This window comes from Sphingobacterium sp. BIGb0116, assembly GCF_024808035.1.
Classification (GTDB): Bacteria; Bacteroidota; Bacteroidia; order Sphingobacteriales; family Sphingobacteriaceae; genus Sphingobacterium; species Sphingobacterium paramultivorum.
Genome location: NZ_JANUDT010000006.1, coordinates 1 through 230,686, shown reverse-complemented (window position 1 = coordinate 230,686; position 230,686 = coordinate 1). Strand labels below are relative to the sequence as shown.

The window sequence follows — 230,686 nt, the reverse complement described above, 5'->3', positions numbered from 1 at the left end:
GCTTCCATTTATCAAGGATGGTGACACTGTACTCCTACGGGCTTATCGGGGTGAAGCTTTAGCCCTGGGCTGCAATATACTGGCTAAAGACAAGGATAAATTTGTCTTTCATCGTTTTGTAGGGGAAAAAAATGATCAATATATATTAGCGGGAGACGGCAATCTGGTACTCCGCGAATATGTTGCAGCGACAGATATTATTGCTATTGCTTATATGCATTATCCACAAAATAAAAAAAAAGCGATAGCTATTGACCGACTTTGGGTAAGATTACGAGGCTTTGGCTGGTACCGGATCCGATTATTGCGTCGTATTCTTAACAAATTAAAATTGATTATTTCTAACACAAATAAATCCGTCAAATAACTCGCCTTCTATAAGCAGTAACCAAGATTCTATCGGAAAATAAATAGCTATTTTAAAAACAGTCGGATAAAAATTCTCATTCCAAATCCTTCACTTTCGAATGAAGACTTCTTTTCTTTTTCGCTATTGGAATAAAACGCTAAACTTTAAAAAAAATTAACATTATACTGTAGCAATTTAGATAGAATTAACGTTGAGTAAATTAAGATAAGTAAATATATGTATATTTACACCGGTTATTTTAGCTCGAATTATGAAGAAAGTTTTTTACAATGTTAAATACCCTTCAAACACCTCTTTTAATTGCCCATGTTAACAAATCTTTAACGAAGTATTTAACAACGAATTAAAAGAATCACCATTCGGAATACTAAAATGATGAAATATATTTATTTAGCTATATAAATATCAGAGAGAAAGAATTAAGGGTATTAAGATGAAAGTATTAATTTTAGGGGGAAATACTGGCTTCATTGGCAGCCATTTAAGCGCGAAGCTCAAAGGTCCCTTTCAATGTGAATTTGTGTCCATGAGAAACCTCAGTTGGGTGAAGGATAATATTTCAGCCGACTGTATGATCAATTTAGTCGGTAAAGCACATGACTTTACAGGAAAGGCGACTGAAAATGATTTTTTTTATGCCAATTTTGAACTCGCAAAAAAAGCTTTTGACCTATTTATTTCCTCCCAAGCCAAGGTATTTATTCATATTAGTTCACTGGCAGCTATTGAAGAAGTCGAGTCTGCGAAAACCCTTGCTGAAAATGCCACTTATAACTCCGTTTCTCCCTATGGTAGATCGAAACAAGCTGCCGAAGAATGGCTAATGAGTCAACAGTTACCCACAGATAAGAAATTAATTATTTTACGTCCGCCCATGGTGCATGGCGCCGGGGACAAAGGCAACTTAAAGCAGTTATACTCCATAGTTAGCAAAGGGATTCCCTATCCGTTGGTTCGTTTTAAGAATAAACGCTCTTTTCTTTCCATCGATAACTTTTGTTTCTATATCGAACAGATTCTTTTGCAAAACAAAAAATTGAGTTCAGGCATCTATCATCTATCCGATGACGAAACCTTATCGTCAAATGAAATTGTGAAAATCATGAAACAGGAGACTAGGCTAAAAGTCCCTTGTTTCCCGCTGCCAAAGCGCATCATCTCCTTCCTATCTAAACTAGGGGACCATACGAGAGCATTTCCACTAAATACATGGCGATTAAAAAAACTGACAAGTAATCTTGTTGTTTCAAATAAAAAAATAAAAGTTGCCTTGGCAATCGAACGTTTACCTAAAACAGCCAAGGAGGGTCTGCGTGATACCATACGTGCATTAAAGCAACAACACTAAAATTATTTCTTTTATTATTTCACTATGGACTTTTGAATGGAAAACGATTAAGCCCTTATATAGCGTATGAAAAAGATGAAAAATTGTGTCTTAATACGATCAATAATATTGTATTTAAGGCACAATTTATTTATGTTTGATAGGATAACGCATTGATTAAAATTGCGCCATATAGTAAAAGGGTTGTTTCTAAAATAGCAGACTATTTGTGTTTAATAGTTCGTAATGCAATTTAACAACAGGCGGCCTATAATATAACGCATCGAGTTTAACTTGTTAAAAATATTTAAAGCTTATGAAATTAAGATCGGATTTAGTTTTGAGAACAATTGGTTCAGATCATTTGATTGTGGATCCTAGCCAAGATATGGTTGACCTATCAACAGTTTATACGCTAAACAGCTCTGCAGCATGGTTGTGGGAACAACTCAAAGGAAAAGAATTCACAATTGACACTATCGTTGATTTACTTTGTGAAAATTATGACGTGGACATCGAACAGGCAAAATCCGATGCAGAAATTCTCCTTCAAGACTTCCAAAAACAGGGATTATTGGAAAAATGAATAACAATAGCCTGAAGCAACACCTGCGCTGGGCTTGGTCAATCACCCAGGGATACCGAAGCAAACTGTTCCTTTATTTCATACTGGAACTGATATGCATTGGCCTTTCCCTCGCTTTTGTGTTTTTATCCAAAAAGGCTGTCGACACGGCCACATCTCATGGGGATTTACCACTGAAATGGCTACTTATTGGCATCGTGGGAAGTATTGCCTTAAATGTAGGCATCAAGGGGTATTCGGGTCGCATGATGGAGCAGATCAAATTGATGCTTACGCTCCAGCTCCAACGAACGATGCTCGACGCGCAAATGCTCTCCATATGGCAATTAGTCAAAAACTGGCATACAGGCGATATTCAGATCCGCATCCAGACGGACTGTGAGGAAGTCGCCAATACCATCGCCAATACATTCTTGTCTTTTATATTGACCACAATCCAGCTATTGGCCTCAGTCGGTTTTCTTTGGTATATGGACCCGATGCTGGCACTGATGATCCTGGCCATATCCCCACTTTTTGTGTTTTCAAAATTGTATTTCCGCAAGATGCGTAAGCTTAGCAAGGAAGTCAAGGAGGAGGAAAGCAACTTTTCAAAGGTGCTGCAGGAAAATCTTCGTTTTCGACTCCTCATTCGGGCGATGGGAATCTTCCCTAAAAGAAGAGAGAAACTCCTAGCGAGCCAGCATCAATTATTATTGTTGAAAATACGCCAGCTCAACTTCTCCACATACACTCAGGGAGCCATGAAAGTAGCCATGAATGCCGGTTATTTAATCGCTTTTATCTGGGGGATCTATCGATTACAGGCGGGGCAGATTTCATTCGGAACAATGACCGCTTTTCTACAATTGGTAGCACGGATTCAATCGCCAATCCTCGCACTGATTGCTTATATCCCAGGCTTTGTACGCTTCCGGGTATCTGCAGATCGCCTATTGGAATTGCAAGCTGGAGAAATCGAACCACAGGTAACACAACAGCGTCTCCATGAGACACAGGAGCTTCGGATCAGCGACCTCTCCTTCCGTTATGAAGATAAATGGGTGTTACAAAATTTAAATCTTTCCTTAAAGGTGGGTGAGCCCACCGCTATCATCGGACCGAGTGGAAAAGGAAAAACAACATTGATCCGCTTACTGCTGGCATTGCTAAAAGCTGAAAAAGGACAAATTAGGCTTTTAGATAAGGATGGTGAAAGAGAGTTAACGGCCAGCCATCGGATCAACCTCGCTTATATTCCGCAGGGAAATTCACTATTCAGCGGTACCATTCGTGAGAATTTACTCCTTCATGTCAAAGAAGAAGGGGCAATGGATATGCAAAAAGCACTTTGGCTTGCTTGTGCGGAATTTGTATTTGACTTACCCGACGGAATTGATACGGTCGTCGGTGAATCTGGCATTGGCCTATCAGAAGGGCAGGCACAACGCGTTGCTATTGCCCGCGCACTCATGCACGACGGTGATATATGGCTCTTCGATGAGGTTACTTCCGCATTGGATAAGACGACATCGGATACGTTAATTCATCGACTATTGGAACATGGAAAGCACAAAATCTGCTTGTTTGTAACACATGACCTACACCTGGCCGAAAAATGCCAGCAACGTATTTATCTCGACTAATCCTAATTCGAGCAACATAGTGGATCAATAAGACGCATATCGGCACAATAGACAAATGAAAAGAAGTGGCTGACAACAGCTATGAAATAAAAAGAAATGACCGGCAAATACTTAAGTCTGAATTTCTAACAAGTTTTTAAAAGACAAATCGGGCGAGCCCACGAAATAATTATTTAAACATGAATTTGACGACATCATCCGAATTATCCCAGACACGCTACCGCATCGCGGAATTAATACTGGAGTTTAATCATCCTGCAGATTATCCGCTAGCCCAGCTTCTTCCTTCGTTTCGCGACTTCCAATGGCTAGACCCCACCGACAAAACAGACATTAGTATCACTGTCAGTGTAGCAAAAGCACCGATACCTGAGGATATGGGTATACTTCGGACAGACGAGTCCATTGCATGGGGAGATCGATTTCGTTTTTATGAAAAAGAGGATACTTTCATCACAACAATCAGCAACGAACAGGGCAATGGGATCTGGTACCTCCAAAGTGACCGCAACTTTGAACGTTCTTTACTTTATGTCCCTGCAAGCACAGCGGATGAACAGGGTGGCGTTATTACCTGGATGGCGATGATGATCTTTGGGCAAGCCAGCCTGCTGCATAACACCATCATGATCCATGCTTCTGTTGCAAACCACGCCGGCAGAGGTGTAGCATTTTTAGGCAAGAGCGGTACCGGTAAGAGTACACATAGCCGCCTTTGGTTAAAACATATCCCAAATACCTCTTTGCTCAACGACGATAATCCAGCTATTCGAATAACCGATGAAGGTGTATTAATTTATGGAACACCTTGGAGCGGCAAGACGCCGTGTTATAAAAATGAACAACTGCCCTTACAAGGATTCGTTCGCTTGCAACAGGCTCCTAAGAATGAGTTCGAATGGCAAACTGGACTTAAAGGCTTTATCGCTGTATTGCCGAGCTGTACTTCCATACGTTGGAACAAGGAATTATTTTCCAACATGAACACCATTTTGGAAAAAATCATCGCTCAGGTTCCCGTTGGCTACTTAAAATGTTTGCCAGATGCTGCCGCGGCAGAACTGTGCCATTCTTATCTTTTTTCGAACGAATAAAAGGGATCAGATTCGTACTTTGTTCGTACCTGCTTCGGATGCGCACAGACTTTGACCCGATATGCAACAGACCTTGACCAGATCCCGAACAGAAATTATCTGGTCAGCATCTGCACAAAGTTTCTACACGTATTGATCAGCCCCGAACGCTGTCCGAACACAAGGCGAATAAAGCTATAAAAAAATCCCCCAAAGGTCTTGATGACAGATGGGGGATTTTTTATTATCAATGTTTCTTGATTAACGTTTCTTGATCATGCCACGGTCTGGTCGTATATTAACCTCGCCTTGGTCAAGCGTGCGGTAGCCCTTTCGGCTTACTGCATTGATAGAAGCTTTGGTGGTAATACCCGGTGCAGCATCGTTCAATGCTGTCGCCAGCATGGTCTCCTTCTTATCGCCTACATCGACAAACACGTAATCTGTTATATTGCTTTTATCTGGAACCAACCCATCCCAATAGTCTGAAAAATTCGCAGAATTCTTCAGAAGAAAGGAAACTGGCCAGAAAGATACCTTCTTTTGGACAACCTGCTCAAAAAAGCCTACAGGTTTACCGTATGTACGCGCACCAGAGGCTATGATCTGCACTTGCAGATAGGGCTTGAGCACATTAATTAACATTTCCGCTGCCGATGCTGTACGATCACTCACCAGGAAATAAACTTTACTCAAGTTCAGATTGCTCTTGCCTTCAAACTTGGTATCCTGAAACATTTTATTGATGCTCGGTGTCGCTTTAATATAATCGTTCACCTCATAGGTTAGCATCAGCTTTCCTTTCGTAATAGCTCCCCCAATTTTATCGGCAACATAAGCGGAAGCGTCAACATAACCACCGCCATTGTAGCGTAAATCAACAATTAAACTTTTAACCTGCTGAGCCTGGAATTTATCAAAAGCTGCATCAATCTTTTGTTGATTGACATTATTATTCTCAATTTCCTCAAAAGATGATAAAGCGAGGTACCCAACATTATTTCCATTATACGTGTAGATCGAATCTTTATAGATCGGGTCAATGGTATAACCATTCGCGTATGTAAGATCTTTGGTCGTTGTTGTCCCGTCTTGATGTTTCACTTGAAGTTTAAGTGTACCAGCGTCCAAAGCAGCATTCAGCTTATTCATCATTTTGTCCCGAGCACTTGCATCATTAATCGAACAACCAGTCGTCGTACAGGTGACGGCGATAGAATAATCAGAATCACCGTTGACTGCCGTAATAAAATCGGAACGCTTAAAACCTGCCTTTTGGGCCGGAGATCCGCCTTCTACAAAATAAATAATGGGCTGTGCCGTTTTTTCATCTTCCGTGCCCAACTGAACATAGATGCCGTACCCATCGTTCGTATCCATCTTAAGCCTGCCAGAAGCGGTTGTTCCGGTGTTATATCCATCTAGCCCCAACATATAGGAAAATCGGTCAAAGACTCCATTTGGATAAGCCGTATGTGCTGGTGTCATCTTCTTCAGCGCATCGAGCACCAAATCTGCTGAACCATATTTATCCGTGAATTGAGAAGGATCACTGGTATAATCAGGAATGGATTTATCCCAAAGTGAATATAACTTATAATACTTATAGATATCATCCTTGATCAGCTGCGCTTCGGTGCGCTCCACTGGTTCCGGCTCGGGCTCGGGTTTAGGATTATCCTTTTTGCAGGAAAAGACAAAAAGTCCAGTCAGTGCTATGGTGGCCAAACGTCCTGTTTGTTTTAAAGGCTCTAAGTTCATAGTTGAAACATTTGTAAAACAAACATAAATAATTTAAGTTGATCCGCAATAAAAAAAACACGCTAACTATGGAGAGTGCCAGCGTGTTTACTACCTATTGAAAAACGCCATAAGAACAAGCAAATCCATTAGATCGTTTTAACAAAAGTCAAAAATACTTTCCATGCCTAGTTTTTCAAGACATATTGATTTAATACTTATATTTCTCTTTCCATTTGTCCCTTAAACTCTGTCTCAATTTTTCCTCCTGCGAATTTTGCCCAGGCTCATACAATTTGACTCCACTGATTTCTTTGGGAAGAAATTCCTGAACAACAAAATTCCCCGGATAGGCATGTGAATATTTGTATTCGGCGCCATAATTTAAGTCCTTCATCAATTTGGTCGGCGCATTGCGGATATGCAGCGGTACAGATAGATCTCCAGTTTGTTTCACCAAGGCCTGTGCCTTATTGATTGCTTCATAGGAAGCGTTGCTTTTAACAGAAGTCGCCAAATAGATAACCGTTTGCGAAAGAATGATACGTGATTCGGGCCATCCAATAACATTGACTGCCTGAAAACAATTGTTTGCCAACAACAAGGCATTCGGATTGGCATTGCCAATATCTTCAGAAGCTAAAATCAACAACCTCCGTGCAATAAAGGATGGATCCTCACCGCCTTCGATCATCCGTGCAAGCCAATATACTGCGGCATTCGGATCAGACCCGCGGATTGATTTAATAAAGGCCGAAATAATATCGTAATGCTGCTCACCCGCTTTATCATAAATGGCCATATTTTGCTGTACCTGCTTCAATACAAAAGCATTTGTAATTGGCTCTTTGTGCAATACAGCAGCATTCACAACCAATTCGAGAACATTCAATAATTTACGTGCATCGCCACCAGAAAGCCGCAACAAGGCCTCATATTCTTCTACAACAATAGCTTGTTTCTGTAAATATTCATCTTCATGTAACGCTTTTTGAATTAATCCAATAAGATCTTCTTCCGAAAGATGTTCCAATACATACACTTGGCAACGCGAGAGCAATGCGGAAATGACCTCGAACGATGGATTTTCTGTTGTTGCACCAATCAGTGTCACAAGCCCGCGTTCAACAGCCCCTAAAAGTGAATCTTGCTGCGACTTGGAAAAACGGTGAATCTCATCAATAAATAAAATGGGTTGATCTTGGTTGAAGTTCATCAGCCGTTCGGCTTTTTCGATGACTTCACGAATATCTTTCACCCCTGCTTGAATCGCACTTAATGAAAAGAACGGCCGGTCGAGCTCTCTTGCGATCAGCAAGGCCAAACTTGTTTTTCCGACCCCGGGAGGTCCCCACAAAATCATGGATGGAATATTTTTTTGCTGGATCGCATGGTAGAGTACTGCATCTGGGCCCACAATATGTTGTTGTCCCACATAATCACTCAATTGCCGCGGTCTAAGTCGTTCTGCTAATGGAATTCGTGTCGCCATAACACAAAGTTAAAAATTAAACGGCACAGCGACTAAATATTTTAGCTTTATTCATCCAAACTCTTCGATGAAGAGTTCTGCAAAGCAATAAGCATCAAGCTTTCACAAACATAGTTTTGAGGGTTATCATTCGCCGTTCGATATTACTTTAACATTTTTTCACACAATTTTTCGTCATATTTGCTCTATTATATATGTAAATTGCTTTTGGCAGAGCATAACCGACCGTACAGGTTTATCGAATTAAGTAGTAGATTGCTCAAATATGTCCTTTAGCTAAATTTATGTAGACGTTAATAATAACGTAATATTTTATGAGAATGACAAAATACTGGATTTCTATATTTACCGCTTTGACTGCATTCATGAATATACCATGTCAGGTAATCGCACAGGATGCTGCCAAAGATTATACTGGCGCGATAAAACAATACGATGCTACCTTTAAAGGTATCGGTCCAGAGGTCTATTTTTTACCACCTCCAAAAACAGCCAATGAAATACTAGCAGAGCATTATGCCGACAAGAAGTCTTTCAGCAAAGAAATTGCCAGGCAGCTCCTGCTCCAGCGTCTATTATTGCAACTGCGGAGTACCAATAACTTGGGCCATTTTCAATATTTAATGAACCCCATGCCTACTGCGGCAAATAGCTGGGATAGTGCTATAGAGACGCAAACAAAAGCTGAAAACTGGATTGCTGGCTATGCGCTTGCCAATGAAGCAGCCTTATTTTCAATTAAAAATAACGATAGCAGCAATGCCTCAAAATTTTTATATCAGGCGCTTTCCTTGGCAAATCGTACCGATAATAGGGATGATATTGCTACAATTAATATGAACATCAGCAATTTCCAGCTGTATAGTGGAGACTTTGTACGTGCTGAAGAGAGCGCACAAAATTATCATACCTATGCCATGAAGAGCAAAAGCTATGCAGACCAAGCCAACGCCTGGCTTTTAATTGCTATGGCACGAGCCGGTCAGGGAAATTATAAAACTGCCGAGAATAATATTATCCGCAGTGCGATCCCTTTACTCAATAAGGCCAAAGCCTATGAGGGGAAGATTTTTGCATGGGAAATGCTTGCTGAAATTTATTTTAAGCAAAATAAATTTACCGAGGCTCAGTGGTTTCTGCTACAAGCCCGCGACTTGGCCAATGCAAAAAAACTGAGTAGCGAGCTCGCTGAAATCGAATACTTGCTGGCCTCCTCCAAGCAAAAAGATGGTAATTATAAGGTGGCGATCAAAGAATTTGTGCAGGCCGCTGAATTGGCTTCAGATGAAAATAACAAACAGCTCTCACTCGCTATATTGGATAAACTAGGCGAGGTCTATCTTGTGCTAAAAGATTATCCATCTGCTGATCAGACCTACAAAGCCTATACACAGTTAAAAAATGAATTGTACAATTGAAACATTTAAAACAATCTACCCCTTCTATTGGTCTGTTGAAAGAGCAGTCTACAAAGAGATTTTAAGCTTTTTGTAAATATTGAAGGATAAATCAAATAAATTTTTAGATTCTGCGATAATGTGCTACGAATTTCACTAAATTTAGCACGCTCATCAATAGGAGCTGAATATTTTTTAAAAAGAATGATTATTAAAACCGTCGAAAATATGTTTAGGAAACTCATATTTGCACTTTTTGTTGTATCCATTGTTTCTTGTGGTTCAAAACCACGAGTGGCGCTTCCTGATGATGGAGGGCTTAAACCAAGCACACAACATCAAATTATCGCTAAAGAAGTCTCGGGATTATTGGAAAATGCGAGCTACAAAAAGGTCAAAATGAATGATTCGATATCGGGTATCATATACGATAATCTAATCAAAACTTTGGATCAAGGAAAAAATTATTTGCTTCAAGCGGATATTGATGAATTTCAAGCGTACAGAAACAATCTTGCGCAGGATATCAAAAATGGAGATCTTTCTGCTGCATTCCATATTTTTAATGTCTATTCAAAGAGATACCTGGACAGAATGCAATATGCGCTTTCAGAAATCGATAAGAAACAGGATTATACGAAGGATGAGTATTACCAACCTAACCGTGAAAAATTAGGCTGGTTCAAAACGGCAGATGAAGCCAACGACCAATGGCGTAAACGCGTAAAATACGATCTGCTCAACTTAGAAACCGCGAGTGGTAAATCGACCGACAGCGCGAGGACCAAACAGGTGGAAACACTAAAAAAACGCTATGTCAATTTGATCTCGCAGGCAAAGAAAACCAATGCCAACGATGCTTTTCAAGTGGTCATGCAAGCATTGACAGATGCTGTTGACCCACATACGTCTTATTTTAACCCATCATTTGCACAGGCCTTCAATGAAGGAATGGCCAATACGTTTGAAGGAATCGGAGCACGACTTGTCGTCGACAACGAGGCCGTAAGCATCTTCGAAATTATCCCTGGTGGACCAATATTCAAAGACAAGAGCATTCATGTCAATGATAAAATCATTGCTGTAGCCCAAGGAAAAGATGGTGAATTCGAAGACATTATTGGCTGGAGACTTGATGCAGCCGTAGCAAAAATCAAAGGTCCAAAAGGAACCATTGTTCGCCTGAAAATTATACCTGCTGGTCAGCCAATGAACTCTCATCCGCGCATTGTATCTTTAGTACGTGAGAAAATCGTCGTTGAAGAAGAGTCTGCGAAAAAAGAGATTATGAACGTCAAAGGTGCCGATGGAAAAACGTACAAAGTGGGTATCATCAATATTCCGAAGTTCTACATGGATTTTGAAGCTTACAGAAGACGCGATCCAAACTATAAGAGCACAACGAGAGACGTTAGGTTAATCTTAGACACCTTGAAACAGGAAAAAGTAGATGCTGTGGTTATCGATTTGCGATTCAATGGTGGCGGTTCCTTACCGGAAGCAATTGATCTAACTGGTTTATTTATCGATAAAGGTCCAGTTGTACAAGTAAGAGACACCAAAAATAACATCGATGTCGAAGAAGATAAAAACGCGGGTGTATCCTGGGATGGTCCATTGGGCATCATGATCAACCGCTTCTCGGCTTCTGCTTCTGAAATCTTTGCCGGGGCTATCCAGGATTATGGAAGAGGTATTATCTTAGGATCTCAAAGTTATGGTAAAGGAACAGTACAATCGGCAATCGACATGTCACGCGTTATCAGCCCGACCAGCCGCTTACTGTTAAAGGCCTCAGGTGAAAAAGATCCAGATACCCCAGAAGGTGCTCCTCAATATGGACAGATCAATATCACCCTAGGTAAATTCTATCGTGTAAACGGTAGTAGTACACAACATAAAGGGGTTACACCAGATATCGTATTCCCTTCGCAGTTCTCCGCAGAGAAATTTGGCGAGAGCTCAGAAAAATCAGCACTCCCTTGGGATCAAATCCAATCGAGCAACTTCAAAAAAGTAGCTGATCTAACTGCTGTTGACAAAAAATTAGAAGCGATGCATGAGGCACGCATTAAAACCTCATTGGAATATAAGTATCTAAAAGAGGATATTGAAGAAGCTCAAAAAGATGAGGATGTTAAAATTCCATTGGAACTAAACAAATTCAAGAAAGAGAAAGATGACAACCTCAAGAAAAATAGAGACCGCATCAACGCCCTATTGAAATTGCAGGGTAAACCAGCATGGGAGGAAGGTAAATCCCAACCTAAAATCGATCTTGACTTTGTGAAAGATGAAAGTGCCAAAGTGATGACCGATTATATCATCAACTTTCAAGCAAAAAAATAGAACGTATTCTCTCTCTAAAAAAAGGCAACCGTAATCCCGGTTGCCTTTTTTTATGACACTCATCACAATAGGAAGAGTTTAACATTAAATTCACGTTTTCTTTGTAACTTATCGCTACATTCATTGTTTTAGTAATATACCGGTACTGCTTGAAGTCCGAATGATTCCCATAGCTCATACGCTAAAGATTTTGCAGGACAGGATGCACCAACCAGGTTATAGAAGTTAAACGTATAAAAAAGAACATCATGAAACGGATCCTCCTGTTAACTGACTTTTCAGAAAATGCTCTTCTTGCAGCACAACAAGTTGCGCTGTGCACAGAAGCCTGGAAAACTCAAAAGGTTATTATCTACCATACTTACAATAGTGTTACCATTGTCAATAACGAACCTATTGTCATTGTCAATGATGAGGTAAAAGAGACCAAAGAGAAAGAACTGACACAATGGTTTGACCAAATTAGATTATTGTTCCCTCCACAAGTGGAACTAACGCATCAGATGGAAGATGTTGATCTGCCATTGGGAGTCAATGACATGTGTAAATCGCACGACATTGACCTTGTCGCATTGGGTATCACCGGACAAACAGGTTTTGCTAAGATTTTGGTCGGAAGTAATGCTATTACGTTGATGGACATCTGCAATAAGCCCATGCTTATCGTTTCCCATAAGGTAAATCCTGCAGTCCCCAAAAATGTGTTGGCTACAACCGATCTGAAAGAGGTAGACAGAAAGCTGGATTTATTCAATTTAGATCAGGTTTTAGACACTTTCAATGCACAATTATATGTTTTGAATGTTGCTAAAAAAGAAGGTTCAGCCGCAGATTTGGCACAGGAATTAAAGCATCTCCATGAACGCCTGGACAAATATCATCCGATTTATGACTACATCAGCCATGATGATATTGCACTAGGTATTGAAGAATATGCCAAAGAGAAACATATTGATCTCATACTTTCATTCCATAAAAAGCAAGGACTATTAGCGAGCCTATTCAAAACAAGCATTTCTAAGAAAATAGCCTGGAATGGCGCTGCCAACTTACTGGTTATTCCCATGGATAGATCCTAGAAATCTGTGCTTTGTAAATATCAACAACGATGGACTCGTTGTCCAACAGAAACAAATTATACGACAAAACGCCGCAATTTAGAATACATTGCGGCGTTTTGTCGTATAATTCTTCCTCTGGGAAATCTCTTGCCGGGAAGTCTCTTATTTCTTGTCAACCGAATGTTTACCCGGCCCAATAAGGATAAGTCCTAAAAACACAAAGCAAAGCTCAATCGCATGTGATGCACCAGAGATACCATCTCCTTTAGAAAGATGCATTAATCCAGCGATGACCATCGTAAATGCAAGCAATAATGCCGCTGGTCGGAAAAAGAGCCCCAGCAATAAAAATAGGCCCCCAACAGTTTCGGTCGCAGCTGCCATAAACCCCCAAAAGGTAGGCATAAAATGAATACCAATATTACCCATAGATTTTCCTACACCTGCCCAGAGCTCAGGACCGCCCTGTAATTTGGGCAGACCGTGCATGATCATCATCACCCCAAGTCCAACACGCACGACCAAAAGTCCCGTATCCCTATATTTACCCAATGAATTCCAAATTGCCATAAAAAACGTTTAATTTATTAAAACTTGAATTACCGATCTCCCTAAATTAATGAAATTATTTAAATTGAACCCCTCACAGCACTCACCATAATAAATAAAGCTATTGCATTTATAATACTTAATGCGTAATTTGATGACTATAGACCCGATTATAATGCTTGGAACGGCTAAGACAGCGTAAAAAACCTTAGCTGCGGATTATGGATCAACAAATAACTAAAGGATGAAAAACCTACTCTTGTTAACAGACTTTTCGGACAATGCCTATGCTGCTGCTCGATATGCCGCACAATTAGCTCCACTTTGGGGCATTGAAAAAGTTGTCCTATACCACACATACGAAGTAATCCCTACCGTAGGTACTGAACCTGTTGTCATCAGCAATTCAGAAATCTTGGAAGAAAAACAAAAGGACCTCAATACCTGGCAACAGGAACTGATGTTGCTTTTCCCTGAGGGCATTGCCTGGAAATCAGTTCTTGAAGAATATGAACTTAGCTATGGCGTAAACCGTACCTGTGCTGAGGAGGACATTGATCTTGTCATCGTCGGGACTGCAGGTAAAAGTGGCTTAAAGAAACTGCTTCTTGGAAGCAATACCCTCAAGCTGATCGAAAATTGTCACACACCATTACTGGTGGTCCCCGCACGAGCAGAATTTCGGGTACCCAAAAAGATGTTGATCGCCACCAATCTCAAAGAGGTAAAACTAAAATTAAACCGTCTTTTGGTTAATGCGTCCGAAGTATTACGTAAAAGTGAGGTCTATGTCGTCCATGTGACCAAAGAAGATCCGGCAAATAAAGCCGTTAATGCAGAAATAACAGCCATGCAGGATTTACTGGCACCTTACCACCCAATCTATAGTTATATCCTCAATGCAGACATTGCTTCAGGAATCAACCAATACATCAACGAAAATCATATCGACATGATGGTCACTTTCCATCGGGACAAGGGCTTATTAAGTCGAATTTTCAATACGAGTATAGCGCAAAAGATGGCCTGGAAGAGTCAGGCTGCCATGATGGTCATCCCTGTACATTCGGGATAATCAACCAATAAATAAAACAACGAGATTCTGTTCAGCTTCCCCTACAAATAGGTTAACTGAACAGAATTTACTGTTGTATTCAAGGCTACTTTTCGCCCAAATACCAGGGCGTGATTATCATCAATATGCCCTGCAGGGTAGCCAAATGCTACCGGGAAATCATATTCTTTAACTATATCCCACACAATTTCCTCTACACGCTGCCCAAAAGCAGGATCATTGTCTTTCATAGCAGAAAAGCCCCCTACAATTAGACCATTCAATTTTTTTAATTTCCCCGCGCGCTTCAATGCCCTTAGCATTCTGTCTACGGAGTAATAGGCTTCACCTACATCCTCTATAAATAAAACTTTATTCTTGTAATTGACATCCGAATTAGAAGCAAGTACAGATAGTAAGATTGCTAAATTTCCACCGACCAATTTTCCTTCGCCTTTACCCGCACGATTGGGGAATAACGTTTGCTCGTAGGCAAAATCCATATTATGACCAAACAATGCATTTTTTAAAGTTTCCAACGATGCTTTTGTGCCCGTTTCAAAAGACTTTGGCATCTGTCCATGTATTGTTGTAATTTTATAGTTCCGTTGAATATGACTATGCAATACGGTAATATCGCTAAAACCCACCAACCATTTGGGATCTTTTTCAAAGCTTGAAAAATCTATCTGATCGACAATACGAACACAACCGTAACCTCCGCGCGCGGCAAAAACTGCTTTAATCGACGGATCATCCAGTGCCCACTGCAGATCGGCAGCGCGTAAATTGTCATCTCCGGCAAATTGATGGAACGATGTCCCAACAGTCTTCCCAACCACAACTTCCAGCCCCCAGTTCTCCAATGTTTTTATGCCAACATCAATAGAGCCACGTATAAAACTCGCAGGACAAACGATAGCTACTTTATCGCCTTCTTTCAGAAAATCAGGTATTTTGGACATCTTTTTTTATCGCTAATGATCAAACGTAAGGAGCTCTCCATTGTAGAGTCCAGTTATAAATTTACTTGATATATTGTGCTTATATGTACAAATAAACGTAAATTTATCTAAGTTTTCTACCGCTATTTTGAATAATATTTCTACGATAACAAGCTGTTAAATGGAAGCGCATTTTAATCAAGTTGAAACAATCGTAGAAATGAGCCAAAACAAGAATTCAAGAATAAATTGTTCGATATGACACGCATTTATATTGCATATAAACAGCAATTTATCTAAGTTTGCCAAAGAAAACAAGTACACACTTTAATATACTTTCAAGCATTGAGTATTCTAGATAAAAAACGTTATACCATCACATCGGCATTACCTTATGCCAATGGTCCTTTACATATTGGACACCTTGCCGGAGCTTATATCCCAGGGGATATCTTTGTCCGCTATTTGCGTCTGAATCAAAAAGATGTAGTCTATGTATGTGGTTCAGATGAGCATGGTGCGGCGATTACCATCCGTGCAAAAAAAGAGGGCATCACCCCGCAACAAATCATTGACAAATACAATAAACAAATCAAAGAAAGCTTTGAGGAGTTTGGTATCTCTTTCGATATATATCACCGTACATCGGAGCCCATACATCACCAGTTATCGCAGGATTTCTTCTTGAACCTTTACAACAAAGGTGAATTTGTCGAGAAATTTTCGGAGCAGTACTACGATGAGGAATACCATCAGTTTTTGGCCGACCGCTACATTACGGGAACTTGTCCAAATTGTAAGTCCGAAGGCGCTTATGGTGACCAATGTGAAAAATGTGGGACATCACTTAGCCCAACAGATTTGATCAACCCAATTTCAACATTGAGCGGAAAAACGCCAGTTTTGAAAGAAACGAAACATTGGTACCTACCTTTGGATAAATACCAGCCTTGGCTTGAAAAATGGCTGATCGAAGGAAAGAAAAATATCCTTAAATCCAACGTTTTTGGCCAATGTCAATCTTGGCTTAAATCCGGTTTACAGCCGCGTTCAATGACAAGAGATCTGGATTGGGGCGTTGATGTACCTTTGGCTGAAGCAGAGGGTAAAAAACTATATGTTTGGTTAGATGCACCTATCGGTTATATCTCAGCAACAAAACAGTGGGCTTTAGACCATGGTAAAAACTGGGAAGACTATTGGAAAACCCATGAAAACCCAGCAGACGATTCTACGCTGATCCATTTTATTGGAAAAGATAATATTGTTTTCCACTGTATTATTTTCCCGGCGATTCTTCATGCACACGGCGACTATATTTTACCAGAAAATATTCCAGCCAACGAATTCCTTAACCTGGAAGGTGATAAGCTGTCCACGTCTAGAAACCATGCGGTTTGGTTACATGAATACCTACAGGAATTTCCTGATAAGCAGGATGAATTGCGCTATGTATTGACATCCATATTACCGGAAACTTCGGATGCCGAGTTTACCTGGAAAGATTTCCAAGCTAGGATCAACAATGAGCTCGTTGCTATTTTTGGAAACTTTGTCAACCGTGTCTTGGTACTTTCTCACAAATATTTTGATGGCAAGGTATTGAACGGTTCGCCACTAACAGCTGTAGATCAAGCGGTACTGGATGAACTAAAATCATACCCTACTTCTATCAAATCGTCTTTGGAGCAATTCCGCTTCCGTGAGGCATTGGCAGAATTTATGAATGTAGCTCGTCTGGGCAACAAATATCTTGCTGATGAGGAGCCATGGAAAATCATTAAAACAGATGAGGAACGTGTCAAAACAATCCTAAATGTTGCTGCTCAAATCGTTGCCAATCTTGCCGTTCTTGCACAACCGTTTTTACCGAAAACAGCTATCAAATTATTTGAAATGCTTAATTTTCCGCAAGGAAACTGGAACGACGCAGGTTCAGATGCTTTGATCCAAGCTGGACACCAATTGGGTGAAGTGCAATTGTTATTCGACAAAATAACCGATGAACAAGTCGACTTCCAGTTAAACAAACTTGCTGAAGCAAAAGCGAAAAACTTAGCCGATAATGCCAAGGTTGCTCCTGCAAAAGAAAATATTAGCTTCGATGATTTTGTTAAAATGGATATCCGTGTCGGAACCATTGCCGCTGCTGAAAAAGTTGCCAAAACCAAGAAATTGTTAAAATTGACGATAGACACCGGCTTAGATACACGCACTGTCGTTTCGGGTATCGCAGAGTTTTTCAGTCCTGAGGAGATCGTAGGCCGTCAGGTATCCATCTTAGTCAATCTTGAGCCTCGTGAAATAAAAGGAATTATGTCACAGGGAATGATCCTTATGGCCGAAGACGCTGATGGTCGATTGGATTTTGTCAAACCCGATACAACAATTAAAGTCGGAAGTACGGTACGTTAATATAAGACCTACCTCCTTTTATACAAAAAGCCTGTTCATACGAACAGGCTTTTTTATCATCTCGACCGCCTACCCCCCTAAAAGAGTATACTCTGCAAACGCTTCTTAAACGCCTTCTCATCCATATAATCATAGACGGTATCTTTCAGTTTTTTTATGATCTCTGCCCTGGATTCCGCAACAACTTTTTTCTTCTTGGTCAGCACGTTGGAAAATGCAGTATTGGTAATCTCCACCTTTGTGGCAAACATATTTACATTCATACTTGGGATGGATATCCCCATCACTAAGCCCGGGAGTCCGTGTATAAGTTCAGGACCACCGGAGATAGGGATTTGCCCCGCAAAAAACGCAACCACATAGACCGAATCTTGAATAATTCCATTGGCTCTTCTGCAGTCATATCCCGCAATATTTCGGTATTCATCGGTATACTTCCATTTTACAGTAGGCAATGAATCTTTAAGCAAGAGCTGATCATCTCCAAAGGGGAGCAATTTTAAGAATTCCTGATTCTGGAAATTAATGTACGTTTTTGAATCCGGGAGAATAGAATTATAGTGAGTCACATTACGATAATTTGCGGGATAATCTTCCTGCACCGTTTCAAACAGGGTTTCATTATCGTAAAATTTCAGGATATGATGGGTCACCACCTCTGCAGGCCCATTCTTCACCGCATTGTCGACCATCAGCTTATCCCAGGTATCTAAATCGGGTTTGCTGAGATAATTGCGTTTTAAGAAATTCTGCACATGAAACTTCCGTTCATAAGTCACCGTTCCGCTGCTCGGAAAATACGCGTGTTGTGCATGGGCTACTCCTGAGCTCAACAATAATACCCAGACCATCAACTTTATATACTTACTCATTTGGCATCTCCTTTCATTGTTGTAAAATTGTAGATTACTTTTAGCATTCCATAACGACGCAGTACATCGTTGCTGGTCTGGATAAATGAAGTTCCATTTTGATAACGGTACACCCCATTATTTTTGTTTAAAATATCATTGACAAATACCTGTACTTCCAAAGACTTATCTTTCAATAATTTTTTGGAAACATACCCATTCATATTAATGATATTAATGGATTGCAATGTTTTCGTCGCAGCTTGATAATTTTGGTCTGTAGACAGCGAGATTTTAAAATCTTTTGGCAAATAATAAGTGAACTGCGAATAAGAACGGAATTTAAAGGTTGTGCGGTTCAATTCGGGCTGTAAAAAAGAGCTCATTTGCTCGACCCCCGGCATCAACGAAATATAAAAGTCCATCTTATTTGCTTTATATCTGTTAAAGCCTATTTCAGGAGTTATACTCTTTGTCTGATTTCTATTGAGCTTTGGTTCTTCGTTATACGATGATAAATAACTAAATTGGCTATTGTACTGACCGTTGACACCGATATTCATTTTCAATCCCCATTTCTTTTGTAGCACAAAACTGTAAGATCCACTACCATAAATACGCCAATTATCCTTATCAATATTAACATAGGAAATTTGTTGCGTACCCTCGTCCAGGTTATAGCGTACATTGGTATTGATATTCTTCTTACCCTGATCTGCGCTCGCATAAAAATAGAATCCCTGGTCTTTCAACTGCTTATAGCTATTGTAATTAATCGAATAGGAGTTGTTAAACCCTGCTTTCAGATTTGGATTATCCAAATATTCCACAAGCGGCTGTGCGTTTTGCTTTAAAGGCTCGATCTGTGTCAACGAAGGTTGTGCCGTACGTCCACTATAACGAAATCCAATGTTTTTACTCTTCGAAAGTTTATAGTTCACCGAGACGTTCGGGTTGATAGAAGTCTGATTGCGCTGCAATGTTGTATTGAGGTTGTTATACGTTCTCTTTACATCCTCAAAATCAACTCTATTGCTTAAATTGACAGTTAAACTACTGGTTTTATAATTCAGCGAGGTGTTAATACCATTTTTCAAACTGGAAAAATCGAAATCATTTAATAGATTTTGATCCAGGACAGTGTATTTACCTGTAGCAGGATCTTTATCGAATGACTGATTAAGTGTTTCCGAGTTGTTACTATTAAAAGAATACCCTACTGCAGCTGTCAATCTTTTGGAAAGGGGCTCCGAGTACGTCACAGAAGCGGCATAAGCATTATTTGTAAGTTTATCATTCTTAAATTGATCAATTACAGTCTTATTTCCCGAACTTTCAAAGTAGTTCTCAGAAAAATATTGCGTTTTAGAACTATTTTTATCCGTATTGGCACTGACATTAAAAGTAACAGATCTACGCTCCTTTTTAAAACGACGGGTTAGCATCGCATTCACATTGAACTTATCCTGATCACTATTTAGATCCGTGTTTGAATTAGTTTCTGTAATCAGTGTTCCGTCCAGTTTACGTTGGTCGGCTTTGGAGTCTGATTTACTATCGCGATTGGACTTGGTATATCCCATATTGACCGTCAAATCGGATAGTGAATCTAACTTTAAATCATATCTTAAATTTGCAATATTTGCCTGCGTTTCGGTTTCTGATGACGTCACATTATTATCTACCTGTGCACGTTCAGGAAGGTTATTCTGCGCGTTGTATGTACTTGTATTGTTGACATTGATCTGATTCCGCTTAAAGTTTGCATTGATCTTATGCTTATCATCTTTGGATTTGTCGGAATAACTTGCTCCCATGTTTATGGCCTTAGGCACGCCGCCACCATAGTATTTACCGTCCCATCCCCCATCGGAACCATCACCACCACCAGAAATCATAATACCACCACCGTCCATCATCTGTACATTGCTACTTCCGCCCACACCATATTTTTGGCTATCTTCAAATCCTAGTCCGACCATTCCATCATTGGCCAGAATACCATAAGCAGCAATTTTCTGCGATCCCTTAAACTTATTGAGCATGACTTTTCCGCCATAATATTTATCTGTACCAGCTCCCGCAACAGCTTGGCCGAACATTCCTTTTTTCTTATCTTCTTTAAGCTTAATATCAATTGTCTGCGTTCGTTCACCATCATCTACCCCTGTACGTACGGCAAGATCTGATTTCTTCTCATAGACTTGTACCTTGCTGACCATATCTGACCGAATATTCTTGGTGATCAGGGTTGGATCATCCCCAAAAAACTCTTCCCCATCAAGCAATACTTTTTTTACTTCCTTACCTTGAGCGATGATCTTGCCTGATCCATCCATCGTAATACCCGGCAATACCTTCAACAGATCCTCTACTTTAGCATCCTTCTCTACTTTAAAACTACCGGCATCGTATTCGATGGTGTCGCCTTTAATAACTACAGGAATTTTACCATTCACCTGAACCTCCTCCAATAGTAGAGCTGCTTTGGATAGCTTTACAATACCAATATCTAAATCTTCGGCAGCCACATGGATATCCTTTACCAAGTCAGCATACTGCGGATAGGAAACCACCATTTTATAGGTACCTGTGTCGATATTAGCTATTTGGAATGTTCCATTTTCCTTCGTCCGACCGAATTTAACCAAAATCGAATCTTTGGGACTGAGCAGCGCGATTGAAGCTTGATGTAGTTTTGCAAGATCTTTGATATCGGCCACCGATCCCACAAGTTTATGTTGTGCATAGGACTTGGAACTCAGGACTGAAAATAAAAGAAACAAAACTAGGGAATAGGTTAGTTTCATAAAATTTCGTTTATATATTGTCGAGGTAAATATATAAATGTTGCTACGGAAAATTCGTAAAATAATGTTAAATAATTATGTAATTAATAAATGAAACTTGACCCGCTCAAATAAAACACGATAATTCACGCTATATCAATAATTTAATCTCATAAAAAAAGAGGCGTAACTTATTTGTTACGCCCCAGTATAAATAGAAAAATATATTTTATTTCCTTTAATCTACATTTAGGTTCAATTCTTTTTCCTTATTGATTAAATGGGCAATACTTGTATCATTTAAAATCTGCAACATGGCATTTCTTACCTCAACAAAGGTATCGCGTATGCCACAGGCATGTTCTTGAGTACACTCATCACATGATCTGTAGAAGTTTAAGCTCACGCAGGGTAACAAAGCGATAGGTCCATCAATCAGGCGCATAACCTGCGATAAGAAAACATCTTCGGGAGCCTTATTGAGGCTATAACCACCTCCAGCGCCTTTTTTGCTATAGAGAATTCCGGCATTTCGCATTTCAAGCAGAATTTGTTCCAAGAATTTTTTTGGAATATTCTCCTCCTGTGCAATCTTCACGATTTGCATAGGCTCATTGCCGTAGTTACGACCAAGCACCATAAGTGCCTTTATTGCATATTTTGTCTTTTTGGAAAGCATAATTTGTTAACCCCCTGTTGAATTGCAAATTTACGTTTTTTATTCAATAGAATAAAACCGCCCTAATTTCACGTATGTATCATCTGTATGGGCGCAAACTGTAGTTCACATCTGCCCACACTGCAGTCTCATGCGTCGAAGATATGCTATTGCTATACATGATCACCTACGATAAACTAACTATTTGTTTATCTAAAAAATAACCTTCGGATTTAGTTTATCCATAAGGATTCTACTACTCCGAAGGTTGTCTGTGTTGTTAAAACTTAATGAGCGTTCGCTCTGGTCTCTTATTGTCCCAATACCGCCGTAATCGGTTTTCCGATACTGCCATTAGGCTCGGTAATGTGTAAGAGCGACGAAATTGTCGGTGCGATATCCACAATATGCACCTCTGTATTAGATACTCCGGGTTTAATTCCCCAGCCCATAAATACCAAAGGAATATGGGAATCATACCCAGACCAGGTACCATGTGTCGTACCGGTCGAACGAGGCGTACCGTCGTACCATTGTGGCTCACAAACGATCTGGATTGAACCGCTACGTTTAAAATTGTAGCCATTGATCATTTTTTCACGGATAGGCGCCGGAATCATCAGACTTTCACCCTTTTCCATATCAGCAACATAAGCGACGCCTTCTGTATGGCGAAGCTCACGAATGATGGTCTCTTTTATTTTATCACGATCCAAGTTCAAAGAATCAATCAATTGATTATTTAAGTGCACCTGGTAGTTCATCATACTTTTAACAAGCTTCTCTTGTCCAAATTTCTCTTTAAGGGTTTTGTTAAGTCCTGTGATAATCTGACGGGAATAGAAATAACCACCGTTTCCTTTCATATCCATAAAGAACCGAGAGTTATAAGAAGCGCCATGATCTGCTGTCAGGAAGAACGTGTAGTTACCCTTGCCCACCGTCTTATCCAGGTAGTTGAAGAAATCGGCAAGCTGTTTATCGAGCTGCAGATAGATATCTTCAATCTCCACTGCTGTCAATGAGTAACGGTGCCCCACATAATCTGTTGCTGAAAGGCTCACACAAAGAAAGTCGGTATTTTTAGTTGGGTTATTTCCCATCTGCTCATTTTTGATTGCTTCCATAGCTAGATCCAACGTAAACTGATTTCCCATTGGTGTGGTTTTGATCAGCTCATAGCCTTCGTCTTTCATTAGCTTGGAAGTCGCACGCGGCAAAGTCGGCTTTTCTTCTCCAGGGTACTTACCTTCGTAGATGTTATCATCGGCAATACTGTTGGCAGCATAGGTGCTGATATCATACATTGGTTTCCAGTCGCCTTTCAGGTATTTCTCGGCCAATTTTTTCTTGTTGAAGTCCACCACCCATTTTGGCAGTTTATCCATGTAGAAATTAGAGGTAATCCAATCACCTGATTTTGCTTCAAACCAATACGCTGCATCGGCAAAATGTCCCGCCGGCAGAATACCGCCACGGTCTTTGATTGCAATACCGATCACTTTGGATTTAAAGTTAGAAGCGAGCTTCAATTGGTCCGTTACGGTCGAAGCAAGCAAATTACGTGGAGACTGCTGCCCTTCCTTGGCTGTAGTACCTACACCAATGACATTGTCGTCCTGCGTACAGTACATATTCTTGCCCGTCTGTTCTTCGATCCAGTCATTGCCTGCAATACCATGTATGGAGGGAACTGAACCTGTATATACCGAACTGTGCCCAATGGCTGTGTATGTCGGAATATAATTAATCAATGTATTTTCACAGGAGAATCCTTCTTTCAAAAGTCGTTTGAAACCATCATTTCCATATCGATCTGCAAAACGATATAAATAATCCCAACGCATTTGATCCACCATCAGGCCGACAACCAATTTTGGTCTTTCCGGTTGTTGCGCCATGGACGAAAGCGCCGCTATTCCAAGGACGACACTTAAAAAAAATCTTTTAATCATAATCGTATTAAGTATTGAAATATTAGTTTTTTATTTACTGCATAGTATTCTATCAGGCCTTAACAAAAGGAACAATAAATCGCAACTTATTGGCAGTCCAGTTGCCCTGATACAGATTACTTCACTTCGCTAAAGTAGGATTTAATCTCTTAAATGTGCCTTTAAAAATTGACCTGTATAAGAATCTTTACAATGGATAAGTTCTTCAGGAAGTCCCGCAAAGACTAGCTTTCCACCTTTATTGCCACCCTCAGGACCAATATCGATGACCCAATCTGCCGATTTGATCATATCCATATTGTGCTCGATCACCAAGATACTGTTTCCTAAGGCAATCAGTGCATCAAATGATTTCAATAGCTTTTTAATATCCTGAAAGTGTAAGCCCGTCGTGGGCTCATCAAAGATAAAAAGTGTCTTCTTGCTGTTATTTCCCTTAATGAGGAAGGAAGCCAGCTTAATCCGCTGTGCTTCACCACCAGACAATGTACTTGACGATTGTCCGAGCTTAACGTAGCCTAGTCCAACGTCCTGTAAAGGCTGCAATTTCGCTAATATTTTAGGCTGGTCTGCAAAGAATACGATCGCTTCATCAACACTCAGCTCGAGAACATCTGCTACCGACTTGTTTTTGAAGTGTACATCAAGCACAAATTGTTTAAATCGTTTGCCTCCACATGCCTCACAGGGCAAAACGATATCGGCCATAAATTGCATTTCAATTTTAACTTCGCCTTCGCCCTGACAAACATCACAACGTCCACCTTCAACATTAAATGAAAATGCCGCAGGTTTCAATCCAGCAGCTTTGGCCGGTGCCTGGTTGGCATATAAAGCCCTGATTTCATCCCAGGCTTTCACGTAAGTCACCGGGTTGGATCGCGAAGAACGACCGATCGGGTTTTGATCGACCATTTCAACTTGTTCGACTTGGGTAATATCCCCCTCGATCGCATCATAGACCCCCGTCTGCTCACCGGAGTAATTGCCTATCGACTTCTGCAGTGCTGGGTAAAGGATACGTTTGACCAAGGAGGTCTTACCTGATCCCGAAACACCCGTTACCACAGTAAACGTATTCAATGGAAATTGTACATCAATCCCTTTGAGGTTATTCTCATGGGCTCCTTTAATGGTAACACTATTGGACCATGGACGGCGTTTTTTGGGTACCTCAATCTGGCTTTTGCCACTGAGGTATTGACCCGTAAGGCTCTTTGTATCTTTCAGAATCTGCTGATATGTACCCGCGAAGACCATTTCGCCGCCATTGATCCCGGCTTCCGGTCCGATATCGATCAGGTAATCAGCCGCCTCCATCATCTCCTGCTCATGCTCGACCACCACCACTGTATTACCAACATCGCGCAGAGATTTCAGCACAGAGATCAGGCGCTGTGTATCACGTGGATGAAGTCCAATACTTGGCTCGTCCAACACATAAATAGAACCTACGAGTGAACTTCCTAATGAAGTTGCCAGATTGATCCGCTGTGATTCCCCTCCAGAAAGGGTATTCGATAGCCGGTTCAAGGTCAGGTAACTTAATCCAACATCGCACAAAAATTGCAATCTATTATTAATTTCAGCAAGAAGTCTTTTGGCAATGACAAGTTCATTACCCACCAGCGGTAAAGTTGTAAAGAATTCCAAGGCGTCCTCCAGCGGCATCAAAACGATATCGGTGATAGACTTGCCCCCTACTTTCACGTAAGTAGCATCTTTACGTAATCGGGTCCCACGGCAGTCCGGGCAATCTGTCTTCCCACGATAGCGAGATAACATCACACGGTATTGAATTTTATAAGTCTGCTCTTCAAGTTCCTGAAAGAACTGTGTCAGGCCGGTAAAATATTTATTTCCCGTCCACAGCAACTCTTTCTGTTCAGCGGTCAGATCCATGTATGCACGATGTATTGGAAAATCAAATTTCAGGGAACTTTTAACAAGCACTTGTAACCACTCGCCCATTTTCTCCCCGCGCCAAGGGGCAATTGCGCCATCGTAGACCGAACGGCTTTTGTCTGGAATAACAAGATCAGGGTCAATACCAATGATCTTTCCATAACCTTCACATCGGCGACAGGCACCATAAGGATTATTAAAACTGAAGAAATTTGGTGTAGGTTCTTCAAATGTTATTCCATCAAGTTCAAATTTATGAGAGAAATGATGTCTTTGACCATTTTCCTCCATATAAAGTTCCCCCTTACCTTCGAAAAAACCTGTTTGGACAGAGTCAGAAAGTCGATTGACTGTGTCATCGTCCTGTTCAATGCGAACCCGGTCGACGACAATAAGCACTTCACCATCCTGAAGGTCTTTATTGGCGATGGCCTTATCATCGATAATAGCTTCGATCTTCTGCATACTATCCCCATAGACGACACGCACAAAACCTTTCTGCAACAAGAGAGACAACTCTTCTTTGAGTTTGCGTCCATGAGAAGGAATAAGTGGCGCGAGAAGCGTCAACGTTGTCCCCTCTTCCAAATTCAAGGCAAAATCCACCACTGAACTCACACTGTCTTTGGTCACCTCGCGACCAGATACAGGAGAAATTGTCTTTCCGACTCGGGCATATAACAATTTCAGATAATCATAGATCTCGGTGGATGTTCCTACCGTCGAACGGGGGTTGGAAGTAATGACACGTTGCTCTATGGCAATTGCAGGGGCGATACCTTTGATGTAATCCACCTCCGGTTTATTCATCCGTCCCATAAATTGTCTTGCGTACGAAGAGAGACTTTCGACATAACGCCGCTGTCCTTCGGCATAGAGCGTATCAAAAGCCAAGGAGGATTTTCCTGAGCCCGACATTCCAGTGATAACAACTAATTTATTTTTAGGGATATCAACGTCAATATTCTTTAAGTTATTAACTCTTGCTCCTTTTATCTGAATATATTCTTTTGGAGTGTGCTCCACCTGTTTACTCATAATAATCCTTATCTCACACAAAGTTACGTATTCTTGGCTGATTATATTCCTGCGAATTAAAAAGCAATTCGGTTTTCTATCACCTGAATTTCAAAAAAGAGCAACTGTTCCAAAGTCGGCAAAATTTTGATGAAAGGCTTCATACACGACAAACAAGTAAATCTACGACCAGCTATAAATTGAAATACATCAAACAATTTAGTTTCCCAAGCAATTATTATTTAACATTTTTTGTTTTTCGATTAATCCTTCCAAAAACAATACAGTCCTATAGGTGTTATATCTGTTATAAGCGTGTAGCATTTTTTGCAGATAGCGCGTTTAAAAAACAAATAAAAATAATAAAATGGGGTATTCAAGTTTACAACACACAAAAAACAAGAATATTTCATGGCCATTAAAATTAAATAATTGCATATATGAAAAAAAATGTATTTCAAGTAATGATGCTATTGATGATCGCATTAGTATCCTCAACAACTATTAGTAAAGCGCAAATGGTTATCGACAAAATTGACTTAGGAATTTTTCCTAGCCCAGAAAAAGGGTATAAAAAAATGGTGATTGAAGTTCCCTATTCAGAAAGTGATAAAAACAAAAAAATAGAGTTTTCGGTGGGAAAATGGATGGAAGTAGACGGATGTAATACCTTTAATTTATCGGGCACTTTAGAGAAAAAAGATCTTCAGGGCTGGGGTTATGACTATTATTTATTCAAAACAAATGGTAATGTCGCCAGCACTATGATGGCTTGCCCAAACAAAGAAAAAAGAAACCTTTTTGTTTCAGCACAACCTGAGACTGTACGTTACAATGGCAGAATGCCGATTGTGATTTACGTACCTGAAGCTTATGATGTACAATTCAAAATCTACACAACTGACGGCGACACCTATCGCGCAGCAGAGGTAAGAACAAAAAAGTAAACCGCTACAGTTATTTGGTGAACCAAATATCCATGCAATAAAAAAGCCCTCGAACAATGTTCGGGGGCTTTTTTTATATCGCGTTCCGCTATTGACTATTGGAATTTCTTCGCGTTTACTTTACGCTCATTTTCAGTCAAATAGATTTTACGCAAACGGATAGACTGTGGTGTAACCTCAATGTATTCGTCAGCTTGGATATACTCCATAGATTCCTCTAAAGAGAATTTAATCGCTGGTGCGATACGTGTGTTATCATCTGTACCCGAAGCACGCATATTTGTCAATTGTTTACCTTTAACGATGTTGATCGTTAAATCATTGTCACGGATATGCTCACCCAAGATTTGACCTTCATAAATATCCACACCTGGATCAACGAAGAACTTACCTCTGTCTTGTAACTTATCGATAGAGTATGCTGTAGTTGTACCTTTATCTAAAGAGATCAATACACCGTGCAAACGTCCAGGGATTGGTCCTCTCCAAGGCTCGTAACCTTTTAAACGGTGCGCCATAACAGCTTCACCTGCTGTAGCTGTCAACACGTTGTTACGTAAACCGATGATACCACGAGAAGGAATTTCGAACTCAAGATGTTGCATTTCACCTTTCGTCTCCATCACTAAAAGTTCACCTTTACGTTGAGTTACTAGCTCAATTACTTTACCAGAAACCTCTGCAGGCACGTCAACTACCAACACCTCGATAGGCTCACATTTTTTGCCATCAATTTCTTTTAAGATTACCTGAGGTTGACCTACTTGTAGTTCGTAACCTTCACGACGCATTGTTTCGATCAATACCGACAAGTGAAGGATACCACGTCCGTATACCAACCAAGCATCTGGAGATTCAGTGGGAACGACGCGTAAAGCCAAGTTCTTTTCTAATTCTTTTTGTAGACGATCGTGGATGTGTCTCGAAGTAACCAATTTACCTTCTTTACCGAAGAAAGGCGAGTTATTGATGGTGAACAACATGTTCATTGTTGGTTCATCAATACTGATAACTTCCAGTTGCTCCGGATTTTCGAAATCTGCAATTGTATCACCGATATCAAAACCTTCGATACCAACTACGGCACAAATATCGCCACATTTAACTTCTTCTACACGACGACGGCCTAAACCTTCGAATGTATGCAATTCTTTAACACGTGATTTCACGATCTTGCCATCACGTTTTACCAACGAAATAGGTTGACCTTCTTTGATTATACCACGCGCTACACGACCGATGGCAATACGTCCTACGAATGTAGAGTAATCCAACGATGTGATCTGCATTTGTAATGTACCTTCAACAAATGGGGAAGGTGGGAAATGACTGATGATAGCATCTAATAATTCAGACACATCTTCTTTCTTTTCTTTCCAATCTGTTGACATCCAACCATGTTTGGATGAACCATATAATACAGGGAATGCTAATTGTTCTTCTGTCGCATCTAGGCTAAAGAATAAATCAAATACATTCTCGTAAACCTCTTCAGGACGACAGTTTTCTTTATCGACTTTATTGACAACTACCAACGGTTTCAACCCCAGGGATAATGCCTTTTGTGTAACGAAACGTGTTTGTGGCATCGGACCTTCGAACGCATCCACAAGCAAAACAACACCATCAGCCATTTTCAATACACGCTCAACCTCACCACCGAAATCGGCGTGACCAGGTGTATCAATAACGTTAATTTTTACGCCTTTATATTCAACAGAAACGTTTTTAGCGACAATAGTAATACCGCGTTCACGTTCTAAATCATTATTATCCAGAATTAAATCACCTGTACCATCATTGTCTCTAAAAAGATTTGTGAAGTGTAAGATTTTGTCTACCAACGTAGTTTTACCGTGATCGACGTGAGCGATAATCGCTATGTTTCTAATATTTTGCATCTAGCAAGTAAATTTGTTTTTAAATTCAGGGTGCAAAGATAAACATTTTGCACCATAAATTTTATAACTATGTGTATTTTATTTAATTACACCTAATTCTTTACCTACTTTAGTAAAGGCGGCGATTGCTTTATCCAGGTGAGTAACTTCGTGTCCTGCCGAAATCTGCACACGGATACGAGCTTTTCCCTGAGGTACAACAGGATAATAGAAACCTATTACATAAATTCCCTCATCCAACATCTTGGATGCAAATTCCTGCGCTAATTTCGCGTCATACAGCATCACAGGCACAATCGGGTGGAAACCTGGTTTGATATCAAATCCAGCAGCCGTCATTTTTTCACGGAAGTAGATTGTATTTGATTCCAATTTATCACGTAATGCAGTTGTCTCGCTCAGCATGTCCAAGACCGCAACAGAAGCTCCGGCAATTGCTGGTGCTAGGGTATTCGAAAATAAATAAGGACGTGAACGCTGACGTAACAAATCGATGATTTCTTTTTTACCGGAAGTAAAACCTCCAGAAGCACCACCTAACGCCTTACCTAAAGTACCTGTAATGATATCTACACGATCAATTACATTGAAAAGCTCGTGTGTACCACGTCCAGTTGCACCGATAAATCCTGTACAATGCGACTCATCGATCATCACTAGCGCCTGGTATTTATCCGCAAGATCACAGATCTGGTCTAATGGAGCTACAGATCCATCCATCGAAAACGCTCCATCTGTAACAATGATTTTATGCCGAGCACCGGATGCGGCCTGTAATTGCGCTTCCAGATCAGCCATATCCGCATTTTTATAGCGGAAACGTTGCGCTTTACATAAACGAACACCGTCTATGATAGAGGCGTGATTTAATTCGTCGGAAATGATGGCATCTTCGGCTCCAAATAACGGCTCAAACACCCCACCGTTAGCGTCGAATGCTGCCGCATATAAAATAGTATCTTCTGTTCCGAGGAACGTAGAAATTTTTGCTTCTAATTCTTTATGCACATCTTGGGTACCGCAGATGAAACGTACGGAAGACATTCCATAACCGTGTGTATCAATCGCTTTCTTAGCAGCTTCGATTACTTTTGGATGTGAAGAAAGTCCCAAATAATTGTTAGCACAAAAATTGACAACTTCCTGTCCTGTGCTTACTTTGATGTCTGCTCCTTGTGGAGTAACGATCACCCGCTCTTGTTTATACAATCCCGCTTCTTTGATTGCTTCCAATTCCTTTTCTAAAACTGGTTGTAATGTATTGTACATAATTCGATTTTATTTTTTTATACAATATTACAGTTTTTTCATTGGAATAAGTTGCTTTACCTTTCGAGAAAAGGGCTATTCACGGAGAATTCACCCCAAATCAATGATTTGGTAACATTAAACCGATTGCATAAAATTCCTTTTTTCGATCGATCTACTTTTCCTCTTGCTTTGATAGCGACCAACAGGGAGACAAGCCCTAGACATCTTCGACCTGTAAGCAGGGTGCATGCGCGGTGCCTCAATGGTAAATCCACCTTAAAAAGGTGGACTCAACGTGGACTCAAGGTGGACTCATTGTGCTTGCAGTCCGAAGTTGGTGTAACCTTATCTCAACTTTGGTCTCTCGCATTTTAGCTGAAAAGCGCCGGAATTTTAATAACAGATAGGAACGAAAGCTAGCGGATTTAAGCTATCGCATAACAAAAGGTCTTATCCATAAAAATTTCGTAAAAATAGCGTGTTAGGCGCCCCAATGTGAATTACTCGTAACGGAGCGCATCGACTGGATCCAGTTTAGATGCTTTTGAGGCCGGGTAATAGCCCGATAGCATACCGACGAGTCCACATACCGCGAAACCCAAAATAATCGCTCCCCAAGGTATAATAAAGGATGTGCCGAGCTGCAGCGCCAGAATATTACCAATCAAAATGCCTATAAAGATCCCGGCGACACCTCCAATCATACAGATCACAATTGCTTCCATCAGAAATTGTTTACGTATAACACTTGGTGTTGCACCGATTGCCTTACGAATACCGATCTCTCGTGTACGTTCAGTGACCGAAACTAGCATGATGTTCATCAATCCGATTGAAGCTCCCACAAGGGTTATAAAAGCAATCACGACCGCTCCCAAAGTAACCATAGCCATATTTTGCATCAGCATCTGGGCAACCGCATCTGATTTGGTGATTTCAAAATCATTTGACTGCCGTGATGCCAATCCGCGGATATTTCTAAATACGATTGTAGCTTCGCCGATTGCCGCTTCCAATCGCATGGGGTCATTGGAAGAAACAGTGATCACATAGGAAGGCTCGGTACCCTGCATCACTGCCCTGGCCTTGATCAGGGGAATAAAGCAGGCTCTGTCCCCACCCATCCCGGCAGAAGAACCTTTACTTTTTAAAACTCCTATCACCAAATAGCGGATATTGTTAACAGTAATAAACTGTCCTATTGGATCAATAATTTCGTTGAATAGCATTTTACTCACTTCACTACCGATGATGATCACGCCACTACCTGTTTCAACCTCTCGCGTAGAAAAATTACGGCCTTCGCTGACAACATACCCTGATGTCTGCAGATAATTTTCATCTGTCCCGATCAGGCCAATATTAGGGTTTGTCTTTTTGGATTGATATTTTGCTGTTGTATTCCAACTCACATTGGCACTGATTGATGTCAACGCATTAAAGTGAAAATCCTGTCTGAATCTTGCAGACTGTGCGTAGGTAATATTAGCAAAGACTTTTGAGCGAGTCCCTTCATTACCGATCCGAACATTCAATCCCCTGTTGCGTATGTTGAAGGAATTTGACCCCATCGACGAAAAGGAATCTGTCAGCGAGTTTTTCATGGCATCAATCGAGGTCAATACCCCTATTAATGCCATCATCCCTATGGCAATGATCAGTGCTGTTAAAAATGTCCGCAGCTTATTCCCTACAATGGACTGTAGTGCAAGCTTGACATTTTCAACATAAGACATTTTTACGGCCATAGAGCTGGTATTTATAATTTGTAGGGATGAAAATACTGTAATTCCAGCACAAAACCAAAAAGGCAATTTACTTCCTAGAAATAAATTGCCTTTTTGGTGGAATCTGACCTATCCATGCAAGCGGATTATTTTGATTTTGCAGCCATTTTCTATCTTAATTAATTCTTTTCCATGTCTCGGTGCGTCCAAGCAAGCTCACACCCACATAGCCTCTGATATCAAGCTTATCACCTTTTAAGGTCATCTTGCAGCTATACGTTTTGCCCGACTTCGGATCATAGATTTTTCCGTCAACATAAGTATTGCCATCTTTATCAAAATTGGTCAAAATTTCGAGTCCCTGTACATTTCTACTCTGCAGTGCTTTATCTGGATTTTTTATATCTTTCTTCGGCTGACCGGCTTCATTATTTGGAAATTTCAGCCAATAGAGCTTGCCAAAAAACTTCTCGCCTTTCTTGTAAATTTCAACGCGACCTTCTCCGCTTGGGTTTTCCCACTTTCCGATGATGGGATCTGTTTGCGCAAATAATGCTACTGTAGTCAGCAGCATTATGAATGACATCATAATTTTCTTCATGGGTCTATTATTTTATGAACTTAATTCTCTCAATTTCCACGCTATTGTTAATATGATCGCTTTTACCCCCCCAAACACTCCTATCGATCCATTTCTACCATCAGCAATCTCCCCACTTAACGAATATAATGACTGACCACCAAATAACAATAGCATCATAGCTTCTGAATAAATATACAAAATATTTACTATGCTTGCATATATTTTTATTTCTAAAACTGCTCATCTCCAATCGGACGGCCCGCACTAATCCACGCCAACGGCCCATCAACGCCCATTTCTCCAGAAGACTTAAATTCATAATCTAAACAAAGTTTGGCATCGGGTTTGCACGATAGTTATTATATTATTACTTTATTTACTCTTTATAAATTAGCACATATTATGAAATTTATTATTAGTCTTTTACTTACTGGTGTAGTCGTCGCAATTGCATGCTGGATTGTCCCCGGCGCTCACGTTGCCGGATTCGGTTGGGCTATCGTTACAGGACTCGTCATTGGATTTGTCAATGCGACTGTGGGATCGATTTTAAGGTTATTTACATTCCCGTTGAATTGGCTTACCCTTGGCCTGATTTCCTTTATTATTACCGTATTGATGGTCTTGTTATCAGATTCACTACTCGGCTCCAAATTTGATGTAGATGGATTCTGGACCGCTGCGCTGTTTGCCATTGTCGTTGCCATATTGGAAATGATTATTGGCAGTACTTCGAAAGATTAAAAATACATTCATAAAATAGCAGCGGGCGTCCGCATCAATACATGTGGACGCCTTTTCATTGCTCAGCGATTGCCACCCTTTCTTGCCGACATCATCTTCCTTTACTGACAGCATCTGTCGTTTGAAAAACAGATAGTTTACTGTTCCACTTCCTTTAAAATAATCGTCTAAAATAATCATCCTTATGGGTGAGTTTATCCTCATTTCCCTCGCTTTTTACAGCAGAATTCGCTAAATTTAATTCTTTAAAAGAACCGCTGATATATGTGCGAACACAACCACGAGCATAACCATGACACACAGGAGCACGGCCTTCCAACAAAGGAGCATCCTTGGTGGATCGCTCAAAGTAAGCTCCTCATGGCCCTTGTCATTCTACTTACTTTACTCCTATTGAAATATGCTTTTAAGATCAGCCTTCCCTTTGGCATCAACTTGACCTTAAATAGCATCGCCTATCTTCTCGCGGGAATCCCCGTTATTCAAATGGCATTGCGCAAGGCAAGTCGTGGCGATATTTTTAATGAATTTTTTTTAATGACCGTTGCAACATTGGGAGCTTTCGCCATTGGAGAATTTGAAGAGGGCGTCGCGGTCATGGTCTTCTATCAAATCGGAGAATGGTTTCAGGATACTGCCGTCGACAATGCCAAGAAATCAATCAAATCCTTATTGGATATCCGCCCTGACACAGTAACGGTCATACGCAATGGGCAGCAACAGCAGATAAATCCAAAAACTGTCACAATTGGCGAAATTATCCTTGTAAAAGCTGGAGAAAAAGTGGCTCTGGATGGTACATTGAAAACGGAAAAAGCGGCATTTAACACTGCTGCTCTGACTGGGGAGAGTAAACCCGATACAAAATATTCCGGTGATGCTGTTTTTGCAGGTATGATCAATTTGGAAACAGTCGTTGAAATTGAGGTATCCAACGTATTTGAAGATAGCAAGTTGAGCAAAATTCTCGAAATGGTTCAGGATGCCACTGCACGAAAATCCAAAACTCAGTTGTTTATTGCTCGATTTGCCAAAATATATGTCCCCATCATCTTTGGGCTTGCGCTCTTGGTCCTTATTGCACCCCTATTTTTTGTTCATGACTATAATTTTAAGGACTGGTTCTACCGGAGTTTAGTCTTTCTGGTGATCAGCTGTCCCTGCGCCCTGGTCGTTTCCATTCCCCTGGGTTATTTTGGCGGTATAGGCTTAGCTTCCCGAAATGGTATATTATTTAAGGGCGGGAACTTCCTCGATGCCATCACTTCAGTCGATACCGTTGTCATGGATAAAACGGGTACGCTTACAGCCGGTGTCTTTGAGGTAACCGAAGTTTTTGCCGTCAATGGAGATCCAGAGGAATTATTGAACTATGCGAAAGCCATTGAGGCACATTCAACACACCCCATTGCGAAGGCGATCGCCAGTTATCATCCCGGCAGTGCCGCATTTCAGGCTGAGAAAATCCAGGAAATAGCAGGCCACGGGCTCCTCGCTACTGTTAACGGAAAGCACACACTCGCGGGCAACAGCAAGTTACTGGACAAATTCGATATTAGCTATCCGGCAGATCTAAGGCAAATGGCATACTCCATTGTATTACTTGCCATCGAAGGTCAATATGCGGGTTATATTACTGTTGCGGATCGAATTAAACCAAATGCCAAAGCTGTGATCCAAGCCATGCATGCTCAAGGTTTGTATACAGTTATGTTATCTGGAGATAAAACAGCGGTGGTAGATGAAGTCGCCAAAGAACTTGGACTCGACAAAGCCTATGGCGATCTTCTTCCTGAGGATAAAGTAAGCCATGTACAGCAGCTGATTGACCAAGGACGCCGCGTTGCCTTTGCCGGCGATGGCGTAAACGATGCTCCTGTAGTTGCCTTAGCACATGTAGGTATTGCTATGGGCGGACTGGGAGCTGATGCAACCATTGAAACTGCTGATGTTGTGATCCAAAACGATGAGCCACACAAGATTTTGTCGGCCATAAAAATTGGAAAAATAACCCGAAGTATTGTCTGGCAGAATGTCATCCTGGCGATGGGAATAAAAATCATTGTTTTGATCCTCGGCGCCGGGGGGATTGCAACACTTTGGGAAGCGGTCATTGCTGATGTGGGGGTAGCTCTTCTGGCGATTTTAAATGCCATTCGGATCCAGCATAAACAAGTTTAAAAACTGAGCGATCATGTAATGCCCCAAAAAAGCACTGCCCCCAAAAAGTTAGATACTTTCTGAGGGCAGTCCTGTTGTATCAAGGATCTCTTTTAGATCCTAGTTAGAAATTTAATCCCGCCAAGCTTTATAGGCATTGATCAATCCATTGGTAGAAGAGTCATGACTCGTAACCGTATTCGCGTCACTTAATTCCGGAAGGATTTGATTGGCCAATTGTTTACCTAGCTCCACACCCCATTGATCAAAACTATAAATATTCCAGATCACACCCTGCACAAAAATCTTATGCTCATAAAATGCGATAAGTCGTCCTAAAGTACGTGGTGTCATTATTTTGAACAGGATTGAATTCGTCGGGCGATTACCCTCAAAGACTTTATAGGCTTTAAGCGCTTCTATTTCTTGGTCCGATTTGCCTGCTTTCTTGAATTCAGCAACTACTTCTTCCTCCGTTTTGCCATTCATCAACGCCTCAGTCTGTGCAAAAAAGTTGGACAATAGCAATTGGTGGTGGTTTCCGATCGGATTAAGACTATTGGCAGGGGCAATGAAATCACAAGGAATCAATTTGGTTCCCTGGTGAATCAACTGATAGAAGGCATGCTGCCCGTTCGTACCCGGTTCACCCCATATAATCGGTCCAGTCTGATAATCCACCTGTTGACCATTACGGTCAACATATTTGCCATTACTCTCCATATCCCCTTGTTGGAAATACGCAGCAAAACGGTGCAGATATTGATCGTAAGGAAGAATAGCATGACTTTCGGCCTGGAAAAAATTATTATACCATACCCCAAGCAAAGCCAATATCACGGGAATATTGGATTCGAAAGAAGTTTCCTTAAAATGAACGTCCGCATCGTAGGCACCTTTCAAAAGGTCCTCGAAATTATCAAAGCCTATTGCCAAGCTAATTGAAAGACCTATAGCAGACCATAGGGAATAACGACCGCCTACCCAGTCCCAAAACTCAAACATATTTTGAGTATCTATTCCAAAGGCACGTACTGCTTCTGTATTGGTGCTCAACGCGGCAAAATGCTTAGCGACATCCTCCTGAAGGGCACCACTCGCCAAAAACCAGTCTTTGGCTGTATGGGCATTGGCCATCGTTTCCTGCGTTGTGAAAGTTTTTGAGGCAATCAGAAACAAGGTTGTTTCAGGATCCACAGCTTTCAATGTTTCAGCAATGTGTGTACCGTCTACGTTGGAGACAAAATGTACATTTAAGCGCGTTTTATACGCTTTTAATGCTTCTGTTACCATCACAGGACCTAGATCTGAACCACCGATACCGATATTAACCACATCTGTAATTTCTTTACCCGTACACCCTTTCCACTGACCAGATATAATCTTTTCCGTAAAAGCTTTCATTTGTGCCAGCACGCGTTTAACGTCGGGCATAACATCTTTTCCGTCCACATAAACGGGTTGATCGGATTGATTTCGCAAAGCGGTGTGTAATACCGGTCTGTTTTCGGTCACGTTGATGCGCTCACCGGAGAACATCGCTGCTATCGCATCAGCAAGACCACATTCTTTAGCCAACTGGACTAAGAGCACTTTTGTCTCTTCGGTAATCCGATTTTTGGAGTAATCCAAAAGTATATCTTCGAAAGCGATCGAGAACTTCTCAAAACGTGCGGGATCTGCGGCAAAAAGTGCACGTAAATCTTTTTTTTCGCTATTGCTAGATAGACCTGATAATGAATCAAAATGCTGCGCTAGATTCTTATAGGCCTCAGTCTTTGTAAAATTAATTTTTGGGAACATACTGTTTTTACTGAAATTATTTGTTTTAAACATCAATAAGAGCCTTCGGTATTTCTATACTACATATCGTGTAGATCTTTAAATGAAGGTTTATTCCGTTGACAATACCAAAACTAAAAAAAAAAGGTCAAATTATCCCTATTTGGCAATCTATATTGGGCGCGAAGTTATTCGATAGAAGCACGAATTTATTAATTAAAATTTCTACTTTAGCGGATATGACAAAAGAACAAATTCAAGACTTGAGGGATCGTGTTACTTCCCTGAGGAGGCATCTTTGACATCGATGCACGCAAAGAAGAAATAGAAAGAGATCAAGCTATTACGCTTGAAGCGAGCTTTTGGGATGATTCCAAAGCTGCAGAAAAAATACTCTTGGCCATAAAAAACCAAAAGGTATGGACAGACCACTTCGACGAAGTTGCAGCGGCGGTTGAAGACGCATATGTCATGTATGAATTCTTCCAATCTGGCGACGCGAGTGATAAGGAAGTGGACGACCAATATAAACTAGCTTTAGCGCAAGTCGAGGAACTCGAATTCAAAAACATGCTTAGCGCCGAAGAAGATCAGCTGGATGCAATTTTACAGATTACAGCTGGTGCCGGCGGGACTGAAAGCTGCGACTGGGCTGCCATGCTGATGCGTATGTATATTATGTGGGGCGAGAAAAATGGGTATAAAGTGACCGAACAAGATTCGCAGGAAGGTGACGTTGCAGGTATTAAGAGTGTAACATTACAGATATCAGGCGATTTTGCTTATGGCTACCTTAAGGGAGAAAACGGTGTACACAGGCTCGTTCGGATTTCTCCGTTTGATTCCAATGCAAAACGCCATACCTCTTTCGCGTCTGTTTATGTCTATCCTCTGATCGATGATAATATTGAGATTGATGTTAAGGATTCGGAAATCGAATGGGACACGTTCCGCTCAGGTGGTGCAGGAGGTCAGAACGTAAATAAGGTGGAAACAGCTGTTCGATTACATCACAAACCTACTGGCATTATTATTAAAAATCAGGAATCCAGATCGCAATTGCAAAACAAAGAAAATGCGATGCGCTTATTGAAATCACAGTTATATGAGATTGAAATGCGTAAACGCCAGGAAGCTTCCGCTGCTATTGAAGGCAACAAGAAGAAAATAGAATGGGGATCCCAAATTCGAAATTATGTCCTACATCCTTATAAGTTAATTAAAGATTTACGGACCAATTACGAAACATCCAATACACAGGCTGTGCTGGATGGTGATCTAAATGATTTTCTAAAAAATTATCTAATGGAATTTGGCGGATAAAGACGATTCCGAAACTTGATGATATTGAAGACGTTCTCTTTTAGAGGCGTCTTTTTTTTTGCACTATCCCTTGCTTTTTTTATTTGGCTTAAGTTGATTTCTTCACCTGACCCATTGCCCCCTTTCCAACACAGTTTGTCACAGAAATTGTCAATTTCTCTTAACAATCAGCAGGCAAATGTTAAAAAACCTTAAAAGTCTACTGCCCATATCGTTATTATATTTTAATCAATTTTTATTACAAAATACAGTTAAAAAACTGAAAACAAGCAACTTGCGTAACGTTATTTTGTATCAAGAACGTTACAATTTGAGCAGTCGGGTCATTTTTGGCACAAAATAAAGGCATGTGTTTTGCGTTTATGGATTCGTAATATTTTCATTACAAATGATACCGATTGCGGCATCGATTAAATATAGAATGAACGAATGTATATCTAAAATAGAACGGTTATGAATTACATGAAAGAAAACTCGATCGTATCCAAGCAGATGACCAAACAATGGAAGCCTGCTGTATATGATGTAAATGCAGGAGAAAAGCGATCTGATAATACAGTGAGCAAAAACGAGGAAAGCAACTTTGGTCCAAAAGAATATGGTATTTTTGGAGCGACTTTTTTTATACTATTTGCGTCAGTTTTTGGCGTATACATGCTTCAGCCAGATTTTGATGCATTACGTTTCCAACGTTTAGACAGCATCGGCGGAACATTTCTGATCGCCTTAGGTATATTTTTAGCTGCTATCGCCGTTAGCTTTTTGATTTTTTTGATTGTACTACATCGTAAATATAAACCCATCGCTTCTGTATCGGACGATGAGCTACCTACTTGTACGATTATTGTTCCAGCTTATAATGAAGGACAGTTAGTCTATGATACCTTACATAGTTTGGCTAGCAGTGATTATCCGGAGAAGAAACTTCAGATCATCGCCATTGATGACGGTAGTAAGGACAATACCTTTGCCTGGATACAACGTGCCAAAATGGAATTGGGCGATCGTGTTGAAATTTATCAGCAGCCCAAGAATATGGGTAAGAGACATGCTTTGTACCGTGGATTTAAGTTAGGTACGGGAGAAATCTTTATTACGGTTGATAGTGATTCTATTGTTAAAAAGGATACTATACGTAATATGGCGAGTCCTTTTGTAACAAACAAGGAATGTGGAGCTGTTGCGGGTAATGTGCGCGTATTGAATAATAAAAAAGCGATTATACCTCGTATGTTGAATGTTAGCTTCGTATTCAGCTTTGAGTTTGTACGTTCTGCGCAAAGTATGTTGGGTACGGTCATGTGTACACCAGGAGCCTTGTCCGGCTATCGTAAAGAGGCTGTCATGAACTGTTTGGAGGATTGGATCAACCAGACTTTTATGGGGCAACCGTCTGATATCGGTGAAGATCGCGCTATGACGAATATGATCCTAAAACAAGGGTATCATGTGTTATTTCAATCCAATGCATACGTTTATACCGACACTCCTGTACGTTACAAAAATCTGTATAAGATGTTTATCCGTTGGGAACGAAGCAACGTGCGCGAAAACATTGCGATGAGTAAATTTGCATTTAAGAATTTCCGTCAAGGACCTAAATGGGGAGCACGTATCTTATTGCTTATGCAATGGAAAAAAGTATTATTGTCTTATCCAATGATGTTATTGATGCTGTGGACTGTATTTCATTATCCATTGATGTTCTTAAGCTCAACGTTGGTCGGTATCTTAATATTTTCCAGCATCCAGGCCTATTTCTTTGCTTCTAAAAACTCTGACGCCAAAGAAGCCTTTTGGGCATATAGCTATAGTATCTTTTATGCCTTCAGTTTATTTTGGATTACACCTTATGCCATTGCGACAGCTGGACGCAGAGGTTGGTTGACAAGGGGTTAAATGATAAGACCACGCGGCGGTTTTCCTGTTACTTTCTATGATCTGTAACAGGAAAACCGCCGTTTTTTTATATTAAAAATCCAATGCAATCGTTTGATTAAAAAAAACATTATCATATTTTTTGTTTTTAATACTAACTTAACACCACAATTATAAATTTGGCCTAAATTAAACTAAGGGAGTACACAAATTGCGGTAATTATGGAACAGTTAGATGACACCGTGCTATTCGTTGGGATTCAAGCCAATGACCGTCATGCTTTTTCGGAATTAGTCAATCGCTATTCTGCTATACTTTTTCGATTTATACAGCGCCGTGTTTCCTGTGTTGAAGACTGTGAAGATATCCTGCAGGAGGTATTTGTCGCCCTTTGGAACAATAGACACAAAATAAACATTGAGTTCTCCCTCTATCCGTATCTTTTTAAAACAGCCAAGTACAAAATCATTGACTGGACTATTCATGAACAAAGGAAAGTTGTCCGTGCTGAAAACCTCTCCAAGACCTTTCAAACACAAACTTTAACCACGACATCTGAAGAAGAACTATTGGCAAAGGAACTCGCTGTGCTTATCGAGCAAGAAATTGACAAGATGCCTTCAACAATGCGATCTGCTTTCTCGCTTAGCAGAAAAGAATCCATGTCCATTAAAGATATCGCCACGGAACTTGCACTATCAGAACAAACCGTAAAAAACAATATCTCCCTGGCTTTAGGCTGGCTCAAGCTTCGATTCAAATAATAAATCCGCTAGACGAACTTGTGTCATGCGGTCTCATTTCCCAATACCTCACAATTTAAAAACACTGTAATACAGTAATTTATATTTTTTTTAATTTTTCTTCGGTACTTCTCTTCGCATAAGGGGATTATAGGTTTGTATGAAGGAACAAGAATCATCAGATCAAGCCAAAGCCTTGCTTAAAAAATACTTGGAAGGCCAATGTACAGCTGCGGAAGAACAACAGGTACTCCGTTGGTTTTATACATTGGACCAATCCGAGAACGAGCTGTCAGTGAACGAAAATCCACCCGACCTGGCATCACGTATCAATGCAAGATTAGATGACCAACTATTTGATGAACCCGCACCGCTCAAACGAATGAGCTGGGTACGATCTAAATGGATGGTTGCTGCCACGCTTATCGCCATTTCGGGGTTTAGCTTCTGGTTCTATCAAAAATTGTCCTCACCAGCACAAATACCGCTTACATTGGCTGCGGAGGTTCGTTCCCACAATAAGACTTTTCACAACGACATCCTTCCGGGAGGACATTATGCAAAACTTATAACACCGACAGGAAAAGAGCAGCAGCTCGCAGATCCATTTGTCCAACAGCATAATTCAACGACAGCTATAGCTGGGAAAAATTTCCGTGTTGATGTACCCAAGGCCGGCACTTATATGGTCATTTTAGAAGATGGTACAAAAGTATGGCTCAATTCGCTCACTCAACTTTCTTATCCAACACATTTTGAGGCAGATCAACGTCAAGTTACATTAACGGGAGAAGCTTATTTTAAGGTCGCTAAGGATGCCAGCCGACCTTTCCGCATCCACGCCAATGGCACAACAATCGAAGTATTGGGCACCACATTCAACGTCAACGCGTATCAAAATGAAGTGTCCACTTCACTCGTAGAGGGAAGTGTAAAAGTTCTTAAAGAGGGCAAGCAGACAATTATTAAACCCGGTGAGCAGGCGACAACATTGGCGAATGATATTCAGGTCAAAGTAAGTGATCTAGCGAAAAATACAGCATGGCAGCGTGAAGAATTTTATTTCGACGGCAGCAATTTCAACGATATCACGCAGCAAATTGCACGTTGGTATAATGTTGAATTTAAAAATATCGAAGCCATCACCAACGCTTCTACCTACAAAGGCTCCATAAGCAGAAACAGCAAGCTTTCGGAAGTATTGGAGATCCTTGCTTTAGCGACAGGGCGAAAATTCGACATCAACGGTCGGAACGTAATCGTGCAATGAAATTGATTATCTACCTAAAAAATACATCTATGGCATAAACATCGACTTATCGCCTGGCAATAACAAAAGAAGGGGATGTTGACGCATCCCCAGTTAAATCCAAGGCTTATTTTACTGATTACCAACAGAAATTTAAAACCTCAAAAATCATTCTAATTTATGAATTTTTTTTCTCCAATGAAAAGGCAGGAGAAAACACGGGAATTCCGGGTTCCTCCAGCCTTTAAAACTTTATGTATGATAAAGTTAAGCACTCTTTCTTTGCTTTCCCTTGCTTTGGGAGCACATGCCTCGGGAAATGCACAAACAGTTAATCTCTCCTTGAAAAAAGTAAAGGTTGAGAAAGTTTTACAAGAAATTTCTAAGCAAACAGACTTACGATTTTTTTATGATGAAAAACTGCTGAATAATCTGCAGCCCATCAGTGTGGATGCAAATCATGCTTCCATTTCACAAGTGCTATCCAAAGCACTTAAAGGACAGAATCTAAGCTATCAGATTCTCAACAACACCATTGTAATTTCCGAAAAACAACGTACAGATTTCGAAATCACAGGTACAGTTCGCGATTCAAAAGCAGCACTTGCCGGTGTAACGGTGTCTGTAGAGGGAAATTCCGCATTATCTACAAAAACAGATGCCAACGGACATTTTTCGCTTCGGATACCCGAGAAAGCAGTATTGGTATTTCAATATATGGGCTACACAACAGAGCGTGTACAGGTGGGAAATCAACGCACATTAAATGTGACTTTACAAACGAGCACATCACAATTAGATGAGGTGGTGGTCGTTGGTTATGGTACACAACGGAAAATCAATTTAACGGGCGCCGTTGACCAGATTTCCGCTAAAGAAATTGAGAATAGACCGGTCACCAATCTAGGTGCTGCCCTACAAGGTTTGATCCCAAACTTGAACATCACCAACGCGAGCGGTAATCCTTCGCAAAGTGCAAAATTCAATATCCGCGGTATCACATCAATCAATGGTGGTGAGCCTCTTATATTAGTAGACAACATTCCTGTCACTGGCGATGAGTTAGCAAGACTCAATCCAAATGATTTTGAAAACGTATCGGTCTTAAAAGATGCGGCCTCAGCTGCAATCTATGGAGCTCGTGGAGCATTCGGTGTAGTTCTTGTAACAACCAAATCTGCCAAGTCCGAAAAACTTCAGGTAAATGTAGGAATGAGCACCCAATGGCGCACCACAGGCAAATTGCCTGAAATTGTCACAGATCCACTTACCGTGATGCAATATAAACACGATGCAGCTTACCCATTATATGATTTGTATCCGGATGCCGTACGTGAATATGCGAAAAAGCTTCAGCAGGATCCGAGTTTACCCAACACCATCCTAGACCCCACAAATCCAGAGAAATGGGCTTATTATGGTCAAACCGACTGGATGAATGAAGCCTATAAAAAACTGGCTCCAACCAACACGCTCAACTTGAGTTTGGGTAAAAGAACGGACAAATTAAGTTACTTATTTTCTGGAGAATACTACAAGCTCGACGGTGCGCTAAAATATGGAAATGACAAACTTAACCGTTACAATGTCCGCAATAAAATGGATATGCAGGTCACTCCTTGGTTGAACTTCGGAAACAATACGGTACTAACAAGCCGTCAATATGAAGCGCCAGTTTTCATGGGCGGTGATTTCTTTTGGAATGTAAACCGTACCTCATCTTTGGATGTTCCAAAAAATCCGGATGGCAGCTGGACGCAAGCAGGTGCTGGCCTTTTGGGACTATTACAAGAAGGAGGACGAAGAAAAGAAAATATCAACGAGTTCCAAACAACATTCAATGCCAAAGCAGATCTGATCAAAAACATATGGACAGCTAACGCAGATATTACTTTCCGTCGTTCCTTTGGTGTAACAGATGGGTATAATCGTCCTGTTCAGTACAAGACAGGGCCGAATGCTACGCCTCAATATGCAGGTGGAACTGTACCTTCCGCATATAAGCAGCAGGAAAACACCCGATATGATGTAATCAACGTGTATACACAATATACGCAACAGTTTAATGACCACCATGTAAGTGCCTTAGTCGGTTATAACCAAGAATATAGAAATACCGAAACAAATTACGCCCTTAAAAATGGTCTTTATTCGGCTGACATACCATCCGTCGGTTTAGGTAGTGGAGCGACAACAGTTACCCATAATATCGACGATTATGCACTGCAAGGTGTATTTTATCGTCTGAACTATGATTATAAAGGGCGTTACCTTATTGAATCCAATGGCCGTCTGGACGGTTCTTCACGCTTTCCAAAGGGTGACCGCTGGGGATTTTTCCCATCGGTGTCAGCAGGATGGGTACTTTCTGAAGAGCAATTCTTTAGTCCGCTCAAATCTGCGATCAACTTTTTGAAACTAAGGGGCTCTTATGGACAATTGGGCAATCAAACCGTCTATGATAAAAATATGAATCCACTCAGTTATCCTTATTTGCCGTCTATGGCAGTGGATACCGACATTCCTAGACTTATTGAAGGTAATCGCCCAATCTCCCTTTATCCACCATTGGTCGTGGCCAAATCCTTAACATGGGAGCGTATTTCAACAATCAACGGAGGTATTGACTTTAATCTACTCAACAGTCGCCTAAATACGACATTTGATATTTACAAACGGACCAATGAGGGTATGCTGATCCCAGGAAGAACTCTTCCGGGTGCTTTTGGTGCCGACGCACCGAACTTCAATGCGGCCGACATGAAGACGAATGGCTGGGATCTACGCATTAGCTGGAAGGACAAGTTCGACCTAGCTGGATCGCCATTCCATTATAACGCTACATTTACACTGGCAAACAGCAAAGCTACAATTACCAAATTTGATAATCCAACGGGCGATATTAGACAACATTATGCCGGACAGCGCATCGGTGAGATATGGGGTCTTCAAGCAGATGGTTTCTTCCAAAATGAGGATGAGCTAGCTAAACTGAATCAAACCGACGTAGGAACGGACGATCAACAATATAAATTCTATGTTGGTGACATCAAGTTCAAGGATATTGCGGGCGGGCCAGATGGAGGACCTGACGGTAAGATCACCAAAGGAAAACAAACGCTTGCTGACCATGGTGACCTCAAGATCCTCGGCAATTCAGAAATTCAATACCCATATAGCTTAGACCTTTCAGGTTCATGGAAAGGCTTTGACCTACGTGTATTTCTTCAAGGTGTAGGAAAAAGAGACTGGTATCCACCGGGAAGCCAAATCTATTTCTGGGGAATTTATGCGCAACCCTGGACAAATGTGACCAAGCAAAACTTAGACCATTGGTCTCCAGATAACAGAGATGGGTATTTTCCACGGATAAAATCGTACAGTGCGGAAGATAACGGAGAAGAACTCGGTATGCCTAATACACGTTACTTGCAGAATGCAGCCTATTTAAGGGTAAAAAACATCACTTTCGGCTATAGCCTTTCGCAGAATTTCACAAAAAGAATTGGCTTACAGGCCGTACGCTTCTATGTAAGTGGTGAAAATTTATTTGAACGCTCAGGGCTCAAAGTAAACATAGACCCCGAAGCCTTAGGCAGTACAAGAGTATATCCTTTCCAACGCACTTATGCCTTTGGATTAAATGTTAAGTTTTAATACGCATATTCATGAAAATATTTCACTATACTACACTAGCGTTGTCTTTATCACTATTGACAATAAGCTGTAATAAAGACTTTTTGGATCGTAGCAACAAGACTGCTGTGACAGACCAAAACTTCTTTAAAACGCCGGAAGATCTCAAAACCTATACCAACGGCTTTTATCGATTCATTGGCGGATCATATGACGACATCTTCTCAGATAATATCGGTGGATTCACAGGAAGCAGCTCAACCAACAATATGCTCCGTGGTACACTTACACAAGGCAACGCATCTGGCTGGTCGGATGAATGGAAAAATTTACGCCGCATCAATTATATGATGGATCACCTTGGTACTGTAACCGGCGATCAAGCACAAATAGACCATTACGTTGGAATTGCCCGTTTCTTTCGTGCCTACATCTACTTTAATTTAGTGCGCGATTATAACAATGTTCCTTGGTATGATACGGCTTTGGGCGCTGAGGACGAAGCCATGTACAAAGACCAAGATTCTCGCGAGGTTGTTGTTAAACATATTATGGAGGATCTTGAATTTGCCGCAGCTCATATCAGAGAAGATAAAGTAGCCGGTAATTTCAAAGAACGTGTCACACAAGGCGCTGCATTAACACTGTTAGCGCGCATTGCCTTACACGAAGGAACATTCCGTAAATACCACGAGGAGCTAAATTTACAAGCTTCTGCAGATGAGTTCTTAAAAAGAGCAGCTTCAGCATCCCAAGAAGTTATAAATTCTGGGAAATACAAAATTCATAACACTGGCGCCAAAGAAGTTGACTTTAGAACATTGTTCAGCAGCAACAATCTCTCTTCGAATACAGAAGCGATTTTTATCCAAAAGAATGATCGTTCACTAGGTATTGCAAACAATTCACACACGGTATTGGACTGGCAGTGGGCATTAAGCGGAGAATTGATGGAAGAATTCCTAACAGCTGACGGAAAATCGTTTACATCGACTCCGGATTACAAAACGAAAACCTTTACGCAAATATTTCAAAACAGGGATCCCCGATTGGCTGAAACCATCATGCCAGCTGGGTTTAAGACTGATCCGAATAACCCTACGGCTTATTTAATAAAACCTAGTTTTGGTGGATATCTACAGATTAAATTCTACCCTAGAGATCCTGCTCTCCGTGGTGGTTGGGACGCAAACTACACCGATCTTCCTATTATGCGTTATGCCGAAGTATTGCTTATCAATGCTGAAGCGAAAGCTGAATTGGGTACGCTTACACAAGCTGATCTGGATGCAACCGTGAATGTTTTACGTGGACGCGTCGGTGTACCAGCCTTACTGTTAGCAACGGCCAATACACAGGTAGACCCTGTTCTTGCGGCACGCTATCCGAACGCTCAAGGAGCCAATAAAGGAGCCTTGTTAGAAATCCGTCGTGAACGCCGTGTTGAACTTGCCTGTGAAGGTTTCCGCTTCAACGATGTGCTACGCTGGAAAACAGGAGACTTGCTAGCCGTTGCCCCGCATGGAATCTACGTCCCTGCATTAGGCGCCATGGATGTTACCGGTGATGGAAATCCGGATATCGCCATTCTTGAAAATGAGAAAGCAACAGGTCCAATCGACCAGTTACCGGATGCTGTAAAAACCAAACTCGTAAAATATTACCTCGATGGAGGTGCATTTTACCTCAGCAATGGTACTTCGGGGTATATTATGATGACTGTTGACCAAAAAAATAAGCGGTCATTTGTCTCCCCAAAATACTATTACAAACCAATCCCATTGGGACAAATAACATTGAATCCCAATCTAAAACAAGCCTTTGGATGGGATAAATAGTTAATAACCTTATTCACTTTTTGCTAGCTCTGAAACCGGAGCTAGCTTTTTTATTTAAACAACATGAAATTACTCAAATTACTTGCCTGCTGCCTCCTTCCGATTCCCTCCCTTTTTGCACAACAACGTGTCGGCCGGGTTTTTGAAGATCAGAATGCGAATAACCTGTTCGAACAGAACGAGAATCTCCTAGGCGGAATCACAGTATCCGATGGCTATGATGTGGTAAAAACCAACAGAGACGGAACATATACACTGCCCTATAACCCCAATGCCCGCTTTTTGTCTGTCACTGTACCCAGTGGTTACAAGACTACGAAAACACATTACATTCCATTGCGCGCGGATGCCAAAAATCTAGACTTCGCTTTAGTCAAAGATGCGGTCCAACAAAACGATTTTCTACGCTTTATCCAAATTACGGATACAGAAACGCCGCTATACGGACCTTGGATTGATAATGTCAGAAACTACGCCAAGCAACAGCGTGCAAGTCTGATCATGCATACCGGAGATATCTGCTATGAACCGGGCATGCTTTTTCATGCCAAGCAGGTCAACAGTGAACTCATGGGTAGACCGACTTACTATACCGTCGGCAATCATGATCTTGTCAAAGGTGAATATGGCGAGAAGCTATTTGAAGATCTTTTTGGACCGACTTATTACTCATTCGACGCCGGGCCGGCTCACTTCGTCGTTACACCAATGCCAAATGGCGATTATAAACCCAGCTACACCGCTGATCAGATCATAGCTTGGCTCAAAAAAGATCTAGCTGCCATGGATAAATCCAAGCCCTTGATCTTTATTAACCATGACTTCTTTGTAGGGCCTGACTTTGTACTTAAAGGAGAAAAAGAACAGATCGATTTAAAGCAATACAACCTTAAGGCCTGGTTCTATGGACACTGGCACAACAATTTCGTCTTTAAACAAAATGGTGTCTATGTGGTTTGTTCCAATGCCCCTAACAAAGGTGGTATTGATAATTCTGCCGCACAGTTTGTTGTCGTCGATATTGACAAACAAGGTATCAAGAATATCAAGCCGATCTACACAAACCTACGTGATCACGTCCAATTGGTACGGCCCGTGGGCAATCAGTCGTTAAATGCAGACCAAACGCTGCCTATACTGGTCAACGCCTACGATAGTGAGCGACAAATACAGGGCGTAGACCTCACAATATCCGCACATGAGACCGGAAATCGCATAAGCTCAATTTCGCTGAAAGCCTCCGGAGATTGGACATGGCAAGCAAATGTTCCTTTCCAAAAACAAAATCACAAAGGACAATACGATGCACTTATCACGATTCGCTACGAGAATGGCGAACAGACCTTAAAGAAAGAAACGTTTAGCCTCGCGCCAGCAGAAAATGATAAGATCAAACTACAGTGGTCCACTTCAGTCAATGGAAATATCTGGAAAACAAGTCCTCTGGTTATTGGCGATAAACTTTTTATAGCCACAATGGATGATGGCATAGGAACCAGTCATGCAATCAAAGCCTTGGATAGACGGAGTGGAAAAGTATTATGGTCTCTGCCAACTATAAATTCCATTAAGCATAAATTACGTTTCAGCGATGGTATATTGTTGGCCACTGATGTTGAAACCAATGTCTATGCGATAGATGCAAATACAGGCAAAATCCTGTGGACAAAGAAACCTTCGGCTCCAAGTCTCCCGACCTTTGTTTCTGGCGCTGCGCTTGACAACGGGATCTATTATACTGGATTAGGAAAACGAATGTCGGCAATTGATATCCATACAGGCAAACCGTTATGGGAAGGTGTAGAACCGTCAGGCGGAGAAGCTACTCCAGCAGAGCTATCGGTTGTCGGTCAAGTTCTTTTAGCTGGATACAACTGGAATGCACTCTGTGCTTATGATATCCATACCGGAAAACTGCTCTGGAAACGTCAGGAAGATGGTTTACGTTTTAGAAGTGGCGGGATAACAGCTCAAAAGGATTACATCTATACGACCGGCCTCAATGGCATCTTTAAGATCGATCTAAAAACGGGAGAAATCTTACAGAAGAGCATTAAAACCGACGATTTTAAGGTGATGACTGCACCAAAGATCAGTGAAAACCTTTTGGTTATGCCAACTTCCACCAACGGAATAAAAGCCTATGATCTACAGACTCTGGAAGAGAAGTGGCATTTTCCCACAGGAGAAGCGCTTGTCTATTCTTCTGCATACAGTAGTCCTGACAACCATAAACTGGTCGGCACAGTTGAATCAGCAGTCATTGAAGTCAAAGACAAGTTAGTTTTTGGTGCTTCAGACGGCTATGTCTACGTCCTTAATAAAGCAGGTAAACTCTTATCAAAATTCAACCTGGGTTCGCCTATATTTTCAGACATCACAGTAGATGGCGATTTGATTTATGTTGCTGATTTTGCGGGAAATGTTTCCTGCTTTAAACTCTAGTATTTATACATAGAACAAAAAAGGGAGGTGCTAACTTTAAAATGAGTTAGCACCTCCCTTTTTCTTTTATTCTTAAGAAGTGTACACCCCATTCGACTTATGATCAGCGAATCTTGGGATACCTAATCTTACCTAAAGTAAGGTAGGGTTGTCCATCTTCTATAACCGACAAAACCTGTGCGTCAGTTTCTACAACTTACATCCAACTTACGCTACCAGTTTCAACGTCATAGTTTGCACCAACAATCTTAATTTTACCCTCTTCTTCAAGTTTACGGAGCGTTGAGCTTTGTCTGCGAATGTCACGGATCGCATGTTTAATGTTCTGTTGATTTAGCTTCTCAAGCAACACACTGTTTTTAGAAGAACGTTCTTCCCCTTGATCGATCACCTCATTAATGATCGGGTCGAAATGGTTAATCAAATGGTTTAGGTTATCCATTCCCATGCCCTCGATCTGTGCTGCATCCAATCCTCCTTTTAATGCTCCACATTTGGTATGCCCTAGAACGACAACAAGTTTAGAACCTGCCACATTACAACCAAACTCCATCGAGCCTAAAATATCCTGGTTGACAAAATTTCCGGCGATCCGGATACTGAAGATATCGCCCAATCCCTGATCAAATATAAGTTCAGCTGAAGTACGGCTATCGATGCAGCTTAGCACCACGGCAAATGGCCATTGTCCCTCACGCGTAGCGTTCACCTGTTCGAGTAGATCGCGGTTAGCTTTCAGATTATTAACAAAGCGCTGGTTTCCCTCCTTCAGGAAATCTAATGCTTTTTCAGGTGTAATCGTCGATTGTGTTTCGTACGTATGTGCCTTCATAAAATTTTATTATTTGGAATATTAAAGGTAAAATTAATACGTTACATTTTAATTACCAATAGGACAAAATACCTGTAATTTCTTATATAGCCCCAGTGACTTCGTTCTTTGTGTAATAATCCATCCAAGCTTTAATTCTTCCGACAAACATTTTAAGATAGTTTTCTGTCAAAAATATGTTGGACCAATCAAATCTTTGTGCCTGTACGCCAAGATAAAAAATAAAAATAGAAGCGCCTGCTTTTGGTATTAAGCTGAGCTCTTTTTCAGATAAAAATCTATTGCTCTGGTATCCACGTAAGAAGCTTTGCATTTTTAATTCATACTGCTCTTTATCTGATTCTATGAAAAACAGTTGTTTGCAGAAATATCCAACATCCAAAATTTGCCATCCATTTCCACAAAAGTCAAAGTCAAAAATCGTAATCTCCTTTTCGTCTGTAACGGCCATATTATCATACCATATATCCATATGTATAATTCCGGTTTTCGTATTATCAAAATCTGAATTTTGAAAATTTTCTCCAAACTCCCTAATGAATTCCATTTCTGGTAACTTTTCCGAAAAGAATTGTTTTAAATACGCATAAGGTAGTTCTATAAGAGACGTCTTATGATAAGATACTCGGTTAATGTTCTTGTTTTCGGTATGGTTGTGAATATTTGCCATTAGAGAACCTATTCGAAAACAGGTTTCGTTGTCCATAAATCGAATTTTCTCACCTTGAGCAAAGGAAAAAAGTACAACGTATCTGATTCCTTCAGGAGCATTTATTTCTTGAATGAATGCTCCGTCTTTATCTTCAATTGGAAAAGAAACACTTAAATTTTTATTCTTCAATGATTTCAGAAGTTCAAGCTCTTCAATAATTTCGGTTTTTGACCTCCAGTTATGACTATAAACTCGCAAAACGTATTTCGTTTCGGTATTGGAAAGAAAATACGTGTGATTCATTCCTGTTCTGAATAGGGTACAATTGTATTTGTCGTCTAGGCCATATCTATCTTTCACAAAATCTCCTAATTGTTTGGCAGAAAGAGTAGAGGCTATAACAGGAAATGTTGTCATTTTTTTAGTCGCTAAATTTATAGTTTCGTTGATGAAGGATGTTTTTCCAAGTACATACGAGCCGCGGTCATTTCTGAATTTAGATGCTAATTCAAGTTTTAACTCTTCGTATTCCTTTGCCCGTTTAATATTAGAATTTAGATAATCCCGAAAGTCAATTTGCGCCCACATTGCATTGTCTTTTGGGCACATGTGAATATGGAAAATTTGTTCGTTCTTTCCATCAATGTTATATCCTTTTCCAAATGTTGAATATTCCGCTATATTTTCTCTTGAGGGAACTTTAAAATGTGAATAGCCTAGTGCTGAGAATTCGTCAATTAGTTCCTTGTTGAACAATAATTCTTTTGGAATCTCAATTATTATATCAATATAAGGTTTAGATTTGATTGAGCTAATAGCTGTACTGCCAAAATGTTCGATCCGTAAAATCTTTTCTTTTCCGATCTTCCCTAAAATCCGTTGTTTTTCGGCCGTAAATATATTTTTCCATTCAGGATTATGATCAACTAATTCGACGGGAAAAAGTCTATTCCAATCGTCCTTTTTCAATTCTGTTAGGCTCTTTTTCATTTTAGTTATTGCTGGAATTATTAACTGCATTAAGGTTTTAAGTGAATCGTGTAGCTAGATAAAATGCTTATGACACCCTTTTTTCCTGGAAGTTCGTATTGGTTTTTTTAGATACTAAAAGACAAAAAAAGCTTGCAATATGAATTGCAAGCTTTTTTAAGTTTTAATCTTTCGATCTGTAGCCCGTAGGGGAATCGAACCCCTGTTTCAAGAATGAAAATCTTGCGTCCTAACCCCTAGACGAACGGGCCGTTTTCTGTTTCGGTGTGCAAATATAGAAATATTTATAAATGTGTCAAAATTTTTATCTTTTTTTTATTCATATTTTTTAAAATAGATCATAAACCCCTCTAGAATAGCTATATTTAGAGTCATTGAAAAAGTAACCAACATGACTAATTTTAAAAAAATCAAAAAACCGCTACTCTATGCCGGACTAGGCTTGGCTTTATTAAGTCAGGAAGCCTATGCCCAGAAATCGAGTGCTATCGCAGATCAACTGCAACTGACCTGGAAGGTCAAAGACGGACAGAATATCCGTAAAAATCCGGTATCCACCCTAATTTTAAAAAACAAGGGAAAAAGTGCTGTTCAACTCAACGATTGGAGCCTCTGGTTTAATTTTATTCGCTCTATTGATCCCGATAAGGTCGACAAACGTTTTGCGATAGACCACCGAAACGGAGATCTCTTTCAGGTTAGCTTTAAGAAAAATAATTTTTTATTAAATGCGCAAGATACAGTCCACATCGATTTTATCACGACTGGACTGGTCAATTATACGGATGGACCAATTGGTCTATACCTAAAAAATAATAAGACTGGGCTTGCAACAAATATTTCGGATTATTCTGCGGTTAAAATTGCTCCCCAGTCGGAAGCTGAAAAAACGGATTACTTTGCTTATAAATACGACCAAAATAAGCTGGTAGAGGGTGCAGTAGCACAGCATATCATCCCTTTACCAAGCAATATCAGCATCAATAATAACGAGAAATTCAACCTATCGACAGATACAAAACTGTTTGTTGACCATGAATTTGCTAGCGAAGGAGTTTTTCTGACAGACTTCCTGAACAGCTATTCAGGCGTTAAGCTATCAGCTTCATCCAGTCCACAAGGCGGCATTGAAATTGTCAAAGCAAACAACTTAAAGCCCGAATCCTATCACTTGACGATTGGTGCTAAAGGTATACGAATAGAGGCTTCTGATAAAGCTGGTGCATTTTATGCCATACAATCGCTAAAATCGTTGATCAATCACAGCCAATGGAATAAAGCCACAAAATCGATCACATTACCATACGCTAACATTGAAGATAGCCCGCGCTATGGTTACCGTGGATTTATGCTGGATGCTGCCCGTAATTTCCATAGCAAAGCCGAGGTTTTAAGAATATTGGATCTCATGGCTTCTTACAAGTTGAACAAGTTCCATTTCCACTTCATTGACGACGAAGGTTGGCGATTGGAAATTCCGGCCCTACCCGAATTAACGGCTATCGGAGCCAACCGTTCGGCTAATTTTGAAGATGGAAAGGCAATACAGTCTGCTTATGGATCTGGCTCTACGGCTAAACCGCATCAATTCTACAGTGTTGCTGACTATATCGAAATTTTAAAGTATGCTCAGGCAAGACATATAGACGTCATACCAGAAGTAGAAACTCCTGGTCATGCCCGCGCAGCGATCAAAGCAATGCGCGCGCGTTTTGCACATTACTCAAAACTTGGTGATAAACAAAAAGCGGAGGAATTCCTGCTTGACGATGCAGAGGACAAATCTGTTTATAATTCTGCACAAAACTGGAATGACAATGTCATGAACCCTGCCCTACCTTCAACCTATCACTTCCTGAACAAGGTGATCGATGAAATCAAAGCGATGCATGATCAAGCTGGAGTTCCGTTGACAATTATCGATTTGGGAGGCGACGAGACGCCAAGTGGTGTTTGGGAAAAATCGCCAAAGGTATTGGCCTTTATGAAGGAAAATAATATCGCCAATGTACTCGATGTATGGCCACTGTATATTACCAAAATTAATACCCTTGTTCAAGAAAAAGGGTTGACGATGTCTGGATGGGAAGAAATGGGTATGCGCAATAAAGGAAAAGGCATGGTTGTAAATGCCGATCTAGGAAAATCCGGCATCCACTTGAATGTATGGAACAATCTCCCTGGCCAAGGACAGGAAGACCTCGCTTATCGATTGGCAAATGCAGGATATAAAGTTGTTTATACGAGTGCTGCAAACAACTACCTGGATATGTCTTGGGACCGTGATTTTGCTGATCCAGGACACAGTTGGGTCGGTACGGTTAATCTGAATAGAACTTATTCGTTTTCTCCTGAAAATTTCTTCATCAATCTGCGCAAGGATGACACCGGAAAAGATCTTAGACCTGAGGCATACACCAATAAAGAACAGCTTACAGCGGAGGGGAAGAAAAACCTCCTCGGTATCAAAGGCGCCTTATGGGCAGAAAAGGTATCTACTGACCAGCGTCTTGAGGAAATGATATTTCCACGTTTAATAGCGATTGCTGATCGCGCGTGGGCACCCGAACAAACCTGGGAAAAAGGAAATTCTTTTGACGAGGCCACTTATCGTAAATCGTATACCTCTTTTATCAAAAAATTAGGCGAGGATGAATTGAGAAAACTGGATAGGATAAATGGAGGCTATACCTATCGACTTCCTAAAATTGGAATCAAGAAAGAGGGTAGCCAACTCCTTATCAATACCGATTATCCTGGTTTCAAAGTCTATTACAGCGACAACGGCAATACGCCAACATTGAAATCCAAAATAGTGAACGGTCCAATACCATTCCAAACTGGGAAAAAATACTTATTTAAAGTATTTGATGCCAAAGGACGGTCAGGTGATGTGATCAGCTATTAATTCATTGGAACGCAAAATGATAAACGCTATTGGCGTTGACAATAAAAAAAAGCTGCCTAAAATAACATCAGTCACTTCAAAAATCGACTGTTTGAACTGGCACTTAAGCTGATAAAGGCAAAATAGAATAAAAATAGGGCTGTCCAATTTCTTTGGGCAGCCCTATTTTTATAAGTCCTAAATTTTTTAAGTGGCTCAGGACTTTTTATGTCGTCAGACAGTTATTTTATAGTCAGACAATTATTCTAGTCAAATTTCCATCTTACGAACGCTTCAATAGCTTCATAATTTGCAAGACCTAATTGGTCATATAAAGCTGCGGTTTCGCTTGTACGGTCTTCAGCACGTACCCAGAATTCACGTGGATCATCTCCAGGGAATACAGGTAAATCTTTCTGAGACTGGTGTTTGAAGATGGCTAAACGTTTGCGATAAACTTCTTGTGGAGATAACGGAACGGCCATTTGGATCTCGTGGATTGGGTATTCATGCCATGCTCCTCTGTATAACCATAACCAACAATCTTTGGTCCACTCATCTGTTTTGCTCAATCTGCTCAATGCTTCAAACAAGATATCGAAACATACTTTATGCGTTCCATGTGGATCCGCAAAGTCACCCGCAGCAAATACCTGATGTGGTTTTACATGGCGCAACAATTCCATTGTTTGTTGAATATCATCTTCAAAAGATACATTTTTCGAGAACTTCTGTCTATCATAGAAGGGTAGATCCTGGAAATGGATATTTTCATCGGGCAAACCAACTAAACGAGCTCCCGCGATCGCCTCACCCTTACGGATCAATGCTTTGATTTTACGGACAAGTTCAGTATCGATCTGATTTGGTTTTTTTGTTGCAAAAATTGCTCTTTCCTCATCATAAATTCGACCGATCTGAGAAGCTTCCGCCTCTGCCCCTATTTGTTTTGCTAAATCTTCAGCAAACTCCAGATAACGTACGACATCATCATCCCAAACAGCTGTATTACCACAAGTTTGGTAAGCAACATGGACATTGTGTCCTTGGTCTGCCAGACGAATAAATGTACCCCCCATCGAGATGACATCATCATCAGGGTGTGGAGAAAATACAATTACATTTTTCTTCGCTGGATTGGCACGCTCAGGACGTTGTGAATCGTCAACATTGGGTTTACCTCCTGGCCATCCCGTGATCGTATGCTGAAGTTCGTTGAATATACGGATGTTGATATTATATGCCGGACCGGTCTCTGTAACCAACTTGGCCATCCCGTGTGCATTATAATCCTCGTCGGTAAGTTTCAGGATTGGTTTTTTGATCTCCAAAGCTAACCAAACGACTGCTTTTTTAATTAACGAAGGTGTCCAGGTAACATCTTCTGCCAACCAAGGAAGATCAAAACGTGTCAACAATGAAGCAGCAGCTTCATCAAGAATAAATTCAACGTTATCTGATAATTGAAGATAAGTTGCAGGAATCTCTGAGGAGATTTCACCTTCAACTGCTTTTTTAATGATCTCAGCCTTTGTTTCGGTCCAAGCCATTAAAATAATCTCTCTTGCTTTGAAGATTGTACCTACGCCCATGGTAATCGCTTTTGTTGGTACATTTTCTTTTCCACCAAAAGCACGGGAAGCATCGCGACGGGTTAAATCGTCCAACGTTACTACACGTGTACCTGAGTTAGGGGCAGAACCTGGCTCATTAAATCCGATATGGCCTGTACGGCCAATACCTAATAATTGAATATCTAAACCTCCTGCTGCTGTAATCTTCTGTTCGTAAGCCTCACAGAATGCATTTACTTGATCAGAAGCTAAGGTACCATCTGGAATATTTACATTGGCCGCATCAATATCTACGTGTTCGAACAAGTTTTTGTTCATAAAGGTCACATAGCTCTGATCAGCATCAGGTTGCATAGGGTAGTATTCGTCAAGATTGAAGGTAATCACGTTCTTAAAGCTTAAACCTTCTTCTTTATGCAAACGAATCAATTCTTGATAGACTTTTACCGGTGTGGCACCGGTAGCAAGGCCCAGAACAGCTTTCTCACCTTTCTCTTGCTTTGCACGAATAATTTCAGCAATACGATTTGCAACGTTTTTCGAAGCTGAATTTTGATCTGGATAGACGCTCACAGGGACTTTTTCGAAGCGCGTTTCTTCCAATAAATTTAATCTAGCCATTTTATGGGTATGTTGATAAACGTGAATTACAAATTTATAAAATTAGTACCTCAAGTTGAAGTAAAATTTTAATAAAGTGGTTCTTTCTTAGCGATATTTTAAATAAAACCTTTTAGCTATTCTTTTAGGTCAATAATACGATTATACCTTATTCAAAATCTCAACGGCTTTTAATAGCGTTTCATCCTTTTTAGCGAAACAGACCCGCAAAACTTGTTGATTTGTCGCTTCTTTATAGAACGCTGAAAGTGGGATTGTTGCAATTTTGTGTTGTCTAGTTAACGAACAAGCAAATTCAAATTCCTTCTCCTGACTGATTGCACTATAATCTATATTAAGGAAATAAGTTCCTTCGCAAGGAAGAATCTTAAACCGGGATCCCCTTAATCCATCCTTCAACAAATTCCTTTTCCGCTCAAAAAAATCCGATAGGCCTTTGACATAGCTTATATCCTCCAGATATGCTGCGATAGCGAATTGCATGGGTGTATTTACGCTAAATACATTGAATTGATGTACTTTTCTAAATTCTTGAGTTAATTGCGGCGGGGCAATGCAATAACCAATCTTCCAACCCGTGGTATGCAATAACTTTCCAAAGGAAGCAATAACAAAACTTCGCTCCCGCAAGGTGGGTATTTCCAGTACCGATTGCGGCGAAACACCATCGAAAACAATATGCTCGTATACTTCATCACTCAACAACAGTGCGGTGGTACTTGCCAGCAAATCCCCAAGTTTAATCAGTTCTTCTCGACCCAGTACTTTGCCTGTTGGATTATTTGGATTATTGATGATGATTAAGCGGGTTTTGGAATTAATTAACGTAGCTACGTAATCCCAGTCAATCTGAAAATCAGGAGCCAATAATCGCACGGGAACAACCTTACCGCCAAATAATTCGATAGTTGGCGCATAACAATCGTATGCCGGTTCAAAGATAATAACCTCATCTTGTGGTCTAACAACTGTGGCAATAGCTGTAAAAATTGCTTGTGTACCGCCAGATGTCACAGTAAGCTCCGCTGTTGCATCAACCGCCACGTCATAAACTTCACGATATTTTTTAGCGATAGTATCACGTAATGCCTGTGCTCCAATCATTGGCGCGTATTGGTTATGTCCCTGTTCCATTGCCTTAGAAACCAATTGAACCAACTTCGGATCTGTCTCAAAGTCAGGAAAACCTTGCGACAGATTTAAAGCTTGCTGCTCGTTAGCAAGCATCGTCATTTTGGTAAAGATCGTCGTGCCGACATGTGGAAGTTTAGAAGTTAGGTTGAAGTTCATTTTTTGACATTTTATTAATCTACTAAATTAGTGGATTTTCTTATATTTGTAAATATATATAAGAATAATAACATGATAAAATACATCACACTACTTTTTTTAGTTCTGCCATTCTTTGGTTCTGCACAAAAAAAAGAACTTACCAAAGAGGAGTATATTGCCCGTGTCAAAGCTTCTCCAGATTCAATCTCGACATTGGTTGACTTGCGTAGAGTTGGAGGTTATGACCCTGTATACCCCGAGCTTCAGGCGCTTTATAATACCTTGAGTAAAAATGTCAAGAATTCAAGTGAAGGAAAAGAGTTTCAAGATTACTTAAATACATTGGAAACGGTTCAAATTGGAAAAATAGCGCCAGCGTTTACGCAAAATGATACCACTGGTACCCCTGTAAAGCTTTCGGACTTTAAAGGAAAGTATGTTCTCCTTGATTTTTGGGCATCTTGGTGTCCGGATTGTCGTGTCGAAAGCCCAGATCTTGTAAAAACATACCAACAATTTAAAGGTGAAAACTTTGAAATATTGGGTATATCCTTTGATAAGGATCGCAATTCTTGGATTAAAGCCATCCATGCAGATAAATTGCACTGGCGTCATGTTTCGGATCTCAAACGTTGGCAAAATGATGTCGGAACATTATACGGCGTAAAATCTATTCCACAGAATGTACTGATCGATCCCAATGGGAAAATCGTCGCCAAGAATTTACATGGTGATGCTTTACGCGCGAAATTGAAAGAAGTCTTGAAAAAGTAAACTATAGACGATCCATAAAAAAGACCATGTTTTAGTAAAAGCATGGTCTTTTTATTTTTATTCTTTGAAGAACGCCATTTTTCTGAAAAAATCTATTTTAAGATGATCCCAGTAAATTAGGATATTAAACGATTGATTGCCCCTTTTTCTCCCTTAGCCAAACAAAGCACTGAAGATGTCCTCCAATTTGGCAACCGGACGAATGGCAATATTATATTTTTTAGCATCCAATCCTTTGGTATTGAATTTAGAAATAAAAATACCATCAAAGCCCAGCTTCTCTGCCTCCTGTATACGCTGTTCAATGCGATTTACGGCCCTTATCTCACCCGATAAACCAACCTCACCGGCAAAAGTCAGATTGGATCGAATCGCGATATCTTGTTGTGAAGAAATAATTGCAACAACAACAGCCAAATCGATCGCAGGATCTTCAACACGCAACCCACCGGCAATATTCAAAAACACGTCCTGTGCACTTAACCTAAAACCAAAGCGTTTCTCTAAAACAGCCAGCAGCATGTTTAATCGCTTCGTATCGTAACCTGTAGAAGAGCGCTGAGCAGTTCCAAACGCCGAATTACTCACCAGAGCCTGTACTTCAATCATCATAGGGCGCACTCCTTCAAGCATCGCCGCAATGGAAACGCCACTAACAGGTTCATCGCGCTGGGAAATCATAATCTCCGAAGGATTTGACACCTCCCTCAATCCCGAGCCCTGCATTTCATAAATACCCAGTTCTGAAGCAGATCCAAAACGATTTTTTACGGCCCGTAAAATCCGGTATACATGATGACGATCACCCTCGAATTGAAGCACCGTATCCACCATATGTTCTAAAACCTTGGGACCTGCAATAGACCCGTCCTTGGTAATATGCCCTACAATAAAAACTGGTGTACTGGTTTCCTTTGCAAACCGCAGCAATTCTGCAGTACATTCGCGTACCTGAGAAACCGACCCTGGCGCCGATTCAATTTGTGAGGAATGTAAAGTCTGTATAGAATCTATTACAATGACATTGGGCTGCACCGTCTCGATCTGCTTGAAAATATTTTGAGTAGATGTCTCGGTAAGGATATAACAATTTGCTTTAGAAGATTGTGACAATCGCTCTGCCCGCATCTTAATTTGCTGTTCACTTTCTTCCCCAGAAATATAAAGTGTCTTGACTTGTGGGATCGATAAAGCGAGCTGTAACATCAACGTAGACTTCCCAATACCGGGTTCGCCTCCGATAAGTACCAATGATCCCGGAACAATACCACCACCAAGAACCCGGTTAAACTCCTGATCTGGAGTCAATATCCGTAATTCATCCTGATAGACAATTTCGTGGATGATGGCAGCTTTATTCGCTCTTTTCGTGCTTCCGCCTGTGGTGGAACTACGCCATTCGGGCACTTTTGAACTCGATTTTTCGACGATTTCCTCAACAAAACTATTCCATTGCTTGCAAGAAGGGCATTGCCCCATCCATTTGGGAGACTCGTAGCCACAGTTTTGACAGAAATATGCTGATTTTGATTTTGCCATATTACGAAATTACAAATTTATAGCTGTTAAAAGCGTAATATCATGCCCCGTACGTGTTATATTACCCAAGATATTACGTAAGGACTGATCAGCCTTTCCATAATGTTACTCCTATGGCGGCTTAAGTCAATACAAAGTATTACTATATACCGCATCACTACTTTAGCAATACCTCAACAATACTGCATGTCTACTGGAACCTCACTGAAAAGCCTTAAAAAAACCGAAGTGTTTATTCTTCATTTTCTTTTAAGATCCGCAAAAAATTTTGTCCCATGATCTTCGCAACATCCGTTTTTGTATAACCTCTCTCCAACAGCGCTTTGGTCAGTAGTGGAAATTTAGAAACATCTTCCAGACCTTGGGGTGAGGATTCTATGCCGTCGAAGTCCGAGCCTACAGCAACATGATCAATACCCACTTTTTTGACCAAATAGTCGATATGATCCAATAATTTCGACAGTGGAGCATCGGCTTGCCGTTGAAGTTCTTTTGGCAACTTTTCATACATAGACCAAGTACTCAATTTTGTATCCCCGTTATCACCAAATTTACCCACATACAAATCCTTAAGCCTTGTTTCATAGGCTGGATCCAAAAAACCTGAATAAAAATTGACACCAACAACGCCCCCATTTTTTTTCAAAGCTTCCAATTGTGCATCTTTCAGATTGCGGAAATGTGGACATAATTCATAGGCGTTGCTATGGGAAACCAAGATCGGTTTGGTCGTTATCGCCAGCACATCATAGAAAGTCTGCTCTCCTCCATGCGACAGATCAACCATCATCCCTAATTCGTTCATCTTCTGGATAATTGCTCGACCTTTTGCCGTCAACCCTTTGTCCTTGGGATTCATACGACCTGATTCCATTGCAGCACAACTCGCCCAGGACAAATTGTAGTTCCAGGTCAAAGTGAGGTATTTGGCACCACGCTCATAGAGTCGCATTAAATGATCAACACTTCCCTCAATCATATTTCCGCCTTCAACCCCAATCAAAGCGACTATTTTTCCCGTTTTTAAGATTGAATCGATATCACGTGAAGATTTTGCCAAACTTATTTTATCGGTATTTGCTGCAATCATCTTTTCCAATGCATCTATCTGGTCATTGGCGTGCTTAAATGCCCCAGATTTCCACTTCGCATCATCGGACCACACAGCAAATACCTGCACATCTACGCCCCCTTCCCGCAGTCGAGGTAAATCAGTAGCCCCCGTACTTATTCGCTGACCAATATTTTTCCCCTGGAAAATGGATTCGTAAATCACATCATTGTGTCCGTCGACGACCACCAAATCTTGGTGTATCTGTTTATAGTCTTGACTATATCCAACATTGTTGAGTGTTGTCATTGCTAGTCCAAGTAATAGCAGGCCTTTTATCATTTTTGACTTTCATTGATCGTTTCATAAATAGCATCCTGAATCCTGCTTCTGATATTCAGATCCAACAGCCTAGTGCTCACCTGAGGATGTACGCGATTAGACAAAAAGATATAGATCAGTTGATTTTGTGGATCAATCCAGATACATGTTCCTGTATAGCCTGTATGACCAAAGACCGAGCTATTCGCTAATTTAGATGGATATTCATTTTTTGGGTTTGGATCCCAACGGTCAAAACCTAAGCCCCGACGACTGCTTGTCGATTGCCTGGAGGTAAATAAATCTATTGTTTCGGTTTTAAAGTAGCGCTCTCCCCCGTACTCTCCTCTATTCAATAACAGTTGACCATAGATTGCCAAATCATTTGCTGTAGCAAATAATCCGGCATGCCCAGCAATACCGCCAGCCATTGCCGCACCCTGATCGTGGACATAGCCTTCTAGCAATGTTTTCCGAAAAGAGGTATCCTGCTCGGTAGGAACAATTTCATCCTTTGCAAAACGTTCTCGGGGAAGGTAGCCAGCACGCGTCATCCCCAATGGCCTGTAAAAGTTCTCCTGCACATAATCTTGCAGAGGTTCAGCGGTCTGATGTTCTGCAACTTCTTTCATCACGTACATACTGATATCACTATACACATAATTTCCAGTGGGTTTTATAGGTGATTTTAGCATCTCGGGCCACATAACATCGCGGTAATAATTGTTGAGAATATAGCTATTGTCGGCCATTTTCACTTGATGGTTATCATCGCGCGCTGAAACAACGTCTCCAACTTTCAGATATTTATAGAAGGGAATAAAAGGTGTAAATCCTGCTTCATGCAACATCACGGAACGAAGCTTGATATCCTTTTTATTGGTATACTTTGCCTGCCATAGGTAATGTCCCATGGTACTATCCAAATTAATAATATTCCGCTCGGTAAGACGCATAATTACAGGAGTAGTACCGGCAATCTTACTGACAGATGCGAGATCAAAAATATCAGTTGTTTTTGTGGGAATATCTTTGGAATATGTGTGAAATCCGTAAGATTTCTCCAAGAGTACTTGTCCGTCTTTCACGATCATGACAACAGCTCCCGGTGTTGCTTGCTTATCGATGGCTTCTTGTGCAATGGCATCAATTTTCTTGGTCAATTTGGTCAGGTTCAGATTAGAACTTGATGCAGCGCCATATTGCAGCCTTGTCTGTGTGGTTTTGACATGACCAGCGGTTATAGGAATCCCACCAAAAATAGACATTGCCATCTGACGCTGTCCAATCTCTGAAAAAGGAGCAAGCAATTCGATCAAATCAGACTGTGGGTGCTCCGATAAACTCTTTTTGCTCTTTTCATTTTCAAAAAAATGACAAAGGATAACTTTTTTATTGTTTAATACGGCCTGCTTCAACTGTGCTAGACAAGCTGCATCTAAGTCATCTTCCTTTCCTGCCACAATAATGGTGTTATAATATTTGATGTCCTCATCAAATTTATTAAAATCAAAAACTTTGGTGTTTGCATAACGAGCCAACTGTTCTGTGAACATCGCATATTTTGCAGCGTTAGGAACGACAACTGCAATACGAAGTTGATCCAGATTTTCTAAAGGTAGCAACTGATCGAGGTTATTAAACAGTATCGTTTCGTTTTTAATCGTAGACTTATATTGAGCAAAGAGGGGGCTAATACAGAACAAACCTGCAAATAAAGCCCCAAAAAATCGTTTTTTCATTCTGCTTTTATCGTTTTTTAGGTTCTATCAAATAAAAATACGAATTAAATAACGAAGGAATATGCTCGCTCGAAAAAAAATCAATTTTGTTACTCTACTTGACGATGTGAGTTAATAAAATTCTTTCATCCTTTGGCCATAGCGTATTCAACCATCCCCCGATTGCATCATGAAGGTTTTTTCTGTAAGTTTGACTAATGTCAGAATTGATTCAAGATAAAACAATATTTTCCTTGCTGGAAGTCAGCCGCAGTATCCAAAAGACACTTGCGGAGCGGTATAAGAGTTTGTACTGGATCAAAGCCGAAATGAACAAGCTCAATCATTATACGCATTCTGGCCACTGTTACCCTGAAATGGTTGAAAAACAGGATGGTAAAATTGTCGCTGAAATTCGGTCCATCTTATGGAAAGCTGATTACAATCGTATCAACAACAATTTTCTTAAAGTCGCCCAAGAACCTTTGCGAGAAGGGATTACGATGTTATTTCAGGCAAGTATTTCCTATGACCCCATGTACGGATTAAGTTTGCGCATTGTTGATATTGATCCGACTTTTACCTTAGGTGAACTTGAAAAGGAGAAGTTAGACAGTATTCGAAAGCTGAAAGCAGAGGGCATATATGAGTCCAATAAATTATTGGGCTTTCCGGTGGTTCCCAAAAGATTGGCGATTATTTCAGTAGAAACAAGTAAGGGACTTTCTGATTTTTACAAAATTATTAATCAAAACCCTTGGGGTTACCGCATAGAATGCACGCTCTTTCCGGCATTATTACAAGGAGACAAGTCAGTACCTTCTATTATCAATCAGCTTGCAGTTATTGCTGAAAAAATCGACACGTACGATGTCGTCGCCATCATACGTGGAGGGGGTGGTGAGGTTGGGCTTTCCAGTTATAACAACTACTTATTGGCACGTGCTATCGCTATCTTCCCAATCCCTGTATTGACAGGCATTGGACATTCGACGAATTACACGGTTAGCGAAATGGTCGCCTATAAAAACGCGATCACTCCCAGTGAGCTAGCCGATTTTTTGATTCAGAAGTTTCATAATTTTGCGATTCCGGTTGATAAGGCAGCAGAACGTATACAGCAGCTCATTCTTACCCGATTTAAAGAAGAGCATAATATGCTATCTCAACTGGCAACGCATATACAATGGATCGGGAAGAGAGAAATTCAGTCCTCGAGGGCGGCCATTCAGCAATTTCAACACGATCTTAACGCGTTGATAAAATTGCGGTTCTATGAGCACAAAACGGCTTTGGCCCATACCGAACGAATTATTCAGCTATCTGATCCAATTAGGCTATTGAAACAAGGTTTTTCAATTACTAAGGTTAACGGAAAACTACTGCAGTCGGTGACACAAGTGTCTCCAGGCGATGTGATACAGACGATACTCGAATATGGCGAACTTACCAGTACTGTAACGGATAAATCGCCGACAGAAGGTTTGGATGCGGACCAGGCTTAATTTGGCCATCGGTACACAAAATTTTAAAGAAAAATATCATAATGGAACAGAATTATACCTATACAGACGCCTTTAACGAGTTGCAAACAATCGTAAGGGAAATTGAAAATGGCACAACAAATATTGATGAGCTCGCTGGAAAAATCAAGAGGGCTTCCGACCTCATTCAAGTCTGCAAAGCCAAGTTAACAGCGACAGAGGACGAGGTAAACAGTTTATTACAGAAAATATCCCCTGCTCAGGAAACGGATGATGACGAATAGTTAAACCAAACGACAAGGCACATCAAGATCCTCGGTAAAATAATAACTGGCACATAAGCGGTGGTAACCATCTGCTATGATAAGTTTCCCGTTTGCCCGAACCAACAGAATTGGAGATAACTTTTCCTTCTTCTTGATCTTTCTTAGATTTTCCTTGACGTGGCGATTGGTATCAGGAAGTAGCGGAAGTGCACTTGCCCGCAAAATATCCTTGGATTTCTTTTTTATCGTAGTTGCTCGTCTAAGTTTGTCAACAAAGGCCTTACATTCTTCCGGAACAAATAAAAGCTCCAAATAATCGTAAGCTGCGGGGAAGTCATGTTCCTGGGGATCCGCTAACCAAAAAGCCTGTCCTTTTTCAATTTTAACTGTACTCATAATATAGCTATCATTTCCTAATACATTTCAGCTCATCCTAAAGCTTGCTAATATTGATAAGCCACGACCTGCCTATCACGGCGTACCGTTTCTACAAACTCCCGATGTTTGGTCACATTTCCCGTCAATCGCCATATGGTATTCAAACTTTCTTTGTTATAGCGTTGACTTACAATGACTGCCTTAAAACCCATCCTTCTGATTAACTGCTCGGTATGTTCAAAATCTGCCTCAGATGAGGTCTGCAGTTCATAGTCTTTTATTTTGTGATAATTGTCAATATAGGTTTGTAAATACGTTAACAATGCCAAAATAGCCAAAACCAACCCTACACCAATAAACGCTAAAAATATATATCCGGCACCAACACACATGCCCAAAGAAGCTGCAGCCCAAATTGTCGTAGCGGTCGTTATACCACTTACTTTATTGTCTTCTTTGAAAATCACACCTGCTCCTAGGAAACCGATACCAGTAATAATGTTTGCCGCCAATCGATCTGGATTTGCCAATCCAATTTTTAATGAAAGAATAGTAAAAAGACAAGATCCAAAGCTCACCAATATAAACGTCCTCAAACCCGCGGATTTATTGCGATATTCACGTTCAATCCCAATCAGCAGACCTATTAAGACTGATAACATAATAAGTAAAACGTCACGCGATTCAAAAGGTTGTAATAGGTTATCCATGAGTTTATTTCTTCTTCATCCAATTTAAGAAAAATAGGGAGATCTATCAAATGACCTCCCTATTAAAGAATAGCTTTTCTTCGACCTAATACATTGGTACTTCAATTAGCAGTAATGATGTATCATAGTAAGCTTCAATCGCTATTTTTTCTGTTTCGTATAAACCAATGGCATCCCTTCTTGAAAGCATTTCATTTGCTACAGCGATCTTTCCTTCCAAAACAAAAAGATAAAGCCCATTTTGCTCCGAATGAACAGTATATTCTATCTTTTTACCCGCCTCTATGTCTGCCAAGTTAAAATATGCATCCTGATGTATATGTACAGCATTGTGATCCATTTTATCCGGTGAAACAATCGTTGCAAATTTATTGTGCCGATCTAATTGAAGGTAGGATTTCTGATCGTATCTGGGCTCTAGCCCTATTTCGTTGGGGATTACCCAAATTTGCAGAAATTTAACAGCATCCTTCTGATTGCTATTAAACTCGGCGTGCTGCACCCCAGTACCTGCAGACATGATCTGCACATCTCCTGTTTGGATCGTACGGCCATTGCCCATACTATCCTGATGTGCCAGTGCCCCCTCCAGTGGTATGCTAACAATTTCCATATTGTCGTGTCCATGCCGATCAAAACCTTGACCACCTTCCACCTGATCATCATTCAATACCCTCAGGGCACCAAAATTCATCCTTTCGGGATCAAGATACTGTCCAAAACTGAATGAATGCGCACTTTTCAGCCAGCCGAAATCGACGTGGCCACGATCACTTTCCCGATGTATAATCTTTTGCATGTTGTCCTCCTTACTGCATAAGCTTCTAACTATCAAGGACAAAACCCATACCAACAGGAATATAAACCCAAAATCTGACAATTTGTCAAAAGAGAGGACTATAGTGGCTTTAATTTATCTGGAGCAAGCGAATGAACGAGTGCACGTGCGAGAATTCTATTCGGGTCTATGACAATCATCCCATTGTAATCCCGTTCAGGGATAGCCAAAGGTAACTCTGCACAACCCAAAATAATGACCTGCGCTCCTTTCTTTTTCAGATCATCCATGACCAACAATAGATCTTCCCTTGCTTTATTCGCGATCGGTACCGGTTGGGCCTTTATTCCATAATCCTCATCATAGATTGCATTATTTACCTTCTCTTGCTGCGATCCTTCTGGCTCGACAACAACGAAACCTTTTCGAATAAATGCTTCCCGATATAAACTGCAGATCTGCTCTCCTGCGGTAGACAAAATCCCGACTGTCGTGTCGGGATAGTTTTCGTCTACAAATCGGACAGTCTCATAGACGATATGCAATAGCTTCAACGTGCTCCCCATACGAGCCATCTCATCTTGAACAACAGAAAAAATCGGTTCTGCATGTGCCGTATTGGACGGAATCGCCGCAATGGTCGCTCCGGCCATTTCAAGTTGTCTTAAAATTGCAGCGATAGCCTTACCGGGATTGACATTGGATTTATCCAATAAATACGCCGTTCGGTCAGAGATCAAATTTGGACATGAGAATAACAAGAGCGGCAAGTGTTCCTGATCGGATCTTGCCGCCGTCTCATCTATAATTTTCTTCGTAATATCCAAGCCGCCATAAGGGCCTAGTCCACCTACTATTCCAATCATAAAACTATTTTTATATCATAGATATAACCAATAGTCTTACAAATGGTTTGTAGAAATTACCATTCTATCGCTTGGTCCTCGTCAGGAATCTGCGTATTCAATTTTCGTTCTAAAGTGAGAGATCCTGCGACTTTATAGCGGATTGGCACATTGGGAATCATCGTATAGTCTGTAAATTCATAATCGATATTATTGATCGTAAGCCAACGCCATTTCAAATAGGGCCGTACTTTATCCATTGCTTCTGACATGGTATAACTTGCATCTTTATTCACAACAAACTTAATATTAGGATTATCCGAACGAAAAGTCACTGTACCTGTTTTGGTAAAGGTTGCATATATTTTGTAATTCCGCCTATCTTGTCGTTCTTCGTCAATATTTCCTGCATAGAAAAAAACAGTATTTTCGTCGACGACATAACTCCGGATTTCGCTTTTCACGACAGGGGTTTCATTTTCTTGACCTTCCATCCTCGTTAAAAGCGCAGATCCAGAATAATTTCCTGAATAATCGTTGAATGGATTAACGCGAAGTATTGCCTTCCTGTAATACTTTCGCGGATGCCCTTTATAATTTGCTGAAGGATCATCCATAATCGTCAGCGGTAATACCCATTTTTCAGTCATATCAATACCCTTTAAAGAGAAATCTATGGCCAGCAAGCTCGTATTTTCGCCCGCATTGATATTAACGGTGGTAGGAAACGAATAATAATTACTGCTTAATTGTTGGTAATAAAAATCTTTCCGGTTTTGAAATCGTTCAAAATTTAGCACATTTAATGTATCGGCATCCAGTGCAACCTGAACTGCAAAATTTGATTCGTTTGTCGTTGACCCACTTACAATCAAAGGCTGTAAAAATGTGCTCTTAGCAGCATCCTTATAGCGAACATAAATATTGGAAACTCCGTTGTTGTCCAAAGGAGCCTTGAAAGAAATATAATGTTCATATTGTTCTTCTTTCCATTCATCATTGCAGGCTCCAAAAATGAAGGTTATCAGCAATAGAAAGAATTGTATATATAACTTGTTCATAAGACATCTATTTGATTAATCGTTATAAGTCCATCCCGGATTTTGTGTTAAGTTTTTGTTGCGTTTAAGTTCGCTATGACTAATTGGCCAAAACCACATTTTGTCGGCAAAAGTGGTTTTTAAAGCCCATACCGCAACTGGCTGATGAAAAAGATCCCGATCTTTTTGATTCATGAGAATATTACAGCCATAGATGGGCAAAGCCTCTTCAACAGGAGCATCCATCCAACGACGCAAATCATAGTAACGTTGTCCCTCTCCCATAAGCTCGATAAAACGCTCGCGCTTCAAGGTTTTTCTAAGCTCGACTTTACTACTGTATACATTTGCACTGTAATCTGGCACGCCACCACGAATCCGTACAGGCTGTATCCCCTTTTTCATCTCTGTAATATCGCGGCTGATTGTGTAAACACCGCCTCGCCAAGATGGAATACTGTAGGACCCACCCAGCTCATTTAATGCTTCTGCATACATAAGCAGAATATCCGCATAGCGAATTGCTGGCTCTGCTTTCGGTACGATACGAGCCATACTTCCCCCTTCATAAGTATCATTGGGATGGACAAACTTTTTAACACCGAAACCTGTGCGAAGCCAATAAGCATTGGACGAGTTAAACCCATTGCCCCTGTCATTATCGCGATAATAGAACACCTGCTGGTTCCGATTACGCTCTTGTGTTTCATTCAACAGCGTCCAGAAACTACCATTAAAAGCAACAGAAGCATAAAAACGAGGTTCGCGATTCGCATACTGCAAAGAGACTCCCGGGCGCAAGGGTTTATATTTTCCCTTGTCATAATCTTCTTGTGATACATAACCACCCAAGCGATTTGAACCATTTCCACGGCCTATTTCTTTATCCATTCCCGGTACATTCAAACCATTATCCATATAGTAAGCATCTACAAGCTTTTGCGTCACCCCATGCGTGTTCCATCCCGTTGCCGAGCGAGGAAGCTGATGGGCAACCATGGCATCAATCCCTTCGTTCTCCTGATTGGTACCACGTGTGAAGATTAACTCAGGATTTCCAGAGGCTGGCAACGTACCGTCAAATACCTGTGCATAAGATTTAGCCGGATCGATATTTGCCCAGCCATCGGGCCAGCTCTTTTCTGAAAAATTATTGTCTTTTGGTGGTACTACTGTAGCATCATTTCCTGTTGTTTGCAATCCTGTCCAATACAATTGATATACCCCTAGTTCCATTACATCCCGTGCCGCCGCCGCTGCTTTAGCCCACTTCTCTTCGTTATATTCCGCAGACAGCAAACGTTTTCCTTTATTATCAACCAACCTCGCCCCAATACTTGTATTATTACCATTGGCCAGCGGGCTTGCTGCATACAATAAGGCTTTAGCTCGCGTTGCCAAAGCTGCACCTACACTCGGCCGGGCAGAGCCATCTTGGCTTCTTTTCATACCCAAAGCCGCCATTTCTTTTGCCGCCAATAACATTTCATTACCGATATAATTAGCACATTCTTCATATGTATTACGTGGAACCGCCAAATTATCATAGCTATCTGTATAGTCTAACCCCTCATCTGGTAGCACGGGAATGGGGCCATATTTACGAAGCAAAAGCCAGTAGAAATAAGCTCTTGCAAAACGTGCCTGCCCGCGATAGTCCGCAATTTCAGCAGCAGACATTTCAGTATTCATATAGATATTCTGAATAAAGGTGGTTGCATTCCGAATCCCACGGTAGCATTGCGCCCATGTTCCCTGTTTATCATTCTCCGTATACAGGCCCATCTTAAACATATTGTAGGACAGTTCATTTTTTGATGGATCATAATCTTTATCGCGATCACCGAAGTACATGTCATCTGCAAAACAATGTGGAGTAAGCCCTTTACTCGCCACATCGGCATTTTCACCTTTGAATTCTAAAAATACATTTGCTAACCATTCTTCCGAATAGAGCTTACTTTTAAAGACTTTCTCCGTTGTGAGGCGATCCTTGAAATATTGATCAGACTTTAAATAATCCTTTGTACAAGAAGAAATGACGCCTGTGCCAAGCAGAAGCATGAATACAATATATAATTTCTTATTTTTCATTTCTTTAAATTTTATAGGTTAACATTGACACCGAAAGTGAACGATTTTGGCAATGGATAATCTTCTCCCCTTGGGCTTGCCAATTCGGGATCCCATAATTTGAATTTTGACCAAGTCAGGAGATTACTGCCAATTACAAAAAATCGAATGCTATTTGCCCGGATACGATTGGCCAAATGTTTGGGCAAGCTATAACCAATATCCACTGTTTTAAGTCGAAGATATTGACCATTACGCAGCCAAAAGGTAGACTCCCGAAAATTATTCGGATTAGGTCCATAACTAAGGCGAGGATATGAAGCATTTGGATCTTCTGTTGCTGGATTTCCAGAAATATCAGCCGCAATCCATCGATTATCGCCCATGCTACCTTTCATTACTTGCCCCCACTCGCCTTCGCTAAAGGCATATACAGTCTTTCCATAAGTAAAGAACGTGGATTTGCCTGCACCTTGAAAATGCACACTAATATCCAAATTTTTCCAGCTTGCCGACGCCCCCACACCATAGATTAGATTGGGTCTTCTAGTTGCACCGACAGCAACGCGATCGCCATCATCGATAACGCCATCACCATTCACATCTTTGTATTTAATATCGCCGGGTTGGTAGGTTCCGAAGGTTTGTTTTGGACTATTGCGAATGTCATCATAGTCTTTAAAAAGCCCCAAAGAGATCAATCCAACAGCTTGATCTACACGGTAGCCTTTTTGATTTTGATAACCATACACATTATTTTCTTCATCGATCGTCGTAATTTCATTTTTACTGTAGGTAATATTGCTTCGTCCTGTCAGATTAACTTCGCCCAATTTTCCCTTGTACTCCAAACGTCCATCGAAACCACGTGATTTAACCGCTCCCACATTTGCCCTTGGTGTACTTTCCAATCCCACCAAGCTTGGCAAATACCTACGTTCCATATAAATGCCGGTCCGTTTTTCATCAAAGAAATCCAAGTTGGCGATAACTTTATCCTTAAAGAGGGCGAGATCAAATCCCAGATTCTTCTTGACAGCCATCTCCCAGGTCACATATGGTGAAGCAACTTGACTATACCTTAAACCCGTATAATTCCGATCAACACCATAATCTCCCCATTTGTAAAAATTAGATATACCGGAAATTGTATATAAATAAGGGAAACGTTCCAGGTCATTTCCAATTTTAAGCTGATCGTTCCCCACTTTACCCCAAGAATAACGAATCTTGAACATGTTCATCCAAGGCATATTTTCCTTGACAAAAGTTTCCTCAGAAACATTCCAAGCCCCTGAAAATGCAGGGAAAAACCCATACTGCTGACCAATGGCAAAGTTCTCTGATCCATTATATCCGAAGTTAAAATCAACAAAATAACGCGATTTCCAATTATAGGTTACACGACCGGCCATCCCTTGATTACGTCTTGCTATACCATTTTTTATATCATCGCCGAGATCTACTGTTTTTACAAGAGCATCGCGTGTAAATCGGGCAACCGCTCCGATATTATGATCACCAATATTTTTATCATAATTAAACATCATATCATAGAATTCGCGTCGGTCTCCTTTGGAGAAGCTGTACTGATACATTTCTCGCGGATCTGATATATGCCGGTAAACTATTTGGCCGTTTTCATCTCTTGCTCGTTCAGCAAGCCATTGTTCCGGCCATTTTCGTCGCTCAATATTGTTCTCGTTAAAAGTGTCGTAGCCGACAATTCCACGAAAACGAAGGCCCTTGGTGATAAAATCAAAATTCTGTTCAAGAGTAATATTTGTCTGTACTTTATTTGTCCAGTTCTCATTGAAACCGGTCTGTGTTGCCACGACCCACGGGTTTGTCATATTACCTTCGCCGATAGCCGGAACCCGACCATCTGAATACATAATTGGAGTTCGTATGGGCGAATACCCAAAAAGTACTCCCCAGAAGAAGTCATCACCAAGCCCCGGACTATTTCGTTTACTCAGGTCGCCCGCCACACCAACCTTAAGCAAAGTAGATTTGGTCACATTGATATCCGTATTTAAGCGATAGTTCCAACGCCTAAAGTTCGCATTTGTATTATAGTCCTTGCGTAAAGCTTCGTCTGTTTTATACATCCCGCCCTCATCAACATAGCTTCCTGACACAAAATAACGCGCAGTTGGTCCACCTCCACTTAAATTTAAATTAGCACGGTAAGTCATCGCTCCTTTTTTGAGCAATAGATCTTTCCAATTCACATTCGGATAAAGATCAGGGTCGAGGCCCAATCGTAAGATTTCGAGTTCCTCGGGTTGGTAGACTGGGGCATTGTTTCGTGTAATACGTGCTTCATTAAGCAGGTTTGCATAAGTTACACCGTCCTCAAATTCGGGCGTAATGGTACGTGTATTGTAGATATTTTCATCTTTCAGGTTAATGCTAATTTTCCCTTCTTTACCATGTTTGGTTGTGATTAAAATAACACCATTGGCCCCCTTAGACCCATAAATAGCTGTTACAGCCGCATCTTTAAGTACAGTAATGGTAGCGATATCTTCGATATTGATATCATTGATATCTCGTTCAATATTATCAACCAGCACCAGTGCAGCGGTTCCACCGCCAAAAGTCGAGATCCCACGTATCCAAAATTCAGAAATGTTCTTACCTGGTTGACCAGACTGCATCATAGCCATCACCCCAGGGACATTTCCGGCGAGAGCATTTGTAATGCTGGATGTAGGATTTGATTTCATGGTCTCCACATCTACTGTACTTACAGCTCCTGTTAAGGTGAGTCTTTTTTGTGTACCCGTACCCGTTACAACAACCTCATCTAACACACTCGTTTCCGCTTCCAGCAGGGTTACGTTGACTGTCAAATTATCTTTTACCAAAACCTCCTTTTTTTGATAGCCAACAGAAGAAAAAATAAGGGTTTTATAGCGATCAACCTTGATTTTATAACGTCCATTATTATCGGTTACCACGCCCCATCCCGGAGCATCTTTTACCGACACGCTCACACCAACCATCGGTGTCTTCTGAACATCGGAGACAAGGCCAATAACCTCCACGCTTTCTTGGGCCATGGTTAGGCCAATTACCGTGAGCAGTAGCGTACATAGCAGTAATAATCTTTTCATAATTCTTTTTATTTTATTGGTTTTGGCTAGCTTGATCCATCTCTTCCAGCGCAATCTTACGAATACGACGATTGGCTTGATCTCCAATATAAAACGCACCTTCAGCTTCATCATAGGCAATACCTGAAGGGCGATCAAAACGTGCTTCTAAACGTAGATCTCCATTGACATAGCCATAAGGATTACTATTGAGACTAGAACTTCCCCTACCTGCAAAGGTTGTAACACTTGCTTCAGGGGTTAAAATCCGAATCGCATGATTCATCTGATCTGTAAAATAGAAATCATACGCGTCATTCTTACCCGCATCAACATAGGCTTGATTTTTTACAAATACACCTTGATAAGGATTATTTAGGCGCGCTGAAGAGCCTACGCCATCTTGATAACCATACGCTCTAATTTGACCACATACGAGGTAGGGCTGTGTAAATCGTTTCTTTTCCCAGTTGTAGTTTACACGGAGAATATAGCCTTGATTAATGACAACGATATAGGCGTAGTTGCCCGTTGGATGAATGAAAATCTTGTACTCCCATTGTGGATCATGCACCACAAATAACGTTTCATAATCTTTGACACCTAAACCTTCACTAAAGTATTTATTGAGGTCAAATCGAAAAAATTGACCCTTTTCATAGCTATTGAAATACATTTCTCCATTCACCGGATGGATTGAGGCGCCATTACACTGTTTATAAGTAGTTAGAACTTCCCTATCCTGCCAATTTTTGTCACGCGATAAGCGATATGTTGCCCGGTCATTCTCGCCGCCGCGATCCTCAGCAATAATCATATACTTCTTATCTAAAGTAAAATCAACACTACGTGGACGATCAAAATCCGAACGTTTTTTCGTGATGGTACTATCCTCAAAATTGACAAGGTATAATCCATTATTATTGTCAAAGGTCATCCAAAGATGCTTAGGATTGGCAGGATCAAACTTCATAAAAGAAGGCTCCCAAAACCCGCTTGCCATTTTATTTTCGTCTGCGTCCTTGAATTTCCCATCTCGCCAGGGTTCATCGCCACGCGCATTTCTGTAGCCCGCTAGTGTGGACACAACCATCTTGCGTTGATAATCGAATATTTTCTCAGCCTTACCTACAACTTGCTTGTCCTGATTACCGACGCGGACCTCAATATCCCCCTTAAATGCCTGTTTAGGTACAAGGCAATACAGAGATTCTCCTAAGGCATTGACAATGACAGCCTGTTTTCCGCCGATAAAGACCGCTACATTCTTCGGGTCATTACCAAAGTTTTTACCGTAGATTACTAGACGTTGACCTACCCCGCCAGATGATGGGGCAAAGTCAGATACAACCACAGGTTGGGAAGGATCAAAAGGGATCCCTTCATTTACACCGATAGGCTTATCATCTTTACAACTTACAACGCTTAAACTTAGCCCGACAACAGCCAAGATTAATCCATACAATAGCCAGCTAAAGCTCGCTGCTTGTTTAGTTTTCATAAGATATTATTATTGGTTAGAATTTTATTTCAACAACTTTACTATAACACCGTCAACGAATCCCAGATTCACCGATTTTGCGATATATTCCTTAAAATTTCATTAACATTACTGCTATTTATAGGATAGTTTTAGGACGAACGGATCGATGCTCGCCCTATTATTAGGCGAACGCTTTGTTTTAATTTCCACATAATTGGTTATTTTTATATAAAGCTAAATGGTATTAGCTATCTTAAGCTAAAAAAAGACTTTATGACAATTGCTTCAAAGTCTTCTGGTTTTTAAAAATTACTTTTCTCCTTATTTTCTATTTTAAACTCACAATAGCTGCCGACCTTAACGGTTCCCATTCCCACGCTCTACACTATTTTTTCTTCACAAAGAAAATGGACGAATGATTTCTGATTTGACTTTCTAAATGCTTCTCTAAGGTTTTCTTTCTATAATTGATTACTCAAATTTAGGGATTGTAAAGATTCTGATACTATAGAATTATCTCAATAAACTGCTTATTTGTATCACAGCAAATAAAGATGACCACATATTTGCGTACACGCCACTTCTTGGATATTATTTTGAAAAAAGGTTAGCATGTGAAAAAGCATTTTGCTTTGGCTGACTGGAGAATTAGCCAGCTATTCGGAGGTCTTATGGATCAAGCCGCATCATTTGCTGCTCGTTTGGGTTCAAACAAAAAAACCTGCAAAAATATTTGCAGGTTTTATCTTTTGTAGCCCGTAGGGGAATCGAACCCCTGTTTCAAGAATGAAAATCTTGCGTCCTAACCCCTAGACGAACGGGCCTTTTTATGCAACTCCAATAACATTGTTGTTTTTGGAGTTGCAAATATAGATCTTAAAATCAGTATTCCAAAAAAAAATTAAATATTTTTTAAATAAGGTCGAAACCGATATCTCTTCTGAAGTATTTCCCTTCAAAATATATCCTTCCAGCATCTGCAGTTGCCTGTTGAAGGGCTTCAAACAGCGTATCTTGCAATGTGGTAACAGCAATTACACGTCCGCCTGCAGTAACAATTTTACCATCCACCACCTTCGTACCTGCTTGAAATACGATGGATTCTTTAACATTTTCAATATTGGCGATCTCTTTTCCCGATTCATAATCTCCAGGATAACCTCCCGCAACCAACATGACCGTTACGGCAGTTTTAGGAGATACAGTATAGGAGCGTTGCTCCAAATTACCCTGCGCGACACCTTCCAGTAAATCCAATAGATCCGATTCAATACGAGGTAATACGGACTCAGTCTCCGGATCCCCCATACGAACATTATACTCGATGACATAAGGTTCCCCTTCCACATTCATCAAACCGATAAAAATAAATCCTTTATACGGAATACCATCTTTTTTAAGTCCTTCAACTGTCGGTCTGATAATACGCTCTTCTACTTTATTTAAAAATGTCTCATCGGCAAAAGGAACTGGAGATATTGATCCCATACCACCCGTGTTTAGGCCTGTATCACCTTCCCCAATACGTTTATAATCTTTTGCAGAAGGAAGCACTTTATATGAATTACCATCTGTCAAAACAAAAACAGACAATTCAATTCCTTTTAAGAATTCTTCAACAACCACAACTCGGCTAGCTTCTCCAAACTTTGAATCTGCAATCATCGCTTTTAGCTCAGCTTTAGCATCTTCCAGCGTCTCACAGATCAACACTCCTTTGCCTGCAGCTAAACCATCAGCCTTAAGCACAATCGGCAATTTTTGCGTTTCAAGGTAAGCCAGTCCATCTTCCAACGATGTTGCATCAAACGATCTTGAAGCGGCAGTAGGTACTCCATGGCGATCCATAAATTGCTTTGAAAAATCTTTTGAGCCCTCCAATTGAGCCCCCTCCTGTTGTGGCCCTATTACCGGGATATTTTTTAAATCTTCCCGATTTAAAAAATAATCATGAATACCTTTTACCAAAGGTTCTTCGGGACCGACGAGCACCATTTGCACGTTATTCTCCAATACGAAGGAAGCAATAGCAGCAAAGTCGGTAACTTTAATATTTACATTCTGACCATACACACCTGTTCCAGCATTTCCTGGAGCAATAAACAATTGATCTAAACGTGGACTTTTCGACAACTTATAGGCGAAGGCGGATTCACGACCTCCTGAACCGATTATTAGGATATTCATAACACAAAGATATTTTTTTTATGCTAATTTTAAGGTATCAGATCGTTTAAAATGAGACTAATATTTTGATTTATAAATTGATTAAAGGAAAATATTTTCTAATTTTCATAAAACATTAGTCATATGTACGCTAAATTACTGCTGTTAGTAAATTGCCTCCTATTCGCTTTGTTGGCGTCGGCCCAGATCGATCAGACGTTGCAGAAACTGGATACTTACCATGCGCAGCACATCAGGGAAAAAATCTATCTCCATTTGGACAAAAATGATTATTCGGCCGGAGAAACCATCTGGTTTAAATTATACTGCACCACCGCCCCTTTTAATTATTTGAGCAACATTAGTAAAATTGCTAATGTAGAATTGATATCTCCAACCAATAAGATCATTAAAAGTATCAAAATTCCAATTACACTCGGTCTAAGTATAGGCGACTTCAATCTGCCGGACACCTTGGAAGAAGGCTCATACCGCGTTAGATCATTTACCAGATGGATGCAAAATGACTCTGTGGCCAATTTCTATGAACGCGTTATTCCGATCACAAATGGCCGATCCGATAATATCATGACGAGAAGTGAATTGGTCAAAAACGGAACAGAAAACATGTTCCAGATTAATCTCAAAACCATTCAGGGAGTCCCGCTGATTAATAACAGCATCAGTTATACCCTACAACCGAACAACAGTAAAGAGAAATCCGGCCGATTAAAATCGAATGATAATGGAACAGTGGCGCTGGAATTGAAAGATGACTTTAAAGGCGGAACACTGTCTTTACAATTTATTTCTCTAGATAAAAGACGTATTCTCAAAAGTTTTGTTATCCCCGATCCAAACAGCCAAAATAGCATTCAAATTTTTCCCGAAAGTGGCGAACTGGTCAGCAACATATTATGCAAGACAGGATTCAAAATCCTTACTCCTGCCGGATTGGGAAAAAAAGCCAAAATAACCGTGGTGGAAGAAAATCAAACGACTGTCGCAGATTTTGAAACAAATTCACTGGGGATGGGAAGTATCCCGCTCGTCCTACAGGCAGGAAAAAAATACGTCGCTACAGCCCTTTTCGAAGATGGATCGTCAACAAGCACAGCCTTACCGCCAGTGCTGAATTCCGGATATGTTCTTACGGTAAATTCGGGACTAAAGGATAAGATTGCAGCACAACTATCCGCGACACCGGATCTGGTCAACGGCAAAGATATATATCTGGTAGCCCAATACAATGGCCTTGTCTTCCATGCCGCTAAGCAGAAATTAAATGGAACGGAGATCCTATTCAATATCCCTAAAAAAAACCTACCTTCTGGAGTTTTACAATTATCCATCTTAACAGAACAAATGGTTCCTATAGCAGAAAGATTGGTATTTAATTACAATACGACATCGACCTTACTTCCTGTCTCCGTAGAACTCAACAAATCCAGCTTCACAACACGCGATAAAGTGATGGCAAATCTTTCCGTCAAATATGACGATAGTGACACCACTAGGTTTGCTGCGCTCTCCGCATCAGTGGTAAACCTCAGCAAGGTTGATTCCACGACAGATCGCTATTATTCATCTATTGTCTCGGAGCTACTATTGAAATCTGATCTTCGTGGCTTTATTGAACGCCCCAATTATTACTTTGAGGATTTAACAAACATTAAACTGACTGAACTGGACAATCTTATGTTGATCCAAGGTTGGCGCAAGTTGGACTGGAAGAATTACACAAGTACATCAACTACTTCATTCCTTCCTGAAAAAGGACTTACGATCGCTGGGACCATCAAGAAAACGGCCCGAAAGGCTGTAGTTCCAAATGCCAAAGTAACGCTGATACCGACGAGCAATATGTTGCTGAGTGTAGATACGCTGACAGACAATAATGGGCGATTTTCATTTGACGAACTTTTATTTGCAGACAGTGTCAAGTTTATTGTGACAGGTGATGGCCCTAAGGAGAAAAAAAGAGTTGATATTGTTATAGACAACCCGCTCACCCCCCTTCCAAATACGAGTAAAGATCAACCCTTGCTGGTTAACGACATCAATACCACGCTGCTTACACAACTGAAAAATAGCCAACAATTCCTTGGCGAATTGGAAGCTGCGGGCATAATCCAAAAGAGCATTCGGTTGGAAGAGGTACAGGTCAATAGAGTACGAACAAATAAAGCTGACAAGAACTCCAGAAACCTCAATGGACCAGGAAATGCCGATCAGGTCATTTCGGCAGAAGACCTTTCCACTTGTACGACACTGGAGCAGTGTCTTGCGGGTCGATTAGTTGGTGTCATGTTTCGAAATGGTGTCCCTTACAGCACAAGATCCATGGGGTTAAATGGCGGAAGTCCCATGCAAATTGTTCTTGATGGGATGTATATTGAAGCTGATCAAATTGATATGATCAATGTCGCCGATATTGCTAGTATTGAGGTTCTCCGCAGCATAGGCAACACGGCCATATACGGCAGCTACGGAGGCAACGGTGTTATCGTTATTACCAGTAAATCGGGAGATGCCATCTCCTCATCTTATACCCCTACAGGAATTCTAACGATCACGCCAAAAGGGCTATATGTACCCCGAACCTTTTTCAAGCCCCAATATGATGCAACAATCCAACATAAGCTTACACGCGATCTACGGACAACAATCGCATGGGAACCAAATCTGATCATACCAAAAGATGGGAAAACGCATTTCGAATTCTTCACTTCTGACGAACCTGGGACTTACAAACTAACCGTTGAGGGAATAAGCATGGATGGCAAGATTGCTCATCTTGAGTATTTAATAGAGGTAAAACCACAATAGTAGTGCAAACAAATCGTTAAATTTAAAGACAAGGTTATGGAACATATTAAAACCAAAATAGAAGATCATATTTTAAGTATTTTCATCGACAGGGGAAAATCAAATGCCATCGACACACAACTATTGAAGGAACTGATAAATACCTTGGAATCTTCCCAGCAAAATGAAGCTATTTATGGTGCAATATTGATTGGCAAGGAAAACTTCTTTAGCGCGGGACTCGATCTAATTACCTTATTCCAATACGATGAAGAACAAATTCGGGAATTCTGGAATTTATTCCTGGAAGCGACATCATTACTCGCGGCTTTTCCAAAACCAATAGTCGCCGCAATATCTGGTCATAGCCCAGCTGGAGGATGCGTACTGGCGCTATGCTGTGACTATCGGATTATGGCCGAAGGGAATTTTGTGATCGGTCTTAACGAGATTCCTGTCGGACTCATCGTCCCTGAAAGTATATTTCAGCTTTATGCATTTTGGATCGGAAAACGGAATGCTTATCAGAATTTGCTCGAAGGTAAATTGCTTTCTCCTGTAGAAGCAAAAACACAGGGTCTTATCGATGACATTGTTCCCGCTAATATACTCTTCAATACCGCAACAAAAAAAATAAAACAGATCACCCAGTTCAACCAAAAGACCTGGCAGACATCCAAATTGAACTTCCGAAAGGAAATAATCCTTAAATTGCGCGAGAATAGGGAAGAGACAATCCAGCGCATCCTCGAACAATGGTGGCTTCCGTCAACACGCTCTATTTTAAAGTCAATCATTGAAAACTTGACTTCAAAGAAGTAATATTAAACAAAATCATCATGAGAAATCTCTTTTTCTTTATTCTTATTTGTCTCACTGCAAGCACGATCTCCTGTAGAAATAGCAAAAAAGAGGATAAAGCTGTAAAAATCATTCAGGATTCAATTCCTGTGGATACCCTACAAAAACGTGACACGACTGAAAAGGAAGTAAAGAAAGAGAACTCCGAAACGCTGGAGGAAGTACTGGAGAAACTTGCCAAGGCATATTCAGAACAGGACAGTAAAACAATAAATTCCTATATACATCCCAAATTGGGAATTTATATTATCTATCGTCCCGGCGCGCTAGACTCTTATGTACACCAAAACAGTTTTAATTTTTCTAAACCTGTGCCAGAGTACCATTCTTATGAAAAGTTAACGTACAAGGGCCCATTGAAGGCCGGAAAACTACCTATTTTTGATTGTGGTACGATGAAGTGGGATAAAGCCGGATTCTATTATGATAAAAAGTCCCGCCCCAATGAACTATCTCAAACGGCAAAGTTCATGAATGAAATTCTTGATGCCAAAATTAGTAATACTGAATTACAGCGACTAAGAAATATAGAATCCAGAAGTTATAGAGCCATTATGACCTCCAATGAGCATGAAGAACCCTTTGTTTTTCACGTGACAAAAGAGGAAGAAAAATGGTATATTACAGTAATAGACCGTGCTTATGCTGGATGTGACGCATAATATTTTGTAAATTTTAACCAAACTTAACGATAATGAAAAATTTAGATAAGGACATACAAAAGAAAATCGAAGATTGGTTAACCCCAAGTTATGATGAAGGAACTCGGAAAGCAGTTCAGAATTTAATCGACAATAATGAGGAGACAGAACTTACGGATTCTTTTTACAAGGATCTTGAATTTGGAACCGGAGGTTTAAGGGGCATTATGGGTGTGGGCTCCAATCGTATGAATAAGTATACGATCGGCAAAGCCACGCAAGGATTAGCAAACTATCTAAAGAAACAGTTCCCAGATCAGGAGATTAAAGTAGCGGTATCTTATGATAGCCGCAACAATTCGCAGGCTTTTGGCCAGCTGGTTGCAAACGTGTTTGCGGCCAACGGCATCAAGGTACATCTGTTCACCGCATTGCGCCCGACCCCAGTATTGTCGTTTGCCATCCGTCATTTCGGCTGTCAGAGCGGTGTAATGCTAACGGCTTCACACAACCCAAAGGAGTATAATGGTTATAAGGCTTACTGGAACGATGGCTGCCAGCTGACTGCACCTCATGATAAAAATGTAATCGACGAAGTAAACGCAATCAGTTCAGTTAGCGCTATTAAATTTGACGGAAATACGCAAAACATCATTCCTGTCGGGGAAGAAATCGATCAGCTCTATATCAATGCCAATAAAACATTAAGTATTCATCCGGAAGCGGTAAGGGCTCAAAAAAACTTGAAAATTGTTTTTTCGCCGATACATGGCACTGGAATTACCATTGTTCCTAAAATGCTAGAAGCCTGGGGATTTGAAAATGTTTCAGTCGTTGCTGAACAGGCCACGCCCGATGGCAACTTTCCAACAGTAATCTATCCAAACCCCGAAGAGGAAGATGCAATGGCCTTAGCAAAGAAAAAAGGGGAAGAAATTGATGCTGACCTTGTATTAGCAACAGATCCCGATGCTGATCGTGTAGGGATTGCCGTAAAAAATAATAAGGGACAGTTTCAACTGCTCAATGGTAATCAGATCGGCAGTTTATTGATATACTATGTCCTCAGTGCAAAAAGTGAACTAAAACAACTCGGATCGAATCCATATATTGTAAAAACAATCGTAACCAGCAATTTACAAGCCGATATTGCAGATCACTACGGTGTAACGCATTATGAAACACTGACAGGCTTCAAATATATTGGTGAATTGATTACTAATCTAGGCGATTCAGCACAATATCTTGTGGGCGGCGAGGAAAGCTATGGTTTCTTGGTCGGCGATCTAGTGCGTGACAAGGACGCTCCAAACGCTTGTGCTTTCCTAGCCGAAATGACCGCCTATTTCAAAACAAAAGGAAAAACAGTTTACGAAGTTCTATTAGATATCTACAAAGAATTTGGCTGTTATCAAGAAAAGCTAATTTCCCTAACAAAAAAAGGAAAGGCTGGTGCCGAAGAAATTCAGGCCATGATGAATGGCTTACGTCATAATCTACCAACCATACTCGGTGGAATAAAAGTCAAAGAAATCAGGGACTATCAGCTTTCCCAAATCACAGATATGAGTACAGGGGAGCGAAGAGCGATCGCGTTACCTAAATCTGATGTGTTACAATTTATAACAGTAGATGGCGATGTGATTTCTGCCAGACCATCGGGAACGGAACCCAAGATTAAATTTTACTGTTCTGTAAAAGAAAGCTTAAAGGATACCGCTGATTATTTCGATGTGCAAACTATTTTGGAAGAAAAGGTTGACCGTATGATGAAAGATATTGTAAGCTAATGGAAAAATGGAAACTACTATCCTCTGAATATATCTGTAAAGAGCCTTGGGCTACACTGCGCAGAGATACCTGTGAGCTTCCGGATGGACGGATCAATGACCATTATTACGTACTGGAGTATCCAGATTGGGTAAATATGATCGGAATTACTGAGCAGAACGAACTTCTGGTCATTAAGCAATACCGCCATGGAGCAGGCATTATTTCATTGGAGATTCCCGCAGGGACAACAGAACCAGGAGAAGATCCTAAAAATGCTGCTGTGCGTGAAATGCTTGAAGAAACAGGCTATCAATTTGATCAGATTGAAGAAATCGCCACGCTTTATGCCAACCCGGCGACAAGTGGCAATATTACCTATACCTACCTGATGACAGGGGGCAAAAAAGTTCAGGAACAGGCATTAGATGAACATGAAGAAATCGATGTTTATCGTATACCGCTTGAAGAAGCAAAAAGCATGTTGCTGAACAACAAATTCAGTCAGGCACTACATGCTAGTGCGCTATTCTATGCTTTCAACAAATTAGGCTTGTTATAAAACAAGCCTAATTTTATTCTGTTTTTTTCATTCATACTTTTAATTTTCACTAGCTTGCTGATTTTTGTACCTTTGCATCATGGCAAGAGAAATTTTTGAAACCAAGCGAAAGGCCCTGAAAATAAATCTAAACCCAGAGATTTATGGAACCTTTGCAGAGATCGGTGCTGGACAGGAAGTCGCACGTAACTTTTTCAACGCAGGAGCAGCATCAGGCACAATTGCTAAAACAATGTCAGCTTACGACATGGCTTTCAGTGATGCAATTTATGGTGAAGAGGCTGATGGTCGATATGTCAGCAGAACACGTTTAAAGAAAATGCTCTCCCATGAATTCAATCTTCTTACCCAACGACTTCATGGCGATAAATACTGCAACAAAAAATTCTTTGCCTTTGCAGATACCGTAACAACCCTCAATTTCACCAAGACAAATGAACCTCATGGCTGGATCGGACTTCGCTTCCAACATGAAGTTGGAGGCCCTACAAATGATATCATTGTCCATGTAAGACTGCTAGACAGCGACAACCAATTGCAACAAAAAGTTTTAGGTATAATTGGTGTAAACCTATTATTTGCGGCTTATTATTATACAGACAATGTGCAGACCATGATCGAATCATTGGTCGATAACCTTTCTGTTGGTTCCGTTGAGATTGACCTGGTTAAATTAAACGGGCCTCTATTTGAAAACGTCAACCAACGTCTAATCAACTTATACCTGATTGCAAAAGGATTTGCTAAAGCCGCAATATTCCAGCCTGATGGTAAAGCGGTACAAATCAAAGATTATCTGTACAAAAAGAACATTATTTTACTTCGCACCAAATACCGTCAAAAATCCCTTCCAAACTTTGATCTCTTCAATCTTGCCGTTGAACAGTTCAAAAAAAATACGGGTGCAACCGACACAGACACCATTGTATTAATTGAGGTCCTGATGGGAAATGTGTTGGAAGATACGCATGAAATTACAGATGAAGACCTGCAAGAATTTGCTTCTAGAGCTGACGAACTATGTGCGACAGGCAATAATATTATCGTTAGCAACTTTAGAAGAAATAATCATTTAGCAGAGTTTATAAGCAACTTTAAGCCTAAGAACATTGGAATTGCAACCAACGTTTACAATTTAAAGAACATTTTCAATTCAGATAATTATAATAAAGAGTTATACACCAATGAACTCCTTTCCTATATCTCGGGAATGTTCAATAAAAATGTGAAACTCTACGCATATCCTTATCTCTTGAAAAAAGAAAATAAGATTATTACGACGCACAATATGCCGGTTTCTGAAGAAGCCAAACCTTTATTTGAATTCTTAATTAAAAACGGCTATATCATAGATATTGAAAATTACGATGAGAAATTTGTAAAAACCGTATAAGCAGATCGTCTCCAAAATTTTAATTTATTATATAGCCCAATTTTCTTAAATTGGGCTATATTTATTTTTGTGCCTTATGAAGCAAGAAAATGTAATACTGGTTGACAGCAATGACAAGATGATTGGCAGCATGGAGAAATATGAAGCCCATGAAAAGGGGCTATTGCACCGTGCTTTTAGTGTATTTTTGTTCAATGACCAAGATGAATTGCTCCTGCAACAAAGAGCATTAAGTAAATACCACTGTGGCGGACTTTGGACCAATAGCTGCTGCTCGCATCAGCGCCTGGAAGAAAGTAACGTAGACGCCGCCAAAAGGCGCTTAATGGAAGAATTAGGGATTACAGCTACAGCTCTTCAAGATATCTTCTCGTTCGTTTATAAAGCTCAATTTGACAACGGACTTACGGAGCATGAATTCGATTATGTCTTATTCGGAAAATTTAATGGGACTCCAGAAATTAACGAAGAAGAAGTTGCCGCAACAAAATACATGAACCAACAGGAAATTCAAAATGAAATACAACACTCACCCGAGCAGTTTACCCCCTGGTTCAAACTAATCTATCAACGCGCTTTTGATACGTACTTCAATATATATAAGAACAAATTATAGCAATCGTATCCGTGCAAAAAAAGATCCTGCCTTTTAAAAAGCAGGATCTTTTTTTCTTTAGTTTAACAAATTGCTATAAGAATTTTTTATAGATGGAATACAGAATTTTAAGATCATTCTCACTCATGAACGCTGTATTTACGTCCTGCTGAATGTAGTGAATCTTAAATGCTTTTATTGCCGCATCGAGATTACTTACATCGTAACCGATAATACGTAATGCCATTTTCGGGTTAAAGTCTGCTGGAGGCACCTCTAAATAGTCCTCATACCAAAAACCGAATCCTTGATCAGCCAGTTTTTTCCATGGGAAACGTGACGGATCGTTTTTTCGAGTTGGTGCCAAATCCATATGTCCAATAAAATTTGCCTGCGGGATTCTATAGGTCGTTTTTAAATAAGTCAACAACTGCGTCAAGGCGTTTATCTGGGCATCAGTCCACGGATCAGTAGTCCCATTATTGTCGAGCTCAATGCCAATGGAAGAAGAATTGAGGTCCGTATCATTGCCCCATTTCCCCAAGCCCGCATGATGTGCACGATAGAGGTCATTGACCATCTGCACTACTTTTCCATCCCGACCAACCACGTAATGGGAGCTTACACCTGCTTTCGCGGAATGAAATGTACGGATGGTCTGTCCCAAAGAATCCTGTGCTGTATGATGAATGACAACAAAATTTGGTTTACGGATGCCAAAATTAATCGAGGCGATCCATTGTTGTTCTTTGACATTCACCTTCTCCAATTAACCGGTGACAGGCGATTGTTTATAGAGTTTTGAAAATTCTTTTGCTTGCTTCTTATATACCTTTTCAGTCTTCGCGTATTTCCCTCCCGCACAGGAAGCCAATAATGCTGTTGCGACACAAAGATTGATGGAAAATTTTAGTATCTTCATATTGAAATGTTTCAGCACAAACTAAGGCAAATTTGCCAACAAAAGCAAATTTATTAGCTTCGTCCTATAGTTCGACATAATTTCCAAATATCCTTTTCTTATACATTTCGGAACAACGCCGCCTGCTTTTAAAAAAAAGCCCAAACCAATGTTTGAGCTTTTTCCATGTCAACTATGCATTTCCTGCTTAACTGAAATTACATTTTTTATTATTTCAGTGCGCTGAGGTTCAATTTTGACAAAAACCCCTTCAGCTCGTCCAGGCTATACCCATTTCCTCGGAGGGTAATTAGATAGCGGTCTTTCTCGAGATAACTTATCTCGGAGCTTTTTGCCGTTGAGCCTTCCACTCCTTTGCTATCCGTTGTTTTTGCCCGTTTACCTTCAAATTCGCCAGTTTTTTCTATTTCAGTATCTGTAATTTTCTCTGAATCTACCATGAAGCCCATTTGCGCCAAACCCACGATTGCCGAAGCAGTCTCGCCCGCGCCATCAATGATATTGACTTTAATTTCCTTCTGGTTATCGACAGTATAAGTAGCCTCTCCAGATACAACTTCTGCCCCGTACATTGATCCGCCAGAATAGGAAGTTCTTTTTAAACCATCTAAGCTTTCCGGTAAAAAAGCTTTCAACTCTTCCGAACTTAAAGGTTTCTCGGATTTAAGTTTGGCTTGAAGGTCTTCCAATTTTTTTGCCCCATCACTCAGATTACCCAAGTTGGATACTCCTTTAACCACATCCGAAATCCCAGTCTCTTTCTCCTTAGCATCTTCGCCGCCTCCACTGGATTTGCTGTTGCCGCAGCTCGCGACCAAAAGGCCCAGTCCTAAGAGAACAGGCATTACTTTCCATTGTCTTTTCATGATTATCAGTTTTAATTAAAACGCTAAAAAGAACAAAATAATATAATTAATCTAAATTTTAAAATCTGTTCGCATACGATCTTTAGACCTTAAAGCGCGACCTAAATTTCTACCTGTCACTTGTTTTACTCAGGTACTGCCGAATGGGACTGCGCTACACAAAAAAAGGCCCCTATACCAGTATAGAGGCCTTCCGTTATAACTACCGAGATTATGCTTCGGCGTATTCTTCAATTGAAGGACACGAACAAATCAATGTACGGTCACCTTGAGAGTCGTTCACACGACCTACTGAAGGCCAGAATTTACGTTCTCTTACATACTCCAATGGGTATGCGGCAGTTTGACGACTGTAAGGTCTGTCCCACTCATCTGCTGTTACAACCGAAGCTGTATGTGGTGCATGTTTCAGTACATTGTTAGCTTGATCCACGTCTCCTGCTTCAACCGCAGCGATCTCTTCACGGATAGCAACTAATGCATCACAGAAACGATCCAATTCAGCCTTAGACTCCGATTCAGTAGGCTCAACCATCAATGTTCCTGCAACAGGGAAAGAAACAGTCGGTGCGTGGAAACCATAATCCATTAAACGTTTTGCAATATCTGCAACCTCTATACCGAAGTTTTTGAATCCACGGCAATCTAAGATCATTTCGTGTGCACAACGTCCGTTAGTACCTGAATAAAGTACTGGATACGCATTTTCTAAACGAGCTTTAATATAGTTTGCATTTAATATTGCTGTTCTTGTCGCATTTGTCAAGCCTTCACCACCCATCATTGAAATATAAGCGTGGGAAATAAGCAAGATTGATGCTGAACCAAATGGAGCTGCAGAAACAGCTGAGATACCCTCTTCACCAGAAGTCGAAACCACTTCGTGGTTAGGTAAGAAAGGAACTAAGTGTTTTGCAACACCGATAGGTCCCATACCTGGACCTCCACCACCGTGAGGAATACAGAATGTTTTATGAAGGTTCAAGTGACAAACATCGGCACCAATATGCCCTGGGCTTGTCAACCCAACCTGTGCATTCATGTTCGCACCGTCCATATAAACCTGACCGCCATTTGCATGAACAATTTCACAGACTTCAATGATTGACTCTTCAAATACACCATGTGTAGAAGGATAAGTCACCATCAGTGAGTTCAAGTTTGCAGCATGTTCAGTCGCTTTTGCTCTTAAATCTGGAATATCGATATTTCCTAATTCATCACATTTCACAACGACCACTTTTAAGCCAGCCATAGAAGCAGAAGCCGGGTTTGTTCCGTGTGCAGAAGCAGGGATCAAACAGATATTACGTCCATGATCACCACGGCTCTCATGGTAAGCACGGATAACCATCAGACCAGCGTACTCACCTTGTGCTCCTGAATTTGGTTGGAAACTCATCTTCGCAAAACCGGTAATTTCAGACAACCAATCGTTCAATTCACCGATCATTTGCATATATCCAGAAGTTTGATCTGTCGGAGCAAATGGATGTAAACCGCCAAATCTCGCCCAAGTAACTGGCACCATTTCAGCTGTAGCATTCAATTTCATCGTACATGAACCCAATGGAATCATCGAGTGGCAAAGCGATAAATCTTTTGCTTCCAACGATTTGATATAGCGCAACATCTCATGCTCAGAATGATAGCTATTAAAGTTTGGATGTGTTAAGTAAGCAGAAGTACGTACTAAATCGGCAGGAATTGAAGAACCTAAATTCTCTTCTAATGCATCGAAATCTACGTCATTCAATGTTTTACCTTGAATTTTAGCAAATACTTTGACAATCGTTTTAATATCTTCGTATGTAGTTGTTTCGTCGATAGCAATTGAAACTTCCGAACCATTATAATAGAAGTTTAATTCGTTATTTAATGCTTCAGATTTCAAAGCACCAGCATGAGCACCTAAGCCTACACGTAGTGTATCAAAATAAGCTGCATTCAATTGCGTATAACCCAAGGACTGTAATGCTTGATCCAACAGATTGGCCAATGCATTGATACGTGATGCTATATTTTTGATTCCTTCTGGGCCATGGTACACGGCATAGAAAGAAGCCATAATCGCTAAAAGAGCTTGTGCAGTACAAATATTTGAAGAAGCTTTATCACGACGGATGTGTTGCTCACGAGTCTGCAAAGCCATACGCAATGCATACTTGCCATTTGAATCGGAAGTAACACCAATAATACGACCAGGGATATTACGTTTAAAGCTGTCGCGTGTCGCAAAATATGCTGCATGAGGACCACCAAAGCCCATCGGTACGCCAAAACGTTGTGAATTACCAACAACAACATCTGCACCCCATTCTCCCGGAGGCGTTAACAATGCTAAACTCATCAAATCTGCCGCAGCACATACTGTAATATTCTTACTGTGAGCCGTAGCTGCAAATGATTTATAATCAACAATAGAACCATCCGCTGCAGGATATTGAACAAATACAGCAAATACATCATCTGTTAATTCTGATTCAGCAATAGCCGCAATTTTAAGTTCAATACCAAAAGACAAGGCACGGGTCTTCAATACATCAACCGTCTGCGCATAGGCATTGTCCGACACCAAGAATACATTAGCATCTTTATTTTTCCGAGCTGAATAAAGCATAAACATGGCTTCAGCTGCAGCCGTAGCTTCATCTAACAAAGAAGCATTTGCAATTTCTAAACCTGTGAAGTCACAAATTACAGTCTGGAAGTTCAATAAAGCTTGTAATCTACCTTGTGCGATCTCCGCCTGATAAGGTGTATACTGCGTATACCATCCTGGGTTTTCAAATACATTTCGTTGAATTACGCCCGGAAGGATTACATCGTAGTAACCTTGACCAATAAAAGATTTAAAAACTTTATTTTTCTCAGCGATTTCCGCAATACGCTTTAAATAGGCTACCTCAGACAATGCTTTAGGAAGATTTAAAGGTTTTGGAGCACGAATTTGAGAAGGGACCGTTTGGTCAATAAGTTGGTCAATTGACGAAACGCCTAATTTAGCCAACATTTCATTCGCTTCAACTGGACTTGGGCCATTGTGGCGACTTTCGAATTTTTCTTGGAAGTGTATATTGCTCATGTGTGCAAAAAGTTAACGCTTATAGATAGTTAGCGACATAATAATTAGGCAATTAACTCTCTTATAAACAGTCGTTTTTTGGATGAGCAAAGATAGCAAAATAAATGACTGAAAACGAAGCAAAAAAGTGGATAAAAAGTCAGTTTTACTGAGCTACTGAAATGCAATCGATTGTCTTTGTCAATTAATTTTTGGAATAACCTCAAACATACAGATTGTTCATTATAAATATAACAAACAATACAACAATCGCTTGCTACAATTTTAAAAAAACACAGGGTTATCTGTTATTTCACCTACGCATTTCTTTCATTACTTCACTATTCTTTTTTGCAATGCCAATGAATTTTCAATAAATTAGTATATGTACCAATTGTAAAGTGACTTCGAAATAACGATATACACTTTTTTACTAAGAACAACTGATATCAAGGGTATTTTGCTATCAGGAATCTTAACAAAGAAAACATTATCCAGCTAGGGAAGGATCTCTTTTGACAAATGTAAATTATCACAAAAAACGAATATCATTTCTTTTTAACGAATATAAAACAGCGAAGTAACGATTATAAACCATGAGAAAACAGGTAACAGACAGCGTTCTTTTAGTAAGACCCTCTGTCTTCCGTAAAAATGAACAGACTGCGGTCAACAATTTCTTCCAAAAGGATATCGAAAATCTCAGTATAGAAGAAGTCAACAAAGAAGCGCAAGGAGAGTTTGACGCGCTAGTAAATGAATTGAAGTCACATGGAATTTTGGTGACTGTCATTCAGGACGACGAGAAATCAGAAAGCCCCGACAGTATATTCCCCAATAATATTGTCTCCTTTCATCAGGATGGAAAAATAATTTTCTATCCCATGTTTGCTCCCAATCGTCGAAAAGAACATTTATTGGATTTCGAAGGTCCATTGAAGCAAAACGGTTATTATGTAAAACTAACCAAGGATCTCAGTGAAGCCGAAAACAATAAGCAATATTTGGAGGGCACTGGCGCACTTGTCTTGGACCGCGCTCACCGTGTAGCCTACTGTGCCTTATCGGAAAGGGCAGACCGGGATATGCTCGACGAATACTGCAGGACTGAAAACTACACACCTGTTGTATTTCACGCCTTCCAAACTGTCAATGGAGAGCGGAGACCTATCTATCACACCAATGTGGTGCTAGCCGTAGGCGAAGACTTTGCCATCTTATGCCCACAGGCAATCGATAATCAGGCTGAGCTCCAAACCCTACTGAAGAGTCTAAAAGATACAGGCAAAGAGATCATTGAAATCAATGAGAACCAACTCGAATCTTTTGCAGCAAACTGCCTCCAGGTGAGAAATAAATATGGCAATCGTTTTATTGTCCTAAGCAATCAGGCTTTATCTTCATTGACTTTATACCAAACAGCGCAATTAGAAAAGCATGGTAAAATCATCCATCAAGATCTACATGTTATCGAGACATGTGGTGGTGGAAGTGTACGCCATATGATGGCTGAAGTTTTTCTTCCGAAAGAAAACATACTGAGCTAGTCCCAAGCATAATGATGCAGTTAGGCTGCTCTTTTTAAAATAAGCCTATTTTACCTAATCAGGCTTATTTAATAGACAAATAAAAATGCCCCTTGGAGCCATTGCTCTCAGGGGCATTATCTTTTCTAAAACAATCTAATTCCTATTTCTCCAGTCAATTTAGAACGAATACCTCAAACCTAATTGGAATTGGTAAGGATTCCCTGAAGGCGATACAATACCAGAGTTGTTCAATCTATAATTGAACTGTTGCTTAACAGGGTCGAATGCAGGAATTTCGGGATTTCCATTTGCTGCCGCTGTTTTTGATACAGCATACAACGATTGATTACCTAAAGATTCATTGACTCCCCAAGTTTTCTTAAAGAGATTCGCAACATTGAACACGTCTGCTGAAAGCTCTAAAGCATGTGTTTTGTAAAGGTTGAATTTTTTAGCTATTCTTAAATCAATCAAACCATAAAAGCTATTGATACCGCCATTTCTTTCGGCCATCTTACCTTCGTACTTTTTAATATAATCTTTCAGACTTTGACTGGCTTCACCATTCGCCAACAATGCATTCATGGCATCAGCCAAAGCCTTTGGTGTATTTGTACTATTGGGATCGAAAATAAAGGCTAAATCATTCGAATTGGATACAAAATCGCCATTGATATTACCTCCAGCAAGCAAGCTGTAGCGTGTTCCACCAATTCCCGAATAACGAACCCCTACACTGACACCATAAAATGTAGGTAGTGTACCATAAATAACAATTTTATTTCGGAATTGATTATTCGAATAACTCATCTTACTCAAATCTCTTGGATCATCTTTTACCGCCAGCGATAGGGTCGCTGTATTGGCAACATTTCCATTGTAGGATGTGTTATCTTTCGCATCGTTCCACGTGTAGCTTACAGAAATCGATCCGTCTTTGTAGTATTGATAACTCGCGTCCAATACAACTGCAAACTGATTTACTTTTCCTTCGGAATTTAATTCTAACACGCGTCCAAACTTATTGGAAATCCTTCCCTGTTTCCAATCTGGAACACCATTGACAATAGCCGTCGCTGGTACGAATACCCCACGATTATCTTCATTCGCCAATCTAAAGAACGGATCTTGAACCATATTACGATCAACATACATGTAGTTGTTGCGTCCTAGATTCATATATCCTGAAAGACTCGCTTTTAACTTTTCCGTAAAGAAATGTGTGTAAGATACATTGGCCTTGTACACCACTGGTATTTTCGCATCAGCTCCATAGGTGTTGATCGTTGGCACCTGAAATTGTGCCAGGGTTGGCGTTGTTGACGGATCATTTCTGTACCCCACAAAATTAGGTGTAGGCACATCGTTACCACGAACATCCACTGTCGCAAAATGCTTCCCATCAAAAGTTAAATTATTGATGGTCATATAATTATTAATATCAGATGCAAAAATACCTGCTCCTACACGGAAAAAATCTTTTCGTTCTTCATTCACATCCCAAGTCATCTGGAAACGAGGCTGTACAACAAAAGATTTCAACTTGTGATCTGTACGTACCCCCACTTCTTTCAGCAATTCTTCATTCAGTGGAGAGGTTGGATAATGACCATAATCCAATCGTAGTCCCGCAACCAAATCCAATCCTTTCGCCAATTTGGTCTGCAACTGTCCATACGCACCAGCATTAAATATCTTACCGATCACAGTTGGATCGGCCACCAAAGGGACCTCCCGGTAAAATGCATAAGGTTTTAGGTTTGCAAAATTTTGCAATGCCGTATTGTTCGCATCGTCCCTAAAATGAAAACGTCCGTTGACTTCACTTCCGTAAATCGAATTTGCATGTGTATACATCAAATCCACACCAAACGTGTAATTGATATTATCTGTACTGTAATAAAGGTTATTGACCAACTGTACGACATTATTCTTAAAGGACTCCTGTGCAAACCGGTGACCGCCTAATTGAATATTGGTCGACAAATTACTTCCGTCAATGGTAGACACCACATTCTCTACAATGGCACGGGGAATATTTTGACTAGGCAACATATCTCCAGGACTACTTTTTTGAAAAGTATAAAGATGTTGCAATTTCAGTTCATTGGTAAGCTTTGGGGAAATGGAAGTACGTAAAGTTGCTAAAAAACTGTTATCAATATTCTTGTCATTTCCGTATGATTCATATAAATTGATGGCGGTATTATCCTCTAGACCAAGCTTATTGAGGTCACTTGTAAAGTTATTCCGTATTGTCAATAAGTTCTTTTCATTGATCTGCCAATCTATACGACCAAATATGGCATCAGAATTTCGTTTCTTATCGAAAGAACCATATTGCCTATCATTACTCAATCCATATTTTTCACGTCCTATACGGATATACTCATCTAGGGTCGATTGTGTAACATTGAAACGCTTTTCATCTGCTGGCGAATTGATATCGGCGATAATCAAGGGGCGGGCATCGCGTTGATGATCCCAAGCTACAAAATAATGCAACTTGTCTTTAATGATGGGACCGCCTAATGTAAATCCATATTGATAAGTAGAGAAATCATTGCTTCGTTTATTTCCTCTAATATCGTATGGGCTAGACAACCAATCGGCCCTTGAATAAAGCCATGCGCTTCCGTGCGTTTGATTTGTTCCTTGTTTGGTTACCGCACTGACTGTTCCTCCCCCTGCTCTTCCATAAGTCACATCATATTGGTTGGTGACCACTTTAAATTCACGAACGGCTTCTATTGAAATGGAGAACGGAGCACCACTACGACTGGTTGTTGAACCTGCAGAAGTCGGGTTTTTGGCATTCATACCATCAATCGTAAAATTAGTAGAGGAACCCAACTGACCACCGATATTATCTCCCTTACTCAAAGGAGACAGGTCCATCAGCGAAGTAAAATTCCGACCGTTGACAGGCAATTTCGCAATATCCTTGGCTGTAACCGCTGTAGCAGCACCTAGATTTTCTATTTTGTTCTTTAGGGTACTTATTCCTGTTAATTCAACCGTTTCTAATACATTTGAGGTATTTTGGATAGGAATCCTCAGGCGGACCATATCGCCTTGATTTAAATTAAATCCCGAACGCACTTGTTCGCCATAGCCTATATAAGTTACTTTGATTGTGTAGGGGCCGCCTAAAGGCAACTCCTTAAAGTTGAAATCGCCATTTGCATTGGTCGAAGTCTTCGTTGTGAAACCCGTTGATTCATTACGTACTTCAATTGAAGCTCCGTGAACTCCTTTATCATTTTCGTCCGTAATCTTGCCGGAAAACCCGGCTTGGGTCGTTTGGGCGTACAAACCTGTTCCAAGCGCAATGGCACATGTTGTGAGTAAAAATTCTTTCATTTAGTTGTTGGTTGTGATAATGAAAGCAAAACTACACTGGAACTGTTAACAGGAGCTAAACGAAATATTATGAAATTATAAACAAAGCATTTTAAAATATATATTAATAAAAATGAAAGCACTTTTGAAAAAAACAAGGCAATATCGGAACATGCAACAAAAGCATTTTAAATAGGGATAGAAATAGACCGTATCTGCAAAAAGTCTACATGATTCGTAAAAACCAACAGAAATGATCCGAACCGAAGGTCTTTCTTGCGAATAACATCACAAAAAAAAGTCAGCCGAAACTGACTTTCTAATACAAAATTGTAAACTTAAAATCCAATGGATTAAAGTATTTGTAAAGATCCCTAAATAGGTTATCTCCGTATTTGACATAGAGTAACGCGAAATTTTCAGACCTTTCCTGTAGTCCTCCGCCAGGAAAGAGCTTTTCCTTCACATTATCAATATCCGTTAAAGCATGTTGATGATTTCGCTTTTCGGCTTTCATCAGCTTTTTCTCTAAATTATTGATCGCTTTTTTTAACCGCGCTTTTACGGCTTCGGTACTAGGACCCAAACTTGGATCTATTTTATGAGTTCGTAACCTTATCTTACCAAAAATAGCGTTCAGCTCCATCCATTCGTCATTGAGATTCAGACGTTCTTTAGTATGGCGTCGAACATATTCTTTTTTCAGCACTTCTGCCGGACGAAAGATACTCTTAAACGTTAGATCAACGCGAAATAATTTAGCCGCAATGTTGTCCTCTGTTATCATAGCTGAATTGCGCGGTATCAAAATTGGAAAATCTACCTGATATTGGTCAAAGTTAGACTTCAATTGCATCCAGTAGACCATTTCGGCGCCACCGCCAATATAAGCAAGATTGGGAAGTATAATTTCTTGATACATCGGACGCATAACCACATTTGGACTGAAACGCTCTGGATAATGATCAATCTCATGTTCAAGCTCAGCCTTCGTAAAATAAATATTCTGGTGCAATACTTCGTATCGACCATCCGCAGCGAGCACCAAGCGCTCCCTAAAGTCATCCGTCAAATAAAAGAAATTAATCTCACGAGCATGCACTTGGGTAGAGAAACCATTTGATTCCAGCTCTTCCGATCGCGCTGTTATTGCCTTAAAGCTTTTTTCAGATAAGATATCTTCCTTAATAATTGGCTTGAACAGTTCCTTCAATTCCCGGTCATCCGCATCGACGATCAAAAGACCGTAAGACTTAAACAACTCATTGACCATATACCGTGTTGCATCTGCTAATCGATCATGGTTCAAATAGGCTTCTTCCACAATCCGTGTAAGTTTAGTCGAATTTTCGGAAAGCCCTAAAATATTTGTGTACTGCTTCACAGCATCAATGATCGTTGCTGTATCCATTCGCCCGGTAGCAGAAACTGCAGGTGTATCCCAACTAATTTTCTTACCGAAGACTTTCGTATGGTTGATTTCTTCAAAATCATGATCTTCGGTCGCCATCCAATATACAGGAACAAAATTTTTATCGGGGTGTTTGCTCTTCAAATCTTCGGACAAACGTATTGCCGTCATGATTTTAAAAATAAAATACAAAGGTCCGGTAAAAATATTGAGCTGATGTCCCGTCGTGATGGTATAAGAATTCTGGTCGAGCAACAGCTCTATATTGGCAGCTACAGCAGGAGAATCCTTTAATAGCTCACCATATTGATTTTTAAGACGCTCAACAAGAATCTCCCGGTGTTCAAATTTCTTCTTTTCGTTCAATTGCTTTTCAAAACCAGCCCAAGTAGGCCAGTTTCCAACAAAAGATTTTAAGGCTTCATCATGCGCCAAATAAGCCAATAAAGTCTTAGAGAAGCTATTTGTTTCACTATATTCAATATAAGTTGCCTTCATCTGCAAATTTTATTAATTATTCTCTATTCTTAATTGATAACGAGAATCCCCCAAAGCAAGCTGACATGGCAGTGCATCTTTTTCGCTAAATAGAACCTATTTTCAATTTTAATCAGAAGGAGAATTCACCATGAAACGACAGGCTTTCTTGAATCTGATTTTAAACGGCTATAGATTGTTTAAAATGGGGATTGTACGCTTACAAATGTATCTAGTTTGCGTCGACAAAATAGTGAATTTTCACAAAAAGCTTGTCCCGCTTTTAAATTATATCATTTTACTGACAATTGTCTAAAAACAAACGGGCCTCCTTTATTCAAAGGAGGCCCGTTTGTTTCTATTATCATCTATAAGCTTTTAAACTTATTTCCTTACAATCTCACCATATAGATCGAAATCTTCAGCTCGGTCGATTTTTACCTGAACAAAATCACCAATACGTGCATAAGAATCTACAGCAGGAATCAAAACCTCATTGTCGACTTCTGGAGAATCGTATTCTGTGCGGCCAATAAAGTAATCGCCGTCTACCCGATCAACCAATACTTTATACGTATTGCCCACTTTGGACTGATTGATATCATACGAAATACCTTGCTGTACTTCCATGATAGCTTCCACACGCTCTTCTTTTACTTCCTGTGGCACATTATCCTCTAGCGAATGTGCGTGCGTCTTTTCTTCATGAGAATAGGTAAAACAGCCTAACCTGTCAAAACGGGTCTCTTCAACCCAATCCAACATCTCCTGGAAATCCTGTTCAGTTTCACCTGGATAACCACAAATTAATGTTGTACGCAACGCGATATCTGGAACTTTGTCACGTATTGCATTGACAAGATCGATCTGTTTCTGTTTCGTTGTACCCCTTCGCATAGACTTCAACATCGGATCAGATATATGTTGCAATGGCATATCCAAGTAATTACAGATATTTGAACGTTCATTCATGGCGTCCAAAATATCCATTGGGAAACCCGAAGGATAGGCATACTGCAGTCTGATCCATTCGATACCATCAACATCTGACAAATGGCGCATTAAATCAGAAAGATTGCGCTTTCCATAGATATCTAAGCCATAATAGGTCAGATCTTGTGCAATCAGAATCAATTCTTTCGTGCCATTCGACGCGAGAAATTTTGCTTCTTTCACAAGATCGTCAATGGATTTGGAAACGTGTTTACCACGCATCAAGGGAATTGCACAAAAAGAGCAGGGACGGTTACATCCTTCAGCAATCTTAAAGTAAGAAAAATGCGAAGGAGTTGTCAATAAGCGTTCGCCCAACAATTCATGCCGATAATCAGCACCAATGGATGACAATAGCTCCGGCAAATCATTCGTACCGAAAAAGGCATCAACATTGGGGATTTCAGACTGCAGCTCTGGCTTATATCGTTCAGAAAGACAACCTGTAACGATCACTTTATTGATTTTACCCTGATCTTTTAGATCCGAATATTGTAAGATCGCATCAATTGATTCCTGTTTGGCATTATCAATAAAACCGCAGGTATTGATGACAACAATATCATTCTCCTGTATATTGGATGCTTCATGAACGACTTCCATCTGATTGCCCTTTAACTGGCCCATCAGGACTTCACTATCGTGAATATTTTTCGAACAGCCCAAGGTCACCACATTGACACGTGGTTTATTGATCAAAGGCGCTGGTTTCGCGTATTTTGTCTTCATATGATTAGAAGGTAGACTCTATTTGAAAAGGGAGTCCACAAATTCCTTTTTGTTAAACAACTGAAGATCACCTATTTTCTCTCCTACACCAATGTATTTCACCGGGATCTTAAATTGATCAGATATACCAATAACCACCCCACCCTTAGCCGTTCCATCGAGTTTAGTCAATGCTAAGGCATTCACATCCGTTGCCTGCGTAAACTGCGTACATTGCTCAATGGCATTTTGTCCTGTCGATGCATCCAAGACCAACAAGATTTCATGTGGTGCACCTGGAACAACCTTCTGCATCACATTTTTGATCTTCGTGAGCTCATTCATGAGGCCAACCTTATTGTGCAAACGGCCTGCGGTATCAATGATACACACATCTTCACCATTTGCCACTGCCGATTTCACGGTATCATAGGCCACTGAAGCAGGATCCGAGCCCATTGCCTGAGCGACAACACGCACGCCAACACGCTCACCCCATAATCTAAGTTGATCAACAGCAGCTGCCCGAAAGGTATCCGCTGCCCCCAATACAACTTTGCTTCCAGCTTGTTTCAGCTGATGAGCCAGTTTGCCAATGGTCGTTGTTTTGCCAACCCCATTAACACCTACAACCATAATGACATATGGTTTATGATCGCCATAATTGAAATTCTCGAAATCAGCACTATTGTTCTCTGCCAGTAGCGTTTGAATTTCCTCTTTCAGGAGATTGTTTAGCTCAGAAGTAGAAACGTACTTATCGCGGGCAACACGGGCTTGTATACGATCAATGATTTTTAAGGTAGTCGTAACCCCAACATCAGAAGTAACCAAAACTTCTTCCAGATTATCCAGCACATCGTCATCTACTGTTGACTTACCAACGACAGCTTTTGTAATCTTGGAAAGAAAGCCTTCTTTTGTTTTTTCCAAACCTTTATCTAAGGCCTGTTCTTCTTCTTGTGTTTGTGGTTTTTTCTTAAAAAAATCAAATAATCCCATGGAGTGTAGTAGTGAAAATTGATGTTCAAATATAAACAAATGTCTGCAACAAAAAAAGCCCTTTCGGTAGGATACCAAAACGGCTATTTTTATCGAATTCTTTTTAAAGAAAAACTTTAAAAAAGGAAAATGCTACTAGTTATTTTTGAGCTGCTGCAACTGCGTCTTTCACTTTATCGTTGTGAACCATACCTTCTTTGAAAGTATACGCGCCAGTTTTTGCAGATTTAGTAGTAATAATAACCTTTGTAAATTCTTTACCGCCACCTTTTTGTAACGATGCAACTGCTTTCTTTGCCATGGTATATTAATATTTTACTTAGCGTCTCTTTCAAGTGCTAAGATGTGTGACTTACTTAATTTCTTTATGAACAGTAACTTTTCTCAATACTGGGTTGAATTTTTTCAATTCCAAACGCTCAGTTGTGTTCTTTTTGTTTTTAGTAGTGATGTAACGAGACATTCCCGGAAGACCACTTTCTTTGTGTTCAGTACATTCTAAGATAACTTGTACTCTATTTCCTTTTTTAGCCATTGTTTTACTTTATTTTGATCCTATTATAGGATTGAAATTCATGAATAATCTTAATGTAACAGGCGCGACAATCAATTAGATTGACCCTTTAACGATAAATTTATTGATCGCTGCTGTAATCCCGTTCTTGTTGATAGTCTTGATAGCAGAAGTAGATACTTTTAACGTAATCCAACGATCTTCTTCTGGAATGTAAAAACGTTTCGTTTGTAAATTTGGATAGAATTTACGTTTAGTTTTAACGTTTGAGTGAGAAACGTTATTTCCTGTTAACGCCGCTTTGCCTGTTAAATCACAAATTCTTGACATGATATTATTTTTTTGTTGTCTTTATTACAATATGTTAATCCTTTGCACTCTCTGCAAAGAGTTTGCAAATATCTATATTTTTTTTTGGATAAGCAACAAGATAATGGGAATTATTTTTAAAAATAGTTCTACACAGGAATGGTAAGGGCAAAAATAAAGGATTTTATTGTATTATATTTGCTCTGTAAAGAAAAATAGTTTTCAACAATTCACATTTATGAACAAATATCTTCGCAAGGGCTTAAGGGAAATAATCATTGGTGTCGTCCTTGTAATCTTGGGATATTATCTCATGGAACAGCGCTCCAATTGGTATAAACTCGCTATGCTTGTCGGAGTTATTGCATTTAGTATCGGTGTCCTGACTTTAATCTATCGCATGATTCGTAAGGTAGACCGAAATGCCATTATTGAGATGCGTGAAGAATCGCATAAAAAAGATAAAGAAGGAGATGCTGAACAAAACTAGGGGTATAGTCTTAAAAACAACCAACTATTCGGAAAGTAGCCTTGTGGCACAGCTATACACCGAACAGTTTGGCATGCAATCCTATCTCATTACTGGCGCAAGGAAGCCTAAAGCAAAGATCAAGGCCAATATCCTTCAACCCTTACATTTATTGGAAATTGTCGCTACACATAAAGATAATGGTTCATTACAGCGGATCTCCGAAGCTCGTCAAGTCCCTGTTTTGCAAGAAATTCCTTATGATATTGTCAAAAGCTCGCTCGCTCTTTTTCTAAATGAAATACTCTATAAAATTCTGAAGGAACAAGAAACTGACCATTATCTTTTTGAATTCATCCACCAATCTATCCGTTGGCTGGATGAAACGCATTTAAATCTGGCCAATTTTCACCTTGTTTTTCTAATCAAGCTAACCCGTTTTCTCGGGTTTTATCCAGCTGAATCTAAGCAGGCCCACCCTTATTTTAATCTTCATGAAGCTACATTCTCAAATAGCCTTCCTGAACATCCACTTGTATTACAGGAACCACATACGTCAATTTTCAGAAATTTAATCGAGTCCGAATATTCGAATTGCGATCGCATCAAAATGAGCAGTTCTGATCGTCAATTCCTATTGGAAAAAGTGCTCGACTTCTATCGTCTGCACCGTACAAATTTTAAAGAAATAAAATCACTCTACATTCTTGAAGAGATTTTTAGATAATTAAGCCCAAGTTTCCTATTCAAAAGATCCAACAGGCGCTCTTTGGATAATAGGAAATAAATATCCCCTCTGAAACGCTCAACCAGCCTAAACAAAATATCCAGCAATTACCTACCTGGTAACCATCCACTTGTCTCTAATAATTGTTCTCTCCGATAAATTCTTGGTACATTTATTGTAACAAAGTTGAAATAACATTTGGTTTACTAACATCATTTTCACCTAAAAAAGTATTAAAGATATGGAACTTAAAGAAAACTTTTTAAAGGTTGTTCGAGACAACTATGCCAACTTTGAAGGAAGAGCCCGCCGAAAGGAATATTGGATGTTTTTCCTTGCAAATCTTATCATTAGCGCAGTATTTGGAATACTGGGACAAATTGCAAGCTTATTTACGTATGTCTCAGGCTTAGTAAGTTTAGCTTTACTAATTCCAGGGATAGCCGTTACTGTCCGAAGACTACATGACACCAATAAATCAGGCTGGTTTATATTAGTCGCCTTGATTCCATTTATTGGTTGGATCTATCTGCTTTACTTATTGGTATTGGAAGGTGACAAAGCATCTAATCAATATGGTCCAGACCCCAAGGCTATTGAAAATGGTTCAAATCATCCCTTTAATCAAAGCCAAGATCCTTTTGGTTCTTCTCGGCCACAGGATCCATTCGGAAGTTCGCAACCTTCGAATCCTGCGCCGCCTGCTCCCGATAAAGATCCCTTTGCTTAAGGCTAACCCATATAAAAAGCGCTTTCACAAGATTGTGAAAGCGCTTTTTATTTAAATTCTATTTTTGATCTTTCCCGATCAACTAACGAAAATTCACAGCCCCAAGAATTGATAACGGATTTGATTCTCTAGAATTAATATCTATTCTTTTTCTTTTGTTGCCCGGGAGCAAAATCACGAGCAGACTGCTCTCCGTAGTATTTTTTAGCCTGACCTGGCGGCATTTTTTTCGGACCTCGGCCATGGCTGTGGCCATGATGGGTGGAATAACATGCCGACATGGAAACTGCTATTACAACAGAAAGAACCAATAATAAAGTGCGTTTCATCTTAATCTCCATATTTTAAACACTTCATTACAATTATCAGTCCAAAATGTTTAACCGACCATAACAACCGCCCCCGCGCTTACTCTTTGGAATTGCCAATGCTAAAGGATAATATTGATCCTGGCTCATGAAATATAACTGCATAAAAAAGCCCATGCTGTTCGCATAGGCCTTTTCACAATAAATATATCTTCAATCTAATTAGATAACTCTTACATTTACCGCATTAAGACCTTTACGGCCTTGTTCAACTTCGTAAGATACATTGTCATTCTCACGAACTTTGTCTACTAATCCAGAAACGTGAACAAAAATTTCGCTCTCGCCTGAGTTAGGGATGATGAAACCGAAACCTTTGGTCTCATTAAAGAATTTTACTTTACCTTCTTGCATGGCACTATATTATTAATTTCCCTAAAGGTATAGAAATAAAATCAAAAATCTTAACCTTTTTATTTTTTTTATCCGTTAAACTTTTTCATCAACTTTGGCTCCAATCTTGTAGCAAAGCGATAATAGCAATCGTATTATTATAAAAACTTTAAGACAAAAAACATGAAAAAAATACTTTTAGGACTTGCCTTTTTAGGTTTGATGACTCAATTAAACGCGCAACAAATGGTTAATAAAGAATTTGTATCCACGGTAGGCCGTGCAGAAGAGGAAGTAACTCCCGATATCATCTACATCGATGTGACACTGAAAGAGTTTTATGAGAATGGTAACACCAAGAAAAAAGCCGCAATAGACAAATTAGAAAAGGATCTGTTTGATTCGGCAACAAAAGCTGGTGTCAAAAAAGAGGATTTTACCATCCAGAATATCTGGAGTTATAACGTTCCGGACAAAAAGAAAAAAGATACAGATATTCTACTTTCGAGACAGTACCGTATCAAGGTAACCAACTTGAATAATTTGGATCAATTACTAGATGGAGTCGACAAAGCAGGGATCCAAAGCACTTATATCAGTGAATATGACTATTCGAAGAAAAAAGAACTGGAAAAAAGTTTAAAAACCAAAGCAGTATTGGATGCCAAAGCTAATGCACAGATTCTAGCAGAAGCAGCAGGTCAAAAAATTGGCAAAGCTATCGTATTATCTGAAACACCGCAACAAATTATATTTGGCGTTCAACCGATGATGCGTAACGCGATGTATAAAGGCGCCATGGCCGAAGCTGCAGATAGTGCTGCTGGCAATGGGCTTGATTTAAATATCAGACCGATGAAAGTAACGAGTGAGATCAGCGCTTCGTTCGAGTTATTGTAATCATGCACAGAGAAAAAACTCCAGCAGATAAATTAAAACAAATTGACCAAGATTTCGGTTGGATCGACCGAATATCTTGGTTAATGGATAATCAGTTTAAAATTGGAGGATTTCGGTTTGGCTTAGATCCGCTGTTAAATCTTATTCCCCTAGGAGGAGCAATAGCGGGTTTTGGAACATCATTAGTCTTAGTAATAGCCATGTGGCGTAATGGCGCCAGCCCCAAGCTCGTTATACGCATGCTCCTTAATATTTCCCTGGATGCAATTCTTGGTAGCATTCCTTTCCTCGGAAACCTGCTCGATTTTTTTAGCAAAGCCAACGAAAAGAATATCAAATTACTGAGACAACATTATTATGAAGGAAAACATACGGGTTCCGGTATCGGAATCGTCATCGGCATCCTGGTTGTATTTTCCCTTCTTATCGCTGTTACATTGTATCTTATTTGGACATTATTCTCCTGGGCATTCTCGCTGCTAAATGGTATCTAATGCCAGCAACTCCCGTCATTCTCCCACTAAAATAGAATCCTTGGTATTTCTGGGGAAACAATGACCTATATCTAATATCTATTTAATAATTTTGATGTCGATAGTCATCCAGTTATGACATCCAAAACTTAATCTCGAATTTAAAATGAGTAAAAAAAGAATATTTGCACTGATTTTGATCGTCGTCATGCTGGCCGCAATTTTGACTAACCCCAGCAAAGAGGAACATGAAAAAATTGTACGTGCGAAAGCTGAACAGCTATTGAAAAGCCAGCTTCATGCAAAAGATCAGGAATTTTTCGGATTGGGGATGCAGCTTTTTGGCAACGACATTGTCGATAGATTTATTCAAACTTCGGTCGTGGTAGACAACTACTATTTGTTTTCCTTGACAAAAATAAAATGGCAGGGCACCGAACAGATCATAGGCGGAGGAGCCTTCAAACATATTTGGCTGAGCCCAAAAATTGATGAAAAAGCAGATGAAATTATTGCTGCATTGAAAAAGATCTAATATGCCTTTAGAAATACTTTACGAAGACGAATCCATCGTTGCAATCAATAAACCGCATGGACTATTGGTACACCGATCTTCTATTGCGCGCGATGCTTCAGAGTTTGCGCTACAGCTACTTCGGGACCAACTAGGAAAAACAGTTTATCCCGCACATCGTTTGGACAGGAAGACTGGAGGCATACTGCTATTTTCGCTAAATAAGGAGACTGACCAATATTTACAAAAAAGTTTTCAGGAGCGTAAGGTCGACAAAAAATACCTCGCCGTCCTCAGGGGCTTCGCGCCAGCAGAAGGTCTGATTGATTATCCCTTAAAAAGGGACGATGGTACGGTTCAGGAAGCGCAAACATCTTTTCGTTTACTTGCTCAAAGCGAGCTGGCAGTTCCCTTCGGAAAATTTCCGACATCGCGATATAGTCTCGTCGAAGCCAATCCAATTACAGGTCGGATGCATCAGTTACGTCGACATTTTGCTCATATCTTCCATCCTATTATTGGCGATCGCCCGCACGGATGCAACAAACAAAATAAGTTCTGGAAAGAAACGTACCAAATGGATACCATGCTATTACATGCATCGGAGCTGACCTTTAAACATCCTTTATCAGGCGAAGACGTTCATATCAAATCTGCCCTACAACCTGATTTTGTGCGAGTATTGGAAATATTAAACCTCAACGAAGTATGTTAAAGTTAATTCTCGAAGCCTTTATCAGCATATCCGGTATTACTGCAGCTTCTGGCATTGTCTATCAGGATAGGCAGATCCATATCGTTTCTGACAATAGCAATTACCTCTATAGCTATAATCTCACAGACCAGAAGTTGTCTAAAACGGTACTCCGGCAGTCTGATCCGATGGAAAACATTGCTAAAGCAGCTAAAATGGATTTGGAGTCGATCACTTTCGATGGTAACCGCTACTATCTCTACGGTTCGGGATCTACACAAAATAGAAACAGCCGTTTTATCTGGGACGGCAAAACAGTCCTTCAGGAAGACTACAGTAAAATCTATTCTTCCTTAATGGAAAAATTCAGTATCTCCAAAGAAGACTTCAATATTGAAGGCGTTGTTCATTTAAAAGATAAGATCTTATTTTTTAACCGGGGAAATGGTCCTAAAGGCACAAATGCCATTTTAGAGTATCATCCGCTTTCTCCTAGCCGGTCCCGTTGTATCCCGATTGAACTACCCAAGCTAAATGACATACCAACAGGCTTCTCAGATGCAACTCTGGTTGGAAATGAAATCTATTTTATCGCTACCGCCGAAGACGCAAAATCGACTTATCTGGATGGAGAAATCGGTGGTTCCCTTCTTGGAAAAATACCTTCAGATCTTTCTGGTAAACCCGAGACATTCGAAATTCCTGAAAAGCATAAATTTGAAGGAATCACCTTGAAAGAGGAGACGGCCCAAGGTCTAGTTTTCCTGCTGTGTGAGGATACCGATAGCGAAGATGATAATATGACCATCTATTCGCTCCAGGTAAGCAATTAAATCGATTGTTCTAAAATGGATTCACAGTGAGGAATCACGTATATTTTATTAAATTTGTAGCTGATTAAAACTTAATTTTTATGTTAAAAAATACTGCCCTTTCGGAGACGCACATTGCTTTAGGAGCAAAAATGGTTCCCTTTGCAGGCTTCAACATGCCCGTACAATACACAGGCATCAATGATGAGCACGAAACAGTTCGCACAGGTGTAGGAGTTTTTGATGTAAGCCACATGGGTGAATTCATCCTAAAAGGTGAAAAAGCCCTGGATCTACTTCAAAAAATCTCTTCCAATGATGTGTCAAAATTATACGATGGCAAAGTTCAATATGCTTATATCCCCAATGAAACTGGCGGTGTAGTTGATGACTTCCTAACATACCGTATAGACGATAAGACATATTTTTTGGTTGTGAATGCGTCAAATATTGAGAAAGATTGGAACTGGATCTCCAAGTACAATACAGATGGTGTGGAGATGAAGAATATCTCGGATCAAACCTCTTTATTTGCGGTACAAGGTCCTAAGGCTGCGGATGCACTTCAATCGCTTACAGATATCGAATTAGCTCCAATGGAATACTACACCTTTGCAAAAGGTACATTTGCAGGTGTAGAGAATGTGTTGGTCTCTGCAACAGGATATACTGGCGCTGGAGGTTTTGAAATCTATGTGGCCAATGAAGATGCCCAAAAAGTATGGGATGCTGTTTTTGAAGCAGGTAAAGCTTATGGAATCAAACCAATTGGTTTAGGTGCCCGTGATACTTTACGTCTAGAAATGGGTTTCTGCCTATACGGAAATGATATCGACGATAATACATCTCCTTTAGAAGGCGGTTTAGGCTGGGTAACGAAGTTTACAAAAGACTTTGTGAATTCTGCGGCGCTTAAAGCGGAAAAAGAAGCTGGTCTAAAGAAAAAGCTTGTTGGTTTCGAGATGATTGACAGAGGCATTCCTCGTCATGATTACGAAATCGTCGATGCTGATGGAAATGTAATTGGACGTGTTACTTCAGGTACGCAATCACCAACATTGAAAAAATCAATCGGTTTAGGTTATGTGGATACAGCCTTTTCAAAAGACGGCACCGAGATCTTCATTCTGATCCGCAATCAAAAAATAAAAGCAAAAGTAACAAAACCACCATTTGTGAAGTAATAAAAAAAGCCTGCTTAAAGCAGGCTTTTTTTTACTTCTTCTTTTGTTTTGTAGTAGGTTTCTGTTTACCGCTTTCTTTTTGTTGAATAAGCGATCGAACTCGTTTGCTTAAAACAACGCGGAGGTAGATCAAAACCACCAAAAAGGCGATGGATAATCCCGTTACCAACATGTTGCCGGCCTTATACCCTTCAAAACCACTGTAAACTAAAAATACAATAGCCAAACTCAACACTATATTTAGAAAAAAATACTTTAACATATTACTTTTTTATTAATCCCAATACCCGTTGTCTCCATCCTCCAAAGAAATAGAATGCCCCCCCAACAATGTTTAATAAAACGATCGTCAAAGCCATCAGCATCCTTTCTGTGTTAGAAATTGTCCGCGAAAGCATGATTTCCCGTAGAACCAATATTACCCATAGGAGAGACAATAAAATGGAAAGGCTACCTAATATAGGGAATATACCAAGATTAAATAATCGCGCTAAAATAGCTACGCTATAAAAAGCAAGACTAAACAAGAAAGCTTGCTTAGTCTGATGCTCCAAATTCTTCATCTTAATAAACGTCTAACTCTGGATCGATTTCCTCTTTCCAAGCTAAAATTCCGCCTTTTAAGTTTGCAAGATTGTCAAAACCCTGTTGTTCCAATAACATAATCGCCTGTGCAGAACGTTTTCCAGAACGGCATTGTACGATAACAGGTTTATCTTTCGCAATCTTATCAGCTTCGATCAATATACCTGAAAGTGGAATGTTCAATCCATTTAAATTTGATACTTCATACTCAAAGGATTCACGAACGTCTATCAACTGAAAATCTTCGTTGTTATCGATTTTATTCTTTAATTCTTGTACAGATACTTCTTTCATTTTCAAACTATTTAATATTCAAATATACTACATTTTTTCCGAAAGTGTTCGCTTTCATGGATGCTCAAAATCAGTCATTGTTAGTGAGAATAGCATAAAATACACCTCAATTTTTAGTGTATTAACGGCGTTAGAAATGCTAGAGGGGTTTTCCCTATCTTCGCATCATTTTGTCTGGATCATTTTAGGAAGTTTTTTGCATGCCCAATTAGCTTGTAGAATTTTCCTTATCTTCACCCCGACTTTACTAAGCTTTATATGAATTCAATACCTAAAATTATACTGTCTATATCCTTACTAGCACTCTCGGCAGTAACTTATGGACAGCAAGTCATTTCCGCACAGGAACGCCAAGATGTGAGCCGCATACTCAATACCTTAGCCGCCGACGATATGCGCGGTAGGTCTGCGCTGACAAAAGACATCGAACCAGCAGCAGATTTTATCGCTGCTGAAATGAAGAGAATAGGCCTTACCCCCTACGCAGAACAAAATTATAGGCAAACATTCCAATTGGATAAAATCTCTCCGGTAAGCAAATCCGCAACCATCAATAAGCAGATTATTCCAGCTGACCATATTATTTCACTTGGAAATCACGTGGATTTACAGTGGGATAATCAAAGTAGCCTTAACATCGTCGAAATAAAATCGGGCGATGATTTTGCGAAAGTATTTAGAGAACATTCACTAGCCAAAGAAAATACACTTGTCTTGGTAGATCCTTCCTTTGAAAGCTATTTTGTACGTTTTGGTCAAATGCTCAACGCTCCAAAATTTATAGAGGAATCCACCAAACAAAAACCATCGATTGTCTACCTTTTGACAGCGGAAAAGCCCAAAACATTTCAAATTCATATTGAACGGAAACTTCAAAATTTCCCCTTGTTTAATGTGGCGGGAATCATCCCCGGAAAAAGTAAACCCAACGAATACGTCATCTTTTCGGGACATTACGATCATATTGGCATTCTTCCGGCAGTCGGCCAAGATTCTATTGCCAACGGAGCCGATGATGATGCCTCGGGCGTAACAGCGATGTTGACCCTGGCAGATTACTACAAAAAACAGAATAAAAATGAAAGGACTCTTATTTTTGTCGCCTTTACCGCTGAAGAGCTTGGCATGTATGGCTCAAAATATTTTTCCAACCATATTAATGCGGATCAGGTAGTCGCGATGATCAATATGGAAATGATTGGAAAAGATTCAAAATTCGGCCCCAATACAGTGTATATTACGGGATATGATCAATCCAATCTTGGTGAATTGATGCAGGAGAATCTGAAAAATACAACCTTCAAATTCTACCCAGATCCTTATACTAAACAGAATCTGTTTTACCGTAGTGACAATGCAGTATTAGCGGCTAAGGGAGTTCCGGCACATTCGTTCTCAACCTCTCAAATGGATAAGGATGAATACTACCACACCGTAAAAGATGAGGTATCTACACTAAACGTTCAGAACATTATTTCCAGTATAGAAGCGATCGCGATAGGTACCTCGGGAATTGTAGAAGGCAGACAAACACCTTCCCGCGTCGAAAAACTAAAAGATTAAGAAACAGCCGACGCTTTTACTTTCCTTTGCATGACATAATCGTTTAGCACATAGTCATAATAAGGAATATCAATAGTTTCAATGACCTCAAAGCCCTGCTTTAAATAGAAATGGTAAGCAGGGTTATTTCTATTTACATTCAGTTCAAGAATACCTTTACCTTTTAGCAATGTTTTTTCTGCAGCGAAGTCTATCAGCGCCTTTCCGAAACCTTTTCCTTGAACATTAGGCATCAAGTAGATCTTTTCAATACGGACGCGATCTTCAAGAGTTCTCAAGGCTATAAATCCCTGTCCGATACCATCTTCTTTCAAAACATAAAAAAATTGGCCATTAACCATGCTTTCTGCAAGTCCTTCAACGGTATAGCTTTTTTCCAGCATAAAGTCTATCTGATCCTGCGAAAGTATCTCTCCATAAGTAACTGGCCAAATAATATGAGCCATATTTGAAATGCTTCTGATATCGCTTTGTTCTGCCAATTCTATTGTTATCATGCGATCTTTTCTCCTATTAAAATGTATTTTACATGGGAAAATTTAAGGGCAAATAGGCCGTCTTTTTCCATTTCGTATTCGTTGTCACCAATCTTAATCAAGCCTTCGTGTGTATTTTTTTCATCAGCATCAAGTCCCTCAATTCGGATCCTTTCCCCTGCCGGCTTCCATTTGGTGAATCCCGTTGTCACAAAACAATAGCGAACCCCATTCGTGATAAGGACAACATTAATCTGCTCAAGATAGGGCTCGTAATACGCCACATCAAGCTGATCGGTCAAGATATTCACCGCTTTATAATGATGTGCTATAAGGTATTCAATAGCCGTCCTTAGAAAAGCATTCTTATAGGAAATTACCTTCAGATTCTCCTGTGACGCGTTAATGGTATTTTTTGTAAAAACAATATCGAACTTATACCCTCGTGCATCCAGTAAATCCATTGTTCCTTCTTCGATTACAATGGTTGGGCTCCATTCCAGTAGCTGGCCCAAATCCTCTTCATCAATAAGGAAAAGATCTTCAATCAGTAATGCGGGTTCCTGATTTTCGCGGACAATATGATGAGATGACATAGGTTCTATTTAATAACCGAGCCTACGCAAGGTAATGTATGCCATCAATCCCGTACTGATCTCCAACGAGCTTTCGTCCACATCAAAGGTAGGCGTATGAACAGCTGAAGAGATCCCTCGCGCTGCGTTACCTGTACCCAAACGATAGAAACAAGCATTAATTTCTTGTGAATAATAGGAAAAATCCTCCGCGGCAGGCCATAGATCTAAGTCTACAACATTTTCCTTACCGAGATATTCTTCTGCAAAAGTCCGTGCACTTTTAGTCAATTGAGGTTCGTTTATTAAAAAAGGATATCCCTTACGGACCTCAAATTCACAAATTGCCCCCATACTTTCAGCAATGCCGACAGCAATTTTCACCATTCTTTCATGCGCCTCAGCACGCCACTCCTCGTCAAATGTGCGAAATGTACCTTCCAGATATACCTGATCAGGAATAATATTTGTCGCTCCATTGGCTATAATCTTTCCAAAAGATAACACCGTTGGAGTACGTGGATCTGCAAATCGACTAGCGATCTGTTGCAAAGCGGTAATGATCTGTGCTGTAATAACAATTGGATCAATATTTTGGTGCGGATGTGCACCATGCCCGCCCCTGCCTTTGACTGTCATAAACAGTTCATCGCAGGAGGCCATGTATTTTCCCTCTCGGAAACCAACTTTACCCACCTCGATAAAAGGCATCACATGCTGACCTATTATGGCCGAAGGAGCTGGGTTTTGCAAAGCGCCCTCTTTGATCATTAGGGAAGCTCCTCCCGGCAAGCGCTCCTCACCGGGCTGGAAGATCAATTTGATCGTTCCTCCAAATTCGGCTTTCAGGCTATTTAATATTTTAGCTGTCCCCAAAAGAGAAGAGGTATGTACATCATGGCCACAGGCATGCATCACTCCTGGGTTCTTGGACCCATATGAACGGCCCTCCACTTCCTGAATTGGTAAAGCATCCATATCTGCCCGTAACGCAATAACTTCATCTGATGGTAGGTCACCTTTGATTAAAGCGACAATGCCCGTATCAGCTTTAGCCTCATAAGGAATTCCCAATTCATCCAATTGCGCTTTTACAAATGCCGAGGTATTGTATTCTTCGAAGGAAAGTTCAGGATTCTGATGAAGATGTCTACGATTGGAAACCGTATCTTCAAAATATTGATGAGCTAAGGCCAGGACTTTTTCTTTCGTACTTGCCATAAGGTTGATTGATTTATTGATATACAAAAACGTTCTCTGAAAAAACAAAGACGTTGCTAAAATATTGACGTAACTCGCGCATGAAGGCATTTGCCTCAGAGCGACTTCTAAAATCTCCTACCTTAACACGATAATTAGGTTCATCATAGGTGATATAGGTATCAATATCTTTATACATGCTTCGGAAACGTGTCTGCTCCGAAAATGCCTGATTCCGGTTAGATCCAGCGAAGATCTGTACGCGGAATCCCCTTACTTTGACCCGTGTTGCCGCTGAGCGCACGATGGGTTTGGAAGGGACTACCGTCGTTTTGCTTTCGACAGGATTGATCCCCATAGCTGCCCTGAAATTTTGAAGCTGTGTAATCAATGAATCTTTGGTTACAATTACTCCACCTTTTTCTTGTGCGTTCACCTGAACTAGCGCAAACAACACAAGTGCATGTATGAAAATCAATCCTCTCTTCAGCATAGTTTAACCTTTCTTATCGATTAGTTATTTGCGCCGTGGCAATTTTTATATTTTTTTCCTGAACCACAAGGACATTCGTCATTGCGTCCCACAGTATTCTCGTTACGAACAGGTTCTTTTGCACCCTCATTCACATCTTCCTCACTCACACCTGTAGGCGAAGCCAATTCAGCTTTACTTTCAACAGTTTTCACTGGAGCCTGCTGTACTTGTCTAGCTTGCATAGAAGTCGGTTCTTGACCTGGAATCTCTCCTTTGAAAATAAAGCTAATGACATCTTTATTCATGGAAGCCAACATCGATTTAAACAAATCAAAGGCCTCCATTTTATAAATGATAATCGGATCCTTTTGTTCATAAACAGCATTTTGAACGGATTGTTTCAAATCATCCATTTCACGCAAGTGCTCTTTCCAAGCCTCGTCGATTAATGCTAATACGATTCCTTTTTCAAAAGATTTGAAAACTTCTTTACCGTTACTTTCGATTGCTTTTTTCAAATTCGCCGAAACCTGAATGCCACGGATACCATCAGTAAATGGAATAACGACATTTTCGACGATTTGACCTCTTTCCGCATACACATTATTCAATACAGGAACTGTCAAAGCGCCAACGGCTTCAATTTTATGGTGGTAAGCATTAATTGCATGCTCAAATAGACGATCGGTCAAGCCTTCAATTTTACCCTGTGCAAACTCTTCTGCTGTAATTTCTGGTGTAATCGCAAAAATACGGATTACTTCGATTTGGAAATCTTCATAGTTACCTTGCTCTTTTGCTTCAACGACAATTTCTTCGGCTACATCAAAAATCATGTTGTTCAAATCCACATCCAAACGTTCTCCAAACAAAGCGTTTTTACGCTTCGAATAGATTACAGTACGTTGTGAATTCATGACATCATCGTATTCCAATAGACGTTTACGAATACCAAAGTTATTCTCCTCCACTTTACGTTGTGCACGTTCGATGGATTTAGTCAACATACTATGTTGCATTACTTCACCTTCTTCAACACCCATTTTCACCATGATGTTAGAGATTCTCTCTGAAGCAAATAAACGCATCAAGTTATCTTCCAAAGAAACGAAGAATTGCGAAGAACCTGGGTCTCCCTGACGACCTGCACGACCACGTAACTGACGGTCAACACGACGAGATTCGTGTCTTTCGGTACCGATAATTGCAAGACCGCCAGCATTTTTAACTTCTTCGGTCAATTTAATATCCGTACCACGACCAGCCATGTTCGTCGCGATGGTTACTTGTCCTGGACGTCCAGCTTCAGCTACGATATCAGCTTCTTTTTGGTGTAACTTCGCATTTAATACGTTATGTTTGATCTTACGTAATTGAAGCATACGGCTCAATAACTCCGAAATTTCAACCGATGTCGTACCGACCAATACTGGACGTCCCGCATCTGTCAATCGTTGAATTTCTTCAGCTACTGCATTGTATTTTTCACGTGCCGTACGATAAATCAGATCTTGACGGTCATCGCGTTGTGCAACACGATTAGTCGGAATTTCGACCACATCAAGTTTGTAAATTTCCCAAAGCTCACCGGCCTCTGTAGACGCTGTACCTGTCATACCCGAAAGCTTGTGGTACATACGGAAGTAATTTTGCAGTGTAATCGTTGCGTAAGTTTGTGTTGCATCTTCTACTTTCACATTCTCCTTTGCTTCGATCGCCTGGTGCAAACCATCTGAGTAACGACGGCCGTCCATGATACGACCTGTTTGCTCATCAACAATTTTCACTTTACCTTCATCAACGATATATTCAACATCATTTTCAAACAAGGTATATGCTTTTAAAAGCTGGTTAATCGAGTGAATACGTTCTGCTTTAATTGAATAATCGCGTAACATATCTTCCTTCTGAGCGGCCTTTTCTTCCAAAGTCAAAGAAGACTTTTCAATTTCAGCGATCTCAGTACCAACATCAGGTAAAATAAAGAATGAAGGATCCTCACCTGTTGCTGTAATCAACTCAATACCTTTTTCTGTCAATTCTACTTGATTATTCTTTTCATCAATCACAAAATAAAGTTCTGCATCTACTTTAGGCATATTTTTATTTTGCTCTTGCATATAGTAGTTTTCTACTTTTTGTAAGATAGAACGATTAGCACCTTCGCTTAAGAACTTGATTAATGCCTTATTTTTAGGTAAACCTCTATAAGCTCTTAATAATGCCAAACCTCCGCCTTCAACATCAGAATCTCCTGCCGCCAACGCTTTTTTAGCATCATTCAAGACTGTATTGATGTAAGCTTTCTGTACGTGCACCAAACGTTCGATACGCGGTTTTAATTGGTAGAATTCGTGTTGATCGCCACGAGGAATCGGACCTGAGATAATTAATGGTGTACGTGCATCATCGATCAATACAGAGTCAACCTCATCGACCATGGCAAAGTGTAATTTTCCTTGCACCAATGCGTCCGGAGTCTGAACCATATTATCACGTAGATAATCGAAGCCAAACTCATTATTCGTACCATATACGATATCCGATTGATAAGCTTTACGACGTTGTGGGGAATTTGGTTGATGTTTATCGATACAGTCAACAGATAGCCCATGGAACTCAAATAACGGTGCATTCCACTCCGAGTCACGACGAGCAAGGTAATCATTCACCGTTACGATGTGTACTCCTTGACCAGAAAGAGCATTTAGATAGGTCGGTAATGTTCCTACCAACGTTTTACCCTCACCTGTTGCCATCTCGGCAATTTTACCACTATGCAAGACAATACCACCGATTAACTGGACGTCATAGTGTACCATGTTCCAAGTGACCTCAGTACCTGCAGCCATCCATTTGTTTTTCCAAATCGCTTTATCACCATTGATGATAACGTTTGATTTGTAAACAGCCAATTCTCTGTCAAAATCGCTAGCAGTAACTTCTAATTCTTCGTTTTCTGTCAAACGTCTTGAAGTTTCTTTTACCACGGCAAATGCCTCAGGCAAAATATCCTTCAATACCTCTTCCAACTTCTTGTCACGGTCTTTGGACAATTTGTCCACTTGCTCGTAAATAGAAGTTTTCTTTGCCATATCGTCCTCGTCTTGATCCGCTTCTTTTTTAAGCGCATCAATTTCTTGGTCAATATCTGCTAGGTAATTTTTAATTCTTTCTTTGAAATCAACGGTCTTGGCACGTAACTCGTCATTGGTTAGATTTGAAAGCTTCTCATATTCAGCTTTGATTTGGTCTACCACAGGCTGAATTCCCTTGATATCTCTCTCGGATTTACTTCCAAATAATTTACTTAAAAACTTTAACATAATTTTTTTTCTATCTCAACTTAAGATTTTGTACAATAATGACTCCAAAGTAAAATTGCAGACAATTTGACACTAATCGGGCAAATTTAGTTATTAGATATGATATCTAACAGCTTACATCCATTTTTTTTACGTTATTTTTATTGAAAATGTCAGTTCCTTTCAGCCAGTAAGAATCCTATATATATTTATCCCCTTTTATGCTACCTTTACGTGAAGTTTTTCTGGGTAATATATAGCCTCTAAACCGTCAGCTGATTATGATAAAAACAACTTTTGGTCTGATTGCGGAATGAATCCCATTTCCTGAGCCTTTTCAAACATTCTCGTAATCGCATCACGTCCTTCAAGCCCCAATTCTACTGAATATTTATTGACATAAAGTTCAATATGCTTGTACATCACCTCTTCACTCATTTCCTGTGCATGCGCACGAATAAATTCAAGTCCAGATTTCGGATTGGCAAATGCGAATTCTACACTTTCCTTTAAAATTGTATTCAATGTTTCCTTCACTTCTTTTGGCAAACTACGTTTTACGACAATTCCTCCAAGAGGAATCGGAAATTTTGTCGTCTTCTCCCAGTACTCCCCCAGATCCACGACTTTATGCAGTCCTTTTTCAGCATAGGTGAACCTATTTTCATGAATAATCAATCCCAAATCAATGGATCCATCAAGTAAGGCTCCCTCAATATCCGAAAAAACAAGTTCCACTTTATTTTTTAATTCGGAGAATGCCAAGCTTAATAAAAAGTTAGCGGTTGTATACTTTCCTGGATACCCGACTTTCAATTGATCGAATCCCTCCAGGCTCTCAGCTCTTTCTAATTTTTGCTGAAGTAATTTCGCTAATTTCGGATCCTTCGTAATCAGCATAGGTCCTACACCAAATCCTAAAGCACTACCTGCATCGAGCAGCTCATAATCTTCAACCGCGTAGGCAAAGGCATGATAGCTCAGCTTGGTGATGTCAAGATCGCCTTGAAAAGCTTTCAAGTTCAAGGTCTCCACATCTTGATATTCCACCTCAAAATCCAGTCCTTTGGTATCTATCTTATGATGAATCAATGCATCAAAAATAAATGTATCGTTTGGACATGGAGAAAATCCTAATGTTAATTTCATGTTGTACAAAATTTTTCCCATCGGTCAGATGGGATTTATGAATTTTAATCAAATCGTAATTCTATGCGTTATCAGGTAAAGTATCATTGCCAAAAAAGTACTTGCAATAATTCCTTTTCCGAGATGATCATTCCCCGATCGATACGCAAAACGTAAAAGCACTAAATTAACCAATATGGCTATGGTATAGATAGCCATGGGTTTCTCGGGTAAAAAATGAAGTTCAAGATCCGTAAAACGTACTAAAATATGAGCCAATACTGGAGATACAGTACCGATACCCAATCCTATCCAGAGATTATTTTTCACGTTTATCGTCTCCCCTTGTATTTCCCAGATGATCAAAGCTCCATGAATTCAATTCTGGAATAGCGTGATGTGCGGTCATATCGAACTGTGTCGGAACGACAGATACATAACCATTGGCCAATGCAAAACTATCGGTATCTTCCCCCCTGTCCTGCAAGACAAATTTACCCGTTGTCCAATAATAATCGCGATTGTGTGGATCAATACGTTCATCAAATTCTTCTACCCAATGCCCTCCAGCCTGTCTACAAATTTTAATACCCTTAAAACCTGCTGTTTGCGGAAAATTAACATTCAGCAATGTATTTTTAGGGAGACCATTAGCCAGCACCTGCTCGGCAATAGAAATCACGTAGGGTCTGCAATAGCTAAAATCCGCATCGTGGGAAAAGTTATCGAGCGAAAAACCAACAGAAGGAATCCCTTCAATAGCCCCTTCTACCGCAGCGGACATCGTACCGGAATACAAAACATTGATTGAATTGTTGAGCCCATGATTGATTCCCGAGACGCATATATCTGGCTTTTGCCCCTTGAAAACTTTATTCACCGCAAGTTTCACACAATCTACCGGTGTTCCTGAACACTGATACATTTCAACCCCTTCATATAAATTGATTTTATCCAAACGTAGCGGTCTACCAAGTGTAATGGCATGCCCCATTCCAGATTGTGCCGAATCAGGAGCAACGACAACAACATTTCCGATTTTCTGCATCTCTTCTAACAACACCTTAATCCCCGGCGCTGTGATACCGTCGTCATTAACAACTAAAATATTGGGTTTCATATGTAAATAATTTCTTTTTTAAAGGCCTTTATAGCATACCCTGCTATTTCTATCCCTGTTTGTGCGTTTAGAACCGGGTATTTCTTTTTAACCATATACGAAGTTAGTAAATCTGAAACCGAGATGTAAATAATATTGACACAACAGGCAATTATTATCTGTAAAGGTTGCTCATTAGGACATGGCAAACAGCATAAGCGACTGTCGAAACAGGGGGCAAACGAATACAGGGAAGCTGCAAAGGAGCGATGAGTTTAGGTGCAGCAAACGAAGATGAGATGGTAACCAAACTATATGTTTTAACAGTGCTTGTTCAGTGCTCGTTCAGTTATTGTTCAGTGCTTGCTCAGTAACGACTGAATAAATACTGATTAATCACTGTCTAAATATTGGTTAAATATTGTTATTAGGTATAATTTGGTAGGGGTATGATTTACCACCGATCACTACGACATCGTTTGCGTAAGATTGTGTCGTTATTGACAAATATTAGCCCTAAATTTAGCATTCAAACAGACAAACAAAGATAATAATTAAGTTATGAGCATTAATTTTGAATCCCGTTATGCAATAGGGCCAAAGGAATACAAAACTTTAGATACACAAGGGTTAAGGGAGAATTTTCTAATTGAAACAGTTTTTGAAGCAGACAAAATTAACTTTGTCTATACCCACTATGATCGCTATATGGCTGGTGGAGCAATGCCTGTAAGCTCAAAAATCAAATTAGATACCATTCCCGCGTTATTAAAAGAACCTTACTTCCTTTCTAGAAGAGAGTTGGGTATTATCAATGTCGGTGGGAACGGTCAAGTTGAAGTTGACGGCATTACATATGATCTCAATACCAAAGAAGCCCTTTATATCGGACAGGGTGCTCAAGAGGTTTATTTTTCAAGCAAGGACGCCACACACCCCGCAAAATTCTATTTAAACTCTACACCTGCACATTGCAGCTACCCAACTAAAAAGGTAACGAAAGAAGATGCAAATAAAATAGAATTGGGTTCATTGGAAACAGCTAACCACCGTACGATCAACCAGATGTTATTGAACAAAGTGGTACAAACCTGCCAATTACAGATGGGAATGACCGAATTAAAACCGGGGTCTGTATGGAATACAATGCCATCCCATACCCACGATCGTCGTATGGAAGTCTATTTCTATTTTGAATTACCAGAGGGACAGGCGGTATCACATTTTATGGGACCCATCGATGAGACCCGCCATATTTGGATGCATAACGATCAGGCTGTAATTTCTCCACCATGGTCAATTCACTCCGGAGCTGGAACTTCCAATTATACCTTTATATGGGGGATGGCGGGTGAAAATTTAGATTATGATGATATGGACAAATGTGCCATCACAGAATTGAAGTAATATGAAAAAAACACTCGTATTGAGTTTAGCGCTAGGACTTTCAACACTTGCTTTTGCGCAGAACAAAAAAACCATTACTGTAAACAACTCTTCCGCTAGCGCAAGAACAGAGTTGATCAGTATTCCTTATACAACATTCGAGAAACACTTCGAGTTAAAAAACAGTGTATTTACGATTGTGGATAAGGATAAAAAGGAACTGGCCTATCAACTTGAAAAACTAGGAAAACCGACGGCACAAAATATTTTAATCCAAATAACCGTTGCTCCTAAAAGTTCAACAACCTTCGGGGTAAATGGGAATAAACCCACAGCTATTGCTTCCAAGACCTATGCAAGATACGTCCCTGAACGCAAAGATGACTTTGCATGGGAAAACGATATTGCGGCTTTTAGAGCCTATGGAAAGGCTTTAGAAGGCAGCTCAGAAGATGCACAGGGCTTTGACTTCTGGGCAAAACGTAGCAATGACCTTGTTGTTGACGAATGGTATAAAACCGGGGATTATCATGCCGATCATGGCAAAGGCTTAGATTATTATTCCGTTGGACAAACCTTGGGCGTTGGCGATGCAACTCCATTTATTGACGAACAGGTTGTTTACCATAAGCATTATCGCCAATACGAGGTATTGGATAACGGTCCGTTGCGCTCCACATTCAAACTTATCTATGAACCGGAGAATGTCAAAGGTCAGCAGCTACAGGTTGAAAAGACCGTTTCCCTAGATGCTGGGAGTCAATTGAACAAAATAAGCTATTCCATCAAAAACGCAACCTCTGCCTCTACGCCAATTGTTGTGGGGATCGCTAAAAGAAAAGAGGAAAAACCTCAAATTCTAAATGATGTAAAGAATGGTATTTTAGCGTATTGGGAACCTGCAGAAGGAGATAAAATTACTGGAACTGCGGTTATTCTACCAAAAGTAAAATATATATTCAAAGATAGTCCAAAACAATTTTTATTAGCAACCACCGTCAAAAATGATAAACCATTAGTTTATTTTGCGGGTGCTGCGTTCAATAAAGCGGGTAAAATAGGTAGTTTTGAGCAATGGCAGTCTTATGTAAAAACATTTAAAAATAATTTAGATCAACCGTTAACAATAAAATATTCAAAATAATGTCCATACTGCAATCTTTTGACTTAAGTGGGAAAGTAGCCTTGGTAACAGGCTGCAAAAGAGGAATTGGCAAGGCAATTGCCGAAGCATTGGCTGAAGCCGGAGCAGATATTATCGGCGTTTCAGCGTCATTGGAAACTGAAGGCTCTGCAGTAGAAAAATCCGTAAAAGCATTAGGCAAAAATTTCTATGCCTATCAGTGTGATTTCTCTAAACGGACAGAACTTTACAAATTTATCGAAAAAGTAAAATCAGCGCACCCGACGATTGACATCCTGTTTAACAATGCCGGAAATATACTTCGTAAACCTGCTGCCCAGCATCCGGATGAATATTGGGATGAAATTATCGAGATCAATCAAAATGCGCAATTTATATTGACTCGTGAAATCGGAAAGGACATGATTTCACGTGGAACTGGAAAGATCGTATTTACAGCATCTTTATTAACTTTCCAAGGTGGTATCAATGTTCCGGGATATGCCGCTTCAAAAGGAGCTGTAGGATCTATGGTAAAGGCTTTTGCTAATGAGTGGGCTTCCAAAGGTGTCAACGTAAATGGATTTGCTCCAGGATATATCGCCACGGATAATACCGAGGCACTTAGGGACGACCCTGAACGCTCTAAGTCTATTTTGGACCGTATACCTGCAGGTCGCTGGGGAACTCCAGAAGACTTTAAGGGGCCAGCGGTATTCCTCGCTTCAAAAGCTTCTGATTATGTACATGGAACTATCCTTACCGTGGATGGTGGCTGGATGGGAAGATAACAATCAACCTCTAAGATGAGTTTGTTTTAAAAGTCTTTATCCGAAGGGGTAAAGACTTTTTTTACAATTCTAAATCCCAGATTACTAAAAGATGCATTGGGACTAACTGAACCTATATATACTGTATTGAAAGCAGCACAGCTATTTTTACTACACCACCAGGAGCCCCCTCGGGCATGTGCAATAGAGCGATCCCCATCTCTTTCAAGCTTTCCGGTACAAAATTCAAAGACATTCCCAAAGATGTCATAGAGCCCCCATGGATTGGGTTTGAATTTTCCGACAGGAGAAGTATACAGATAGCCATCGGTATAATCCGCTTTCAAATGATCTCTTCCATGCCATACATTTGCATATTCACCCATATTCTCTTTACTGAAACCTTCAAAATAATAGCCTTCGCTACCCGCTCTGGCCGCCACCTCCCATTCGTCAAAAGAGGGTAATCTACAGTTTGCCCATGTACAATATGTCAGCACATCCTTATAGGAAATGCAGGTAACAGGGTGATCCATCTTGGCCTCAATTCCGCCACGACTTATACCATTTGGAAAGCGCCAATAGGCTGTACTATCCTGTAGCCAACGAAACTCCGCCAAACCAGGCTCAAAGACCATGGCGTTGTGATAGCGTTCTGCTAATGTTTTATAACCTGTTGCTTGAACGAATTTCTCAAATTCAGCATTCGTCAGCTCAAACTTAGCGATCCAAAACGATTCAATTTGCACAACTCTTTTTGGATTGTCTAGACTACCTGTATCACCCAAATGATAGTCTCCGGCCGGAATCTGGATAAAGTTTCCAGCTTGGGCTTCACATTGGAGATGCAAAACAATCAATCCTATCAAATAGAGTAACCTTCTCATTCTCCTTGCCGTTTGTTATAATATGCTTGTGCTGTTTCAATAATATACTGTTCATTTGCCTCGGAAAAATCCATCCAGCCCTCATAGTTTGTATCCGGACCGTAGAGTTTGTGATATATTTTCGACTGTTTAAAATCGGATAATTCTCCCTTTTTTAAAAGCAACAAAAGTATTGTCAATATGTCTTTGTCCCGCCGGTTATTCTGGTAAAAATCAATTAGAAAAGGGATACTTTCCCAAGCGTTCATCTCCAAAATCGCCGACTTATAATTTAGGCCCATTTCATTCGTTTTGCCAGATAGCTCCCGGATGAAAGTCAAAACCTGAGCCTTATTTTTTTTCATATAGGAGATTTGCCGTTCACTCCAAAAGACACCGTTGTAAACAAAAAGCAACTGACCGAATATCTTTTTCTGGGGGTCATTTACAAACATCCGTTCCGCACAGGCCTGACTAAATATTTCTGGATAAATCATCGTATACGTGAATTTTTCCTCAGCAGTCAAAGTATTAAAATCACGAGCAGGTATTCCAGCATCATAATCCGTCAATGCTTCGTCAGGAAGGGTCTTTAAACGTTTATCGATTAAAAATTGAATCTTTTTTGTACTAAAAGGGGGAATACTATTTTTTTCACGGAAGGCATAATAAGAAGAGTCCTGAGGCCGAGGATCCCCCCATGCAACATCCGTATTTTCCTGTGCACTAACGACGGTCCCCCCTAATCCCAAATACAGGAATACTAAAAATCCAACTGCACTACTTGCTTTTTTTCTCATCGTAATATTTCAGCGCTCGACTAAAGATCAGTGCCTCATTTTCTTTATTGTAATTTAGATAGGAGTAATAATTGCTATTTTCTCCATATAACTTTTTAAAAGACGTAGACTTTATAAATTCACTATATTCACCACGTTTCATCAGCAACATAAGTAAGGTCAGGGCATCTTTGTCTTTCGATGTCTTCTTGGCATACTCAATAATAAAAGGAATCATTTGCCAACCGTTTAGCTCCACTAAGGCATGCTTATAATTTACACCCATCCGTTTGCTTCGGATAACAGATTCCTGGATAAGTTTGATTACTGAATCCCTATTCTCCTGCAAAAAATCAGTCTGCCTTTGTGACCAGGACGATTCATTAAAACCGTCCAATAATGTACCAAAGATTTTTTTGTCGATCTGCGTTTGGTATTCAGGTATAGCGCAATTCTGTGCATATAGTTCTGCGTGAATCATGGTATAAGTAAACTTTTCGCGCAGGGATAGCTTTTTAAAATCAGTAGCCGAAATTGCATTTGTTCCAGCATCGGTCGTTTCTTTATCTTCTTCGGGGATTATTTTTGCGATTAACGCTTTTACTTTGTCCAATCCATAGGGCGGAATGGTCATTTTGTTCCGCATTTCGATAGCAGCAGGATCCATAAAAAGACTCTCGTCATCCTCTGGATTCGTTTGTGCAAAAACACCCACCCAACACAGGAAAGAAATAAAAAATAAAAGTCCCCTTTTCATATCGTATGATTTAATATCTTTTAAAAATAAAGAAATTACTGCTACAAAAATTATTCCTCTTTATTTTATAGGGCTCCCTTTCGCCCTGATCTGCCTTTTCCTAATTGCAATGATTCCTAAATACAATGATTCCTCTTTGCAATGAATACCATCTGCTCCTAACAAAAATCCCCGGATTTAATAAAACCCGGGGACGCTATATTTCTTTTACTTTTGCCTATATCAAGAATATAAACCTTTCTTATCGATAAACTCTATCACCTTTTGCGGTACAAAAAATTGAATATTTTTATTTTCCTTGATTGCCTTTCGCAAAAAGGTAGAAGACAATTCCATCAATGGTGTAGCTGTGATGGTGATTGAAGGATGATCCTTAAGCTTTCCACCATCATATCCAGGACGTGGATAGACATAAATCTGGTAGTCGCGTAAGATAATATCCGCATTTTTCCATTTTTCCAAAGATTCCAAACTATCTTCTCCCATGAGCAGCACAAATTCACGATTGGGATATTTTGCTTTTAAATGGGTGAGCGTATCTATCGTATATGACGGTATTGGTAAATGGAATTCAATATCTGTTACCCGCAGGTGTTCAGCACCCTCCAAAGCCAGATTTAACATCTCCAGACGATCGTAGGGATCTGCCAATGTAGATTTCTTCTTAAATGGATTTTGAGGAGAGACCACAAACCAAACTTCATCTAATTCAGTAAAACTGGCCATATAATTAGCGATGATCAGGTGCCCTATGTGCACCGGATTAAAAGAACCAAAATACAAACCAATTTTTCGCATGGACTTATTTATTGATAAATCCCATAACAATTTCTTCAGCTTCGGCACATGCAGTAGCTAAATCAAAGTTATTCAATATGACATCAAATTTATTAGCATAGGTAAGTTCCAGTTCAGCCTTGGCAAAACGTTCTTTCAATTTTTCTTCTGAATCCGTTCCACGTCCTGTCAAACGCTCCTTAAGCACCTCCAATGATGGTGGTTGTACGAAAATAGAAATTGCCTGTTCTGGGAATTTTGATTTCAGACGTAATCCACCAACAACATCGATATCAAATATAACATGTTTACCTTCTTTCCAAATACGTTCAATTTCTGAACGCAAAGTACCATAGAAAGTCCCTGAATATACTTCTTCAAATTCGATAAACTCCTGTTTGGCGACCTTATGTAGGAACTCCTCCTTTGACATAAAATAATAATCTTTTCCGTCTACTTCCTGTCCTCTGGGGTCACGAGTACTCGCAGAAATGGAAAACTCTATTTTATCGCCATGTTTACTTAAAAGATCTCTTACTATTGTTGTTTTACCCGCTCCTGATGGGGCCGAGAATATAATTAATTTACCGCTCATCCTTATAATACGTTGAGCAATTGCTCTTTTATTTTTTCTAATTCTTCTTTCATTCTAACCACAATCTGTTGGATTCCGGCATGATTGGCTTTAGAACCAAGGGTATTGATTTCTCTACCCATTTCTTGTGAAATAAAACCTAATTTTTTACCATTTGAATCGGCTGAATCAAACGCTTTTAAAAAGTAGTTGCAATGGGCGCGCAATCTCACTTTCTCCTCGGTCACATCCAATTTGTCGATGTAATAAACCAGTTCCTGCTCAAATCGATTTTGATCGACATTTTCTTTACCAACCGTATCATTCAAAAATTGCTCGATACGCTGTCTGATCAAAGGTATACGTTCTACTTCCAAAGCCTCTACCTCAGCAAGGTAAACTAAAATAAGCTCAGCCCGCTTTTTTAAGTCTCCAGCAAGTACATTTCCCTCATCTTCACGAAAGGTATTAAAACGTTTGACGGCATCATAAAAAGCATCCATCAATACTTTAGACTCCTCGTCATCAACCGAATCATCATTGTTCGAGATTACCTCAGGCATATTTAATGCGAGTTCAAACAGGTTGACATTCGTATCGTTGAGCTCTACAGCGATCTGCTGCAATTGACTATAATATTTTTTGAGTAAATCAGCATTAATGGAAGACGCCTTCGCAGTTTGATCCGTGTATTCAACCGTTACATTCATGTTAACTTTACCACGTTCAATAAGTTTGCTACTTTCAGTACGCAGGGTCAATTCTTTGTCCGAAACAACTTTGGGCAAACGAAGATTTAATTCAAGGAATTTTGAATTTAAGGACTTTATTTCGACACTATATTTAACTTTACCGTTATCAGCGGAAGCTGTGCCATATCCTGTCATGGATTTTATCATATGCAAAGGTATGACTTTTCAGGAAAAATTAAATACACTGTATTGATTAATTGCTGATACTCGCCAAATTACCTTTCTTTTTATTTACCAATCGTGTTTGGCAATGATAACAACTAAGTAACTTTCATAAGGTTTGGCACCTTTGCATTCAACATAACCAATCCCAATATCATATAGCGAAGCGTTCCACTGATCCATGCCCAATAAATGGGTACGATGATGATAACCCGGAGCTTCCTTTCCAATAATTAAGGCCTTAATGCCAGCGGTAGCACTGGCTCGGTTGGCGGCAATGGACTCAAAATTGTTGGTGTTTCGTTTTGACAGCCATGCCGGATTAAGCGGATATCCTGCTTCGTCAATGAAATAATTAGGTCCATACCCCTCAGGTGAGACATGGTCAAAATAAGAACGTTTAGCCATATCTTTTGCTCGATAAACCGCAACCTCGGCCAACTGCTTATTCCAATTGAGTTTGGTTCGTTTAATCTTCTGCAGATTAAAAAGCTTCAGCTCCTTCTTATACTTTTCGGGATTTACGCGAATTTTGTTCAATAGCTCATAGGCCTCGATGGCTTGATTATGATCGACAACCACACGTTGTGCAAAAATAGACTGTGTAAAAAGCAGGGTAAATGCTAAAACCAAATAGTTCATACGTGAATAATCTCTTCTTCAATGACCTTACGAAATATCCAGACGATCTTGTCCGCTTAACTTAATTTAACCGCGTACAAACTACATTTTGCGCACAGTATCTGTACTTTCTCAATAGGGATATTTCGTATCAATCCTTTAACCTTAAAAGACCGTATTTAGTATGTAACGTTTAATCTTTTTTTGTTTTTTTCGCAGACAAAAACTGTATAAGCATGGGTATTAAGCTAATAAAGATAACCGCCAAAATAACAAGGGAAAAATTATGCTTAAAAAATGGCAGCTGTCCAAAATAATAGCCAGCCATAATAAATAATGAAACCCATAATATCCCCCCTAGTATATTATATTTTCCGAAGACCACATAGGGCATTTTGCCAATACCTGCTACAAATGGTGCAAAAGTCCTTACAATCGGTACAAATCGGGCATAAACAATAGTCTTTGTTCCATGTTTAGCATAGAAATCTTGTGTTTTTTGCAGATAAGTTGGCTTAAATATTCTTGATCCTGGCTTAAAAACCCGGATTCCAACATATTTGCCAATTTCATAATTCACAAAATCTCCGGAGATAGCGGCAAAAATAAGAATGACTATAAATATAGGTAAGGAAAGCTGACAATCTGGGCGGGCAATTATTGCCCCCAAGGCAAATAAAACTGAGTCACCAGGAAGGAATGGTGTAACAACAAATCCTGTTTCCGCAAAGATGATTAAAAACAAAATCAGATAGGTCCAATTTTCATAACTATTGATCAGTTGCAAAAGATGCTGATCGATATGCAATATAAAATCAATAAGCTGTGAAATGATTTCCATTTTTTTGATCTATAAAAAAAGGGAATCTTATTGGACCCCCTTTTTAGTTTTTATCTTTTCTTTTATAAGCTCGAAGATTATTGGTAATATGGATATAAAAATAATAATCAATACGACCTTCGAGAAGTTATCTCTTATAATAGGAATATTTCCTAAAAAATATCCCGCGAGGGTTATACCACCAACCCACAAGATAGCACCCACGACATTATAGGTAATGAAAGTACCATAATTCATCCTTCCAATACCTCCAACGAAAGGTGCCAAGGTACGTACGATTGGTACAAATCGAGCGATAACGATTGTTTTACTGCCATATTTCTCATAAAACGAATGAGTCTTGGCAATTTGCTCATCTTTGACTACCTGCTTACCAAAGAGCTTAAATCTTGTTAGGCGCATACCAAAATGCTTACCGATAGCATAGTTTAAGGAATCCCCAGAAACCGCGGCTACCAATAAAATGAAAATCATCAACCATACGTTAAGATCATTTGGTTGTGCGGCTAGCATGCCCGCTGCAAACAATAAAGAATCTCCTGGTAAAAAGGGCATCACAACCACTCCTGTTTCTACAAAAATAATAAGAAACAGAATAAGGTACGTCCAAGTCTGATAATCATTGACTATTTCAACCAAATGTTTATCAATATGGAGAATAAAGTCTATAAGATGCGTAATTAGTTCCAAACCCTGACGAAGATTAAGCGTTGTTTAACATAACAGGCATCACCAACATCAAAATATCTTCATGATCTTCAGATACGGCCGGAATCAATAAACCGGCACGATTTGGCGTACTCATCTCCAAAACAACTTCTTCACTCTCTAAGTTATTTAACATCTCCACTAGGAACTTGGCGTTAAAACCGATTTCCATATCATCCCCTTCAAATTGACAGGACAAGCGTTCATGCGCTTCATTAGAGAAATCTAAATCTTCTGCAGAGATATGCAATTCACTTCCTGAGATCTTCAGACGAACCTGATGTGTCGTTTTATTAGCGAAAATCACCACCCGTCTCAAGGTATTTAAAAACAATAATCGATCTACGGTCAACTTGTTCGGGTTGACCTGAGGGATTACAGCAGCATAATCTGGGTAACGTTCATCAATTAAACGACAGATCAAATTAATATTACCAAAGCTAAAGAACGCATTGGTTTGATTATATTCTATCGATACTGTAACATCATCGGATGGTAGCGATGATTTGAGCAGTGAAAGTGCCTTTTTCGGCAAAATAAGGGATGCTGGTTTCTCAGCACCGATATCAGTTCTCGAATAACGCACCAACTTGTGCGCATCAGTAGAGACAAAAGTCACATTCTTTTCAGCTAATTGCACCAAAACACCAGACATCGCAGGTCTCAATTCGTCGTTACTGACAGCAAAGATCGTTTTACTGATCGCTTCTGACAAAATAGGAGCTGGCATCTGAATAACTGACCCGTTATCGATTGAAGGAATTTTAGGGAAATCGTCGGCATTTTCTCCACTCAACTTATATTTTCCATCACCTGCACTGATCTCAATAGCCAAGGTATTCATATCTACTGAAAATGCTACTGGCTGATCTGGTAAGGTTTTTAACGTCTCGATCAAAATCTTCGAAGGCATGGCTACTCTTCCCTCTTCTTTTGCTTCGATCTGTAAAGAAGTAACCATACTTGTTTGCAGATCCGTAGCAGAAATAGTCAAGTTATTGTCTTTTATTTCAAAAAGAAAGTTTTCCAAGATAGGCAAAACAGTACTTGTACTGGATGCGCCATTGATAGCTTGTAACTGCTTTAATAAAATTGATGTTGATACAATGAATCTCATTTCCTGAATACTAATTATTATGTGCAATAATACACAAATTAATCAATATTTTTCAGTTTTACAGGCCGCTTTCTTTCCACATAAAGAGATTTTGATCGCTCAAATAAGCAATTGTATTTCAATTAATAAGCACAGCGCCAAAAGTATAGAAAGCAAATTCGGCCCGATAAATCACAATATTTATTACATTTGTATAATAGCAGTAGTGTATGCAGTTTAAAGAGATCATTGGGCACAAAGACATCAAGGAACATTTAGTTCGCACGGTTCATGAAAATCGTGTGAGTCATGCGCAATTATTTCTTGGTCCAGAGGGCTCCGGCAGCCTTGCATTAGCCTATGCTTATGCACAGTTTTTGAATTGTGAAAACCGACAGTCAGCCGACAGTTGTGGCGAATGCCCCTCCTGTCGAAAATATAATAAGCTGATCCATCCCGATCTCCACATGTCCTATCCTTTCATAGCCAAACATAAGGAAGATACGGCAACCGATTATGCGGACAGCTGGCGAAAATCTTTTTTATCCAATCCGTACATGGGATTGGAATATTGGCGCAATCAATTGGATGCGGACAACAAACAAGTCAATATCAATATTGCCGAGGCGCATGGTATCATCAAAAAATTAAGCCTAAAGTCCTTTGAAGCTGAATATAAGGTTTTAATTATGTGGCTTCCCGAATACCTGGACACACAAGGCAATGCGCTGTTAAAGTTAATCGAAGAACCACCCGAAAAAACGCTCTTTATTCTGGTTGCAGAAAATCAGGACAAAATATTAAATACAATCATATCACGTACGCAATTGGTCAAAATAAAGAAGTTGGACCACACAGAGATCGCACAACATCTAAAAAGCGTACATCATCTTTCGGATCAAGAATCAGCTGAAATTGCTTTTATTGCGGATGGAAACCTACAAGAAGCAATGAATCAAATCCTGTCGCAAACAAATAATCATTTTGGCATTTTAGTCAATTGGTTACGTTTCATTGTTTCAGATGCGGGAACCAATATGATCTCTTTAGTGGAAGAAGAACTCTCAAAAATGGGGCGAGAAAACCAAAAAAGCTTTCTTTTTTATGCAATTAATATGATGCGTCAAATTATATTAATCAAAGAAGGGCTTTCCAGCTTAGTATTCTTACCGGCCAAAGAATTGGATTTTGTTCAAAAATTTGCTGTACACTATACCGTTGAACAAATTGAAGCAACAATAAATCTATTTGAGGAAACGCATTATTTTGTAGAAAGAAATGCAAATCCCAAAATATTATTTTTAGATTTATCTTTGCAGTTAACATTAATATACAAGTACAAAACGTTTCCGAAAGGAACTCAATATATAATATAGAAAACTATGGGATGTGGCAGTTGCTCATCCGGCGGAGGTTGCGGTACTACCACGGCAAATGGTACACCGGCAGGATGTCAGAATAATGGCTCTTGCATGACTAGCGGATGTAATAAATTAGATGTATATGACTGGCTTTCCGATATGGATATGCCTTCAAACTATAAACCATTTAATATCGTCGAAGTACGATTTAAGGGATCACGAAAAGATTTCTTTATTAATGTAGACAATACCTACCTTGAAATGGGGGAGATGGTCGTTGTAGAACCTTCTACTGGTGGCTATGATGTCGGGCATGTCTCCTTAACAGGTGAATTGGTCAGACTACAATTAAAAAAGAACAATGTTACCCCAGAAATGGTAACTAAAAAAATCTATCGGAAGCCCAATGAAATGGATGCAGAGAAGTATAACGCAGCAAAAGATCTCGAATGGGAAACTATGCACAAAGCACGTAAACTGGCTTTGGACCTGGGTTTGTCCATGAAGATTTCTGATGTTGACTACCAGGGTGATAAAACCAAGGCTACCTTCTACTACACTGCTGAGGGCCGCGTGGATTTCCGTGAGCTTATCAAAAAAATGGCTGAAGCTTTCAGAATACGCATTGAAATGCGCCAGATAGGTATGCGACAAGAAGCTAGCCGCCTCGGTGGAATCGGCTCCTGTGGTCGCGAACTTTGCTGTTCAACCTGGTTAACGGATTTCAAAACGGTTTCTACATCGGCAGCACGTTATCAAAATCTTTCTTTGAATACGTTAAAGTTAGCGGGACAATGCGGAAAATTAAAATGCTGTCTCAATTATGAATTGGATAGTTACATGGATGCTTTAAAAGACATCCCGAATAATATCGACCGCATCGAAACGCTAAAAGGAGTTGCTTATCTTCAAAAGACCGATATTTTCAAGAAAATGATGTGGTTCTCTTTTCCTGGAGCCGAAAATTGGATCGCCATTCCCGTTCAACAAGTCAAAGAGTTTGTCGAAATGAATAAGCAGGGGATCAAACCGGAAGCAATTTCGAGTGCAGTAGATAACGATGAAGTCAGAGAAGAGAAAAATATCAATTACGATTACGAAAATGTAGTCGGACAGGATAGCTTAACTCGACTTGATGATCGGAATAAAAGAAAGAAAAAAAGAAAATCCAAAAGCAGTATTGTCAAACCTGAAAGTAAGGCTGGACAAAAAACTGAGAAGTCCGAACAAAGTACACCTAGACAAAGTACTAAACCTCAGATTTCGACCGATGCTGGAGCTCCAAGCGCGAATAAAGAGAATAAAGAAGGATCTAATAACAGGCCCAAAAAGCGTTTCAATCGCCATCGGAATAAAAACAAAGGTAATAACAACAATGCTGCACCGAAAGCAGAATAAAAAAAAATATGCCTAATTTTAACCCATTAGGCATATTCTTTTTATAAATAAACATGAAACTCAAAAGCTCTCCTTTCCTTATTGGTTTGTTATGTATTGGCATAGGGTATTCTTGTGACCAAACTTTTGTCATAAATGAAAATAAACCCATTGATAATAAAGCTTGGCTGAATACATCACCGCCTAGTTTTCAATTTCATATAGGCGACAAGACCAAACGATATGATGTATTGATGGATGTCCGTCATACACCGGAATATGCTTTTTCCAATCTTTTTGTACTTATTTACCAACGAGGCCCAGGTAAAAAGCAATATACTTTTCGTAAAGAAATAAAAATGGCCAGATCGGATGGAAAATGGATAGGAAAATCCTCCGGTAGCTTGTATAACAATCAATCCATCATCCATAAAGATTACCTATTTCCGGATACAGGAATTTATACGATTTCCATCGAACAGAACATGAAAGAAAATCCGTTGAAAGAAATCACAGACGTAGGGTTAACCGTTGTTCCAAAATGATACGCTTATTACGATATCTATTATTTCCTTTTACCATCATCTATGCCCTTGTAGTGTGGATAAGAAATAGATTATATGATCTTAAGCTGCTTCCCTCGCGGTCTTTCGACATTCCAACTGTTGTCATAGGAAATCTTGCCGTAGGTGGAACAGGAAAAAGTCCAATGACTGAACTTGTGGTCTCTAGCCTTAAAGGTCATTTTAAAACGGCAATACTCAGTCGAGGATACGGACGTAGCTCCAAAGGGTTTTATCTGGTACAGACGGATTCATCGGCTATGGACGTCGGTGACGAGCCCTTACAGTTCAAAAATAAATTTCCGGCTATCACTGTTGCGGTTTGTGAAGATCGCTGTACGGGAATAGAAAAACTTCAATCAGATCATCAACTGATTATTTTGGATGATGCCTATCAACATCGGAAATTATCGCCGCTTTTCAATATTCTATTGTTTGATTTTCTATCATTTGCTAGTCCAATGTTTGTTTTTCCTACAGGAAACTTTAGGGATCTCCTTATGGAGGCCAAACGCGCACAGATCATAGCAATTACGAAATGTCCTATTGATCTTTCTACCAAAGAAAAAAAACGGATAGAAAACAAAATCAGGTATTATAACAAAGAAGCTTTAATTGTTTTTAGCTATATCGACTATCTTGAACCCATCAATAGTAAAGGAAGTCTAATCGATATCAAAGGCAAAGACATTATTTTGGTTACGGGTATTGCTAAACCTAAGCCCTTAGTGTATTATCTCCAAAACAAAGCCAATTCAATCCAACACATTTCCTTTGAAGATCATCATTCTTTTACTGAATCGGATATCAATCAAATTGCAAAATCTTACCACAATCTGGCGAGTAGCAACAAAATAGTATTGACAACAGAAAAGGACTTTCAGCGATTAAAACCTTTTAAACAGCAATTTACTGCAATTGATTTGGCTTATCTGCCAATTGGTCTTCAATTTCACGACCCCATCCAACAGGAAATATTCCATAAAAGGCTATATGATGCAGTGGATCAAAGTGTTAATCAACCTTAAATTTTGTTAATATCAGATGCTATACTAAACTTTTTCATCAAATTTATATTCTATATGTAAACAGAGAATCTCAAAAGTTTTCGCTCTGTCTATAATGAACAAATTGAGTGTACACCCGATATTCGGCACTCATGATATAAACTATACAAAGATGAAAAAGAAAATTTTAATGGCAGTAGCTTGTCTATTTTTAAGTGCTACAGGAGTTTTTGCCCAACAACGTCAGCAACGTAGTCCTGAAGAACAAGCTAAAATGCGCGTAGAGCATTTAGACAAATTATTAAGCCTCAATCAAACGCAAAAAGATTCGATCTATAACCTTACATTAAGTCAGGCTCAACAACGGGCTGCACTTCGAAATGATGGTGGAGATCGAAAAGCGAGTATGGAAAAATTTAAACAGCTTCAGGAAATACAAACAACCAAAATCAAATCATGGCTTACTCCTGACCAAGCTAAGCTATTTGACGAACAGCAAGAAAAAATGAAAGAAAGAATGTCTAAACGTTCCGAAAATTAAATAAAGCTATCTTAGAAAAGGCCTTGTAAAAAAACAAGGCCTTTTTTATTTCACGTTCAGTTCTATTCTGACGTTGTCATCACAATTAAGCTCGTCTAACTTTATCGATCCTGTTAACAGTGCAATAACAACGATATCATCAATTTTTGCATTTCACATCACAGATAAAAACCCATATTTCCATGAATTACAACCAGTTAATGTTAAAACTTTGTTAAAGTAACATAGTTGATACAATAAAAGACCCCTTTCCGAGTTTTTATAGCAAGATCGTTTAATTGTAACTTTTTAAATACAATAGATATGAAAAAGCTAATTTTAACAGGAATAGGATTTTGCTTGACTCTCAGCCTGATGTTTGCACAACAGGTTAGTCCCGAGGATGCAGCTGCTAAAGCAACGACTGAACTTGTACAGAAACTGCATCTGAATGATGAGCAAAAAACTGCGGTATCAACCATTCTATTGGATCAGGTAAAAGCAGAACAGACAATAGTAAAAGATAGTGGGTCTTCTGCTCAAATGAAAAGCGAAGCACTTAATAAGCTACAGACTGAAGTAGATACCAAAGTCAGTCAATTACTTACCGAAGATCAGAAATCGCTTTATCAAAAAGTCATAACTGAAAGACCAGCTAAAGCTGTGCCGACCGCAGCTGAGCCTACGAAAACTGAATCTGGTCAATAATCGACAACAAAGTAAAATTAGGTAGCAGAAAAACATTGAATAATTTCATCTAAAATTGAACATCATGAAAAAGTTATTTTTAGCAGGCATAGGTTTCTTCCTAGCGATGGGCCTAACATTTGCACAACAAACAACACCGGAAGAAAATGCAACAAAGGTAGTGACTGAATTAGTCACAAAGCTGACATTAAATGACGAGCAGAAAACTGCGGTATCAACAATCGTATTGGATCAAGAAAAGGCTATAGCGGCTGTCATTCAGGATTCCACGACTAAGGTTGACGTCAAAAAGGAGAATATAGCCAAAATACAGGGTGAATCAGATACTAAAATAGCTCAGTTGCTAACAGATGAACAAAAAGTTGCTTATCAGAAATATGTTACTGAGCGACCTCCAGTAAATATTCCGGCAACGCAAGAAACAACAGAACAAAAAGAATCCGGTAACGGACAGAGCAATCAACAACAATAATCATTCGAGAACGAATGAAAAGCCTCTGGACATGCAGTGCATGTCCAGAGGCTTTTTTATGCCTTACAGCGTCTTAAATACATCAAAAAAGGGCTGTCCATATTACTTGGACAGCCCTTTTTGTTTTTACTTACTGTAATTGATATTAAGATTTCAATTTTTTCATAATATCACTTACATAAGTCTTAAATTTCTTGTCAGTTTCAATTAAATCCTCTACGGTTTGACATGCATAAATGACTGTCGAGTGGTCTCTTCCTCCGAAGAATGCTCCGATCGATTTTAGTGAAGATTTGGTATGGGCTTTTGCTAAATACATCGAAATTTGCCTGGCCTGCACGATTTCACGCTTCCTCACTTTCGACTTTACCATATCTACAGGAACTTCAAAATATTCACAAACTAATTTCTGAATAAAGTCCATTGAAATTTCCTTATGGGTATTCTTCACAAAATTCTTCAACATCGATTTTGCTAAGCCCAAATCAATCTCTTTCTTGTTCAATGTAGACTGAGCCAATAATGAAACCATGGCTCCTTCCAACTCACGAACACTATTATCGATTTGTGTTGCGACATATTCCACTACATTTTCAGGTAAATCAATACCATCAGAATACATCTTCTTCTTCAAAATTGCCATTCTCGTCTCAAGATCAGGAATTTGAATATCTGCAGATAATCCCCATTTAAAACGACTAAGCAAACGTTCCTCCAAACCAGCTAAATCCTTAGGCGCTTTGTCTGAAGTTAAAATAATCTGCTTTCCAGATTGATGCAAATGATTAAAAATATGGAAGAAAATATCCTGTGTTTTTTCTTTACCAGCAAAATTGTGCACATCATCCATAATGATGACATCCATTGCTTGATAAAAGTTAACGAAGTCATTGATCGTGTTATTTTTCAATGAATCCACAAACTGTTGACAGAATTTTTCACAAGACACATAAATGACCAATTTATCGGGAAGATTTCTTTTGATTTCATTTCCGATTGCTTGGGCAAGGTGTGTCTTTCCCAAACCAACATCACCATAAATCATCAAAGGGTTGAATGAAGTACCACCTGGTTTATTCGCTACAGCATAACCTGCAGAGCGAGCAAGACGGTTACATTCACCTTCGATAAAATTTTCGAATGTATAGTTTTGATTCAATTGCGGATCAACCTGCAATTTTTTCAATCCAGGAATAACAAACGGATTTTTGATATCCCTATTTAAAGATACCGGCACAGGGATAGATTGCCTTTTCCCTTCTGCTCCATTGCCATTCGATGGAAGATTAGTCGTATAAGGATGAGAAGCTGAAGACTTCTCTACTACAATATTGTATTCCAATCTACCTTGCTCTCCTAAGAATTTCTTTACGGTCTTGCGAAGAATTCCTACATAGTGTTCTTCCAGCCACTCATAAAAAAATAAGCTAGGCACTTGAATAGTCAAAACGTCACCCTCCAAACGGACTGCTTTCACAGGTTCAAACCAGGTCTTGAAACTTTGTGCTGGTATATTATCTTTGATAATCGAAAGACAATTATTCCAGACACTTGAATACGTTTTTTCCATTCTAAAATTGTTAATAAGTTGATTTACAATACGCGACAAAAAATATGTTGATAACTTTCTCTGAGAACGAAGATGACAAAAAAAAATCAGCTAAAAAACTAAAATATAAAATAATTGATAAGATACTATATATCAGATTTTTACCATGTAAAATTGTGGAAAACTAGCGCTAAAATTGATCTCTAAAAATAATTATTAACATTCCAAATTTATTTCAAAAAAAAGAACAAAAAAAGTAGCAAACTTACTACCTATCAGTCTTTAAGGTCTAAATCTAAATTAACCAAAATAATAGCTAATTACAATCTTTAGTTCATATATTTTTAATATTAAATTTATAAGAATTTAAAGCCAACTTAACATCATTGTCAGAGGACTATTAAAGTTATTTATGCATAACCATAAAAGAAAAATCAGTGCAAATTATATCTCAGAAAAAAAAAAATTGTAACAGATGAGATTAATTGTAAACTTAAACATACGCACACTTGGCAAACAAAAAAGGAGGTCCATATGGATCTCCTTTTTTGTTTGTCAAATATATAACTCTTATCCGACCATTGAACTGGTCAATTTTCCATTACAAAGTTTTTTAGCTTCTGCTATGATCGCATTCGCATCGTAGTGCGCATTCTTCCACTGTGCATTTTGTTCAGCATGTTCAATGATCTTATCCGGAATACCCAAACGAACAACCTGGCTATGATATCCGTGATCGGCCATAAATTCCAATACAGCCGAACCTATGCCCCCTTGTAAACTTCCATCCTCAACCGTGATAATTTTACCAAACTTCTGAAAGACCTGATGGAGCAAGGCTTCATCCAATGGTTTAGCAAATCGAAGATCATAATGCGCTGGATGTATTCCCAATTCATTTAACTGCTGTACCGCTTTAACAGCTTCATTTCCTATCGCTCCAAAACTTAAGATAGCAAGCTCCTCTCCTGCTGTTATAAGACGTCCCTTTCCTATTTCTATTTCTGTAAATGGACGACGCCAATCCGGCATAACGCCATTTCCTCTCGGGTATCTGATAACAAAAGGACCTTTATTAGGCAACTGTGCAGTAAACATCAAATTTCGCAGTTCCTCTTCGTTCATCGGAGCAGAAACTGTCATGTTTGGGACACATCGCATAAACGCTATATCATAAGCGCCATGATGTGTAGCGCCATCTGCACCGACCACTCCCGCACGATCCAAACAGAAAACAACATTTAGATTTTGTAATGCAACATCATGGATTACTTGATCATAAGCGCGTTGCATAAAAGACGAATAGATATTACAGAACGGTAATAATCCCTGTGTTGCGAGTCCTGCACTGAACGTAACCGCATGCTGCTCAGCAATACCAACGTCAAATGCGCGGTCAGGCATAGCTTTCATCATAATGTTCATAGAAGAACCAGAAGGCATTGCAGGCGTTATACCCACAATCTTATCATTTTCTTCCGCAAGCTCAACTAAAGTATGTCCAAAAACATCTTGAAATTTAGGCGCTACCGGTTTATCATTCGAAGACTTCTTGATCTCACCCGTAATTTTATCGAATAAACCTGGAGCATGCCATTTCGTCTGATCTTTTTCAGCTAACGCAAAGCCTTTACCTTTGATGGTGACGGCATGCAATAATTTAGGGCCTGGTATATGTTTAAGGTCTTCAAGGGTCTTGGCTAATTTCTTGACATCATGCCCATCAACCGGTCCAAAATATCTAAAATTTAAAGATTCAAAGAGATTGGCATTTTTTAACAAAGTTCCCTTTATGCTTTTTTCCAGTTTTTTGGCAATACCAAGTGCATTTGGACCAACTTCCGAAATCTTGGTTAATACAGCTGCAATATCGTCTCTAAAACGATTATATCGTTTTGAGGTTGTAATACTTGTCAAATACTCCTTCAATGCACCTACATTAGGATCAATGGACATGCAGTTATCATTCAGAATAACCAAAAGGTTGGATTTGGAAATACCGGCATGATTCAATGCTTCAAATGCCATTCCACCAGTCAACGCACCATCACCAATAACCGCGATATGCTGACGATCCTTTTCGCCCTTTATTTGGGAAGCGACCGCCATACCTAATGCTGCAGAAATAGATGTTGATGAGTGCCCAACGCCAAATGCATCGTATTTAGATTCAAAACGGTTAGGAAACCCAGAAATTCCGTTCTCAATTCGATTTGTATGAAATATATCGCGACGCCCCGTTAGGATTTTATGCCCATAAGCCTGATGACCTACATCCCAGATCAATTGATCGTATGGGGTATTCATTACGTAATGTAACGCCACCGTTAACTCGACGACTCCCAAACTTGCTGCAAAGTGACCACCATTAACCGAAACCTGATCAATAATAAATTGACGTAATTCCAGACTCAACTGTTCTAATTGGTCTTCCTTTAGCTTTTTAAGATCAGAGGGATCGTTTATTTTACTTAATAGTTCTCCAGCCTCAAACTGCATAGTACTGCTATTTACATGATATGTTCGTACAAAGTAACGACAATTTTATTTAATCTTTAAAATTAAATCGCATTTACATATTGGGGTACAACAAATAAAATAATGAATAGTTTGTATCGAAGTTATTCCAAAAGATTTTATATGTAAATTTGTATAAGATATGCAAGTAGAAGAAGGCTACGAAATCAAGCTTCCTCAATTTGAGGGACCTTTTGATTTATTATTATTTTTTATCGAACGGGATGAACTAAATATCCACGATATACCGATTTCAAAGATTACAGATGATTTTTTATCGTATGTGAGCCAAATGCAGGCGCTCAATATGGAAATGGCAAGCGAGTTTATCTTTGTTGCTTCAACACTGATGCGTATTAAAGCTAAAATGCTCTTGCCTCGTCTAGATCTAGACGAAAATGAGAATGAAATCGATCTTAGAGAAGATCTTGTTCAAAAACTTATTCTCTATAAGCAATTTAAAGAGACCTGTGAAGATTTGAGAGCCTTGGAAGAGGATCGTCTCAAACTATACAACCGAGGCAACATACGCTATGATATCCAACAGAGACTAAAATTAGATTCTACCGGAGAAAATTTGGATAGCTTCGACCTTTATAGTCTAATGATGATTTACGAGCAAATGATGTATCAATTCCGTAATCGTCCCCCTGAAGTAACACATACAGTTGTCAAATATCCATACACCATTGAACAACAGAAGAAAGCAATAGCCGAACTAATTGAAATCAATAAAAAATTGGATTTTCAAGAAATTCTTAAAAACTCAGAAAATAAAATACAATTTGTCTATAACTTTTTAGCAATTCTTGAAATGCTGCAACAGAGATTATTACAGATCGAAGTGGGCTTAGGCTATAACAATTTCAATGTAGGTGAAAGAGATCCAAATGAGGCGGAGGAACTCCGGCTTGAAGAGCAAGAAGCATAAAAAAAGACCTGTCTCGAACAGGTCTTTTCGTATCAATCTTTTTTCTGAAAAGCATTCCAACCTTGGGCTGTTATCGGATAAAGATTCCCAGATTTGGAAATCATCTCACAACCTTCGGATCTTGGCGTCATATAACCAATAATGCTGATATCCGGTAAGTTTTTGATTTTATCATGATCAGCCTGAGCTATTGTAAACAGTAGTTCATAATCTTCACCGCCATTAAGTGCAGCTACGGTTGGATCAATGCCAAATTCCCGCCCTGTATCATAAGTCATCTGATCCAATGGAATCTTTTCTTCATATAATCTGCAACCTTTGTCAGATTGTCTGCAAATATGTAGAATTTCTGATGCAAGCCCGTCTGAAATATCCATCATCGCTGTGGGCTTGATCCCTAGCTTGGCAAATAATTCAACAATATCTTTCCGGGCTTCAGGTTTCAATTGACGTTCAACGATATAATCTTTTCCCTCTAAATCAGGCTGTACATTTGGATTTTCTAAATAGATATCCTTTTCACGCTCCAAGAGCTGTAAGCCCATATAAGCTGCTCCTAGATCACCAGACACACACAAGAGATCACCTTCCTGTGCACCACTACGATAAACGATCTGATCTGCATCAGCATGACCAATGCTTGTCACAGAAATAACCAAACCCTGGGCTGAAGCCGAAGTGTCTCCCCCAATTAGGTCAACATTATATTTCTTACAGGCAATCAAAGCTCCCTGATAAATCTCTTCTACAGCTTCCAATGGAAATTTTGAGGACAGACCTATTGAAAAGGTAATTTGCGAAGCTATTCCATTCATCGCGTAAATATCGCTCAAATTGACCTGAACAGCTTTATAACCTAGATGTTTTAACGGAACATATCTAAGATCAAAATGAATCCCTTCCAACAGTAGATCAGTAGATATCAAGGTTTTCTTACCTCCAAAATCTAGAACAGCAGCATCATCGCCAATCCCTTTAATTGTGGATTTTTCTGTTAATTCTACAGCTTTTTTTATATAATCAATCAAACCGAACTCACCCATTTCTTCCAAATTAGTTCGCTCGGTGTTATCAAAATCAAACATGCTAAAAAGTTTAAAAGTTTAATATAGATAATGCCAGCTGATAATCATCTTCCAAAGATTTATTTGGATGGCATTACAAAATAAGTATTACTATAAGACCAATGACTCCCCTGCTCATACATTGGACTCTTTCATTGAACTACATATAAACAGCTCAACGAAATCATTATTGATCATTGAAAACCAATCAGTTATTGTCTTGGTTATGATCAAAAATTATGCAGATTTCTATAAGCCTAAACTTGCCGATATTTCCAACATACGTTCAATAGGACGCTGGGCTCGGAGAATAACATCCTCGGGAAGAAGGATTTCGGGCGATTCATACTTCAGACAGTTATATAGTTTCTCAAGCGTATTAAGCTTCATATGCGGGCAATCATTACATGCACAGGCATTATTAGGAGGTGCAGGAATAAAAGTCTTATGTGGACTTGCTTTTTGCATTTGGTAGAGAATACCTGATTCTGTAGCAACAATATAAGCTTGGGCCGTATCTGTCTGGGTAAATTTAAGCATGCCGGCAGTCGATCCCACATAATCAGCTATCGCCAGTATATGATCTTCACATTCCGGATGGGCAATAAACTTAGCCTCGGGGTGCTCGCTTTTCAAACGATCAATTTTATCTTGAGAAAAAATTTCATGGACCATACATGCACCGTTCCAAAGCACAAGATCTCGTCCTGTTTTCTTTTTAACGTATGCTCCGAGATTACGATCCGGGCCAAAAATGATTTTCTGACCCACTGGCAGGCTCTCTACGATCTGAACAGCGTTACTAGAGGTACATACAATATCGGAAAGCGCTTTCAATTCCGCTGTACAGTTTACATAAGTGATGACCAAATGATCAGGATATTGTTCCTTAAATTTAGCGAAAAGATGCGGAGGGCAAGAATCTGACAGCGAACAACCTGCTTTGGCATCTGGCAAAAGAACCTTCTTTGTCGGTGAAAGTATTTTAGCCGTCTCAGCCATGAAATGTACTCCAGCAAAAACAATTACATCTGCATCAGTTTTCGCAGCTTCCTGGGATAAGCCAAGGCTATCTCCTATATAATCTGCTATATCTTGAATTTCAGACTCTTGATAATAGTGAGCCAAGATGACAGCGTTCTTTTCTTTCTTTAATCGTTGGATCTCTTTAATCAAATCCAGTGAGGGATCAATCGGAGCATCGATATAACCTTTTGCTTGAAGCTCATAATTTACAATTTCCATGCGAGTAGTTTCAACTTTTATGAACAGCAAAAATAAGCATTGTTAGATATATAAAAGTCAATTAAAAGCAAATTAATCAGGTCATGGTAATATACCTCTTGCTTGAATGTGCCCCATTATTAGATAATAACAAATAAAACACTGATATAAAACGTATTATTAATCAGTAACAGATTACAACGGATTTGCCAAGTCCAGCTTATTGGGTAAAGTCAGTTTGCAAATTTGATCGAACAACTGCACCTATTGCCCAATTCCATGATCTTGCAGAACCGACAGCTAAATACCTATTTCAAAATACAAATCAACCGTTTGCAAGTATTAATAGTTAAATTAGTTTATATAAAGTTTAATCAAACAATATTACGCCCATATAAACTCTTTTAGACTTGAATATTTCGGAAACTATTCGAACTCTTCATTTATACCAAAAGCTGAAAGGGTTTATTTCACATTATTTCTATCTTCGAAAATCAGTTTCATCTACATCCAACCTTCATAGCCTAAGGAACGTTTTTAGGCATATTACAAAACAATGAAAAATATAGCACAAAAGGAAGCTTTATTTATTAACATTTCAGATTAAAAAACGTTTTTGAGCTCGTATAGGAGAGATTAATGGATTCTGGATTGATCTATAATTTTATATCAAATTCTCAGCGAGTTCATTCGGTAAATTTTAAGGAAATTGTGCATGCATCCAACACTGAAACCGTATAAATAGCAACGAATAAAAAACAAACGCTCTTACAATCGTGTATAGCTTATTTTGTCATTACGGTCTTTATATATGCCATTCTAATTGCAAAGATTTGAAGTTTATATATTCGCCATTTACCAACTTATACAGCAACGAAGGCTAGAATGGGGCCAAAACCAATTTTCCTAAATCAAAATTGGTCATAGATAATCAATAGAAGGCGATAATTTCTAGAATAAATGCTTTTAGAATTGCATATAAAAATAATAGCAGCTTGTAAAAATGAATATAGGACTCTAGTAAGGGTAAACTCACGCTGATTCAGGGTCAATAGCGTTGAATTAAATAGTTCAAAATAAACCCAATAAGAATTGGATATTTATAAAAAAATATAAAAGAGTAGAGTAGAAGGGAATCTAGAAGAGAATAGTTCGCGGAAATTGAAATATCCGACTAAATAACGGCTACAGAATCCAAAATAAAGCGGATGAGAATTAAATATTGACTACTGTAATCGAGGGTAGTGTCTTTATTTAATTCTAAGAGGGTTTAATAAAATTTTTGCAAGTTAATTTCACAAAATTCAAAAGCAATAATAAATACAACTTAAATAAAATCAATTATACCCAGTATCTGGATAGGAATCGAGTAAATAGCTCCCCTCGACAGCTCAATATAACAGAATCGGACTGTATATCCCGCTAGACTGAGCATCTGGCAATCATTATCGCATAAATTACAAAAACTCAGCACATGTAAGTTACAAGATATTAATTAATATAAAGAGAAAGATAAACTTGTTACAGATTATAAATTTTCAATTTTATATTTAATTTAATGAATTAAAACGCTTCATACTCAAATATATAGATAATATTAAAAGAAAACACTAAATATGCGACTGACAAAGCACTTTCAAAACAATTTAGTCGCTTAGAATTAAATATTCGAAACAAATAGCGAATCAAGTCAATATATTCGACCTATAAGAGCTTTATTTTAGAAAAATACGCCCTGAGAATGATCTAAAAAAATACTAAAGAACAATAATCCACAATATTCGAATGTCATTGATCTAAATTTGGATAATTCCGACATCTAATGAATGTTGGGCTGCAAATATAGTAAGATTGTTTGTTCTACAATAAATTATTTAAAGAAATTATTTGCAATCCAAAACTATAAACAAGCTAATCTTCGAATTCACGCTAGATCGTAAAAAATTTACTATTTAAACGCATAGAATGCGGTAAAAAGTATTGAAAACGAATTTTTAAAAAATATCCAATTTTAAACGGGTTTATTTTTAAATAATCGCCTTTAGATTCTGTTCAAAATTTAATGCTGTCAAAATCAAATGGATATTTTAGCCAAATCCAAATACAATCGCCCAGATCCAGGAATAAAAAATCCCAATAACCAAATCCGTTACAATTTTCATTTTGAAAAATTTCGCATTCCAATTTTAACTTGTTGACAAAGCCATATTCAAATATTTTTGGTTATGATTAGCAAATAACCAAACCTAAAACGACTTAAAATCCAAATAATAAAATCAACTAAATTGCCTTTTTCAAAGAAATTTTCAAAGCAAAAATTAGTAGCTATTAGAATTCAATAAAAGAATTTATCTGGTTGAAAGCCAAAAATATTGAAATCTCATAGCACCCAAATGAGAATTAAACCTTTTCTTCATCGATTTCTATCAGTTACAATCCAATTAAATTGAAATAAGACCCTACAAGGGAAAATATTCAAGTATAAAACAGCTTAAACGAATTTTTCCTTGAAAAAATTATAAATAACGCGCTGAAACTACATTAAATCCATATGTAAAAAAAAATAAAATAAATATCCAATCCTAAAGCGCTTTAAAAGCCAATAGGAAATTAAAAAAATAATATAAACTCAATTAGAATTAAATATTTCAATAGGGGACTCTATAATTCCCCGATATTGAAATCTAACGGCCTCTAATCGAACTTGACAAAACTAAACAAAGATTTTCAAACGTATTCCACAATCTTTTTTTTCAATAAATACTAATTATTTAAAATAGAAAATCTCTTATTGTTTATTATGGTGTGGAAAAGTGGTATAAATTCCTTTATTCCAATTTTGATTTTAGGTTTTTATGGAGTTTTCAACAATTTTTCAACAGGATTTGTCTATTAAAGAGCTGATTTTTAAAATTCTAATTTATCGTATTTTTTATTTTCCATATTTTTTTGTTGAATAGTTTTTGTTTGGAAAATGTGGAAATCTAGGGATTTTTGTGCGGAAAAATTTTAGAAATAAGGCTTCAAAATAGGGGATTTGTGAATTGTTAAATACTTTTCATTTTTATTTAACCTTTTATTTACACGTTTTCCACATTTTTCGTTAATTTGAATCGTCACTTTTGGGGATAGTTTGTGAATTTTAATTTATATGGCAGATAGAAAGGTAGATTTTTTGGTCATTGGATCAGGTATTGCTGGATTAAGCTTTGCTTTGAAGGCATCGAAATTCGGTAAAGTATTGATAGTCACTAAGTCCAATGAGGATGAGTCTAATACAAAATATGCGCAAGGGGGAGTGGCTGCCGTTGTGGATAAGTCTGATAGCTTTGAAAAGCATATCATTGATACTCAGATTGCTGGGGATGGTTTATGCGATGTTGAAATTGTGGAAAACGTAGTAAGAGAAGCGCCGGAACGGATAGCAGAACTTATTTCATATGGCACATCATTTGACAAGGAGGAATCGGGCTTGTATGACCTGGCAAAAGAGGGTGGACATTCAGCTCATCGTATTTTACATTATAAAGATATAACCGGTTATGAAATTGAACGGGCATTATTGGCTCAAGCACATAGTGATCCTAATATTGAAATTGTAACGCATTACTTTGCCATTGATTTGATTACACAGCATCATCTGGGTGAATACGTGGATAAAAATAGGGAAGACATTACCTGTTATGGAATTTATGCTTTTAATACCTCATCACATTTAGTTGATCAGATTTTGAGTAAGGTCACCGTGATGGCCTCTGGGGGAGCTGGACATGTTTATTCGAGCACAACAAATCCAACTATTGCGACTGGAGATGGTATAGCGATGGTGTATCGGGCAAAGGGTAAGGTACGTAATATGGAGTTTATGCAATTTCACCCTACTTCTTTATATAATCCAAAGGATTCGCCTGCATTTTTGGTATCCGAAGCTGTACGTGGATTTGGGGGGATTTTAAGGAGGATCAATGGTGAATCTTTTATGGAGGAGTACGATGAACGTGCTTCTTTGGCACCAAGGGACATTGTTGCTAGAGCTATTGATGCCGAAATGAAGAAGTCGGGAATTGATTATGTTTACCTCGATATTACGCATCGGGATAAGCAGGATATTATCAAGCATTTTCCAAACATTTATGAAAAGTGTCTTTCGATCGGACTGGATATGGCGAAGGATTTTATACCAGTTACACCGGCGGCGCATTACCTCTGCGGGGGTATCTATGTAGATGATTTTGGACGCAGTAGCCTTGTTAATTTATATGCTTGCGGTGAGTGTTCTTCTACTGGACTACATGGTGCAAACCGATTAGCTTCTAATTCGCTTCTTGAAGCACTTGTTTATGCACATCGTATTTTCTTAGACGCCACAAAGTCGATAGGATTGATTAACCATATTGTTGACGTTCCGGAATGGGATGACTCTAAAACCTCACTTTCAAATGAGGATATTTTAGTAAGTCATAATTTGCGCGAATGCCAAAAGATTATGAGTGACTATGTTGGTATTGTGCGTTCCGATTTTAGGCTGGAGAGAGCCCTAAAGCGATTACATCTTTTATATGAGGAAACTGAGGAATTTTATCGGAATACAAGGCTTTCTGTTAAATTGTGTGAATTGCGTAACGTTATTCAAGTAGCTTATATTGTGACAAAATCAGCTATGTTGAGGAAAGAAAGCAGGGGATTGCATTATACAACGGACTACCCGAAACATTCGGAGGTACTACAGGATACAATTTTTTAAGGAACATGGCACTTATTTTACCTGTTTTAGATATATCTCCGGTGATAGCCGAAGAATGCTTCTTAGCTCCTAATTCAACGATTGTGGGAGATGTAAAGATTGGACATCACTGTTCGGTATGGTTTAACGCTGTAATACGTGGGGATGTCAATTATATTCGTATTGGTAATTATACGAATATTCAAGATGGTGCTGTTATACATTGTACCTATAAGAAATGCGGTACAACGATTGGAAATTATGTGAGTATAGGCCACCAGGCTATGGTACATGGATGTATTTTGGAAGACCATGTACTCATTGGTATGGGAGCTATCGTTATGGATAATGCTATTGTTGAATCGAATGTTATTGTAGCAGCTGGGGCAGTAGTTTTGGAAAATACACGTTGTGAGTCGGGATTTTTATATGCTGGGGTACCTGCAAAAAAGATAAAGGCACTTACTGAAGAGCAGAAAGATCTATTGCAGCAGTTACCACATAATTATGTTCTGTACAGCTCTTGGTTTTAGCTTAATCGAATTAGCAGTATTTAAAGTTATTATTTTGGAATGGCCTCAATTATTCTTTTTTTGAGGCCACTCAATGAAAAACTATCTTTTTGTTCCCAGTTAGCACGTATAGTAAATACTTTATTTAGATATATAACAGGTTCCGGAAAGGTTTTCTTTTCAACATCTCCAGTATCCCAGAGTCCATTATCGTTGTCGTCGCGAATTACACGTATGCTATACTTTCCTCCTGGATACTGTTTGTATACGACGGCCGGATTGTTCATGTTTATTTTGTCGACGCGATAGACTTTATCTTTTTTCTCATTGATTAACTCTACCAGATATGTTGTATTGCTATCTAGATCTGTAAAATCAAATGTCAGATCTCCATAGTTTTCACTATCGTCATAGGTCAAATCCAGCTTTTTCTCTTTATTTTGCTCGCCAAAATAGCCTGTTATGGCGCCTTCCGTAAACTCAATTTGGTACTTTTTATCTTTTCTCCAATTATATCGAATATGGTAGATATTGGTATTCGCTGTATCAACGGCAAGTTGGTAATTGGTTCGGATCAATGAGTCTTCTTTGAATTTCAACTTGGTTTTATCTATATTCTTGATCGGTGTGAATGCAGATACCTGAAGGTGTGTAATCCGATCGACTCGCCCATTATTTGGGGTAAAAATTGGCTCAATTGTCTGCTCTATTTTTACATTCCCTTTTCTAATTAGAATGGTGTCCAATGGTCTTTCATTTTCTGTCAGAACTAGCTTTAGGGAGTCTATTTTTAAATTTGGAATAAACAAAGTAGCGGAGTCCGATGTATTTGAAAAACGTACTATTTTATCTTTGTTGTTTACTTCATCATTTAGGATATTGAGTTTGGGTTTGTCCACTCGCCTATTAAAAATAAGAAGTATACTTCCATTTTTTTCAAATTTCTTCTCTTGCGTTCTAAACTTTTTTGGGGTTCCTTTGAATATCTCCAAATTGATATTGTTTAAGTCTCGCTCTAGTACGATAGAGTCTTTTAGGAAACCTATTTCTTCATCAGCGCCATTATAGATCCTATCATTGTTCTTTTCTTGAAGTGCGTAAATGCGATAGGTTCCTTCTCTTAAATTGTTTAGTTTGTAATTACCTGCAGTATCCGTTGTCGTAAATATATTCGCTTTCTTCTTGCCGAAAATAGAGTCTTGGCTAATGGGGATCAATAAGACTTTAACATCTTTTTGGACCTCTTTAGTTATAGCACTTTTTACATTACCTGATATACTGAGCGAATCTATTTTATCTCCTGTTGCGAATACGTAAGCATAATTGACCAATGCATTTCCTGCGTTATAATCGACTAGTCCTTTACCGAAATATATGCTGTAAGTAGTATTTTTTTCTAGAGAATCAGGTAAGGTAATTTCTAGATTTTTTTTCTTGACCTTGAATTCTGGGTTACTACCCATGTCGGGCGTAATACTGAATTCTTTTTGTTGATTTGCCAGTTTGATATACTCGTCGAAAGTGATTACTATTTTTTTTGCTGTAAAATTCTTCGAAAAATTCGTAGGACTTTCCAATAGTATTTTCGGGGGAATGGAATCTTTTGGCCCCCCCGTAGGCTGTTGTATGCTCGCACATTGTATAGACAAGCCAATAAGCATAATAAACATGCTTAAAATAAGTAATCTTGTTTTTAAGCTACTTTTTAGCCTTTTTGAACCACTTTTATTTTCTTTTAAAGAAGTTGTCATAAAAAATAGAATATTGTCTTAAATCGCTTATTTTAAGCTATGTGATGTTTTGTGTGTAAATATTTGTTTACCAGGTATTTAGCTCATGTGAACCATCAATACGGTGATATCAGAGGGTGAAACACCCGAGATTCTTGAAGCCTGCCCCAGTGTACGTGGTTTTACCTTTGATAGCTTTTGTCTTGCCTCAATGGACAATGACGTTAGCAAGCTGTAGTCGAAATCAGGGTTTATTTCTCTATCTTCCATCTTCTTCATACGATTAACTATTTCCATTTCTTTATCGAAATAGCTTTCATATTTGAGATTGATCTCTGCTTGTTCGATGGTATCGTTATCAAATTGGGATACATAGTGTGCAAAGCCTTCATCTCCTTTCAGAATATCTTGGATACCAACTTGTGGTCTCGCAAGTACATTACTCAATCTTGTTTTCTGAGGAAGTGCACTCGAGCCAACTTCCGCTAACACCGTATTCATCTTTTCAACATTGGTTGAATTTTGTTTTAGATACTCTATTATTTTATTTGAGTTATCAATTTTGTCTTGTACTTTTTTGAGTCTTTCTTCTCCTACTAATCCCAATTTGTAAGCTAAGGGGGTTAGGCGAATATCAGCATTGTCCTGGCGTAAAAGTAGACGATGTTCGGCTCTTGATGTAAACATACGGTACGGCTCTTCAGTTCCTTTTGTTACCAGATCATCTACCAATACACCTATATAAGATTCGGATCTTTTTAGAATAAGTTCCTTATCATCGTTGATGCGTTGATGAGCATTTATCCCGGCTAGGAAACCTTGAGCGGCGGCCTCTTCATAGCCAGTAGTCCCATTGATTTGTCCCGCAAAAAATAGATGTTTCACCAATTGGGTTTCTAGGGTAAGATCCAATTGCATTGGTGGAAAGTAGTCGTATTCTATGGCATAACCTGGTCGGTACATCTTCGCATTTTCAAAACCTGGGATTAATTGCAAAGCTTTCAATTGTACATCTTCTGGCAATGAGGTAGAGAATCCGTTGACATAGATTTCTACTGTTTTAAAACCTTCTGGCTCCACGAATATCTGATGCCTTTCACGCTCGGCGAAGCGATTGATTTTATCTTCTATTGAGGGGCAATAGCGTGGTCCCAATCCTTTGATACGTCCAGTAAACATGGGTGATTTTTCAAACCCAGTACGAAGCATTTCGTGAACTTTATCATTTGTGTAGGTAATCCAGCAACAGCGTTGTTCAGTAGGTATTTCTACATCTGTATAAGAAAACCGCCCTCTTTTTTCGTCGCCCCACTGTTCTTCCATCAATGCATAGTTGAGGCTTCTCCCATCTATACGGGGTGGTGTCCCTGTCTTCATTCTTCCTGATTCGAAGCCAAGGGAAACAAGTTGTTCGGTTAAACCTGTGGCTGCCTTCTCTCCTGTTCTGCCGCCTCCAAATTTCTTGTCGCCAATGTGAATTACACCATTTAGAAAAGTTCCATTAGTTAGCACGACAGCGTCCGATTCTATTTCTATCCCCATCGAAGTGATGACACCGCAAGCTCTTCCATTTTTAACAATAACTTCTTTTACGGTATCTTGCCACATATCTAAATTTGGAAGAGACTCTAATTGTAACCTCCATTCTTCCGCAAACCGCATTCGGTCATTTTGTGTACGTGGGCTCCACATAGCTGGACCTTTCGATAGATTAAGCATTCGAAATTGAATGGTTGATTTATCTGCTATGATACCGGTATATCCACCCATAGCATCTATTTCTCTTACAATTTGTCCTTTTGCGACTCCACCGATTGCGGGGTTGCAACTCATTTGGGCTATTACCCCCATATTCATTGTGATGAGTAAAGTGGACGAACCTAAGTTGGCTGCTGCCGCCGCCGCCTCACATCCGGCATGACCTGCACCAACTACAATTACATTATATTTTTTAAACATTTTTCTGTTCTTGTTCCACGTGAAACGTGGCGTTTTTATTTCTTTGTAAATTTACGTTTTCTTTGTGTTCCACGTGAAACCAATAGTGAAATTTTACATAAAATCAGTAAGATATAACCATCTTTCGGATTTGTCGTCTATCTGTGTTTGGATAGATTGAATTTCTTCCGCTAAGGAAGAAAGCTTTAGATGGTCTGTTTCCTGGTTTAGTTTCTCCGTTTTTAACGTTACTTGTGTTTCCAGTTTTTCTATTTCTTCTTCTAGTTTAGTATATTCCAATTGTTCCTTGTATGAGAGTTTTTTCTTTTCCTCTTTTACAATTGGCTTTACCTGTTCTTGGGTTATTCTTTTTTGTTTTTCTTTTTCTAATTTTTGGATTTCGTCTTGTTCAAGTTTAAAGTCGGCATAATTTCCATTGTATATCTGTACACTCCCCTTTCCTTCAAAAATAAAAAGCTGATCGGTTAGTTTATCTAATAAATACCTGTCGTGTGATACCAATATTAGTACCCCTTTGTAGTTATCAAGAAAATCTTCCAGTACGTTTAAAGTATCAATGTCCAGATCATTGGATGGCTCATCCAGGATTAGGAAATTTGGATTCTTCATTAAAACACGCATAAGTTGAAGTCTTTTTTTCTGTCCTCCACTTAATTTGTTAACGAAACCAAATTGTTTTTCAGGAGGAAATAAAAAGTGGGTTAGCAGCTGTGAAGCTGTGATTACTTCCCCATTTGCCATTTCAATATAGTCTGCTATATTTTTTACAACATCTAATACTCGATCGTTTTCGTTTACTTCCAATCCTCCCTGTTTATAGTAGCCATATACTGTGGTTTCCCCTACCGATATCGATCCTGAATCAGGTTTTTCTTCTCCCGTGATTAAATTAAGAAAGGTTGATTTTCCAGTGCCATTTTTTCCAGCTAGACCAATACGATCACCTTTTTTAAATGTGTATGAAAAATTATGTATGATTTCTTTCGTTCCATAACGTTTGGCAACATGTTCTAGTTCGAGTATTTTTGAGCCCTGTCTGCTTACTTTTACACTGAGGTGTACCGAGTCATTTCCTTTAATTGCTTTAGATTTTTCTTCTAAGTCATAGTATGCTTCTATACGTGATTTGGATTTGGTGCCACGTGCCTGTGGTTGACGACGCATCCACTCCAATTCACGACGAAGTAGATTTCTGCTTTTCTCTACCATAACCGCATCAATAGTTTCGCGTTCGGACTTCTTCTCTAGAAAATAGGAATAGTTACCTTTATAGCTATAGAGATTGCCTCTGTCCAGCTCTCGAATCTCAGTACATATATTATCTAAGAAGTAGCGATCGTGCGTTACTAAAAGAACGGTTTTGCTACCTGTTGTTAATAGTTTTTCAAGCCATTCAATTGTTTCTATATCCAAGTGGTTGGTGGGTTCATCTAATATATAAATGTCCGGTTCGTCTATCAAAAGTTTGGCTAGCGCAAGGCGTTTTCGTTGGCCTCCTGATAGACTTTTAATATCTTGATGGAAATCCATAATGTTTAAACGATTAAGAATCGTCTTAATATTATGCTCATACTCCCAGGCATTCAATGAACTTATTTTTTCTGAAAGATCTTCTAATTTTTTCTGATCGATATCAGTCTCCAATAGCAGTTCCTCGTACTCTCGGATAAGACGTTGTTGATCGTTGTCTGTACTATAAATAAAATCATTGATTGATTTTAATCCTGTGAAATCAGGATCCTGTTCTAAAAAACCAATTTTTATACCTTTTTCTTTTACAACTTTTCCTGAGGTTGGTAAGATTCGCTCTGCTAAAATGGCGAGTAAGGTTGATTTACCTGTGCCATTGATTCCGACCAAGGCCACACGATCTCCCTTCTGGAGGCCGAAATGTAAATCTTTAAAAAGCCATCGATCATGGAAGGAATGGCTTACTTGTTCTGTAGCTAAAATACTCACGTTATATCACCCTAAATTATATTCAGTCAATTTACACGTCAAAACACTGCCAAGAGGTTTCTTCTTTTGGTAGTGCATATCGTGTTGATAATCAATATTTTAAATATTTATTATTGATTATCAGTTATTTATATATTGAATCAATAATCGTTTTGATTGCTGACTAATTTAATCTATCGGGTGGCATACGATCAAATGCTAGCATTTGCCATCGGGTAAAATGATAATACCCCGAGGTTAGCATGTTCATTTGGAATGCTCGCAAAAATAAAGAAATAGTTTCTTATTCGATGCGAAAAAAGCTTCGTTATTTGATTAATTGGCAATAATGATACTGCCTTGATAAAATTAATTCAATGCGTAATCAGCTATCAGATTGAAACGTGGTATTTCAACTTGAAAGCTGCCGTTGTCCAGTGTTCGGATCATATTGTAATATCCTTCCATGAATCCGAATTCGCTATTGAGATTGCAACCTGAGGTATACTGATGAGTCTGGCCAGGTTCTATAATAGGCTGTTCGCCCACTACCCCTTCTCCAGATACCTCCCTATAGTCTCCTTTTGCGTCAAAGATTTTCCAATAGCGACTTATCAATTGAACCGTGTAATCGCTGAGATTTTCTATGCTGATATGATAAGCAAACATGAAATGTTCACGGTCCGGATTCGAATACTCTGATTGATAGATCGTTTCAACCGAGATTTTTACGCCTTCTGTAATTTGTGTGATCATTTGAATGATGTTTATTGTTGCAATGAATATTTACGCTAAAATACTAATAATGAGTTTAAAAATCTAAATTATAATCATTTTAAAAGGTTAAATAATGCTAAGTTTAAAATTAGTATAGCCAAATGGACCTTAATTAGTAGGTTTGTATTATGGCAAATGGTATCTTATATTTAATTCCTGTTCCTTTGAGTGATGACGCAGCTTTCCAATCGTTTACTTCATATTTAGTGGAAACAATCAATTCATTGGACGAGTATATTGTAGAAAATGAAAAAACGGCTCGTAAGTTTTTAAAACTTGCAGGTTTAAAGATTCCGCAGAGCGAACTAAAAATTCATGATTATGGAAAACATGTGCGGGACAAGGGAAATATAAATGATTTTTTTGGAGGCTTGAAACAGGGCAAAAATGTTGGTTTAATGTCTGAGGCAGGATGTCCTGGTGTTGCTGACCCCGGAGCTTCTATTGTGGCACGGGCACATCAATTGGGTATTAAGGTCGTTCCTCTTGTTGGTCCAAGCTCTATTCTACTGGCGCTTATGGCTTCTGGATTTAGCGGACAGAAATTTGCTTTTCATGGGTATTTGCCTATCGATAAAATTGATCGTGCTAAGGAAATTAAAAATCTCGAACAACAATCAGCACGCGAACGGCAGACTCAGATTTTTATTGAAACTCCATTTAGAAATAATCAGCTTTTGGCTGATCTACTAAAAATATGTAAACCTTCCAGCTTACTCTGTGTTGCATCAAACGTAACAGCTACCGACGAAAATATCCAAAGTTTGACGATTGGTGAGTGGAGAAAACGATCGTATGATTTTCATAAAAAGCCTACTATCTTTTTACTTTATGCATGATGTCTTTATAGCTCCCCCCTACCCTACTTTCATTGATGATGTTTAGTTGAGAAGCTAAAAGCTCTTTCTATTGGATTTAATCATGTTTTAATAAAGTGAGTAAGTGGTCACGTTTAGTTTTTAAATACAAATGTAAACTGGGGTATTAATACATTTTCTGAATAGATTTTGTTAAGTGTCGAGGATGATTAAATATATAACACAATGAATAACTGCAGATTACTATTTATTATATTTTTCTTTTCATTAGTTGGATTCGGTAAAGATGTTTCTGCGCAGCCTTCTACGTATGTGATCGTCCATGGAGCTTGGGGTGGCGCTTGGCAGTTTAAAAATACTGCGGTTGAGTTAGCGAAAAAGGGAAATGTAGTTTACCGCCCTACACTAACAGGTCTGGGCGAGCGTTATCATTTAGCAGATACTTCTATTCGATTGCAAACTCATGTCAATGATGTTGTGAATACGATCCTGTTTGAGGATCTTCATGATATTATACTGGTGGGACATAGTTATGGTGGTATGGTAATTACAGCTGTGGCCGATAGTCTTCCGGATAGAATACGTAAATTGGTTTACTTGGATGCTATACTTCCGGAGGATCAGCAATCGGTAATAAACTTAATGGGGAAATCTACTGCAGCAAATGGACTGTTAAAATTAGAAAAGGATGGTTATATTTTTCCTTTCTGGGTGAAGGATGTTAAGAAGCTTCCTAGAGATGTCCCCCACCCGTTAAAAACAATGACAGAAAAGATTAATTTAAAAAATCCGAAACGGCTTAAGATCCCAAGTACATACATTTTGACTTATACGGATGGTACAGCAATTGAGGAGGACGATTTTTACCCGTTTTATAAGAAAGCTAAAACCATGGGTTTTAAAACAATCGAATTTGTTGGAGATCATAATCCACAAATAAAAAGGTTGAAAGAATTAGTAAATTTGTTGGAACAGGAATAATAAATAAGCAATAAATAGTTCAATGACGCAAGAGGAATTAATAAAAGAGTTAAGTAAGCCTGAAGTAATTTATACCGCTATGGGTATTGTGGCTATACGTATTATTGTATGGCTTTTATTTGCAAATACAATTCGAAAGACCTTAAAATTGGTCGCCAAAGAAAATAGATTAATGACGCCTAACCAATCCTGGTTAGCTGCCATTCCGCTGGTTAATATTTATTGGAATTTTCAGGTTGCTTCGCGTCTAAGGGATTCTTTGATCAATGAATTTTATGATCGGAAAATAGCTGTGGAAGAAAACCCTACGTTTAGGAAAGGATCGCTATATGCATGGATTTACTTGGCCACGAATATTCCTCTCCCACTTTCCATTTCCGGTGTACTGATCATTATGCATTTTGTGACCTTGGCTAATTATTGGTTTGAAATTAACGCGAATAGAAGAATTTTGGAAGAACATAATAAATTTAGAGAAAAGGAGGTAATTGTAGACCATGAAAATTAAAGAAGTCATTGATTATTTGGAGCAATTGGCTCCTTTAGATTTGCAGGAGTCTTATGATAATGCTGGGCTTATTGTGGGCGACGCCAATAGAGAGATTACAAAAGTGCTCATTTCTTTGGACTGCACAGAAGCTGTTGTAAAAGAGGCCATTGATAAAGGATGTAATTTAATTATTTCGCATCATCCTATTGTGTTCAGGGGCCTAAAAAAATTTAATGGAAAAAATTATGTGGAGCGTACGGTTATTAAAGCAATTGAACATAAAGTTGCATTATATGCCATTCATACAAATCTCGACAATGTTACCGGTGGAGTGAACACGAAAATTGCCGATAAATTGGGATTAGAAAATCAGGCTATACTGCAATCTAAAACAGATGTATTGCGAAAAATGGTCGTTTTTGTACCGAGGAGTCATGTTGAAGATGTCCGACAGGCATTGTTTGATGCGGGTGCAGGTAAAATCGGAAAACACTATGATCAATGTAGTTTTAATACGGCAGGTTATGGTAGTTTTAGACCTTTAAAAGGGGCCGATCCTACCATTGGAGAGATTGATGTTCAAGAGCGTGTAGAGGAAACACGAATTGAGGTTATCTACCTGAAATCTAGTGAAAGGAAGTTACTTTTAGCACTCTATGAAGCTCATCCCTATGAGGAAGTAGCTTATGATTTGTTTGATATTCAAAATACGGCTACCGAAATTGGTGCTGGAATGATTGGAAATTTGGCTGAACCAATGGCTGAATTGGAATTTTTAGCTTATCTTAAGGACAAACTGAGGTTGAATGTCATTCGTCATACAGCCTTATTAGATAAAAAAGTTAGTCGTGTAGCTGTATGTGGTGGCTCGGGTGGATTTTTACTCGGTGCAGCCAAACGTTCTGGTGCTGATTTTTTTGTTACAGCAGACTACAAATATCATGAATTTTTTGATGCTGAAGGTGAAATCGTGATTGCAGATACGGGACATTTTGAGAGCGAACAATTTACGCAAGAATTATTGTACGACATTATTACGAAAAAATTTCCTAACTTTGCAACCTTAACAACAGAAATAGATACAAATCCTATAAAATACTACAGTTGATGGAACAAACCGTAGAACAAAAATTGAAAGCATTATGGCTGTTACAAGCCGTACATACTAAAATAGACAAAATTCGCCAAGTTCGTGGTGAATTGCCTATGGAAGTTGCAGATCTTGAAGATGAGATTGCGGGTTTAGAAACTCGTATTGAGAAGATCAGAATAGACTTAGACGATTTAGAAGATTCTATCGTTAAGCGTAAAAACATGATTAAGGATGCTCAGGCTGCTATCAAAAAATATGAGACGCAGTTAAATGAGGTAAAGAATAATCGTGAGTATGACGCTATTTCGAAAGAAATTGAAATCCAAGGTCTTGAGATTCAGGTTTGTGAGAAACGAATCAAAGAAGCAGAATTTGAGATTCGCAACAAAACGGAAAACTACGATACTACTGTAGGAAATCTTGAGTATAGCAAAAGCGAGCTTGAGGGTAAAAAGAAAGAATTGGAAACAATTACTTCTGAAACTCAAAAGGAAGAAGATGCATTATTAGCAAAAGCCGCTGAGGCTGAGGCTAATATTGAAGAGCGTTTGGTAAAAGTATACTACCGTTTACGTAATTCGTTCAAAAACGGGCTTGCTGTAGTCTCTATTGATCGTGATAGCTGTTCAGGATGCCACAATAAAATTCCGGCACAAATGCAATCGGAAATTCGTCAACGCAAAAAAATCATTATCTGTGAACATTGCGGACGCGTTTTGGTTGATGAAGGAATCGTATTGGAAATCGAACAAGAATACGGTTTTTAATCGTTGAGAGATAAAAGATGGCCCTGCTGACAAGCAGGGCTTTTTTTTTGTCATTTTTTTTATGCAACTTTGTTGATATACTGACTAGGTCCATTTTGCAAAATCGTAATTTTGTAGGTGGTAAAATTTTAACCTTTAAATGTTTATGAATAAAACTCATTTCAAGTTAATTGCAGCCTTTTTGCTGGGAACAACTTTTCTACAAGCAAAAGCGCAAGAAACCTTATTGCTTCGAAATCCCAGTGTAAGCGCTAGTAATATCGCTTTTGTCTATGGTGGAGATATTTGGATTGCAGACAAAAATGGCGCTAATCCAAGGCGGCTTACTACAAATCCTGGCGTAGAGCAGAATCCGATGTTTTCTCCTGACGGTAAGAAAGTGGCATTTACGGGGAATTATGATGGAAATACGGATGTATACGTGATTCCTATAACAGGTGGTGAGCCTAAACGTATTACTTATCATCCCTCGTCGGATGTATTGCGCGGATGGCTCAATAATGATGAAGTGTATTATACTACATCTCGTGATTTCACCTATGCTTTAAGTCCACGATTATACAGTTCCAATATTCAAATGTCAGGAATGGACAAGGCGCTCATTATGCCTGAGGCTACTCAGGGAAGCCCTTCTGCCGATGGCCGCTACTGGGCTTACATCAAGAATACTGACCCTACTGAAAGAGATCGAGTGGCCTTTAAACGTTACCGGGGTGGTGGCATGCCAACCATTTGGATTTTTGATACCAAAACAAAAGAAATCGAGGCTATTCCGAACGTTAAAAGTAATGATGTTAAACCATTATGGTTGGGAACGAAGGTTTATTTCCTATCTGACCGCGATAAAATTGTCAATATTTTTAGCTACGACACCAAAACCAAAAAGGTTGAAAAACTAACAGATTTCAAAGATTATGATGTGCGTTCCTTGAATGGGAATGGTAACGACTTGATTTTTGAATATGCTGGAGTATTGAATACACTGAATCTAAACGGAAATAAAATTACTCCTTTGCACATCACTGTGAATACAGATGTCATGTATAAAAGGCCGTATTACAAAGACATCAAGGACGATATACGTTATGCTACACTATCGCCAACGGGTCAACGGGCACTATTAGAAGCACGGGGAGAGATCTTTACGGTACCAAAGGAAAAAGGAGAAGCTCGAAATTTATCTAATTCACCAGGTTCGCATGAACGTTTTCCAGATTGGTCTCCTAATGGCAAATGGGTTTCATATATTTCAGATAAAAATGGATCCTATCAGTTGGTACTGATGGATCAGTTCGGAAAAGATCAGCCGTTATACTTTAATTTAGGGGAAACCAATTTCTATTTTGAACCCACTTGGTCGCCAGATTCAAAGAAGCTTTTTTACAATGATTCGCATCTTAATCTGTATTATATTGATATTGCTTCCAAGGCTGTTGTCAAAGTTGCCGATGACAAATTAAGTGGTCAAACCGGGCGTGTATCCAATCATTTCCAACCAAGTTGGTCTCCAGATTCAAAATGGATTTCCTTTATACGTACACTGGAAAACGGGGCACCTGCTGTGTTCATGTATAACTTAGATACAAAGAAAACTCAGCAAATTACGGATGGTATGAGCTCTGCCCGCAGTACTGCATTTTCGCAAGATGGTAAATATTTATTTTTCACGGCGAGTACAAATACAGGTTTAACAAATTCTGGTTTACATATGTCCGCTGTACAGCGTAATGTAGATTATGCAGTCTATGCTTTTATCCTGTCGAGCAAAACACCATCATTCTTTAAAAACGATAGTGATGATGAGCAAATCCGTGAAGATAAACCTGATAAAAAGGAAGAGGGAGAGAATAATAAAAAGGAACGTGTAAAAGAGAATGATAAAAAAGCTCCTAAAAAGGATAAGAAGGAAGAGTCAGTTGCAAGCAAGCCGGTTGACAAATCTATTCAGGTAGATTTCGATCGTATAGAGAATCGAATTGTTGCCCTCCCTTTGCCAGCCGGTCCTTACTGGAATTTAAATGGTCTGGTTCCGAATCAATTGACTTATCAACGTGGTGGAACAATCGGTGCATATGATTTTAAGGATCTTGAAAACAAAACCTTAGTAGAGAATGCACGTAGCTTTGTTATTAGTGCAGATGGTAAAAAGATGTTATATCAAACGGGAAATGGATTCAATATTGTAACAGCTGGGCAAAAAGTAGCCTCTCCTACTGCGGGGGAAGTCAAATTGGGTGGAATTCAGCAACTGGTGGACCCTGCGGCGGAATGGAAACAGGTGTTCAATGAAGTATGGTCGATGCAAAAAGACTATTTCTATGTAGAAAATATGCACGGTGCAGACTGGAAGGCGATGAAAGCCAAATATGAAAAATTCCTACCTTTTGTAAACCATCGTTCTGATCTTGGTTATTTATTGAACGAAATGATGGGAGAAATGGTCGTAGGACACAATTATATCTATCCTGGAGATCAACCTTCCACGCCATCAGTTTCAGTTGGTGTGTTGGGAGCAGATTATACGCTAAAGAATGGTTATTATCAGATCGCCAAATTGTTTACGCGTCTTGAATGGAATCCATCGTTCAAAGCCCCATTGGCTGAACCGGGATTAAACATAAAAGAAGGAGACTATATTGTTGCCGTGAATGGTACTGAATTGACTGAGGATAAGGATATCTATAGTTTATTTGACAATACTGTTGGTAAACAAGTTACGTTGAAAGTCAATTCAAAACCATCGCTGGTTGGCGCACGTGAAGTAATCGTTAAACCGATCTCGTTTAGCGATGAAATGAACTTGCGTAGCATGGAATGGGTCGAAAGAAACCGTAAAAAAGTAAATGAATTGAGCAATGGGCAAATAGCTTATGTGTACATGCCGAATACCGGTCCTGAGGGGTATACTTATTTCAATCGGTATTACTTCGCTCAGATGGATAAAAAGGCTCTTCTAATGGACGAAAGGAATAACGGTGGTGGCTGGGTTGCCGATTATGTGATCGACCTCTTATCGCGCGAGTTAATCGCTGGCTGGGGAATTCGTGATGGAAAAGGATTTACTACACCGGGAAATGGTATTTATGGACCAAAGGCCATGATTATTAATGAAAATGCAGGCTCAGGTGGCGATATGATGCCTTATATGTTCCGTTTTAAAGGGCTTGGCAAACTGGTCGGTCGTACGACAATGGGGATTTTGGTTGGCATAAGTGGTTATCCTCCTTTGTTGGATGGAGGCCGTATTACTTCTCCAAACTTTGGCGTATATGACCTCAAAGGAAATTGGATTATTGAAAATGAGGGTGTTGCTCCTGATGTATTTATCGAACAATTGCCTAAAGATCTTTTGGAAGGTCGAGATCCACAGCTTGAGAGAACGGTGAAGATATTGTTGGAAGAAATGAAAACATATCCGTATAAAAATCTGCAGAAACCTGCTGATCCAATTCGAGTGAATTAAGATAGTCTACATAAAAAAGGCTTTGGATTTTTCCAAAGCCTTTTTTATGATCATATATGCTGTATCAAAGGTATCCATATCCCGGATGATCGAATACCTCTGGTGGAGTTTTTATGGTAATTTGACCATATCGCTCGTTGCCATTCGGCTAGTACAAACGAGACGGTAGAATTTGATTGAGTACGACAATTTTAATAAATCTTGCTTTTATTGCTATCTTTAACTGATATTTAATAGCTATGTTTCCTGAACAAACACCCCATCCGTTTCAATCTTTGTTACGATTGATCTTAATGGTTATCGGTTTTACCATTCTTTCGCAGATTATTGCTATTCTGAGTATTGCAAGTTATTATACATACACTAGGCAGGTCTTCTCCTTGGAATCCTTAATGAATGGATCGGCAAATGAGATGCGATTTATGTTGTTAATGAGCAGCTTGGGATCTTTTGTTGTACCAGCTTATCTGATGAATACACGCGAAGGATATGGCATTACTTATTTTAAACTGAAAAAATGGCCTAACGGAATGCAATTTGGCTATATATTTTTGGCAATGCTTTCTTTTATGCCTTTGATGAGTCTGATCGGTCACTGGAATGAATCCTTACAATTGCCCGATAGTATGCAATCGTTGCAGCGTTGGATGGAGCGTAGCGAAAAGGAATCGGGTGATTTAATTAAGGGCATAATTATGGAGTCGAGTATATCCGGCTTTTTGTACAATATTGTTGTACTGGCCTTAATTCCGGCCATAGGTGAAGAATTGCTGTTTCGTGGTATTTTGCAAAAAATAATAGGAAGATGGTTGAGCAATCAGCATGTGGTTATATGGCTCGTTGCTATTATCTTCAGTGCGATACACCTGCAATTTTTTGGTTTTGTTCCCCGAATGTTATTGGGCGCTTTTTTTGGCTATCTTTATGTATGGAGCAAGAACATCATATTGCCCATCTTTGGGCACTTTGTCAACAATGCCGGAGCCACAATTGGAGCATTTTATTACGTAAGACAGGGAAAGAGTTATGATGAACTCAATGCATTTGAGTTACAATCTTGGTGGATATATCTTGTAGGCTTCATTTTTACTCTTATTTTTGTATTCTTATTTTATCGATCAACGCAAAAAGAAAACAATGGAGAACGATTGGAAAAAAATTAAAACATATACAAATGCTATTCAAGCCGAGATAGTCAAACAAATGTTGGAAGAGAATGGAATTCCCGCTGTCGCGTTGAATAAACAAGATTCTTCTTATCTGTTTGGAAAAATTGAAATTTATGTCAGCGAAGGATCTATCGAAGCAGCCGAAAGGTTAATTGAGGAATCGGAAGGGGATTTTAGTTTATGAAAACAAGAGCAATAACCGGAGTAATCTTTGTGGCTGTCATGATAGCGGCCACCCTTTTGGGAGCTTATGTTTATTCCATTTTTTTTACCTTGCTAAGTACATGGTGTCTTTATGAATTCTACGGAATAGTTTCATCCGAAGAACGTTCCCCAAATAAAGTGATTGGTATCGCCCTGGCCTTGGTACTGTTTGTTTTGGGATCCTTAATTTCGATGGATCTGCTTGCGGTAAAATTTTTAGCACTAATTATTCCGTTTATAAGTGCGACTTATATTATTTCACTTTTTCAGAAGAGAACTTTTCCTTTTAATGATATTGCCTATACTTTTTTGGGAATAGCGTATGTTACATTGCCTTTTTTCCTATTTTCCAAATTAGGGTTTATGCAAGGTACTTTTAACGATGTGATGCCTTTAGGTTTTTTGATCTTATTGTGGACAAACGATACCGGGGCATATCTCGCTGGACGAAGCTTCGGAAAACGTAAACTATTCGAACGGATCTCACCAAAGAAAACATGGGAAGGTTTTTTCGGTGGATTGATTTTGGCAATTGTTGCTGCAGTGAATCTAGAGAAGTATTTTGGTTATCTACCGCTCTGGCAATGGGTAAGTATAGCGGCAATTATCAGTATTGTGGGAACATTAGGTGACTTAGTTGAGTCGATGTTAAAGCGTAGTTTGCACGTAAAGGATTCCGGAAATATATTGCCTGGACATGGTGGTTTTTTAGATAGATTTGATGGGTTGTTATTAGCGGCACCTATGGTCTATGTTTTCTTAATTTTAATCAATTGATTGTATTATGAGTCACATTCAAAAATCTACATTTGATTTTTTAACGGAATTGAAAGCCAATAATTCTCGGGAATGGTTTGCCGATAACAGAGCTAAATATGAAGCTGCATTGGCTGATGTGAGAAGTTTTTTGACAGATTTAATTGCCGCTTTGAGCGAGTTTGACCCTAAAATCAATACTTCCATACAGGCAAGTAAATGTTTGTTTCGTATTTACCGTGATACACGCTTTTCAAATGATAAGACACCTTATAAAAGTTGGTTTGGGGCAGGAATTTCAGTTGATGGAAGAAAGTTGCAGGGACCAGAGTACTATATTCATATTGGAGCAGAAAATTCATTTATTGCCTGTGGATATTGGCGTCCAGAAAAGCAACATTTAGAGGCAATAAGACAAGAAATTGATTACAGCGGTAATAAATTGGATGAAATTTTAAAAACTGTATTGACAGGCGGTAATATTGCACTTTTCAAAGAAGATTTACTGAAGCGTGCGCCTGCTGGCTATAGTGAGGATAATCCTTTTATTGACTTTATCAAATTGAAAAGTTTTGTGTTGGATAGATCTTTAACTATAAAGGAGTTATCTGCAAAAAATGCACTAGATAATATCGTGGCTTCCTATAAAAGTATGCTTCCTTTTAAAGAGTTTTTACAAGAAGCCATCGATACGGAATAATTATTCGGGTAAGCTGATTTTGCCCATGCAGACAGCGGGCGAATCTTTAATTTGCGCTACATTGGATTTGTTACCTACCAAAGTCTCATTTGCTAATAGAGCAAAGAGGACGGCCTCTTTTGCATCTGGATTGATACCTAATGTTGCGAAACTTTCAACGTTACTGGTAGGTAAGCTCCTTTTGATGTAATCAAACAGCAATGGATTGTGTAGCCCACCGCCACTTATGTATACCGCCACATCAGATAGTCCTTCTGACTGCTTCCGAATGCCGTTGACCATCGCATGAGCCGCAAAGCGATTGAGGGTTGCCATAACATTCTCATGTGGAATATGAGTTGTTTTCGAACGATCTTGTGCCCTTTCGAGATAAGCGAGATTAAATAGTTCTGGCCCGGTGGTTTTTGGAAAGGGCAGTGTTAGAAATTCTTCTGTTAATAATTGATTCAATAGCGCATCATTTACCTGTCCCTTTTTGGCCATATAGGCATCTCTATCCATCTCCTGATTAAAATTAGCCTTCATGTATTGGTTCATCATTGTATTGCCTGGACCGAGATCTGTTGCATAGGCTTTCAATTTTGTTTGATGGCTTGGGATAAATGTGAAATTAGAAATACCGCCAATATTCAGTAAGAATCGATTCTCTGTCGCATGCGAGAAAAGTAGATAGTCGCCATACGCCGCCAAAGGTGCCCCTTCTCCTCCCGCAGCAACATGTTTCTGTCTAAAGTCAGACAGGGTTATGATGCCGGTATTTACGGCAATATGATCTCCATCGCCGATCTGTAAGGTACTATTGGGCCAGTTGCGGTCTTTGGTCAATGATTGGGGTGCATGGTATACGGTTTGCCCATGGCTGGCTATACAATCAATCTCGCTGCTTGGTATATTCCATTGTTGTAATGCTGTATTGATTAATTTGGCATGTGTGACTCCAATATAAGCATTGAGTCCGGAAAATAACTGTTGGTCGATATTTCGTTTTGCAAAGACTTCACGGACTCGTGCTCTGAAATCATCCTCATAATCCATTGTAGCAAAATTCTCTAGCTGTATTTTTGTTGTTTTACCTGCATTTTCTATGCGGCATACTGCAATATCAAGACCATCCAGAGAAGTTCCGGACATCAGGCCAATAATACGACGTTCTTTCTTTTGTGAAATTTGGTAAAGTCTTTCGATTTGAGGATTCATAGCTTAAAAATAAACACAAAAATGTTATGATGAATATCATTTTTGACAATTAAAGATATTTTGTAACTTCACGGCATTAAAAATCAAAAAATTAAATACAATGAATTTTCCAGCAGAATTGAAATACACCAAAGATCACGAATGGATTCGTGTTGAAGGTGATGAAGCAGTTGTAGGGATTACCGATTTCGCTCAACGTGAATTGGGTGACATCGTTTTTGTTGACATAAACACTGTAGGTGAGGAAGTTGCCGCTAATGAAGTTTTCGGTACAATTGAAGCTGTAAAAACAGTTTCTGATCTATTTTTACCTGTATCAGCTACGATTTTATCGGTTAATGAAGCTATTGATGCATCTCCTGAATTGGTCAATTCTGATCCTTATGGTGAAGGTTGGATTGTTCGTATTAAATTGAACAACGCTGCTGATGTAGATGCTTTGTTATCTGCTGATCAGTACAAAGAAGAGATCAACGCATAAATTTGATATATAAGAAATAAAATAGGGGCCAAAGGGCCCCTATTTTATTTCTCGTTCCAGTCGTTTATTGACTTTTTAATGTGGTCGTTATTTTTGCTTCAGGCATATCCACGGCACTTGTCATTTCTGTTATCTTGGTAAGGCAGGTCTTTTTATCCAAGACATAAAAACCCTGTACGTTGCCTACCTGATTTGCATCCGGGCCGAACATTTTTCCTTCAACATTTACTTTGTAGCCTAACTCATTTGCTTCTATTAAAGTCATTTTGCTTTCCACCGAAATGCCGGAATCATCTGATTCAGTTTTGGATGTCCATGAATCACCTATTTTAATTGGCTGTTCAGGTAATACTGTACTTATATTTTCGAACATACTTTTATCAAACGGGATGTTAATACCCTCAGGTAACTTGATATCAGAAGATTTGCCAAGTTGATCAACATTAAAGCTAATGCTATTTTCTAGCAATTTGCCTAAGGTAGCATGCATCTGTTTGGAAAACTCATTGGCCTCGGGGTTTTTCGAGTCGTAGGACATGTCCATTCCCGCCATATTCATTTTCATGTTTATTCCGGTATATCTAAGGTCAAACGCGAAGATATTGTCTTTTTTCGTTGTATTGGTGATATCAAAGCCCATATTAAGGTCTGTAACCATTTTTTGGCCAGCAGCGTCAATATCCATTGTCATCACAAGGTTTTGCGATATTTTTTTTCCTGAATCGGGATTTACACGTAGTGTGTATTTCTTTTGTGCGGAAGCAGATATCACTAGAAATGCAAATACGGCCATCAAAGAGGCAATTCTTAATTTTTTCATATATGGAATTTTAATTTTTTTAATAAGCAACAATCGGTCAGCTTAAATATAAAAAAAATCCCTTTTACAACGTAAAAGGGATTTTAATTTTTTTAAGAATGTAATTCGTATTACTTCTTGATATAAGATACTTCTTTCACAGCCTTAACAACTTTCTCAACGCTAGGTAAAGCAGCTTCGATCAATGTTGGAGCATAAGGAAGAGGTACATCTGCACAATTTACGCGGATAACAGGGGCATCTAAATAATCAAATGCATTACGTTGTACATTGAATGCTAAATCCGTAGAAATAGACGCCAATGGCCATGCTTCTTCCACGATTACCAAACGGTTTGTTTTCTTAACAGACGCGATGATTGTAGGGTAATCGATAGGACGTACCGAACGCAAGTCAATTAATTCAACGCTGATACCTTCTTTTTTCAATTCTTCAACTGCAGGAATGACAACGCGAGGAAGCATTTTACCAAAAGATACAACAGTTACATCTGTACCTTCTTGGATAATATTAGCTTTTCCGATTTCCAAGTAATATTCTTCTTCAGGAACTTGTCCTTTATCACCATACATTACCTCAGATTCCATGAAGATAACAGGATCTGGATCGATAATAGCTGATTTCAACAAACCTTTAGCTTCATATGGGTTAGAAGGAACCACAACTTTTAAACCTGGTGTATTTGCAAACCAGTTTTCGAAGTTTTGAGAGTGTTGTGCTGCAAGCTGACCAGCATTTCCAGTTGGACCACGGAAGACCATTGGAATAGAGAACTGTCCACCACTCATCGAGTGGATTTTAGCTGCCGCATTGATTACTTGATCAATAGCAACAAGTGAAAAGTTGAATGTCATGAACTCAACAATCGGTTTTAAACCATTCATTGCAGCTCCAACTGCGATACCTGCAAAACCAAGTTCAGCAATAGGTGTATCAATGATACGTTTTGCACCGAATTCATCAAGCATACCCTGACTCACTTTGTAAGCTCCGTTATACTCAGCAACTTCTTCTCCTAATAAAAATATTTTGTCGTCTTTACGCATTTCTTCGTTCATTGCTTCACGAAGTGCTTCTCTGAATTGTATTTCTCTCATCAGTTGTAAAATAGTGTCAATTTTTAGATTACAAATCTACTATTTAAAATTGATATTTTGAAGATTTGAACCCGCTAATTCTATAGTTTTATGTCATTTTTTAATAAGTAAATGACTTTTGTATTAAATTTTTGAATATAAGTTGTTCAGATATTCCAATGTCTTTATAAGTGCCTTATTACTATTCATTATCGCTAACGGAATGTTCCACGTGGCACGGTTCCTTCTTTCCACGTAATTTGAAATACCACGAATCTCAATCACGGGAATTGTCATTTTATCGGCGGCATAGAAAACAGCAGCTCCTTCCATACTTTCAACAAGGCTATTAGGATGCAGTTTTTTAATTTTTTCGATACTTTCTGTTCTACCATGGACTTTGTTTACGGTAATTCCTTCCCCCTGTTTTAGAAAAGGAAGCCTAAGCTCCTTGTCATTCAGTAAACATGAGTTAAATGTAGACCTTCCATAGCCCAATTGATCTATTGGAATAAAATTATGACCGTCTTCCGCGCCTAGTTCAACAAATGATTCCGAAACGACTTGAATAACCGAGCCTATTTCAATCGTACGATCCAAACATCCTCCTATCCCGACATTAATGAGGAGATCATAATTTTTTTCGTGTAGCATTCTTCCCAGCTCAAAGGCTGTGGCGACCATGCCTACACCAGTTACTAAGGTATCGCATTGATCGTAATTTGATACCACTTCCAGAAAAGGCTGTAATTCAAATGAAGTAGCCGCAATAATTAATATTTGCATGACAAGCTCGTTTTTGATTGAAAATTACACATTATCTTGCAAGTAGAACTCTTTTTAGTATAAAAACATCGTTCTTGCAATGCGTCCTGCTTAGAAACGCGAGCTTGATGTCAATAAGGCCAACTGCTTTTTTGCTACGACCTTCTCTTTTATAATGCTGTACGAACTGTATAGTTTTCGCCCTGATGCTATTGTAAACAATACTAATAGATTAATATAACATCTTAAATTAGTTTAGATTTTATATATTTTTAGTTTAGGTTTTAGTTAGGCTTACTTTAGGTAAAACCTATATAAAACCTAAACTAAACCTAACTAAAGATAAAAGAAAATTGGCCTTAAAAAATCAGCATTCGTTGTAGTTCTTTTTAAACTGGGAGTATTTACACTCCGCTACAAAATTTTATATCAAATCATTCTTGAAAGCGGGTTGTAAGTAAGGATAAAGTGCTTAGATTTTTGCCTGTTTGTTCAACAAAAGAGAAAGCACTTCATTATATTACTATATTCTGACGGCATTCCTTAAATTGAGATGCTTTAATTGCACTTAAAGCCTTATCTTTGTATTATTATGATATTTATAACTCGTCGTGAACGTTTCTGTGCTGCGCACAAGCTCTATCGTGAAGACTGGAGTAAGGAGCAGAATGAACAGGTATTTGGTCTTTGCTCCAATCCAAATTGGCATGGACATAATTATGATCTTTATGTAACAGTGAAAGGAAAAGTCAATCCCGAGACTGGTTTTTTGATCGATTTAAAGATCATGAAAGAAATAATCAATCGTAGTATCATTGACAAAGTCGATCACCGTAATTTCAATTTAGATGTTGATTTTATGAAAGGAGTCATGGCTTCTACGGAGAATATCGCAATCGAAATATTTAAGATCTTAAAACCGCTGTTTGATGAACAGGGTGTGATCTTGCATAGTGTCCGTTTGCATGAAACAGAAAATAATTACGTCGAATATTTTGGCGATTAATCTTTAATACATTTAAATAGTAGAAACTATGAGTCAACACTCATTTGACAACGAAGAGTTGGATGGATATATTAAGATCGACAAATACAATACTGAAAAGGTAGATCGCATCGCTGCTCATTATACAGATATATTAGAATGTCTGGGGGAAGATCCAAAACGCGAAGGTTTAGTGAAAACACCAGAACGTGTTGCAAAGGCATTGCAATTTTTGACACATGGCTATGATATCGATGCTGCGGAGGTATTACGTGGTGCTATGTTTGAGGAAGACTACAGTCAAATGGTCGTCGTTAAGGATATTGAAGTATATTCTCTTTGTGAGCACCATATGTTACCTTTCTTTGGCAAAGCCCATATCGCGTATATTCCAAATGGCCATATTGTAGGTTTAAGCAAGATACCACGTGTCGTTGATATTTTTGCGCGTCGTCTGCAGGTTCAGGAACGTCTCACCAATGAGATCAGAGATTGTATTCAAGAAACTTTGGGCGCTCGTGGAGTAGCTGTGGTTATGGAATGCAAACACATGTGTATGGCGATGCGTGGTGTTCAGAAACAGAATTCTGTAACGACTACCTCTGCATTTACGGGAGCATTCCAAAATGATGTCACAAGATCCGAATTTCTACGCTTGATCACTGCTGATCTTGCTTAGTATATTTGTTGTTTAATAATAAAAAATGCCCCTCTAAAAGATCGTCTTTTAGGGGGGCATTTTTTTGATGAAATTTGGAAACAAAATAGAAAATCAAAAAATGGCAATATGGCTTTTTTATGCATCTGACGCGATTCTCGAAAAAAGCTCTTTACAAAAGGATAATTGTATTTTACTGGTATTCAGGTTTTTGTAAAAAAAAGTTTTTATCATAAAAATGTTTTTTGGTACCTTTGTGGTTATGGAAATTGTTGCCGACGATTTAGAGTCCTATTTGGAACATACTACAGACGAAGAAAATTCGTTACTGAAAAGGGTAAATCGGGAGACATATTTGAAGGAAACAATGCCCCATATGTTATCTGGACACTACCAGGGAAGAGTTCTTTCTTTATTGAGTAAATTGGTTGCTCCGAAACGTATCTTGGAGATAGGAACGTTTACGGGATATGCAACATTATGTCTCGCAGAGGGGCTGCAGGAAGATGGGATATTACATACTATCGATATCAATGCAGAGCAACAAGAACGCGTCCAGAGGTATTTTGATGAATCGGCATTTGCTGATAAAATCAGCTATCATATTGGAGATGCAGCGGTAATACTACCTACATTAGATGAAACATTTGATTTGGTATTTATCGACGCGGACAAAAAGAGAAATTTATATTATTTCGAAACGATAATAAATCAAGTTCCGTCTGGGGGACTTATTTTGATTGACAATGTCTTATGGAAAGGTAAGGTGTTAGATTCAAAACCAGACAACCAAACAAAGCAGATCATTGATTTGAATGCACGTTTAGCTCAGGACAAGCGCGTAGAAAAGGTAATATTACCGATTCGAGACGGACTTTTTGCCTTACGCAAGAAGTAATTTGTGAACTAAAACATTCTTCATGAATTTAAAACAATTAAAAAGCTTTGTACTGTTACTAGCTTTGGGAACTTTTGGATTAACAAAAGTTTCGGCTCAAAGTAATGCGGCATATGTCGATAAGTACAGTCCAATAGCAAAAGAAATGATGGAGGAACACGGTGTTCCAGCATCGGTTATCTTAGCCATCGCTATGCATGAAAGCGGAAATGGTGGTAGCAGGGTAGCAAAAAATTTGAATAACCATTTTGGTGTCAAAGGAAAAAACAACAGTACCGTTATTCGGTCAGCTTACAAAGGTTATCGGTCTGTAATGGACTCGTATGATGATTTTGTAGGAATAGTAAAAAGAAAAAAGACTACTCAGAGTCTTTTTGAAAAACATCCTGGTGAAAAATACGAAGCTTGGGTAAAAGCGATTGCTCGTTCGGGTTACTCCACGAGTAAAGGTTGGACAGCAAAAGTACTCGCTACTATTAAACAATATCACTTAGATATGTTTGATAATGATGCTAAGCAAAATAGATTCTCGTCAACAAAAAAATAAGCGCGACATTATTGCATGAAGAAGTTTTTTTATGGCATGTTTGTATTCATGATGTTGATTACATCATGTTCAAGCCGGAGAGGCACAATATCCTCTTCTAAATCTGGCTCCAATTCAAAAACTTCTTCATCCTCTTCTGTGGGGCGACCGACCATGGCTGGCAACGACTATATTGCTCATTACAAAGATGTGGCCGTTGCAGAAATGAATAAATATGGTATCCCTGCGAGCATTAAGCTTGCTCAGGCTTTACTGGAATCCGGTAATGGTAATAGCTATTTAGCACGTGAGGCTAATAATCATTTCGGTATTAAATGCGGTGGAGTTTGGAAAGGAAAATCCGTGACTCGTCCTGATGATAATATTAATGATTGCTTTCGTGTTTATGAAAATCCCGAACAATCTTTTCGGGATCACTCAGAGTTTCTGTTACGACCGCGATATGCGGCACTCTTTAAGTTGGATAAGAATGACTATAAAGGTTGGGCTAAAGGCTTGAAAGCAGCAGGGTACGCCACAAATCCACGTTATCCTGAATTGTTGATCGAAATGATCGAAAGATACCATCTTGATCAATATGATCGCGTTGAATCACGGCGTGAAAAAGTTGTACGAGAAGAGACCGTACAGGTTGAGATCGTACAAAATGTACAAGAAACACCTCCTACCGTAGTAAAAACAGAAGAAATCAAGAGCCCTGTCGCTATGCGTATTCATGAAGTTAAAGCTCAGGATACGTTATATTCGCTCAGTAAGCTGTACAATGTATCCGTTGATCAGATCAAATCCCTAAACGGTCTTACCGATGATGCGTTATCTTTAGGCCAATTATTGGTTATATCTAAATAGTTACGCTTTAAAAGATGTTAAATATTTCGCTTTTGTACAGCGATATAGTAGTTTTACGAAAGTGATACTATTGCGATATATTTTTCTACTTATTGCCCTTGTGGGCTTTACTTCTCCACTTTTTTGCCAAGATAAAAAAGTAGAGGGTATCGTTTTTGATAAAAATACCAAACAACGTATTGGAAATGTAAAGCTGGCCAACTTACGTACTGGAGAGGTCAATTATAATACTATCAAAGGAGAATTTGTCTTTAATGCACAGCTAGGAGATCATATTGTTGCGATATGTAAAGGCTATTTTTCGGATACTCTTCAGGTGGATAACCGTGGATTGTTGCTGTTTCATTTGGTACGGGAATCGTTTTATATTGATGAGGTTCAGGTTTTTGCACGCAAGACCCCAGAAGAAATTCTGAAAAAAGCAAAAGAGGATTATGAGAAAGCATATCGTCTTGCGGGTTATGGTGACGTATTTTCTGTTGGCCCAAATGGTGCTGGATTAAGCATTAATTCAATCTATAGTTTATTTAGCAAGGAGGCTAAAAGAGCACGTCGACTAACTAAAACCATTGAAAACGATTATAAGGAAAATGTGATCGATTACAAATTTACGAAAGAGCTTATTAGTAAGATTACAGGATTAAATAGCGAAGAAGCTGAACGATTTAGAAGGATATTTAGACCCTCCTATTTCTTTATTCTCTCAGCGAGTGATTATGAACTGGTGAATTATATCAAAGATTGTTATTCACGGTATCAATTGAACCCTTCGCAATATTTTATTGAGCCTTTTCCAACAATTAATTATAAATTAGTACCGTAAACAAAAAATAGACGTTTTCAGAATGAAGTTATTCAATTTTGTCGGCATGGCTATGCTTTGCCTTTCTATTACCAGCTTAAAAGCACAGGATCTGAAAGATCTTCGAGCAAAACCAGATACCGTAATTTCTGTACAGAAAGAGCAACCATTAAATATTAAAACGATTCGTCCTATAGTTCCAAAATTAAACTTAGAGGTAGACTATTGGAAACATTGGACAAAATTCGGGATCAATTTAAACCAGGCGTCATTTAATGATAATTGGAAAGGTGGTGGTGTTGGTTCTATTGCTGTAGGATTGAATGCTAATCATAAATCGGATTATACGAAGGACAATTTCAATTTTGTAACCGAAGTTGATTTACGTTATGGAAAGATAAAGAATACCAATAATATTGCGAAGAAGAATAATGACCGTATATTTTGGGATAATAAGCTCTCTTATAAATTGTCTGCCAATTGGGCATTGTTTACGTCTGTGACATTTGAGTCGCAATTTGATGCGGGTTATAAGTATAAAACGGTTAACGGTAGAGATACAATAGACTATATTGAGAATGCTTTTATGGCACCAGCTTATCTGACAGAATCTTTCGGTCTTGAGTATAAGCCTAGTAACGAATTTTCCTTGCGTTTTGGTACGGGTACTGCACGTCAAACTTTTATCTTGGATGAGCGTGTTAAGCCTCGTTCTGGAGAAGGTTTCTTTGAGAAATATGGATATTATAGAGATCCTAACAATCCAAGTGCGGGTACTGGTGAACGATTTGGTGTAAAGGAAGACCGCTCTTTTGCCAATGCACTGGCTTTTCAGCTAACGGGTAACCTAGACAAAAACTTCACAGATAAACTGAATGTAAAGGCTCGTTATAACCTTTTTGCTGACTACGAGAAACTTTCCAACCCTACGCACCGTTTGGATGTAACTGTAACGGCAAAAGTTACGAGAGTCATCAATGTGAACTTAAATGGTATTATGATCTATGATCCGGATGTCATTTCAAGAGTACAATTAAGCCAGTCGTTGGCGATGGGTATAGTCTATAGTTTACCAAAATAATGTTTAGGCCTGTGTCAATAGGGATATTGCTTTGTTCATTGCTGTCTTTGGCAAGCTGCAAGTCGAAGATACAGCCGGTGGTTGCAAAACCGCTAGTTGCGTCATTTGCTTCTGCATTGGTTGTGGAAGAAAAGGTCGAAGCTAAGCCAGATACCAATTTATTGACACCGGAGGAAAGAAAGGTTGTTTTTTTACAAAAGTCTGGAAACCATCCTTATTGGCGCCAAGAGGAAGCCATACATTATGATGTTCGTAAACCTAACTATGTCATTATTCATCATACAGCACAAGATAGTATTGGGCAGACGATCAAAACCTTTCAGATTCCAAGAACTAAAGTGAGTTCACATTATGTCATTGGCCGGAATGGCGAGATTATACAAATGTTGAACGATTATGTTCGGTCTTGGCATGCGGGGGTGGCAAAATGGGGTTCTATTGCCGACATGAACTCCTGTTCTATTGGTATAGAGTTGGATAACAATGGTAGGGAACCTTTTCCTGAGGCACAGATTAATTCATTGATGACAGTGCTTGATACCTTGAAATCGCGTTATTTAATCCCAACAAATAATTTTATTGGCCATGCCGATATTGCACCATCACGCAAGAATGATCCAAGCGTTTTTTTCCCGTGGAAAAAGCTTGCAGAACGAGGTTTTGGAATATGGTATGATGAAGGTCAGCTTGTGGCCCCTCCTGACAGCTTTAATGCGATAGATGCGCTTAAAATTATTGGTTATGACACCTCCAATCTAAAAGCCGCTATCGTTTCCTTTAAACGAAAATTTGTCGTTCGGGATACAACCCCCGAATTGACCATATATGATAAGAGTGTATTGTACAATATCTATAAAAAATACTGAGCCTGATCAATCAGGCTTTTTTATTTTATTCAAGATCCCTTTTGTCCTTTATAGGACGAGGCATTTTCATCCCCGGTTGTAGGATATAGGCGATTAGCATGACAGCTAGGCAGCCAATAAGATTTAGCCAGAGAAAAGGAATCTTATTCATCGACCATACTGCTATTACTATAATTTCGGAAAGAATGGCTGCAAGAAAAACAGCTTTGCCTTGAATTTTCTTCATGTAGAAGGCGACGATAAAAATCCCCAGGATAGTACCATAGAATAGTGAACCCAAGATATTGACCGCTTCGAGGAGATTACCCAATCTGTTCGCATACAAAGCAACAATAACAGTAAATGTACCCCAGATCAACGTAAATAAACGCGACCACAAAAGGTCTTGTTTTTCAGATGAGTTAGGATTAATAAATCTTTTGTAGATATCAATGGTCGTTGTTGAGGCCAATGAGTTAATAGCACTTGCCGTAGACCCCATGGATGCGAGAAAAATGACCGCTATGAGTAGCCCAATTAAGCCCTTTGGAAAGACGCTTGTCACAAAAGAAAGAAAGACATAATTATTGTCATTCGTTTCCGCTGTTGGGTTGTTTTTTTTGATTAAGTCCAAAGTCCCTTCTTTTACCGCTTGCATTTTTGCATTAAGTTGGCCGAGTGAGGATCGATAATCAGCAATTCTTTTTTCATCGTCGTGATCCAATGCTGTATTAAGCTGCTGAACAACAGATTCACGTGTTTTAAATAGCTCGCTATGCTTTTGCTCGAGAATCTGGTAGTCAGGAGCATATTTGCTTTCTTTGAGCTTCTTGATCTCGACTTGATTGAAAAAAATGGGCGGCTGATGGAATTGATAATAGGCAAATACCAGAACTCCAATCAACAGGATAGCAAATTGCATGGGGATTTTCAATAGACCATTCATAATTAATCCCATGCGACTTTCTTTGATCGAAGCCCCTGTCAAATAACGACCTACTTGACTTTGGTCGGTCCCGAAGTAGGAAAGCTGTAGGAAAAAACCACCGATTAGTCCTGTCCAAAGTGTATAGTTATTATTGAGGTCAAAAGTAAAATCCAATGCATTGGTTTTTCCTGATTTTCCTGCAATATGAAGCGCTTTTGATAATCCAATGGACTCTGGCAGCAGATGGATAACTAATATACCTGCTACGAGTAATGATCCAAAGATAATGCTCATTTGAAGCAACTGTGTATGAGACACGGCTTTGGTTCCTCCATAGGTCGTATAGATAACAACAAAACTTCCTATGGCCAATGTGGTCCATGTTAGATCAATATGAAGGATGGTCGATATAATTAAAGCCGGTGCAAAGATGGTAATACCCGTTGATATCCCTCGCTGTATCAAAAAAAGAATGGCAGTGAGCCCTCTGGTTTTGACATCAAACCGTTTTTCTAGAAATTCGTAGGCTGTAAATACTTTTAGCTTATGAAAAATAGGAACAAATGTAATGCAGAGCACAATCATGGCCAACGGAAGACCAAAGTAGAATTGGACAAAACTCATTCCTGAGGAATAAGCTAAGCCGGGGGCAGATAAGAAAGTAATGGCGCTCGCTTGCGTCGCCATTACCGATAATCCGACGTGATACCAGGGTAAAGAACGATTACCTAGAAGATATCCATCAATATTTTTTATACCTCTACTCTTATAAACGCCATATATGACAATAACTAAGAGTGTCAGAAATAACACGATCCAATCTGCTGTACTCATGAATAGTGGTTCGTGAAAATGTACAGAAAAAGGATGAATACGAATAGCCAGATAACGACCAACCAGTAGAAACGCTTCCAGCTATTCATCTTTCTTATCTATCTGAAGGCTTTTGAGGATAGATAACACTATTAAAAATAGCAGCGATAATCAATCCGACAATAGCACCACCGAAGATGCTTAGAAATGTCTCGTTTGCAGTGAATCCAATTAATGCACCAAATACTACAGCAACTAAAAGAATGATTCCTTTTGCTTTGCCAGCATCAATTGTTGTGCAGCTGTTGTCAATCTGATTTTCCATTATTATATTATTTTGATTTTGATAACAAATTTACGAATAATCTGTAAGCTCCGGGAATTCCGGCAGGCAATTGTCTGAAAAAAGACAAAGATGTATAAACAAATTTACCTTTTCCATATTGAGCAATGAGTAATGAGCCATTATGTAACGGTTCGCCGGGATCTTGCATCGTGATCGGAGTGCGGTACTTTTTATCAATATCTTCCGCAAAGTAGAGCCCTCGCTCCTGTACCCAATGTTCGAAGTCAGCTTCGCTGATTTTGTTCGGGTAATTGAAAATCGGATCATTTTTATCGAAGTGTACTGTTGCAAGTTCGTCTGTTACACGGCTTCTGCCGATGCTAAAAGGAAAAGGACCAAAGTTTTTTGAGATCAGTCCATTGTTTACATTGTATTGTTCTAGGACTGTTCCGCCCATGTTGACATACGCAAATAGTCTGTTTTGGAGCTGCGCAATTTGCTTGTTGACGTTGAATATTCGTACACCCAAGATTACAGCATCGTAGCTAGAGAGATCTGCTTTTAATGCCTGTTCGTTACTTAATACATCAACTTTAATACCAATGGCCGCCAGCGACTCCGGAATTAGATCCCCTGCCCCATGGATGTATGCCACTTTTTTTACCGCGTTGATCAGGTTGACATTGCTCATTTTTATAGCAACATCTGGAAAATAAACAATATTAGGTATATGATTGTAATCGATGGATTTTATCTCTTTTAAGTGCTCTTTGTTTGCTAAGAGGAACCCCAGGGTATCAATGGAAGATTTTGAAGCATCTGATGGTTTTATGCTGATCTCTTTGGAAATTGTACGTTCGCCTTTGTCAAAAGATAGGTCAAAAGATGCCGGTGAAACTTCCCAGCCTTTAGGTACATTCGGTCTGACGTTAAACGTGGTTGTGTTTGCTTGTCCGTTTTTCTGAAAAGTCAGATTCACTTTGACAGTGTGGGCATTTTGTGTAAGTGCCAAAGGGCTGGAACTTTTTGCCGTCAACTGTGGGACGATCACAATGGGGGCGTAGATTTCGCCACGAACAGGATCGGTATATTTATATTTTATGGGTTGACTGAGTGTGATATTTTCACCATTGATCCGGAGTTGAAATGATACCTCTGGAGCGTAGGGATTTTCTGGATAGCCGGTCAGGTTAAAATCACTGACATTAAATTTACCTTTTCCATGTGGTTCAATCAACCAGTAGGGTTGTGTCGTCCTGTCGGCATGTATAAGAACAGAGTCTCTTTGTAACTTGTTTATTTTTAGTGTTTCATGAATGCTGTTTCCATTTATTTGGGTCAGATCAACAGTTACATTTGGACGCCGAACAATAATGGAATGTTCCACTTTGATCTGATCATTCAAGGCATAAGATGGATTTTTAGCGATACTTTCGAACCAAATTCCACCACAGGCAAGAATTAGTTTTTCAACCTCTTTTTTCTTTTCAGTTTTCCAGTATTCATCATCAATTTGATCCAGTGCTTTGTACAGTTGGATCAATTCAGCAATGATCAATTCGGGCTTATCAATTTGATATGTTTGATTGATGTGATCAATCAAGGACTGAACTTTACTGCCGTTTTGAATTCTTTTCCATGAGGTGTCAACACCATCCAAGAGTGTATTTTTTGCAGGGACACCGTCTACATATTCAAAGTATTCGATTGATGAGCCGCGTTGGCTTGCCGAACCAAAGCCTTGGCTTTTGTGTGATGAACGGCTGTGTGCGGCAATTTCCCCATAAGAGGCTCCTAGAAGAGAATTGTAATCCCCGATATCTATTTTTAACTGATCTTCACGTGTATTGTTTTGACCTCCGAAATTAGCTGTATTCCAAAGCAAGCGTTTAGCTTTCCAGGGGCGTACAAATTGAAGTTGCTCTGGAAATTGATTCGGATCAGCAGCAGCTTTAAAGGCTTCATGTGCTAGAATGGCGGAAGCTTGGTGATGACCATGTCCACCCCTTGGATCGGGAGGAAAACGTGTGATGATGACATCGGGCCTAAATTTGCGGATAATCCATACGGCTTCGCTAAGAACACGCTGTTTATCCCAGAATTCGAAAGTTTCTTCTGGAGTCTTTGAGAATCCAAAATCATATGCTGAGGAAAAAAATTGTTCGCCCTTATCGATTTTTCGAGCAGCCAGTAATTCCTGCGTTCGAATTAATCCAAGTTCAATACCTTGTTCTGTTCCGATGAGGTTTTGTCCGCCGTCACCTCGAGTTAGGGATAAATAACCTGTTTTATATTTTTCTTCCTGAGCTAGCCAAGCGATTAGCCGGGTGTTTTCATCATCGGGGTGTGCTGCAAAATAGAGTACCGACCCCAGTACGTTCAGTTTTTCTAGATTAAGTTTAATTTCAGCAGCGTTCCACTGTGGATTCTGTGCTTTAACGATTGAAGTTGACAAGATACCAGCCAAAATAATGATAACAGAGAGAAAAGGTCTTCGCATGTTTAAAGATAAAGATTTTGGTGAACAACGGATTGTTGGAGATTGTAATTTTATTGAAAGTCTTTAAGTAGTCCGTTTGTGACGTTGGTTTATTGCTTTGACTTATGGATATCATGCTGAATAAACTTAGGTCAATAAGAAAAATTTAGTTTTAGCGACGAAGTAAGGGGATCGATCGCTGAAAGGTAAAATATAGGCATAAATAAAAAACGGAAATCCCAATCAAGTTGGAATTTCCGTTTAACAATTAAAATATTTTTTCCTGAAACGAATTTTTAGAGAATAGTTATTTTGTCGCTTCGCTCCAAGTGGCAACCTTTAACATAGTAAATATATGTAGAAAATATTTAGTTCTGTCAGATTACTTTAATTAGTTTTCCACATTGCTAAATTTTGTCAACATTTTAGCTTTTGGAAAACTTATAATATATAGGCGCCATACATTTAAGATGCTGCAATACAACGATATTTAGGATAAGATAGATTCTCTGCTACCTTCAAAAAAATCTGGATTGGTCTAAATCTAATTGCATATTTGTTTGAAAAATTTCAATTGATGTTAGTTTCTATGCTTCAAATGCTCAAAAATGACAGGAACAACCTTTAAAGAAAGTTTCACAAGAATGCTTTTTTGGGCAAAGACTATTTATCAATCGCACCTAGAACACGCTTCATAAACATATTTAACGCGTCTTTTTTTGAGTTGCCTTCTTTAATCAATTTATCAACCTCTACAGCTCCGTATAGGTTTGAAATCAATTCACCAAGAACGTCAAGTTCTTCATCTTTCAAAGGAGCCTCGGTTAATGCTTCCAGTGTCTCGATTGTTTCCAAGACATAATCTACATCATTCTGCTCGATGAACTCTGTCAAATGCTTAATTACTGGTAGTTTCATTGAATAATTCTACTAATGCGTCTAACTTATTTGTTTGTACCTGATTGACTAATTTACCATTTTTAAAAGCGGCAAAAGTGGGTAGGTTATTGACATTTGCTAGTTTGCGGGATTCAGGGAACTTTTCTGCATCAGCAATAACAAAAGGTACACTATCATTTTCGCCAGCCAATTTTTTGAATTTTGGTTTCATGATTTTGCAGTTACCACACCAGGTGGCGGAGTACTGAACCATAACAATATCGTTATTGTTTACAATTTCTTGTAAATTATCGTTTTCTAATTCTTGTAACATGATTTTATTATTAAGGTGATTGTTGGAGAAATCAACAGGAGCTGGGAAAAGCTCCTGCTGATAAGACGCTGTGGTCTTGTATTGTTAGTGTTTAGCTAAATAATCAGCTACACCTTTTCTATCTGCGTTCATGGCATCTTTACCTTCTTCCCAGTTTGCAGGACACACTTCGCCAAATTTCTGTACGTGAGCGTAAGCGTCGATCAAGCGTAAGTATTCTTTAACGTTACGGCCCAAAGGCATGTCGTTTACTGATTCATGGAATACACGGCCAGTTTCATCGATCAAGTAAGTTGCTCTATAAGTAACTGCAGAACCTTGTGCCAATGTTCCGTATTCAGGGTGTTCAACTTCTTGAACATCTAAGATTCCCAATATACTTGATAAGTTGCGGTTAGTGTCTGCCAAAAGAGGATATTCAACACCTTCAATTCCACCATTATCTTTTGCTGTGTTTAACCATGCAAAGTGTACTTCATTTGTATCGCAAGAAGCGCCGATTAAGACTGTATTGCGTTTTTCAAACTCAGCAGCTGCTTCTTGGAAAGCGTGTAATTCAGTAGGACATACGAATGTGAAATCTTTTGGATACCAAAACAAAAGCACTTTTTTACCTTCTTTAACTGCTTTTTCAAAAATGTTGATTTGTAAATTGTCGCCTAAATAATCAATTGCATCTACTGTAATGCTTGGAAAACTTTTACCTGTGAAACTCATAATATATCTTTCTTTTTTTTGTTGATACAAAGATACAGCAACTCGATGCAAAAAGCGAATTGATTTTACCAATACACTATCGTCAAAATCTATTATGACTAGATTATAACAATAAGTTTTTATTATAATAATGATAACTTGATCTGGCGAAGAACAGACCATTTGAATGTTTCTTGAAAATAAATGAATTAATACTGGGGTAGTTACAAATTTATGCCCTAAAATAATTGCAGTTTTGCAAATCAAAAGCTACTTTTGCGACGTTCAATTCTAGAACAACACAATGCTGGAGGGGTTCCAGAGCGGTCAAATGGGACGGACTGTAAATCCGTTGCTTCGGCTTCGAAGGTTCGAATCCTTCTCCCTCCACCATTTTTCATTTTCTAAATCCAGTTTATCTTACAGGTTCTAAATTTGCGTTTGATCTAGACTATTTCATAGTAGATGAAACCGATTTAATATTGATTTTGGCTATTGTGGATGTTAATCGCTTAGTAAAACTAGTCTATATAGGGGCTACCTCTCTTTTTTAAAAAAAATATAACAGGATTTTAGACTAGCTATTGACTTATATATAAAATAAACCTAAGTTTGGCTTCTGAAAAGGCCCCGTAGTTCAACGGATAGAATAGATGTTTCCTAAACATTTGATAGCAGTTCGATTCTGCTCGGGGCTACTGAGAAAAGCGATGGATTTCCATCGCTTTTTTTGTTTAGTCCCTAATAGTTTTTCTTTTCTTATCAAAATAAATACGTAATAGAATTGTAAATTTTTAATAGAATGTTTATTTTCGGATCATTATTTACACATACAGCAATTTTACTTTTGGCCTGTAATTCTGTAACATACATTGAATGGGAAAATTTTTATTGTACCAATTTAGAAAGGTATATGCAGCTAATCCTGCTTTTTTTGTTTGCTTTGCCATTTGGATGGCCTTAATGACAGCTATAGTTGTATTTATTCCGAAGGGAGATTCATTCCATTTTGTGAATACACGTCATGCATTTTGGGCCGATATTCTTTTTACAATACAGACCTATTTTGGAGATGGTCTTTTTGTTATAGGTGTATTTATTGCTTACTCCTGTACACAGCAGTGGAATTTTGCTCGAGCTATCCTCGGGACTTATATCTTTTCAGGGCTGATCTGTTGTGTACTGAAAAACCTTTTCGATGCCGATAGACCGGCAACGGTATTTCATGGAGACCCAACATTCCATGTTGTTTCTTGGTTGCGTGTAGCGCACTTTAACTCCTTTCCTTCTGGACATACAACTTCGGCCTTTGCAATGGCGGCTACGTTAGCCATTATCTCAAAAAATAGAGCTTTTGGTATAATTTTATTTGTTCTCGCTGTATTAACGGGTTACTCTCGGGTGTATTTGGGCCAGCATTTTGTGGAAGATGTATGGTTTGGCTCCATCTTAGGGACAGGTACGGCTTGTTTTTATCTATTGGCAATGCCTTATGTTTTAAGAAGTAAACGTATGTCATTTAGCCTGAGATTTCTTCAGGTCAAAATCTAAAGTGCAAATTCGGTAAACATGTGCTTTGATAGATTAGGCCGGGCGTGTTTCTTTAAATAAAGATAATCGTCCAACCATCATAAACATCAATAGGCCGAAACAGGCAAAAACACCGTAAGAATAGCGTAGGCTAAAAGCTTCAGCAATATATCCAATTAAAGGCGGTCCCATTAAAAAACCCAGGTAACTGATGCTTGAAACCATGGCTAAGGCTACTCCAGATGGTACATTTTTGTTCTGCCCAGCAATGCTGTAAATGGAAGGGACGTTGCAGGCCACGCCTATACCTACTAACATAAAAGCGAGGGTGCAGATGATAAATTCAGGAAAAATAACCGATGTCATCATTCCGACGAACATCAGCAGACCACTGTATTGCAGGGTTCTTTTTCTACCTAATTTGCGAATGACAGCATCACCAACAAAGCGCCCAGTGGCCATCATAATCATAAAAGAAGCGTAGCCAACGACAACAAATTTTTCGGGAGCTTGAACGATCTCCTTGAAATAAACGCCACTCCAGTCAAACATTGCCCCCTCTGTTGCCATGCTGAAAAAGCCGATAATGCCGAGTTGAAGTAGGCCACCTTCCGGTTTAGAGAAAAAACTACGCTTTTCCTTTTGAGGAGATTTGCCCGGAACCAAATACTTTTGGTTGATTAGTGTATTCGCTGCGACAATGACTAATATGATTAAAAAATGGTAAAAGGTGTTCAGACCCAAATTCATCGTTAACAAGCCGACTAGTGCACCTGTGAAGCCAGCGATGCTCCAGGCTCCATGAAAAGAAGTCATTATTGATTTTTTGAAAATCTGCTCAGTTGCAACGCCTTGCGTGTTAACGGAAATATTACACATATTGCCGGTGACACCAAACAGAAATAATATGCCTCCCAACTGCCAGGCATTCTGTGCAAAGGGGATGGAGCACAGGACCAAGGTATAAGCGATAGGTACAATACGCAAAACACTTGCACTGCCATATTTTGTGACCAGCTTTCCTGAGAGAGCCATTGTTGCAAGCTGCCCAACAGGAAGCATTAATAAAATTGTACCCAATTGCCCCTCACTTAAATGGAGATAAGCTTTAATAACGGGAATTCGACTTGCCCAAGATGCAAACGCGATCCCTTGGCAAAAAAAGAAAAGTGATACCGCGATTCTTATGCGATTTCGTTTGTTATAAAGATCTTCTTCTGAGTGAGTTAACGTTGCGTCCATAGTTTCTGATTTGAGGGTGCAAAGTTAAGGATAAGTATCCCATTAAAAAATATAATGATTCAAAAAATACTTCAACTTTTAGGTTGCAATAGGAATACAGAAATATGCCTATATTTAAATTGCTCATCGGCTTGTTGATAATTATACGCGATTAATTCGATAATTATCTTCTGTTTCAATCTTTTCAGTAAGAAAATAATACGATGTCCTTTTTGAATTTGGCTAAATCATATTTATTCAATATGATATGTTTTGCATAACCATTCCTTGTATAAGAACCGGAAAGACACACATTTGTTTCAGTCTATTTTCAAGCATGGTTCAATTTAAAAAGATATTAGATGTGGAAGTCAAAAATAGGCCGAGTGGGAGCTTCTACTTCTTTAGAAAATAAACACCTATGAATAAGGGGAAAAGGTCTACGATAAAATGCTGAAATAGTGAAGAAATAAAAATATAAAATTCTTCATTATTTCATATTGGTTTGTTCAATACCTATTCTACCTTTGTATTGGCAAACAATTATTAGCCTCCTAGATAAAATGATAAAAAAACTAATCTTAAGCACAGTACTAGCTTATGCTGGAACTACCTGTGTTATTGCGCAGCAACCCACATTTTTGTCCCATCCGACGTTGAGTCCCGATGGTAAGGAAATGGTTTTTAGTTACGAAGGTGACCTTTGGAAAGTAGGGAGCCAGGGTGGTGTTGCAGTTCGGCTGACAGGAATGGAAGGAAATGAGATCAATCCACGAATTTCCCCTGATGGAAAATGGCTAGCGTTTTCGGCCAATCAAAATGGTAACATGGACGTCTATGTGATGCCTTTGGCTGGTGGAGATATACGGCAGCTTACATCGCATGATGCTTCGGATGAAGTAGACAGCTGGAGCTGGGATAGTAAGTCACTTTATTTTACGTCATCGCGTTATAATAGAATGAGTGCCTTTCAAGTTGCTTTGGATGGCGGAACGGCAACAAGGTTGTTTCCTCATGTCTTTAATTATATCAGTAATGTAGTGCCAACACCTTCAGGAGAATTATTATTCAATGATAGTTGGGAAGGCTACAGCTCGGCCAACCGCAAACGTTATAAAGGTGCTTTCAATCCGGATATAAAGTCCTATAATCCAAAAACAAAAGCTTTTCAGCAATATACAGATTATATAGGTAAAGATTTTTGGCCGACAGTAGATCAAAAAGGAAATATTTTCTATGTGTCCGATGAAAGCAATGGTGAGTACAATCTCTATCAAATAGCGGGAAAGTCGAAAACCCAATTGACATCTTTCCCAGAGTCTATCAAGCGTCCGTTTGTCGCGGCAGATGGTAGTAAGATCGCATTTGAAAAAGGCTACCAGCTTTATATTTACGATGTCAATGCAAAGAAAACCATACAGCCCAACATCGCGCTTAACCGCAATCAGGTTCTGGGAAAGCTGAAAGAGTTTAACATTTCAGGTAGCATCAGTAATTTTGACGTTTCACCGGACGGGAAAAAGATGGCATTTGTATCCCGTGGGGAATTGTTCGTTTCGGATATCGAAGGAAAGTTTGTTCGTCAGATGCCAAGTCAAGGGGAGCGCATCATGGAAGTTAAATGGCTTAAAGACAGTAAAACATTGCTCTATAGTCAAACGTATCATGGGTATCAGAACTGGTTTTCACGCACAGCAGACGGTAAAGGAGAGGTAAAACAATTGACACAAGATCTGCGTAATAATCGGGATATTACATTCAATGCAGATAAAACAAAAGCGGTATATCTCAGCGGACGTGATGAAGTTCGTCTATTGGATTTGACAAGTTTGAAGAGCCAAACAGTAGTTAGAGATGAAATCTGGGCATTTCAAAATTCTTCACCCTCATTTTCTCCCGATGGAAATTATCTTTTATTCACGGCTATACGCAATTTTGAACAGGATATCTTTGTGTATAACCTGAAAAATGAGCAAACGACAAATTTGACAAATACAGGTGTTACAGAAGCAGCACCATATTGGTCTCCTGATGGTAAATACATTTATTTTGCGAGTAATAGGACTAAGCCTTCTTATCCTACTGGTATGCAAAACTCAAGCATTTTCCGAATGGCATTGACCAACTTTGACCAACCTTATCGTAGCGCAAAGTTTGATGAATTATTTGTAACAGCTGAAAAGAAAGATACGACAGTAAATAAAACTGGTGCAACTAAGAAGGAAGATGCTACTAAGGATAAGAAGAAAAATGATGCCGACAAGGTAAAGTCAACCGCAACAACAGCAGCCGAAGCCAAGAAAGCTGTTTTGGTCCAATTGGATTTAGAAGGATTGCGTGACCGAATTGAGCAAGTCAGTCCAGCATTTGGAACACAATCTGATCCTTTGGTGATACAAAAGGGCGATAAATCCTATTTGTTCTATGCTTCCAATCATGAAGGAAAATATAGTACATATCGTACCGTATATGAGTTATTTACACCAGCCAAAAGCGAGAAAGTCACAGATGGAGGCATGGGGCAATTTGTAGAGTCTGCAGGCAAGTACTTTGTGTTGAGTCGAGGAACAATTCAGAAATATAATCTTGATTTGAATAAGCTTGATGCGGTCACAATGAGTTTTAAATTCAATCGGGATCTTGAGAAAGAGTTCAATCAGATGTTTTATGAGACATGGGCCAATCTGGAGGAGAATTTCTACGATAGCAATTTCCATGGTGTAGATTGGACCGCTGTTAAAAAGAAATATGAGAAATATCTTCCAGGCATCAACGATAGGACAGATTTGCGTATCCTCTTAAATGATATGTTGGGCGAACTCAATTCGTCACATTTGGGTTTCAGTTCTATGGGACAGGAAGAACGTAAGCCGTTTGGTTTTGTAACGAATGAAATCGGTGTGATCTATGATACAAGCAACCCTTATAAGATTAGCTATATCGTTCCGAATGGCCCCGCAGCAAAGAAAGAGGCTGATATTCATGCTGGTGATATCCTCATTGCGATTAATGGAACAAAATTGAATACGCAGGCAGATCGCGATAGTTATTTTACTTGGCCTTCATTGGAAGAAGAAATCCAATTGACCTTGAATCGTAATGGTAAGGAAATTCAAACAAACATTCGCCCGGTATCAAGCGCTGTGTTTAGAGACCTACTCTACGACCAATGGATTAGAGATAACCGAAGTCGAGTTGATCAGTTGAGTAGCAATAAGATAGCGTATTCACATATGAAAAACATGTCGGATACTGAATTACAAAGGTTCTTGATCGACATGGCTGAACAGGAGAATAACAAACAAGGGATTATTTTAGATTTACGGTATAATACAGGCGGAAATGTGCACGATGAAGTTTTACGATTCCTGTCACAACGCCCTTACTTACAATGGCAATACCGAGGCGGTAAACGTGCGCCACAAAGTAATTTTGCGCCATCTGCCAAGCCTATTGTTTTATTGATTAATGAGCAATCGCTGAGCGATGCTGAAATGACCGCTGCGGGCTTTAAAGCCCTTAAATTGGGGAAAATCATTGGTAATGAAACCTATCGCTGGATTATTTTTACTTCTGCTAAAGGCTTAGTCGACGGATCAAACTATCGACTTCCGTCTTGGGGATGTTATACCCTTGATGGTCAGGATCTCGAGCAGACCGGAGTTGCCCCCGATATTCTTGTAAAAAATACAGTACAAGATCGGATGGAAAATAAAGATCCGCAGTTGGAAAGAGCGATAAAAGAAATTCTTGACAATATAAAATAGGGAAGTAACTGTTAGAATTACTTACTGTAAATAGGCTGTCCAACTTTTTTTGGACAGCCTATTTTTTTTAACGTCTCATGTTTTTATGAATACGACCTTCTGATTTTCGCTATTTATCGCCCTTCAGCGTATAATTTGCCTCATTCGGTTAATTTACTTCATTTGGTCCCACCCTTTGCTCAGTGGAAGTTAATAGACGATTTTAAGCAGTTTTATTTTTTTAAGTACCTGTTTATCAGTGTTTAGTTGTTTTGTGCGCTGTTTCATTATGAAATTGGCGATTTTTCTGCATCCCTTCTCAAAATATAAAGCAATATGGAAAAGATTATATTACAGGTAAAAGAATCTTGCTCTGCAGATTGGGGTAAGATGACGCCACAAGAACAAGGCCGTTTCTGTGGTCAATGTGAGAAGATGGTTGTTGATTTTTCACAGATGAATGATCAGGAAATTGTGGATCAAATAAAAAAAGCCAGTAGGGGGTTATGTGGCCGATTTTATGAAGATCAGTTGATGCGCGAATTGGATGCTACTATTTCTTTTTCTAAAAACCCTATTTGGCAAGGAAGGTGGACAGGGATTGCTGCGGGCCTCCTATTGGTTGGATCCTTGAGTTTTCATACTGCTCAAGCACAAAACAAACTGACTGGAGAAGTTGTCGTTGTCCAAACAAAAACGAAAAATGATCAGATAAAGAAGCAAGGTCGGGGCAACTCATCAACAAATGATAATTCAGCGTTAAAAGGAAGCCATGATAGTACTAAGGTAAGCATAAAAGGTAAAGTTGTTTGTGCTGGAAACGATGTAAGTATGGTGGGCACAGAAGTATCCTTAGGAAATTATCGTACGAAAGTGGATGAAAATGGAAATTTTCAACTTTGGGTACCGCAATCTTTGTTTCGAGTAGATCAAGAGCTCCGTGCACAGATGCTTGGCTATAAAACTGTTGTGATTCCATTCAAAAAAGGGAGTAAAATGCAACTGGATAAACCAATAGAAATGGAAGTTAAGCCAATGATTATGGGAAAGATCGCTGTGGTGGGGACGCAAGGCAATATTGGGCGAAAGAATAAATAGTTTAATTGTCTTATTTTGGTCTGTTTTTTATCGGGCAGCTGCCAAAAATCTCGCTTGAATGTCATAAAAGTCAAAAAAATATTCTTTTCCACTTGACTTTTTCTACGGTGAACCTTACATTTGGATTATCGAATGACTTCGTAGCTCAGTTGGTAGAGCAACAGACTCTTAATCTGTGGGTCCTGAGTTCGAGCCTCAGCGGGGTCACTTTCAAAAAAGCCGTTTTACAAATGTAAGATGGCTTTTTTTGTGTCTAATGCAAGTTGGATTATTACCGTTGTGCAGATATTAACTTTAAATCGTTTTTCCGGCGTCGGATGCTATAATTTTCGGATAACTAATCCATTATTTCTATCAGCTATCGCGTATTATTTCTGCTAGGAAAACATAAAACTCTTTAATCTGTTATTAATTCAGCGAATTTATTACGTAAATTTGTATTTCAGACGATAAGCTTATGGAAGACAAGAAGATTTCGATATTGTACGTTGACGACGAAGAAAACAATCTGTTTTCTTTTAAAGCGACATTTCGACTAAAGTATAAAGTGTTTACGGCAATTAGTGGTGCCGATGCAATCGATATTGTCAAAAACAACCAAATACATATTATCATTACTGATCAACGGATGCCGGAAATGACCGGTGTAGAGTTTTTGGAGGAGATTATTAAGATCAATGCAGCCCCAATGCGTATCCTTTTGACAGGGTATACAGATATGGCGGCTGTCGTTGATGCTGTCAATAAAGGAAAGATCTTTCATTACCTCAATAAGCCGTGGAGTGAAGAGGAGCTCGATCAAACGATTCAACGCGCTTATGATGTCTATGCTGAGCGTCAAAAGATTGTGGAGACGAATTCTCAACTTGAGACTTCAAATGATCAGTTGGAGTTTCTGCTGCGACAAAAGCTACTTTCCTAAAAGATTATAATTTTAGGAAAGGCAACTTTTATTTAAAATGTCTGTTTGCTTTCTGATACTCTTCGCTACAATTGCATAGGATTGCGGAAAGTGAGCGGCCTTATTTGCTCGGTATGATGACTGTAAAGGTTGTGCCCTGATTTGGCTGTGATTGCACTTCAATTTTTCCCTGTAGTTTTAAGAGTGCGTTCTGAACATTATACAGCCCAAATCCCATGCCCTTAGCTTGATCACTTGCTCTAAAGAATAATTTAAAGATATCTTCAACATACTCTGGAGATATGCCTATTCCGTTGTCACTCACAATAATTTTAGCTTTACGTTCTGATACGAATACGGAGAGTTTGACGAACTGGTTTTCCTGCCCTTTACGTTGGTATTTAAACGCATTAGAAAGAAGATTATGCAAAATTAGTTCTAGAAGTGCTTTATCGCCGCTAAAGATCTCTTTTTGATCCACTGAAATTTCAAAAGCAACATCTTTATTTTGCGTGTACATACTGTAAAACTGACGTATATTGTCAAAGAGCTCTTCGAAATTTATGGCTGACAACATAAGCTCGCCTCTTCGTAAGAGATAATAGTCTCGCAGACTGTCAATATAAGCATCTAAGCTGACCAATGAACTATCCATTAGTGATAACAACTCATGAATACGATCTATGCTGTCAAATTCTAACCCAAGTTTCACCGCAGAAAGAACCCCTGTCAATGGATCACGAAGATCATGACTAACACTATATGCGAATTTATCTAATTCATCATAAGCTTTTTGCAGCTCTTGATTCTTAACTTCTAGCATAGAGTTTGCAACATAAAATTTATTTGCTTCTTCTATAGCGGAAACGATTTCTTCATTCATCCAGGGTTTTCGGACAAACCTAAAAATATGGCCCTTGTTAACTGCATCAATTACAGTTTCCATATTGGCATAAGCCGTTAAAAGAATACGGATTGGTTTTGGAAAATCTTTTTTAATGCGGTGCAAAAAATCGATGCCCATCTCATCCGGCATACGTTGGTCACAGAAGATAATACGGATATCAGGATGAGCATGAAGGATCGTTTCGGCCTCACTCGTATTGGATGCTGTATGGATAGCGTAATCGTATCTAAAGTTCGCTTTAAAGCTAACCAAATTGTTTACTTCGTCATCGATATATAATATTTCAAGCTCCCTCTGCATAATTTTATTATATGGTTTTATTCCCTTACAAAAGATATGAAAAAATAATAGTTAATTGAACTATTTTCAGTTTATAGCGGTATTAATTGTTTTGTTGAATTGGAATGAGGAGTGTAAAACTTGTGCCCTGTCCCACTTCTGAATCTACAATAATCTTCCCATGATGTTTCGCAATGGTATTATAGGCAATGGACATTCCCAAACCAGTACCTTCGCCAACGTCTTTCGTTGTAAAAAATGGTTCAAATATCCGTTCATGGATTTCTTTTGGAATACCGATACCATTGTCTGCGATTTTGATAAACACAGCTGTATTATCCTCTTTAACTCCGGTCTCAATACATATTTTACCACCAACATCGTGATTAAACTTTTTATTTACGGCGTAAATAGCATTTGTCACGATATTCAAAAAGACTTGATTAAGTTTTCCTGCATGACATTCGACCTTTGGCATATCGCCATAGATCTTATCAACTTCAATCGTGTTATTTAATAAACTATTGAGGATAACCATTGTTGACTCCAGCCCCTCATTTAAATCGGCAAATTTTAATGTATCCTCGTCTACTCGCGAGAAGATCCGCAAACTCTTTACTATTTCGGCAGTCCGATGGGCCCCATCATGCATTCCCTTTAATAGAAAATCTACCTCTGTTTTCAGATAATCGATATCCTGATCATTTTTGAATTTTTTGATCTGAGATTGCTTTTCAGTATCGGATATCCCTTCTTTAAAAGCGATACGCTCTACTTCCTCCAGCGTTTCCCAGATCATCTTAATATCACGTTTTAACGGAGCGACATTAGACGTAACAAAGTTGATTGGGTTGTTGATCTCATGAGCAACCCCAGCAGTCAATTGACCAAGGGAGGCCATCTTCTCGGCTTCGACAAGTTGAGATTGCGTTTCCTTTAAGTGAGTAAGAGTGGTTTGTAGAGACTCATTAGATTCTGTTAATTCACGTGTCCGCTCATCTACTTTTTGTTCCAATACAATATTTTGTTCACGTATTAACTTCTCGTTTTCTAACGAGATTGCTAATTCCCTGATTTGTGATGCTTCTTTTTCTTCTTTTAAAATATTGATACTATAGGCTAGACCGAAGGACAATAAGGCCATCTCCACAACAGATGCAATTTGTACAGCATTGCTCGTAAAATCGTTATATTTTAAGATGCCATAGTCTTTCAGTAAAAACACGACAGAACCTAATAATAAAATTGTCCAACCGTAAACAAAATATTTAGCCGGTTTATAACCATTTATCATCACACGATAGGATAAGTAAAGGACAAATAAAGACCCAGCCCCTGTTGTTAGCTGCATAACCATGAACGCTGGTTGTGTCAGGTTGAGCAGTGTAAGAAGGCTGCCAATGACAAAAAGGATGATAAAAACAGTAATCACACGTCTTGACCGAGGAGCATTTTTCGGTAATTGAAGAAATGAATCTGCAAAAAGCAGGGCGCATAGGCCTGATAAACATCCAAAGATAATAGGACCCTTTGTTGCAAAATAAATCCAATTTGGCCACAAATATTGAAAACTGTAACCTTTAATACCCATTTGTGTTATTCCTGCACAAAGGACATAAAGGACATAGTACAGATAGCCCCTTTCACGAACAGAAAAAAACAGGAATAAATTGTATATCGCCATAATACAGACAATACCAATATAGATGCCGCTTAACAAACTGTCGTCATTCATCTCTTTTAAGAAACTGCGCTCGTTACTTAAATAGATCGGGAGAATAATCTGTTCCGTACTTTTTATGCGAAGAAAAAAGATGGTCTTCTCATTTCCAGGTAATTGGATATCGAATGCATAATTAGGGACCTTATATTTTCTAGCCGAAAAAGATTGATGCTCGCCCAACTTGATCGAGTTATAATGCCCGTTTGATGACGGTACAAAAAGTTCGACCTCATCCAAGAGAGGGTAGGCAATTTCGAGCAAGAGTTCAAGCTTTTCTTTGCCCTTGTTTGTCACGGGTAATCGAAACCAGATGTCAGCGGGTGATATGCCCAAATTGGGGACCTTGCTTTCTAACGATTGAAAGGAGGAAGCTGAAGTATCTGCAAAGTTAGGCTCTCCTTTCCCGGTATAACGCTCCAGGCCATATCCGATCAATACACGCTGTGTCGGTTTATCGATAATAACCTCTCCAAAACAAGTTGAACTGCACGTAAAAATAAATAAGAAGATCAAGTTAAGCCAGCATTTCATCACTATATGCTATTTTTTTGCTTCGGCAATAACTAAATTCATAGAAACAAGGAAACAACCCGCTTCATCAGCTTGATCCAATGTGTTTTGAAATTCCTCCATTTCAGCTGTACTTAACTTCTCTTTTTCGACCATTTCCAAAAGAATTTTATCTAAGAAAAGATAGCGGTTGGCCTCTTCTTTCGAACGGGCTACCATACAGAATGTTTGCAATTGTACTTGTTTAAAGCCTTGAGACAATAAGTCCGAAGTTAATTTATTCCCAGCCCAGCCATTGTTGACTTTTTCTTCGGTCAAATAATGGCATATCTTAGCCTCAATGTCAACATGCTTACTGTAAAACGTCAGGCTATTCCAAATCGTCTCAACGATCACTAAGGGTTGACCTTCACGCAAAACACGGTGAACCTCAGCAAACATTTTTGGTGCTTCCAGCAGATGTTGTACAACGCGTTCCATTCTAATGCCAGAAATGGAATTATCTGTAAAGCTAAGTTGATAAACTTCACCCTGAACAAAGTCGACGTTCTTTACCTCTGCACTGCTTGTTTTGGCATGCTCGATTAAGGCCTTATCATGATCCAATCCAACAACAAGTACATTATGGCCCAGCATATTAGCCAAATTGATGGCATCCATTCCAGTTCCACAGCCAAGATCGACGACAACCCCCTCTTTAATCGTATTAAAAGGAGTATATGAATGTATTTTTAATTGTTTAAGAAAATCACCGGTATCCATTAAATAGCCGGCACCATAATGTTTAGTGTCCATTATAAGATATTTAAATTACGATCATCTGGTTTATGATCTAATGATGTATGTTTCAGATTTTTAATAATTTCATTTAAATCCCATTGATTGAGATTTGGAATATCGATTTGATAATGAATTTCAATCTCCTTATTCCGTAAAGTTTCTATGCGGACAATATTGGAATTATTACGAAGCGACAAAATTGCATCTTTGTTTTCTTGGTCGGCTTCGGTCAAGGTGTCTAGATTGCGCATAATCATTACGGTAGCCAATAGATCCAGCTTCGGATAATAGAATGTGCCATTATTTCCAACACTTGTATCAATGCGGTAGCCAACACTTTCTGCTAATTTCACCGTGTAAGGAGCACATAAAGCAAAGAGTGATTTAATGCCAACCTGTGTACTGATGGCGGCACCAGCTCTCGTCAAAAATATGCTGCCAATGCCATATCCAGCAATCTCCCTGGAGTTCCAAAGGCCACAACCTTCACCTGTCCCCTGTTGCGCATAATCATAAACAAGGTCTAAGATTTTAGCATCCATCGCTCCCGTGGCCTGTTCAATGGGAAGTGGTTCGCTCCCTCCCGATACGTGTATACGTACTCCACCATAGACTTTATCGCCATCAAGGGATTCTACGATCAGTACGAATGATGCGGGATTGTACATCCAGTCATTTTTGGAAGAAGTTACTTTCTTTACGCCTATAGCAGTTAACACGTGCGCGTGTCCTTCTATGAAACGTTCACAGGTTTGGGGATCGTCGATAGCCCGAAATGCTCTTAGTCTTACTACAGGACGCCCGTCGTTGAATAATAATGCCACCGAATGCTTTGATTTATCGTTTAAACGCAAAACTAATCAATTAAATGCAAAGGTGTTTACTCTTCAAATAAATTATACCGTAATGCAACCGCCTGCACCTAGTGATGGTAAAAATTGTTTGATTCCTTTATCACCTTTAAGGGCCCAAATAGCCCCTTTTAACTGATGTCATCGAAAATACATTTTATCATCTTAATATGCTGTATTTTCGATATACAATAAATTTGACCTTGGAAATATTAACGTTTCTGGAGGCTATTTTTATGAATCTGACCGTCTTTCATGATCAACAGAAAGTTTTTTTCAGGATCTGCCAATAGTTTTAAATTCTTAAGAGGATCTCCGTCTACAAGGATTAGATCTGCCAAAGCTCCTTCTTCTACTATTCCCAGCTTGCCAGGATAAGGACTTCTTAATCCCGAAAGCTGCAGAAGCTCGCCATTGTCTTGGGTAATCATTTTAATGATTTCGACATTTGTAAACCACTTTTGAAGTCGCAAAATAAAAGTATTCTGCAATTTATTCAGGTCCGGTTCAAAAAGGAAATCTGTACCCCAAGCTAGTTTTACCCCATATTTCTTAGCCATAGGCCATACTTTTTCCTGACCTTCAATGACAGGCTTACGCTTGATTCTTCGTTGCGGATCCATATCGGGTGTATCTTCCACAAGATTCTGTAAACTAAGCCAGATATTTTTTTTTGCAATTAGCTGTAAAGTTTCTTCATCGAGCAATTGTCCATGCTCTATACATTTTACGCCAGCTTCGATTGCTCTTCGAATTGCTCTTGGCGTATATGCATGTACAGTGACATAAGTTCCCCAATCTTCGGCTGCTTCTACTGCTGCTTTCATTTCGTCTAGTGTATATTGGGTGACGTCCACAGGATCATATGCTGAGGAAGTTCCTCCACCCGCCATGAGTTTAATTTGACTTGCCCCGAATCTTAGATTCTCTCTTACTGCAGTCAGGACCTCATCACGACCGTCGGCGATGAAGGTTGCTCCATATCGCTCCGCACGAGAGACAACGCCGAAAAAACGACGCGATTTTTCCTCCGGTGTCCGAAAATCTCCGTGGCCTGCGGTTTGGCTTACAACGGCACCAGAAGGCCAGATTCTAGGCCCTAAAATCTTGCCCTTGTCGATCGCTGCTTTTAACGGAAATATGGGGCCACCAACATCTCGTACGCTTGTAAAACCCCGCATTAGCATTTGTTGAGCCGAGAGCCCCACCGTGTTGATCAAGAATTCCTCGGATAGTTCATTTGTCATCATTTGAGGCATTGTCAAAGCTCCAAATACCAAATGGACATGCACATCAATCAATCCAGGTATCAGTGTTTTGCCTTTAGCGTCAATTCTGACGATATTCTTTCCTTGTGCGGCAATAGGGGATGTACTGATGGTCTGAATTGTGTTCCCGTTTATTAAAACATGTTTTGGTGGAGTTAACGTTTGAGTTGTATAGTCGAGCAGTTTGACATTTTCTATTAAAACTTGGCTTTCCTGTGCTTGGATAACATGTACAAAAGCCGAACAAAGAAATAAAGTAAGTAGTTGACCTAAACGCATAGCTTGGAGAATTACGTTAAAATATAATATGACAAATCAATTTTAATTCAAGCTGACTAATGTGCTTGAAAAAATATCTTCTAAGTTAAATTATAAATTCAATATATTTCAAATTTTTCATTATAAATTTTGGCTCTGCCAGCCTTTTTTGAAGAAGTCTTTGTGTAATGTACGCTGTTAATCACAAGAAAAATGCTAAATTTATCCAATCATGATATATAAAAAATCTATTATAAATTATTTAAATATCGTAATTCCCAAGATTGTCTCCATAAGAGAGCTGCTCACCTATGCCCTCTTACTCGGCTTATCAGCTTATGTATTCCTACTGGTTTTTCAGCCATTTGGAACGTATAATTTTGAGAATGTCTATAAATTTAGCTTGTTATCCGGATACGGGGCGATTTTATCCATTGCATATGCCTTAATTTCTATCGTCTTGCGTAAAAAAAGGGGAACAGTTGCGATAGAACTATTTCGTATTTTTCTTGTGTTCCTATTATCAAGTTTTTTAAATTTCGTCTATCATGGTTGGTTCATCAATCAGGCGCCTTTGCAGTGGAATAACCTACCCTATATTGTATGTTATACGTTTTCACTTTACAGCCCTATTGCAGCGATTTATTTTTTGCTTCGAGTTGATAAGCGTCATTCGAATCATGAAAAGAATAACTCGTCGATGGAAAGTCTTTCAATAAAGCCAGCTATGATATTGAGCCAAGCGAATGACTGCCATTTGGCTCCGGTCGATATTCCTAATGGTAATCAACTGTTAAAGTTGCTGCCAAGCGATTTTATTTTTGCAAAATCAATGGATAATTATTGCATGATCTACTTTAGGAAGGATGGTATGGTAAAGAAGCGGATGGTACGAATTACGTTGAGCCGCTTATCTGAACTGTTGAATACAATGTCTATTCACCGATGTCATCGGTCCTTTCTTGTCAATTTTGAAAAAATCCTTGTAAGGGAAGGGAATGCCCAAGGTTTTTTGTTACGTTTTGCAGATACTGAAGATTGTGCTGTTATTTCGAGGTCTGCTATAGAATCAGTTAGACCCTATTTGTCGGACTGACCACCACGTTATGGTCAATCGTCCCTAAATCTTGCCATACGCCACATAACTTTGTATACTCGTCTTGGGTAGCATAATTTTGTTCAAAAAAAGATGAACACAAAAAGTTTAAACCTGCTGGTATTATTTCTCTTCTTCGGAATATATTTTATCCTCGATTATTTGTTTTTTGCGATCCTTCAATCCATGATAATCAAGTATGTCCAAAGTAGATTTTTGGGGCATGTGCTGACGTATTCAATTAGCCTTGTACCGTTGCTTTTTGGGGCAATGCTGCTTAAACCGAAAGGGCAGAATGAATTCTTGGAAAAATTTGGGTTGAAAGGTAATTTTTTACTGGGGCTTTCTTTTGGAATAATAGCTACCTTACCGATGTTCTTGGGTTATGCCTTTGTTTTTACCTTAAATCGGAAAATAGATCCAAACGCGCTATTAATAAATAGTGTGTCATCAGGATTCTTTGAAGAAATGATCTTTCGTGCCTATTTTTTTGGTTTAGTTTTTCGCTATACCCGACTAGGTTTTATTCCATCCATTTTAGCTACATCACTCCTGTTTGCTTTACTACATCTTTATCAGAGTCAGGATTTGGGAGAATTGGTCCTGATTTTCGGTATGACTTTCTTCGGCTCTATCCTATTTTCGTGGTTGTATGCTGAGTGGAAGTTTAACCTTTGGATACCAGTAACACTTCATGTTTTGATGAATTCGGCTTGGATGATTTTTGATGTTTCGGACAATGCTGCGGGAAATGGATGGAGCAATTTTTTCCGCTTCTTGACCATCATTGTAGCAATCATAATGACCATTGTCCATTCAAGGAAGTCAAATGGCGGTCTACAAATTGAAAGGAAAAATTTGTGGCTAAAAGATTAAAAATCCGGAGTTTTTTTAATGAACCTTCATAGCTGTAGATATGTTCTTCAAATGATCTCGTCCATATTTGGAATGAGCGTTAGATTTTAGGTTGCCAAAACTATGAACCTTTTGATAATAGCATTGGCTCTCGAAGAACCCCTGAAAACCAGTATTTTTTTTTGGCATGGGAATCGCTACCTTGACCTTTATGAATAGACAGCTATTTTCACTCCTATCTTTATTTCTAGGAACGACGTTATCCATGGGAATTTTGAGCTGTGGACACAATACAAAAGTCAAAGGTGCGGATTTAAAGGATTCTGCTGAACTTAAAACAGTCGCTGTGAAGGATACGATGGCTGCTGCTAAATTTCCTCCTTTGCCAATTGACTTTGACAAGACGAAGGTTTTAAAAAATACCTATGTTGTTGATCGAGCTGGAGCCGAGCTTAGACAAGGCGCGGATAAGGCTGCCTCGCTATTAGGAAGATATCCCTATGGTACCAAGCTCGATGTGATCGGTGAAGAAGGAGAATGGATTGCCGTAATGGATCGTATCCAGCGCGATTATAGCGGGAACAATGGCGAAAAAGGTGATGTAACGCGATGGGAAAAGGTCTATGTAGCGAAGTCCAAGCTGGGGAAACAAGATAAAATTACAATCTCTCCCAAAGATTTAAATTCAATCGTTTCATTGACGATAAATGGTAAAGAAATGCATTACGAAAATGGACATTCTTTAGATAAGTATCTCCAGCTAGAGTTGATTGATGAGCAAACGTTCTTAGCCGCTCGGAATACGGCTAAAAACTACTTGATCAAGGATACTCTGTCTTATCCGAAAAATGGAAAGATCTTGGAATTGCCGTTGACAAATGGGAAAAAGCTAACATTTAAGGATAAGGATATCGATAATGAATTAGAAGCCAGCTATTCTTATAAAGGGCATTACGATTTTTTAAATGCTTTTGCTGTTGATGGGAATTATTGGGAAAGTGCTGATGTGCGGCTTTTTGATAAACAGGATGGTCATCTTATTGTGGAATGTGGGGATTATCCATTCTTCTCTGCCGATAAAAATTACCTGATGACCTTACACGCCGACCCCTATGAATCGACGGGCGACCTGCAGCTCTTCCACGTGAAACAAGGAAAGGTGACACCGATGCTTTTTATTAGTTTTAAAGAGTGGATGCCAACCTGGAAAGAAGAGTTAATGTTCTGGGGCAAGGACGGTTGTATCTATACTGCTGCCAACCATGTAGACGGTTACTGGGGTGAAGAAGGATCGCTGAACGAAAGATCACAGTTTATCAGAATTAAGATATTACCCCATTAAACAGGCACAAACCATACTTTTATTGGTTTACTGCAGGTGTATATATTTATTGTTTTTCTGTTTTAAGTAAAACTATTCTGGCATGCACCTGTTGTATTCCATAAAATAGATTATAGTTTGTAATTTAGCTGGATGAAACTAAGAATATTATCGTTATTTACTATCCTTCTTCTCTTTTCCACCTTGTCTATGGCACAAGATAAGCCATGGAAACAGCATAATAGATGGATTTGGGGTCCTTCAGTAGGGTATCAGTATCAAAGTGGTAATTTTCTGAAAGTTTCGGGCTGGGGCTTATTTGCACCTAATGATTTTCAATATATGAAAATTGATGCCGGAGCCAATTTCAGCTGGATGGAAGGTAAAACGACTGTTATTCCAGAGCTGGGTTTTACCTACTACCTAAATGATTTTGTTGTTTTTCCTTTTTTGAAAGCGGAGTTAACACCTTACACCATAACGCCAAAAGTTGGTGCCAGTCTATTCTCTATTGTGGATCTGGGAATAGGTTATGGATTTGATTACAATACTAAGAAAAATTTTAAGCCGATTGACGGAATTACCATTTCAGTAGGGGTAAATATTCCGCTCAATTTTCATATTTATTAATTGAAAAATGCGCAGTAAGACAATTTATAAACTCCTAGGGTCACTTGTTGTGTTGTTAGCTATAGTTAGCAACCTAAAAGCGCAAGACCACTTAATCGGTCCGACGTTGAGCTACCAGTTTCAAAAAGGGAGTATAATAAAAACTGGTGCTTATTTCGCTTTTCCTTTTATAGGAGATCATATTTTGCGAGCAGATGCCACAGCCAACTTTACTTGGACACAAAGGAAGTTTGCCGTGATACCTGAGGCTGCAGTAACGTATTATCCTCAAACATATGTCTTAACTCCCTTTGTTCGTGCAGAGTTTACTCCGTATACCTTTACGCCCAAAGTTGGAGTGAGTTTGGCCACATTGGTGGATATCGACTTTGGTTATGGATTTTCCATCAATGAAAAAAAAGATTACAATCCGATAAAGGGGTTCGCGGTGTCTCTGCGATTTAGTATTCCGCTAAATTATCGAATCAATATGTAGCTTAGATTCATGAATCCCCCTTCGCTTGGTTTACCTTCCAAAAAGCTAAACTTGACAGGATCATTTTTTATGATAGTCTATTTCGCTTGCAAAGTAATTGTGCTAAAGCACTTTTAAGGAACGACTAGACTAATTGTCAAGCCAGTTTTTGAAAGCCGTGACTTTCTCCCGTGAAACAATGAGCTCATCCGATTCATAATGCTTAAGGTATATTTTCAACCGGGCATTAGAATGTACAGCAATATTTTTGATAGCATCAAATTGAACTATAGTGCTTCGGTTGATCCTAAAAAAATCTTTAGGGGACAATTGCGGTATCAGGGCGTCCAATGTTTGGTCCAAAAGATAGTTCCCATTTTCATTGGTATAAACATAAGTGCCTTTGTTTTCACTGTAAATACATTCAATTTGCTGGGTGGTCACTACTTTTAGGTTTTGGCCTATTTTGATGGTAAAGCGTTCCTTATATGTTTGGACAGTGTTTCTAAATAAAGCTTCAAAAGGTGCCAGATCGAACTGTGGTTTTGGCTGCCTAAATTGGCGGAATTTTTCAATTGCGTTTTCCAATTCTTCATCTTCAATTGGCTTCAGGAGGTAATCGATGCTATTTTGTTTAAATGCCCGCAACATATATTCATCGTATGCGGTGGTAAAAATAATGGCCGAACTGGGCTTCACCTGCTCAATGATGTCAAATGAAATCCCATCGGCGAGCTGAATATCCAAGAACAGTAGGTCAGGTTCGGTATTTGACATAAACCATTCGATAGATTCTTCCACAGTCTGCAGTACTGCAGATACTGTATAACCAAGATCCTCAAGTTTTCTTCGGAGCAATCTCGCCGACGGGAGTTCGTCTTCTATAATTACTATTTTCATTGCTTTTTTTGCATGCTTATCGATCATCAGACCGTTGTATTGTTTAATTTATTGAGCATCGTTGTGCCCTAGCTATTGTTTTTTGCTGCTATTAGGCCTCGCATGTTTATTTAAGAACAGGTTGCTTTTAAGAGACTATTTCATTGATAATGGGCAGTCCGACAGAAAATAAAATATCAGTTTCCTGAAGATGCACAGATAGATTGGACAGTATAGCGTAACGTTCCTGAATATTTTTCAGACCGATTCCCGAATGATCATGGAGCACTTTCTTCTTTTGAAGAGTGTTTTCAACATAGAGGTAATTATTTTTTCTATAAATCTTCAATAAAAGAGGCTTCTTGACCGAAATAATATTGTGTTTGATTGCATTTTCGATCAGTAATTGAAGGGAAAGGGGTAATATAAAACCAGTATGTTGTTCCGCATTGATCTGTAAATCGATCTGTATACCGGCTTCGAAGCGAAGACTCAAGAGGTTTAAATAGGCCTTTGAAAAAGTGAGCTCATCCTGTAAAGAAACGAGGCTTTTGTCTTTTTGTTCCAATACATAGCGATATATCTTAGAAAGATCCGTGGTAAACATGCTGGCCTTTTTGGGGCTTTCTTCAATTAATCCATTCAATACATTCAGGCTGTTGAACAAAAAATGTGGATCGAGTTGATTTTTGAGCGACTCAAATTGTGCTGTTATTTGCTGTTTTTCCTGATGAGATTCTTTGATTTGATAGTCTTTGAACCTTTTATAGAAATAGAAACCAAAAAAAATCATCGAAATACACCAGGATATCATCGCAGTTTGAAAATAATATGCAACACGTTGTTGGTGAATAAATTGGTGGAAACGCTGCAGGAAATTTTGGGTAACACCGGAGTTAAACAGTCCGGAGAAAAAAGCATTGACAATAAAAACGACCAGTATGGTCAAGAAGAAACTGACACTGTAAAAAACAATCATCTTTTTTCCAAAATCTTTACTGCTTGGGTATTTGTTCCCGACCCATTTCGATAGATAGCTATGACCTAGAAAGAGAAAAAATCCGTATAGTAAACCTCTGACCATATTAGGATGAAAGATGATGGATATCCAAGGGACATCATTGTGGTCAAGTTTGGCCACAACCACAAAATAGATGGTTACGACCAAACTTGCGAGTAGTGCTTGTATAATAGCTTTAAATGGTGCTTTCTTCACAAAGTGTTATTTGCATTCTTTTATCAACTGTTCTGCCCGATCTTTGCCCCATGAAGGTGCAAATGGCGTAGTAATTTTCTCTTCACCGAATAAAGATAGCGCTTTCTTGACATCCTCACATTCTTTGCTGGTATCCTGGTTGAAATATTTTTTTGAGTTTATTTGGAATTCCGCTAGTCCCAATACCGCACGTGGATTGTTTGGAGCAAGGGTGATGGCTTTTTTATATAGCCCTATAATCTTAGGTGAAAGCTCTTTGGCTTTTGTCATTGGATCTGTAATCATCAAGGCCGTTTGGTTCATCGCTCTCAGCACAAGCCATTCTGAATTATTGTCCTGGGCGCTATTGTTTAGTATTTCTTCTGCAGACTGTATATATTTTGCCTGTGTCTCTTTATTTTTCTCCCTGAAGGATGCTGTTGTCAGTACCATGGCCTGATAATAGGCAGGAATCCAATTGTCCTTTTCTGCCTGTGAAATACGTTCTAAAAGAGCGGTCGCTTTCTGCGTCTCACCCGATTGCCATAGGCTCATGGCTTGTCCCATACTTTTTTCAAAATTGCTTTGTGCAAATGTGCTGCCACTTATAAGGCAGATGAGGGCGATAATAAATGATTTCATGATCTTTCGTTTTTAGTAGTAAATATTTTTCTAAGTTATTGAAGTTGGTAATCCTTCTCTGCAAACAGAAATAATTTTGGATGGACCGACGTATTTCGATGATGAGTTGATGTTTATTATAGATTGTCCAATTGATTGTCTTTTTCATTTTTACTGATTGTCCAAAAATAGCCTAGAAATACAAAGCGTTTGGCCGTAGGGACAATCGGTCTACGGTCGTAGATTCCTTGTGAATTTGGTCGGTCTGCATATTGATACCCATAGATTGGGCTAGCGCCAAGAACATTACTGACGGAGAAATGGATAATTTTTTGCTGGCTGTAAAGAAACGACCAACTCATAGACAGACTATTGTAGCCTTTTGTATGGCCATTCATGAATACTGTTTGGTTGGGATCATTGTAATTTCTGCCGGATACAAACGAATTTGTCAAACTGAGCTGTGAACGTAGGCTTGATAGCCAGTATTTTCCAACGATATAGAAACTGTGTTTGTAAACATAAGGGGGAGTGACTGTCGTCGGATAATTCGCTTCATTTCTCTTACTGTCCGTATAGGAATATGAAATCCAGTATTGGAGGTTTTTGATGCTGCTGCTGTTTTTATAAAATAAATCAAAGCCTTTGACCTTACCGCTTCCGTTATTGTCATATTGGCTGTCATATTTTGGAGTTATACTATTGTATTTTGCCAAATTGTTATATTCTTTGTGATAGGCTTCTAAGCGAAGTAAGTGCCCTCCACGCGCATAGAAATAATTTGCGATATAATGATTTGCCTCCATCCAGTCAAGTTGCGGAGCATACTTTAACAGCGGTGTTGGCGCCTGCTGATGGAAGTTCCCATAAGCAAGTGAGAGCTGCGTATATTTATTTAACGCATAGCCCAGCGAAGCCCTCGGCTCTAACGTGCTCTTCGCCTGCAAATTGGAGGAAGTTTCTCGTAGGCCAATCTTCCCGATTAAGTTCGGGAGGATGCCGAAGGTAGTTTCCGTAAATACAGCGGTCATCTTGCTATGATAACCATAGCTATAGCCAAGGGTTTGTCGGTGATATTCTTCTTGATAATTCGTGTCGAAATATTCTATTCCTCCAATACTTTTAATCTTATTGTTCCAGATCTTGCTTAGCGTTGCTTTTAAGTGAAGACTCTTTTCTTCATTAGGGAGGTAAACGTCATCGTAATGCAGCTTATCGGTCAGGTAGCCTAGGCCAACACCAGACTGGAATGTCCATCGGTTTCCTAAATTCTGACTGTAGCTGATGTTGGCGTAGGCATTGTTGGATTTCTTTTTCAATGGGACAGGTTGCTCATAATTGATGTCCGCTTGGTAAAGTCCTATATCTTCGAAATTGTAAGCCCCATAAATATTTAGAAAACCTTCTTTAAACTGATGGCGATAAATCATTTCTCCAGAAGCGTTTTCATAGGGTTTCGTCCATTTTATATCTGGTGTAATAATTTTGGAATAGGGTTTTAAGTTTGTATAACTGCTGTTGAAGGTGAGGGAGTTTTTGCCCCATTGTAAGGTATGTCCTAACCCTAATCCAACGGAAGATAGCGAAAGCTCTGTTTTGGACTGTTCTATGGCATTTTTGGTGTTTAGGGCTAGAATGCTGGACAGCGCATTACCAAATTCTGCAGAATAGCCGCCTGTAGAGAAATTCACGCCTTTAAAGAGCATGGGTGAAAACCTGCCCCTTACAGGGACTTCGTTTGGTGTTGCGGTGTAGGGTTGGGCTACTCTGATTCCATTGATGTAGGTCTGTGTTTCGGAAGCATCTCCACCGTGGACCATAAGACGTCCATTCTCTCCCCCAACCTGTGCTCCGGGCAATGTTGCTAGTGCGCTGATGATGTTTCCCATGCTGCCTGCCGTAGTGACAATATCCAATGGACTCATTACCGTGTTTTTTCCGGAGCTATTGGCTTGTAGAACCCCTGCCTGAATCGTGACTTCCTGTAGGCGATTCTCACTTTCTTGCATTTGAATAATCAGCAATTCTTTTTGGGGTAGCTGGATAGACCTGTTATATGTTGGGAGGCCCACAACAGACGCTTTAATGATTTTAGTACCTTGTTCACTGGTCTCAAACACGAAGTTTCCAAGCGAATCGGTGGTGCCGCCATCATAGGTGCCTTCAATATAAACATTGGCTAAATATATAGGTTTGCCGTTTTTGCCCAGCACTTTCCCTTTCAAGATGGACTGCGCCGATACGATGGTAATACTTAAAAATAGTAAGGTTAATAACAGCTTCATTTTTCTTTAATTTTATTCAAATATCAGCGGCTGTAAGTGTTCCTGCGAAAAAGAGTGGATGGAATGTCAAAATATCATGACGAATTGCAGGATTCCAACTTTATGCTGTAAATTGATATCGAAAAACAAAATTTCCTCCATAAATAAGTTCCGCAATGGAAAGTGGAGAATGCGAAAAATTGCTTTTATATGCGACGTACTTATAGCGGATATAAAAGTCATTTTACTTTCGTTTGATATTGAAAATAAGGGTTTAAAATTAAGTCAGAAAAATGCGAATAACCATTTTAGATGACTATCAAGACGCTGTCCGAAAGTTGGACTGTTTCAAAATTCTTGATGGTCACGATGTCCAAATATTGAAACAGTCCTATTCAGATCCGGCTTTACTGGCCGAAAAATTGAGCGATGCGGAAGCGTTAGTGCTCATCAGAGAACGGACGCGAATTACAGAAGACCTGTTGTCTCAGCTTCCCAAGCTAAAGTTAATTAGCCAGACGGGCAAAATTTCAAACCATTTGGATTTGGCTGTTTGTAGCCGTTTCCATGTGGCTGTTGCTGAAAGTATGGGCTCTCCTGTTGCTCCAGCTGAATTGACTTGGCTTTTGATCATGAATGCCCTCCGTGGTTTACCTAAGGCTCTTTCAGATATGGACAAAGGCCTATGGCAAACGAACATAGGAGATTGTGTCGCCGGGAAAACAATAGGGATATGGAGCTATGGAAAAATAGGGAAGCGAATAGCGCAATATGCAAAGGCTTTTGGTGCACAAGTAATTGTTTGGGGAAGCGAAAATTCCCGAGAGGAAGCTGTAAGAGACGGCTTTTTAGCTGCTGCCAGTAAATCCGATTTTTTTCATTTTTCAGATGTTGTTACTCTACATCTTAGGTTAGTGCCTGAGACGCGAGGTATCGTAAAGCTCGAAGATCTCCGGTCTATGAAGCCGACAGCTCTTTTTGTCAACACCTCTCGTGCTGAGTTGGTTGAAGAGGGGGCACTATTGACCGCGCTCGAGACAGGTGTTCCAGGGATGGCTGCGGTAGATGTCTATGAGTCTGAACCAATCTTTGATCCTAACTATCCGTTATTGCAGCTGCCAAATGTGCTTTGTACGCCACATATTGGCTATGTGGAGAGAAATGGTTACGAACAATTATTTAGACTTGCTTTTGAGAATATTGTAGCCTTTTCCGGGGGCGATCCACAGCATATCGCTAACCCCGAAGTATTGACCCGCTAATTAAATGAATCGGCTATACATAGATGAATAATTTTACGCATTTAGAACAACCAACAGGTCGCGTTATTGTGGTCGGCGGTAAGGAATATCTTTTTTTTGGTGGAACTTCCTATCTAGGGCTGGCAACAGATCAAGCATATGCTTCTATTTTTATAGAAGGTATACAGCGGTATGGTATCAACAACGGCACTTCACGAAATAATAATGTGCAACAGGCCATATTTGATCAAGCCGAAGAATATGCAGCAAAGCGTTTTGGTTTTGAAGCAAGCCTGTTGCTCTCAAGTGGGTATTTGGCAACGCAATTTCTTGTAAGAACCTTGGCGACCGAAGGAGAAGTATTGTATGCTCCCGCTTGTCACCCTTCTTTATGGCTAGATAAGAAGCCCGTCGCAACTGGGCATTTTGTTGCGTGGGCCAATGCAACGATCGAGTATATCAATCATTCAGCCCAAACATCATTTATCATCGTTAGCAACAGCTTGGACAATATGCGGCCAGAATTGTACGATTTCACTGTTTTCAATCGTATTGATCCGGACAAAAAGATTATACTGCTCTTGGACGATTCTCACGGAATAGGAGTTTTGCGCAAGAATAGCATTTCATTGGATAAAAGTAGTGTTCAACAAACTAATATTGAACTGATCGTCGTCGCATCCTTGGCAAAAGGCCTGGCAACAGATGCAGGATTGATTTTGGCCGATGGGGAACGGATCAAGTATCTCAAGCGATCAAACTTTTATACAGGGGCTTCCCCAAGTTCACCAGCGAGCTTATATGCATTTGTTCATGGAGAGCAGATCTATCTACAGCAATTCGAAAAGCTGCGGTATAATATTGATTCCTTCAAAACACATATGGGATCTGGATTAAACGCTGTTGCTAATTTTCCGGTCTTTTCTTCAAAGGATACGGGCCTTTATGCGAGGCTGATGAATGCTGGAATACTGGTTTCAAGTTTTCCTTATCCCCTCGCTACAGATCCCCTATTAAATCGAATTGTGGTAAACGCACACCATACCAAGGCAGATTTGGATCAGCTAAGTCATGCAATTGGCATATATTGATTTTTATATGACAACTAATAAGTCAACATCTTGTAAATTAGATAATTGTTTTTATTTTTGAGGTCTATTTAATGGTTGGTCGGACGCAATGTCTCGTTAATTGATTGTAAATGTTTGGCTTTTGGAAGCTTATTTATCAAAAAAGTATTTAAATAATTTCCATTACTCATTTTAAAACAATACTTTTGCATCCCCAAACATTAGTTGGCTTAAGGGTTGAAAAATAAATAATTACAGTAAAATAGATATGACTAAAGCAGAAATTATTGCAGAAATCTCTACCAAAACTGGCTTAGAGAAGGTAGATGTTCAAGAAACCGTAGAGGCGTTCTTTAAAGTTGTCAAAAACGCAATGATCGGAGGAGAAAATGTATATGTAAGAGGTTTTGGTAGCTTCGTAGTCAAAAAAAGAGCTGAGAAGACTGCAAGAAACATTTCAAAAAATACAGCAATCATTATCCCTGAACACTTTGTTCCTAGTTTCAAGCCAGCTAAAATTTTCGTAGAGAAAGTAAAGAATGGCAATAAATAATCTTTAAAATAGATTAAAATGGCAAAAACCAAACAGATAATAGTAATAGGATCAGTAGTAGCCTTGGTTGCTGTGCTTTTAGCGCAGCCTATTAAAGGTTTGGTGAACAAAGAAAAACAAACTGCTGCAGCATCTGAGTCGAAGCCTTCCAATGAAGTTAATTTGGAAAATATATCTTCGATGACAAAACAAGGTTTAGATGCTAGTTTAGTCAAAGAAATTTCCGATATTGAGGGCCAAGTTGCAAAAGCTTCTGGAGAGGATAAGATAAAGCTGTTGCAACAGTTGGCAAATAAGTGGGATGATGTCGCAAAACCAGCCCCTCAGGCTTTCATCTATGAGGAAATGGCAAAGGTTTCACCGAAGTTTGAATATTGGTTGAAAGCAGGTAATGCTTATCGTGCCGCTTATACAAATTTGCAGGATTCTACTTTAGCCCAAGCGTTGAATCAAAATGCTATTCATGCATATGAAGCTGCGTTAAAAGCGAATACAAGTAGTTTGGATGCAAAAACAGGATTGGGTGCCGCAATGGTATCAGGAACGAATAACCCTATGGCAGGTATTGCCTTATTGCGCGAAGTCGTTGCTGCCGATCCTAAAAACTTAGAAGCAAACAAAACTTTGGGGTTGTTTTCATTACAATCCCGTCAGTTTGACAAAGCCATCGAGCGTTTTAAGACCGTTATCGATCAAAAACCCGATGCTGAGTCATACTTTTACTTAGCCACAGGCTATGAAAATATTGGGATGAAAAAGGAAGCCGTTACAGCTTTTCAAAAAAGTAAGGAACTGGCAGCCGATCCTTCCCTATCACAATTCATCGATCGAAAGATCGCGGAATTGAGCAAGTAATTAATTTATTATTTTATAATCATTAAAAAATTTAGCTATGCCAAGCGGAAAAAAAAGAAAAAGACACAAGATGGCTACTCACAAACGTAAAAAACGTTTAAGAAAAAATAGACACAAGAAAAAATAGTCTTGTGATAAGCTTTTAAACATCTTGGCCCATTTTGCTGAGATAGCTTTACGAAACGATCTACATGTCTGTGAAGGGGATGTAGATTGTTTTTTTCGTTACAACGTTCTTTAAATGTTTAATCGGATACCCAAGATTGCGATAGGATATTGCATAGGTATCAAAAATGAGTAGCTTTTGGTAAAGGAATTAATTATCGATTCAACTCCTGATAAAGGGGTAACTATTGCTTTACTACAAGATAAGCAGCTTGTTGAACTTAACCGCGAGCCCGCAAATAATAACTTCGCCGTTGGAGATATCTATCTCGGACGTATTAAGCGAATTATGCCTGGGCTTAATGCAGCTTTCGTAGATGTAGGCTACGAAAAGGATGCTTTTCTACATTATTTAGATCTGGGTCCTCAAGTTCAATCTTTGCTAAAGCTTACGCGTATAGTGAAGAATGGCAGTTATCAAGAGAAACTGCTCAATAGTTTAAAACTTGAAAAGGATATCGATAAAGCTGGTAAGATCTCTGATGTCTTAAGCAAAAATATGCTCGTGCCAGTACAAATCGCCAAAGAACCCATTTCAACAAAAGGACCGCGTCTGAGCTCAGACCTTTCAATAGCGGGTCGTTTTGTCGTTTTGGTACCTTTCTCAAGTACTGTTTCCATTTCCAAGCGTATCAAAGGTAGTAATGAACGCAATCGCCTAAAAAAGATTGTCGAAGGAATTAAGCCAGCTAATTTTGGCGTTATCATTCGCACAGTTTCCGAGGGTAAGGGTGTTGAAGAACTACAACGTGACTTATTGGACCTGATCTCAAAATGGGAGCTATTTACCAAACGTCTTCGTAATGCTGAACCGCCTCAAAAGGTTCTTGGCGAAATGGATCGTGCATCCACTATTCTACGAGATATTTTGACAGACGAGTTTTCGCATATTTATGTTAATGATCCTTCGATCTTCGAAGAAACAAAATCATATATACACGATATATCTCCAGACTTAGAGAAAATTGTCAAACTTTATAAACATAAAGAGCCAATTTTTGATCATTTCGGAGTTGAAAAGCAAATCAAGGCAGCTTTTGGCAAAACTGTAACATTGCCGGGCGGTGCGTACCTCGTTATAGAGCATACCGAAGCCTTGCATGTCATTGATGTCAACAGTGGTAACCGTTCTGCTAATAAGGAGAATCAGGAAGACAATGCATTGCTGGTCAATATGGAAGCAGCAAAAGAAATTGCGCGTCAGCTGCGTTTGCGTGATATGGGCGGAATTGTAGTCATCGATTTTATCGATATGCATAAACCCAATCATCGAAAAGAGTTGTATACGTTCTTAAAAGAATGTATGGTAGCGGATAGAGCGAGACATACAATTTTGCCTCCAAGTAAATTTGGATTGGTTCAAATTACACGTCAGCGCGTTAGACCTGAAATGAATATCGTCACAAACGAAAAATGTCCGGCTTGTGATGGTACAGGTGAAATCCGATCAAGTATTGTCCTCATGGATGATATTGAAAATAATTTGAGCTTTATCCTTCAAGAACAGAACGAAAAGAAGGTGACCTTATGTGTTCACCCTTATATAGACGCCTACATTAAGTCTGGTTTGATTTCTAAAAGAATGAAATGGTTCATGAAGTACGGAAAATGGATTAAAGTAAATCCAATGACGTCATATTATCTAACTGAATTCCATTTCTTCAATGCGAAGGATGAGGAAATCAAGTTATAATAGAAAGAGATTAACGAAAAGGGTTAGTAGTGATACTAACCCTTTTTTGTTTTTATATTATTGTGTTGTTTAAACCCAATGGATAATTATGCCGTCTTTTTCCATTTTGCGGAAGTAAGTCATTTGCCTTTTGGCATAGCGATGTATTTCTGTCTCCAGTTTTGCGGTAAAAGCAGGATAATCGAGCTGCCCAAGGAGATGGAGTGACGCATATTTATACTCCAAACCATAGTATTGAAGCTGCTCGTGTGTAATACCTTCTGTCAAGAGCCCGCACACTTCTTCTAAGAAGCCTTCATTCAATCGTTGTTTTAATCTTTGGCTAATGTGTTCGCGTCTGATTTCCAACGGAGGATTTAATCCGATAACAATGCTATCTACCGCTTGTTGCTGGACGATGTGATCGGGGTGATTCTCTAAAAACGCTAATATTTCTATTGCTCGGATTATACGTTTTTTTGTCGAAAGATCGATTTGAAAGTTCACAGGTAGCGTATATTCCTGAAGACGTTCTAACAGCTCCGTCTCTGGATATGCAAGTAATGACTCCTTGAAGCCTTTGATTGATGGGATCAGCGCATAGGGATTTTCTTGGATTACACTTTGAATATATAAACCTGTACCACCACACAGGATGGTATATTTTCCCTTTTCTAGAATGGATTGTTGGGCTTGACGGAAGTCAGCAATAAAGTTTCCGAGATTGTAGCGTTCTCCCGGTTCATGAATGTCGATAAGATGATAGGGAATATCTTGGTATTCCGATAGGTCTTTTCCCGTACCGATGTCCATCCTTCGATAGATTTGGCGGGAATCAGCACTGATGATTTCAGCATCAATGTGTTGGGCCAGTTGGACGGCCAGTTTCGTTTTTCCAGAAGCTGTAGGGCCTAAGATAACGATAACTTTCTCTTTGGGAACGGTTTGCTGTTCCAAAAGAGAAAGTGTATATTTTAATCTGTCTATCACAGAACAAATTTAGTCCATTTTTCTGTTCCTTCGTTATTTTTTACGACAGTATCGATAAAAGCCATGCCTCTTACGCCATCGTAAACTGTTGGGAAATCTTGTTGTTCAGCTGTAGGGGTTTTTCCTTCACGTTTGGCTGTAACTGTTGCCGCAAAATTACGATAGATATTCGCAAATGATTCTAATAGCCCTTCAGGGTGACCGGCTGGTACACGGGTATTATGTGTTGCAAAAGAACTCAACGTATAAGGCGCTGCGTAAGCATTTCCTGTGCGATAAAGCTGACGAGGTTGATCAAGCATTTTGATAATTAAATTGTTCGGATCCTCATTAGCCCATTCCAATCCACCTTTTTCACCATAGATTCGGATACGAACAGCATTTTCTTCTCCGGCTGAAATTTGCGAAGCCATCAATACGCCTTTAGCACCATTTTCGAAACGTAAAAGCACCGAACCATCGTCATCCAATAGACGGCCTTCAACAAATGTTGTTAGGTCTGCACATAGCTCTTGGATTTTTAAGCCCGATACATATTCCGCTAAATGCGCAGCATGAGTACCGATATCACCCATAACCAACGATTTACCCGAGCGTTTCGGATCTGCACGCCAAGCGGCCCCAGCATTACCCTCGCGTTCCGATAAACGGCTCAACCAACCTTGTGGATACTCAACAACAATCTTTCTGATCTTACCGAAGTGACCTTCTTTGACCATTGCTTTAGCTTGTTTAACCATTGGGTAGCCTGAATACGTATGGGTAAGGCACAGAGTACGACCAGTACGTTCTACCGTTTCTTGTAATTCTTTTGCTTCTTCAACGGATACTGTCATTGGTTTTTCAACGACAACATCAAAACCTTTTTCTAGCGCTAATTTAGCGGGAGCAAAATGTAAAAAATTGGGTGTTACGATCGTTACAAAATCCATGCGTTCGCCTTCGGGAAGCAAAGATTCTTTTTCGATCATCTCTTCATAGTTTAGATAGACACGCTCAGGAGCTACAAATAAGTCTTCTCCAGATTGTTTTGAAATCTGTGGATCAATACTAAATGCACCACAAACCAGTTCAATCTTGCCATCCATAAAAGCGGCAATACGGTGTACAGCTCCAATAAAGGCATCGTTTCCGCCTCCGACCATACCCATGCGAAGTTTTCTCTTCATAACGTTATTATTTTTGATTATTTATTTTTCAAACTTTTACAGTGTACAATATACACAATTTAGCTTATTTTATGTATAAAATCATCTTGATGCTACCCATATTTTCTTTGGGAAAGCCATTGGGGAACTGCTCCCTAAGCCCCTTTAATTCATCTGTATTTCGATAGGTATACCGCTTTGTTCCTGTGATCCAAAAGCTAATCGGTGCCGTAATTTCTTTCGCAACGAACCCAATTTTTTCGAGCGAAGAGTGTTGGCTCCAATCACGGTCGGTGAAAGTCATAATGTCTCCTGGCGAGAAATCGCTACAAAAGGCTTTAATTAATTTGCTTAGGCCTCCTATAACATTAATACCTGTTTTATTACAAAAACGTATTAGTTCAAATGAGCGATAGTCTTCATCTTTATTCAACATTCGACGCCCTCCAGAGAATACCGCGACCGCGACAAGCTCTCCCTGTTCATAAAGGCCATAACGATACTTGCCGGGAAGAGCGGCTTGTAAATGATGTTCCACGAGGAACTGTAAACTCGTTCTTTTGTCAATCCGGGCAAATACAGTATTGCGTGCGTAAATGCGTTTGTCATTTTTTGTTCTAGAAACAATGCGTCTGACGATCAAATCAAACTTTGTTATTAATTGGTCTTCATCGATATGAATGCAAGGGTCGGAAGTATCACTTCTAACGGATTTGTTGTGAGGATATAGTAAAATGTTAATTGCTAATTCCGGAGAGGATATTTGTATAAATCCATCATCCTGGCAAAACCCTAATGGGGCTTCAAGAGCTTGCTCGAGCCTAAGCTTGAACTGTGTTGACAAATTTATAAACGAAGGATCCATAAAACAAAAGTAACTTTTATGGAAGTTTTGACGAAATATTCACTTTTAATAATTATCCGTACCTTTGTACCGAAGAATATAATGGTGATACAAGGTATCCTTGTTAAAAAAGTACAATGACTCAGGGTGAGCAATCAGCCTGACATAATCTGAAATTAAATCGTGCTAAAATTACAACAGGTGCCAAGTGACCTTTAAAAGCAAACAGCGTGTAACGGACTCAGGTATAGCAATGAGTATCGGCACTTATAAATAATTATAATACATATGAAACTTCCGATAGTGGCGTATGGCGATCCTGTATTAAGAAAGGTCGCTGAAGAAATAGATGAAGACTATCCAGATTTAAAGAAATTGATTGATGATATGTTCGATACCATGTATGCAGCTCATGGTGTTGGGTTGGCAGCTCCACAGGTAGGTTTGCCTATACGTATGTTCGTTATCGATGCAACTCCTTTCGCAGAAGATGATGATGAAAACAAAGAAGTGCTCCAATCGTTCAAAAAAGTTTTCATCAATCCTATCATGGTTGAAGAGTCTGGTGAAAAATGGGCTTTCGGTGAAGGATGTCTGAGTATCCCAGATATTAATGAGGACGTATTGCGTCACAGAAATATTCGCATCAATTATTTAGATGAGAACTTTGAAGAACATGAAGTAGACTTAACAGGTTTGGCTGCACGTGTGGTACAACACGAATATGATCATATTGAAGGTAAACTATTTACCGACAAATTGAGTGCCTTGAAGAAAACGATGCTGAAGGGGCGATTAGATGCTATCGCGAAAGGAAATATTCGCGTTGGTTATAAAATGAAATTCCCACAGCAAAAGAAAAAGCGTTAGTTCATACTAACGCTTTTTCTTTGTTGCTTCCTCCGCGTAAAATTGATTGGAGATCAAAAATATCCGCGTTCGACCCACTGATCCATCCTTTTAATCCATTTTTGAGACCGAATTGGTCATCCAGTAAGGCGTGTTATAAAAACTTCACACGCGAAGAAGGACTTTCCTCAATCCAACCGGGGTAAATATAGACGATATTTAACGGCTGTCATTCGTATTAAAAATACAACTGCTGCCCCAATGAAGGCCGCCCAGGAAAGATCAAGATCAAGATGTACCAGCAAGATGTAAGTGAGGCCACCACCTAAACAGGCGGTAGCGTATACTTCTTTTTTAAAGATTAATGGAGTTTCGTTGAGTAAGACGTCGCGCGTCATCCCCCCACATACCGCGGTGAACATTCCAAAGATAATGGCAGCATAGGTATTGCTTTCGTAGTTGAGTGATTTTTGTACCCCCAGGATAGTGAAAAAACTAATTCCGATGGCATCAAAAAGTGTCAAGGTACGATAATAACCATACAATTGTTTATTGAAGACAATGGCAATTAAAATTCCGAGGAAAATGGCGATGAGATAATTGCTATCATTGACCCATACTGGGCGCAGATTTAAAAATATATCCCGCATGGATCCACCGCCAATGGCTGTCACAAAGCCTAAAAAGGCTGCCCCAAAAATATCAATATCTTTACGTTTTGCCGACAGGGTGCCTGATATTGCAAAAAATAAGGTGCCAAGCAAATCGCTCAGATAAAAATAGTTGGCATCAGTAATCATGGTAATCCTTTTTAAATCATTATATTAAAATCTCCAGTTGACGGTACCCCATATCGCTTACACCAATGGGGATAAATCTCCTTTTATTGGACAAATTTAGGAGAAATCTTGATAGTTTAAATTTACAGAAAGGCGAATAGCTTTCAAACCCGCGATTCCCTGTACATCCTCCAATTTTAAATGTTCGATGGTATGCTCAATGATGCCCATGTCGTAGATTGCCTTTATACTCAACATGAGATCCTCTAGGATTTCATCCGATAAATAGACAATCGCAATTTTATTGACCTGGGTAAGTCGTTCTTTGGTTCGCTTTATCCGAATTTTGTCTATCCTTTTTTTGATTATTTCATAACGGATATTGAGAGATCCCTCTACATCAAACCTCCGTTCATCTTCCCGAAAGCTAATATCAATGCTATGTGGATTGATAAAAATCAATTGTGTTGTTTCTAAAGTCAGAGGAAGAATATCTTTCGCATGGTAAGCTTTCAGCGTAATTCTAGCCATCGAAATAATTTGCTGACGCCTAAATACATTGATAAATTCGTAGCTGAAAGGTTGTTGTGGCGTAATGGATTCGCCGATATAAATGTCATATTCAATACCGTCTGTCCTGAATTTTTGAAAATAAGATGGATAATTCCCCTGGATGAAGCTATTGAAATGATCCAGTTCTCTACTGATCAATTGATTGATCTGGCGTAAAGAAGTTTCAAATTCATTGCGATAAAACTCACCTGTGTCCCGATTGGTGAAAAAATGCTTCGCATAATGTTCGATCACCTCTATTTTTGACGGGAATTGCTTTCTGGCTTCTTCTAAAAATGGCTGTACATCTTTCCTAAAAAACTCAATGATCTTGACCATCGACTCATCAAAAGAAATATGGTCAAGAGATTCTGTAATTTGATCAACACGTGCTGAAAAAGTCATAATCAACTTGTGCTTTCCATCTAAAGAGAGCTCATCAATAAGCATTGCGAGCTGTTTGACCTTGAAGCTAAAGTCTTTCAGAATGGAGGCGTTTCGTATGATCGTTGAGTCTTTGACATCGACAGCACCATAGAGGGGATAGACATCTTCAAATACTACCGCCTTAATATGCGCATCCCGACTGTCGTTTTCCAGTTCCTGAATGTACTGGGCCGCAATATGGTTAAATTTCCACTGAACCGAAGGCTGTATGGTCGTAAACCGGTTGATGATGATATCGTCGATACGTTTTTTAAATTCTAGGGTGATATCCTGAGATAGTTGTGATAAAAGGGGGACCAAAGAACCTAAGGCTTGCATTGTATCATTGTCGAGCTGATCTTGTTCACGGCTGTATATTTCCAATATGCCTGAGAGGGAATGATTATGAATGAGTGGAATACACAGATAGGTCGTTACTCCCGAGCGACTAATCCGTTCGTCGAAAATGGATGTGGTATTTCGGAGGCCATTCGTCGCATTATTTGTATAAAATATAACATGCGGATGTTTTAGGTAGTCCGCAAGTTCAGGATTGATCTTGAATGTTTTATTTGCGGTATACGCTTCCGCAATCAAGATGCTTTTATTGGTGATTGAATAATCGAAAAATGGGACCCCATTTAATTGGAATAACGGAAATAAACTAAATACGGTTTCAGCCCCTTTTAATAGCGGTGTGATGATTTTTTCTAAATCAGCGAAAAAGAGATGATAATTGTATGTCGGCAGATCCAAGAGAATGGACTGAATGCGACGTAAAGTATGTTCCGTACTGGTCTTTCTGAAAGTTACAATACTAAATCCCGATAACTCAAAATCTTCCAGTTTAACGGTATTGATAACGGTATTCCAATCAAAAAGCGAATCACTGGGATTTTCCGATAAACGACCTATATCAAGCGCAGGAAGTGTTTTTTTTGCCTTGATCTCAACAAATTTGAAATCGATGTCCAAATCGTAATAATCGACGATCTCCCCCCGATCATTGAGTTGATGATAAACAATACTGCTGTTTTCATTGGAAGAAAAGCCATAGAGTCGCTCGAAGATGAGGGTATAAAAGAGCTTTTCTTGATTGGTAAGAAGGCTTCCGGTACGCATCTTCCCTTGAATTTCTTGCTCGACAAGCTGATGGCTAACTAGGTCGAAAAAGGCTTCCGTTCCATAAAAGGCTTCTTCTGCTAGGGCTGTTGTGAGTGCCCAATACCTTTTTGGAGCAGTGTCAATCAACGATACGGAGAGGCTATAAATCAATTGCAGAATATCTTTATAGGCTTTGAGGTTATGCTTGCAGAGTTTCCCGTTGAGATGTTCTATTTCTTTGATGCGTTCCAATGCATACAAAGGAATCATATCATCGGATGAAGTGCCATTTTCAATAAAAGATTCCAGGTATTTGAAAAATGGTTCAAAGTCTAGCCTGCCATTTGCATACGTATTGGCCGTTTTCTTCGTTGTGAGTTGTACTTTCTTTATCTCCATGGATCGAAAATTTTAAAAGCGGAAACCTGTGCTGAAATAGGGATACCAGCCTTCATTGGATTTCGTCATGACAAAATGTAAAGGAAGTGCATTGGCGACGATATAATAAATGCCTCCGCCCACACCCTGATGAAACTTATCGTTGTTATAGCCCTTTGCCCATACTTTCCCAACATCATACATACCCATTAGTCCGAATTCACCTGGAAGAACATAGCTTTTGACATCAAGTACTTTAACACGAGCCTCTAGGTTATTATAAAGCATCTGTTGCCCTGCAAATCGGTACTGGCGAAATCCTCTGAGATTTTCATGGCCGCCTAGAAATAGATATTGATAAAATGTAGGGTTCCCGACAACGGTGCCCCCTCCTGTTCTATTGGCGAATATAATACCTTCATTGAATGCACTAAAATAGCCGGTCATTGCAGCACTTAACTGCGCTGAATTTTTTGAGTACTGATTGAGTCCAAAATAGGAATTCAAAGCGGCTTCAATATATAGCCCTTTACTTGGGTTAATCTTTCGATTACGGGAGTCTTGTGTTAAAAAGGCATTGATACCTGCAAAAGCTTTGTCTTTGGTAATCGATAAACTATCGTAAGAATGTAAAGCTTGGGGATTTAAAATAAATCGATCTTCATTTTCAATCGGATCTAAGTGGTAAAATTGGATATGCGGACCTACGGCAAAGTTTAATGTAGCTGAAGGTTTCCACCTTAACTGTGGATTGATATTGAAAATATTGAATCTACTTCTGTAATATTTTGCACCATACTGTTCCTTTAAGAAGAGCGAGTTATTGCCTACGCCGAAGAAATTCTGCGTGTTGTCAGGAGCTTTTGCTAGCGCATCGACAACAAGATCCGCATCCCCGACAACAGCTATCCATTCGCCCCTATAGTGAATTTTATAAGCTCCGGTCCGGAAGGCTGTTGCTACAGTAAGTTGTTGCTTATAAGTAAAGGGACTTTTTCTAAATCCACGCTGATGTGTGTAAGCAGCGCCTAGCCCCAGCGAAAAACCGTCATCAGCATTATAACCCGCAGTTACCAGGGGAAGCCAGGTGTTGTACAGGTTTACAGGAACAAATTGCGTTTTGGTACTATCTTGTGCATAATGAAGCTTTATTTTGTTCTTTTCACCCAGTAAAGTGGAATTTTTGGTGTTTTCGTAAAGCTGTATTTTCGATTTGCTTTGGTTGATCACATAAGTCTTTGGCGTGTTATCTCCTATAATTCGGAGTTTTATAGGAGAATTTGCGTTATCGATGACAACAGAGTCTTTTCCCTCAGCCAAATAGAGACGAATTTCTTTTGTCAGGGAATCTTTATAGGTTTTGTCCATCAATGCTTTGGTGACCTTACCATCTTTATTGATCTTCGAAACTTTGACTTTTAAGTTTTTATTCGCTGTGCTGTATATTTCTACTTTTTCGTTTTTGTCGCTGAGATGAATATCGACAATGTTATTAATGAAATTGTAATACTCTTCCATCGCCATGGGCAGTGCATCACGACGGCTTTGAAGTGTTTTAAAAATTTGCTCTCCACGAATAGCAATGGACGATTGCGGCAGGCTATGTACCGACTCCCATAATACCGAATCTGTGAGACGAGCTACAAATTGCTTGACCTCTTTGGTCCATTCCTTGTGAGGAAGCTGGTTGCTCGGATGAGCATTTAAAAAGCGTGATTTAAACAAAGAATAGCGAATATCGGGAATACCGGTCGTGAAACCTTGCATGACTGGGTTGACAAATTGCTGATAGATATCTTTCATCAGAAAACCTTGTGTGACACGTAGTGCCTGATCCCGATCGCGGGGAATAGGAATATAGTCTTTATCGTGATCTGTGCTATCCTGATTTTCATTGTACCAACGCCATTGATCCTCGTGTCGATCCCAATCGCTTACCAGTACATCCAGCATTCTTGCGCGGAGATATGCCTTAGCCTTAAAGTTATCGTCGTTATCTTCCTGTAGTTTTCGTACAGCTTTCGGGCTGTTGTCTGAATCACCAAGAGGCTCGCGTTCTTCTAGTAAAGCCACCGTATGCTCAAAAAGCGGAGCATATTCACCCAATATGCTGTCTTGTGCAACAACGCCGATGATTGGATGGGCATGTGGGACGTTCACGGCATTTGCCAAAGCGGGGATCATAAGCGCAGAATAGGGATGCTGTGCGCTAGTGGCATCGTCCAAGACATCCTGTACAAAGGTGCCATGTAGCTCTTCTGGTATAAGGGATTCAGTCCTTTTATTGACTGATCGCAGTGCCCATTCCTGACCGCTTGAATCTGTAAGTCGTAGAGAAACCGATTGCATCCCGCCCCCTTGTTTAACAGGACGCAGTCCCCCGTATAAGGTTGAAAGTTGGAGCAAAGGTAAGGTGGTTTCTGCAGCCCATTCTTTGCGGTAGTTTTCGCCAAGGAAGAACTTTTTGAATTTACTGGCTTTACCATATTTTGCATTTGCAACGATACTTACACTGTCCTTGATGACGGTTTTAGCAAAGGACTTGCCCTGATGTGCAGGTGACTGTGTATGTTTTTGTTGTGAATAAACATGACTAGCAAGAAAAATAAGAAAGAATGGTACAACCTTTTGCATGCCTATTTTTGTTCAAATTTATAAATGATCCCTTTATCCTGATTACCGGCTTCGCTGCTGATGTAAAGATTGAATTTTGAATCAAAGTTAATGCCTTCAGGTTGAGGGAAGATCTTCGGATCTAATGGAGAGAGCGATTTTACACGAAAATTCTCATCGGTGACCACAAGGGCTTTGTCTACAGAAGATAAGATATACCATTCCTTACTGTCTGCTTTTTTAGCTAACGCGGAGGGTTTGAACGTTTTCTTAATTTTAGCATCAAATGCCTGAAGTTGATCAAGCTGGATGGCAAATTCTCCTTTCGGCTGAAATTGACCATGCTCGTCAATTGAAAAGACATAGCCAGAGGTTTGCGGTTGTTTTCTATCGACCTTGCATTCTTTACATAATACGTATGCCTGGTTACTTTCGCGGTCAACAAAAAGTCCCTCGTACTCTCCTTTTGGGAGTAAATTTTTCTGTTCAACAACGTTTTTTATATCGTCGTTTTCGGCAATCGGAAAGGAATAGATGCTGCCATTGCTCTTTAAGATAAAGAAATGTGTATTGCTTATCGAGATATCCTCATAGTCGCCATCTTTTCCGAAAGGGTTGAACGTGACTTTTTGTGTCGGTTGGTTAAACTTATAAAGAAAGCCCTGCTCGTCTTGGATGGCATAAATATCATCATCCTGTCCCGCGAGAAAGGCTATCCCGGATATTTCTAATAATTCGTCTGGCAAACTCATCTTTATGCCCGAAGATAATGTATAGGGTATTTGTTGCGGTTTTTCAGCTTGAACATGAGCGAGCTTGTTGTTATTTTCCTTGGCTGTATTATTCGGGTTGCAGGCGAGAAAAATAGCAGAGGCTAAGCCTAATGCCATCGTTGTCAATATCGTCGGGTTTTTCATCATTATATGATTAAATTTAAATTGATGAAGTCATCAGGTTTCTGAATGAGCTTACGTGCAATGATTATTTTGTTGGGCTTTCAGGGCTGGTCATGCTTTTATGAGATGCCCTGCTGAATAGTCCTATTTTTTCATTTTACCTTTCAAATAATTAAGGATTTGTTGCTGAGAAACATTCTTCTGTTGTGTTTCTATTGCCTGATTTTGCCCATGTTCATCCAACAAAGTTGCTTCGGTGTCGTCCGCAAACTGAATATCGAACAGTTCCTGTATTTGATGTGCTAATGTCAGATTCAGTAGCGGAAAGCAAGTTTCTATACGTCGGTAAATGTTGCGGTTCATCCAGTCCGAAGAACCCAGATACACGCTGCTTTGGGCTTGATATTGAAAAATAAATATTCTGCCATGTTCTAAATATCGTCCTACAATCCGTTTCACGACAATGTTGTCGCTCAATCCAGGTACTTGTGGTTTTAGTCTACAGATTCCTCTAACCAATAACTGCAGTTTTACCCCTGCCCGGCTTGCTTCATACAATTTATTGATTAACGATTCTTCTTCCAGATTGTTTAATTTAATTTTTATTGTAGCTGTGTCTCCGGCTTTAGCAGCTCGGATGGCCTGGTCGATCAGGGATAAAAATGTATGTTTGAGGTTGAACTGTGCAATCAGTAGATGACTAAAAGACAGCTCATTTGGACTATGGGGTTTTCTCCGGGCTGGTAAAAACTCGAATAGCATATTTAATTCGTTGGTCAATAGCTTATTTGAGGTGATGAGGAAGTAGTCTGTGTAGACCTTCGCCGTTTTTTCATTTAGATTTCCTGTACCTAGCAATGCACTTTCTCGACCTTGTTTGCGTTTGACCAGCGCTATTTTGGCGTGTACTTTTAAATTGGGGATACTATAGGTGATTTTTACACCCTGTTCTTTCATCAATCGAGCCCAATGTATATTATTTGCTTCATCAAAGCGCGCTTTCAATTCGACAAATACATTGACTCTTTTTCCATTTTTTGCTGCGGTAGCGAGTGCTTGTGCGATATGAGAATCACCAGCAATACGGTATAAGGTCGTGTAAATCTCGTCTACGGTTGGATCTATCGCTGCCTCGTTAAAAAAACGCAGTATGGGGTCGAACGATTCATAGGGAGTACAGATCAACAGATCCTCTCGGTCTATTTGGTCAAAGATAGATTCTTTGAAATTCTGATTCGTATTAATTTGCAGCTGTTTTGGATAAGAAAGTTCCGCTATTTTAATCGGAAATGAAAATAGATCCTTAAGATTGTGGTAGTTTCCGCCTTCGACAATGCTACTTTTCCGCAGATCAAATAATGTTGCCAGTGTTTCTATCAACTGTTTTGGCAGATTTGGCTGGAATAGAAAGCGTGTCGCATAGCCAAGGTCACGTTTATTGACTTCCGTCTCGATTTTTTGGGCAATATCACCCTCAAATTCATCTTGGAGATTTAATTCCGCATCCCTTGTGATTTTAAAGGAATAGAAATTTAATGATGTATTTCTTATGGCTTCAGGAAAAAATGCTTTGATAATATCATCTATGAGCACAACATATTTATTCCCATTGATCTCACAGGTGAAAAAGCGGCCAATATGATTTGAAGGCACATTTAGAAAGAATACCGCTCCAGTATTGTCGTCTGTAACGACGAAGTAGAGCTGATTGTTGATCGGGAAAAAAGAGGTGTCATCAATCGGTATAATTTGGAGGTAGGAGGCAATTGTGGTAAAGAAATATTGGGCTGCTAGGTCTTTTATTTCGGCAGGAATAGCTTGATTGTAAATTAAGAGTATATCTTCTTTTGCTAATTCTTGGATAATATCAGCTAGTATTAGGCCAAATTTTTCCTGTTGTCTATTGATGGTTTTTGACGCTTTTTTATAGGTCCCAATATCTATGTTCGGAATGAGCTGTCCGGGATTTTGCTTCATTATTTTTTTCCAAGCCATCAGTACAGGCATTCTAACCCGATAAAATTCATCCAGATTGGATGAGAAAATAGCGATAAACTGTAGTTTTTCCAATAAAGGGACCTCCTGACGACCAGCTTGGTCAAGTACCCTATCATTGAACGACAGCCAGCTGATGTCTCTGTTGATATAAAGATCTTTCTTCTTCATCCGTATAAATTTATGGTTATGGCAACATGCTTACAACAACATCAATAAATGATCCTGTCTATTGGTCGCTAATGATTGATTTAAAGGCGGCATCTTTTTAAATAAAAAAGAAAGTTTGAACAACATGATCCTGACATATTCCGCTGTGTTTATAGGATCGCATTAAAATATGGTTGCGACGACAAAAGAAACAACCGATATAACAAGGCCAAACATAAAAATTCCATATGCGTATCGTAGGAGTTTGTATTTTCGGCCTAATACCACACCTTGCGAATAAACATCCTTGGTAAGCATGCCATATAGAAATTCCGAATCGACCATTACCTTCTGCATGCCCTCATTGTAGTCGTCGAGTTTCATCTTGTAAAAGTTCCCAAAAAAGAGCAGATTGACTGATTTTTGTTCGATTTCCTCCTTTGAGAATTTACCAGAGGGAATTTTGGGTATTGTTGACAGTATTGCCATGACCATGGTTGCTACCACGGCCGTTGTTAAGATAATTGTTGGGATAATAAGGTGCTCGTTGGCATCTAGTTTCCGAAATAAGACAGCAATCACAACGGAAAGAATAATAGAATTGACCGTTAACAAGATGTTGGCCTTATTGTCTGCCATGTCGCTTAATCGCTGATTGTTTGAGGATGTAATCCGGAACATTGTTTCTATCCCACGTTCTGGCTTACTGCCTTTATCCTTTTCCTTCTTGTCTTCTTTTTTGCTTTCTTTATTTTTTGAGATAGATTTCTCCTGTTTTTTCTCCAGTTCTTTTAGATTCATCTCCTTTTTGGCATTGAGCTTTTGCTGCGCATATTCAGTATGGTAATGATGGCTCATTAATAGTTTGATTGTGCCCGCCCTCCATACGTCTTTATCGATCTCCTTCCCTAGTACTGCTTCAGCTTCGGCTTTCATCAGTTTGTTTCTGGTAACGAAATCCTCGTTCCCAAAATGAAATAGGTCCGCGTCGCAGAGAATTTGCTCCAGCAGGTTTGTTGGATCCTGAGGCATTCTCGTTGCTAAAATACAACCTTTGATTTTTTCCTGTATGGCTTCCGGTATTCCTTTATCCTGGAGAAAATTGAAAGCAATTTCGACACTTATCTTCTCATGACCGATAGCATTGTCAGATTTTACGTAGCCGAGGTCATGAAAGTAGGCGGCACTAATAACAATAAAGTGATCCTCCTCTCCTAGTTTATAGTGCGATGAAATCTCCTCCGCAGCACGTACAACAGAACGTGTGTGTATCGTATTGTGAAAACAATGGCAAACTGAAATATTTTCTGTAATATAAGTTTCAGCATATTCTTCTACCTGTTTTAAAAGCTGAGCATAATCTATCATGGACCAATATGGTTTTATGTGCAATAAAAGTATTTAATATCTTTAATTTCTTAAAAATAAGGTCTTCTTTTTTGTTATTTATTAACCTAGATCAAATTTACTGAAAAAAGAGATATTCCAATAGCTGTAAAATTGCCTGTTATATAAGTAGATAGTTGATTGTTAAAACAGATCGTTAATCGGATAAGATCTTTCAATATAAGTCATGACGCTCAGGCGAACTGGGTTTGGATAGTTTTATGATGCGAGCGACCCATGGTTCCTCCCTAAGCGAGGAAGAGTTCTGGATTGCTTATCCTTTAGTTTAGTTTTTGTCTATAGTTAGCTTAGTCTTAAGTTAGGTTTAGTTTAGCTATAACCTAAGCTATACCTAAACTAAACCTAAACAAACCCTAACTAAACCCTAAGTAAAGTGGTAAGAAAGTATAGCTATTAAAAGAGGCAATCAAGAGCGTTGTATGCTGTCCCCTTTTATGTGCTGCGCTGCGGTATCCTTCCGGTGTCATCTTTCCGGCGGCACAATTTTCCGGTCTTTCCGGCACGGATTCTACCCGGGGATGCCGCGCAGGCTTTTAAAAGAGGATCCCGACCGGATTATGCAGCCTGATGTTCTTTGACCTTTGACTGCTATCTTCCTGCCTATGCCCGTTCGCCGACTGCGCTGCCATTCCCGTCCGACTTTAGTACTCTCTTGCGCAAACCACTCCTTTCCGGTGTTCTGAGCGGAAGCCCGCACGGGAAGCTGGGACTGAAATCCGCTGCAGATCTTAGGAAAGTAGCCTTTTTGCCGCCTTCTGCGCAATCCTGTGGACAAAATCCAAAAAGAATCTCGCACCGTTACAGGTAGTTAAGGGCGAAATGAAAATAATAAGAACAAAAGGCTTGGAAGTTTGTTAGTAAACTCCCTATCTTTGCACCACTCCGCAAGGGAGGAACGGTTACCCCGAAAGAGGGAACGATGAAAAAAGAAGGGTTTAAGAGAAGCCTGACAGGATTTAAAATCCCGCTCAGTTTATTTTAAACGCGGAAATCGAAAAAAAGAAAAAGAAAAAA

191 protein-coding genes and 5 tRNA genes (1 of these 196 cut by a window edge) are annotated in these 230,686 nt (G+C 39.2%); 92 read left to right on the top strand and 104 right to left on the bottom strand.

The window, feature by feature from the left end; genetic code table 11:
* The 5 genes from M2419_RS15890 to M2419_RS15870 all read left to right on the top strand — a co-directional run.
* Positions 1–367, top strand: partial view of a S24/S26 family peptidase gene (locus M2419_RS15890; protein WP_153845370.1) — the 3' portion only. 122 nt of this gene lie to the left of the window's left edge; only the last 367 of its 489 coding nucleotides appear in the window; the start codon falls outside the window, past its left edge; it ends in the stop codon at positions 365–367.
* Between the two features lie 436 nt (positions 368–803).
* A complete protein-coding gene (locus M2419_RS15885) occupies positions 804–1,718 on the top strand; it encodes an NAD-dependent epimerase/dehydratase family protein (RefSeq protein WP_259255335.1) in 915 nt (304 codons plus the stop codon).
* 295 nt (positions 1,719–2,013) lie between these two features.
* A complete protein-coding gene (locus tag M2419_RS15880; RefSeq protein WP_120335714.1) occupies positions 2,014–2,283 on the top strand; it encodes a PqqD family protein in 270 nt (89 codons plus the stop codon).
* Positions 2,280–3,908 (top strand): ABC transporter ATP-binding protein, encoded by a 1,629-nt coding sequence (locus M2419_RS15875; protein WP_153845368.1) that lies wholly within the window; start codon positions 2,280–2,282, stop codon positions 3,906–3,908. Before M2419_RS15880 ends, M2419_RS15875 begins: the two co-directional genes overlap by 4 nt.
* A 179-nt stretch (positions 3,909–4,087) precedes the next feature.
* The gene (locus M2419_RS15870) at positions 4,088–5,002 is read left to right on the top strand and encodes a hypothetical protein (protein ID WP_153845367.1); all 915 of its coding nucleotides are present in this window, start codon (positions 4,088–4,090) and stop codon (positions 5,000–5,002) included.
* 240 nt (positions 5,003–5,242) lie between these two features.
* On the opposite strand, the gene M2419_RS15865 is transcribed toward M2419_RS15870, so the two are convergent.
* Together M2419_RS15865 and M2419_RS15860 are read right to left on the bottom strand one after the other, a co-directional pair.
* Positions 5,243–6,742 carry a S41 family peptidase gene (locus tag M2419_RS15865; protein ID WP_159730153.1) on the bottom strand — a complete coding sequence of 500 codons (1,500 nt, stop codon included), beginning with the start codon at positions 6,740–6,742 and terminating at the stop codon, positions 5,243–5,245.
* A gap of 190 nt (positions 6,743–6,932) precedes the next feature.
* The gene (locus M2419_RS15860; RefSeq protein ID WP_159730151.1) at positions 6,933–8,213 is read right to left on the bottom strand and encodes a replication-associated recombination protein A; all 1,281 of its coding nucleotides are present in this window, start codon (positions 8,211–8,213) and stop codon (positions 6,933–6,935) included.
* A 314-nt stretch (positions 8,214–8,527) separates the two neighbouring features.
* Between M2419_RS15860 and M2419_RS15855 the strand changes: the two genes are divergently transcribed.
* The 3 genes from M2419_RS15855 to M2419_RS15845 all read left to right on the top strand — a co-directional run bounded on the left by M2419_RS15855 (position 8,528) and on the right by M2419_RS15845 (position 13,038).
* Positions 8,528–9,631: a M48 family metallopeptidase gene (locus M2419_RS15855; protein ID WP_259255334.1), complete on the top strand. Its 1,104-nt coding sequence runs from the start codon at positions 8,528–8,530 to the stop codon at positions 9,629–9,631.
* Between the two features lie 207 nt (positions 9,632–9,838).
* Complete coding sequence (locus M2419_RS15850; protein ID WP_259255333.1) at positions 9,839–11,959, top strand: carboxy terminal-processing peptidase; 2,121 nt, start codon at positions 9,839–9,841, stop codon at positions 11,957–11,959.
* Between the two features lie 248 nt (positions 11,960–12,207).
* The gene (locus M2419_RS15845; protein WP_075990523.1) at positions 12,208–13,038 is read left to right on the top strand and encodes a universal stress protein; all 831 of its coding nucleotides are present in this window, start codon (positions 12,208–12,210) and stop codon (positions 13,036–13,038) included.
* 144 nt (positions 13,039–13,182) lie between these two features.
* Here M2419_RS15845 and M2419_RS15840 read toward each other — a convergent pair whose 3' ends face one another.
* A complete protein-coding gene (locus M2419_RS15840) occupies positions 13,183–13,590 on the bottom strand; it encodes a DoxX family protein (protein WP_159730142.1) in 408 nt (135 codons plus the stop codon).
* Between the two features lie 223 nt (positions 13,591–13,813).
* On the opposite strand from M2419_RS15840, the gene M2419_RS15835 reads away from it, so the two are divergent.
* Entirely contained in the window at positions 13,814–14,644 is an 831-nt protein-coding gene (locus tag M2419_RS15835) for a universal stress protein (protein WP_153845362.1), read from the top strand.
* 41 nt (positions 14,645–14,685) lie between these two features.
* On the opposite strand, the gene M2419_RS15830 is transcribed toward M2419_RS15835, so the two are convergent.
* Positions 14,686–15,588 carry an LD-carboxypeptidase gene (locus M2419_RS15830; RefSeq protein ID WP_259255332.1) on the bottom strand — a complete coding sequence of 301 codons (903 nt, stop codon included), beginning with the start codon at positions 15,586–15,588 and terminating at the stop codon, positions 14,686–14,688.
* Between the two features lie 324 nt (positions 15,589–15,912).
* Here M2419_RS15830 and metG point away from each other — a divergent pair, with 324 nt between their 5' ends.
* Complete coding sequence (gene metG, locus M2419_RS15825; RefSeq protein ID WP_182330523.1) at positions 15,913–17,982, top strand: methionine--tRNA ligase; 2,070 nt, start codon at positions 15,913–15,915, stop codon at positions 17,980–17,982.
* 77 nt (positions 17,983–18,059) lie between these two features.
* On the opposite strand, the gene M2419_RS15820 is transcribed toward metG, so the two are convergent.
* The 5 genes from M2419_RS15820 to uvrA all read right to left on the bottom strand — a co-directional run bounded on the left by M2419_RS15820 (position 18,060) and on the right by uvrA (position 27,178).
* A complete protein-coding gene (locus M2419_RS15820) occupies positions 18,060–18,854 on the bottom strand; it encodes a GLPGLI family protein (protein WP_228280100.1) in 795 nt (264 codons plus the stop codon).
* Positions 18,851–21,643 carry an outer membrane beta-barrel protein gene (locus M2419_RS15815; RefSeq protein ID WP_182330524.1) on the bottom strand — a complete coding sequence of 931 codons (2,793 nt, stop codon included), beginning with the start codon at positions 21,641–21,643 and terminating at the stop codon, positions 18,851–18,853. The genes M2419_RS15820 and M2419_RS15815 overlap by 4 nt, the downstream gene beginning before the upstream one ends.
* Positions 21,644–21,860: 217 nt before the next feature.
* On the bottom strand, positions 21,861–22,301 hold the full coding sequence (locus tag M2419_RS15810) for an Rrf2 family transcriptional regulator (protein ID WP_153845359.1): 441 nt from the start codon (positions 22,299–22,301) through the stop codon (positions 21,861–21,863).
* A gap of 290 nt (positions 22,302–22,591) precedes the next feature.
* On the bottom strand, positions 22,592–24,235 hold the full coding sequence (gene pafA / locus M2419_RS15805; protein ID WP_153845358.1) for an alkaline phosphatase PafA: 1,644 nt from the start codon (positions 24,233–24,235) through the stop codon (positions 22,592–22,594).
* Between the two features lie 141 nt (positions 24,236–24,376).
* On the bottom strand, positions 24,377–27,178 hold the full coding sequence (gene uvrA, locus M2419_RS15800; protein WP_259255331.1) for an excinuclease ABC subunit UvrA: 2,802 nt from the start codon (positions 27,176–27,178) through the stop codon (positions 24,377–24,379).
* A gap of 419 nt (positions 27,179–27,597) precedes the next feature.
* Here uvrA and M2419_RS15795 point away from each other — a divergent pair, with 419 nt between their 5' ends.
* Positions 27,598–28,104 (top strand): ecotin family protein, encoded by a 507-nt coding sequence (locus tag M2419_RS15795; RefSeq protein WP_182330526.1) that lies wholly within the window; start codon positions 27,598–27,600, stop codon positions 28,102–28,104.
* Between the two features lie 95 nt (positions 28,105–28,199).
* Here M2419_RS15795 and typA read toward each other — a convergent pair whose 3' ends face one another.
* The 5 genes from typA to M2419_RS15770 form a co-directional block, all read right to left on the bottom strand.
* Positions 28,200–30,005, bottom strand: coding sequence for a translational GTPase TypA (gene typA / locus M2419_RS15790; protein WP_153845355.1), 1,806 nt, complete (start codon positions 30,003–30,005; stop codon positions 28,200–28,202).
* Positions 30,006–30,083: 78 nt separating this feature from the next.
* Positions 30,084–31,274, bottom strand: coding sequence for a glycine C-acetyltransferase (gene kbl / locus M2419_RS15785; RefSeq protein ID WP_153845354.1), 1,191 nt, complete (start codon positions 31,272–31,274; stop codon positions 30,084–30,086).
* 482 nt (positions 31,275–31,756) lie between these two features.
* On the bottom strand, positions 31,757–33,004 hold the full coding sequence (locus M2419_RS15780) for an ABC transporter permease (RefSeq protein ID WP_088159803.1): 1,248 nt from the start codon (positions 33,002–33,004) through the stop codon (positions 31,757–31,759).
* A 154-nt stretch (positions 33,005–33,158) separates the two neighbouring features.
* Entirely contained in the window at positions 33,159–33,584 is a 426-nt protein-coding gene (locus M2419_RS15775; RefSeq protein WP_153845353.1) for a DUF2147 domain-containing protein, read from the bottom strand.
* Between the two features lie 12 nt (positions 33,585–33,596).
* Complete coding sequence (locus tag M2419_RS15770) at positions 33,597–33,743, bottom strand: hypothetical protein (protein ID WP_259255330.1); 147 nt, start codon at positions 33,741–33,743, stop codon at positions 33,597–33,599.
* A gap of 225 nt (positions 33,744–33,968) precedes the next feature.
* Here M2419_RS15770 and M2419_RS15765 point away from each other — a divergent pair, with 225 nt between their 5' ends.
* Positions 33,969–34,310: a phage holin family protein gene (locus M2419_RS15765; protein WP_153845352.1), complete on the top strand. Its 342-nt coding sequence runs from the start codon at positions 33,969–33,971 to the stop codon at positions 34,308–34,310.
* 264 nt (positions 34,311–34,574) lie between these two features.
* Complete coding sequence (locus M2419_RS15760; protein WP_259255329.1) at positions 34,575–36,491, top strand: heavy metal translocating P-type ATPase; 1,917 nt, start codon at positions 34,575–34,577, stop codon at positions 36,489–36,491.
* Between the two features lie 111 nt (positions 36,492–36,602).
* On the opposite strand, the gene pgi is transcribed toward M2419_RS15760, so the two are convergent.
* Positions 36,603–38,273 (bottom strand): glucose-6-phosphate isomerase, encoded by a 1,671-nt coding sequence (gene pgi / locus M2419_RS15755; RefSeq protein WP_153845350.1) that lies wholly within the window; start codon positions 38,271–38,273, stop codon positions 36,603–36,605.
* A gap of 218 nt (positions 38,274–38,491) precedes the next feature.
* Here pgi and prfB point away from each other — a divergent pair.
* From prfB to M2419_RS15720, 7 genes are all read left to right on the top strand, one after another.
* A protein-coding gene (gene prfB, locus M2419_RS15750; RefSeq protein ID WP_153845349.1) for a peptide chain release factor 2 occupies positions 38,492–39,575 on the top strand; the annotation gives its coding sequence in 2 pieces (ribosomal slippage) (positions 38,492–38,551 and positions 38,553–39,575; 1,083 coding nt in all).
* Between the two features lie 453 nt (positions 39,576–40,028).
* Complete coding sequence (locus M2419_RS15745; RefSeq protein ID WP_202883708.1) at positions 40,029–41,474, top strand: glycosyltransferase family 2 protein; 1,446 nt, start codon at positions 40,029–40,031, stop codon at positions 41,472–41,474.
* A 201-nt stretch (positions 41,475–41,675) separates the two neighbouring features.
* The gene (locus tag M2419_RS15740) at positions 41,676–42,218 is read left to right on the top strand and encodes an RNA polymerase sigma factor (protein WP_153845348.1); all 543 of its coding nucleotides are present in this window, start codon (positions 41,676–41,678) and stop codon (positions 42,216–42,218) included.
* 139 nt (positions 42,219–42,357) lie between these two features.
* Positions 42,358–43,467, top strand: a complete 1,110-nt coding sequence (locus M2419_RS15735) for a FecR domain-containing protein (protein ID WP_153845347.1) — start codon at positions 42,358–42,360, stop codon at positions 43,465–43,467.
* Between the two features lie 237 nt (positions 43,468–43,704).
* Complete coding sequence (locus M2419_RS15730) at positions 43,705–47,103, top strand: TonB-dependent receptor (RefSeq protein WP_259255328.1); 3,399 nt, start codon at positions 43,705–43,707, stop codon at positions 47,101–47,103.
* A gap of 11 nt (positions 47,104–47,114) precedes the next feature.
* The gene (locus M2419_RS15725) at positions 47,115–48,920 is read left to right on the top strand and encodes a RagB/SusD family nutrient uptake outer membrane protein (RefSeq protein ID WP_159730100.1); all 1,806 of its coding nucleotides are present in this window, start codon (positions 47,115–47,117) and stop codon (positions 48,918–48,920) included.
* Positions 48,921–48,983: 63 nt separating this feature from the next.
* Positions 48,984–51,365 (top strand): PQQ-binding-like beta-propeller repeat protein, encoded by a 2,382-nt coding sequence (locus M2419_RS15720; RefSeq protein WP_259255327.1) that lies wholly within the window; start codon positions 48,984–48,986, stop codon positions 51,363–51,365.
* Positions 51,366–51,561: 196 nt separating this feature from the next.
* Here the strand turns inward: M2419_RS15720 and M2419_RS15715 are convergent, their stop codons facing one another.
* From M2419_RS15715 to M2419_RS15705, 3 genes are all read right to left on the bottom strand, one after another.
* A complete protein-coding gene (locus M2419_RS15715) occupies positions 51,562–52,197 on the bottom strand; it encodes a carbonic anhydrase family protein (protein WP_153845343.1) in 636 nt (211 codons plus the stop codon).
* 82 nt (positions 52,198–52,279) lie between these two features.
* Complete coding sequence (locus M2419_RS15710; RefSeq protein ID WP_259255326.1) at positions 52,280–53,818, bottom strand: GrpB family protein; 1,539 nt, start codon at positions 53,816–53,818, stop codon at positions 52,280–52,282.
* 200 nt (positions 53,819–54,018) lie between these two features.
* Positions 54,019–54,090 (bottom strand) — tRNA-Glu (locus tag M2419_RS15705).
* A gap of 140 nt (positions 54,091–54,230) precedes the next feature.
* Here M2419_RS15705 and M2419_RS15700 point away from each other — a divergent pair.
* On the top strand, positions 54,231–56,747 hold the full coding sequence (locus M2419_RS15700; protein WP_153845341.1) for a family 20 glycosylhydrolase: 2,517 nt from the start codon (positions 54,231–54,233) through the stop codon (positions 56,745–56,747).
* Positions 56,748–56,992: 245 nt separating this feature from the next.
* Here the strand turns inward: M2419_RS15700 and nagB are convergent, their stop codons facing one another.
* Positions 56,993–58,921 carry a glucosamine-6-phosphate deaminase gene (nagB, locus tag M2419_RS15695; protein WP_153845340.1) on the bottom strand — a complete coding sequence of 643 codons (1,929 nt, stop codon included), beginning with the start codon at positions 58,919–58,921 and terminating at the stop codon, positions 56,993–56,995.
* 141 nt (positions 58,922–59,062) lie between these two features.
* Complete coding sequence (locus M2419_RS15690) at positions 59,063–60,211, bottom strand: methionine aminotransferase (RefSeq protein ID WP_153845339.1); 1,149 nt, start codon at positions 60,209–60,211, stop codon at positions 59,063–59,065.
* A gap of 72 nt (positions 60,212–60,283) precedes the next feature.
* Here M2419_RS15690 and M2419_RS15685 point away from each other — a divergent pair, with 72 nt between their 5' ends.
* Positions 60,284–60,967, top strand: coding sequence for a peroxiredoxin (locus tag M2419_RS15685; RefSeq protein ID WP_153845338.1), 684 nt, complete (start codon positions 60,284–60,286; stop codon positions 60,965–60,967).
* A gap of 153 nt (positions 60,968–61,120) precedes the next feature.
* Here the strand turns inward: M2419_RS15685 and radA are convergent, their stop codons facing one another.
* The 3 genes from radA to M2419_RS15670 all read right to left on the bottom strand — a co-directional run bounded on the left by radA (position 61,121) and on the right by M2419_RS15670 (position 65,620).
* Complete coding sequence (gene radA, locus M2419_RS15680; protein WP_153845337.1) at positions 61,121–62,506, bottom strand: DNA repair protein RadA; 1,386 nt, start codon at positions 62,504–62,506, stop codon at positions 61,121–61,123.
* A gap of 232 nt (positions 62,507–62,738) precedes the next feature.
* Positions 62,739–63,899 carry a dipeptidase gene (locus M2419_RS15675; protein WP_153845336.1) on the bottom strand — a complete coding sequence of 387 codons (1,161 nt, stop codon included), beginning with the start codon at positions 63,897–63,899 and terminating at the stop codon, positions 62,739–62,741.
* Positions 63,896–65,620, bottom strand: coding sequence for a serine hydrolase (locus M2419_RS15670; RefSeq protein WP_259255325.1), 1,725 nt, complete (start codon positions 65,618–65,620; stop codon positions 63,896–63,898). The genes M2419_RS15675 and M2419_RS15670 overlap by 4 nt, the downstream gene beginning before the upstream one ends.
* Positions 65,621–65,817: 197 nt before the next feature.
* Here M2419_RS15670 and xseA point away from each other — a divergent pair, with 197 nt between their 5' ends.
* Together xseA and xseB are read left to right on the top strand one after the other, a co-directional pair.
* Positions 65,818–67,104 carry an exodeoxyribonuclease VII large subunit gene (xseA, locus tag M2419_RS15665; RefSeq protein ID WP_259255324.1) on the top strand — a complete coding sequence of 429 codons (1,287 nt, stop codon included), beginning with the start codon at positions 65,818–65,820 and terminating at the stop codon, positions 67,102–67,104.
* A gap of 41 nt (positions 67,105–67,145) precedes the next feature.
* Positions 67,146–67,367: an exodeoxyribonuclease VII small subunit gene (gene xseB / locus M2419_RS15660; protein WP_075990493.1), complete on the top strand. Its 222-nt coding sequence runs from the start codon at positions 67,146–67,148 to the stop codon at positions 67,365–67,367.
* Here the strand turns inward: xseB and M2419_RS15655 are convergent, their stop codons facing one another.
* From M2419_RS15655 to purD, 10 genes are all read right to left on the bottom strand, one after another.
* Complete coding sequence (locus tag M2419_RS15655) at positions 67,368–67,745, bottom strand: hypothetical protein (RefSeq protein WP_153845333.1); 378 nt, start codon at positions 67,743–67,745, stop codon at positions 67,368–67,370. It abuts the gene before it with no gap.
* A 47-nt stretch (positions 67,746–67,792) separates the two neighbouring features.
* On the bottom strand, positions 67,793–68,437 hold the full coding sequence (locus M2419_RS15650; protein WP_120335676.1) for an MgtC/SapB family protein: 645 nt from the start codon (positions 68,435–68,437) through the stop codon (positions 67,793–67,795).
* Between the two features lie 85 nt (positions 68,438–68,522).
* Positions 68,523–69,236 carry a pirin family protein gene (locus tag M2419_RS15645; RefSeq protein WP_153845332.1) on the bottom strand — a complete coding sequence of 238 codons (714 nt, stop codon included), beginning with the start codon at positions 69,234–69,236 and terminating at the stop codon, positions 68,523–68,525.
* A gap of 98 nt (positions 69,237–69,334) precedes the next feature.
* Positions 69,335–70,081, bottom strand: a complete 747-nt coding sequence (locus M2419_RS15640; RefSeq protein ID WP_153845331.1) for an aspartate/glutamate racemase family protein — start codon at positions 70,079–70,081, stop codon at positions 69,335–69,337.
* Positions 70,082–70,137: 56 nt separating this feature from the next.
* The gene (locus M2419_RS15635) at positions 70,138–71,121 is read right to left on the bottom strand and encodes a DUF4973 domain-containing protein (RefSeq protein WP_182330539.1); all 984 of its coding nucleotides are present in this window, start codon (positions 71,119–71,121) and stop codon (positions 70,138–70,140) included.
* 15 nt (positions 71,122–71,136) lie between these two features.
* Positions 71,137–73,194, bottom strand: coding sequence for a RagB/SusD family nutrient uptake outer membrane protein (locus M2419_RS15630; RefSeq protein ID WP_259255323.1), 2,058 nt, complete (start codon positions 73,192–73,194; stop codon positions 71,137–71,139).
* Positions 73,195–73,205: 11 nt separating this feature from the next.
* Entirely contained in the window at positions 73,206–76,295 is a 3,090-nt protein-coding gene (locus M2419_RS15625) for a TonB-dependent receptor (protein WP_259255322.1), read from the bottom strand.
* A gap of 13 nt (positions 76,296–76,308) precedes the next feature.
* Complete coding sequence (locus M2419_RS15620; protein ID WP_259255321.1) at positions 76,309–77,775, bottom strand: IPT/TIG domain-containing protein; 1,467 nt, start codon at positions 77,773–77,775, stop codon at positions 76,309–76,311.
* Positions 77,776–78,509: 734 nt separating this feature from the next.
* Positions 78,510–78,581: transfer RNA gene (locus tag M2419_RS15615), tRNA-Glu, on the bottom strand.
* An 88-nt stretch (positions 78,582–78,669) separates the two neighbouring features.
* Positions 78,670–79,944 carry a phosphoribosylamine--glycine ligase gene (purD, locus tag M2419_RS15610; protein WP_259255320.1) on the bottom strand — a complete coding sequence of 425 codons (1,275 nt, stop codon included), beginning with the start codon at positions 79,942–79,944 and terminating at the stop codon, positions 78,670–78,672.
* 123 nt (positions 79,945–80,067) lie between these two features.
* On the opposite strand from purD, the gene M2419_RS15605 reads away from it, so the two are divergent.
* The 7 genes from M2419_RS15605 to idi all read left to right on the top strand — a co-directional run bounded on the left by M2419_RS15605 (position 80,068) and on the right by idi (position 88,574).
* Positions 80,068–82,752: a carboxypeptidase-like regulatory domain-containing protein gene (locus M2419_RS15605; protein ID WP_259255319.1), complete on the top strand. Its 2,685-nt coding sequence runs from the start codon at positions 80,068–80,070 to the stop codon at positions 82,750–82,752.
* Positions 82,753–82,788: 36 nt separating this feature from the next.
* Positions 82,789–83,553 (top strand): enoyl-CoA hydratase/isomerase family protein, encoded by a 765-nt coding sequence (locus tag M2419_RS15600; RefSeq protein WP_153845325.1) that lies wholly within the window; start codon positions 82,789–82,791, stop codon positions 83,551–83,553.
* A 17-nt stretch (positions 83,554–83,570) separates the two neighbouring features.
* Complete coding sequence (locus M2419_RS15595; RefSeq protein ID WP_153845324.1) at positions 83,571–84,254, top strand: hypothetical protein; 684 nt, start codon at positions 83,571–83,573, stop codon at positions 84,252–84,254.
* A 32-nt stretch (positions 84,255–84,286) separates the two neighbouring features.
* Positions 84,287–86,023, top strand: a complete 1,737-nt coding sequence (locus M2419_RS15590; RefSeq protein WP_153845323.1) for a phospho-sugar mutase — start codon at positions 84,287–84,289, stop codon at positions 86,021–86,023.
* On the top strand, positions 86,023–86,565 hold the full coding sequence (locus tag M2419_RS15585) for an NUDIX hydrolase (RefSeq protein WP_153845322.1): 543 nt from the start codon (positions 86,023–86,025) through the stop codon (positions 86,563–86,565). The genes M2419_RS15590 and M2419_RS15585 overlap by 1 nt, the downstream gene beginning before the upstream one ends.
* A gap of 79 nt (positions 86,566–86,644) precedes the next feature.
* Positions 86,645–87,958, top strand: a complete 1,314-nt coding sequence (locus M2419_RS15580) for a nicotinamide mononucleotide adenylyltransferase (protein WP_153845321.1) — start codon at positions 86,645–86,647, stop codon at positions 87,956–87,958.
* 76 nt (positions 87,959–88,034) lie between these two features.
* Positions 88,035–88,574, top strand: coding sequence for an isopentenyl-diphosphate Delta-isomerase (gene idi / locus M2419_RS15575; RefSeq protein ID WP_153845320.1), 540 nt, complete (start codon positions 88,035–88,037; stop codon positions 88,572–88,574).
* A 73-nt stretch (positions 88,575–88,647) separates the two neighbouring features.
* On the opposite strand, the gene M2419_RS15570 is transcribed toward idi, so the two are convergent.
* The 4 genes from M2419_RS15570 to gcvP form a co-directional block, all read right to left on the bottom strand.
* A complete protein-coding gene (locus M2419_RS15570; protein WP_310441992.1) occupies positions 88,648–89,313 on the bottom strand; it encodes an N-acetylmuramoyl-L-alanine amidase in 666 nt (221 codons plus the stop codon).
* Positions 89,314–89,322: 9 nt separating this feature from the next.
* The gene (locus tag M2419_RS27395) at positions 89,323–89,475 is read right to left on the bottom strand and encodes a hypothetical protein (RefSeq protein ID WP_310441990.1); all 153 of its coding nucleotides are present in this window, start codon (positions 89,473–89,475) and stop codon (positions 89,323–89,325) included.
* A gap of 209 nt (positions 89,476–89,684) precedes the next feature.
* Positions 89,685–90,341 (bottom strand): hypothetical protein, encoded by a 657-nt coding sequence (locus tag M2419_RS15565; protein ID WP_153845319.1) that lies wholly within the window; start codon positions 90,339–90,341, stop codon positions 89,685–89,687.
* Between the two features lie 211 nt (positions 90,342–90,552).
* A complete protein-coding gene (gcvP, locus tag M2419_RS15560; protein WP_153845318.1) occupies positions 90,553–93,426 on the bottom strand; it encodes an aminomethyl-transferring glycine dehydrogenase in 2,874 nt (957 codons plus the stop codon).
* Positions 93,427–94,001: 575 nt separating this feature from the next.
* On the opposite strand from gcvP, the gene ctlX reads away from it, so the two are divergent.
* On the top strand, positions 94,002–94,952 hold the full coding sequence (ctlX, locus tag M2419_RS15555; protein WP_153845317.1) for a citrulline utilization hydrolase CtlX: 951 nt from the start codon (positions 94,002–94,004) through the stop codon (positions 94,950–94,952).
* A 159-nt stretch (positions 94,953–95,111) separates the two neighbouring features.
* Here the strand turns inward: ctlX and M2419_RS15550 are convergent, their stop codons facing one another.
* The 7 genes from M2419_RS15550 to rpmB form a co-directional block, all read right to left on the bottom strand.
* Positions 95,112–98,297 (bottom strand): TonB-dependent receptor, encoded by a 3,186-nt coding sequence (locus M2419_RS15550; RefSeq protein WP_153845316.1) that lies wholly within the window; start codon positions 98,295–98,297, stop codon positions 95,112–95,114.
* 298 nt (positions 98,298–98,595) lie between these two features.
* Positions 98,596–100,185, bottom strand: a complete 1,590-nt coding sequence (gene bshC / locus M2419_RS15545) for a bacillithiol biosynthesis cysteine-adding enzyme BshC (protein WP_153845315.1) — start codon at positions 100,183–100,185, stop codon at positions 98,596–98,598.
* A gap of 363 nt (positions 100,186–100,548) precedes the next feature.
* Positions 100,549–101,886 carry a 30S ribosomal protein S12 methylthiotransferase RimO gene (gene rimO / locus M2419_RS15540; protein ID WP_153845314.1) on the bottom strand — a complete coding sequence of 446 codons (1,338 nt, stop codon included), beginning with the start codon at positions 101,884–101,886 and terminating at the stop codon, positions 100,549–100,551.
* Between the two features lie 18 nt (positions 101,887–101,904).
* Entirely contained in the window at positions 101,905–102,867 is a 963-nt protein-coding gene (gene ftsY / locus M2419_RS15535; protein WP_153845313.1) for a signal recognition particle-docking protein FtsY, read from the bottom strand.
* Positions 102,868–103,006: 139 nt separating this feature from the next.
* Positions 103,007–103,168 carry a DUF4295 domain-containing protein gene (locus M2419_RS15530; RefSeq protein WP_153845312.1) on the bottom strand — a complete coding sequence of 54 codons (162 nt, stop codon included), beginning with the start codon at positions 103,166–103,168 and terminating at the stop codon, positions 103,007–103,009.
* Between the two features lie 51 nt (positions 103,169–103,219).
* Entirely contained in the window at positions 103,220–103,402 is a 183-nt protein-coding gene (rpmG, locus tag M2419_RS15525) for a 50S ribosomal protein L33 (RefSeq protein WP_002998409.1), read from the bottom strand.
* 75 nt (positions 103,403–103,477) lie between these two features.
* Complete coding sequence (rpmB, locus tag M2419_RS15520) at positions 103,478–103,711, bottom strand: 50S ribosomal protein L28 (protein WP_046672597.1); 234 nt, start codon at positions 103,709–103,711, stop codon at positions 103,478–103,480.
* Between the two features lie 217 nt (positions 103,712–103,928).
* On the opposite strand from rpmB, the gene M2419_RS15515 reads away from it, so the two are divergent.
* The 3 genes from M2419_RS15515 (at position 103,929) to M2419_RS15505 (ending at position 105,616) form a co-directional block, all read left to right on the top strand.
* The gene (locus tag M2419_RS15515) at positions 103,929–104,180 is read left to right on the top strand and encodes a signal peptidase (RefSeq protein ID WP_120335659.1); all 252 of its coding nucleotides are present in this window, start codon (positions 103,929–103,931) and stop codon (positions 104,178–104,180) included.
* Positions 104,164–104,886 carry a DNA repair protein RecO gene (recO, locus tag M2419_RS15510; RefSeq protein ID WP_088159768.1) on the top strand — a complete coding sequence of 241 codons (723 nt, stop codon included), beginning with the start codon at positions 104,164–104,166 and terminating at the stop codon, positions 104,884–104,886. Before M2419_RS15515 ends, recO begins: the two co-directional genes overlap by 17 nt.
* A 241-nt stretch (positions 104,887–105,127) precedes the next feature.
* Positions 105,128–105,616 carry a DUF805 domain-containing protein gene (locus tag M2419_RS15505; RefSeq protein ID WP_088159767.1) on the top strand — a complete coding sequence of 163 codons (489 nt, stop codon included), beginning with the start codon at positions 105,128–105,130 and terminating at the stop codon, positions 105,614–105,616.
* A 134-nt stretch (positions 105,617–105,750) separates the two neighbouring features.
* On the opposite strand, the gene M2419_RS15500 is transcribed toward M2419_RS15505, so the two are convergent.
* Both M2419_RS15500 and M2419_RS15495 read right to left on the bottom strand, forming a co-directional pair.
* The gene (locus M2419_RS15500) at positions 105,751–105,945 is read right to left on the bottom strand and encodes a quinol oxidase subunit 4 (protein ID WP_088163406.1); all 195 of its coding nucleotides are present in this window, start codon (positions 105,943–105,945) and stop codon (positions 105,751–105,753) included.
* Positions 105,946–106,146: 201 nt separating this feature from the next.
* Positions 106,147–106,338: a cold-shock protein gene (locus M2419_RS15495; RefSeq protein ID WP_046672593.1), complete on the bottom strand. Its 192-nt coding sequence runs from the start codon at positions 106,336–106,338 to the stop codon at positions 106,147–106,149.
* Between the two features lie 162 nt (positions 106,339–106,500).
* Here M2419_RS15495 and M2419_RS15490 point away from each other — a divergent pair, with 162 nt between their 5' ends.
* The 6 genes from M2419_RS15490 (at position 106,501) to gcvT (ending at position 110,894) form a co-directional block, all read left to right on the top strand.
* Positions 106,501–107,217 carry an SIMPL domain-containing protein gene (locus M2419_RS15490; protein WP_075990460.1) on the top strand — a complete coding sequence of 239 codons (717 nt, stop codon included), beginning with the start codon at positions 106,501–106,503 and terminating at the stop codon, positions 107,215–107,217.
* Between the two features lie 2 nt (positions 107,218–107,219).
* Complete coding sequence (locus tag M2419_RS15485) at positions 107,220–107,711, top strand: DUF4112 domain-containing protein (RefSeq protein ID WP_153845311.1); 492 nt, start codon at positions 107,220–107,222, stop codon at positions 107,709–107,711.
* Positions 107,712–107,856: 145 nt separating this feature from the next.
* Complete coding sequence (locus tag M2419_RS15480; protein WP_075990458.1) at positions 107,857–108,225, top strand: DUF4359 domain-containing protein; 369 nt, start codon at positions 107,857–107,859, stop codon at positions 108,223–108,225.
* A 1-nt stretch (position 108,226) separates the two neighbouring features.
* Entirely contained in the window at positions 108,227–108,919 is a 693-nt protein-coding gene (locus tag M2419_RS15475; protein ID WP_153845310.1) for a pseudouridine synthase, read from the top strand.
* Entirely contained in the window at positions 108,913–109,731 is an 819-nt protein-coding gene (locus M2419_RS15470) for a DUF6929 family protein (RefSeq protein WP_153845309.1), read from the top strand. The genes M2419_RS15475 and M2419_RS15470 overlap by 7 nt, the downstream gene beginning before the upstream one ends.
* A gap of 80 nt (positions 109,732–109,811) precedes the next feature.
* Positions 109,812–110,894 (top strand): glycine cleavage system aminomethyltransferase GcvT, encoded by a 1,083-nt coding sequence (gene gcvT / locus M2419_RS15465; RefSeq protein ID WP_153845308.1) that lies wholly within the window; start codon positions 109,812–109,814, stop codon positions 110,892–110,894.
* Between the two features lie 31 nt (positions 110,895–110,925).
* On the opposite strand, the gene M2419_RS15460 is transcribed toward gcvT, so the two are convergent.
* From M2419_RS15460 to M2419_RS15450, 3 genes are read right to left on the bottom strand one after another with little or no spacing between them, the layout of a single operon-like run.
* Entirely contained in the window at positions 110,926–111,156 is a 231-nt protein-coding gene (locus M2419_RS15460) for a DUF6358 family protein (protein WP_153845307.1), read from the bottom strand.
* A gap of 1 nt (position 111,157) precedes the next feature.
* On the bottom strand, positions 111,158–111,457 hold the full coding sequence (locus M2419_RS15455; RefSeq protein ID WP_046672585.1) for a hypothetical protein: 300 nt from the start codon (positions 111,455–111,457) through the stop codon (positions 111,158–111,160).
* Between the two features lies 1 nt (position 111,458).
* Positions 111,459–111,773, bottom strand: coding sequence for a rhodanese-like domain-containing protein (locus M2419_RS15450; protein ID WP_070562591.1), 315 nt, complete (start codon positions 111,771–111,773; stop codon positions 111,459–111,461).
* Positions 111,774–112,031: 258 nt separating this feature from the next.
* On the opposite strand from M2419_RS15450, the gene M2419_RS15445 reads away from it, so the two are divergent.
* Positions 112,032–113,336 carry a M20/M25/M40 family metallo-hydrolase gene (locus M2419_RS15445; RefSeq protein WP_153845306.1) on the top strand — a complete coding sequence of 435 codons (1,305 nt, stop codon included), beginning with the start codon at positions 112,032–112,034 and terminating at the stop codon, positions 113,334–113,336.
* Here the strand turns inward: M2419_RS15445 and M2419_RS15440 are convergent.
* From M2419_RS15440 to surE, 8 genes are all read right to left on the bottom strand, one after another.
* Positions 113,333–113,833, bottom strand: a complete 501-nt coding sequence (locus tag M2419_RS15440) for a GNAT family N-acetyltransferase (protein WP_153845305.1) — start codon at positions 113,831–113,833, stop codon at positions 113,333–113,335. The genes M2419_RS15445 and M2419_RS15440 overlap by 4 nt on opposite strands.
* Entirely contained in the window at positions 113,830–114,408 is a 579-nt protein-coding gene (locus M2419_RS15435) for a thiamine diphosphokinase (protein ID WP_153845304.1), read from the bottom strand. Before M2419_RS15435 ends, M2419_RS15440 begins: the two co-directional genes overlap by 4 nt.
* A 9-nt stretch (positions 114,409–114,417) precedes the next feature.
* Positions 114,418–115,608, bottom strand: a complete 1,191-nt coding sequence (locus M2419_RS15430; RefSeq protein WP_153845303.1) for a M20 family metallopeptidase — start codon at positions 115,606–115,608, stop codon at positions 114,418–114,420.
* Positions 115,609–115,621: 13 nt separating this feature from the next.
* Positions 115,622–116,080, bottom strand: a complete 459-nt coding sequence (locus tag M2419_RS15425; protein ID WP_153845302.1) for an SPOR domain-containing protein — start codon at positions 116,078–116,080, stop codon at positions 115,622–115,624.
* 20 nt (positions 116,081–116,100) lie between these two features.
* The gene (gene secA, locus M2419_RS15420; protein ID WP_153845301.1) at positions 116,101–119,388 is read right to left on the bottom strand and encodes a preprotein translocase subunit SecA; all 3,288 of its coding nucleotides are present in this window, start codon (positions 119,386–119,388) and stop codon (positions 116,101–116,103) included.
* A 258-nt stretch (positions 119,389–119,646) separates the two neighbouring features.
* Complete coding sequence (locus tag M2419_RS15415) at positions 119,647–120,516, bottom strand: menaquinone biosynthesis family protein (protein ID WP_259255317.1); 870 nt, start codon at positions 120,514–120,516, stop codon at positions 119,647–119,649.
* A gap of 48 nt (positions 120,517–120,564) precedes the next feature.
* Positions 120,565–120,825 (bottom strand): hypothetical protein, encoded by a 261-nt coding sequence (locus tag M2419_RS15410; RefSeq protein WP_153845299.1) that lies wholly within the window; start codon positions 120,823–120,825, stop codon positions 120,565–120,567.
* The gene (surE, locus tag M2419_RS15405) at positions 120,815–121,615 is read right to left on the bottom strand and encodes a 5'/3'-nucleotidase SurE (protein ID WP_075990445.1); all 801 of its coding nucleotides are present in this window, start codon (positions 121,613–121,615) and stop codon (positions 120,815–120,817) included. The genes M2419_RS15410 and surE overlap by 11 nt, the downstream gene beginning before the upstream one ends.
* 540 nt (positions 121,616–122,155) lie before the next feature.
* Here surE and kduI point away from each other — a divergent pair.
* From kduI to M2419_RS15390, 3 genes are read left to right on the top strand one after another with little or no spacing between them, the layout of a single operon-like run.
* The gene (kduI, locus tag M2419_RS15400; protein WP_159730010.1) at positions 122,156–123,001 is read left to right on the top strand and encodes a 5-dehydro-4-deoxy-D-glucuronate isomerase; all 846 of its coding nucleotides are present in this window, start codon (positions 122,156–122,158) and stop codon (positions 122,999–123,001) included.
* A gap of 1 nt (position 123,002) precedes the next feature.
* Positions 123,003–124,124: a DUF4861 family protein gene (locus M2419_RS15395; RefSeq protein WP_153845297.1), complete on the top strand. Its 1,122-nt coding sequence runs from the start codon at positions 123,003–123,005 to the stop codon at positions 124,122–124,124.
* A 5-nt stretch (positions 124,125–124,129) separates the two neighbouring features.
* Positions 124,130–124,894, top strand: coding sequence for an SDR family oxidoreductase (locus tag M2419_RS15390; RefSeq protein WP_194932857.1), 765 nt, complete (start codon positions 124,130–124,132; stop codon positions 124,892–124,894).
* Positions 124,895–124,920: 26 nt separating this feature from the next.
* On the opposite strand, the gene M2419_RS15385 is transcribed toward M2419_RS15390, so the two are convergent.
* The 10 genes from M2419_RS15385 to dnaN all read right to left on the bottom strand — a co-directional run bounded on the left by M2419_RS15385 (position 124,921) and on the right by dnaN (position 132,827).
* Positions 124,921–125,760, bottom strand: a complete 840-nt coding sequence (locus M2419_RS15385; protein WP_153845295.1) for an SUMF1/EgtB/PvdO family nonheme iron enzyme — start codon at positions 125,758–125,760, stop codon at positions 124,921–124,923.
* Positions 125,757–126,539 (bottom strand): hypothetical protein, encoded by a 783-nt coding sequence (locus tag M2419_RS15380; RefSeq protein ID WP_153845294.1) that lies wholly within the window; start codon positions 126,537–126,539, stop codon positions 125,757–125,759. The genes M2419_RS15385 and M2419_RS15380 overlap by 4 nt, the downstream gene beginning before the upstream one ends.
* Positions 126,520–127,275, bottom strand: a complete 756-nt coding sequence (locus M2419_RS15375) for a hypothetical protein (protein ID WP_153845293.1) — start codon at positions 127,273–127,275, stop codon at positions 126,520–126,522. Before M2419_RS15375 ends, M2419_RS15380 begins: the two co-directional genes overlap by 20 nt.
* Before the next feature lie 222 nt (positions 127,276–127,497).
* Positions 127,498–128,073: a nicotinate (nicotinamide) nucleotide adenylyltransferase gene (gene nadD / locus M2419_RS15370; RefSeq protein ID WP_075990440.1), complete on the bottom strand. Its 576-nt coding sequence runs from the start codon at positions 128,071–128,073 to the stop codon at positions 127,498–127,500.
* A gap of 4 nt (positions 128,074–128,077) precedes the next feature.
* Entirely contained in the window at positions 128,078–128,647 is a 570-nt protein-coding gene (gene gmk / locus M2419_RS15365; RefSeq protein ID WP_075990439.1) for a guanylate kinase, read from the bottom strand.
* Between the two features lie 2 nt (positions 128,648–128,649).
* The gene (locus tag M2419_RS15360; protein ID WP_153845292.1) at positions 128,650–129,525 is read right to left on the bottom strand and encodes a YicC/YloC family endoribonuclease; all 876 of its coding nucleotides are present in this window, start codon (positions 129,523–129,525) and stop codon (positions 128,650–128,652) included.
* Between the two features lie 84 nt (positions 129,526–129,609).
* A complete protein-coding gene (locus M2419_RS15355; RefSeq protein WP_153845291.1) occupies positions 129,610–130,182 on the bottom strand; it encodes a CAP domain-containing protein in 573 nt (190 codons plus the stop codon).
* Positions 130,183–130,354: 172 nt separating this feature from the next.
* Positions 130,355–131,002 (bottom strand): DedA family protein, encoded by a 648-nt coding sequence (locus M2419_RS15350; RefSeq protein ID WP_153845290.1) that lies wholly within the window; start codon positions 131,000–131,002, stop codon positions 130,355–130,357.
* Positions 131,003–131,029: 27 nt separating this feature from the next.
* Positions 131,030–131,692, bottom strand: a complete 663-nt coding sequence (locus tag M2419_RS15345) for a DedA family protein (protein WP_153845289.1) — start codon at positions 131,690–131,692, stop codon at positions 131,030–131,032.
* A gap of 13 nt (positions 131,693–131,705) precedes the next feature.
* Positions 131,706–132,827 carry a DNA polymerase III subunit beta gene (gene dnaN, locus M2419_RS15340; protein WP_088159749.1) on the bottom strand — a complete coding sequence of 374 codons (1,122 nt, stop codon included), beginning with the start codon at positions 132,825–132,827 and terminating at the stop codon, positions 131,706–131,708.
* A 209-nt stretch (positions 132,828–133,036) separates the two neighbouring features.
* Between dnaN and M2419_RS15335 the strand changes: the two genes are divergently transcribed.
* The 7 genes from M2419_RS15335 (at position 133,037) to M2419_RS15305 (ending at position 138,814) form a co-directional block, all read left to right on the top strand.
* Complete coding sequence (locus M2419_RS15335; RefSeq protein ID WP_259255316.1) at positions 133,037–134,182, top strand: ATP-binding protein; 1,146 nt, start codon at positions 133,037–133,039, stop codon at positions 134,180–134,182.
* Between the two features lie 6 nt (positions 134,183–134,188).
* Positions 134,189–135,565 carry a regulatory iron-sulfur-containing complex subunit RicT gene (locus M2419_RS15330; protein ID WP_259255315.1) on the top strand — a complete coding sequence of 459 codons (1,377 nt, stop codon included), beginning with the start codon at positions 134,189–134,191 and terminating at the stop codon, positions 135,563–135,565.
* Positions 135,566–135,618: 53 nt separating this feature from the next.
* On the top strand, positions 135,619–136,089 hold the full coding sequence (locus tag M2419_RS15325; protein WP_259255314.1) for a gliding motility lipoprotein GldH: 471 nt from the start codon (positions 135,619–135,621) through the stop codon (positions 136,087–136,089).
* On the top strand, positions 136,086–137,135 hold the full coding sequence (lpxK, locus tag M2419_RS15320) for a tetraacyldisaccharide 4'-kinase (RefSeq protein ID WP_182330563.1): 1,050 nt from the start codon (positions 136,086–136,088) through the stop codon (positions 137,133–137,135). Before M2419_RS15325 ends, lpxK begins: the two co-directional genes overlap by 4 nt.
* A 151-nt stretch (positions 137,136–137,286) precedes the next feature.
* Positions 137,287–137,655 carry a hypothetical protein gene (locus tag M2419_RS15315; RefSeq protein ID WP_147420956.1) on the top strand — a complete coding sequence of 123 codons (369 nt, stop codon included), beginning with the start codon at positions 137,287–137,289 and terminating at the stop codon, positions 137,653–137,655.
* Between the two features lie 303 nt (positions 137,656–137,958).
* The gene (locus M2419_RS15310; RefSeq protein WP_259255313.1) at positions 137,959–138,342 is read left to right on the top strand and encodes a hypothetical protein; all 384 of its coding nucleotides are present in this window, start codon (positions 137,959–137,961) and stop codon (positions 138,340–138,342) included.
* A 64-nt stretch (positions 138,343–138,406) separates the two neighbouring features.
* The gene (locus tag M2419_RS15305) at positions 138,407–138,814 is read left to right on the top strand and encodes a hypothetical protein (RefSeq protein WP_153845284.1); all 408 of its coding nucleotides are present in this window, start codon (positions 138,407–138,409) and stop codon (positions 138,812–138,814) included.
* Positions 138,815–138,959: 145 nt separating this feature from the next.
* Here M2419_RS15305 and dnaA read toward each other — a convergent pair whose 3' ends face one another.
* Positions 138,960–140,384: a chromosomal replication initiator protein DnaA gene (gene dnaA, locus M2419_RS15300; RefSeq protein WP_046672557.1), complete on the bottom strand. Its 1,425-nt coding sequence runs from the start codon at positions 140,382–140,384 to the stop codon at positions 138,960–138,962.
* Between the two features lie 549 nt (positions 140,385–140,933).
* A complete protein-coding gene (gene dxs, locus M2419_RS15295) occupies positions 140,934–142,862 on the bottom strand; it encodes a 1-deoxy-D-xylulose-5-phosphate synthase (protein ID WP_153845283.1) in 1,929 nt (642 codons plus the stop codon).
* Between the two features lie 160 nt (positions 142,863–143,022).
* Between dxs and M2419_RS15290 the strand changes: the two genes are divergently transcribed.
* Positions 143,023–143,811, top strand: a complete 789-nt coding sequence (locus M2419_RS15290; RefSeq protein ID WP_153845282.1) for a ScpA family protein — start codon at positions 143,023–143,025, stop codon at positions 143,809–143,811.
* A gap of 32 nt (positions 143,812–143,843) precedes the next feature.
* On the opposite strand, the gene thiL is transcribed toward M2419_RS15290, so the two are convergent.
* On the bottom strand, positions 143,844–144,896 hold the full coding sequence (gene thiL, locus M2419_RS15285; protein WP_153845281.1) for a thiamine-phosphate kinase: 1,053 nt from the start codon (positions 144,894–144,896) through the stop codon (positions 143,844–143,846).
* 228 nt (positions 144,897–145,124) lie between these two features.
* Positions 145,125–146,120, bottom strand: a complete 996-nt coding sequence (gene nadA / locus M2419_RS15280) for a quinolinate synthase NadA (protein ID WP_153845280.1) — start codon at positions 146,118–146,120, stop codon at positions 145,125–145,127.
* 3,130 nt (positions 146,121–149,250) lie between these two features.
* Between nadA and nadB the strand changes: the two genes are divergently transcribed.
* The gene (gene nadB / locus M2419_RS15275; protein ID WP_088163399.1) at positions 149,251–150,843 is read left to right on the top strand and encodes an L-aspartate oxidase; all 1,593 of its coding nucleotides are present in this window, start codon (positions 149,251–149,253) and stop codon (positions 150,841–150,843) included.
* 5 nt (positions 150,844–150,848) lie between these two features.
* Positions 150,849–151,355 (top strand): gamma carbonic anhydrase family protein, encoded by a 507-nt coding sequence (locus tag M2419_RS15270; RefSeq protein WP_153847929.1) that lies wholly within the window; start codon positions 150,849–150,851, stop codon positions 151,353–151,355.
* A 29-nt stretch (positions 151,356–151,384) separates the two neighbouring features.
* On the opposite strand, the gene M2419_RS15265 is transcribed toward M2419_RS15270, so the two are convergent.
* From M2419_RS15265 to apaG, 4 genes are all read right to left on the bottom strand, one after another.
* Complete coding sequence (locus M2419_RS15265) at positions 151,385–153,085, bottom strand: Ig-like domain-containing protein (protein WP_153847930.1); 1,701 nt, start codon at positions 153,083–153,085, stop codon at positions 151,385–151,387.
* A 78-nt stretch (positions 153,086–153,163) separates the two neighbouring features.
* Positions 153,164–155,023, bottom strand: coding sequence for a tRNA uridine-5-carboxymethylaminomethyl(34) synthesis enzyme MnmG (gene mnmG / locus M2419_RS15260; RefSeq protein WP_259255312.1), 1,860 nt, complete (start codon positions 155,021–155,023; stop codon positions 153,164–153,166).
* A 93-nt stretch (positions 155,024–155,116) separates the two neighbouring features.
* Positions 155,117–156,982 carry an ABC-F family ATP-binding cassette domain-containing protein gene (locus tag M2419_RS15255; RefSeq protein WP_259255310.1) on the bottom strand — a complete coding sequence of 622 codons (1,866 nt, stop codon included), beginning with the start codon at positions 156,980–156,982 and terminating at the stop codon, positions 155,117–155,119.
* 348 nt (positions 156,983–157,330) lie between these two features.
* Entirely contained in the window at positions 157,331–157,717 is a 387-nt protein-coding gene (gene apaG / locus M2419_RS15250; protein WP_046673176.1) for a Co2+/Mg2+ efflux protein ApaG, read from the bottom strand.
* 149 nt (positions 157,718–157,866) lie between these two features.
* Here apaG and M2419_RS15245 point away from each other — a divergent pair, with 149 nt between their 5' ends.
* From M2419_RS15245 to M2419_RS15200, 10 genes are all read left to right on the top strand, one after another.
* Positions 157,867–158,577: an SAM-dependent methyltransferase gene (locus M2419_RS15245; protein WP_182330573.1), complete on the top strand. Its 711-nt coding sequence runs from the start codon at positions 157,867–157,869 to the stop codon at positions 158,575–158,577.
* Between the two features lie 204 nt (positions 158,578–158,781).
* A complete protein-coding gene (locus M2419_RS15240; RefSeq protein WP_259255309.1) occupies positions 158,782–159,537 on the top strand; it encodes an alpha/beta hydrolase in 756 nt (251 codons plus the stop codon).
* A gap of 22 nt (positions 159,538–159,559) precedes the next feature.
* Complete coding sequence (locus tag M2419_RS15235) at positions 159,560–160,045, top strand: hypothetical protein (RefSeq protein ID WP_153847935.1); 486 nt, start codon at positions 159,560–159,562, stop codon at positions 160,043–160,045.
* Positions 160,035–161,135 carry a Nif3-like dinuclear metal center hexameric protein gene (locus M2419_RS15230; protein WP_153847936.1) on the top strand — a complete coding sequence of 367 codons (1,101 nt, stop codon included), beginning with the start codon at positions 160,035–160,037 and terminating at the stop codon, positions 161,133–161,135. Before M2419_RS15235 ends, M2419_RS15230 begins: the two co-directional genes overlap by 11 nt.
* On the top strand, positions 161,135–161,887 hold the full coding sequence (locus M2419_RS15225; RefSeq protein WP_153847937.1) for a zinc ribbon domain-containing protein: 753 nt from the start codon (positions 161,135–161,137) through the stop codon (positions 161,885–161,887). Before M2419_RS15230 ends, M2419_RS15225 begins: the two co-directional genes overlap by 1 nt.
* Before the next feature lie 145 nt (positions 161,888–162,032).
* Positions 162,033–165,350, top strand: coding sequence for a S41 family peptidase (locus M2419_RS15220; protein ID WP_235032938.1), 3,318 nt, complete (start codon positions 162,033–162,035; stop codon positions 165,348–165,350).
* Positions 165,351–165,589: 239 nt separating this feature from the next.
* A complete protein-coding gene (locus M2419_RS15215) occupies positions 165,590–166,513 on the top strand; it encodes a CPBP family intramembrane glutamic endopeptidase (protein ID WP_259255308.1) in 924 nt (307 codons plus the stop codon).
* Positions 166,488–166,703, top strand: coding sequence for a DUF2007 domain-containing protein (locus tag M2419_RS15210; protein WP_153847940.1), 216 nt, complete (start codon positions 166,488–166,490; stop codon positions 166,701–166,703). Before M2419_RS15215 ends, M2419_RS15210 begins: the two co-directional genes overlap by 26 nt.
* The gene (locus tag M2419_RS15205; RefSeq protein WP_153847941.1) at positions 166,700–167,500 is read left to right on the top strand and encodes a phosphatidate cytidylyltransferase; all 801 of its coding nucleotides are present in this window, start codon (positions 166,700–166,702) and stop codon (positions 167,498–167,500) included. Before M2419_RS15210 ends, M2419_RS15205 begins: the two co-directional genes overlap by 4 nt.
* A gap of 7 nt (positions 167,501–167,507) precedes the next feature.
* Complete coding sequence (locus M2419_RS15200; protein ID WP_153847942.1) at positions 167,508–168,179, top strand: DUF2461 domain-containing protein; 672 nt, start codon at positions 167,508–167,510, stop codon at positions 168,177–168,179.
* Here the strand turns inward: M2419_RS15200 and M2419_RS15195 are convergent, their stop codons facing one another.
* Positions 168,180–169,376 (bottom strand): anhydro-N-acetylmuramic acid kinase, encoded by a 1,197-nt coding sequence (locus M2419_RS15195; RefSeq protein WP_153847943.1) that lies wholly within the window; start codon positions 169,374–169,376, stop codon positions 168,180–168,182.
* 100 nt (positions 169,377–169,476) lie between these two features.
* Here M2419_RS15195 and gcvH point away from each other — a divergent pair, with 100 nt between their 5' ends.
* Positions 169,477–169,857 carry a glycine cleavage system protein GcvH gene (gene gcvH / locus M2419_RS15190; protein WP_046673188.1) on the top strand — a complete coding sequence of 127 codons (381 nt, stop codon included), beginning with the start codon at positions 169,477–169,479 and terminating at the stop codon, positions 169,855–169,857.
* Positions 169,858–169,921: 64 nt separating this feature from the next.
* Here the strand turns inward: gcvH and M2419_RS15185 are convergent, their stop codons facing one another.
* The 3 genes from M2419_RS15185 to mqnB all read right to left on the bottom strand — a co-directional run bounded on the left by M2419_RS15185 (position 169,922) and on the right by mqnB (position 172,539).
* Positions 169,922–170,677, bottom strand: coding sequence for a DUF6263 family protein (locus M2419_RS15185; RefSeq protein ID WP_153847944.1), 756 nt, complete (start codon positions 170,675–170,677; stop codon positions 169,922–169,924).
* A 110-nt stretch (positions 170,678–170,787) separates the two neighbouring features.
* The gene (locus tag M2419_RS15180) at positions 170,788–171,774 is read right to left on the bottom strand and encodes a pyruvate dehydrogenase complex E1 component subunit beta (RefSeq protein WP_046673190.1); all 987 of its coding nucleotides are present in this window, start codon (positions 171,772–171,774) and stop codon (positions 170,788–170,790) included.
* 123 nt (positions 171,775–171,897) lie between these two features.
* Positions 171,898–172,539, bottom strand: coding sequence for a futalosine hydrolase (gene mqnB / locus M2419_RS15175; RefSeq protein ID WP_159729971.1), 642 nt, complete (start codon positions 172,537–172,539; stop codon positions 171,898–171,900).
* 571 nt (positions 172,540–173,110) lie between these two features.
* Between mqnB and M2419_RS15170 the strand changes: the two genes are divergently transcribed.
* The 8 genes from M2419_RS15170 to M2419_RS15135 all read left to right on the top strand — a co-directional run bounded on the left by M2419_RS15170 (position 173,111) and on the right by M2419_RS15135 (position 179,204).
* Positions 173,111–173,524, top strand: a complete 414-nt coding sequence (locus M2419_RS15170; protein ID WP_159729969.1) for a 6-carboxytetrahydropterin synthase — start codon at positions 173,111–173,113, stop codon at positions 173,522–173,524.
* A 28-nt stretch (positions 173,525–173,552) separates the two neighbouring features.
* Positions 173,553–174,182 carry a GTP cyclohydrolase I FolE gene (gene folE / locus M2419_RS15165; RefSeq protein ID WP_046673193.1) on the top strand — a complete coding sequence of 210 codons (630 nt, stop codon included), beginning with the start codon at positions 173,553–173,555 and terminating at the stop codon, positions 174,180–174,182.
* 241 nt (positions 174,183–174,423) lie between these two features.
* A complete protein-coding gene (locus M2419_RS15160; protein WP_153847979.1) occupies positions 174,424–175,059 on the top strand; it encodes an O-methyltransferase in 636 nt (211 codons plus the stop codon).
* A gap of 22 nt (positions 175,060–175,081) precedes the next feature.
* The gene (locus M2419_RS15155; RefSeq protein WP_159729967.1) at positions 175,082–175,606 is read left to right on the top strand and encodes a glucosaminidase domain-containing protein; all 525 of its coding nucleotides are present in this window, start codon (positions 175,082–175,084) and stop codon (positions 175,604–175,606) included.
* A 15-nt stretch (positions 175,607–175,621) separates the two neighbouring features.
* Positions 175,622–176,455, top strand: coding sequence for a glucosaminidase domain-containing protein (locus tag M2419_RS15150; RefSeq protein WP_159729965.1), 834 nt, complete (start codon positions 175,622–175,624; stop codon positions 176,453–176,455).
* A gap of 70 nt (positions 176,456–176,525) precedes the next feature.
* Positions 176,526–177,278, top strand: a complete 753-nt coding sequence (locus M2419_RS15145; protein ID WP_220801722.1) for a hypothetical protein — start codon at positions 176,526–176,528, stop codon at positions 177,276–177,278.
* Between the two features lie 22 nt (positions 177,279–177,300).
* Positions 177,301–178,338, top strand: coding sequence for a DUF3078 domain-containing protein (locus tag M2419_RS15140; protein ID WP_159729960.1), 1,038 nt, complete (start codon positions 177,301–177,303; stop codon positions 178,336–178,338).
* An 11-nt stretch (positions 178,339–178,349) separates the two neighbouring features.
* Positions 178,350–179,204: an N-acetylmuramoyl-L-alanine amidase gene (locus M2419_RS15135; RefSeq protein WP_227550320.1), complete on the top strand. Its 855-nt coding sequence runs from the start codon at positions 178,350–178,352 to the stop codon at positions 179,202–179,204.
* 25 nt (positions 179,205–179,229) lie between these two features.
* On the opposite strand, the gene M2419_RS15130 is transcribed toward M2419_RS15135, so the two are convergent.
* The 6 genes from M2419_RS15130 to M2419_RS15105 form a co-directional block, all read right to left on the bottom strand.
* A complete protein-coding gene (locus M2419_RS15130; protein WP_153847950.1) occupies positions 179,230–180,945 on the bottom strand; it encodes a sodium:solute symporter in 1,716 nt (571 codons plus the stop codon).
* Positions 180,946–181,039: 94 nt separating this feature from the next.
* On the bottom strand, positions 181,040–181,249 hold the full coding sequence (locus M2419_RS15125; protein ID WP_070562731.1) for a hypothetical protein: 210 nt from the start codon (positions 181,247–181,249) through the stop codon (positions 181,040–181,042).
* Between the two features lie 7 nt (positions 181,250–181,256).
* Entirely contained in the window at positions 181,257–183,710 is a 2,454-nt protein-coding gene (locus M2419_RS15120; protein ID WP_259255307.1) for a PIG-L family deacetylase, read from the bottom strand.
* Positions 183,711–184,352: 642 nt separating this feature from the next.
* Entirely contained in the window at positions 184,353–184,583 is a 231-nt protein-coding gene (locus tag M2419_RS15115) for a DUF6952 family protein (protein WP_236560329.1), read from the bottom strand.
* Positions 184,584–184,587: 4 nt separating this feature from the next.
* Positions 184,588–184,902, bottom strand: coding sequence for a co-chaperone YbbN (locus tag M2419_RS15110; RefSeq protein ID WP_046673204.1), 315 nt, complete (start codon positions 184,900–184,902; stop codon positions 184,588–184,590).
* 84 nt (positions 184,903–184,986) lie between these two features.
* Complete coding sequence (locus M2419_RS15105; RefSeq protein ID WP_228280103.1) at positions 184,987–185,865, bottom strand: peroxiredoxin; 879 nt, start codon at positions 185,863–185,865, stop codon at positions 184,987–184,989.
* Between the two features lie 42 nt (positions 185,866–185,907).
* On the opposite strand from M2419_RS15105, the gene M2419_RS15100 reads away from it, so the two are divergent.
* The 3 genes from M2419_RS15100 to M2419_RS15090 all read left to right on the top strand — a co-directional run bounded on the left by M2419_RS15100 (position 185,908) and on the right by M2419_RS15090 (position 187,149).
* Positions 185,908–185,991 (top strand) — tRNA-Tyr (locus M2419_RS15100).
* A 233-nt stretch (positions 185,992–186,224) separates the two neighbouring features.
* A tRNA-Arg gene (locus tag M2419_RS15095) sits at positions 186,225–186,296 on the top strand.
* A 178-nt stretch (positions 186,297–186,474) separates the two neighbouring features.
* A complete protein-coding gene (locus M2419_RS15090; RefSeq protein ID WP_153847952.1) occupies positions 186,475–187,149 on the top strand; it encodes a phosphatase PAP2 family protein in 675 nt (224 codons plus the stop codon).
* Between the two features lie 33 nt (positions 187,150–187,182).
* On the opposite strand, the gene M2419_RS15085 is transcribed toward M2419_RS15090, so the two are convergent.
* Entirely contained in the window at positions 187,183–188,370 is a 1,188-nt protein-coding gene (locus tag M2419_RS15085) for an MFS transporter (RefSeq protein WP_153847953.1), read from the bottom strand.
* A gap of 542 nt (positions 188,371–188,912) precedes the next feature.
* On the opposite strand from M2419_RS15085, the gene M2419_RS15080 reads away from it, so the two are divergent.
* The 4 genes from M2419_RS15080 to M2419_RS15065 all read left to right on the top strand — a co-directional run bounded on the left by M2419_RS15080 (position 188,913) and on the right by M2419_RS15065 (position 194,115).
* Positions 188,913–192,116: a S41 family peptidase gene (locus tag M2419_RS15080; RefSeq protein WP_182330585.1), complete on the top strand. Its 3,204-nt coding sequence runs from the start codon at positions 188,913–188,915 to the stop codon at positions 192,114–192,116.
* Positions 192,117–192,431: 315 nt separating this feature from the next.
* Positions 192,432–193,193, top strand: a complete 762-nt coding sequence (locus M2419_RS15075; RefSeq protein ID WP_159729924.1) for a hypothetical protein — start codon at positions 192,432–192,434, stop codon at positions 193,191–193,193.
* A gap of 134 nt (positions 193,194–193,327) precedes the next feature.
* Positions 193,328–193,400: transfer RNA gene (locus M2419_RS15070), tRNA-Lys, on the top strand.
* 250 nt (positions 193,401–193,650) lie between these two features.
* Complete coding sequence (locus M2419_RS15065) at positions 193,651–194,115, top strand: response regulator (RefSeq protein ID WP_046673283.1); 465 nt, start codon at positions 193,651–193,653, stop codon at positions 194,113–194,115.
* Between the two features lie 100 nt (positions 194,116–194,215).
* Here M2419_RS15065 and M2419_RS15060 read toward each other — a convergent pair whose 3' ends face one another.
* From M2419_RS15060 to M2419_RS15040, 5 genes are all read right to left on the bottom strand, one after another.
* Entirely contained in the window at positions 194,216–195,301 is a 1,086-nt protein-coding gene (locus M2419_RS15060; RefSeq protein WP_153847956.1) for a hybrid sensor histidine kinase/response regulator, read from the bottom strand.
* A gap of 82 nt (positions 195,302–195,383) precedes the next feature.
* Positions 195,384–197,534: a 7TM diverse intracellular signaling domain-containing protein gene (locus tag M2419_RS15055; protein WP_259255306.1), complete on the bottom strand. Its 2,151-nt coding sequence runs from the start codon at positions 197,532–197,534 to the stop codon at positions 195,384–195,386.
* A gap of 9 nt (positions 197,535–197,543) precedes the next feature.
* Positions 197,544–198,308, bottom strand: coding sequence for a methyltransferase domain-containing protein (locus M2419_RS15050; RefSeq protein WP_153847958.1), 765 nt, complete (start codon positions 198,306–198,308; stop codon positions 197,544–197,546).
* Complete coding sequence (locus M2419_RS15045) at positions 198,308–199,117, bottom strand: hypothetical protein (protein ID WP_070562848.1); 810 nt, start codon at positions 199,115–199,117, stop codon at positions 198,308–198,310. The genes M2419_RS15050 and M2419_RS15045 overlap by 1 nt, the downstream gene beginning before the upstream one ends.
* 239 nt (positions 199,118–199,356) lie before the next feature.
* Positions 199,357–200,691 carry an amidohydrolase family protein gene (locus M2419_RS15040; RefSeq protein ID WP_153847960.1) on the bottom strand — a complete coding sequence of 445 codons (1,335 nt, stop codon included), beginning with the start codon at positions 200,689–200,691 and terminating at the stop codon, positions 199,357–199,359.
* A 211-nt stretch (positions 200,692–200,902) separates the two neighbouring features.
* On the opposite strand from M2419_RS15040, the gene M2419_RS15035 reads away from it, so the two are divergent.
* From M2419_RS15035 to M2419_RS15015, 5 genes are all read left to right on the top strand, one after another.
* Positions 200,903–201,766, top strand: a complete 864-nt coding sequence (locus M2419_RS15035; protein WP_259255305.1) for a LytTR family DNA-binding domain-containing protein — start codon at positions 200,903–200,905, stop codon at positions 201,764–201,766.
* A gap of 93 nt (positions 201,767–201,859) precedes the next feature.
* Positions 201,860–202,642: a CPBP family intramembrane glutamic endopeptidase gene (locus M2419_RS15030; RefSeq protein WP_259255304.1), complete on the top strand. Its 783-nt coding sequence runs from the start codon at positions 201,860–201,862 to the stop codon at positions 202,640–202,642.
* A 190-nt stretch (positions 202,643–202,832) separates the two neighbouring features.
* Positions 202,833–203,963 (top strand): SH3 domain-containing protein, encoded by a 1,131-nt coding sequence (locus M2419_RS15025; protein ID WP_153847963.1) that lies wholly within the window; start codon positions 202,833–202,835, stop codon positions 203,961–203,963.
* Positions 203,964–204,095: 132 nt separating this feature from the next.
* Positions 204,096–204,572, top strand: a complete 477-nt coding sequence (locus M2419_RS15020) for a hypothetical protein (protein WP_153847964.1) — start codon at positions 204,096–204,098, stop codon at positions 204,570–204,572.
* Positions 204,573–204,579: 7 nt separating this feature from the next.
* Positions 204,580–205,047, top strand: a complete 468-nt coding sequence (locus M2419_RS15015) for a hypothetical protein (protein ID WP_182330587.1) — start codon at positions 204,580–204,582, stop codon at positions 205,045–205,047.
* A gap of 129 nt (positions 205,048–205,176) precedes the next feature.
* On the opposite strand, the gene M2419_RS15010 is transcribed toward M2419_RS15015, so the two are convergent.
* The 4 genes from M2419_RS15010 to M2419_RS14995 all read right to left on the bottom strand — a co-directional run bounded on the left by M2419_RS15010 (position 205,177) and on the right by M2419_RS14995 (position 210,006).
* Positions 205,177–205,926 (bottom strand): LytTR family DNA-binding domain-containing protein, encoded by a 750-nt coding sequence (locus M2419_RS15010; RefSeq protein WP_153847966.1) that lies wholly within the window; start codon positions 205,924–205,926, stop codon positions 205,177–205,179.
* A gap of 127 nt (positions 205,927–206,053) precedes the next feature.
* Positions 206,054–207,121 (bottom strand): sensor histidine kinase, encoded by a 1,068-nt coding sequence (locus M2419_RS15005; RefSeq protein ID WP_153847967.1) that lies wholly within the window; start codon positions 207,119–207,121, stop codon positions 206,054–206,056.
* 6 nt (positions 207,122–207,127) lie between these two features.
* Positions 207,128–207,742, bottom strand: coding sequence for a M48 family metallopeptidase (locus M2419_RS15000; RefSeq protein WP_153847968.1), 615 nt, complete (start codon positions 207,740–207,742; stop codon positions 207,128–207,130).
* A 116-nt stretch (positions 207,743–207,858) separates the two neighbouring features.
* Positions 207,859–210,006, bottom strand: coding sequence for a TonB-dependent receptor (locus tag M2419_RS14995; RefSeq protein WP_259255303.1), 2,148 nt, complete (start codon positions 210,004–210,006; stop codon positions 207,859–207,861).
* A 272-nt stretch (positions 210,007–210,278) separates the two neighbouring features.
* Between M2419_RS14995 and M2419_RS14990 the strand changes: the two genes are divergently transcribed.
* The 5 genes from M2419_RS14990 to M2419_RS14965 all read left to right on the top strand — a co-directional run bounded on the left by M2419_RS14990 (position 210,279) and on the right by M2419_RS14965 (position 215,562).
* Positions 210,279–211,247 carry a D-2-hydroxyacid dehydrogenase family protein gene (locus M2419_RS14990; RefSeq protein ID WP_153847970.1) on the top strand — a complete coding sequence of 323 codons (969 nt, stop codon included), beginning with the start codon at positions 210,279–210,281 and terminating at the stop codon, positions 211,245–211,247.
* Positions 211,248–211,270: 23 nt separating this feature from the next.
* Positions 211,271–212,317 carry an 8-amino-7-oxononanoate synthase gene (locus M2419_RS14985; RefSeq protein ID WP_159729879.1) on the top strand — a complete coding sequence of 349 codons (1,047 nt, stop codon included), beginning with the start codon at positions 211,271–211,273 and terminating at the stop codon, positions 212,315–212,317.
* 247 nt (positions 212,318–212,564) lie between these two features.
* Positions 212,565–212,849 (top strand): HU family DNA-binding protein, encoded by a 285-nt coding sequence (locus M2419_RS14980; RefSeq protein ID WP_046673299.1) that lies wholly within the window; start codon positions 212,565–212,567, stop codon positions 212,847–212,849.
* 18 nt (positions 212,850–212,867) lie between these two features.
* A complete protein-coding gene (locus M2419_RS14975) occupies positions 212,868–213,704 on the top strand; it encodes a tetratricopeptide repeat protein (protein ID WP_070562796.1) in 837 nt (278 codons plus the stop codon).
* 304 nt (positions 213,705–214,008) lie between these two features.
* Positions 214,009–215,562, top strand: a complete 1,554-nt coding sequence (locus M2419_RS14965; RefSeq protein WP_046673301.1) for an Rne/Rng family ribonuclease — start codon at positions 214,009–214,011, stop codon at positions 215,560–215,562.
* 69 nt (positions 215,563–215,631) lie between these two features.
* Here M2419_RS14965 and miaA read toward each other — a convergent pair whose 3' ends face one another.
* The 3 genes from miaA to M2419_RS14950 form a co-directional block, all read right to left on the bottom strand.
* On the bottom strand, positions 215,632–216,531 hold the full coding sequence (gene miaA, locus M2419_RS14960; protein WP_153847972.1) for a tRNA (adenosine(37)-N6)-dimethylallyltransferase MiaA: 900 nt from the start codon (positions 216,529–216,531) through the stop codon (positions 215,632–215,634).
* A complete protein-coding gene (locus M2419_RS14955; RefSeq protein WP_153847973.1) occupies positions 216,528–217,700 on the bottom strand; it encodes a Gfo/Idh/MocA family protein in 1,173 nt (390 codons plus the stop codon). Before M2419_RS14955 ends, miaA begins: the two co-directional genes overlap by 4 nt.
* A 64-nt stretch (positions 217,701–217,764) precedes the next feature.
* Entirely contained in the window at positions 217,765–218,544 is a 780-nt protein-coding gene (locus M2419_RS14950; protein WP_153847974.1) for a hypothetical protein, read from the bottom strand.
* A 267-nt stretch (positions 218,545–218,811) separates the two neighbouring features.
* Between M2419_RS14950 and def the strand changes: the two genes are divergently transcribed.
* On the top strand, positions 218,812–219,393 hold the full coding sequence (gene def, locus M2419_RS14945; protein ID WP_259255302.1) for a peptide deformylase: 582 nt from the start codon (positions 218,812–218,814) through the stop codon (positions 219,391–219,393).
* Positions 219,394–219,560: 167 nt separating this feature from the next.
* On the opposite strand, the gene M2419_RS14940 is transcribed toward def, so the two are convergent.
* The 6 genes from M2419_RS14940 to M2419_RS14915 form a co-directional block, all read right to left on the bottom strand.
* Entirely contained in the window at positions 219,561–220,172 is a 612-nt protein-coding gene (locus tag M2419_RS14940) for a trimeric intracellular cation channel family protein (RefSeq protein WP_153847975.1), read from the bottom strand.
* A gap of 96 nt (positions 220,173–220,268) precedes the next feature.
* A complete protein-coding gene (locus tag M2419_RS14935; protein ID WP_153847976.1) occupies positions 220,269–222,632 on the bottom strand; it encodes a GAF domain-containing protein in 2,364 nt (787 codons plus the stop codon).
* Positions 222,633–222,644: 12 nt separating this feature from the next.
* Complete coding sequence (locus tag M2419_RS14930; RefSeq protein WP_153847977.1) at positions 222,645–225,245, bottom strand: hypothetical protein; 2,601 nt, start codon at positions 225,243–225,245, stop codon at positions 222,645–222,647.
* 2 nt (positions 225,246–225,247) lie between these two features.
* Positions 225,248–226,144: an AvrE-family type 3 secretion system effector gene (locus M2419_RS14925; protein ID WP_227550322.1), complete on the bottom strand. Its 897-nt coding sequence runs from the start codon at positions 226,142–226,144 to the stop codon at positions 225,248–225,250.
* 120 nt (positions 226,145–226,264) lie between these two features.
* On the bottom strand, positions 226,265–228,286 hold the full coding sequence (gene ppk1, locus M2419_RS14920; RefSeq protein WP_159729871.1) for a polyphosphate kinase 1: 2,022 nt from the start codon (positions 228,284–228,286) through the stop codon (positions 226,265–226,267).
* Positions 228,287–228,448: 162 nt separating this feature from the next.
* Positions 228,449–229,633 carry a Pycsar system effector family protein gene (locus M2419_RS14915; protein ID WP_220801567.1) on the bottom strand — a complete coding sequence of 395 codons (1,185 nt, stop codon included), beginning with the start codon at positions 229,631–229,633 and terminating at the stop codon, positions 228,449–228,451.
* Between the last annotated feature and the right edge of the window lie 1,053 nt (positions 229,634–230,686).

Excerpts from the sequence above, each read along its gene's own strand:
- M2419_RS15745 (WP_202883708.1), top strand. The coding sequence starts at position 40,029 with ATGAATTACATGAAAGAAAACTCGATCGTATCCAAGCAGATGACCAAA.
- M2419_RS15820 (WP_228280100.1), bottom strand. The coding sequence starts at position 18,854 with ATGAGTAAGTATATAAAGTTGATGGTCTGGGTATTATTGTTGAGCTCA.
- M2419_RS15110 (WP_046673204.1), bottom strand. The coding sequence starts at position 184,902 with ATGTTACAAGAATTAGAAAACGATAATTTACAAGAAATTGTAAACAAT.
- M2419_RS15325 (WP_259255314.1), top strand. The coding sequence starts at position 135,619 with ATGAAACTCAAAAGCTCTCCTTTCCTTATTGGTTTGTTATGTATTGGC.
- M2419_RS15030 (WP_259255304.1), top strand. The coding sequence starts at position 201,860 with ATGAACACAAAAAGTTTAAACCTGCTGGTATTATTTCTCTTCTTCGGA.
- M2419_RS15140 (WP_159729960.1), top strand. The coding sequence starts at position 177,301 with ATGAAGTTATTCAATTTTGTCGGCATGGCTATGCTTTGCCTTTCTATT.
- M2419_RS15245 (WP_182330573.1), top strand. The coding sequence starts at position 157,867 with ATGGCAAATGGTATCTTATATTTAATTCCTGTTCCTTTGAGTGATGAC.
- rpmG (WP_002998409.1), bottom strand. The coding sequence starts at position 103,402 with ATGGCTAAAAAAGGAAATAGAGTACAAGTTATCTTAGAATGTACTGAA.
- M2419_RS15815 (WP_182330524.1), bottom strand. The coding sequence starts at position 21,643 with ATGAAACTAACCTATTCCCTAGTTTTGTTTCTTTTATTTTCAGTCCTG.
- M2419_RS15485 (WP_153845311.1), top strand. The coding sequence starts at position 107,220 with ATGCACAGAGAAAAAACTCCAGCAGATAAATTAAAACAAATTGACCAA.
- purD (WP_259255320.1), bottom strand. The coding sequence starts at position 79,944 with ATGAATATCCTAATAATCGGTTCAGGAGGTCGTGAATCCGCCTTCGCC.
- M2419_RS15450 (WP_070562591.1), bottom strand. The coding sequence starts at position 111,773 with ATGAAAGAAGTATCTGTACAAGAATTAAAGAATAAAATCGATAACAAC.
- M2419_RS15085 (WP_153847953.1), bottom strand. The coding sequence starts at position 188,370 with ATGGACGCAACGTTAACTCACTCAGAAGAAGATCTTTATAACAAACGA.
- M2419_RS15220 (WP_235032938.1), top strand. The coding sequence starts at position 162,033 with ATGAATAAAACTCATTTCAAGTTAATTGCAGCCTTTTTGCTGGGAACA.
- thiL (WP_153845281.1), bottom strand. The coding sequence starts at position 144,896 with ATGTTTGATTTTGATAACACCGAGCGAACTAATTTGGAAGAAATGGGT.
- M2419_RS15185 (WP_153847944.1), bottom strand. The coding sequence starts at position 170,677 with ATGAAAAAATTAAGAATTGCCTCTTTGATGGCCGTATTTGCATTTCTA.
- M2419_RS15015 (WP_182330587.1), top strand. The coding sequence starts at position 204,580 with ATGCGCAGTAAGACAATTTATAAACTCCTAGGGTCACTTGTTGTGTTG.
- M2419_RS15770 (WP_259255330.1), bottom strand. The coding sequence starts at position 33,743 with ATGATGCTATTGTTATTTGGTGGTCAGTCATTATATTCGTTAAGTGGG.
- M2419_RS15885 (WP_259255335.1), top strand. The coding sequence starts at position 804 with ATGAAAGTATTAATTTTAGGGGGAAATACTGGCTTCATTGGCAGCCAT.
- M2419_RS15160 (WP_153847979.1), top strand. The coding sequence starts at position 174,424 with ATGGAAATTGTTGCCGACGATTTAGAGTCCTATTTGGAACATACTACA.
- M2419_RS15845 (WP_075990523.1), top strand. The coding sequence starts at position 12,208 with ATGAAACGGATCCTCCTGTTAACTGACTTTTCAGAAAATGCTCTTCTT.
- M2419_RS14930 (WP_153847977.1), bottom strand. The coding sequence starts at position 225,245 with ATGCAAAAGGTTGTACCATTCTTTCTTATTTTTCTTGCTAGTCATGTT.
- M2419_RS14990 (WP_153847970.1), top strand. The coding sequence starts at position 210,279 with ATGCGAATAACCATTTTAGATGACTATCAAGACGCTGTCCGAAAGTTG.
- M2419_RS15470 (WP_153845309.1), top strand. The coding sequence starts at position 108,913 with ATGTTAAAGTTAATTCTCGAAGCCTTTATCAGCATATCCGGTATTACT.
- M2419_RS15385 (WP_153845295.1), bottom strand. The coding sequence starts at position 125,760 with ATGAGAAGGTTACTCTATTTGATAGGATTGATTGTTTTGCATCTCCAA.
- M2419_RS15435 (WP_153845304.1), bottom strand. The coding sequence starts at position 114,408 with ATGTCATCTCATCATATTGTCCGCGAAAATCAGGAACCCGCATTACTG.
- M2419_RS15515 (WP_120335659.1), top strand. The coding sequence starts at position 103,929 with ATGAACAAATATCTTCGCAAGGGCTTAAGGGAAATAATCATTGGTGTC.
- ppk1 (WP_159729871.1), bottom strand. The coding sequence starts at position 228,286 with ATGAAGAAGAAAGATCTTTATATCAACAGAGACATCAGCTGGCTGTCG.
- M2419_RS15795 (WP_182330526.1), top strand. The coding sequence starts at position 27,598 with ATGAAAAAAAATGTATTTCAAGTAATGATGCTATTGATGATCGCATTA.
- M2419_RS15035 (WP_259255305.1), top strand. The coding sequence starts at position 200,903 with ATGATATATAAAAAATCTATTATAAATTATTTAAATATCGTAATTCCC.
- M2419_RS15155 (WP_159729967.1), top strand. The coding sequence starts at position 175,082 with ATGAATTTAAAACAATTAAAAAGCTTTGTACTGTTACTAGCTTTGGGA.
- xseA (WP_259255324.1), top strand. The coding sequence starts at position 65,818 with ATGTCAGAATTGATTCAAGATAAAACAATATTTTCCTTGCTGGAAGTC.
- M2419_RS15125 (WP_070562731.1), bottom strand. The coding sequence starts at position 181,249 with ATGGAAAATCAGATTGACAACAGCTGCACAACAATTGATGCTGGCAAA.
- M2419_RS15775 (WP_153845353.1), bottom strand. The coding sequence starts at position 33,584 with ATGAAGAAAATTATGATGTCATTCATAATGCTGCTGACTACAGTAGCA.
- M2419_RS27395 (WP_310441990.1), bottom strand. The coding sequence starts at position 89,475 with ATGAAGATACTAAAATTTTCCATCAATCTTTGTGTCGCAACAGCATTA.
- M2419_RS15375 (WP_153845293.1), bottom strand. The coding sequence starts at position 127,275 with ATGAAAAGGGGACTTTTATTTTTTATTTCTTTCCTGTGTTGGGTGGGT.
- M2419_RS15590 (WP_153845323.1), top strand. The coding sequence starts at position 84,287 with ATGAAAAATTTAGATAAGGACATACAAAAGAAAATCGAAGATTGGTTA.
- M2419_RS15380 (WP_153845294.1), bottom strand. The coding sequence starts at position 126,539 with ATGAGAAAAAAAGCAAGTAGTGCAGTTGGATTTTTAGTATTCCTGTAT.
- dnaA (WP_046672557.1), bottom strand. The coding sequence starts at position 140,384 with ATGGAAAAAACGTATTCAAGTGTCTGGAATAATTGTCTTTCGATTATC.
- M2419_RS15855 (WP_259255334.1), top strand. The coding sequence starts at position 8,528 with ATGAGAATGACAAAATACTGGATTTCTATATTTACCGCTTTGACTGCA.
- M2419_RS15355 (WP_153845291.1), bottom strand. The coding sequence starts at position 130,182 with ATGAACTATTTGGTTTTAGCATTTACCCTGCTTTTTACACAGTCTATT.
- kduI (WP_159730010.1), top strand. The coding sequence starts at position 122,156 with ATGAGCATTAATTTTGAATCCCGTTATGCAATAGGGCCAAAGGAATAC.
- M2419_RS15580 (WP_153845321.1), top strand. The coding sequence starts at position 86,645 with ATGGCAAGAGAAATTTTTGAAACCAAGCGAAAGGCCCTGAAAATAAAT.
- M2419_RS15830 (WP_259255332.1), bottom strand. The coding sequence starts at position 15,588 with ATGTCCAAAATACCTGATTTTCTGAAAGAAGGCGATAAAGTAGCTATC.
- M2419_RS15645 (WP_153845332.1), bottom strand. The coding sequence starts at position 69,236 with ATGCAAAAGATTATACATCGGGAAAGTGATCGTGGCCACGTCGATTTC.
- M2419_RS15305 (WP_153845284.1), top strand. The coding sequence starts at position 138,407 with ATGAAAAAGTTATTTTTAGCAGGCATAGGTTTCTTCCTAGCGATGGGC.
- nadA (WP_153845280.1), bottom strand. The coding sequence starts at position 146,120 with ATGGAAATTGTAAATTATGAGCTTCAAGCAAAAGGTTATATCGATGCT.
- M2419_RS15675 (WP_153845336.1), bottom strand. The coding sequence starts at position 63,899 with ATGATAAAAGGCCTGCTATTACTTGGACTAGCAATGACAACACTCAAC.
- M2419_RS15725 (WP_159730100.1), top strand. The coding sequence starts at position 47,115 with ATGAAAATATTTCACTATACTACACTAGCGTTGTCTTTATCACTATTG.
- M2419_RS15020 (WP_153847964.1), top strand. The coding sequence starts at position 204,096 with ATGAAACTAAGAATATTATCGTTATTTACTATCCTTCTTCTCTTTTCC.
- M2419_RS15270 (WP_153847929.1), top strand. The coding sequence starts at position 150,849 with ATGGCACTTATTTTACCTGTTTTAGATATATCTCCGGTGATAGCCGAA.
- M2419_RS15010 (WP_153847966.1), bottom strand. The coding sequence starts at position 205,926 with ATGAAAATAGTAATTATAGAAGACGAACTCCCGTCGGCGAGATTGCTC.
- M2419_RS15550 (WP_153845316.1), bottom strand. The coding sequence starts at position 98,297 with ATGAAAGAATTTTTACTCACAACATGTGCCATTGCGCTTGGAACAGGT.
- M2419_RS15685 (WP_153845338.1), top strand. The coding sequence starts at position 60,284 with ATGATAAAATACATCACACTACTTTTTTTAGTTCTGCCATTCTTTGGT.
- M2419_RS15000 (WP_153847968.1), bottom strand. The coding sequence starts at position 207,742 with ATGAAATCATTTATTATCGCCCTCATCTGCCTTATAAGTGGCAGCACA.
- M2419_RS15440 (WP_153845305.1), bottom strand. The coding sequence starts at position 113,833 with ATGATAACAATAGAATTGGCAGAACAAAGCGATATCAGAAGCATTTCA.
- M2419_RS15430 (WP_153845303.1), bottom strand. The coding sequence starts at position 115,608 with ATGGCAAGTACGAAAGAAAAAGTCCTGGCCTTAGCTCATCAATATTTT.
- M2419_RS15445 (WP_153845306.1), top strand. The coding sequence starts at position 112,032 with ATGAATTCAATACCTAAAATTATACTGTCTATATCCTTACTAGCACTC.
- M2419_RS15650 (WP_120335676.1), bottom strand. The coding sequence starts at position 68,437 with ATGGATAACCTATTACAACCTTTTGAATCGCGTGACGTTTTACTTATT.
- M2419_RS15715 (WP_153845343.1), bottom strand. The coding sequence starts at position 52,197 with ATGAAGGCACATACGTACGAAACACAATCGACGATTACACCTGAAAAA.
- M2419_RS15810 (WP_153845359.1), bottom strand. The coding sequence starts at position 22,301 with ATGCTTTCCAAAAAGACAAAATATGCAATAAAGGCACTTATGGTGCTT.
- M2419_RS15760 (WP_259255329.1), top strand. The coding sequence starts at position 34,575 with ATGTGCGAACACAACCACGAGCATAACCATGACACACAGGAGCACGGC.
- surE (WP_075990445.1), bottom strand. The coding sequence starts at position 121,615 with ATGAAACCCAATATTTTAGTTGTTAATGACGACGGTATCACAGCGCCG.
- M2419_RS14980 (WP_046673299.1), top strand. The coding sequence starts at position 212,565 with ATGACTAAAGCAGAAATTATTGCAGAAATCTCTACCAAAACTGGCTTA.
- M2419_RS15640 (WP_153845331.1), bottom strand. The coding sequence starts at position 70,081 with ATGATTGGAATAGTAGGTGGACTAGGCCCTTATGGCGGCTTGGATATT.
- M2419_RS15215 (WP_259255308.1), top strand. The coding sequence starts at position 165,590 with ATGTTTCCTGAACAAACACCCCATCCGTTTCAATCTTTGTTACGATTG.
- ftsY (WP_153845313.1), bottom strand. The coding sequence starts at position 102,867 with ATGGGATTATTTGATTTTTTTAAGAAAAAACCACAAACACAAGAAGAA.
- M2419_RS15310 (WP_259255313.1), top strand. The coding sequence starts at position 137,959 with ATGAAAAAGCTAATTTTAACAGGAATAGGATTTTGCTTGACTCTCAGC.
- M2419_RS15395 (WP_153845297.1), top strand. The coding sequence starts at position 123,003 with ATGAAAAAAACACTCGTATTGAGTTTAGCGCTAGGACTTTCAACACTT.
- M2419_RS15735 (WP_153845347.1), top strand. The coding sequence starts at position 42,358 with ATGAAGGAACAAGAATCATCAGATCAAGCCAAAGCCTTGCTTAAAAAA.
- rpmB (WP_046672597.1), bottom strand. The coding sequence starts at position 103,711 with ATGTCAAGAATTTGTGATTTAACAGGCAAAGCGGCGTTAACAGGAAAT.
- M2419_RS15460 (WP_153845307.1), bottom strand. The coding sequence starts at position 111,156 with ATGTTAAAGTATTTTTTTCTAAATATAGTGTTGAGTTTGGCTATTGTA.
- M2419_RS14940 (WP_153847975.1), bottom strand. The coding sequence starts at position 220,172 with ATGATTACTGATGCCAACTATTTTTATCTGAGCGATTTGCTTGGCACC.
- mqnB (WP_159729971.1), bottom strand. The coding sequence starts at position 172,539 with ATGCAAATATTAATTATTGCGGCTACTTCATTTGAATTACAGCCTTTT.
- M2419_RS15455 (WP_046672585.1), bottom strand. The coding sequence starts at position 111,457 with ATGAAGAATTTGGAGCATCAGACTAAGCAAGCTTTCTTGTTTAGTCTT.
- rimO (WP_153845314.1), bottom strand. The coding sequence starts at position 101,886 with ATGAAGACAAAATACGCGAAACCAGCGCCTTTGATCAATAAACCACGT.
- gcvP (WP_153845318.1), bottom strand. The coding sequence starts at position 93,426 with ATGAGCAATATACACTTCCAAGAAAAATTCGAAAGTCGCCACAATGGC.
- M2419_RS15690 (WP_153845339.1), bottom strand. The coding sequence starts at position 60,211 with ATGAACTTCAACCTAACTTCTAAACTTCCACATGTCGGCACGACGATC.
- M2419_RS15335 (WP_259255316.1), top strand. The coding sequence starts at position 133,037 with ATGCAGTTTAAAGAGATCATTGGGCACAAAGACATCAAGGAACATTTA.
- M2419_RS15880 (WP_120335714.1), top strand. The coding sequence starts at position 2,014 with ATGAAATTAAGATCGGATTTAGTTTTGAGAACAATTGGTTCAGATCAT.
- M2419_RS14985 (WP_159729879.1), top strand. The coding sequence starts at position 211,271 with ATGAATAATTTTACGCATTTAGAACAACCAACAGGTCGCGTTATTGTG.
- nadB (WP_088163399.1), top strand. The coding sequence starts at position 149,251 with ATGGCAGATAGAAAGGTAGATTTTTTGGTCATTGGATCAGGTATTGCT.
- mnmG (WP_259255312.1), bottom strand. The coding sequence starts at position 155,023 with ATGTTTAAAAAATATAATGTAATTGTAGTTGGTGCAGGTCATGCCGGA.
- M2419_RS15530 (WP_153845312.1), bottom strand. The coding sequence starts at position 103,168 with ATGGCAAAGAAAGCAGTTGCATCGTTACAAAAAGGTGGCGGTAAAGAA.
- xseB (WP_075990493.1), top strand. The coding sequence starts at position 67,146 with ATGGAACAGAATTATACCTATACAGACGCCTTTAACGAGTTGCAAACA.
- M2419_RS15780 (WP_088159803.1), bottom strand. The coding sequence starts at position 33,004 with ATGGCCGTAAAAATGTCTTATGTTGAAAATGTCAAGCTTGCACTACAG.
- M2419_RS15210 (WP_153847940.1), top strand. The coding sequence starts at position 166,488 with ATGGAGAACGATTGGAAAAAAATTAAAACATATACAAATGCTATTCAA.
- ctlX (WP_153845317.1), top strand. The coding sequence starts at position 94,002 with ATGAGAAAACAGGTAACAGACAGCGTTCTTTTAGTAAGACCCTCTGTC.
- M2419_RS15635 (WP_182330539.1), bottom strand. The coding sequence starts at position 71,121 with ATGAACAAGTTATATATACAATTCTTTCTATTGCTGATAACCTTCATT.
- idi (WP_153845320.1), top strand. The coding sequence starts at position 88,035 with ATGAAGCAAGAAAATGTAATACTGGTTGACAGCAATGACAAGATGATT.
- gcvT (WP_153845308.1), top strand. The coding sequence starts at position 109,812 with ATGTTAAAAAATACTGCCCTTTCGGAGACGCACATTGCTTTAGGAGCA.
- kbl (WP_153845354.1), bottom strand. The coding sequence starts at position 31,274 with ATGTACAATACATTACAACCAGTTTTAGAAAAGGAATTGGAAGCAATC.
- apaG (WP_046673176.1), bottom strand. The coding sequence starts at position 157,717 with ATGATCACACAAATTACAGAAGGCGTAAAAATCTCGGTTGAAACGATC.
- recO (WP_088159768.1), top strand. The coding sequence starts at position 104,164 with ATGCTGAACAAAACTAGGGGTATAGTCTTAAAAACAACCAACTATTCG.
- M2419_RS15415 (WP_259255317.1), bottom strand. The coding sequence starts at position 120,516 with ATGAAATTAACATTAGGATTTTCTCCATGTCCAAACGATACATTTATT.
- M2419_RS15655 (WP_153845333.1), bottom strand. The coding sequence starts at position 67,745 with ATGAGTACAGTTAAAATTGAAAAAGGACAGGCTTTTTGGTTAGCGGAT.
- M2419_RS15330 (WP_259255315.1), top strand. The coding sequence starts at position 134,189 with ATGGGATGTGGCAGTTGCTCATCCGGCGGAGGTTGCGGTACTACCACG.
- M2419_RS14950 (WP_153847974.1), bottom strand. The coding sequence starts at position 218,544 with ATGGATCCTTCGTTTATAAATTTGTCAACACAGTTCAAGCTTAGGCTC.
- folE (WP_046673193.1), top strand. The coding sequence starts at position 173,553 with ATGAGTCAACACTCATTTGACAACGAAGAGTTGGATGGATATATTAAG.
- M2419_RS15625 (WP_259255322.1), bottom strand. The coding sequence starts at position 76,295 with ATGAAAAGATTATTACTGCTATGTACGCTACTGCTCACGGTAATTGGC.
- M2419_RS15080 (WP_182330585.1), top strand. The coding sequence starts at position 188,913 with ATGATAAAAAAACTAATCTTAAGCACAGTACTAGCTTATGCTGGAACT.
- M2419_RS15130 (WP_153847950.1), bottom strand. The coding sequence starts at position 180,945 with ATGAGTACAGCAGATTGGATCGTGTTATTTCTGACACTCTTAGTTATT.
- M2419_RS14955 (WP_153847973.1), bottom strand. The coding sequence starts at position 217,700 with ATGAAGAGAAAACTTCGCATGGGTATGGTCGGAGGCGGAAACGATGCC.
- M2419_RS15205 (WP_153847941.1), top strand. The coding sequence starts at position 166,700 with ATGAAAACAAGAGCAATAACCGGAGTAATCTTTGTGGCTGTCATGATA.
- M2419_RS15670 (WP_259255325.1), bottom strand. The coding sequence starts at position 65,620 with ATGAAAAAACGATTTTTTGGGGCTTTATTTGCAGGTTTGTTCTGTATT.
- M2419_RS15480 (WP_075990458.1), top strand. The coding sequence starts at position 107,857 with ATGAGTAAAAAAAGAATATTTGCACTGATTTTGATCGTCGTCATGCTG.
- M2419_RS15835 (WP_153845362.1), top strand. The coding sequence starts at position 13,814 with ATGAAAAACCTACTCTTGTTAACAGACTTTTCGGACAATGCCTATGCT.
- M2419_RS15200 (WP_153847942.1), top strand. The coding sequence starts at position 167,508 with ATGAGTCACATTCAAAAATCTACATTTGATTTTTTAACGGAATTGAAA.
- M2419_RS15195 (WP_153847943.1), bottom strand. The coding sequence starts at position 169,376 with ATGAATCCTCAAATCGAAAGACTTTACCAAATTTCACAAAAGAAAGAA.
- dxs (WP_153845283.1), bottom strand. The coding sequence starts at position 142,862 with ATGCAGTTTGAGGCTGGAGAACTATTAAGTAAAATAAACGATCCCTCT.
- uvrA (WP_259255331.1), bottom strand. The coding sequence starts at position 27,178 with ATGAGTAAACAGGTGGAGCACACTCCAAAAGAATATATTCAGATAAAA.
- M2419_RS15360 (WP_153845292.1), bottom strand. The coding sequence starts at position 129,525 with ATGATAAAATCCATGACAGGATATGGCACAGCTTCCGCTGATAACGGT.
- M2419_RS15225 (WP_153847937.1), top strand. The coding sequence starts at position 161,135 with ATGGAACAAACCGTAGAACAAAAATTGAAAGCATTATGGCTGTTACAA.
- M2419_RS15170 (WP_159729969.1), top strand. The coding sequence starts at position 173,111 with ATGATATTTATAACTCGTCGTGAACGTTTCTGTGCTGCGCACAAGCTC.
- M2419_RS15350 (WP_153845290.1), bottom strand. The coding sequence starts at position 131,002 with ATGGAAATCATTTCACAGCTTATTGATTTTATATTGCATATCGATCAG.
- dnaN (WP_088159749.1), bottom strand. The coding sequence starts at position 132,827 with ATGAGATTCATTGTATCAACATCAATTTTATTAAAGCAGTTACAAGCT.
- M2419_RS15720 (WP_259255327.1), top strand. The coding sequence starts at position 48,984 with ATGAAATTACTCAAATTACTTGCCTGCTGCCTCCTTCCGATTCCCTCC.
- M2419_RS15240 (WP_259255309.1), top strand. The coding sequence starts at position 158,782 with ATGAATAACTGCAGATTACTATTTATTATATTTTTCTTTTCATTAGTT.
- M2419_RS15040 (WP_153847960.1), bottom strand. The coding sequence starts at position 200,691 with ATGCGTTTAGGTCAACTACTTACTTTATTTCTTTGTTCGGCTTTTGTA.
- def (WP_259255302.1), top strand. The coding sequence starts at position 218,812 with ATGAAACTTCCGATAGTGGCGTATGGCGATCCTGTATTAAGAAAGGTC.
- gcvH (WP_046673188.1), top strand. The coding sequence starts at position 169,477 with ATGAATTTTCCAGCAGAATTGAAATACACCAAAGATCACGAATGGATT.
- M2419_RS15630 (WP_259255323.1), bottom strand. The coding sequence starts at position 73,194 with ATGAAAAATAAGAAATTATATATTGTATTCATGCTTCTGCTTGGCACA.
- M2419_RS15180 (WP_046673190.1), bottom strand. The coding sequence starts at position 171,774 with ATGAGAGAAATACAATTCAGAGAAGCACTTCGTGAAGCAATGAACGAA.
- M2419_RS15490 (WP_075990460.1), top strand. The coding sequence starts at position 106,501 with ATGAAAAAAATACTTTTAGGACTTGCCTTTTTAGGTTTGATGACTCAA.
- M2419_RS14925 (WP_227550322.1), bottom strand. The coding sequence starts at position 226,144 with ATGATGAAAAACCCGACGATATTGACAACGATGGCATTAGGCTTAGCC.
- M2419_RS15050 (WP_153847958.1), bottom strand. The coding sequence starts at position 198,308 with ATGGACACTAAACATTATGGTGCCGGCTATTTAATGGATACCGGTGAT.
- M2419_RS15505 (WP_088159767.1), top strand. The coding sequence starts at position 105,128 with ATGGAACTTAAAGAAAACTTTTTAAAGGTTGTTCGAGACAACTATGCC.
- M2419_RS15730 (WP_259255328.1), top strand. The coding sequence starts at position 43,705 with ATGATAAAGTTAAGCACTCTTTCTTTGCTTTCCCTTGCTTTGGGAGCA.
- M2419_RS15120 (WP_259255307.1), bottom strand. The coding sequence starts at position 183,710 with ATGCGAAGACCTTTTCTCTCTGTTATCATTATTTTGGCTGGTATCTTG.
- M2419_RS15265 (WP_153847930.1), bottom strand. The coding sequence starts at position 153,085 with ATGACAACTTCTTTAAAAGAAAATAAAAGTGGTTCAAAAAGGCTAAAA.
- secA (WP_153845301.1), bottom strand. The coding sequence starts at position 119,388 with ATGTTAAAGTTTTTAAGTAAATTATTTGGAAGTAAATCCGAGAGAGAT.
- typA (WP_153845355.1), bottom strand. The coding sequence starts at position 30,005 with ATGCAAAATATTAGAAACATAGCGATTATCGCTCACGTCGATCACGGT.
- M2419_RS15740 (WP_153845348.1), top strand. The coding sequence starts at position 41,676 with ATGGAACAGTTAGATGACACCGTGCTATTCGTTGGGATTCAAGCCAAT.
- nagB (WP_153845340.1), bottom strand. The coding sequence starts at position 58,921 with ATGGCTAGATTAAATTTATTGGAAGAAACGCGCTTCGAAAAAGTCCCT.
- M2419_RS15060 (WP_153847956.1), bottom strand. The coding sequence starts at position 195,301 with ATGCAGAGGGAGCTTGAAATATTATATATCGATGACGAAGTAAACAAT.
- M2419_RS15585 (WP_153845322.1), top strand. The coding sequence starts at position 86,023 with ATGGAAAAATGGAAACTACTATCCTCTGAATATATCTGTAAAGAGCCT.
- M2419_RS15475 (WP_153845310.1), top strand. The coding sequence starts at position 108,227 with ATGCCTTTAGAAATACTTTACGAAGACGAATCCATCGTTGCAATCAAT.
- M2419_RS15700 (WP_153845341.1), top strand. The coding sequence starts at position 54,231 with ATGACTAATTTTAAAAAAATCAAAAAACCGCTACTCTATGCCGGACTA.
- M2419_RS15595 (WP_153845324.1), top strand. The coding sequence starts at position 83,571 with ATGAGAAATCTCTTTTTCTTTATTCTTATTTGTCTCACTGCAAGCACG.
- M2419_RS15090 (WP_153847952.1), top strand. The coding sequence starts at position 186,475 with ATGGGAAAATTTTTATTGTACCAATTTAGAAAGGTATATGCAGCTAAT.
- pafA (WP_153845358.1), bottom strand. The coding sequence starts at position 24,235 with ATGATTAAAAGATTTTTTTTAAGTGTCGTCCTTGGAATAGCGGCGCTT.
- M2419_RS15315 (WP_147420956.1), top strand. The coding sequence starts at position 137,287 with ATGAAAAAGAAAATTTTAATGGCAGTAGCTTGTCTATTTTTAAGTGCT.
- M2419_RS15605 (WP_259255319.1), top strand. The coding sequence starts at position 80,068 with ATGTACGCTAAATTACTGCTGTTAGTAAATTGCCTCCTATTCGCTTTG.
- M2419_RS15425 (WP_153845302.1), bottom strand. The coding sequence starts at position 116,080 with ATGCTGAAGAGAGGATTGATTTTCATACATGCACTTGTGTTGTTTGCG.
- M2419_RS15765 (WP_153845352.1), top strand. The coding sequence starts at position 33,969 with ATGAAATTTATTATTAGTCTTTTACTTACTGGTGTAGTCGTCGCAATT.
- M2419_RS15600 (WP_153845325.1), top strand. The coding sequence starts at position 82,789 with ATGGAACATATTAAAACCAAAATAGAAGATCATATTTTAAGTATTTTC.
- gmk (WP_075990439.1), bottom strand. The coding sequence starts at position 128,647 with ATGAGCGGTAAATTAATTATATTCTCGGCCCCATCAGGAGCGGGTAAA.
- M2419_RS15150 (WP_159729965.1), top strand. The coding sequence starts at position 175,622 with ATGAAGAAGTTTTTTTATGGCATGTTTGTATTCATGATGTTGATTACA.
- lpxK (WP_182330563.1), top strand. The coding sequence starts at position 136,086 with ATGATACGCTTATTACGATATCTATTATTTCCTTTTACCATCATCTAT.
- radA (WP_153845337.1), bottom strand. The coding sequence starts at position 62,506 with ATGGCAAAATCAAAATCAGCATATTTCTGTCAAAACTGTGGCTACGAG.
- M2419_RS14935 (WP_153847976.1), bottom strand. The coding sequence starts at position 222,632 with ATGGAGATAAAGAAAGTACAACTCACAACGAAGAAAACGGCCAATACG.
- M2419_RS15840 (WP_159730142.1), bottom strand. The coding sequence starts at position 13,590 with ATGGCAATTTGGAATTCATTGGGTAAATATAGGGATACGGGACTTTTG.
- bshC (WP_153845315.1), bottom strand. The coding sequence starts at position 100,185 with ATGAAGGCAACTTATATTGAATATAGTGAAACAAATAGCTTCTCTAAG.
- pgi (WP_153845350.1), bottom strand. The coding sequence starts at position 38,273 with ATGTTCCCAAAAATTAATTTTACAAAGACTGAGGCCTATAAGAATCTA.
- M2419_RS14915 (WP_220801567.1), bottom strand. The coding sequence starts at position 229,633 with ATGATAGATTATGCTCAGCTTTTAAAACAGGTAGAAGAATATGCTGAA.
- M2419_RS15500 (WP_088163406.1), bottom strand. The coding sequence starts at position 105,945 with ATGAAACGCACTTTATTATTGGTTCTTTCTGTTGTAATAGCAGTTTCC.
- M2419_RS15495 (WP_046672593.1), bottom strand. The coding sequence starts at position 106,338 with ATGCAAGAAGGTAAAGTAAAATTCTTTAATGAGACCAAAGGTTTCGGT.
- M2419_RS15850 (WP_259255333.1), top strand. The coding sequence starts at position 9,839 with ATGTTTAGGAAACTCATATTTGCACTTTTTGTTGTATCCATTGTTTCT.
- M2419_RS15025 (WP_153847963.1), top strand. The coding sequence starts at position 202,833 with ATGAATAGACAGCTATTTTCACTCCTATCTTTATTTCTAGGAACGACG.
- M2419_RS15565 (WP_153845319.1), bottom strand. The coding sequence starts at position 90,341 with ATGAAAAGACAATGGAAAGTAATGCCTGTTCTCTTAGGACTGGGCCTT.
- M2419_RS14975 (WP_070562796.1), top strand. The coding sequence starts at position 212,868 with ATGGCAAAAACCAAACAGATAATAGTAATAGGATCAGTAGTAGCCTTG.
- M2419_RS15065 (WP_046673283.1), top strand. The coding sequence starts at position 193,651 with ATGGAAGACAAGAAGATTTCGATATTGTACGTTGACGACGAAGAAAAC.
- M2419_RS14995 (WP_259255303.1), bottom strand. The coding sequence starts at position 210,006 with ATGAAGCTGTTATTAACCTTACTATTTTTAAGTATTACCATCGTATCG.
- M2419_RS15865 (WP_159730153.1), bottom strand. The coding sequence starts at position 6,742 with ATGAACTTAGAGCCTTTAAAACAAACAGGACGTTTGGCCACCATAGCA.
- M2419_RS15290 (WP_153845282.1), top strand. The coding sequence starts at position 143,023 with ATGCAAGTAGAAGAAGGCTACGAAATCAAGCTTCCTCAATTTGAGGGA.
- M2419_RS15875 (WP_153845368.1), top strand. The coding sequence starts at position 2,280 with ATGAATAACAATAGCCTGAAGCAACACCTGCGCTGGGCTTGGTCAATC.
- M2419_RS15235 (WP_153847935.1), top strand. The coding sequence starts at position 159,560 with ATGACGCAAGAGGAATTAATAAAAGAGTTAAGTAAGCCTGAAGTAATT.
- M2419_RS15860 (WP_159730151.1), bottom strand. The coding sequence starts at position 8,213 with ATGGCGACACGAATTCCATTAGCAGAACGACTTAGACCGCGGCAATTG.
- M2419_RS15075 (WP_159729924.1), top strand. The coding sequence starts at position 192,432 with ATGGAAAAGATTATATTACAGGTAAAAGAATCTTGCTCTGCAGATTGG.
- M2419_RS15620 (WP_259255321.1), bottom strand. The coding sequence starts at position 77,775 with ATGAAAACTAAACAAGCAGCGAGCTTTAGCTGGCTATTGTATGGATTA.
- M2419_RS15870 (WP_153845367.1), top strand. The coding sequence starts at position 4,088 with ATGAATTTGACGACATCATCCGAATTATCCCAGACACGCTACCGCATC.
- M2419_RS15230 (WP_153847936.1), top strand. The coding sequence starts at position 160,035 with ATGAAAATTAAAGAAGTCATTGATTATTTGGAGCAATTGGCTCCTTTA.
- M2419_RS15055 (WP_259255306.1), bottom strand. The coding sequence starts at position 197,534 with ATGAAATGCTGGCTTAACTTGATCTTCTTATTTATTTTTACGTGCAGT.
- nadD (WP_075990440.1), bottom strand. The coding sequence starts at position 128,073 with ATGCGAAAAATTGGTTTGTATTTTGGTTCTTTTAATCCGGTGCACATA.